This is a genomic window from Shinella sp. OV683, assembly GCF_057787725.1.
Genome location: NZ_CM173543.1, coordinates 1,134,975 through 1,365,660, shown reverse-complemented (window position 1 = coordinate 1,365,660; position 230,686 = coordinate 1,134,975). Strand labels below are relative to the sequence as shown.

The following is a 230,686-nucleotide window of genomic DNA, read 5'->3' as shown; positions in this document are numbered from 1 at the left end:
AAACGCTGGTCCATATCCACCCGGATTCGTCGGAACTCGGCCGCGTCTATCGCCCGGATCTGGCCATCAATGCCGACCCGACGAGCTTCGTGGAGGCCCTCACCACGCTTGCGCCGAAAGCCGCGCCTACATGGGCGGCGCGGACCAAGGCCATGCACGACGCCTATCTCGGCTGGTCGACACCGCCACAAACTGGACCGGGCGATGTCGCCATGGGTCCGATCATGGCCTGGCTCGAAGAACAGCTGCCTCGTGATGCAATCATGACCAACGGCGCCGGCAACTACGCGACCTGGCTGCACCGCTTCCATCGCTTCCGCGCATTCGGCACGCAGGCAGCGCCTGCTTCCGGCTCGATGGGCTACGGTCTGCCGGCTGCAGTGGCTGCCAAGGCGCAGTTTCCAGAACGCGAAGTCGTCTGCTTTGCCGGTGACGGCTGCTTCATGATGCATGGCCAGGAGTTTGCAACTGCCGTGCGCTACAATCTGCCAATCATCGTAGTGCTCATCAACAACGGCATCTACGGCACGATCCGCATGCATCAGGAGCGGGATTACCCCGATCGCGTCAGCGGCACAGGCCTGACCAATCCGGATTTCGCAGCCTATGCCAGGGCATTCGGCGGCCACGGCGAAAAGGTGGAGAAGACAGCTGATTTCGCCGATGCGTTCCTGCGGGCTCGCGCCAGCGGCCAACCGTCGATCATCGAGGTCACGCTTGATCCCGAAGCCATCACGCCGACCCGAACACTCAGCCAGATCCGGGATGCCGCCAGGAAATAACTCGAAGAACTCGTAATAGAAAAGGCCCGGCAACATGTTGCCGGGCCTCTTCTTTTATCTTCCGCGTGCCGGATTAAGCAGCTCGGCGACCCTGCACCGGCGCCTTAGCCTTCTCCTCCAGCTCGAAGCGCGAGATCAGCTCAACCAAGCGGTCGGCTTCGGTCGCCAGCTTCATTGTCGCAGCCGAGGTTTCCTCGACCATGGCGGCGTTCTGCTGGGTGACGTTGTCGATCTGGTTGACGGCCTGGTTGATTTCGTTGAGCGCCGTCGCCTGCTCCTTGGCGGAGTCGGCGATCGAATGAATGTGGCTGTTGATCGAGAACACCCGCGTTTCGATCTCGGTCAGAGCCGAACCGGTCGCCTGCACCAGCTTGACGCCGGTCTCGACTTCATTGCCCGACTTGGTGATCAGCGCCTTGATATCCTTGGCCGCTCCAGCAGAACGCTGGGCAAGTTCGCGGACTTCCTGTGCGACGACTGCGAAGCCCTTGCCTGCGTCGCCGGCACGTGCCGCCTCGACGCCCGCATTCAGCGCCAGCAGGTTGGTCTGGAAAGCGATCTCGTCGATGACGTTGATGATCTGGCTGATCTCCTGCGAAGCCTGCTCGATCCGGCCCATGGCGGCGATCGCCTGGCCAACGACCTTGCCAGCCTGGCCAGCATTATCCTTGGCCTCGGTTACCATCGTCGCGGCCTGCTGGGCCTTCTCGGTGGCACCGCGGACAACGGAGGTGATTTCCTGCAGCGCTGCCGAGGTTTCCTCGAGAGCGGCGGCCTGCTGTTCGGTACGGCGCGAAAGATCGTTGGTCGAATTGCCGAGCTCGTTGATGTTGCCATTGATCGAGTCCGAGGTGTTCAGCACTTCGCGGATCGTCTGCTTGAGGCTGCTCATCGTGCCGTTGACATTGGTCTGCAGTTCGGCGAACGCGCCGTGATACTGGCCGTTCATGCTGTGGGTCAGCGCGCCGTCGGCGAGCTTGCTCATGACCGAGCGCATTTCGTTGATGCCGGCATCGACACTGGCCATCAGGCGGTCGACGTTGGAAGCAACCGTATTGAGGTTGTTGTCGCCGAAATCCTTGTCGATGCGGTTGGAGAAGTCGCCATTGGCGGCGGCCTCGACCACCGTGATCATCCGGCCCTGCAAGTCATCGCCCTTGGCGCGCTGCACGGCTTCCTTGTTGTTCAGCTCCTGCACGGCAAGGCCGTTCTCCTTGAACACGCCGACAGCGTTGGCCATATCGCCGATTTCGTCGGTGCGTCCCGTGAAGGGCACGTCAATGCCGAAGTTGCCATCAGCCACGGCGCGGATCGTATCGGTGATCCGACCAATCGGGCCGCTCAGATGAACACGAGCGATATAGACCCCGAGACCTGCGCCGACGAGAAGGCCGACACCTGCAGTGGCGGCGACAAGCACGAAAATCCAGGTCTTGAAGGCGTCGATCGACTTTTCGACGGCAGTCAGCGCCGCCACATCGGTTTCGACGACAGCATCGATTTCCTTCTGGAACGCCTTGCGGTTGGCGCGGTTGGCATCGTTGTTGCCCTGCTCGTTCGCCTTCTTTGGATCGACTTCGATGCCCAGACGCGCCGTCTCGCTGCGGAAGGCCTTGAATTCCTGCGAGCGCGAGACCAGTGCGTCGAACGCCGCCTGCTGCGAGGCAGGCACCAATGGCTTCCAGCGCGCAATCACGGCATCCATCTCGCTGAGGTTCTCAATCAGGCCGTCAGCGAACTTCTTCGCCTTTTCGGTGGACGATGCGCCGTAAATGCCGCGCGCTTCCATGACGACAGCGGTAACATAGCGATTCAAACGTTCGCCCAGGTAAGCGCGTTCGGACGCCAGCCGGAACTGGCTGAGCTTCTGGTCATAACCCGACACCGCAAACAGCGCGGTTGCGCCGATAAGCAATGACGCCATGCACATCACTGCGACGAGACTATAGATTTTACCGCTGATCTTCACTGCACATCCCCCGGGCGGTCAAGTGCCCAACACACGCCATAAATACTTCTGGCCCATGCGAATTGTCGTAAATCGGCGTTAAAAGTGAATTAACTGAGCCACCCTCAATTCTTGCCAAATCCGCAAATTTTTTGAGATAAATAGATTAAAGCATGAAATATCCGCAGGAAGTCCGTAAGTTGTGCGGAGATGGCAGAACAACCTAATACGCTAAATAAGAGATATGAAAACCGGGCACGAATTTCCATATTCGGCATGGACACTAGTTCGATGAACGGTGCGAGATCACACCCTGACACAACAAGAAGGCGCACCCGACTGTGAGAGGCTCACGGGCAGGTAGACGGCTCAATAAATTGAACTGAACGGCGCTTGGGCTCCGAAGCGCCCCAATACTACCGCAGGTGCATGGTCTGCTGGTAGATGATGGTCGAGCGGTTGCCCGAACGGCAATAACCCAGCATCGGCTTCGGCAGCTCATCCAGGGCATCGACCATGGCGCGCACGGCTTCCGGCGTCGGCGGGCCGCTGACGGGAATATGCGCCGTTTCCATGCCGAGCGCGCTGGCGCGGGCGGCAATCACGGCGAAGTCCGGCTGGCCGGGATCTTCATCATCGGGCCGATGGCAGACGATCGATTTGTAGCCGAGCGCATGCAGCTGATCGACATCCTCCACCGAGATCTGCGGGGAAACTGCATATTCGTCGTTGATCTCGCGTAAATCCATGGCTCGAACCCTGTGTCTGATATTGCGGCACCATTACTATTGGTCCGCATCTGGAGCGTCAATCACCGAAAGGCGAAAGACAGCCTGTAGCGCTTGCTCTCGCCAGGCGCCAGCGGCGTCATCAAGCCCAACGCCTCAAGCTCCGTGCGTTTCTTCAAGGGATGGCTGACGGGCTCGATGCCCACGACGTTGCAGTGGCCGGCTTCGTTGCGCCACATCTGCAGATGCGGCAGCGTGTCCGTGTGGAAGCGAACGATCAAGGTCTTGTCGCCGGCACCGGCAATCGGGCCGAGGGCCACTTGCGCAACGCTGCCCTCAAGCTCGTCCTTGGCGGGAACGCAGAACACGTGGCCCTCTCCCTCCCCGAACACCCAGCCAATCCGGCCATTGTCGAAAGTCGGGCCAGTCAGCATCGTCGCCTCGCTGAACAGGTGCGCACCGATATTCATATGGTACATCCATAGCGGCGGAAACGGCTTGTCGCCTACATTGGTCAGCGTGTCGGTCAGCACCACCTCGCCCGTGGTCTCGTCGACCTGCCAGAGGCGCGCGATTTCGGCAGTGCCACCTTGCGCGATCTCAACCACTATCCTGGCGCTGATCCGATGGATGTCGCCCGCACGACTCTCGGTGATACCGGTCGGCTTGGTCGCCGCCATCGACCCATGCAGGGGGAATTTCCTGTCAGGCATGCCTTCGATCGGCTCCGGATGCCCTTTGTGGTCTGGCCCGCAGGTAAACAGGAAACCATGCACCGCATGCAGGATGCGAGCGTCACCATCATCGGGCACGGCATCGCCCGGTGCGATCTCGACGCCATTCAGGCGGCACGAACCGATATCCAGCGCCGAGCCCTCATCGAGTTCGAACACCAGTCCATTCAGGTTATCCACAATCATTTCGCCGACCTCCCCATGCCCGGTGTCCCAGTTCGGGACAGCATTCCCCAATCACGCGCTATTGATCAATCCGCAAGGGGAACATTTAAATTTTTCATGCTTTATTCACCAAGGGTTTAGAAATTCCACAATAGAGTCAAATTTCACGTGTTTGGCTCACGCTCAATTAACCGGTTCAAAAGTTTGAAAATGCGCGCTGTCATCAAGACCTCGATTCTGACACTTCCGCTCCTTGCAACACTCGGCGGAGGCATGCCCGCGTCTGCGCAGGATTTTCAGGCCGCAAATCCCAATGGCATGGTGCTGGTGACGCCGGAAGGCGATCTCCTCGACTATATTCCGGATGCCAGCGACGTCACCGTTCGCAAGAACAAACAGGGCTTCCGTGTCCTGATCGACCACTACGGCAATCTCGTCGCCACCGAAATGCCAACCAACCGCTATGCCCGTAGCCGCAATGGCCAGCCGGAGCGCCTTCCGGGCGTTACTGTCTACGGCAACGGCAACGATAACAATCAGGATGATTCCTACGCCAACAATCAGGACGACAGCGATCCGAACTATTTTCCCGCCCGCCCGCGCAGCGACAGCCAATCCGGCGATGTCACGGGCTCCGTGCCGGAGGTGGACGACCAGAACGCCCAAGGCACCTTCCAGGACCAGCAATTGCCGTCGGATGGCATCCAGAGCGACAATATGAATGGCGACCAGAGCGACCAGGACATGGCATCGCTCGACCCCAACGATCCCAATCAGCCGGCGCTTGAGGAACAGCGCCCCGATCCGGATCCTGTCATCACGCTCAATGGCAAGAAATCGAGATTCGAGATCACCGCCTTGCAGGTCTTCCTCGACCGCGAGGGTGCCTCCCCCGGCGTCATCGACGGAAAGATGGGCCTCAATGTCTCCAAGGCCATTATCGCCTACGAGAAGATCACCGGCGAGAAGCTTGACCCCAACAATTCCGAAGACATCCTGACGCGGCTGGGCCTGAATGGCGGCCTGCCGGTGATGAACTACACCATCACCTCGGTCGATGCGGCGGGGCCTTATGTTGCCCAGATCCCCGAAGACTACTCGGTCAAGGCGACCTTGCCGGCAATGTCCTACACCTCAGTCACCGAAGCGCTCGGCGAGCGGTTTCACATGGATGAGAACTACCTCAAGGAACTCAATCCCGGCGTCGACTTCACCATGCCTGGCTCGGTGATCAAGGTGATCAACCCCGGCGCCGTCCGTAAGGGCAACGTTGCACGTATTATTGCCGACAAGGCACGTAAGCAGGTCTTCGCCTATGACGATACAGGCGCGCTGATTGCCGCCTACCCGGCTTCGATCGGCTCGAACGACACACCCTCGCCTTCCGGCATCCATCTCGTCGATCGCGTGGCGCTTGATCCGAACTACACCTACAATCCGAAGATCAATTTCCAGCAGGGCCAGAACACCAAAGTCCTGACCATTCCGCCAGGCCCGAATGGTCCCGTTGGCACCGTCTGGATCGCGCTGGATAAGCCGACCTACGGAATCCATGGCACGCCCGATCCCTCCCGCATCGGAAAAACCCAAAGCCACGGTTGCATTCGGTTGACGAACTGGGATGCAACCGAACTTGCAAAAATGGTTAAGCCGGGCGTCACCGTCGAATTCATCGATTAAACCCCTAAAAATCCATAGTCCTACGAGCCCGTCGCACGCCGCGGCGGGCTTTTTGTTAACCATATAACAACATTTAGTGCCGTTCTGGCACATGTGCCATATTTGTACAATTGACTTAAATTCAGAGTTTGTTAATCTTTCTAAAAGGTTAAGGGCTTTTGTTCAACGAAGTTGAAACGATACTCTATACCGTTGCAAATTGAATAGTGGACCGCCCTTTCAGCAACGTTCCTTGTATACCGAAGGATAGGTTATGTTTGAGAATATTCCTGGCCAGTTAAGAACAAGTCTTCCTGCGGTTGAGAAACACAACCATCCCGTTAATCTTCTTGCTCGCTGGGATGAATCTGGAAAGTGGTGGCAGGAACGCGTGGAGCATGGCCTCGACCCTTATCAGAAATACTCTACCAGCCGCGTTGGCAGTTTCATTGAGGGCGCGCATCGCGACGGTACAGAATTCCGCGGGCACAATTTCGCCAGCCAGGATTACCTGTCGCTCTCGTCGCACCCGGCGCTGATCAAAGCCGCCAAAGAAGCAATCGACGTCTATGGCCTGCACAGTGCCGGCTCTGCCGCACTGATGGGAAACACCGCTCTCTCAGTTGCATTGGAACGCCGGCTTGAAAAATTCCTTGGATACGACGATGTCGTGGTCTTTCCGATCGGTTGGGCCGCAGGCTACGGTGCCGTCAAGACGTTGGTGAAGGCCACCGACCACGTGGTGATCGACATTCTCGCCCATGCCTGCCTTCAGGAAGCATCGCGTGACGCCACCGAAAATGTCCATGTCCACTCGCATCTCAATCTGCGCGCCATCGAAAGCCGCCTTGCCCGCATCCGCCGCGAGGACGAGGTCAACGGCATTCTGGTCGTGACCGAGACACTGTTCTCGATGGATAGCGATGTGCCGAACATTCCGGCCATCCAGGAGATCTGCAATCGCTATAACGCCACGCTGCTGGTGGATTGCGCCCACGATCTCGGCGCGCTGGGAGCAACGGGGCGCGGCAAGCTCGAGGATTTCGATCTCGTAGGTAAAGTCGATGTGCTCGTCGGTGCCTTCTCCAAGAGTTTTGCCTCCATGGGCGGGTTCGTTGCCACCAACAACAAGGGTTTCCGCTTCGGCCTGCGCGGCCAGTGCGGTCCTTCGACCTTCACCAATGCCATGTCGCCGATCCAGGCGGCTGTCATTCTTGGCTCGCTCGACATTGTCGAAGGCGATGAAGGCGCTGAACGCCGTCGCAAGCTGCTCAACAACAGCATGCGCTTGCGCGCCGGACTCGAAGAGGCCGGGTTCGAAGTGCTTGGCAAGCCAAGCGCCGTCGTGCCGATGCTGATCGGCGATATCCTGCTGGCCCGCCTGATGACGCGCTATGCGGTGGACTTCGGTGGCATCGTCAATCTCGTCGAGCATCCGGCCGTAGCGCGCAATGCCTGCCGCTGGCGGCTGCAGGTCATGGCAGACCACAGCGAGGCGCAGATCGATGCGATGGTGGAGATTGCCATCAAGTCGCGCGAGATGGCTGAAATGCATATCGAATGGCTGTCTGCCAACGACAACATCGAAATCGACGATGTCGAACTGCCCGCATTGCCCGCCGTCCACACGGCCGCTGCTGAGTAAAACACAGACAAGCGTGTGAAAAACCAAGGGAAACGGGCAAGTCCCGTTTCCCGGTTGGCAAACTCATGGTAAGCCACGTCCGATATCTCTCCAAGACTTCGGACATCATGCGCGATCAGGCTAGCCACAAGAATCTCTGGACCCATTCCGCCCCACCCGCACCGCCAACCGGTCCTGTCGATCACAATATCTCGACGACAGTAGCCATCATTGGCGGCGGGTTCACAGGCCTTTCGGCGGCACTGCATCTGGCCCAGGCGGGCATAGACTGCATCGTGCTGGAAGCCATCGCCATCGGCCATGGCGGATCGGGGCGCAATGTCGGTCTCGTCAATGCAGGCATGTGGCTTCCGCCGGACGACGTGGTGGCAACGCTCGGCGTTGACGTCGGCAATCGCATGCTCGACGATCTCGGCGCCGGCCCTGGACTGGTCTTCGAGCTCATCGAAAAGCACGGCATCGAATGCGAGGCGGTGCGCAATGGCACGCTGCATCTGGCCGTCGGCGCCTCAGGCGTTGCCGACAATCTCGCCCGCGCTGCCCAATGGCAGAAGCGCGGCGCACCGGTCGAAGCACTGCCTGCATCGGAAGCCGAACGTTTGACTGGCGCCGTTGGCTTTGATGGCGCCCTGCTCGACCGTCGTGCTGGCACGGTTCAGCCGCTCGCCTACGCACGCGGCCTCGCCGCTGCGGCCATCAAGGCCGGCGCCAGGATCTTCACGGATACCCCGGTGCGCAAAGCCACGCGTGACGGCAACGTCTTCCAGCTCGACACACCGGGCGGTATCGTCAGCGCCGAGCGGTTGATCGTCGCCAGCAATGTCTATACTTCGGTGGTCCCCTCCATGAACTGGAGCGATCATCAGGCAGAACTGACCCACCTCAATTATTTCCAGTTCGCCACCAATCCCCTGCCCCGTGCGATCGCCGACCGTATCCTGCCGGAAGAGCACGGCACCTGGGACACCGGCATGGTGATGACCTCGTTCCGCAAGGACAAGGCGGGGCGGCTGATCTTTGGCTCGATCGGCGCGCTCGATGCGATTTCCACCGCGGCCCATCGTGGCTTTGTCCGTCGCTCGATAAAGTCGCTGTTTCCCTTCATTGGTGAATTCGACTTCGAGTATTGGTGGGACGGCACGATCGGCATGACCCGCAGCAACCTGCCCGTCTTCCATCAGCCCGCCGAAAACGTCTGGTCGATCACCGGCTATAATGGTCGTGGTATTGCGCCCGGTACCGTCTTCGGCAAGGCGATCGCCGCCGTCACGCAGGGTGACCGTACTGCCATGCCGCTAATAACCTCGCCGGTGACAGCAGATTCGATGCGGTGCCTGAAGACCGAATTCTACAAGACGGGCGCACTTGCGAAACATCTGATAGACAAGCGTTTTATCTAAATTCCATTGTTCTCGTCTCTGCGGCCTCATGCACTAAGCCGTTTTGAAGGCGCATTCCGCGCAACGACGTGTCCTACTGCAGGCCTGCTCGGGGTCACTGGCGCTAGCTGCCAGTGACCGGTTCTCGTCCAGCAGTTGCTGCACCACAAACGGAAGCGGGGCCTTTCGGCCCCGCAATCGTTTCGAACATGTGACTGGCGTGGTCAGATACACTCGATGAACAGCTTCCTCGCCGCATCCACCGTCAGTTCTACCGGGTTGCCGCCAGTCGAGGGGTCGGCGACGGCCATGACCGACATCTCGTCGATGCGGTCGGTGCCGACGCCCAGCGCCGAAAGTTTGTCGGGCACGCCAAGTTCTTCGCGCAGACCAAGCACGTAGTCGTAAAAGCCGTTGAAGCCACCGGCGATGCCGAGATAGGCAGCAGCGGACGCGATCTTGTCCTCGATCGCCGAACGGTTGAAGCGCAACACCGGCGGCATCACCACCGCATTGGTCATGCCATGATGCGTGTGATAGATGGCGCCAACCGGATGCGACAGCGAGTGGATCGCGCCGAGGCCCTTCTGGAACGCGACTGCACCCATGGCGGCAGCCGACATCATGTTGGTGCGGGCCTCGATATCCGTGCCGTCCTTGTAGGCGCGCGGCAGGTATTCCTTGACCAGCCGCAGCCCTTCGAGCGCGATGCCCTGGCTCATCGGATGGTAGAAGGGCGACGAATAGGCTTCCAGGCAATGCGCAAACGCATCCATGCCTGTGCCCGCCGTGATCACCTTCGGCATGCCGACGGTGAGTTCCGGATCGCAGATCGTCACGCCGGGCAGGAACTTCGGATGGAAGATGATCTTCTTGGTGTGGGTTTCGGAATTGGTAATGACCGAAGCGCGACCCACTTCCGAACCGGTGCCGGCCGTGGTCGGCACGGCGACGATCGGCGCGATGCCGTCGGAATTGGCCCGCGTCCACCAGTCACCGATATCCTCGAAATCCCAGACCGGGCGGGTCTGGCCGGCCATGAAAGCCACGCACTTGCCGAGATCGAGGCCCGAGCCGCCGCCGAAGGCGACGACGCCGTCATGACCGCCATCCTTGTAGGCCTTGACGCCCGCCGCGAGGTTCTTGTCGTTCGGGTTGGGGTCGACATCGGCGAAGATCGCCCGGCCGAGACCACCCGCCTCGAGAATGTCGAGTGCGTTCTGCGTGATCGGCATCGGCGCAAGACCACGGTCGGTGATCAGCAGCGGCTTCTTCATGCCCAGCGACTTGCAATGGTCGGCGAGTTCCTTGATGCGGCCCGCGCCCATCTTGATCAGGGTGGGGTAGCTCCAGTTTGCGGTGATCGGCATCAGTTTGACTTTCTCAGGTGGTAGGATTTCGGGCGGGTAAGGTTGTGGAAACCGAGCACCGACAGCGAGCCGCCGCGGCCGGTTTCCTTGACGCCGGTCCAGCAAAGCGCAGGATCCAGATAATCCGCACGGTTCATGAACACGGTGCCGGTTTCGAGTTCGTCGCCAATACGGGCGGCGCGTTCGACATCCCTTGTCCACAGCGACGCTGTCAGGCCATATTTGCAATCGTTCATCAGTTCGAGCGCTTGCGCGTCGTTCTTGACCTTCATGATGCCGACGGCTGGACCAAATGTCTCCTCGTTCATGAATGACATGGAGTGATCGACATCAACCAGGACCTGCGGGGCGATGTAGGCACCGCCATCATCCTCGGGGAAAAGCTTCGGATCGACCAGTGCCTTGGCTCCCTTTGCGACCGCCTCGGCGATCTGCGCACGCACGACGGCAGCGAAGCGCTTGTTGGCCATCGGCCCAAGCGTCGTCGACGCATCAAGCGGGTTGCCGAGCTTGTAGTTGGACACCCAGGCAACCGACTTCTCGACGAAGGCGTCGTAGAGGTTCTCGTTGACATAAATGCGTTCGATGCCGCAGCAGCACTGGCCGGAATTGTAGGTGGCGCCGTCCATCAGCGTGTCGACGGCCGCGTCGAGATCGGCGTCTTCCATCACATAGCCGGGATCCTTGCCGCCGAGCTCGAGACCGACACCGGTGAAGGTACCTGCGGCTGCGCGCTCGATGGAACGGCCGCCTTCGACCGAACCGGTGAAATTGATGAAGTTGAACTGGCCGTCGGCGATCAACGCCGAGGTCGTGGCATGATCGAGAAAGACATTCATGAACACGTCTTCAGGCACGCCGGCTTCATTGAAGGCCCGCACCATACGTTCGCCCACGAGCAGCGTCTGGCTGGCATGCTTGATGATGACCGTGTTGCCGGCCATCAAGGCCGGCGCGATTGTATTGATCGCCGTCATGTACGGGTAGTTCCACGGCGCGATGACGAAGACGACGCCATGCGGCTCGCGCGTGATGTAGCGTTCGAACTTGTCGCTCTTCTCGACCAGCATTGGCGCCAGCGCGTCATGGGCGATCGATGCGACGTAGTTGGAGCGCTCGTTGAAGCCCTTGAATTCACCGCCATACTTGATCGGCCGGCCCATCTGCCAGGCAAGTTCCGGCACGACCTCGTCAACCATCTCGTTGAGACGGGCGACACCCTTCATGACCAGCGACACGCGCTCGTCAAGCGGCCGCTTGGCCCAGGTCTTCTGTGCCTTGCGGGCACGAGCGATCGCCGCCTTGGCATCGTCGAAACTCATGGCGGGACGCTCGGCATAAACCGAGCCGTCCACCGGCGATATGCATTGGATCATGGTCATGATCATTTTCCTGTCTGTTATTGTCCTGTGACCGATACACCGCCCGAACGGGCAGTCCAATACCCCATAAGGGGAACCCGGCTCGGACCGACCGGGTTCAATCAGCCCAAAGGCCCGGGTCGATTAGGCCCGTTCAAATCCTCTTGCCACTTCCCAATCGGTCACGCGGCGGTCGTATTCTTCCTGCTCCCAGCGGGCGGCACGAACGTAATGATCGATGACATCGTCGCCGAGTGCCGAGCGCAGCAGTTTTGAACGGTTCAGCATCTCGGTCGCATCGCGCAGCGTCTTGGGGACTTCGCGAACCTTCTTGGCGCCATAGGCATCGCCCTCGAAAGCAGGCTCGAGCTTCATCTTCTTCTCGATGCCTTCGATGCCGGCGGCCAGCAGCGCCGCAAACGCCAGGTAGGGATTGAGGTCGGAGCCGCCGACACGGCATTCGATGCGGATGGCCTTGCTGTGCGCGCCGCAGAGGCGATAGCCGGCCGTGCGGTTGTCCATCGACCAGATCGCCTTGGTGGGCGCGAATGTGCCGGCCACGAAGCGCTTATAGGAATTGATATAGGGCGCGAGGAAATAGGTGATCTCGCCGGCATGGGCGAGCAACCCGGCCACATAGTGCTCCATCAGCTCCGACATACCGGACTGGCGATCGTGATCGTAAAACAGCGGCTTGCCATCCAGCGACCAGAGCGACTGATGGATATGCGAGGAACTGCCGGCGGCGGTGTAGTTCCACTTGGCGAGGAAGGTGATGGCCTTGCCGCGCGACCAAGCGATTTCCTTGCAGCCGTTCTTGATGATCACATGCCGGTCGGCCATGGTCAGGGCTTCGGCATAGCGGACGTTGATTTCTTCCTGGCCGGCGGATGCCTCGCCCTTGGAATTCTCGACCGGGATGTCGGCGCCCTGCAGGCCGTTGCGGATTGCCCGCATCACATCCTCTTCCTTGGTGGTCTGGAAGATGTGGTAGTCCTCGTTGTAGCCGGAGACGAGTTGAAGGTCGCGATAGCCGCTCTGGCGCGCATCGTCATAGGTCTGGTCGAACAGGAAGAATTCCAGTTCCGTGGCCATGAAGGCCTTCATGCCCATGGCTTCCAGGCGCTTGATCTGCTTCTTGAGAATGGCGCGCGGCGAATGGGCCACTTCCTCATGGGTGTGGTGATCGAGCACGTCGCAGAGCACCATCGCCGTGCCTTCGAGCCATGGCACCCGGCGAAGCGTCGTCATATCGGGCTTCATCGTGTAGTCGCCATAGCCCTTTTCCCAGCTCGTCGACTTGTAGCCCGAGACGGTTTCCATCTCCATGTCAGTTGCCAGCAGATAGTTACAGCTGTGGGTTTCCTCATAAGCGCTGTCGACGAAGAATTGTGCATGGAACCGCTTGCCCATCAACCGACCCTGCATGTCGACCTGAACGGCCAGCACAGTGTCGATAAGGCCATTGGCGACGTCCTGCTTGAGATCGTCGAAAGTGTATGGTGCGCTCATGAGAAAACCCGCTCTGTTGGCTGCGACAGGCTTGTTTCCGCCTGTTCCATTGAAACGTGAAAGGGAATCTCCGGCCCGATCGGGGCCGGAGATCTATCTTCGAATGAATTGTTAGGCGTTGCTGAGCGCGGTTTCCGCAGCTGCGATTTCCGCCTGACGAGCCCTGACAGCAGCTTCATTCAGCGGCGGACCAGCGAAGCGGTTGCGCTCGAACGCATACCAGACGATGATCAGAACGACGATCAGGCCAAGAAGGAAGTAGCCCACGAGCTGGTACGGCGGCTGGAAGCCGACGAAGGCCAGGATGGCGCCGCCGATGATGGCCAGCACAGCAACCGGCTTGGACCAGACACCGAGGTTGAACGGGCCCTTCTTGTTCCAGCTCTTGCCTTCGGCAAGCAAGCCCGCGCCGATGGGCATGATGTAGGACACATAAAGGAACACTGCGCAGCCGGATGCCAGGATGATGTAGGCATTGGCATCAGTGCCAGCAAGCAGGCCGAGAAGGAAGCACAGGCCGGCGCCAACGAAAATGGCTGGGCCAGGAGTACGATATCTCGGATTGATTTTCTTAAGCAATCCCGAGGCACCGGGAATGCCTCCGTCACGAGCGAAAGCAAAGATCATGCGCGAGAGAGACGTCATTCCGGCAAGCGCGCAGAGGAAGTTCGAAACCACGATGCCGACCGAAATGAAGTATTTCAGCCACTGCGGCATGGAGCTGGCTTCGAGCGTATAATAGAACACCGACCAGCCCTTGGCTGCACCTTCCTCGACGCTCGGCATGGCGAGTAGGATGACAGCAACAAGCACCCAACCAAACACGCCCGACCAGAACACGGCGTTGATCATGCCCTTCGGCACGGCACGCTGTGCATCACGGGTCTCCTCGGACGTATGGGCCGAAGCATCGAAGCCTGTGATGGTATAGCAGACATGCAGCAGGCCGAGCACGAAGGCGAAGAACAGGCTGTTCGTGGCCGGCCAGGTGTTGGCACCCGCCTCACCGGTAAAATTCTTGAACGTCACCAGGCGCGAGAAGTCGAAGGCTACGGGCGAGCCGAAGATCAGGCCCAGAATGATGGCAAGACTGACCGCGAAAATCAGATATCCGGAGAAATCCGTGAGCAGCGTGGTGACGCGGATGCCCATGTAGTTCATCACAGCCTGGATAAGGGTGATGACCGCAACCCAGATGATCAGGTCGGTACCGGTGAAGCTGGCGGCGTCCATCCCGAACATCCCAACCAGGATCAGGTCGCGGAGCAGCAGGTAAACGCCGTAGTTCACCGACGCGACGACGAACAACAAACCGAACAGGTTGATCCAGGCTGTTGCCCAGCCCCAGCCCTTGCCGCCGAGGATCGACGACCAGTGATAGAGTCCACCGGCGGTCGGATAGGCCGAAGCGATCTGGCCCATGGAAGCCGCGACAACCAGCGCGAAGACCGAACCGACGATCCAGCCGATACCGATGGATCCGCCGCCGCCGGCGCCAAGAGCAACGGTATAGGCGCCGATGCCGCCTGCAAGAATGCAGATGATCGAGAATGAGATGGCGAAATTTGAAAAGCCCGACATGCGCCGGGATAGCTCCTGGGCATAGCCCATGGAATGCAGGACATGGGTGTCCTGCTTGTGTTGGTCGTCCGAATATCCTGACATTTGTTAATGTCCCCTGTTCCCCTGCCAGTTGGCACCATTGCCGCCGGCTATGCTTTCTGCACTTATCCCCGCACGATCGTTATCTGCCGCGCGATATATCGAGGTCTGTTATTAGGCAGGAATGGAAAGACTCTCCCGGATCAATCCTGCCAAAAAGCCGGCCATGACCTCTTGGCCGGCTTCATCTTTTATCAGATCGTTGCGAATCTCAATCATGACATTGAGCAAGCCGTTTGCAAGACCGTGCTCTTTTAAAGTGTGGGTAACTCCGTCTGCCGGCCCATAAGGCTCGTTGCGGCAGATGCGATAGCGCCGATCATCACCCGCTAGCACCAGCATCTGGTCTGCAAGCCTGGCATCGGTGTCGTGCAGGATGCCGATTTCAACTTCCCGCTCCACGCCTTTGTAGACAGGCGTAAACGAATGTACGGTGACGACAACGGTCTCGCGGTCCTGCGCCTTGCGATCGTGGATGGCCTTGGCAATTGCCGCCCGGAAGGGCTCGTAGATCTCCGCTGTTCGAAGGGCGCGATCCTGTACGGAAAGCGACATATTTCCCGGGATGTCGAATATCTCGCTCTTTGCCGGCATCGCGTCCGGCGCCTCCGGCGGCCGGTTGCAGTCATAGGCGAGTCGCGAGAAATTCTGGAAGATCAGCGCTGCATCCAGAAGCACCGCCATGCGTTTTGAGACAGCCAAAGCGCCCGGGTCCCATGCGATATGCGCCTCGAGCGCCTCGGGTGAAAGCCCGAGATTGCCCAGTCTGGCGGGCAATTTCCGCGAGGCATGCTCGCAAACCAGCAGCACGTCGCTCGAACCCTGAACATTCACTTCCGATACAGGCGTCCCATCGGACGCTGCTAAAAGCTGCGATTGTTCAGACATTCCCATGCGCCCCTCCCTTTTCTGTAAAGAATTCTTCAAAATTTAAATTCTGTCAATCATGTCTTTGGAAGATTCAGTTCAAAAAACCAGTTGACTCCAGCCCTTGATTCCATTTCTTATTTTCTCGAAATATCCAGCGCAGACTGGAGAGGGGAAGACAGAGGGTGTCCAACGCCAGCAAGACCGTATCCGATATGATCACGGCGGGTTATGATTCCATGACCCGTGCCGAGAAGCAGCTGGCCAACAGCCTGCTCGACAATTATCCCGTCTCCGGACTGGGTTCGATCACCGCTGTCGCCGAGGCAGCAAACGTGTCGACGCCGACCGTCGTGCGCATGGTCCAGAAGCTCGGGTTCAAGGGTTTTACCGATTTCCAGGTGCGCCTGCATCAGGAACTCGAGGAGACGATCTCCAATCCCATCACCAAGCACGAGCGGATGGCACCGAACGCGCCGGGCGCCCACATCCTCAACCGCTTCGCCGAAGCTGTCATGAACAATATGCGCCAGTCGCTCGGCTCGCTCGATCCAGCCGAATTCGACGCGGCAGCCAAGATGATCGGCGATAAGAAGCGCGCGATCTATCTTGCCGGCGGCCGCATCACCGGTGCGCTGGCCGAATATTTGTTCACCCATCTCCAGGTCATCCGTCCGGGCGTCACGCGCATCTCGACCAACTTGTCGAGCTGGCCTCATTATGTGCTCAACATGAGCCGCGGCGATGTGCTGATCCTGTTCGACATCCGCCGCTACGAGCGCCAACTGGAAGCACTTGCACGTGCGGCGAGCGAAAATGGTGCCGAGATCATCCTGTTTACCGACAATTGGGGTTCGCCGGTCGCCAAGCATGCGCGCCATACGTTCCGCATCAATATCGAGGCACCGTCAGCCTGGGATTCGTCCGTTGTGACGCTGATCGTCGTCGAAGCCTTGATCGAGGCGGTGCAAGGCTCCCATTGGGAGCGGACACGCGAGCGCATGGCAATGCTCGAAGGCCTGTTCGAATCCAACCCGCTTTTTAGAAAGCCGGTCGCCGGAGAATAGCAATCAGGACGCGTATACCTGTTTGCTAAAGTAAAACGTCTGTTTTTTAGTACATACAACTGTCACACAGGCGTCATGAAACAAAACTAACTGCTCGTTCACCTTGAAAATAAACAGAGGAGAGACCCAGTGAAAACGCAGATCAACACGCTCGTTGCAGCTACCTGTGCAACGCTCATGGCAACCACAGCCATTGCTCGCGCCGACTCCATGGAAGACCTGGTCAAGGCCGCTCAGGCCGAAGGCGAACTGACCACCATCGCCCTGCCCCACGACTGGTGCGGCTACGGCGCCGTGATCGACGGCTTCAAGGCCAAGTACGGCCTCAAGGTCAACGAACTCAACCCCGACGCCGGCTCGGGCGACGAAATCGAAGCCATCAAGGCCAACAAGGACAACAAGGGCTCACAGGCGCCTGACGTCATCGACGTCGGCCTGTCCTTCGGCCCGTCTGCCAAGGCCGACAAGCTGATCCAGCCTTACAAGGTCTCGACCTGGGACTCGATCCCGGACACGGCCAAGGATGCTGACGGCTTCTGGTACGGCGACTATTACGGCGTCATGGCCTTCGAAGTGAACAAGGACCTCGTCAAGGAAAGCCCGAAGGATTGGGCCGACCTGTTGAAGCCGGAATTCGCCAACATGGTTGCCCTTGCTGGTGACCCGCGCACGGCCAACCAGGCAATCTCGGCAGTCTTCGCTGCCGGCCTTTCGGGCGCCGCAGGCGACGTCTCCAAGTCTGGCCAGGCCGGCCTCGATTTCTTCAAGGAACTGAACGCCAAGGGCAACTTCGTGCCGGTCATCGGCAAGTCGGCTCCGCTCGCTCAGGGCACGACCCCGATCATCCTGCGCTGGGATTACAACGCTCTCGCCGACCGCGACACGCTCAAGGGCAACCCGCCAGTCGACGTCATCGTTCCGGCAACCGGCGTTGTCGCCGGCGTCTATGTCCAGGCAATCTCGGCCTATGCTCCGCATCCGAGCGCTGCCAAGCTCTGGATGGAATACCTTTATTCGGACGAAGGTCAGCTCGGCTGGCTGAAGGGCTATTGCCACCCGATCCGTTTCAACGATCTCGCCAAGAACGGCAAGATCCCGCAGGACCTGCTCGACAAGCTCCCGCCGGCTGAAGGCTATGCAAAGGCCGTCTTCCCGACGCTTGACGAACAGGCAGCCTACAAGGAAACGATCACCAAGGGCTGGGACGCCGTTGGCGTCGAAGTCAAGTAATCCACTTCTCGCATCTCGCCTTCCCGGCTCAAAATCCGGGAAGGCGGTCTATCGTTCTTTTCCCTCCAGAATTCAGACCGGATAGAGCCGCATGGCACAAGGCACCGTGAACCAGCGAATGATAGTGGATTGGCTCGGTATCGTGCCATTCATGCTGTTTGCGCTGCTATTTCTTATCCTGCCGACCCTCTACCTGGTGACGGGCGCCTTCTTCAATCCGGCCGGCGAGTTCACCTTCCAGAATTTCCATGATCTGTTCCAGCCGCAAATCCTGTCGGCGTACTGGATCTCGATCAAGATCAGCGCCGCGTCCGCCACCGGTGGCCTGGTGATCGGCTTTTATCTCGCCTGGGCGATTACCCAGGGCGGCCTGCCCGGCTGGATCCGCTCCTTCATGCTGACCTTTTCCGGCGTCGCATCGAATTTCGCCGGCGTTCCGCTGGCCTTCGCCTTCCTGGCGACGCTGGGCCGCACCGGACTTCTGACCTGGCTGCTGACGACCTATCTCGGTTTCAACGTCTATAGCCACGGCTTCAATCTCCTGAGCTTCGTGGGGCTCACGTTGGTCTACATGTATTTCCAGATCCCGCTGATGGTGCTGATCATCACGCCGGCGCTCGATGGCCTGAAGAAGGAATGGAACGAGGCCGCCTCGATCCTCGGCGCCACCACCACCCAATATTGGACGATGGTTGTGCTGCCCATTCTTTGGCCAAGCCTGATGGGCACGTTCCTGCTGCTGTTTGCCAACGCTTTCGGCGCGATCGCCACCGCCTATGCGCTGACCGGCTCGTCGCTCAACATCGTACCGATCGTGCTCTATGCGCAGATCCGCGGCGACGTGCTGCACAATCCGAACCTCGGCTACGCGGTCGCGCTCGGCATGGTCATCATCACCGGCATCTCCAACTTCCTCTATATCTGGCTGCGCATGCGCGCCGAAAGGTGGCAAAAATGAACGGCAAGAAATTCGCCGCGTGGTTTGCCGTCGGCATTGGCTCCATCTATTTCTTTCTGCCGCTGGTGGCGACGTTCGAATTCTCGATGCGCATGCGCCGCGGCGAGTATTCGTTTGACGCCTATCGCTCGGTATTTGCCGACATCCAGTTCCGCCAGACTTTCAGTTACTCGATCCTGATGGCGATCCTGACCATCGTTATCGGCATGTTGCTGATCGTGCCGACTGCCTATTGGGTGCGGCTGCGGCTGCCGCAGATGCGGCCGATCGTCGAGTTCATCACGCTTCTGCCATTGGTCATCCCGGCCATCGTCATCGTCTTCGGCTATCTCCGCCTCTACAATTCCTCGTCGTTTCTGCCACTCACTGGTAGTGATCGCGGTACCGACCTGTTGCTGGTCTTCGCCTTCATGACGCTGTCGCTGCCCTATATGTACCGCTCCGTCGACACATCGATGCGGGCCATCGACGTGCGGGTACTGACCGAGGCCGCCGAAAGCCTCGGCGCGTCCTGGACAACGATCATGTTCAAGTGCATTTTTCCCAATGTCATGAGCGGCGTGCTCTCCGGTGCATTCATCGCCTTTGCGATCGTCATCGGCGAATTCACCCTGCCATCGCTGCTCAACCGTCCAGCCTTCGGCCCCTATCTGCAGCTCATCGGCGCCAACCGCGCCTACGAGCCGCCGGCACTTGCGATGATCGCCTTTGCCATGACCTGGGCGTCCATGGGTCTTATTAATCTCGTCGCGCGTTTCCAGAAAGTTTCGCGTGCCCGCGTCTGAGGATCCTTTTCATGGCCTTTCTTGAACTGTCGAACATCCAGAAAATCTACGGCGCCACCCAGGTCGTCAAGGATTTCAACATGACCATCGAGAAGGGGGAGTTCATCTCCTTTCTCGGGCCGTCGGGCTGTGGCAAGACCACGACTCTGAGAATGGTTGCAGGCTTCGAGACCCCGACCTCGGGCGACATCACCATCAATGGTGTGCGCCAGAACGACCTGAAGACCAACCAACGCAACATCGGCATGGTGTTCCAGGCCTATGCCTTGTTCCCCAACATGACCGCGGCTGAAAATGTCGCCTTCGGCCTTAAGGTCAAGGGCAAGTCGAAGGAAGAATCCGCCAAGACTGTTGCCGAGATGATGGCGCTGGTCGGCCTCGAGCATCTAGCCGACCGCTATCCCTTCCAGCTTTCCGGTGGCCAGCAGCAGCGCGTGGCACTTGCCCGTGCGCTTGCCATCAAGCCGCAGGTGTTGCTGCTCGACGAGCCGCTCTCGGCGCTCGACGCCAAGATCCGCGTGTCGCTGCGCGAGGAAATCCGCGCCATCCAGCGCAAGATGGGCATCACCACCATCTTCGTCACCCACGACCAGGAAGAGGCGCTGTCGATCTCCGACCGCATTGTCGTGATGTATCAGGGCCGCGCCGACCAGATCGGCACGCCGTTCGAGATTTACAACCGTCCGAAGACCAAGTTCGTCGCAACCTTCGTCGGCACCCTGTCGATCATCGAGGCAACGGTTGCCGATCCCTCCGCCAACACCGTGACCATCGGCGGCCGGACGATCACCATCCCGGAATCGCTGGGGTCCGCCAAGGCCGGCGACAAGATCAACCTGGCACTCCGCCCGGAAGCCCTGTCGCTCAACCAGGCCGGCAATCGCGAGTTTTCACTCACTGGCAAGGTCGAGTCCGTCAGCTTCCTGGGCTCTGTCATCCGCACCAAACTGCTGGTCGATGGCCAGCCACTGTCCTTCGACATGTTCAACGACCCCGCCATCAAGCCACCGGTCGTCGGCGACACGATCGAAGCCAGCTTCTCCGGCTCCGACCTGCTGATCGTCAGGGATTAACGTTCAGAACTTCTTGAACACCGCGGCAAAGAAACTCTCCGGCACATAGGCGCTTGCCGCCGGGGATGCGAAGCGCGGTGACATGATCGGCATTGAGTAGGACACCGGCAGGATCTGCGGATCCTGAACCGGGTTGAGCTTGATTGCTTCGTCGGTTGGCTTGACGCTGAAAAGACCCATCTTGCGCACTCCCTTGAGAGATCGAGGCAAATCGCCTGGAAATGCGACGCAACTATCGTGCCAATGGAAAACACCGGCGTGAGACATCGCCGAACGCCCGCCGGCCTGGATCATTGATCAATTTCTAGGCAGATCGCGGCTCAATCGCGATAGGAATGCACGTTACCCAGCCGGTCCTCGATATCGTAGCAGCCTTCGTCCGATGCCCGCACGGGGCTATCGCTGAGCTGCACCTTGCCGTGGCCGCCGGGAATGTCGAGGATGTAGGCGGGCATCGCCAGGCCCGAAACCTTGGCGCGCAGGCTCGATACGATCGCCCTGCCCTCTTCTACCGTCATCCGGAAATGGCTCGTGCCAGGGGCAAGATCGGGGTGGTGGAGATAATAGGGCTTGATGCGGTTTTCGACGAACAGGCGCATCAGCCGTGCAAGAATGTCAGCATCGTCATTAACATCTCTGAGCAGCACCGATTGGCTGACCATCATGACGCCACTGTCGATCAACGCGCTACAGGCAGTCAGCGCTTCCTCGGTCAACTCGCGCGGATGGTTGGCATGCAGCGCAACATAGACCGTCTTGCCGGAGGATTTCAGCGCCCCAATCAGCTCAGCATCGATACGCGCGGGGTCGACCACGGGCACCCGCGTATGGAAACGAATGACCTTGAGATGCTCGATCTTTCCCAGCGCCAGCATGATTTGCGCTAAGCGACGCGGTGACAGCACCAGCGGGTCGCCCCCGGTCAAGATCACTTCCCAGATTTCCGGATGGTCGGCGATATAGTCGATCGCTGTGTCCAGCGCCGCACCGGCAAGAGTGCCATCGCCCTGAGGCCCAACCATCTCGCGCCGAAAACAGAACCGGCAATAGACCGGACAGACATGTACGGCTTTCAACAGCACACGATCCGGGTAGCGATGCACGATGCCCGCGACGGGACTATGCGCGTGGTCGCCGATCGGGTCTTCACGTTCCTCGGGCAGGAGGGTGAGCTCGGCGGGATCAGGGATGAATTGGCGAGCAATGGGATCAACTGGATCGGCTAAATCCATCAGGCGCGCCATTGCATCGGTGACAGAGATCGCATAGCGCGCAGCAACGGCTTCGACGCCCTCTATTTCAGAAGGATCGATCAAGCCCGCGTCGAGCAGGTCCTTTGGCGTGGTGAGCGCTGTCATCACGACCCCCACCGCATTGGAGCCCACATGACCTGATCGATCCGCGAGGCCCCGGACGCGAGCATCGCCAGCCGGTCGAAACCAAGCGCAGCACCACTTGCCTCTGGCATGATAGCCAGCGCCGCGAGAAAATCCTCGTCGAGCGGATAGGTCTCACCATAGATGCGTTGCTTCTCGGCCATCTCCATCTCGAAACGGCGGCGCTGCTCGACAGGATCGGTAAGCTCGCCAAACGCATTGGCCAGTTCCACCCCACAGGCATAAAGCTCGAAACGCTCAGCGACCCGGCCGTCGCGCGGCGACTTGCGGGCGAGCGCTGCCTCCGCCGCCGGATATTCGCAGAGGATCGTCGCCCGACCGATGCCCAACATCGGCTCGACCTTCTCGACCAGCACGCGAGAAAACAGATCGGACCATGTGTCGTCCTCGGCGGTACGCATGCCGGCGTCACGCAGCAGCACCAGAAGCGCATCGCGATCCGTTTGCCCGTCAGGGCCTATCGTCGACAGCAGGTCCATCCCGGCATAGAGCGAAAACGCCTCGGCGACCGTCAGTTTCTCCGGTTCCGGCTCCAGCACCGGATCACGTTCGGTTCCACGATACCGGAACAAGGACTGACCGCCGGCTTCTGCGGCCAATCGCAAAATCCTGTCGCAGTCCTCCATCAGCGCTTCGTAGCTCTCACCGACCCGATACCATTCGAGCATGGTGAATTCCGGCTGGTGCGTCGGTGAATTCTCGCGATTGCGATAGACATGCGAAAAGGTGAAGATACGTTTCTCCCCCGCCGCCAACAGCTTTTTGCAGGCAAATTCCGGTGATGTATGGAGGTAATACGGCTGTGCCACACCGTCTTCCGCGATCATCTCAGCCCGGAAAGCATGCAGATGCGTCTCGTTGCCCGGTGAGACCTGCAGAGCAGCCGTATCTACTTCGACGAAATCAAGTCGCGCAAAATAGTCGCGCAACGCCGCTTGCACACGGTTGCGCGCCAGCAGAAATGGCCGGCGGTCTGCATGCACATCCGGCTTCCACCAGGGGGACGGGGCCAATGTGGAAATGTTTGTCATGGTTTTTCGATTCAGACTGGCAATTTTGCCATTTTCAGGTTAGTAGCGCGCCACAAACTCAATAAAGCGCGAGTTCTGGACGGTTGCCGTCCTTTAAAGCGCGTTCAAACAAGTTACAAGGAAGTCTTATGGCAAAGGTCATCGCTTCTCAGCTGCGTAAGGGCAATGTCCTCGATATCGACAATCGCCTCTACGTCGTGCTGACCGCGCAGAATTTTCATCCTGGCAAGGGCACCCCGGTGACCCAGATCGACATGCGTCGCATTTCCGACGGCGTGAAGGTTTCGGAACGCTGGAAGACCACCGAACAGGTCGAGCGCGCTGTGGTCGAAGACCTGAACTTCCAGTATCTCTATGAGGACGGTGAAGGCTTCCACTTCATGAACCCGGAGAACTACGACCAGGTTGCCGCGCGTCCGGACATGATCGGCGACGACAAGGCCTATCTCGAAGAAGGCATGACCGTCGTCCTGTCGATCCATGACGGCAACGCCATCGCCATGCAGCTGCCGCGCTACGCGACGCTCGAAGTCACCGAGACCGAGCCGGTCGTCAAGGGTCAGACAGCATCGTCGTCCTACAAGCCGGCCATGCTGTCGAACGGCGTTCGTACCAACGTTCCGCCGCATATCAATGCCGGCACGCGCATCGTCATCCTCACCGAAGACGCTTCCTACGTCGAGCGCGCCAAGGATTGATTTCCAGACCATCGCGGCAAATATTGAATGGCTCGCTTCACGCGGGCCATTTTTGTTTGGATCGATTTGAGGCCAGAAACGTTACTTTCTTGCCGGGCATTGTCCGCTGGGCGGGGCTCTCGCCTCCCTCACGCAACGAGACATGTGAAAGACAACCGCCTGGGGTCCAGGAGGATTTCGATGGTCGTGATCAAGAGCTTCAGAGTTATCGCCCTGTCGGCTGGGGTTGCAGCAGCAACTTTCTGGATCGCATCTCCCGCCCAGGCCGGCTCTCCATCGTTTAACTGCGCCAAGGCAGACAGCCGGGCCGAGGAACTGATTTGCGGCGATAAGGAATTGGCATTGATGGATGTCGAGGCCACACGCCTCTTTCGCCTCGCCCGGGACGGCAATGGCGTGACGGAAAAGCAGAAGAAGGTACTGAACGACGACAGGGCAAGCTGGCTCAAGCTACGCGACGAGTGCTGGTTTTCCGAGGATCTGCGCAGTTGCATCGTCGCCAGCTATGCCGTGAGAATTCACTATCTGCGGGAAAATCACGAGGCGACACGCCTCAGCGATAAAGAGGGCATCACCAAGGGGCCGATCGCGTTGCGCTGTGACAAGCTCGAATCCACCGTCACGGCCACCTTCATTGGCAGCGATCCGCCAATCAGCGCGATCCAGCTCGCCGATCAGGTGCATGTCGGCATTGGCGCGGGTACCCGCTACATCGAGAAAAACGAGAATGGCGAGATGGCCTTCTGGACCAAAGGTGACGATGCCTTCCTGAATATGCCCAGCGGCGCGCGTTACAGCTGCAAGCGCGAAAAGGCGAAGTAGGCTCGTCGCACGGCATGCTTCGCTCCGCCGGTCATGCGGCAAAAGCCTCGCTTTCGGGCCAGCACGCCTATTTTCGCCGAAAATTTGAAATTTTATCCCGCGCTCCGCCGGGTCGGTGGAATTTTCGTGTCTATATTTTCTATCATTTTTATATATTATATGTTTATCGCACTCCGCTGTGGAGTGGGGAAGAAATGATTTGGGGAGATCACCTATGTCCATTACCAGGCGCACCCTGTTTGCAGCAGCGTCATCTGTTGCGATGCTAACATCCTTCGGCGCGATGCAGTCCTATGCCGCCGACGTGACCGTCAACATCGCCTACCAGCCGATCGTCGAGCCCTCCCGCGTGCCGCAAGCCGACGGCACCTACGAAAAAGTGACCGGCGCCAAGGTCAACTGGCAGAAATTCGACAGCGGCGCGGATGTCATCGCAGCGCTCGCGTCCGGTTCGGTCGACATTGGCTATGTCGGCTCCTCGCCGCTGGCCGCTGGCGCTTCCCGCGAACTGCCTTTCGAGACAATCTTCGTCGTCGGCCTGATCGATGAAGCCGAAGCACTTGCCGTCAAGGGCATCGACAAGCCGGAAGATCTGGTCGGCAAGAAGATCGCCACGCCCTTCGTCTCCACTGCCCACTACAGCCTCCTGACGGCGCTCAAGCATTGGAATGTCGATCCGAAGTCGCTGCAGATCCTCAATCTGCGTCCGCCGGAAATCGCGGCCGCCTGGGAACGCGGTGACATTGATGGCGCCTATGTCTGGGATCCGGTCCTCAGCCAGATCAAGAAGAACGCCAAGGTGCTCGCAGATTCCGGAGATGTGGCGAAATGGGGCGGCCCGACATTCGACGCCTGGATCGTCAGCAAGAAATTCGCCGAAGAAAATCCCGATGTCGTGACCGGCTTCGTCAAGGTCACCGGCGATGCCTATGCCAGCTACCGCGCTAACCCTGACAAGTGGAGCGCAACTTCGCCCGAAGCCGAAAAGATCGCCAAGCTGACCGGAGCCAAGACCGAGGAAGTGCCGCAACTGCTCAAGGGCTATTATTTCCCGACGCTGCAGGAGCAAGCTTCCAAGGACCTGCTCGGTGGCGCAACCGTCGATGCGGTGACCAAGACCTCGGCGTTCCTGCTTGAACAAGGCAAAATTCCGGCCGTGCTAACCGACTACAAGCCCTATGTCACGGCGAAGTGGGTCAACGAGGCACTCAAGGTCTCGCAATAACAGATCCCATGCGGATGAAGCTGCCGGGTGTTCCTGACCGCCTGCCAGCTTCAACCGCTTCGGTCCGGCGCGGTGGAATCCAGTCCCGCCGCGCCGGACAGTTTTCCGGCAGTGCCTTGGGGGAAGGAAGTTTCGACATGAGCAGACTGACGTTGCAGGGTGTGTCCCTGAACTATGCCGCCGCCAACGGCGCCAAGACCAAGGATATTCTGCACAACATCAACCTCGCGCTGGATGACCAGGAATTCGTTGTCGTAATCGGCCGCTCCGGCTCCGGCAAGACGAGCCTGCTCAACCTCGCTGCGGGCTTCCTGACACCGACGCGCGGCTCGGTTTCGGTCGACAATCGGCCGATCGCAGGGCCTGGTCGCGAGCGCGCCGTCGTCTTCCAGGACGATGCCCTCTATCCATGGCTCAATGCGCGCGAAAATATCGGCTTTCCGCTCAAGCTACGGCATGTGCCAAAGGAAGCACGCGACATTCGGGCCGAGCAATTGCTTGATCTCGTTGGCCTCGCCGGTGCCGGCCACAAGAAGATCTGGGAGCTTTCCGGAGGCATGCGCCAGCGTGTCGGCATTGCCCGCGCCTTGGCCTCGGATCCCAAATTCCTGCTGATGGACGAACCGCTTGGCGCGCTCGATGCGCTGACCCGCAGCCGCATGCAATCCTTCTTGCTGAATGTCTGGAAGGCTTCATCCACCGGCGTATTGCTGATCACTCACTCGATCGACGAGGCACTGTTCCTGGCGACCCGCGTCATCGTGCTCGAACCGCATCCCGGCCGCATCGCCGCCGACATCCCGCTCGATTTCGGCCGGCGGCATCTCGGCGGCACCGACGCCGCGACCATCCGCCAGAGCAATGAATTCAAGCAGGCGCATGAGCGGCTGACCCTGCTGATCCACACCGAACAGGCGGAATTTGCAGCATGACCTATTCCACGGGCATGATCGAAGAGGCCGAGATCGCTGAAAACGCTGAAACCAGCCGGCGCCGGCGCCGACCGGCTGATATCACGCTGATCGTCTCGGCAATCACCATCTCAGCCATTATCGGCCTCTGGGCATTTGCGGCCGCCTTCGCGTTGGTGTCACCGGTCTTCCTGCCCTCGCCGCTTGCGGTACTGAGATCGTCCTACCAACTGATCACCGTCGGCTTTGTCGACAGCACATTGCTGGAACACACATTGGCGAGCCTCTACCGCATATTCGGCGGTCTGGCCGCCGCGGTGCTGATCGGCGTCCCCGCCGCCATGGCGATCGCGCTCAGCCGCGTCGGCAAGGGCATTCTAGACCCGATCGTCGAATTCCTGCGGCCGCTGCCGCCGCTGGCCTATCTGCCTCTGATCATCATATGGGTGGGTATCGGCGAGGCCTCCAAGATCGTCGTTATCGCGCTGGCCATGCTGCCGCCGATCATCATTTCGACAGTCTCCGGCGTCAAATCCACATCGAAGGATCACATCAACGCCGCCCGTTCGTTTGGCGCGACTCGGCTGCAGCTGTTGTTCAACGTCATCCTGCCGAGCACCATCCCGTCGATCCTCACCGGCGTCCGCATCGCGCTCGGCGCCGGCTGGTCGACGCTGGTGGCCGCCGAACTGATCGCCGCTTCGCGCGGGCTTGGCTTCATGATCCAGTCCGCAGCGCAGTTTCTGGTGACCGATATCGTCATTGCCGGGATCTTCGTAATCGCGCTGATCGCGTTCCTGTTCGAGCTTTTGGCGCGACTGCTGGAGCGGACATTGGCGCCATGGGCACAGCATCGCTAATAGTGGCCAAAGCCTGAAAAATAGCGCCCGCCGGATGCGCGATTTCGCCCTCGCAGCGCAAGGCTTTGTTAACCATGATTGGCAAGGATAGACGCGCACCGGATGAATGGTGTTTGCCGAGCGATGACCAGCTCGAAAACCGATTTCAGGGAATACGACATGCCGGTGATTACATTTGCCAACACCAAGGGCGGCGCAGGCAAGACGACCGCCGTCCTGCTGCTCTCGACGGAGCTCGCCCACCTGGGCAACAGCGTCACCATTCTCGATGCCGATCCGCAGCGCTGGATCAGCCGTTGGCATGAGACGGGCGAGCCGGTGCAGAACATCACTGTCGTTCCCTATGTGACGCTGGCAACCATACAGTCCGTCATGTCGAGCCACAAGCCGAAGACAGACTACTTCATCATCGACCTTCCCGGCGCCTCGACGCCGCTGCTTGCAACGGCCGTGGGCATGTCGGATCATGTGCTGATCCCGATCCAGGGCTGCGCCATGGACGCTCAGGGCGGCGCGCAGGTGCTGGAACTGCTGCAATATCTGGAAACCAAGGCCAGCATCCGCATCCCGCACTCTGTCGTGCTGTCGCGCGTCAATTCCATGGTCACCACCCGCGCCTTGCAGGTGGTCAAGGAATTGCTCTGGGAGCGCAATGTACGGGTGTTGGACACGCCGATCATCGAACGCTCCGCCTATCGCGATCTGTTCGACTACGGCTGCAGCTTGCATGACGAAACAGCCGAGCGCTTCAGCAACCTCGACAAGGCGCGGGAAAATGCCGCTGCCTTTGCGACCGAAGTACTGGGCTATGTGCCGAACCGCAATGCGGTGACGTCAGCGCCTGCCCTGCAGAATGTGCGCCAGATCCGCGCTGCCTGACGCATGTTGCGCAAAAGTGTGCAGCGGTTTTGCGCTTAAAACATGCGTCGAAACAAAGAGCTAAAGCGCCACGCGCTTTAGAACAGCGCGTCCTCGAACAGTTCCTCGTCGTCCGCAGGCGCTGCCTGGGGTACCGCTTCAACCACCATATCGACGGGGAAGAACCGGCGATGGATGTCGCGTTCCGATGCCATCGTATAGGTGCGGAAGATCCGGTTGCTGAAGGCGCCGATCGCACCCGCAACATCGGAGATATCTCCGGTGCTGAGATCGGCTATCGACCATGAGCTTTCCAGGCAATCCTGCAGCACGTCACCCAGCTCATTCTCGAAATCGAGCGTGCCGATCGCAGCGCTGACTTTGCTGAACACTTCCTGGCCCTCGCGTTCGAACTCGGCAATGCTCTCGTCCATGCGGCCGGAGACCTGGCGGATCGCGTCGAGTGCAGCATTCAGCGGCTCGCTGATATTGCCCTGGCCACCGCCCTGCTCGTTGTTGAAGGTCACGGCTGTGGTTTCGAAGATCTGCAGCTGCTCCAGCACCTTGTTGGCGGGCTCTTCGAGCTTTTCGGCGAAGACACGCAATTCGCCGCTGACGACGTTGACCGAGCGGCCTTCATCCCCAAGCTTGGAGCAACGTAGGTTGGAATTCAGCGCCATGTAATGGATATCGGTCTTGATCGAGCGGATCACCTCGATGCCGGCCAGCAGGCTGCTCGCCGTGCGACTGGTCGAGAGTGCCACTTCGTTGGCCTCATTGCTTGTGCCTTCGACATTAAGCACCAGCTTGGAGGCGGCGGCGACATTGGATTCCAGACCGCTAAGGAAATTCTTGCCCTCGCCGTCGCTCTGGCGGTGCATCGTATCGCGCAGCGCCAGGATATCCTGCGCATCGTCGACGAAGCGGGCCATGTTCTCCATGACCTTGCGGCATTCGCGCTGGAAGTCGGCGAGCGTCTCGTCCATCTGCGCCGCGGCGAGATGATTGATGGCGCCATCGATGCGGTTGATCGTCTCTTCGCCCAAACCTTCAGCCTCAGCGGAGCGGCGGAACTGTTCGAATATCTCGAAGCTGGTGCGGATATGCTCGATGCGCTGGCGGGTGATGTCGCCGATCTGCAGCGCGGAGAGGACGGTGGCGATCTTGCCCTGCACGCCGCGCGCCAGCGCCTTGACTTCATTGGCTGTCTTGACGAGGTTCTTGTGGTGCTCGGCGACGCGACCGGCGTCGTGTTCCAATTCGCGCACGATCTTCGGCACGATGTCGCAATAGTCCTTGGAGATGCTGCCGGAAAAGGCACGCGCCTTCTCAAGCTGCGCGCGGATGGTCGTCAGCTGGACGCCGAACTTGTCGACCTCGTTGGCACCGGACTGGATGCGTTCGCGGATCTCATCGGCAAATCCGGCAAACTCCGCAAGGCCGGCGCCGGTGATCTTGACAGTGATCGCGAAGGTGCGGAGGTAGCGCATCGTCTCGCGCATGTCGCCGACGTTTTCCTGCATCATCTTGCAGCTCGCCGAGAGCTGCTCGAAACGCTCCTGGCGCGACAGCTCAAAACCTGTCAGCCCACCGAGCTCGATCGCCGTGGCTCGGATACCGGCCATGGTCTCACTCGTCGTCTGGCCATCGAGCGCGCCTGTCAGCGCATCGAGCGATCCGATCAGTCGCTTGAGGATATCGATGATCGAGATCAGGACCGCGCCGCCTTCGAGAAATTTCTTCTCCAGCTTTCCATGTGCCGCAGCGAGTTTCGCATCGAGGCCGGACCTGTCGGCCGGCACCAGCAGCATGGCCTGTGTGTTTCGTTTCAGCACGGTTCTTATCCTTATGCAGTCCCCTGTTGCCCGGACCATAGAGGTAACATCCCAAGGAGCCGTAAACTCTTGCATAAGTTGATTCATTCGACACTGGGCAAAGACCGTGATCGAGGCGCCGAAGAATATTCAAATATATGATTTTATTGACATAAACTTGAGTATCAAGAAATCGGAGACAAACTTAAAGAGAGGTAAAGATATCCAGCGAGATTTCATACCTTAAATCTGCATGCTAAATCTGGAGTAGAAATATTCGCCATTTATTAACCAAACCCGCTAAAGATTGTGGCTCAAATAGGGCATCTCTCCTCCACTCGAAAAAGCGGGCAATCGCATGGCGTACCTAGTCGGCCAAAAGGTCAACATCCGCAACATCAAGGACACCCATGCCGAACTCGTCGCACAGTTCGAGGAAAACGACGCCGTCGATATAGATGCGAGCCAGGTGGCCGAATGCGACTTGTCGCTCGTCCAATTGCTCGAGTCCGCCCGCAATCATGCGCACGCGACCGGCAAGAAGATCGCGCTCGTCAATCCTGCCAACGAAGCCATTGTCGCGACGCTCGGGCGCGCGGGCTTCCTCGAAAGCTTTTCTGCCGACGACGCCAGATTCTGGCTCCATAAGGAGATGATTTAATGTCTGCCAATATTCTTACAGTCGACGATTCCGCCAGCATTCGCCTGACCACCAACGTCGCGCTGTCCAGCGCCGGCTACGCAGTGACCGAGGCCGTCAACGGCGCCGAAGGCATCGCCAAGGCGACATCGGGCCAATTCGATCTGATCGTTACCGATCTCAACATGCCTGTCATGGACGGGCTGACGATGATCCGCGAACTCCGCAAGATCCCCAGCCAGATGGGCATACCGATCATCTTCCTGACCACCGAGTCCGACGGCTCGATCAAGCAACAGGCCAAGGAAGCCGGCGCCACCGGCTGGCTCACAAAGCCCTTCGACCCTGAAAACCTCGTCAAGATCGTCAGAAAGGTCCTCGGTAAATGAGCCACCCGGACCCGATTGACGTCTTCAGAACCGAAGCAGCAGAGCTGCTTGAAGCCATCGAGGCCGGTCTTCTCGACCTGCTCGGCAATCTCGGCGACAAGGAACAGATCGACGCCGTTTTCCGCAGCCTGCATACCCTCAAGGGTTCGGGCGCGATGTTCGGCTTCGAGGCGCTCGCTGCCTTCACCCATCATTGCGAAACGGCATTCGACCTCGTCCGCAAGGGCGAGGTTCCTGCAACAGAAGCCCTGATCTCCGCCGTTCTCGAAGCCAAGGACCATATGCGCACGCTGGTGGAAACGCCGAGTGGCGACCATGACGCGCTGGGCACCAGATTGCTCGACAGCCTTCGCAAGGCTGTCGAAAGTGCAGCCGGCGGTGAAGACGCGCCCGCACCTGCCGTAGCCGGGCCGAAACTCACGCATTGGACAGTCAAGTTCTCTTTGCCGGCCAACGCCATGGCCAACGGCACAAATCCGCTGCCGCTGCTCGACGAACTGCGCGACCTCGGCGAATGCCACATCGTCGCCGACCGCTCTGCGATCCCGGCGCTGGGCGTCATCGATGCTTCGACCCTCTATGTCAAATGGACTGTCGACCTGAAATCCGAGGCGCCGCGCTCGGCTATCGAGGATGTCTTCATCTTCGTCATGGACGACATGGAGCTGGATATCACCTCCGGCGAGCCAGAAGTCGCAGCGCCTGCGACGGTGGTGCCAGTCGCGGCCATTGAGCCCGTGAAGAATACAGCCTCCGTTCCTCGCCCTGAGCCCAAGCCCGTTGCCGCTGTGCCAGCAAGCGTGCCGGCCATCAGCGATGCCAAGCAGAGCAAGGCCAACGAGAATGTCCGCGTTCCGGCCGAACGCTTGGACGAGTTGATGGACCGCGTCGGCGAGTTGGTGATTGCCCAATCGCGCCTGTCGCAATTGGCGAGCGCCAGCGCCGACATACCGCTGCGTGCCGTCTCCGAGGACATCGAACGCCTCTCCGGTGAATTGCGCGACACGATGATGGTGCTGCGCATGGTGCCGGTGACACAGTTGTTCAGCCGCTTCCGGCGGCTCGTCCACGATCTGGCCCATGAGACCGGCAAGACGATCGAACTGGTCACCGAAGGCGAAACGACCGAGGTCGACAAGTCCGTCATCGAGCGGCTGGCCGATCCGCTTGTCCATCTCGTCCGCAATTCCTGCGACCACGGTCTCGAAACACCCGATGAGCGCATCGCCGCCGGCAAGCCCGCCGCCGGACGGGTCGTGCTTTCGGCTCGCCAGACCGGCGGCGAAGTCAAGATTACCATCAGCGACGACGGCCGCGGCATCAATCGCGAACGCGTGCGCGCCAAGGCGGAATCCTCCGGCATCATCGCGCCGAATGCCGTCCTCTCCGACCAGGAGCTGCTGCAGCTGATTTTCCAGCCCGGTTTCTCGACGGCGCAGAATGTCACCAACCTTTCCGGCCGCGGCGTCGGCATGGATGTCGTCAAGCGCACCATCGAAGCGCTGCGCGGCACCATCACCATGACCAGCACGCCGGGCGCCGGATCGGACATCTCGCTCAACATTCCGCTGACGCTGGCGATCATCGATGGCCTGCTCGTGCGTGTCGGCTCCGGCCGCTACGTCATCCCGCTCTCGGCTGTCGAGGAATGCCTCGAACTGTCGCTCGAAGAAGACATGCGCTCGCGCGGCCGCAGCTTCATTTCGCTGCGCGACAGCCTGGTGCCCTTCATCCGCCTTCGCGATCAGTTCCGCACCGGCACCAAACCGGATCCCTACCAGAAGATCGTGGTCATCTCGACCGGCACCGAACGTGTCGGCCTCGTGGTCGACCAGATCATCGGCGACCACCAGACGGTCATCAAGGCCATGTCCAAGCTGCACCATGATATTGCGACCTTCTCGGGTGCGACCATCCTCGGCGATGGCAGCGTCGCTCTGATCCTCGACGTGGCCCATCTGGTCACGGCAGGCCAACAGCAGGAGGCGCAGTTGCGCGCAGCCGGATGAACCAAGCCCTGAAGAAGATCGACGCCACCCATTGGAACGACAGCGACGAGTTGGAGGTCCTGACCTTCGACATCGCCGGCGAAACCTTCGCCATAGAGGCGGTGATCGTTCGTGAAATCCTGGATCTCTTGCCGGAAACGCCGGTGCCGGGCGCCCGACCCTTCGTCGCCAGCGTCCTGAATTTCCGGGGCCGCGTCATTCCACTTGCCGATATCCGTCTGGCCTTCGGCATGGAAGCGACCACGACAACCAATGACAGCCGCATCATCGTCATCGAGCTTGAGCTTGACGGCGAGCCCGTGCTGATCGGCGTTCGCACCGACAAGGTCAACGAAGTCACCACCCTGACCAAGACAGCCAGCGAACCGCCGCCCAGCGTCGGCATGCGCTGGCGCGCAGACTACATCGACTGCCTCGTGAAGCGGGGCAGCGACTTTATAATCGTACCGAACATGAACGCCATTTTCGCGTTCCGGCACGAACTGTGAGCGTTGCAGACACGCGTTACTCACCAACTTTTTGAGGGGATACGAATATGCGTATGACAATCAAATTAAAGCTCGCACTCGCCTACGGCTTTCTCATTATGCTGCTGATCGGCACGGCCGGTTACGGCATCATGAGCCTCGGCGCATTGAACGATACTCTCGGCAACGTCCTGACCGGACCCGCCGAACGCCTGCAGCTGGCAATGACATTGAACAACGAACAACTGCAGCAGATCCGCCAGCAGAAGAACCTGCTGCTCGCCGCCAATCCGACCGAGATCAAGGCCGCGATCGCCAAGAGCGACGCCAGCCGCAAGACATTCGAGGAAACGCTGGCTTCCGTCGAAGCCAAGGCCACCGAACAAGGCCGGGTCTTCTGGAACCGTTTGCGCACGCTGGATACCGATTTCCTCAAGCAGGATGATCAGATACGAGCCTTTGTGGAAGCCGGAAACACCGCCGGCGCGCTGCAGATTTCCGTGAACGAAAACCGCAAGACCGTTGCGGAAATCGACAAGGTGCTGGACGAAGTCGTCACGCTGGAACGCAGCCGCCTGCACGAAGCCGATGAGTCGGCCGAGCAGCAATATGCCGCGACCCGCATGATCATGATGTCAGTCGCAGCCGCCGCCTTCCTGATCGCGGTCATTGCCGCAGTCTGGATCTCGCTGACCATCAGCCGCGGCCTCAATCGCGCCATATCAGCAGTCCGGGATGTTGCGGACGGCGATCTCACCAAGATGGCCGAGATTACCAACCGCGACGAGATCGGCGAGCTGCTCGGTTACGTCAACACCATGATCGATCGCCTGCGCGGCGTCGTCGGCGATGCGATCTCCGCCTCGCAGAACGTCTCCTCCGGCAGCCAGGAGCTTTCCGCAAGCTCCGAGCAGGTCTCGCAGGGCGCCACCGAACAGGCCGCGGCTGCCGAAGAAGCCTCGGCTTCGATGGAAGAGATGGCCGCCAATATCAAGCAGAACGCCGACAACGCCGCCCAGACCGAAAAGATCGCCCGCCAGTCGGCCAAGGATGCCGAAATCTCCGGTGAAGCCGTCAATCGGGCCGTCACCGCCATGCGCACCATTGCCGAGAAGATTTCCATCGTCCAGGAAATCGCCCGCCAAACGGACCTGCTCGCTCTGAACGCTGCGGTAGAAGCCGCCCGTGCCGGCGAACATGGCAAGGGCTTTGCAGTCGTTGCCTCGGAAGTACGCAAACTCGCCGAACGCAGCCAGTCTGCCGCCGCCGAGATCGGCGCGATGTCCGGTGATACGGTCAAGGCCGCACAGGAAGCCGGCGAAATGCTCGGCCGCCTGGTGCCCGATATCCGCAAGACGGCCGAACTGGTCACCGAAATTACTGCAGCCTGCCGCGAGCAGGACATCGGTGCCAGCCAGATCAACGAAGCGATCCAGCAACTCGACAAGGTGACCCAGCAGAACGCCAGCGCCTCGGAAGAGATGGCTGCAACGTCGGAAGAGCTCGCTGCACAGTCCGAAGAGCTTCAGACCTCGATCGCCTACTTCCGCGTCGATGGTGGTCATGCCAAGCCGGTGCAGAAGGCCGCAAAGGCTGTCACCCACCTGCACACGACCAAGCCGCGGCCAGCCGCCAAGCCGGTCGCCGGCCACACGGTTGCCGCCCAGCAGGCACGCGTCAAGGGCTTCGCGCTCGATCTGAGCCATGGCGGGCCGGATGCAGCCGACGCCGACTTCCGGGAAAGTGCATAATGAATTGCGGGCGGACCGTCGGAGAGCTCTGACGGTTCGCGATCAAAATGTTTTCAGCACACCATCCCGGCAGGGCACGTCCGGGTTTCGAGGGGCCTCTCAGATGCGTATTACGATCAAATTGAAACTTGCCGTTGCCTTCGGCTTTCTCGCCGCGGTTCTCATTGGAACTGCCGGCTACGGAATCTACAGTTTGGCGTCCGCCAATCAAGCCATGAGCTACGTCACCGAGGTCGCCGCGGCGCGCCTCGACAAGATCCAGCAAGTGAAAATCCTGTCGCTCAACCGCATTCGCGCGCAGAAGAACATGCTGCTGGCGACAACCCAGGAAGAGATCGACAAATTTTACACAACAGGCGAGGAGCTCGAAATAAAGTTCACGACCCTGCTTGAGGAACTGGCCTCTACGGCGTCAGCGGACCAAAAAGCGTTCTGGGATGAAACCACAGCGCTCGCAAGCGCCAATCACAATGCGAACGGCAAGGTGGACGCGGCGGTGAAGCGAGCCAACATGCCCGAGGCTGTGGCGATTTCTGCCGGCGAGAGCCGGAAAGCGGTAAACGAGTTGAGCGACAAACTGGACGAGGCGGTCCAGATCAACCGCGACCGCATGAGCCGCGCCAATGACGAAGCGGAAGCCGCATATCTCCAGACCCGTATGCTGATGATCGTGATCGCCGCAATCGCCCTCGTCACTGCGGTCGGTACCGCGATCTGGATCTCGATGAGCATCGGTTCCGGGCTGCGAAAAATCAAGACGGTCGCGGATGCGGTTGCCCTCGGTGACCTCAACCAGAAGATTGAAATCAAGACCAACGACGAAATCAAGGATCTTGTCGACACGATCAACGTCATGACCGCCAACCTTCGCGAGACCGCCAGCATCGCCGACCAGATTGCCAACGGTAACCTGACCGTGACACCCAAGCCCCTCTCCGAGAAGGATACGCTTGGTCTTGCGCTCGAAAGCATGGTCGAGCGCCTGCGTGGCGTCGTCGGTGACGCACTTTCGGCATCGCTCAACGTTTCCTCCGGTAGCCAGGAACTCTCAGCGAGCTCCGAACAGGTCTCCCAGGGTGCGACCGAACAAGCCGCTGCCGCCGAAGAAGCCTCAGCCGCCATGGAAGAAATGGCAGCCAATATCAAGCAGAACGCTGACAACGCCGCCCAGACGGAAAAGATTGCCCGCCAGTCGGCCAAGGATGCCGAAGTCTCCGGTGCAGCAGTCAATCGTGCCGTGGCCGCCATGCGCACCATTGCCGAGAAGATCTCCATCGTTCAGGAAATCGCCCGCCAGACCGATTTGCTCGCGCTGAACGCCGCTGTCGAAGCCGCGCGCGCCGGCGAACACGGCAAGGGCTTTGCGGTCGTTGCCTCGGAAGTCCGCAAGCTTGCCGAACGCAGCCAGTCTGCCGCCGGCGAAATCGGTGCCATGTCCTCGTCCACGGTCCAGGCCGCCCAGGAAGCCGGCGACATGCTCGCCCGCCTCGTTCCGGACATCCGTAAGACAGCCGAACTGGTCTCGGAAATCACCGCTGCCTGCCGCGAGCAGGATATCGGTGCCAGCCAGATCAATGAGGCGATCCAGCAGCTCGACAAGGTCACCCAGCAGAACTCGTCCGCATCGGAAGAGATGGCCTCCACCTCGGAAGAACTCGCAGCGCAGTCCGAGGAGCTGCAGACGTCGATCGCCTTCTTCAAGGTCGAGAGCGGCCACGCCGCGGCCAAGGCCCCGCAGAAAGCGGCTCCGGCCAAGCCGGCCAGCCGCCCCGCGCACATGCACCAGTCGGCCGCCTCTGCCCGTAAGCCCACCGAGCACAACAGCGTCAGTGCCCAGCAGGCTCGCGTCAAGGGCTTCGCACTCGACCTCAGCCATGGCGGACCGGATGCCGGTGACGCCGATTTCCGGGAAAGCGCATGATCATGGCGACCTCCTCGCACGAAGCACAGTTCGTTACGTTCAGCCTCGGCGAGGAAGTCTTCGCCGTCCCTGTCGAGGTGGTCCGGGAGATCCTGGATTATGAGGAGGCCTTCAAGATCCCGAATGGCCCCGACTACCTTCTCGGCCTCCGCAATGTGCGGGGGCAAGGGGTGCCGACCATCGATCTCCGGCTGAAGCTCGGCCTCTCGCGCACTATTCCGACGCCGCATACCCGCGTCCTGGTACTCGACGTGCCGCTCGGCGACCGCACGCTGAGCCTGGGCCTCGTCGCCGACCGGGTCTTCGAGGTCACGCCTTTCCGGCAGGACCAGATCGAACAGGCCCCCGATATCGGCATCCGCTGGCGCTCCGACTACATTTCCGGCGTGGTGCGCCGCGAGACCGGCTTCGTCGTCATCATCGATCTCGCACGGTTGCTGACTGCTGACGACACTGCCCTCATGTCATCAAGGGACGCAGCATAAACAATAAGAACCGGGAACACCTGCATGTCATCTGTATCGCGTAGCGTGCCCATCCAGCCGGATGGCATCAGCAAAAAGAATTTTGATCGACTGGCGAAATTTATCTACGATTACAGCGGCATCAAGATGCCGCCGTCGAAGCTCACCATGCTTGAGGGCCGCCTGCGCCGGCGGCTCCGCGCCACCGGCAAATCGAGCTTCGACTCCTATTGCGATTATCTCTTCAAGGGCGACGGGCTCGAACATGAGACCATCTACCTGATCGACGCAGTCACCACCAACAAGACGGATTTCTTCCGCGAGCCCAACCATTTCACCTTCATGCACAAGCAGGCGCTGCCCGACATCATGCGGCGTGGTGCGCGCAGCGTCCGGGCATGGAGTTCGGCTTGCTCAACGGGCGCCGAGCCCTACACCATGGCGATCGTGCTGGAGGAATACGCCCAACAGAACGGCAATACACCGTATACCATCCTCGCCACCGATCTTTCGACCGAGGTGCTCGCGACAGCCCAGCGTGGCATCTACACATCAGAGATCATCGACCCGGTGCCTGCGGATCTCCGGCAGAAATATATCATGCGCTCGGTCAACAGGGGTAGCCGCGATGTCCGTATTGCGCCGCACCTTCGTTCCAAGGTTGCTTTCGCACGGCTGAACCTGATGGACGAGCGCTATGGCATCGGCGATCCCGTGCACATCATCTTCTGCCGCAATGTGATGATCTATTTCGACAAGGAAACCCAGGCCGGCGTGCTCCAGCGTCTCTGCGACTGCCTGCTGCCTGGCGGTTATCTTTTCATCGGCCATTCCGAATCCGTCGCCGGTTTCGACCTGCCGCTCAAGACCGTCGCCAACACCGTCTTCCAGAGGATCTAGAGCCTTTGTCCCAGAAAGTCCGCGTGCTTATCGTCGATGACTCCGCCAGCGTCCGGCAGACGCTGACCAGGGTGCTCGAGGCCGATCCCGATATCGAGGTCATCGGTGCGGCGGCCGATCCGTTCATAGCCGCCAAGCGCATCCGCGATGAAATCCCCGACGTCATCACGCTCGATGTGGAAATGCCGCAGATGGATGGCATCACCTTCCTGCGCAAGCTGATGAGCCAGCATCCGATCCCCGTCGTCATGTGCTCGTCACTGACGGAGAGCGGTTCGGAAACGCTGATGCAGGCGCTCGAAGCAGGTGCAGTCGATGTCATCCTCAAGCCGAAGATCGGCGCGGCCGACCATCTCGCCGAGATCGGCGACAACATCCGCCATGTCGTCAAGGCTGCGGCAAAAGCCCGGCTTGGCAATCTGCGCCGCAACCGCATCGCCGCAACACCGTTGAACCCGCAGGAGAAGCTGACGGCCGATGCCGTGCTCCCTCCTCCCCCAACCGGCCGCGCCATGGCCAAGACGACCGAGATGGTCGTCTGTGTCGGCGCCTCGACCGGCGGCACGGAAGCGCTCCGGGAAATGCTGGAAAGGCTGCCGGCCAACGCACCCGGCATGGTCATCGTCCAGCACATGCCGGAGAAATTCACCGCCGCTTTTGCCAAGCGGCTGAACAGCCTCTGCGAAGTCGAAGTCAAGGAAGCGGTCGATGGCGATCCCGTTCTTCGCGGCCATGTGCTGATCGCGCCCGGCGATCAACATACCCTGCTTGAACGTCGCGGCGCCCGCTATCACGTCTCGGTCAGGACTGGCCCGCTCGTCTCTCGCCATCGGCCTTCGGTCGATGTTCTATTTCGTTCGGCCGCGCGTGCCGCCGGCTCCAACGCCATGGGCGTGATCATGACCGGCATGGGCGACGATGGCGCCCGCGGTATGGAAGAGATGCACCAGGCGGGAGCCTTTACTGTTGCCCAGGACGAGGCGACCTCGATCGTCTTCGGCATGCCCAAGGAAGCGATCGCGCGCGGCGGCGTCGACCGCATCGCGCCTCTGGAGAAAATCGCCCAGGAGATCATGTCCGCCCAGGCGAGATTCTGATGCATGCCGCCCAAAAGTGTATAGCGGTTTTGGGATAACGGCATGCATGAAAGCAAGCCGCTAATCAGGCTGCCTGCGGAGCCAGCTTGGGCTTCGGCTTGGTAAGGAACATCACCGATACTGCCGCGACCAAGCACATGGCGCCGGCAATCTGCAAGGCAGGCATGTAGGAGGCATAGTCGGTACGCAATGTCCCTGCCCCGAAGGCCGCGGTTGCGGCACCGAGCTGGTGGCCGGTGAAGACCCAGCCGAAGATGATGTTCGCCTTCTCACGCCCAAACTTCTCGGCCGACAGTTTTACCGTCGGCGGCACGGTCGCTACCCAATCCAGGCCGTAAAAGACGGCAAACAGTGTCAGCGACGCGATCCCGAAGCCGGAGACCGACAGATAGATCAGCGACAGGCCGCGCAGACCGTAGAACCAGAACAGCAGCCAGCGATTGTCGTAGCGGTCCGACAGCCAACCGGCAAACAGCGTGCCAATGAAATCGAAGATGCCGACCATGGCCAGCAGTCCAGCGGCATTGACCGCCTCGATGTTGAAGTCACCGCAAATCGAGATCCAGTGCGTCTGGATCAGCCCGTTGGTGCTGAGGCCGCAGATGAAGAATGTGCCGAACAACACCCAGAAGGTCGCGCTGCCGCGCACCTCGTAAAGCGCCTTGAGCGGCAGCAGAAGCAACTCGCCCAGCTTCTTGTTGCGAAGCGGGGGTGGCACGATCGTCCGCTCGCCATAGGGCGCCAGTCCGACTTCGGCCGGATAATCCCTGATCAGCAACAGAACGAGCAGCATGGCGCCGATAATGACCGCAACCACCACCGTCAGCGCCATCCGCCAACCGACGACCTCTGTGAGATAGGCAAGCAGCGGCAGGAAAATCAACTGGCCCGTGGCGTTGCTAACGGTCATCAATGCCACCACGACGCCACGCCGCTCGGAAAACCAGCGAGTCGCCACCGTCGCGCCCAGAACCAGCGCCGTCATGCCGGTGCCGACGCCGATGATCACGCCCCAAAACAGCAGCAACTGCCAAAGCTGGGTCATGAAGAACGAGCCGATGATGCCGAACGAGATCAGCGCAAGTGCGGTCGTGACCACTTTGCGGATGCCGAACTGGTTCATGAAGGCTGCCGCGAACGGTCCGAGCAGGCCAAACAGCATCAGCCGCACCGCCATGGCACTGGAAATGCTCGCCGTCGACCAGCCGAACTCCTTCTGCAGCGGCTCGATCAGCACACCTGCAGAACCCATCGCGCCGGCGGTGGCCAGCATTGTGAGGAAGGTGGTCGCGGCCACAACCCAGCCGTAGTGAATATTTCTGGCCCCGAGGGTGGCCGCCAGCCGGTTCGCAATCATGTTTCCGTCCTCTTATCATGTTGTTTGCCGCCAATATGCGGGCATATACCCGCATATTGACAAATGAAATCAAAGAATTTCCAGCAGGCGCTGCAGTTGCAGGCTGGCTTCCTCGCCCACCTGATCATCGAGCTCAACCTGCACATTCTCCCAGATCGGCGTCGCCTCCTCGAGAAGGTCCGTCCCCTTGGCGGATAGCGACAGCAGCGCCTCGCGTTGATCTTCGCCTGTGACGGATGTCACCAGCCCCATCCGCTCCAGCACCTTGGTGTTGCGGCCGATTGTCGAGCGGTCGAGTTCCATGATCCCACCAAGCTCAGTCAGCGAGATCGGCTGCTTGCGCTCGATGTTCCTCAACAGGCTGAATTGCGAAATATTGATTCCAAGCGGCGCAAGCGCCTCGTCATAGCGGGCGCTCAGCCGGCGCGACGCTTTTCGAAGCAAGATGCAGTAGCAGGGTCCGTCAAACATGGCGCGGGTATATACCCGCTTCCAGACATGCGCAAGCCGAAAGCCTGGATTTCGGAAACTATTTTCTATTCCCGATTACCCGGTTCGCCAGACGCTGACAAGAGTGGCTGCTGCGGTCCTCTCAGCCATTCCGCAACTGCATGACAGGTGAGCAAAATTCATATGCGACATCTCTTATAAAGCGGGTAACCAATCCCTAACTATATCACCATAAATTCCCGTGTGTTCCCTCGGAAACAGCGTCGTTCTCGCTGGCATGCCATCAGGCTGCCACGAACGTCAGCTCATTTTGACACAAGTCATACGAGGGATCGCATGATCAGAATATTTGCCTACACGCTGCTCACCATCGTCACATTTTCGACATGTGTGTCGACGATCAGCGTGACACCCACAGATGCCGCTACATGTGCTTCGCACTGCCTTTAGGACCCACGAGAATGAAAGCCATATTTTTCCTGCTGTTTGCGATGGTTACCCTGTCGCTCGGCGCCTCCGCTTTCGAGCTGAGCACGCGCCCGGCAAATGCCTGCGCGATCAAAGTGATCTGCAACTGACACGCTGCACGATGCGGCGGGCGCACGCCCGCCAGCTTGCAATAGCCGCCAAAGCCGCCCTGCCCCATCAGGCAAATGCGCAACAAAATCCCCAGAAAACAGACTGAACTTTTTTTGTCGGACGAGCGTTCTCCATTGCTCGACTCGAGCTCTGAAGCGAGCTTTGGCCGACGCCGTAAGAGCTCGCGAATTTCTGTTCCGTGGATGTTCTGTTGTCGTGCTGTATAACAACTTCCGACCGCATTCATCCCTTGACCGACAAGCGCCAGATCAGGCTTACTTCGACAGCCGATGCCAATTCTGGCAGCAATGCTGTCCAGGCGAAAATTGACTTGGCGAAACAGCCCAAAACTAGTCAGATAAGCCGAATACATTTCCTTGACATCTTCGGGAGTGCCATGGTTCTCCTTCCGGCCGGCGCACGTGAATGGAACGGTATCCGAAAGTTAGACGCATGATGGACGAAATGCCGATCGAAACGCACGAAGAAGGCCCGGCAGCCCCCAAATTTGACGGGCGCGCCGAGATCAGATCGCTGATCGCGAGCGAGTTTGACAAGCATTTCTATTGTAAGGCCTATCCAGACGTAGCAGATGCAGTCAGAAACGATCCTTCCTGTGACTTGGTCGAACAGTACATTCAAACCGGATGGCGCGATGGCCGCGATCCGAATGCCTGGTTCTCGACGGCCGACTATCTTTCCAGCAACCCGGATGTCGCTGCGGCCGGAATGATACCGTTTTTCCACTACCTTCGATTTGGACGCAGCGAACAGCGTCTCGTGAGGGAGAATAGTGAGACCAAGGCGCTGGTCCGAGAGGAACTGGATGCCGAATTCTACAATCAGCAAATTCGTGAGCGAACCTTTTTCTCACCCCCCGAAAATCTCGACCCGGTTGAGCACTATCTGGAACAGGGCTGGCGCTACGGGCTCGATCCAAACGAACTTTTTGCCACGTCGGACTATCTGGAGACCTACCCGGATGTGAAGGCCGCAGGGATGAATCCTTTCGTTCACTATCTCCGCTTCGGAAAAGCCGAAGGCAGACGTCTCCGGCGTGCTCGATTCAGCAATGATCCGGAGGTTTTCTTTCTTAGTTTGGATCAAGCCACGGAAACACGGGAGCCACGGGTCATCTTCAGAACCGCCCACGCGCTTGACGTTCGTCCCATCAACGATCTGACTCCGGAACTTTCACTTCGCAGAGCCACGAAAATCCTCAGCCGGTCTTTTGCCTTTTCCGATGGCTCGCGACCCAACTGGTGGATCGGTGTCGGGACAGCGCTGGGCATGGTCCGCGAAGGCGGATTCATTCCCCATGACACCGATATCGACATCAGAGTTGGTTTGAAATACCGGGGAAGCCGCAGTTCGTGCGCAGCCGCTGCCGAGCTAGTCGATGCTTTCAGAAAAGAAGGCTTTTCGCTTGTCCGCGAAGGCTACTTCGACGGAATCGTCATGCAAACCGCATTCTGCGACGACACCAATCACGGTGTCATTGTCGATATCTATTACTTTTACGAAGGCATCTCGGAACAGGCATTTCTCAATATCAACGACGTTACGATGCGGAAGAAGCCCCGGCATCTCATCGACAACAAGAAGGCCGTTGCCTGGCCCACCGACAAGGATATCAAGGTTTTCCTTCCCTACCCTCCGGAGGAGTATTTGTCGTGGCGCTTTGGACCGGAGTGGAACATTCACAAGAAAAGCAGTGAGTTAAGCGATATTGACAACCAATGTCTTCTGCCCGTTCCTCGAAGCACGGTGCTGACCTACGGCACGTTCGATGTGTTCCATCAAGGTCATCTGCATCTGCTCGAACGCGCAAGGGAACTGGGTGATCACCTCGTCGTCGGCGTCGTTTCGGACGCGCTGTGCCAGCAAAAGGGAAAGACCATCTGGCAAAGCGAGCAGATCCGTCGCAACGCCGTTACCAATCTCCCCTTTGTTGACGAGGTCTTCATTCAGCGAGAACCGGATCAGAAGGAATGGGATATAGATCGTTTCGGTGCAAGCTTTCTCGTCGTCGGCGATGATTGGAAAGGACATCCGAGGTTCGAGCAGGTCAGAGGATATCACGGCGTCGAGATCGTTTATCTTAAGCGCACCCCAGACGTTTCATCGACGTTGATAAAGGCGGCCATCTCGCAGGCCTTGGCCGCGAGGCAGTGACATCACCATGATCGTGCCAGCAAGATTGCGCGAATACATCGCCTCGCTAGACCCCGAGGAGAGCTACAATATTGTCCACTTCACCTCATTGGATTGCAGGCCTACCGACGTAGCCTTCCGCAAGAGTGTCGAGTACGAGGACGACAGCGGCCTCTATTGTCTCGCTCTCGATCAGCCGGCCATAAGCTCAGTCGTCATAAAGCTCAACACCGGCACGGTGATCAAGACAGTCTCGACATTCTCGGAGTTTAAAATTCTCGAAAGAGAAGTCAGCTGGCTTACCGAGCTGCAATCGACAGGCATAGTGCCTCGCTTGTCATCCTATACAGCGGATACGCTGACGCTGGATTATAGAGGGGAGCCGGTCCGGCAATATAATTTACCCGACGACTGGCGTCGGCAGGCATCGGACATTCTTGCTGCACTGTCCGAGCATGGATGCTGCCACAATGATATCAAATGCGACAATCTGGTCGTCCTCGATGGCAGGCTCTCGCTGATAGATTTCGGATGGGCGACGAGAGTTGGGGAAATCATCCCATCCGATTGGCCACAGGGCATCGGCCGCCAGCATCGGCTTGACATCCATCGGTTCGATGACCGGAAAGCGATTTTTGAGGCGCTCTTCTCTGCGGAGCGCAATACGATCGACAAGTCGATCGTCATGAAGCGGTAGCGCAAGACGCTTGCGTGATGAGCGCTCGCGGAATCGATCTCATATGTTTTCGCGGGTGTAGATCTCGAAAGGAACGATACTGGTGTAGTTGGCTGTGTCTCCGCGAGCGGTAGCCGAGCGAATCATACCGCCGATGGCTTCGTCGGCGAGACGGCCGAGCGGGTGTGCGATGGCGAGCGTGAGTGTGCCGTCGAGCAGCGCAGCTCGGGTGCTCTCCATGAGTTCGTAGCCGACCAGCACCAGCTTGCCTGCTCGACCGCTGTTGCGCAGCGCCGCAATCGCGCCGCTGACGCCACCGCCTGCCACATATAGCCCGGCGAGGTCGGGATGTTCACGGAGCAGTTGCTCTGTCATTTCCTGGCCGACCGCCGAGGATTCGAATGTGGATATCGGCTCCAGCAGTGTGAATTCTGGCGCATATTCGCGGAAATATGAACGAAATCCTGTTTCGTTCATTTCCTGGTTCCGATACCTGTGGTTGCCCATCAGGATGCCAATTTTACCTGGCGCCCTGCAGACATGCTCGAAGGTCCAGGCTGCTGTGCGGCCAACCTTCCAGTTATCCAGCCCCACATAATGGACCTGCCCCGTGGCGGAAAGCTGCGAAATCAGCGCAAAGACCGCAACGCCCTTGGCCTGCACCATTTCAAGTGCCTGAATGACCAGAGGATGCACGGCGGCGGTGAGGCATACGGCCTGGCAATCCTGCGCAAGCGCCATGGCCCGGTCGGCGGTGTTCTGCGGCGAAAGATCATCGAGGAACTCGATGCGAAGCTCGACGTCGGCATCCGTGACGCGTTGCGCGGCAGCGCGCAATGCCTGCGCCAAAAGCTGGTAGAACGGCCGGTGCGGCTGCAGCAGGATGACACCGAAACGATACTTCTGGCGCACCGCCGCATTCCGCGACTGAATTGCGCCAAGGCCGTAGAAGCCTATCGTCTCGGCTGCGGCCTGCACTTTTTCGCGCGTGTGGGTGCGCACGCCGGCGTCGCTGGACAGTACGCGATTGACCGTTGCCACGGACACGCCAGCGGCTTTCGCGAGGTCACGGATGGTTGGACGGCTCATTCGCATATCCTGATACAAAAAATATCATTGATGTCTATATATGATACAAATGAGATAATCAACCTCGACCAAGAAATCATAACTTGATTAAATATGCATCAAGTTGGCATGGTAATCGCCATGGAGGAACGGGTCCTCGCGACCAGCATCGAAGGCGGCGCGGGATTTCACGGGAGAAGACTTAATACCATCAGAGGCGGCCCTCGGCCGCGCGTGGCGGATCCTGTCGATCCGCGCGCTTGAGCTTTCGCGGCAATCGGCTTGCGGGGGGACGGTATTTCTTTGCCCACGTTCCAGGTTTTCCGGGCGTAAGGCCGTCAGGAGGAGATATGTGATGGACGATCTGCAATATGGCAAGCGCAACAAGCGCGGCGACTGGGCTCCCGATCGCCGGCTGGAAGTCGCCCCCCTCTGGGCGTGGCCGCCGAAATTTCTGACCGTGCTGAAATGGATCCCGGAATATATCTGGCCATGGAACGCCTTCCATATGGCGACGACGCTCCTCTACTGGTTCTACGTCGTGCCTGATGTCAGCGTCATGAAGACGCTCGGATTTGGCTGGGCACTGTGGCTTTATGCGGTCAATGCCGCTGCCATCTTCGCTTTCTACGGCTCGGTCGAGTTCATCTTCTATGTCAAGCGCAAGCAGGGGAACCGGTTCAAATACAATGTGAAATTCCCGGGCGAACAGCCCTCCGATGTCTTCTGGTTCAAGAGCCAGAACATCGACAATTTCCTGCGCTCCTTCTTTATCTCTATCCCGCTCTGGACGCTGGTCGAAGTGCTGTTCCTGTGGGTCTTCGCCAATGGCTGGGTGCCGTGGCTGAGCTGGGCCAACAATCCCTATTACCTGGCCACGCTGGTTCTGTTGGCGCCGGTGATCCACGAGGTCCACTTCTTCATCATCCATCGCCTGATCCATTGGGGACCGCTCTATCGCTGGATTCACTCGGTGCATCACAACTCGGTCAATCCGTCGCCCTGGTCGTCGCTGTCGATGCATCCCGTGGAAGGCTTTCTGTATCACGCCGTCGCCTGCTGGCACCTGTTGATCCCCTCCAACCCGATCGTGGCGATGTTCCAGCTTCACATTGCAGGCTTCGGCGCCGTGAACGGTCACATCGGCTTCGAAAAGCTCGAGGTCACCGAGGATACGCCGCTCGATACCCATGCCTATGCCCATTACCTGCACCACAAGTTCTTCGAGGTGAACTATGGCGGCGACGGGCTGATCCCGCTCGATAAGTGGTTCGGCACCTGGCACGACGGCACCAAGGAAGGCGACGCACTGATGCAGGCCCGCTTCGAGAAGAAGAAGCAGCGGATGAACGCCCAGTCGGCTGGGGCGAAGTCCTGAGAGAGCATTTGGATGTGTCCTGCTGAGGAGGCAAGGCACATCCCGATACCGGCCCGGATCAGGGCGTCAACACTGAAAATTGGGGTTTTCGTCCGTCACCCGGCGGACAAAATGGAGGAGACTGAAATGAATCGAGTGAAGAATATTGCGCGTGCACTGGCGACCACGGCTTTCGTGGCGATCGGTGTGTCGATGGCACTGGCTGCCAATATAGCTGTCGTCGGCGGCAAGACCGACGATGCCTTCTGGAACAAGATCAAGAAGGGCGTCGACGATGCTCGTGTGGTAATCGAGGCCAATGGTGGCAAGGTCAGCTACCTGCAGCTCCAGACCTATGACAATCTCGGCCCCGACGCGGCCCAGCTCGTGCGCACTGCGATCAGCCAGGGCGTCACCGGCATCGCAGTTCCAAACTGGGTTCCGGAAGCCGAGGACGAAGCCATCAAGGCTGCCGTCGAGGCAGGCATCAAAGTCGTCATCATCAATGCCGGCAGCATCGACAAGGCAAGGGAGCTCAAGGCGATCAACTATGTCGGAACCGACGAGGGCCTGGGCGGCGTGGCCGCTGGCGAGTATTTTGCCAAAATCGGCCTGAAGAATGCCATCTGTGTCAACACCATCCCGGGTGCCGCCAACCTTGAAGCCCGCTGTAAGGGCATGATCGAAGGCATCACCGCAAAGGGTGGCCAAGGCAAGCAGCTGCCGCTACCGGCCACCAGCTTCGGCGATCCGACGGCTGTCGCAGAAGCCATCAAGGCCACCCTGCTTCAGGACGGCACTATCGACGCCGTGATCACGATCTCCGCCGGGGATGCCGACAGCGCCGCCAGCGGCATAGCTCAGGCCGGTAAGACGGACGCTGTCAAGCTCGGAGCGTTCGACTTCAACGAAGCCAGCCTGGCCCGCATCAAAAGCGGGACCCAGCTGTTCGCCATCGACCAGCAGCCTTACCTGCAATCTTTCCTTGGCGTGACACTGCTGGCCTCCGAGCTTGATTTCGGCACCAGCCTGCCAACCGCTCCGGTTCTGACCGGCCCGGGCATCGTCGACGCCTCCAACATCGACTTGACGTTGGCCGGCGTTTCCAAGGGCGCCCGCTAAGCCAACCAGGCCCCGCATGCCCGGCCCCTGATCCTTTCGGGGGCCGGCAGATCGCCGCGCCAAAGGCCATGGCCCGAAAGCGCGCGCGGACCCAACAGGCTTTGCGAAAAGGACGAGTGCAATGAATACGAAAACAGTCAGCCTGCCGGTCGTGGAGACGAACAAGGCGCCGCGCTTTCGCGTCGGTGGCTTCTCCGCCGGCAATCTCATTCGCCGCCCGGAAGCGGGTGCTTTCCTGGGCCTCGTCGCGGTGTTCGCTTTCTTCGTGATCTTCGGAAGCGTGGATGTCATCAAACCGGCTGGTGCCTCCAGCTGGCTGAACGTGGCCGCAAATCTCGGCATCGTCGCCATCCCGATCGGACTTCTGATGATCGCCGGCGAGCTGGACATTTCCATTGGCTCGATGATCCCGGCGGGTTCGATGACCGTCGCCATTGCCACCGGCCATTATGGCCTGCCGGTCTGGTTCGGCATTGCACTTGCGCTCGGTTTCGGCGTCCTGATCGGCCTCATCAACGGAATTCTGGTGGTGCGCACAGCCGTTCCATCTTTGATCGTGACGCTCGGTACACTCTTTGCTGTTGCCGGCCTGGTTCTCGGCCTCTCGGTGCTGCTGACCGGCACCACGTCGGTCGCGATCACAGCGGCGCCATGGGCGAAGATGCTCTTCGGCCAGTTCATCGGCGGCACGTTCCAGGTCATCATCTTCTGGTGGCTCGCAGCGACAGTGGCCTATATCTACGTCGTGCACTATTCGCCCTACGGCAACTGGATCTTCGCGATGGGCGGCGACAGAAACAGCGCCAGAAATTCCGGCATTCCGACAGATCGCCTGACCATCATCCTGTTCATCATTTCCGCCACCAGTGCGTCCTTCGTCGGCGTCTGTCAGGCGATCCTGTTCAACTCGGCGCAGGTCTCGGCGGGGATGTCCTTCATCTTCAACTCGATCATCTCGGTCGTCGTTGGCGGTGTTCTGCTGACCGGTGGCTTCGGCTCCATCATCGGCATCTTCTTCGGAACCATCACCTTTGCGGTGGTCAACCAGGGCATCTATTTCACGCAGTTCGACCGCAACTGGTCGAGCCTGATCATCGGCGTGATGCTGCTTCTGGCAGTGCTGATGAACAACACCTTCCGCCGCATGGCCCTGTCCTACAGCCCGAAAAAGAAGTGAGAGCGGCATCATGACACCTCCCATTCTCAAGCTCACCAATGTCTGTAAGTCCTTCGGGCCGATCGACGTGCTCGACAACATCTCGCTGGAAGTACGTGCCGGTGAAGTCCTCTGTCTTCTTGGCGACAACGGCGCGGGCAAGTCCACCCTCATCAAGACCCTGTCCGGCGTCTACACGCCGAATTCGGGAACGATCGAGATGGACGGCGTGCCGGCGGATTTCAAAAGCCCCAGGGACGCCAGCGAGCGCGGCATTGCTACGGTGCATCAGTTTGGCGGCACCTTTCCGCTGATGAGCATCGGCCGTTCATTCTTTGTCGGTGTCGAGCCTTACAAGAAGTTTGGCCCGTTGAAGTTCTATGATCGCAAGACGGCCAATGACATCGCCGTCAAGGCGGTTCGCGAATTCGGCATCACTCGGATCGACGACGGTGACCGGCTGGTCGGCGGCCTGTCCGGTGGCGAACGCCAGTCGCTTGCCATTGCGCGAGCGGTGCATTTCGGCGCGCGCGTGCTGATCCTGGACGAGCCGACGGCGGCTCTCGGGGTGAAGGAGGCAGCGCATGTTCTGCGCATCGTTCTCCAGGCTCGCCAGCGTGGTCTGGCAGTGGTCTTCATCACCCACAATGTGGTGCATGCCATGACTGTGGGCGACCACTTCGCCGTGCTGATCCGTGGCGCGAAGGCCGCTGATTTCCGCAAGGGGGAGAGAACCCGCGAGGAGATCACCGACCTCATGGCCGGCGGCGAAGCCATGGCCGAGCTCGAAGCCGAAATCGAAGGCTTCATGATCGCCAATGGCGGCAACGAAGTCCTCGCCGTTTAAGAACGAGAACGACTGTGACCGCGGTTGGAAACCGCTTGAAACCCCGCCCTGCATTCAGCCGGGCGGGCAATGATAAAGCCGGGCCGAATTGTACCTGGTCCAAGCTCTAGGAAGACGGAAGGAAGAAAAACAATGGGCACCTGGACGCGCGCTTGCGCCACCGATGACATCGATCCCGAGGACGTGATCCGCTTTGACCATGCCGGCCAGACCTTCGTGGTGATCCGCAGCCCGGAAGACGAGTTCTACTGCATGGATGGCATCTGCTCACATGAAAAGGTGCATCTGAAGGATGGGCTGGTGATAGATGGCATCATCGAATGCCCCAAGCACAGTGCGCATTTCGACTACCGCACCGGAGAGGCGACACGCGCGCCTGCCTGCATCAACCTCAAGACATGGCCGGTCAAAGTCGAAAACGGCGAAGTTTTTATCGAGATTTAAGACATGACACATTTTTCCCTCGCTGCCTGCGCCGAAATGATCTGGCGCGATCGACCCATCGAATGGCGTGCAAGCCGTCTCAAGGAGATGGGCTTCGGCGTCGGCCTCTGGAACTGGCCGGATCACGATCTGGCAAAGCTGGAGGCGACCGGAGCGATCTTCACAATCATGAACGGCTATCTCACGGGTCGCCTTACCGATGACGACGGTGCGGCCGAATTGCTGAAGACAGCGCGTGAGACCGCACAGGTCGGCAAGCGTCTCGGCGTCCAGCGCCTCAACCTGCATGGCACGGGACTCGGCGAAGGTGGTTTACCCGTCCAGCCGATCGAAGTCGTCACGGGCGCGATGTGGATGAAGGCGCGCGATACGCTTTGCCGGATTGCCGACATGGCCGAGGAAGAAGGCGTGACCTTCACGCTGGAAAACCTGAACCTGCCCGTCGATCACCCGGGCGTGCCGTTCGGTCGTGCCGAGGACACGCTGGCGCTGGTGTCCGGCGTCAATCATCCCCGCCTGCAGCTTAATCTCGATCTCTATCATGCCCAGATCGGCGAAGGAAACCTGATCGAACTTTGCCGCAAATGCCTTCCCTGGATCGGCGAGATTCAGGTCGCCGACGTTCCCGGCCGCTGTGAGCCCGGCACCGGCGAGGTCAACTGGCATGGCGTCGCCAAGGCTCTGAAAGCGATGGGCTATTCCGGCCCTGTCGGCATGGAAGCCTTCGCCTCAAACGATCCCGAAACGGCCCTTGAGGCCTTCCGCAACGCATTCACGGTGTAGCCCCATGGTCACGAAGACTAACCGCCCGACAGTCGCCGACATCCGTGCCATGAAGGCACGCGGCCAGAAGATCTCGATGCTCTTCGTCACAACGCCCGAAGAGGCTGCGGCTGCCGATGCGGCCGGCATTCACATGCTCTCCATCGAGGGTCGCTTTTTCAGCCCGGAAATGCGCGAGGCCGCCGGCCGGTGCTTCGTTCAGGTAGGGTTGCCGTACGGCCCTTCCGGCAAGCTTGTTTCTGCCGAGGATTATCTCAAAGCCGCGTTCCATTTCATGGCGATGGGCGGCGATTGCTTCTATTGCGCGGCAAGCCTCGATATCCAGAAGACGCTTTGCGACAACGCGGTCCCGATCGTCGCCCATGTCGGCCTGATCCCCTCGCAATGCACCTGGACAGGCGGCTTCAAGGCCGTGGGCAAGACTGCACAGAGCGCAAGAGACGTATGGGATCATGTAAAGCGGCTGGAAGCGATCGGCTGCTTTGGCGCCGAGCTCGAAGTGGTACCCGACCGGGTGGGCGCGCTGATCTCGAAGAACACCCCGATGATCATGCTGGGCATGGGTGCCGGACCCGGTGCGGATGCACAATACCTGTTTGCCGAGGATGTGTTGGGCCACACAGCTGGGCACCGCCCTCGCCATGCCAAAACCTACCGAAATTTCGCCGCCGAATTCGCCCGCCTGCAGCAGGAGCGCATCGCCGCATTCCGGGAGTTCATCGCCGATGTCAATTCAGGGACTTATCCGGCCGCCGAGCACGATGTGCCGATCTCGGACGAGGAGTTCAACGCCCTGGTGGCAGGGCTCAAGGCCTGAACGGGAATTAGGACAGGAGACGCGAGATGCGGATCGGACTGGTTGGGCGAACGCTCGCCGTTCTCGATGCCGCCCACCACAGCGCTGCCGAGGGTCGGACAATCGAACTCACTTGATCCACGCAATGGCGCATGGCGCGCCGATCCAATCTCCCCGACCCATCGGGGGATCACATATTGAAAGGAATTCGAATGCTTAAAGTCGGTCTTCTTGGTGCCGGGCGTATCGCCGGCGTACACGCAACGGCCATTTCCAGCCATCCCGGCAGCACGCTCGTTGCGGTATCGGATATCAACCGTGCTGCAGCCGAAAAGCTGGGCGGGCAGTATAGCGCCGAGGCGCGCGACACGGATGCGATCCTCAATGATCCTTCGATCGATGCTGTGCTCGTCGCCACCTCGACGGACACCCATTCGGACCTGATCGAAAGAGCTACCGCAGCCGGCAAAGCCGTGCTTTGCGAAAAGCCGGTGGACCTGAGCCTGGCGCGCGCCCGGGCCTGCCAGAAAGTTGCCGCTGCCAATGGCCGTCCGGTGATGATCGGCTTCAACCGCCGTTTCGATCCGAACTTTGCGGCGCTGAAGGCCGCTGCCGACCGCGGCGAAATCGGCAAGACCGAGCTTCTGTCGATCACCTCCTTCGATCCCGCGCCGCCGCCCGTTGCCTATATCAAGGTCTCCGGCGGCCTTTTCCGGGACATGATGATCCATGATTTCGACATGGCCAACTTCCTCATGGGTGCGGCGCCCGTCTCGATCACGGCGGTCGGCTCCTCCATCGTCGATCCCGAGATCGGCGCCGCCGGCGATGTCGATACGGCGGTGGTGACGCTCAGCTATGCCGATGGCCGGATCGCAGTGATCAAGAACAGCCGCCGCGCCGTCTATGGCTACGACCAGCGTCTGGAGCTTCTGGGCTCCGAGGGCCTGCTACAGGCGCAGAACATGCTGGAAAACACCGTGGTCAAATCGACGACTTCGGGCGTAACAGGCGCCAAGCCCACCTATTTCTTCCTCGAGCGCTACATGCCCGCCTATGCCGCCGAATGGGCTGCCTTCGTCGAAGCCGTCAATGGCGGCGGGATACTGCCTGTCACACTAGATGATGGCGTCGCAGCTCTGGCCATGGCCGAGGCTGCAACCCTTTCGGTGAAGACCGGCGGTCCGGTCACGCTGGCCAGCGTTTTGGGATGATTTTTCGGGTGGGGGCTATGGAACGGTGGCTTTGACGAAGGGACATGCTGATGGACGACTTGAAATTCGGCACGCGCAACAAGCGCGGAGATTATGCGCCAAACGAGCCGCTCGAGATTGCTCCCATTCTGGTCTGGCCGCCGCGGCCTCTCCAGCTCCTGCGATGGCTGCCCAGCTATTTTCTGCCGTGGAATATTATCTTCTTTGCTCTCGGCGCATTGTGGTGGTTCTTCCTGACCCCAGCAAAGGAGACGATGCAGACTTATGGTTGGGGCTGGATCCTGTGGATCTGGGCCCGCAGCAGCGCCGCCGTGTTCCTGCTATACGGCCTTCTGGAACTGCGGCTCTACATCAAGCGGGCGCAGGGTAATCGCTTCAAATTCAATGCGAAATTCCCGCACGAGACGCCCTCTGGTGTCTTCATGTTCAAGTCGCAGACCATCGACGGCATGATCCGTTGCTTTGCAACCGGCGTGCCGATCTGGTCTGCCTATGAAGTATTCCTGCTGCATGCCTGGGCGAACGGCTGGGGTCCGTGGACGACATTCGAGGAACATCCGTGGACACTTGCGCTCTTCGGCCTTGCGATCCCGCTGATTCACGAGCTGCATTTCTATTGCATCCATCGGCTGATCCACACGCCGTTCCTCTATAAATGGGTCCACTCCGTCCACCACAATTCGGTCAATCCATCCCCCTGGTCGTCGCTTTCGATGCATCCGGTCGAGCATCTGCTCTACTGGTCCGACAGCCTGATCCACCTGATCATCCCGTCGCATCCGCTGCTGCTGCTCTATCATCTGCATGTTACGGGCACCGGCGCCGTGGTCGGCCATATCGGCTTTGACAAGATCGAGACCGGGCCCGACAGTGGCTTCGACAGCCATGCCTATGCCCATTATCTGCATCACAAGTACTTCGAGGTGAACTATGCCGACGGCTCCGTCCCCTTCGACAAGTGGTTCGGCACATGGCATGACGGCACCAAGGATGGCGATAAACTGATGCAGGCGCGGTTCCAGGAAAAGAAGGCGCGGATGAATGCCGGCCAGGCACAGGACAACCGTGACGCCCGGTAAGACAATCAGACCAAGGAGTTTTCAATGACTGTTCGCATAGCTGTCATTGCGGGCAAGCCGGTGCTGTGTGAAAAGCCACTTTCGCAGTCGTCCACCGAGTGCCTTGATGTGATGGCGAGCGAGGAAAAGGCTGGCCGGAAATTCGTTCAAGTCGGCTTCTCGCCCGCCTTCGAGGCCACCCGGTTTCGAGATATCAAACGTGTCCAATCACCAAAAATCCAGCCATCTGCCGAGATGGAATAAGCCCACACCGACGGCTGCGACCAGCCCGACCACCAACACGACGGGCGCTGCCGCAACGCCGGCCATGATCCCGATGGCGCCCGCAGCAATGGCGAGCCCCGCGCCAACACCGACACCTCCTGCAATTGCGCCTGCGGTATCACCGGCCTTGTAGGCTCGATAAGCCGAAACACCCGATACGACAGCCAGGCCGACACCGCCAACTGCAAGGCCCAGAGTCATGGCACTGACGCCGGCCACAGCTGCCCCCGGTACCGCGATTGCATAGAGTTCAAGCCCGCCACCGGCAACGCCGAGTGCATCGCCAATCCCCATAGGCACGTCGCCGCGCGCAATGTCGCCGCCGAGTGCCCACGCCGAGAGGCCGAAGCCCACGCCGGTCAATCCCCGACTCACCATACCGGGGCGGCCGGGAAGTCCGCGCACATTTTCCGGCGGCAAGGCGCCGGCCGGGATCTTGCGCCCGCGACCCGGGTTCAAGGCGGTTGTAAGATCCGTGCCAACGGATGCGGGTGCATCGGTGGGAGTAATAATCACCGCGCGCGGCGCCTTGCCGGTCATTGTGCCGGTGGGGTTGGCCTTGATGGCATCCGCTGCATCCCGCGTTGCCCCACGCGCTATTTTGCTGACATCGTCAAACGATTCAGTGGATTTGATCTGCTTGACTTCTGTTGAAGTCTCTATGTCGTAGCCTTTGGTGTTGTCCCGCCAGCTATTTCCATAAAGCCATTCGAGAATACGGCCGCGCTGGGTGCCTGGCAGACCTTCATTCGAAAATCTGTTGTTCCAGATGAATTTCTCCGCGCCCGGCCCGGCTTGTGCGGCCGCAATGCCGGCCGTTCCCGGCGCAGCTGCTACCTTGTCCTCTTTCCCGCCATCAGGCTTGTTGTCGTTGGCCGCGGGGGGCGTGTTGTCATTGGCCGCAGCTCCGCTGCCGCCGCCCACTCCTGCATCGGGGGGGCCAGTGGCCTTGTCCGTTCCCTCCCCCTCCTGAGGCGTCCAGGTCTTCGCGTCGGGATCAATGGACGCTTGGCCAGGGATTTTCAACCAGCGCCCCACGTCGTAGCCCTGTCCTACCTTGGTCACCGGGCCGGTGAAGCGGTAGCCGCGGTCATAAAGGAATTTTGCAACAGCATCGGGACCTTCGGCCGCGGCCTTTTCGGCCTCCGGCCCGGCCAGTGGGATCTGGGTTTTTTCTTCTTGCTGATCCGGTTTCGATTGGCGTCCGTCGGGGTCCACACGACCGACCGGATTGTTCGCGCAGAACGCATAAAGGTTGAAGCCGTCGCCAAAACCTCCGGGGTCCGGGCTGATCCAGCGGCCGAGCCAAGGTGCGTAAAAACGGGCACCAAAGTCATAGAGGCCTGTCTCCTCATCGAGCGCACGCTGATGGTAGCGCAGTCGGCGCAAGGCCGGAGAGCCGCCGGCCAACCGCGCAGAATAGGCCGTCGTGCCAAACGGATGATGCTCCTCGTAGCCGATCGGGTCTCCGGATGCGTCGGTTTCCAGCATCGCGGCGCCGGCATGATCACCGTGCCGGTAGTGTATTAGGTGCACGTCGAGCGGCGCGGGGTCTGTTCCGTCGTCATCCCGCAGCAACGTGTCGATCTGTGCAAGAGGCCCGGCTTCGTCAGCGATCCTCAAAGTCGAACGCTCCAAGCGGCTGGCGCCCCTGCGGCGGCGTCTTAGCTCCACAGGCCCAAGAAATATGGTCTCGTCGACGATGCCGCCGGGGCGCTCCACCACTTTCCGGATGCGCGTGCCCTCAAGAGCGAAGGTGTTGAACATGCGCCCGCCGCCGCCGAGCTCGGCGCTCAGCATCCGATCGCTCATATCCCAGGCGATCGACGTGAGATGCGGCATGGCGATCATCCGCCCGGAAGGGTCGTAAGCATAGTTGTCGCCAAAACCACCAAGTGGATCGGATGGGCGGCTGGTCCGCGCAAGTCGGTTGGTGCGATCGCCTGGGCTATCTTCGTAGCGATAACGATAGCGGCGCACCCAGGCATTCGGTCCTGATTGATGCCGCAGTTCCAGAATGTTGCCAAGGTCGTCATACTCATACGTCTCTACGTAGCGGCGGACCGCTTGGAGATCATTGATATGCGGCAGGTTCATCGACCCTGCATCGCCTGGCCCTGTCTGGGATGCGCCGATCGCGGCCAGTTCGCGGCCTTCGGCGCGAAGCAGCTGACCGGTGGCATCATAGGTGAAACGACGTCGGGGACTGACCACCGCGTTGGCGAAGATGCGGGTCTGTTGGGCGACGTCATCGGCTTCGACCGGGTTGCCGGCGGCATCATAGACGAAGCGCACGTCTTGCAGCGCATCGGCCTCCAGGTCCGTGCCCCGACGCAGCGTTAACAGGCGCTTCAGCCGAAAATCGAGTCTATCGTAGCCATAGCGGCTTACAGCTCCGCTCCCGAACTCCGCCTCCAGGCGCTGGCCTTTGGCGTCGAAACTTTGCCGGGTCAGAAAAGGCATGAACGGACCGGCCCCACGAATACGGGCCGTCAGCGTCGAGAGGCGGCCGCTCACATTGAACGAATGCCGCAACACGCTTCCCTCAGGAAGGTTGATGTCGATCGGCCGTCCCAGCGCATCGAATGCGCCGGAGGATTCGAAAAACTCCGCCTCGAGCAACGGATCAGCGCGGGCCGCGATCACGTCGGGCGCGGCATCAGCTCCTAGCACGGCCCAATCCGGCACGACATCGTAACGAGTTGTCAAACGACGGCGCATGGACACCGGCATGCCACGGAAGTCGTAAGCCGGAACCTGCACGGCACCTGCAGTGTCGTAGACCGCGATCGGTCGACCACGGGCGTGCGGAGTGTCGGGATCGGCCAGGTCGTCACCCCAGACGATGTGGGTGACGCGGCGTTCCTGGGCCGCTGCAGCAGGTTGCTGAAATACGCTGACCGGACGGCCGGACGCATCCATGCGCGTACGCCACCGCCCCAGCGAATCCCAGATAAAGAGAGATGCTCCACGCGCGTCGAGCAACACCCACCTTTCGCCGCGCTCGGCGGATTCCACAGCCATCGCCTGGCCGGCATGGTTGAGACGTGTCGCGGCGACAAGTCGGTTGCGCGTATCGTAGGCGCGACAACCGCGCCCGCCTGTGTCGACTTCGAGCCGTGTCGTGCGTCGGCCCGCGTTTCCGTTGTCCGACCAGGCATAGACCGGTCGTCCGAGCGCATCGAATATCACCCGGCTCGGCGTACCTGCGTGCTGTGCCGAGAGCCATGCAGCACGGCTTTCCGAAGCCATCGGCTCGGGCCCTCCGGCAGGCGGGGATCCTCGGGCGGCATACCAACCACTGTTGAGCACGGTGTCGTTGGTATCCGAAGCACTGCTGGACCAGGTGTCGAACGCCATCTCGTTGTAGGTGCCATCGGGGTGATCGATCCTGATGGCACGACCGAGGGGGTCGTATGTAATTTCGTTCGACACACCGGTCTCGACCAGCGCAGCGGCACTTTCAAATTCGGGGGTGACGCTGAAATAGGGCTCGTATCTGCGGATCGGCATGCCTTTGTTGTCAACGATCGTGCGGCCGTTGCCGATCCACCGTGGAGCCGGGGTCGTATCGAAATCGGTGACGGTTCCGTCCGGCTGAAGCTGGCGCGCGATGCCCGGAGGCGCCTCGACCTTGGACATCAGGGGAGCGCCGCCGCCATCGATATAGCTGTAGGTCTGGATCCACCGGGTTGCCGGGTCGGCGTGGCGTTCGCGGACGCGCGTGATCACGCGGTTCGGTAACGACAGGTCACGCCAGCGTGTCAGTTGATATTCAATGTGAGTGGTGGGGTCAGCGAGCGTATCGCCCTCGCCGTTCGGTCCGATAATTGCCGTCGCAATGACCCTGCCGAGGAGATCTTTAGAGACGGCCGTCGAGGTGCCGTTGACATCCGTCAGGCGCGATGCGCTCAACGTGCGATAGTCGTTGACTGCCGTGATAACATTGCCAAGCGGGTCTGTCGCGCTGATCGAGAGCATGTTGTGGGGATCATAGACAACGGAGGTTGTGGCGCCCAAAGCATCCCGCACAGACAACGGCAAGTAGAAGCGGCCGGGAGCGCCGGCATTAAATATGGGCCGTGGCGAGGGTATCCACCAATTCGTATCGCCCGCAAGATGTACATAGCCGGCCGCCAGCAGCATTGCGTCATTGACACGGCCGGCGAAACCGGATGCGACCAGCGAGGGCGTGAACGCCAGTTCGTAGGATTCGAACGGCAGGCCGAGAGTATCGAGAGCACCGAATGGCAGTGGCCCGGCCAAGTCGCTGGCGAGAAAGCGCTGGCGATTGCGCCGGACCAGCCGGAGCCGCAGGCCACCCGCAGGCGGGGCCTCAAAGGCGAGCGGTTGCGCCAGCGCAATTGCCGCAACAAGTGTTGCAATGGTCACCGGCCCTGCCGCTACGCCAGTCAATTCGTAGGCCCGTGCCTCCGCCGCTGTGCGAAGCCGGTTTATGTCTGCTCCGACGACGTCGTTGGTATAATCCGTTTCCTCGACGAAGATGGTGCGCTGCGTTTGCGCGGCCTGGACCGCCGCCGGAAGCGTGGAGTCGGCCAAAGCGCGACCGTAGATGACGCGGGCGCTGCGCGTCACGAGGCCTTTGTCATCCTGGCGCAGCACCAGAGACTGGCTCAGACGAGGATCGGCGGGATTGCGCTCGTAGGAGTAGCCGAAGCTCTCGTGTGGCGTACATCGATAGACACCCGGGCGGTGGTCGAGTTTCGGCTGCAGCGCTACGACCAGGTAGCGTGATACGCTGGTCGAATAAGGCACTCCGGAGGGATCGCCTTCAGCGATGACCTCCGTGCGCAGAACCTGACCGCGCAGCGCAAGGGCCGCTTGCCGATATGCCTCGGGGTCGTCGGTCAGTGGCATTGTCCATGCAGAGATCATTTCCGGCGTTACCGGATTCTCCCAAGCGGTATCGAGTACGTTGCCCGGGTCGAATTCGGCATCGTCCGGCACACCCAGATGATGCCAGATGCGTGTCAGCACGGGCGGCTGTTGCCGCACGGCCGAGGCAACCACTCCGCCAACCAAACTCGGGGCCGCTACTGACTCGGCATCGCGCTGATCGATACTGCCGAACCCCGCGAACACCCCCTCCACCGGGTCATAGAGTCCGTGGTGATAAGAATAGCGGCTAACAAGCTCGGTCTCGCGGACGGCATCGCGGACTGTCAGGCGCGACAGGCAGTGAATGACGATCGGAAGCTTTGTGCTCCACGGGGTGCCTGCTGCCAGATCATCGAGAAAATATCGTGTGGAGGGCAGATAGTCGAACATGACTTTCCGCCCGAAGCCATTGTCGACATCGGCAAGCAGATGGGGCTTCCTGCTGCCGAGAAGATCGACATAGGCAAGCGGTGTCTCTCCGGCACCCGGCCAGACGAGGCAGGCTGTGCCCCGACCAAAGAGATCGATGACGAATACGCCCTTTTGTTCAGCCAATGGGGGCACATCGGCAAGTCGGCTGGGCGCGCTCCACGCATTGCCGCAGGCGTTGAAGTGGAGATCGACGCCATCCTTGCCCAAATAGATGAGGTCACAGGCACCGTCACCGTCGATGTCTGCAAGACGTATGCGCTGGGGATCGAATGAGCTCTCGCCATCGAGAGCGGGAGCATTGGCCATCCGGACCCGCGCACCAAAGTTTCCGTATCCGAGGTTCGGCCAGTAGGACGCAGCATGCGCCCGAATCTCGACGACGTCGGCCAGCCCGTCGCCGGTCATATCGGCCAGAAAAACGCCGCGACCCGCCTCGGTCGTGAAGAGCCGTCGTGGGGTGTTCGCCTCCTCGCCATGAGGCACAAACCGGCCGCTTCCAAAACCCTTGGCACCAAGAGAGGGATACCAGACAAAGCCATCGTCATGGGCAAGCAGAAGATCAAGTTTTCCGTCGCCGGTCAGATCGACAAAGCGCAACTGGGGATCGGCCCAGTCGATTTCAGGTGTGCCCTGGAAGGCTAAGAAACCGGCCCAATCGCCATTATGGCTCTGGCGATGCCATCCGGATCTGGCCTCCTCAAGCATGACGACGTCACGCGGCCCATCACCATCAAGATCGATCAGCACGCTGACGGGCTCTCGGTCAGCGGCAAGCACCGGCAGCGGATCCACCACGAATCCTTCTTCGAAGCGGCCGCCACGGTTGGGATGGAATCGCCACGCACCGTTCACCGGAACCAGGATGCCCGGCAAGGCCTCGCCGAGTAGATCGACGAAGCGGGAACCGTCCATAGCCATGGGGGACAGCCCCCTCATGTCATCTGACGCCAGAGTGTGGACGCTGCCGTCGATTTCCGTTCGCCGGTAGCCAAGCTTGAGTGCCGGCAAAGTCAGTTGGTCCATTCCCCCACCGGCCCTGGGGGCGTAGCCGGTGATCTGCATTTCCTCGAGAAAGGCGCCTTCCGGTTCACCGCGGCGTCGGGCATCAGCGGTCGCGCCGCGATAACCAAACGTCAGGCTCTGCACCAGCATTGGCGCAGGCCCCAGTTCGGGAAAGCGATGAAACATCAGCAGACGCTGGCACAGCCTCCAGGTTCGCAGGTCGAAACCGGGGCGGCCATTGCTGGTCGGGTCAGCCCGAACGACCCAGGGCGCCGTTTCGTTCGGCACGTCCTGATCGTGTTCTCCATAATCGAAGACCGCCTCCAGCAGCCAATCATTTCGCGCCAGCGAGTCTTCTCCGGAGACGAAAGGCGTGTCATTGGCCCACAGAATACGCTTGAGATAACGCTGCGGATAGGCGGCCGCCCCCGTGCGTGCAGCGTCGAAGATGCCGGCGATGCCAGCGCCATCCTCCATTTTGTAGCGATGGAGCATCGCGTTGCCCTTGTCATCGCTGGCAAGGGTCGGCATCCAGGCGAAAATGCGTCTGTTATCGCGGGGATCAGATATTCGCGCCTCGGCATGATCACCATAAAAGCGGGTCATGTTAGCCGCATCGATGACACGCCAATGAGCAATGCCGTCCGCGTTACGGGTCCATCTTTCGATGCGGTTGACGTCGTCAGCGTGACGTGGGCGGTAGCGCCGCACGGTAAATGCACCGCGGACCACTTCGACAGGTGCGCCGCCCGCAATCATTGGTGTCAATTCGACGCCGTCCAGGAGAAAGGAGTCGAGATCGAGGTCATCCTGAAAGGTTGGGAGGGCAGCGCTCGTCTTGCGGGTCACGCCGCCGAGAGAAAGCGTCCAGCCCCAGCCGAAAGAACCTGTTCCAGCTCCCGAGGAATAAGTCAGGCTCAGAGAAGGCCCGAAGCCCGAGCGGCCGGGAGACAATGGCAGCGGTAACGACATTCCGGCAGCGCCAGTAAAGCCTCCCGGCATGATCTGTTCGTCCATTCCACGGACAGCACCTCCCCCGCGCGGCAAGGTCGGTTCTGGTAGCAATGGTGCAGTAGTTCTTGCCGTATCGGCATCAACATGCGGACCCAGCGCCACTTGCGCCGTTCCGAGCGAAGACGACAACCCAGAGGTGCTCTCTCGTTTCATCGCGCCGAACTCCAAGTCGCCAAATATCATGCGACCTCTTGATTTGCATAGCAAATCAAACGGCAATATTGCAACCAGTACGTGCCAATAGATGAATTCTATTTCCAGTCAGCATATTGTGCTTTTGCCATTTCGTCAACGCGCGGTCGCATATTTTCATTGACTGTCTCCGCAGGTGGTGTTAGCTTTTCAAAAAACTTATGGCGGAAAAGTCCAAGACTTGGAGCCCCATTGCGGTCAGATTGTGCGCGTTTGAACGCACGGTTTTGACCTTATTTTCGTTTTATCTGAATTCTTGAAACGGCAGGCACGACGGCGTTGGTCGGCGATGTTCGACGCTGATCGTCCTTGCAATGCGGGGGAGCTCAGAGATGTCGCTTTTGCGGGTTGGCCTATCGATTGGCATGGGCGGTGCGGATGTCGCCCGTCTGCATGATTTGCTCGAACAGACAAAGATCAAGCCCTCGCCGGCAGAGGTGAAGAGGCAAGAATTCGGCGTCTCCACGAAAAATTCTCTCAAAGCGTTCCAGAAGGAGGCCGGACTTGATCCGAGCGGCATCCTGGACGACGGAACTTTATCGGCCCTTCGAGCGGCGACCGCGATTGCGGAACGGGCGATCTACGGCACGGTGCGCTATGCGAACGGATCGCCCGCCGCAGATCTCCTGGTGCAAGCCTATGATCGCGACTTCCGAGCCTTACAGCCGCTTGGCGAGGCCATCACGGACGCGGAAGGTCGATACAGCATCCGCTATGATGCGTCGTCTTTCGCACGCGCCGAGAAAGCTGGCCCGGACATCTCCCTTGAAGTGCGCTGGAAGGGCGGCGATGAGCCTGTCTACGCTGATGACGCCAGCACGACCCACTACAACGCATCGCGCGAAGCCAGGATCGACATAGATCTCGCCACGGTCACAGTGGCGGATGCGAACGAATTCGACCAGCTTACCGCAGTGCTCGTTTCACTGGTTGAAAAGACCTCGATTGAGGATATCGCCGCGGACGGCAGGCTGGAAGAGGTGATATTCCTGTCGCGCGAAACGGGTATCGATCAGCGGCTGGTCGAACATGTGGTCGTGGCGCACCGCTTGGGTGCCTTCGTGGGGCTGCCGGCGGCACTGTTCTACGCGCTGCTTCGGACAGATGTGCTCGTTGGGATAGGCCCTGATCGCGCCAATCCCGTTTACGCCCCTATCGGCGTTTCAACGCCCATTGAACCGGTCTATTTCGATGCGGTGCGGCTGGACAAGGATACGTTCTTCAAAGCCGTCGAACGCGCGGTCGCGGCCGCCTGGGTTTCACGGCAGGTGCTCGATCTTGCCAAGAAGGCATTTTCGCGCCTTTCGGAGGATCGTGCCAAAGCGGACGAATTCGTCCGCACAGAGGGTCCCCGACGATTGAACGAGGCGATTGCGCCATTTCTCGCGCAAGGCAATGCCGATCTCGCCGAGAAAATTCTTGCATCTGCCTTGGACGGCGATACCGAGAATCTCATGAAGCAGCTTGGCGTGATGGGTCAACGTCGCCCAAAAGGTTCGAGAGCAGCCGGCACACGCATTGAACTCACGCGCATCCTCGGCTTCGACAATGCCGTTCTGGAGCGAGCTTCGGCTGCCGTTGGCAAGCGGAGAGGCGGGGCTTCGCAGCTCGCCCGCGTCGGCCGCGACGTGATCCGTGAAATGTTGGCACCCGCCGGAGGGGCTGCCCGACCGACGCGGCGGACGTCGAAACGTGCAAGCCAAGCAGAAGAGCCCCCGTTAGAAGACGATCGCCTCGAACGCGATGTCGCGACAGTCGAAGCGCTCGCAGGCAAACGCTTCCCATCTGCCGCAATGGCGCTCAGGTTGGAGCGCGATCCGGCTGTTATCGACAAAGCCGACGATGTGCGCGACTTTTTCGATGCTCATCCGGAATTCGACCTTGCCAAGCACAATCTTGGCAAATTCATCTCGAGCTCCAGGGCCAGAGCCTTGCGGTCACTACCGGAATCGACGTTCCGCCAGATTGAGGCCGTGCAACGCACCTACCGGCTGGTCGAAGATCCGGAGAAGGCCACAGCGTTGCTGCGTTCCGGCATCCGCTCGTCGTCCGACATCGTCATGCGTGGCCGCACCAGCTTCATCAAGGAGGCCGGAACGTCAGGTTTATCCGTGTCTGAGGCCGAGGGCGTGTATGCGCGTAGCGAGGGTGTCTACCTCGCGACGACCTTGCTCGCGACCGACTTGCACGCCTATGCCGGCGGCGTGGAGGGCATGGAGGTCGCGCGGATGGAGAGCCGCGCCAAGCTCATTCCCATCATCGGGGAGCACCCCACGCTGAAGTCGTTGTTTGCTACACAGGATATTTGCGCCTGCGAGGAATGCAAGTCGATCTACGGCCCGGCCGCCTATATCGCCGATGTCCTGCGCTGGCTTTCGAAGCGGCTGGTTATCGACAAGACCAATCCGGGCTCGGCCTCCACTCGTACGGCAAAGGACATACTGTTCGCCCGCCGGCCCGATATTGGCGACATCGACCTTAATTGCGAGAATGCGGAAACGCCGATCCCGCACATCGACCTGGTCTGTGAACTTCTGGAGGAAGAAATCGCGCCGACGCCGACCGTTGCCTTCAACGGCGCTATCGTAGAGGGAGCCGCCCCCTCAGCATTGATCAGTTCCATCAGGGCGGCGGACTTCGATATCGGAGACAATGCGATCATCTATGGTCCTCATCTGCCCGATGAGTTCGTTCTACGCGACGAGATCGGCGTTTACGCCCTGTCCGGACCGGCGCCCAACTGGACAGTTCGTCGGTTGCGCCAGACGCATGGAACGGCCGCCGAGCGCGCAGCCGCACCCGAATATGTCAATGCTGCGGCCTATGCGGCACTCAAGGCCGGCAAAGCCGCGTTCACGCTGCCATTCGATCTCTTCCATCAGGAAACGCGGGCTTTCCTTGCCGACGCGGGTCTTGACCGCGCAGAGTTGATGCGTGCGGTTCAGCAGGGGGGCGTGCCCACTGCCGGCGACATCGAGGGTGAGACGCTTGGCCTGTCGAACGCCGAACAGGCCCTGGTTTTTGCCGCCGCCGTCGCCGATCAGCCTGAAATCTGGGGCATTCAGGCGGCTACAGCGGCACCGACCATGGAACGCATGGACGTCTTTCTCGACAAGACCGGCCTGACCTATGCGGAAGTTGAGGCGCTCATTGCCCTGCCCTATGTGGCGGGCGGCGCGAACTTGTTCATTCATTTTGATGACTCTTCGTGCGATCTCGCCATGCGCCACATCCGCAACCTCACGGACGCGATTCTGGATCGCGCCCACCGTGTTCTGCGGCTGTCCAAACGCATCGGTGTCGCTATAGCCGATCTCGATCGGCTGGCTTTGGCCACACGACTGGGTAATGGTGACCTCGGCGCGGCGGCGCGCGCCGGCCTAGTGGGACTCATGCGTCTCGCGCCGCGGCTGGGGACGGATCTGCCGAGCTTAATCACTTGGCTCGACGTGATCCCAAGCAACGGACAGGGCTCGCTTCATGCGTTGCTGCTCCAGAACGTCGCTTCCACCGGTCCGCTCGATCCGATCCTGCTGCCGGCAGGTATCAAACTCAACGAGCAGAACGAAACCGCGGTCCCCGGTTCGGGGCGGAAACTCGCTGCCGTTGAAGCCGACCTCGCACGCGCTTTCGCGACGACCGAGTCTGCAATTGCGAGCATTCGGGCTCGAATCGTTGAGATCGGCACCTTTGGGCCGCAGCCGCCACTGAGCTTTCTTTCCTTGGCAGCCGTCTATGGGCGCGTCGAACTGGCACGTGTGTTGGGCCTTGCGGCCGAGAAACTGATCCGCCTGGAACGCCTTCTCAACGTCAACCCGTTGTCGTCGGTTGCCCAGCTCGATGCGTTCGTCACAGCGGCCAAGCTGCTGGAAAAGACCGGCGTGGACGTTGAGGATCTCGACTACCGGCTTCGCCGCCAGGCAGCCGATCTCGCAGTCCGCGATCCATCGCAAGCCGCCTTGGTGGCAACCCTGACCGACCTTCGCAGCGCTCTGGTGGACGCCGCCGAACAGACCCGCTCAGCTTTCGACGCGTCACAGACCGTGGAGGAGGGCCTTGCCGGCTTCCGGACCGCTCTCGAGCGAGAAGCTGTACTGGACCCAGCGGCGCGGGCCGTGTTCGAGCAACTGATGCGGGACGCACCGCTTGCTGCGGCCGTCGTCGCCGCCGCCAAGGCTGTGGTGGATGGTGCGCTGGCCGCAAAAGTCGATGGCGCCGTAGTCAAGGCCGCTATCGATCTTGTGGCCGCCGCCGCCAATGCCGGTCCGATCGTTCCGGCAGCGCTGGAAACGGCACGCCTCGGCCTGATGCAAGCGCTCATGGATGGTTTGGCGGCGTCGGCACTGACGACCAAAGCCAAAGAGGCCGCGATTGCGGCGGTGATGACACAGACCGGACTAGACCTGGCCTCGGCAACGCTGTTCGTCGATGGGTTGAGGATTCCGATCGGTGTAGGCCGCCAGCCGATCGGGACGCCGCTGACGACCGGCCCAATCACCGATCCGACAGTGCCTCTGACTGATGCAGCGGCACCTCATCCCTTCCGCGCCTTGCGCGCGGCCGTGCTCGCGACTGGCCTGCTGGCCCCTTTCGCACCGTCGACGGAGCTTCTGCAGTTTCTGATCGAGGACGCGCCGGCGTTGGGCCTGCTCGATTTAGGGCTACTGCCCTTCGAACCGGGCATCCCGCCCCTAGCCTATCCGATCTGGCGCGACTGGGCCGATATCATGGCACTCGCAGTTGCCTATCCGCCGCGCGTGCGTATGGGCGGCGGGCAAGTCGGAGCACTGGATATTTTCCGCGCGTCGGGCGCCGGCGTGCCGACAGCCACACTTCTAGCTGATCTCGCGCTCGTTACCGGCTGGCCCGCGGATCTTGTCACTGCGTTGCATGCACATTTCACGGCCACTGTGCCAAACTACGGATCGCCGTCGCATTGGCGCCGTATGGAAAACGCCGCTGTTCTTATTGCTCCCTTGTCTGTGGACCTCCCCCAGGCTCTCGCCTTTGCGAGTGCCGCTCCCGGGGCTGCGGAAAGCACGGCGGCGCGCGCAATGCGGCGCAGGCGTTATCGGCAGAGCGATTGGCTGGTAGCCCTCAAAGGAATCGTGGATCCGCTGCGCGAACTTAAACGCGATGCCCTGATGGCGCACTTGATGGCGACCAACCCCGCTCTGACCTCGACACTGGACCTGTACGACCACTTCCTGGTCGATTCTCAATGGTCGGCCAAGATGCCAGGGTCCCGCATCGTTACGGCCCATGGCACGCTTCAGCATTACATCAGGCGTTGCCTGTCCGGCGACGAACCCACTGCCACAGCCGATGTCGAAGGCGACAGCGGCTGGAGCTGGTGGGACTGGCAATCGCAGTTTCGCCCTTGGCAGGTGGCACGGCAGGTCTGGATCGAGCCGCAGTATTACCTTCGTCCAGAATGGCGCGACGACAAAACCGAGGCGTTCACCGCGCTCAACGACACGCTGATGCAGGATGAAATCACCGCCGAAACGACCGAGGCGGCTGTCGAAGGCTACTTGGATTACCTGGACCAGATCGCCTTTCTGGATGTTTTGGCGACATGTTATGATTTCGACCGGGAGCAGATGCATATCTTTGCCCGCACGAAGGGAGGCGAGCCCGAAGTCTATTATCATCGCGTCTTCGAGCGCGAGCGGACGTTCACGCCATGGGCCAAGATCGATCTGGATATTGCCGGCGACCATCTGATCGCGTTTTTCAGGAACAAGCGGCTCTATCTAGCCTGGCCGCTCATTCAGGAACGCGGCAATGACCAGCAGGACGTCTCCGTTCCGAACAGCGCACCAAACACGCCCATCGACAAGAGCGAGCGGCGCATCGAGATCAAGCTGGCGATCAGCGAATACACGGGTAAGCGGTGGTTGCCGAGGCGGACGTCGAAAGACGCGGTCGTGACCCCGTGGTACACAGAGCCGGTCAAAATCGAAAACATCGTGTTCACGGTCAGCGCCGGAACGCGATTCACGATAGATGCCTTCTATCGCAACGATGGCTACAATTATGCGGGGCTCGGACGGTTCCTGCTGAATGGCTGCAAAGGCTATCCGGAGGTGGATCCCACGCCGCCAGGCTGGGCCAGCATCTTGCCGTCATTCACGGACACGCAGCTCAACCGCCAGCGCTTTCTCGAGAACGCAGCGAATCCCGGCGACGATCTGGTCATCAGCACAATCGGCACAGGTGGCGACCAGCAGTTGTTTGGCCGTACTCCGGGCCGGTTCCGCGTCACCTATCCATTCCAGGCCTCGGAGTTCGACCGCCTGATCAGCTCGATGATAGCGGCCGTATTGAGCTATAGCTTCAAGCGGGACGGCGAGATCCTCGTCTACGGAACGCTAATGCCTTGGTTCTTCGAGGACAACCAGCGCGGATATGTGCTTGTCCCGGGCCTCGAACGAAGGGAGGAGGGAAAGGACGAGGTGGCGTTTCGGACGTTCACCAACCTCAGGCGATTCCTCATGGACGTCGTCGCGCTCGTACAAAAATACATTCAGCTCGTGTTGGCGGCGACGAGTCAGGCTGAGGTCGACGACATTCTCGCTAAAATTCCCTCGGATCTTGAATTCATCCGCCTCAGGGACGAGTTCCAGCAAATTATCAGTTCCCGGTTCGGCTATAAGGTGCGAAATTTCTATCATCCATTCGCATGCAAGATCCGTGAGACCTTCTACACCGGCGGCATCAAGGCTCTTATGCGCCGCGACCTCCAGCTTACGACGTCGAATTTCGATTTCAGCAGCACTTCGACGGGATATGCACCGACCAGCGCCATCCTTGATCCTTATCCGATCGAGCAATTCGAGTTCGGCCGAGAGGATGCCTACGGCGTCTACAATATGGAACTCTTCTTCCACATTCCGCACCTCATCGGCGCCAAACTGATCGAAGACGAACGTTTCGACGATGCCGAGACCTGGTTGCGCTACATCTTCGACCCGCTCGGATCACAAGGCGGTCCCGCACCGCAGAAATACTGGATCACCAAGCCATTTTACGAACATGGCGCTTCAGATTATGCAGCGCAGCGCATCACCGACCTGATGAACAAACTTGCCCATGATCCCAACGGTACAACAGAACTTGAACTGATCGACCGGATCGAGGAATGGCGCAATGCGCCGTACAAGCCATATCTCGTCGCGCGCGGACGACCGGTTGCCTTCCAACAGGCGATCGTCGATCTCACAGCTCGGCTCTACATGGGCCGCAGCGACTCGTTCTTCAAGCAAGATACGCTCGAAGGCCTTGTGCAGGCGGAACTCGGATACTCGCGGGTCGAGCGCCTGATCGGCAAGCGGCCCCGGATTGTGCCATCGGTCGTTCCGACGCCGCCGTCGACATTCAACCAACTCGAGCCCAAGCTTGATGCCTTTGGCAATGCCTTGATGTCACTTGAAAATCTGGTTCCGGATTTGTCGGTCCTGCCGCAAGGTGGTGCAGAATTGCCGACACCGCCGGTATCGCTCGAGAGCCTGTATTTCTGCATTCCCCCGAGCCCTAAGCTATACGAGCTGTGGGATATGCTGGAACTGAGGCAATTTCGGCTTCGCAACAGCCAGACCATTGATGGAGTGGAGCGTAGCCTTTCTTTGTTTGCACCCCCACTATCCGTCGAGGCGCTGATCGCTGCATCCGCTTCGGGCCTGTCGATCAGCGCGATCCTGGCGGCCATCGGTGCGCCACGACCGCCCTACAAATTCATGCCGACCCTGCAGCGCGCGCTCGAGGTCGCAACTGTTGCCCAGGCCTTCGGCGAAAAGCTGTTGCAGGCCTTGAAGGATCGCAACGGGGAAGCGCTTTTGCGGCTGAGTGCCGAGCAGCTGAGCAAATTGCGCAAGGAGCAAAAGGAACTCTATGCTCAGGAGCGACTATCGGCAGCCAAGCAGCGCGAAGGCGCCGAGGCCGCCAAAGCAGTGTTCGTGGATCAGGCGAACTGGGCGCGTTCTCGTCCCTATATGAACGTCTGGGAAACTCTTGGAGTCGTTGCCAACGGCGCTGCGCTCCTGGTCCAGACCGCGGTGGCGGTAGGCTATATCGCCTCGGGTGGCCTCAAGCTACTGCCCAAGTTCATGATCGGCGCTGCCGGCTTCGGCGGCTCGCCAACGGCAAATGCGCAGACCGGTGGCGATCACTTCGGCAATGCCGCAGAGGATCTGGTCAAGACATTGGAGTCGCTTGTTTCTGTGCTTTCCATGGGTGGCGCCATGCTGGAAACCCAGGGTGTCTATAATCAGAGAGCCGACCAGCACGCGCAGGATGCTGTACAGTCCGACTTGCAGGCGACACGCGCCGAGCGGGAAATTGAACTGCAGAAAATCCGCGAAGTCATCGCCCTCGAGAGCGAGCGCGTGCACAAGATCGAAATCGAACAGGCTGATGCACAGTTGGACTTCCTGTCCACCAAGTTCACCCGCACCGAGCTGTTCGACTGGCTAGCCCAGCGGCTTAGAACCGCTTATCGCCAAGTCTACGATCTCGCACTCGCTGCTGCCCGACAAGCTGAGCACTGCATGAATTTCGAGCTCGGTACCGAGGTCGCGATGATAAGAGGCGACCAGTGGGACAGTTCACGCCGCGGCCTGCTTGCGGCCGAATCGCTGACCGTCGATCTGCGCCGGCTCGAGGCCTACTATTTCGAAAACAATGTCCGGGAGCGCGAGATCACCCGGCGAGTTTCACTGGCACGACTGGATCCTGTGGCCCTGCTGGGCCTGCGTACGAACGGCCGATGCCGCATCGAAATCCCCGAGCAGTTGTTCGATCTCGATCATCCCGGCCACTACTGCCGCAGGATCCGCCATCTCAGTCTGTCGATCCCCAGCGTCGCTGGCCCCTACACCGCGGTGCCGGTAAAGCTGACGTTGATAGACAACCGCGTACGGGTCTCGACCGCGAGAAAGTCTGGCGGCGGGCTGACCGATGCGCAGGCTTATGCGGAAGACCAGGATGATCCACGTTTTGTCTATCACGTCGGAGCGATCGAGGCGATCGACACAAGTCGCGGCGACGAGGATTCTGGTCTCTTCGCTCCAAGCCTTGACGATCAACGCTACCTGCCGTTCGAAGGTGCGGGCGCGATCAGCAGCTGGACGCTCGAACTGCCGCAGGCGCTGCGTCCTTTCGACTACGGTACCATCACGGATGCGATCCTGACGCTTCGCTACACGGCCCGCGACGGCGGTTCGAGCTTACGCAACATGGTTGCCAATGGTATCCGGACACGCCTCGACGCGATGGCATTGGCGACCAGCCGCACAGGTCTCTTCCATTCGATCGATATCAAGCGTGATCGTCCCGATCTTTGGCATTTGTTTAACACGACGAATGCAGCGACAATCCCGCTCTCCCCAGAGGACCTCCCCTATTTCGCGCGTGGTCATACGCCAACAGTCCTTTCGATAGCCGTCCTCGCCCGGACATCAGGCGCGCCGCCCGCATCGCTGGATATCGGAGGTGTCCCAACCCCTGTTGGCGCGGCGCCGGGTCCCGAACTCGCAGGCCTGCTTTTAGCATCGCCCGCGGTGGCGCCCTTCAACTCCTCGCTTGCAATAGCCAAGCCCGCCTTGGCGAATTTTACAGAATTCGTGGTCGTCATCAACTATCGGCTGGCGACTTGAAGAAGCGTGCGGAATTTATCGCCAGGCTAAAATCATAGGTGCAATTCAGCCAGCCTTTTTTAGTAGAAAGCAATCGCGGATTTCCGTTCAGAGTGCCGGATTGACTGCAAGTGCGCGCAAAATTAGACAAAGGTTGATGTTGGTACATGGGTCGAGATGCAAAGGCGACCAACATGGTGAAGCGCTTTGTGCACTCGCCTGTGTGATGGCGCTGGTGATGGTGGGCCCGGAGGGGGCAACCAATACTAATTTACGCAACAAAATCAATACTATTTCCACAATTGTTGGAACCAAAGTTGGAACCAGCGGTCTTTGCGCATCCATGAATTTTGAACCCGGTTGCAAATGAATTGACCGCTTGTGGCCCAATTACAGCCATAGGAGTTTGACTTCCGAAGGACAGCTTTGCGCCCCCGTTCCGGTCGTTCATTCACTATCGGGTCGATGGGGTTATTGTGAGCGATGTTCCGTTTGTTCCGCAGCGTGTAGGTCGTGAGCGCAAGCCGGGCCGAGCAAGTGCGCAAGCCTTCCGGTAGCGAAGCTTCATTTTCACCGCAGAGAATTCAAATGCTCGCATCGATTGAGCGGGTCGATGTTTTGCTCGATTGCGGTGCGGGAGCTGATGCATGCAGTCCTCACACTTCTACCTGCCTACCGGCGGAGTTCAGCTTGCGCCCGCTTCCTCAGTGGCGGCAGGCGGTGGTTCTACGGCCTTGCGGCGGCGTGCGCGCAGAACGACGTAGAAGACCGGTGTCAGGAATAGTCCGAAAAACGTGACGCCCAGCATCCCCGAGAATACGGCCGTGCCGAGCGACTGGCGCATTTCGGCGCCCGGTCCGGTCGCGACTACGAGGGGCACGACGCCGAAAATGAAGGCGAAGGCTGTCATCAGGATCGGACGCAGGCGAAGATGGCTCGCTTCGATCGCCGCCTCGACTGCAGTCTTGCCTTCGTCCTGGGCCTGCCGGGCGAACTCCACGATCAGAATCGCGTTCTTGGCCGCAAGCCCGATCAACACGACCAGACCGATCTGGGTCAGGATATTGTTGTCCATTCCCCTGAGATGCACGCCGATCAGCGCTGCGAGAATGGCGAGCGGCACGATCAGGATGATCGCCAGAGGGAGGATCCAGCTTTCATACTGCGCCGCCAGTGCCAGGAACACGAAGACGACCGACAGGGCGAAGATGTAGATCGCCGTATTGCCGGTGTTCTTCTCCTGGAAGGCAAGCTCTGTCCATTCAAAGGTCGTGCCTGCAGGCAGCAGCTCGCGAGCCAGCGTCTCCATCTTGTCGAGAGCGGTGCCGGTCGAGAATCCGGGAGCGGGATTACCCTGGACCGGAACGGATACGTACATGTTGTAATGCTGGACGAGCGCCGGGCCGCTGGTATCGAGGATATCGACCAGCGTTCCGAGCGGCACGAGCGCGCCGGTTGCCGAGCGTACCTTCAGCGACAGAATGCTGTCCCTGTCGCCACGGAACTGTTTGTCGGCTTGCGCGCGAACCTGGTAAACACGACCAAAGGCATTGAAATCGTTGACGTAGGATGTGCCCAGATTGATCGACAGCGTATCGAATATGTTCGGAATCGGCACGTTCAGCGCGCGCGCCTTGTCGCGATCGATGTTGAGGAAATATTGCGGACTTGAGGCCGAGAATGTCGTGAACACCCCCGCAAGGCCTGGTGTCTGGTTCGCCTTGGCCATGAGCTGATAAGCGGTGCCCAGCACGCGGCGCATGTCGGCGCTTTCGAGATCCATCAACTGCATCTTGAAGCCGCCGCCATTGCCGATACCGGCGATCGCAGGTGGCGGGATGGCGATGATGAAGGCCTCCTGGATACTCTGCAGTTTCATGTAGAGTTCGCCGATGATCGCATTTGCGCTTTGACCGTGCTTGAGCCTTTCCTCGAACGGCTGGAAGGGTGTGAAGATGACGCCGGAATTGGATGCGTTGGTGAACGTGGCGCCATTGAAGCCCGCAAAGGCCACGGCGTTTCTGACCCCAGGGACAGACTGTGCTATCTCGGAGGCTTTCTTGATCACCGCATCGGTGCGTGCGAGAGAGGCGCCATCCGGCAGTTGCACGACGACGATCGCGTAGCCCTGATCCATCGTCGGCACAAAGCCGCGCGGCACCGTGGTTCCCATGTAATAGGTCGCCGCGAGCAAGCCTGCAAAGACGAGAAGGCACGCTGCGAGCGCCGCGCGCGTTTGCACCAGATGACGAACAACCCAGGAGTAACCGGCACTCAGCCTGTCGAAACCAGTATTGAAGCCATTCGCCAGCCACCTGGTCAGGCGCGTGAGCGGATTGCGCGAGGGGTGCTGCTCCTCATGTGCTTTCAATAGGATCGATGCGAGGGCGGGTGAAAGGGTCAGGGAGTTCAATGCGGATATGGCGGTCGCCACTGCGATTGTCACCGCGAACTGTCGATAAAACTGCCCTGATATGCCGGGAATAAAGGCCGTCGGCACGAAGACCGCGATAAGGACGAGGGAGATTGCGAGAACGGCAACCCCGACTTCGTCCATGGTTACATGCGCCGCCTCTTTGGGCGTCATGCCTCGAGCGAGATTGCGGTCGACATTCTCGACGACGACAATCGCATCGTCGACGACGATGCCGATCGCCAGCACGAGGCCGAACAGCGTCAACATGTTCAGGGAGAACCCGAAGGCGAGGAGGAAGGCAAAGGTCCCGATCAACGACACCGGGATGGCGACGATCGGAATGATTGCAGTCCGCCACGACTGCAGGAAGACCAGCACGACGATGGCAACCAGAATGGTGGCCTCAATGATCGTCTTGTAGACCTCGTAGATCGATTCCGAAATGAATTCCGTCGGGTTGTAGATGATGTCGTAGGTAAGCCCCGGCGGAAAATCCTTGGACAATATCTTCATGGTCGCCTGGATCGACTCGGAGGCGGCCAGCGCATTGGTGCCCGGTCGGGCGAAAATGCCGATTGCGACAGCGGGCTTTGCGTCGAGATAGCTATTGGTGGCGTATTCCTTTGCGCCGAGCTCGACGCGCGCGACATCCTGCAGCTGCACAAGACGGCCGCCTTCGGTCGCCTTGACGATCACATAACGAAACTGCCTCGCGTCGGAGAAGCGCCCCACCGTGGTGACGGTATATTGAAACGCGCTGTTGCCGGAGGCCGGCGGCGCCCCGATCAGACCGCCGGAGACCTGCACATTCTGTTCGCGAAGCGCCTGCACGACGTCGCTGGAGGTCATGCCGTAGGCCGAGAGCTTTTCAGGGTCGAGCCAGATGCGCAGGGAGTATTCTCGTTCGCCGAAGAGGATGACGTCGCCCACGCCATCGAGGCGGACGAGCTTGTCACGAATGCGGCTGCGGGCATAGTTCGAGGCGTAGAGCTGGTCGTACCGGGAGTTGGGCGACAAGATATGGATGACCATCATCAGGTCGGGCGAGCTCTTGGCCGTGGTGACGCCGATGCGGCGAACATCCTCAGGAAGACGTGGTTCGGCAATCGAGACCCGGTTCTGCACGAGTACCTGCGCCTTGTCGAGATCCGTGCCGAGCTTGAAGGTTACCGTCAGCGCCATCGAGCCGTCCGCGGTGGAGTAGGAGGACATGTACAGCATGTCCTCGACGCCATTGATCTCCTGTTCCAGCGGCGTTGCCACAGTATTGGCAATCGTCTCGGCATCAGCGCCCGGATAGGCGGTGCGGATAACGATGGTCGGCGGCGCAATCTCGGGATACTGCGCCACCGGCAGCTGAAAATAAGCGACACCGCCGACAATGAGCAGCACGATGGAAACGACTGACGCGAAAATCGGTCGGTCGACAAAGAAGTGGGCAAACCTCATTGAGCAGGCTCCATGGTCGCTGCTTCCGGGGCGATGTCGTCACGCTGCTGCGGCAGCTCGATCATCTGAGGCGTCACCTTGGCGCCCGGACGGGCGCGCATCAGCCCGTTGACCACGATGGTCTCAGTGCCGTCCATGCCTTCGCGGATGACCCGGTAGCCATAGAGGCGAGGGCCGGGACGAACCGGCTTGGTGGATATGGTGCCGTCGGCACCCACGACGTAGACGACGCGCTCGTTCTGGTTCGAGCCGATCGCTTCATCGGGCACGAGGATGGCACGATAGCTATTCGATGCTTCGATCTGGATGCGGCCGAAAAGACCGGGCTGCAGAATGAGGCTCGGATTTTCGAAGCGGGCGCGCAATCGCATCGTCCCAGTGTCTTTGTCGACCCGGTTTTCCGCAAAGTCGAGCTTGCCCTTGAATGGCTTCTCGTTGGAATCTGCGATCGTCACCTTGACATCGACGCCACCGCCACCGACCTGGAGGTCGTCGCCACGGCCGCGAGCAGTCCTGGCAAAATTCAGCAGCCGCCGCTCGTCTACGTCGAAATAGAAGTCGATCGGGTTCAAAGTCACGATCGTCGTCAGGACCGATTGGTCGGCCTGGATCAGGTTGCCGACCGAGATCAGCTTGCGATCGATGCGGCCGCTGATAGGGGCGGTGATCCTTGTGTATTCCAGGTCAAGTTTGGCACGGTCGGCGGTGGCCTCGACCGCGCGGACGCTTGCCTGCGCAGAAAGCCATTCCCGCCGGCGGTCCTCGACGGTCTGAATGGACTGGCCGCCGCTCTTCACGAGCGTTTCGGCGCGCTTCAACTGTGCTGCGGCATAGGTAAGCGTGGCCTCTGCGGACTGCACCTGCGCATCGGCCTGTTCGACTGCAATCTGGAATGGCTGGGGATCGATGACGAACAGCAGATCGCCCTTCTTCACCAACGCGCCGTCCGTGAAGTGGATCTCTTGCAGATAGCCGCCGACGCGGGCGCGCACGCTCACCTCGTCAAGGGCCTCGAACCGGCCGACGAAATCGTCGTTGTCCACGACGTCCCTGACGACGGGCTTGGCAACTGTAACAGGTGGAGCCGCATTCTGCGCGGCCAACGCAACCGGAAGAAGGAGGAAGACGAGGAGAAAACAATTCTTTAGTGCTGAAAACGACCAATTACGCATTCTCATGCTCCCTCGGATCGATACTGTACCAGCTTCTCCGGTCGATTGACCAATGTCAACTCCACACGCTCTCCGGCGGAGTTTCCACGTCGCCGCTCAGGAAAAGGCCGCCCCTTTCCATCTCACGAGCGATGCTGGAACGGCCCTCGATGATGGCTCCCAGCGAAACAACGCCGGTCTCAACGTAAAGGTCGACGTCCCGGCCGGGGTCGAGCGAGCATAACTCGGGCAAGTCCGCGCCTGGCTCGACCACGAACCAGTAATGGGGATACTTCGGTGGGGGATCGTCGCGGAAATGGAAGCGGATGACGGCGCGCCGCCGTGGCAGTTCAGCCAGGACAATCATTCGCCGCACGCTCCACATGATGGTCGACGCATCCCGGCCGCTGAGGGCGATCTCCGCCTCGATATTGCATTGCGCCCATTCCGCCAGCGCGCTCATCGCCGGCTCGAGCTTGATCGACTTCTCAGTGCGGAAATAGTCGACGGCGCCCGTCGCTTTGTCCTCGACGCGCTCGACCAGTCCCAGCGCTTCCATCTCCTTGAGCCGTCTCGACAGGATGGCGGACGAGATATTCCCCACCCCCTTCCGAATGTCGTTAAAGCGGGTCGAGCCGTTCCAGAGCTCGGTCAGGATTTGGGTCGTCCAGCGCGGTTCCAGTATCTCGCAAGCCAGTGAAATCGGGCAGATCAGTCCGTAAGGCCGTCGCGTCATGGCCGAACACTCCTTTGGCACAAGCCTAGTCCTTTCGGAAATCTAGGGCCAGTTCACAATCTGAAGCGAAACGCTTCCAAAGCTGCGCTAGCGCCTATGCGACATGGTGCAATCCTATCTGTAACGCGTTCGATCTCATCCGCCCGGATCGGCCTTGAAGCTCCAAACAACTTCGCCGTGGCGTGTTGGGCGCGAAGCCCCTGGCAATCTCGCAAACGACGCAAAGAGCGTCCGGGTTTGCGAGCAATTGTTCGGCACGGGCACTCCACGGCATTCATCGCTCCAGTCCTTGTCTCCCCCGACCAAGTGCTGGACGCTTAGTACAGGGATGTGTCGCCGTCTTCTCATTGCGCGCACGCGGCTCAACTTAAATCCGGTGCGTAGCCGAATTCATCGAGCCCGAAGCTCAATTTCGGTAAAGGGAGCGCATATCCGTCGGCGTCATGCCGGAAGAATCCCGGAAAGCGCGATAGAATGTCGCGAGACTGTCGAAGCCGCAGGCAAAGGCGATATCCGTGATAGACCGTGCCGGCATCGTCTCCAGCAATCGGCACGCGCTGCGGATCCGTATGGCGGTCAACGTCCTGGAGAAAGACAGGCCCGTCGGCTCGAACAGAACATGGATCTGCCGCAACGAAATTCCGAGCTCACGGGCGACCGCCCCCGGCGACAGGTTCGGCAGATGGTGATCGCGCGTGAGAATCTCGTGCGCTGCGTGGAAGAAGCCCGCGCGCAGCGCCGCCCGGCATTCCGGCATGCCTGGCGGCAGGCGGCCGCGCTCGAGCATGGCGACCCTTGCGATGTGCGTAACCGCGGAGGAAGGATCGGCAAGATCACGCCATTCGCCGGTTATGGCGTTGAAGAGCGCCGAGAGCGGTCAGGCAAATACGCTCTGCGGCCTCGACGTTGCCACGAAAAGATCATGCGCCGGCGCCGCCAACAGAATGTCGCCCGTCAGGGGAATCTTCAACATGCGAAAGTGGAAGCCATCGGAACGCTGCGGGGTGCCAGCATAGGGCAGATCGGAATGATTGATGGCGAGATCGCCCTCCCGCACGGACTGTATACGTCCCCGGCCGACATCCACCCAGCCCGGCCCGCGCACTTGGCGCGAGATGCACAGACTGTGGCCTGCCACCCGGCCGATATCCTTGTCGGTCCGACTCACCTTGTAAGATGAGGCCTGCATTTCCGAGACGACCGCACCACCGACCTGGGCGCTGAACCGCCCGAAAAAATCGGTCCGACGCTCTCGCGGCAGTTCGATCGTGACGCCAAACAGGCTCCTGCCGCGCGACTCGCACCAGTGATCGAAACGATCCCGCAGAGGAAGGTCATCAGTGGAGAAACTGAGCATATTAGTAATTTACCCGCAAAACATACAAAGTTTACCCAGAGCGTGACCATTCTTCCGAACTGAACCAGGCAATTCATCTAATGTCGGACGTTAGACGGAATCAATAGTCAGCATCCTGATGCTATCGAACTCAACAAGCTTGGTTGCGATGCGAATCGATCTCGGCTCTGCGGTTGTGGCTTTTATTTTCCGATTTAAATGGAACCGTAAATGACGGTGTCCGAGGTTCTGCTGCCATCAACTGCGCTTGACGCCGAATGCGGGGTCTCAGCTTCTGCTTCCTTCTAGTGCAAAAGGTCCCGCGCGGTTGAGCTGATCCTTTTCGAACGTTGCGGTTGACGCGTTCAACGTCGGCTTCGCGCCCCCATGGCAGCCGTTGGACACAGACTTATTCGATCCCGTAAGCAGGCGTTCGGACATTGTAGCCGCACGAGTTGCGCCCGCACCTTTCGGCAGTGTTGCCGTGTAATTGGTGAAGCGCTTCTTATCGAGCTTGATCGGATCGCCCTCCTTGAGCGCGATATCGCTCCCTGCCGCCGCCGTTACTTGGGCTATCGCCTTCTGGTTGAGCGCATTGACGCAGTGAGCGCATAGATTGCGGACCGTCATTGCTCGACGACCGCGCGCGCTTGCCGCCTTTAATCCCCGACCAGTCGCGGCCGCCCGCTTTTAAGATGGCATCGCCCTAAACTTCCATTGCTACGTCAGTGATGTAGCGCTCGGCTGCGTCACGAATCACCTTGAGTCAAGAAGATGTAGTGTTCGGCTGCGTCACGAATCACCTTGAGTCAAGAAGATTCCGGCTTGTGGGCCGGCTATTTTGCTGACATTGTTACCTGTTAACAGGTTGCACTGTGGCAGTTGTTCAAATGGAGGGGCATAAGCATGGCAAAGGAATCTTCGAGTACCGCTTCTTCTGCGAATAAGGCGGACGAAAATCTGATAGGTAATGCAGAGGGAAACGGGCTGAACTTCATGGCGGCCCAAGCCCGCGAGGGCGGGATCTCCGGTGACGCTGTAGGTGTCGACAAGATACGCGATCTGCTGTTCGGCAACCAGATGCAGGACTATGACCGCCGTTTTTCCAAGCTTGAAGACCGGTTCTTGCAGCGCTTCAAGGATGTCGAATCCGAGGCCAAGCGCAATCTTGAAACGTACGAGTCAAATGCAAAGAAGCAGGTCGAATCGCTCGCGGCGCAATTGCGGAGCGAAAAAGATGCACGAGCCGAGGCCGACAAGGAGATTGACCGGAATCTTCGCGAGCACAATCAGGCACTTGAAAAGCAGGTGCGCGCGTTGTCGGATCAATTGAGCGAGCTTGAGCGCGACGTTGCGGACCGGATAAATCAAAGCGATCATTTGCTGCGTGAGGAAATCAAGCAAAAGAATGAAAGCATTCAGATGCTAATGGAGAAAATGTTTTCCGATCTCAACAACGTCAAGACCGACAGAAATCTTTTGGCTGGCCTGTTTGTCGAGGTTGCAAAATGCATAAATCAGGATTCCGGGGGTAGCAAGAGCAACTCGGAACGTGACTGGAAAGTGAGTTGATCGGAACTTGACGTCGACCGTCGACCCAATCAGGCTTCCTCAAAGAGCCGCCTCGAACGATACCGAAATCGATCGCGCGGCTCTGGCTATTCTTTTGGTCGAAATTGCCCGGAACGTTGATCCGGACCATCATGCGCGTTTCGACGGAGTTCCAACCGCCGATCGTCGCATGGAAACGCTGCGCCAGTTGCTGGTCGGCCGTGAAATTTCGGAGCTTTCACGAGTTACGCATCTGCTGGGCGAACCGGAGCAGCTTGCGGAAGCAGTGGGCGGCGTTCTTCCCAGTGCGGCCGCACGGGCGCCTCATGCGCAGCTCGGCGAGGCCCTTGCGCCAGCCGTCGAGAGGGCTGTGCAACGGTCGATCCAGAAGAGCCCGCGCACGCTGACGGATATATTATACCCGGTGTTTCTGCCAGCAATTCGCAAGTCGATCGGGGAAAAGATCGACCAGACCTTTCAATCGCTGAATGAAACTTTAAGACATATATTTACCTGGCATGGGCTCAAGTGGAGATTTGAATCTTGGAGAACTGGTGCCAGCTTCTCGGAAGTTGTTCTGAAGCATTCTCTTGTCTATCGTGTAGAACATGTCTTTCTCATTAACCGAAATTCCGGGCTTTTGATCTCGCATGTAACTGCCGATAATGCAACGAGCGAGGATCCTCAACTCATTTCTTCGATGCTCAGTGCAATTCAAGACTTTGTTAAAGACTCATTTCACGAGAAAGAACAGAGCGGCCTGGACACTATCCGCTTTGGGGAGCTTCGTCTCTGGTCAGAAGTTGGACCGTTTGCGACCTTGGTTGCAGTGATCCGGGGAAATCCGCCCGAGGAATTACATGAAATAGTTCGCGATGTGTTGCTTCGCATCCATGATGAATACTCACAGGCTTTAGAGCAGTTTGACGGCGACGGTTCTCAGTTAGCCGGCATAGAGACGCAGTTGCAGACCTGCGTTGAACTGAAGCAGGAGGACTCAAACCAGGGATTTCCGTGGCTAGTGGTGGCTGCAGTCCTGCTGGTTTTGATTCCGGCAGGCGGTTGGTTCTTTCTTTCCTGGCAATCCGGGCAGCGCTGGCAGGCCTATGTGTCACGACTTGAGGCCCAACCGGGCATCAGCGTTGCGGAACAAAAGGTGCGCGATGGCCAATTCTATATTGCCGGCCTGAGAGACCCGCTTGGCGCCGATCCGCAGTCGCTGTTGTCCGGAACGCAGGTCGATCCCGCCCGCGTTCATTCACAATGGCAATTCTATCAGAGCCTTGAGCCGGAGTTCGTGTTAAAGCGGCTAACGGCGTCGCTGGCTCCGCCCAAATCTGTTCTGCTTTCGATCGTCCAGGGTCGCATCGTTGCCGAGGGTGAGGCTCCCGACACCTGGATAGATCGGGCGCGCGCAGCGGCCCGACAGCTTTCGGCAGGCGGCCCGGAATTCGACATCTCCAAGGTTCGTGATGTGAGCCCCGAAGCACGCGCGGCGGAGCACTGGCAGTATTATGTGTCGCGACTTGAAGCCCAACCGGGCATCATCGTCGCCCAACAAACGGCAAGGGGCGGACATTTCTACATTTCCGGCCTGAGAGACCCGCTTGGCGCCGACCCGCAGTCGCTGTTGTCTGGAACGCATGTCGATCCCGCCCGCGTTCATTCGCAATGGCAATTCTATCAGAGCCTTGAGCCGGAGTTCGTGTTGAAGCGGCTGACGGCGTCGCTGGCTCCGCCGGATACAGTACGACTTTCGATCGTCAAGGATCGCATCGTTGCCGAGGGTGAGGCTCCCGACACCTGGATAGATCGGGCGCGCGCAGCGGCCCGACAGCTTTCGGCAGGCGGACCGGAATTCGACATCTCCAAGGTTCGTGATGTGAGCCCCGAAGCACGCGCGGCGGAGCACTGGCAGGCCTATGTGTCGCGACTGGAGACCCTGCCGGGCATCATCGTTGCGGAACAAAAGGTGCGCGATGGCCAATTCTATATTGCCGGCCTGAGAGACCCGCTTGGCGCCGATCCGCAGTCGCTGTTGTCCGGAACGCAGGTCGATCCCGCCCGCGTTCATTCACAATGGCAATTCTATCAGAGCCTTGAGCCGGAGTTCGTGTTGAAGCGGCTAACGGCGTCGCTGGCTCCGCCCAAATCTGTTCTGCTTTCGATCGTCCAGGGTCGCATCGTTGTCGTGGGTGAGGCTCCTGCCAACTGGATCAACCGGGCGCGGGCCGCCGCAGAACAACTTTCGGCGGACGGAGTGGTTCTGGATGTCTCGCAGCTGCGTGAGCTGAACCTTGCAGAACTTAATTATTTGAGAGCGGCCATCCAGGCGACCGATATTTTCTTCTATTCCGGCAAAGCTGTGCCGGGACCAGAGCAGATGCCGGTCCTCGACAGGTTGGCGGATCAAATAAAGGAATTCGCCCAAAATGCCCGCAAGTCAGGCGTAACAGCGCGGTTCATGCTGACCGGCCATGCGGACGCCACGGGCCGTGAGACGGCCAACGTGTCGATCAGCGCCGCCCGCGCCGAGACAGTTCGCGCGCTTCTCAACAAGCGCGGCGTCGCTCCGGAACTGCTGCTGGTTCGGGGCGCTGGCACCTTTGAGCCGGTGGTGCCCGAAAATAGTCGAACTGGGAGCTCCACAAATCGCCGGGTTTCGATTACGGTAAACCTAGAGTAGTGCGGAGCTAGGATGTTGCAAAAAAAGATCTGCATGTTGGGTGGGTTCGCTGTCGGAAAGACGAGTCTGGTTCGCAGGTTTGTGCAAAGCATCTTTTCAGATACCTACTTGACCACGGTGGGAGTGAAAATCGACAAGAAGAGTGTAGCACTCCCGGACAAAACCGTGGATCTGATTTTGTGGGATTTGGCCGGCGAAGACGATATCGGCTCATTCCGCGTCAGCAATGTGCGGGGTGCGACCGGGCTCGTGCTTGTCGTCGATGGAACCCGCGCCGCTACTCTTGCCGTGGCGCTCACTCTACGCGAGCGGGCCGAGGCCGAATTCGGCGCTATGCCGTTTGTATTGCTGTTCAACAAATCCGACCTGGCCGATCGGTGGACAATATCGGAGAGTGAGATTAACGAACTCAGGCAACTTGGATGGCAAATCTATCTAACAAGTGCGCTTTCGGGTGAACATGTTGATGATGCGTTTCGTCAGCTTGCTTCGATGGTCACCAAATAGACCATGGATAGATTGCCAAAAGAAGTCGGAAGCTGGATTTACGATTTCTTCTACAATGAGCACTCTGTCGCATATCTGAAAATTGACGCCCAGCTTTGCATAGCTGCGAAGGGCGGTAACCTTAAACATTACGGGCTCTCATCGCTTCGCATCGGCAATCCTGTTGCCGATCAGCTTGAATTTATGGAAGGTTTGCTGCCTTGCCCGGAGCTTCCATATCATATGGCCATGGTCGAACTGCCCAGCGGGCGTGTCGCGGACCTTCATCTTTTTGCCGGCAATGCCTGCGTGTGGCTGCTCCTTCTTGACGCCACTGCCGAACGCGACAACAAGCAGCGGCTTCAACAGAAGGCTTATGAAATGACGCTCCTGCAAGAGAGGGAGCGTCAACTCAACGAGAAATTACAATCGACGAACGAGGCGTTGAGGAAGAGCCAGGAGGGATTGTCGCGTGAATACCAGCGCGCCGAATCCCTACTCCTCAACATTCTTCCGGCGTCGATCGCGGAGCGGTTAAAAGCGCACCAAAAAATTGCAGACAACCACGCAGAGGTGAGTGTGCTTTTTGCCGACATCGTCGGTTTTACGGAAAGAACCCGGAGCGTCGGAGCCGTGACGACGCTCGCTATGTTAAATTACTTCTTCAAGGCGGCGGATCGGCTCTCGCAACGATACGGTTGCGAAAAGATCAAGACAATCGGCGATTGTGTGATGGTGGTCGCTGGCCTGCCCACCGCGCGACCCGATCATGCAAAAGCCCTCGCGCACTATGCACTTGAACTGCGGAAGGTGGTTAAGCGCGAACGCTTCGCAGGAGAGCCGCTGAGACTCAGAATTGGAATTCACTCGGGACCAATCGTCGCTGGCGTCATAGGCAAAAGGCGGTTCGCCTATGACCTGTGGGGCGAGACCGTTAATCTCGCCTCACGCATTCAAACGTCCGCGGAGCCCGATGAGATCCGTATTTCGGATGCAACTCACCAACTGCTTGGACCAAAATTTGCTTGCGACCCACTCGAGGAAACGGAATTGCGTGGTACAGGTCGTGTGCGAATGTGGCGGCTCCCGGCTTGATTTGCCGCTTGGCAGTGCCGACCCTGGAACGCATTGCATCTCAAGCTAATCAAACATCATGGTTTCGAATGTCCGCAGAGGTGCGCGAAGCAGTCGACCACCGAGCGACCGCCAAAGGTCTGTCCTGGGTCAACTCAGAACATCGGATCCTGGAGATTTAAGTCCGCTATCGTTCTTCCCTGCGCCACATGCGGACCTACTGCTCTCGGCCCCAGTTCGGTCGCTCGCTCAAATTGATCCCACGTCCGCTTTTGGCAAAGCAGCCATCGAAGCCTTTTTGAGCCAGTGTGCAAAGTTGTCAGAGGCAAACAAGAACGTTATGAATCAAGCACTTGTGGGGATCAAGGGAGGGCAACCAAACGTGAAAAACACAATGGAAACAACACAGAATATCTCAATGTTGGAACCAATGTTGGAACCAAGACGGCGCACAACACCCTGAATTTGGTACTTTTTCTTGAAAATCAATGCAATAGGAAAGTGATGGTGGGCCCGGAGGGACTCGAACCCCCAACCAAGCGGTTATGAGCCGCCGGCTCTAACCATTGAGCTACAGGCCCGAACCCGAGTGACATCAGGTCATGCAATGGTTATGCGTTGGGGCTAGGCTCTAGCGGAAAATATTCTGCCCCGCAAGCGCCCGCCGCAAAAGCCGCACAATCGCTTGTCAGGGAATGGTATCCACAATCCCAGGAGGAAATATGACTTTCGTCTCGTCCCGCACACTCGCCGCAGCGCTTCTCGCCGGCGCTATTGCCCTGCCCTTTACATCGCCCGTTTTTGCCGAGGACAACATGCCGAAAGAGGCCGTGATCATCGTTTCCGGCGATGCCGAGGCCGCCATCGCGCCCGATCTCGCCATTGTCTCCCTCGGCGTCAGCGAGACCAAGCAAAGCGCCCGCGAGGCACTCGACGCCAACAACAAGTCGATGGCTGATGTGCTCAAGGCGCTCAAGGCCGATGGCATTGCCGACAAGGACCTGCAGACCTCGGGCTTCTCCATCCAGCCACAATACACCTATCCACAGAACGAGGATGGTACGCCCAAGCCGCCGGTGCTGACCGGATACACCGTCTCCAACATGCTGACGGCGCGCATTCGCGACCTCACCAAGGTCGGCGATGTGCTCGACGCGTCGGTGACGCTCGGCGTCAACCAGGGCGGCGAAATCCGTTTCACCAATGTCGATCCTGAAAAGACCATCGAGGCTGCCCGCAAGGATGCGATGAAGAATGCCATTGCCAAGGCCGAGACACTTGCAACCGCGGCCGGCGTCAAGCTCGGACGCGTCGTCGAGATCACCGAGAACATGCAACGCCCCGAGCCCATGCCGGTCATGCGCATGTCGATGGCCAAGGAAGCCTCGGATTCGGTACCGGTGGCCAGCGGCGAAAACAGCTACTCGGTCACCGTCAACGTCACCTTCGCCATCAAGCAGTAAAACGAAAAGGCCCTCCAAGGTTTTCACCTTGGAGGGCCTTGTACCGTCCGTCATGACAGGGGGTGGGGGAGACGTGACGGAGCGGAACAGTATTCGAACTCTGAAATTGAGCTCAAATCGTTACAGGCGCGGGCAACCGCGAACATTGGCGAACACCATCTTGGCCCATACGCCACGGCTTTTGCCGGTGACGACGACGCGGTTGACACCGATCTTTTCGATCGCCACGCGGTTCAGGCCGTGGTTCGCAGCCTTCTGAAGAGCAAGGCCCGGAGCGCAACGGCCGCCGACAATAATCGGAGCCGGACGAACGATGACCACCGGAGCCGGGCGAACGACGACGACACGCTCACGATAGACCGGGCGGACGACGACGACGGGCTTGCGAACCACGACATGCGGCTGGCGAACGATGACTTCAACCTGCGCGGCATTGGCCGGTGCAGAGGCGCCCATGGCGCCAAGTCCGACGAGGGCTGCGAGGGCGACTTTGGTGAAGATGTTCATGATGCTCTCCTTAGAATTCGTTTTTCGCTTGCCGGGGTTTGCGCTTGTTTGTCCCGCCCCGAAGCGTTGACGTCGTTTTAGGAGATCAATGGTGAACGAAATCGGAATTGGCCGTTCATGCGGCGTTCAGGATGGTAAATTTTCGTTAAACAATTGATTTTTATAGGTTATTTTTATCTATTCGGCCGAACCGGAATCCGCTGTCAGATTGTGCGCGGCCCATTGTGACCTTGGAATCGGATCGCCGACGAGAAACGCGAAGGAAACCACCTTCGAATCGTCGCTCGAAAGCGCACAGCGGAATTTGATGCCATACCAATCACGCCGGCTGTGAAATGCTCCGCCGCCCGCCTCCACTCCGTGCTCAGACAACGCAATATCGGACATTGCGTAGGCGACCACATAATCGGGCTTGAGCATTTGTTTCGCACGCCGCACCTGCTCGATGGCCTCGAGATCGCAGAGCTGGATCATGCGCTCGTCGGCCGCCAGTTGCTTCATCGCCTGCCTCGCGCTTTTGTTGTGGCGGTCGGAAAGCAGCTTTTCCGAATAGAGTTGCCGCGCCGGGATCAACAAGTCCGGCGCGGGTTTGGGTTCACTCCTCGCGACCGGCCGGGCCTTGGCGGCGCGAATGATCTGGTCCGAGGTCAGCGGCGGTCGCTGAATCTTCTGCACGGCGAGCTGCGGCGTTGGCTCGTCCATCTTCGCCGGCTGCCCCGGTTGAGGCAGTTGCACGAGTTCGACACTGACGCTTTCGTCCCTGGGCGGCTTCAGCGTCGCCCCGGGCTGCAGGAAGATCAATGCAAGCAGCACGGCAGCATGCAGTAGAAACGAGACGGAAAGCGTTCCTCTCATGATCCTCAGTCGCTTCCCATTGTCGCCGGCCGGCTGCTTTAAAGGCTGATGGCGGCTTTGCCAGCAGAGAATGACGGAAATAGGTCACGAGAGGCAAAACGGCAGGGGTGGCAGCCGATCGCCAGACACACGCTCGGCTGCAATAGTGAGTGTCAACAGCAACGGCTTTGCAAAGCTCGCTGCTGCTCACATCTCCCGGAAGCGCGGCAGAGGCGCCGCCCCTGTCGCGCAAAAAGGTCTCTGGACAATTTCACTCAGAGTGTGGCTATCAGCTCGCGATAGGCCGATTCCGGAAACGCCTTCAGTGTCCGTGAACGGACATTGCCGGCCATGCCGAGCGTCAGTGCGAAGCGGGCGAGCACCGCGTCATCCGGCGCCTCGCAGATCGCCACCATGTCGTGTTCACCCATTGTGAGATAGAAATCCTTGAAGGAGCCTCCCATTGCCTCGAGCGCCTTCTTGGCGGCATCCAGGCGTTTCGGCGAGTCGCGAAGACTCTTTACTCCCTGTTCCGTCCAGTTGAGCATTACAATGTAGGTGGTCATGCGATACCTCCCATGCGACACCCCCTCGCAAAGGCATCGCCTCATCTCTGCATCCGGGAGGGATTTTACGCCTGATGCGCATGGCCTGCAAACAGGCAGGGAAAAGCGCCACGACCCGCCTGCCCCAGATGCCAACGACAGCTATATCTTTGTGGTCTCAGGTCGGTCCTCTTCACGAACCTGCAGAATGCGGTCGATGAGACCCCATTCCACTGCTTCCTCTGCCGTCATGAAACGGTCGCGATCCATGGCGCGCTCGAACTCATCATAGCTGCGACCGCAATGCTCAGCATAGAGCCGCGTCATACGGTGCTTGGTCCGCTTCATTTCCTCGGCATGGATGAGCATGTCCGATGCCTGTCCCTGAAAGCCGCCTAAGGGTTGATGGATATGGATGCTGGCATTGGGCAAGGCGGTCCGCTCGCCTGACTGGCCCGCCATCAACAGGAACGATCCCATCGAACGGGCCGTTCCCATGCACAGCGTATGCACGGGCGCACGGATGAAACGCATGGTGTCATACATTGCCAGGCCGCTTGTCACGACCCCGCCTGGGGAATTGATATAAAGGCTGATCGGCTTTTTGGGATTTTCCGCTTCCAGAAACAGAAGTTGTGCGCAGACGAGTGACGCGACGGCGTCGTTCACCTCGCCGTTAAGGAAGATGATCCTCTCTCGCAAAAGGCGAGAGTAGATGTCGAAAGACCGCTCCCCCCTGCTTGACTGCTCTATGACCATAGGGACGAGTTGCATCGCTTCGCGCATCGGCGAATTCCTTTTTTCCAGAATTTTTTTGGGAGAATCGAGCCGTCAGGCGGCGCGCATGAGGCAGAACCGGCTGGTGTTCGCAGCCCTTCGGGGAGGCCGCTCCAGTCGCGCATCCGCCAGCTCATGGATGATTCTCAGCCTGGTGCCGCCGGCGGCATTGGGCCTGAGCTGAAACGTCACGATGCTTTCGAGGAAGGGCGGCTCGTCGTCCCGCATTCTGTAGCGAATTTCCTCGCCCGTCGCCGAAGAGACCGGCTCGGCTTCGGCCAGTTGTCGTTTCGGCAGCCATTTCTCGCGAAACGCCGGGATGCTGATCGCTCGCCAGACTTTTTCTGGTGGCGCCTCGAGTTCGTATTCGAGCACCATGTCCTTCGCCTGCCCGTCAACCTCGATGCCGTTCATTGGTCCATATCCCTCAGCAAGACTTTCAACGCGTCGATGCGCGCGGGCCAGTAGGCGCGATACTTCGCCAGCCATCCGGCGATGAGCGCCAGGCCATCTGGATCGACTTCGTAGTTTACGAAACGGCCCTGCCGTTCTTCCCGCACCAGCCTTGCGTTGCGCAGAACCGAAAGATGTTGGGACATGGCCGGCTGGCTGATCTCCATGCCCTGTCGCAAGGCACTGGCATTCATGCCGCCGGATGCCAGCTTTTCGAAGATCGCACAGCGGGTCGGATCGGCCAGGGCCTTGAAGATATCGTTCTCAATCATGCCGACACATAAGCACACACTTATGCGATTCGCAAGCTCAATGATTCACGATCAGTCGGGAAGGGTCATGCGGGCTCGCCGTCGCGAAACTCCAAGTCTCGCGACAAATCCAAGCGGCTGAAAGAAATGGAAAGTATTCCACATTGCAGCGAGCGGCCGCATCCGGGCCGCTCGTGGTATTCAAATCTGCTTTTGCCGGATCAGCTGTCCAGGAAGCTTCTGAGCTTGCGCGAGCGGCTGGGATGCTTGAGCTTGCGCAGCGCCTTGGCTTCGATCTGGCGGATACGTTCGCGGGTGACCGAGAACTGCTGGCCGACTTCTTCGAGCGTATGGTCGGTGTTCATGCCGATGCCGAAGCGCATGCGCAGCACGCGCTCTTCGCGCGGCGTCAGCGAGGCCAGCACGCGGGTCGTGGTTTCGCGCAGGTTGGCCTGGATGGCCGCGTCGATCGGCAGAAGCGCGTTCTTGTCCTCGATGAAATCGCCGAGATGCGAATCCTCTTCGTCGCCCACCGGGGTTTCGAGCGAGATCGGCTCCTTGGCGATCTTTAGGACCTTGCGGACCTTTTCGAGCGGCATGGCAAGCTTTTCGGCCAGTTCTTCCGGCGTCGGCTCGCGGCCGATCTCGTGCAGCATCTGGCGCGATGTGCGAACGATCTTGTTGATCGTTTCGATCATGTGCACCGGAATACGGATCGTGCGCGCCTGGTCGGCGATCGAGCGGGTGATCGCCTGGCGGATCCACCACGTCGCATAGGTCGAGAACTTGTAGCCGCGGCGGTATTCGAACTTGTCGACCGCCTTCATCAGGCCGATATTACCTTCCTGGATGAGGTCGAGGAACTGCAGGCCGCGGTTCGTGTACTTCTTGGCGATCGAAATCACCAGGCGAAGATTTGCCTCGACCATTTCCTTCTTGGCGATGCGCGCTTCGCGCTCGCCCTTCTGCACCATCTGCACGATGCGGCGGAATTCAGATATCGAGATGCCGGTCTCGGTAGCGAGATTCTGGATCTCCTGGCGGAGGTCCTTGATCGTCTGGTTTTCGCTGCGCGAGAAATCCTTCCAGCCACGGGCGGAAAGATTGCCGATCGACTTCATCCAGTTCGGATCGAGCTCGGCGCCCATATACTGGGTGAGAAACTCTTCGCGTGCCACGCCGAAGGATTCGGCCAGACGCAGGAGCTTGCCTTCGTTCTGCACGAGGCGCTTGTTGATCTCGTAGAGTTGCTCGACGAGGCTGTCGATGCGGTTCTGGTTGAGCGACAGCGATTTTACCGCCGTGATCAGCTCGTCCTTGAGTTCCTTATAGCGGCGCTCCTGGGCGGGCGACAGCGTCGCGGAGGCAGCGAGGCGAGCCTCCACCTGCTGGTCCTGCAGCTTGCGCAGCTTCTTGTAGGTCTCGGCGATCTGGTCCAGCGTCTCCATGACCTGCGGACGCAGCTCGGCTTCCATGGCGGCGAGCGAGAGGTTGGACTCGTCTTCGTCCTCTTCCTCTTCCTCGAAGTTCATGGTGTCGCCGCCGACATTGGTGACGTCATCTTCGTCGGAACCAGCCGGCATGCGCGCCTTGCGGGCCTTTTCCTTCTCTTCGGCAGCCTTGCGGTCAGCCTCGATCTTTTCCGGGCTCTGGAACTGGGGCGCAGCCTTGGCTTCCGGGCCGGAATAGGTGGTTTCGAGATCGATGATCTCGCGCAGAAGCGTCGTGCCTTCGTTGAGTTCGTCGCGCCAGATGATCAGCGCCTGGAAGGTCAGCGGGCTCTCACAGAGGCCCTGGATCATCGTTTCGCGGCCGGCCTCGATGCGCTTGGCGATGGCGATTTCGCCTTCGCGCGACAAAAGCTCGACCGAGCCCATTTCGCGCAAATACATGCGCACCGGATCGTCGGTACGATCGGTGGGTTCTTTCTTCTTGGCAGTGGCCAGCTGGGTGCCAGCAGCCGGGGCGATCTCGCCGCCTTCGCTTTCACCGTCGCTATCGCTGTCGCTGTCGTCGGTGTCGGGAGCCTGCTCCTCGATATCCTCGTCCTCGACGACGTTGATCCCCATGTCGGAGAGCATCGCCATCGTGTCTTCGATCTGCTCGGAGGTCACTTCTTCGGACGGCAGCACGGCGTTCAGCTCGTCCATGGTCACATAGCCGCGCTTCTTGGCTGTTTTGATCATCTTCTTGACGGCGTCATCGGAAAGGTCGAGAAGCGGGCCATCCGGCGCGCTTTCGCGTTCCGTTTCCGCTTCTTCGTTTTCTTTGACTTTTGTTGCCATAGTCTGTGACTTTCTTTAACGCCGGTTTCTTACAAACTTCGAAGCACTGGAATTGTTCGCTGCACAGGGCCATCAGCAGCGAATCAGTGACAACGAAATAACAGGAAGTCGGATTAAGGACGGATTAATCGCGAGGAGATTTCCATTCGGAAACCGGCACTTGCCTCAACCCGCGACAGATCAGACCCAATCTCGTACTTCCTGCTCGATACTTCTTCACGATTTTGTCTGAGATGGTGATTCCCGCAATTTCATGTCCCGTCAAGCGTATTAGCTGAAAAAAGCGCAAAAAGCCCGCAGCGATGCGCTTGCGGACCCATTCCAGAACCTGATCTCTATGTAGGGCAAAATCACGCCAAAACAAGTGCAGACACAATGAAGCTTGCGCGAAACTTGTCGCGAAGCAAGCTTCAACATCCTGAATCCACAAGATAAGTTAACACCGCACCTCTCGTCATTTTACGCGAATTTTATCCTGCCGGTCAGCTAGCGGCGAGCTTTGACGACTATGCTGCTCGTCAAACGGGGTGATGACAGCCCTTTTCGATCATTCGAGCCATGATGGAATCGCCATGAAGACGAGAAAAGGCAGCGAAAACGCCGACGACCTCACCGGAAGCGCAAGCGCCGACAGGATTCTGGGTCTTGCCGGCAATGACACGATCTCGGGCGGCAAGGGCGACGACGTCCTCTCCGGCGGTGACGGCAACGATGTGATCGACGGCGGCGCCGGAAATGACAAGATCGATCTCGGCAACAACTCCACCCCGATCATCGGCGCCATGTGGGACATCGCTTATGGCGGCTATGGCAAGGACACCATTCGCGGCGACGCAGGTGTCGATTTCCTGCACGGCGAAGCAGGCAGCGATCGTCTCTTCGGCGGCACGGAGAACGATTTCCTGTTTGGCGAGGACGGTAACGACAGGCTCTACGGCGACGCCGGCAACGACATCCTGATCGGTGGTGACGGCGATGATACCCTGAACGGCGGAGACGGCGCCGATCGGCTGTTTGCGATCTATGGCGATGACATCATGAGCGGCGGCAAGGGAAGTGACGCCTATTTCCCCGGGCACGACAGCACTCACATAAGCGACCGCGACGGCGCCGAGGAGTATCATATCGAGGACAATGATAGCCACGCCTGGATCTTCGACCACACCGGCATTGATATGCTGGTCTTCAAGAATGTTGCCAAGGACGACCTGACCTTTACCCGCGAAGGCGATGATCTGTTGATCACCATCGACGGCTACCAGGGTGAAACGACGCTCTCCTCATTCTTCCACGGCAAGCAAAACATGATTGAAGAACTGTTCGACAGCACCCTCAACTCGAGCAGCGACACCGGCTATGATCTCACCGATCTGAAGAAGCTGATGAAATACAGCGGAGACTCACTCGACGGTTCGGATCTCTGGACTTAGCGCCTAATGGTTCCTGCCGTCGAACTTGATGATTTCCAGACTATCTAGATCGAAATCGGGAATACAGCGCAGATTGACCATCGCTGATTTCTCACCGTTCTTGCTTTCGCCTTCGCTGAATGGCGCCGCGCCGCAGATCGAGCAGAAATGATGCTGGATGACCTGCCTGTTGAACTTGTAGGTCGACAAATTCTGCACCGGCGTCTTGAGCTTCATGTTGCCACGCGGCACGAAGGCCAGAAGCCCGCCGCGCCGACGGCAGAGTGAACAATCACAATCGATGGCCTGCTTGAAGTCACCCTCGACCTCGAATGCAATCCTGCCGCAATGGCAACCGCCGTAGTAACGCATCACAGCCTCTCGTTTGTTCACTTTATGTTCTACATGTATCCACAATTCTCTTGCTGGTCAATTCTCTTGCTGGTCAATGTAAAATCCGAGAGCTTTTCGGCTTTCGCCGCAGCTTGTTGACAAACCCTGTACAACCCCGAGTCGTCGTCCTCGGGCTTGTCCCGAGGATCTATCGAGGCTCGTCAAGCAACTGAAAGTATGGATATATTTCAGGCGCGCAGATCCTCGGGACAAGCCTGAGGATGACGATGGAGACCTTTTCAGCGCTCTGAGCCGATCGCTTTTGGGTGGGCTCTTGATGTATCCGGGAAAACGCAGGCGGCTTACCAGTCCATCACCACCTTGCCGGAATTGCCCGAGCGCATCGCCTCGAAGCCATCGCGGAACTCGTCGATCGGAATGCGATGGGTGATAATCTTCGAGATATCCAAGCCGCCCTGGACGAAGGCGATCATCTTGTACCAGGTCTCGAACATCTCGCGGCCATAGATGCCCTTCAGCGTCAGCATCTTGAAGATCACCTTGTTCCAGTCGATGCCAAAGCCTTCGGGCGCGATGCCGAGGATGGCGATCTTGCCGCCATTGTTCATCGTATCGATCATCGAGCGAAACGCGGGCGGCGCGCCGGACATTTCCAGCCCAACGTCGAAGCCTTCCTTCATGCCGATTTCCGCCATAACATCGGCGAGATTCTGCGCGGATGCATCAACGACATGGTCGATGCCGCAGGCGCGGGCGAGGTCGAGCCGCACCGGGTTGATGTCGGTAATCACGACCTTGCGGGCGCCGGAGCGCTTGGCCACCATTGCCCCCATGATGCCGATCGGCCCGGCACCCGTCACCAGCACGTCTTCACCGACGAGATCGAAGGACAGCGCCGTGTGGACGGCATTGCCAAATGGATCAAAGATCGCCGCGACTTCGTCCGGTACGTCGTCGGGAATGGCCACGACGTTGGATTCCGGAATGCAGACGAATTCACCGAACGAGCCCGGCCTGTTGACACCGACGCCGAGTGTGTTGTGGCAGAGATGGCCCCTGCCGGCCCGACAATTGCGGCACTTGCCACAAACAATATGGCCCTCGCCCGATACCCGCTCGCCGATCTTGTACTTGGTTACCGACGAGCCGATCTCGGCGATCTCGCCGACGAATTCATGGCCGACGACCATCGGCACCGGAATGGTCTTCTGCGCCCACTGGTCCCAGTTCCAGATATGCACGTCGGTACCGCAGATCGCCGATTTCTTCACCTTGATCAGCACATCGTTCGGCCCCGGCTCCGGCACCGGCACATGCTCCATCCACAGCCCGATTTCGGGCTTTGCCTTCACCAGCGCGCGCATCATGTTGGTCATTGATTGTTTCCCTTATTGAATTCCATCCGCGGCTCACCCCTCACCAAGTTCATCCAACCAATCGGCTACGCCTCTTGGGGACGAACTATCCTCTCCCACAAGGGGAGAGGTAAACCTGTGGCATCGCCGCCTCTCTGCCTCTCCCCTTGTGGGAGAGGATACGAAGGCCGCGAGAAGCGTAGCTGATCGCTTGGCCGAAGTTGGGGAGGGGTGAAAACGGCAGCAACTACGAAATCACACCCAGTTCCCGCCCGACGTCGGCAAACACGGAAATCACTTTCTCAACATCGGCTCGTGAATGCGCCGCCGACATCTGCGTCCTGATCCGCGCCTGGCCCTTCGGCACGACAGGGAATGAGAAGCCGACGACATAAACGCCCTTATCCAGCATCCGCGCCGCCATGTCCTGCGCCAGCGTCGCCTCGCCCAGCATGACCGGGATAATCGGATGTCCCTCACCCGCCAACTTGAAGCCCAGCTTGGTCATCTCGCTGCGGAACAGGCTCGCATTGGCATAAAGCCGCTCACGCAGTGCATCGCCATTGTCGATCAGGTCGAATACCTTCAATGATGCCGCAGCGATCACCGGGGCCAGCGTGTTGGAAAACAGATAGGGCCGCGAGCGCTGACGCAACCAATCCACCACCTCATGCTTGGCCGACGTATAGCCGCCTGATGCGCCGCCCAAGGCTTTGCCCAGCGTGCCGGTGATAATGTCGATCCGGCCCTCGACGCCGCAATGCTCGGCTGAGCCGCGACCGTGCTTGCCGACAAAGCCGACAGCATGGCTGTCGTCGACCATCACCATCGCGCCGTACTTTTCGGCGAGATCGCAGACGCCGCCGAGATTGGCGATGATACCGTCCATCGAAAACACGCCATCTGTGGCAACAAGCTTGAAACGACTGCCTTCGGCCTTCTTCAATTCCTCTTCCAGCGCGGCCATGTCGTTGTTGGCATAGCGGAAGCGCTTGGCCTTGGAGAGCCGCACGCCGTCGATGATCGAGGCGTGGTTCAGCGCATCGGAAATGATCGCGTCTTCCTCACCCAACAATGTCTCGAACAATCCGCCATTGGCATCGAAACAGCTGGAATAGAGGATCGTATCCTGCATGCCGAGGAACGACGAAATCCGGGCTTCGAGCTGCTTGTGTTCTTCCTGCGTGCCGCAGATGAAGCGCACCGAGGCCATGCCGTAGCCGTAGCGGTCGAGCGCCTGCTTGCCGGCCTCCGCCAGCTCTTCATTGTTGGCCAGACCGAGATAGTTGTTGGCACAGAAATTCAGCACCCTGGCGCCCGAGGCAACCTCGATCTCGCCCGCCTGCTTGGAGGTGATCACCCGCTCGGACTTGTAGAGACCAGCGGTTTTCAGCCCGTCGAGTTCGCTGCGCATGTGGTCAAGAAAGGCATTCGTCATCCGTCATTTCCCGCCGTCATTGATATGCCAACCGGTATAGCAGAACCCAAGGCCGAATGCTGCAATCGCGACGCCGGAATGTTGACGTTGGGAGGATATCGGCCAATCGAAGGCCATTTGTGCGATCCAACGTGGGCCATTGGAAAGGCCCAGACAGGTTGGATCGAACTCAGTCCGTTCAACCAAGCGATCCCAGCCCACAACCACGATTGCCTGGGCTGTCCAGGTGACAAAGCAGCAATCGACGTTGTCGCAGACGCCTCAATGCCGCTTTGCCGCACGGAGCTCCAGATGCTTGGCGTAGCGTGTCAGCGGATAGCAAAGGAAGAAGTAGATCAGCGCCACCAGTCCATAGACAGTGAATGGTTCGAATGTCGCGTTGTTGATGGCGTTCGATGTCTTCACCAATTCGTTGAAGCCGATGATCGAGGTGAGCGCCGTGCTCTTGATCAACTGCACCAGAAAACCAACGCTTGGGGCTCGCGTGATCGCAAAGGCCTGAGGCAGGATGATCAGGCGAAGCTGCGACACGTAGTGCAGGCCGAGACTTCGGGCTGCATCCCACTGGCCTGCCGGCAAGGATTCGACGCCGCCCCGCCAGATTTCGGCGAGATAGGCGCTGGCGCAGAGCGTCAGTCCGAGTGCTGCGGCCGTCCATGCCTCGACGCGAAAGCCGAGCAGCGGCAGGCCGAAGAACAGCAGGAACAGCTGCATCAGCAGTGGCGTTCCCTGGAACAGGCCGATGTAGTATTCCCCGCTCCGCTGCAGCCATTTGCGCTTGGATATGCGCAGCAGCAGGATAAGCACGCCGAAGATCGCGCCTCCAGCGAAGGCTACGATCGACAACACAATGGTCCAGCGCGCGGCGAGCAGCAGATTGCGGACGATGTCCCAGAAGGTAAACTCGATCACGCCATGCCTCCCGGTATCGTTTTCCGGCCGGCGGCGAACAGAAGTTTGCGCAGCCCAATGCTCAGTCCGAGATAGACAAGCGTGATGACGAAATAGGTCTCGAAGGCGCGGAAGGTGCGGGCCTGCAGCAGGTCCGCCTCGTAGGTCAACTCGCGCACCGCGATCTGCGATACGACCGAAGATTCCAGCATCATGATGACGATCTGGCTGGTCAGCGCGGGGAAGATCACCTTCAGCGCCTGCGGCAGGACGATCTTGACGAAGACCAGCCAAGGCCTGAGGCCCAGCGCCGCGGCTGCCTCCTTCTGGCCCGATGGCACGGCATCGAGGCCAGCGCCGACGATTTCCGTCGTATAGGCCGTCATGTTCAGCGTCATGGCCAGCATCGAGGCAGTGATCGGATCGAGCCGGATGCCAAATCGCGGCAGGCCGAAGAAGATGAAGAACAGTTGCACGAGAAAGGGCGTGTTGCGGATCAGCTCCACGTAAGCCACTATCGCGGCGCGCAGTATCCGGTAACGGCTACGCTTCGCAGCCGCCCCCAGAACACTCAATACAATGCCCATGACGGAGGTCACGGCGATCAGGAAGATCGTCATAACAGCGCCACTTGCAATCAATCCGACGGCATCCTTGAGCCAGCCGAAATCGAGCGTATAGCCCATTCTCAATCCTTGAGGTTGTCAGGATTGAGCGATGTCTTGAGCCATGCTTCGGAGCTTTTGTTCAGCGAGCCGTCGGCGAGCATCTTGGCCACCGTTTCGTCAACCAGCTTCTTGAGGCGGTCTTCGCCCTTGTTGACCGCCATATGCGAGGGCGAGGTCATCAACTGAAACTTCTGCTCGGGCTTCAACACATCCTGTCGCGCCAGCACCTGGGCGCCAACGTCGTTGCCGACCACCATCAACTGCGTCTGGCCGGAAATGAACGCCTGGATCACGGAGTTGTAGTTGTCGAACCGCTTGATGTCGGCTGTGGCCGGTGCCGCTTCGGTCAGCGAGGTATCTTCCAGCGTGCCGCGGTTGACGGCGATGCTTTTGCCGGCGAGATCTTCCTTGGCTTTGACTTCGAGGGCTGCTGGCCCGATCACGGCGATGTAGTAGGGGGCGTAGGCCACCGCATAATCCAGCACTTCGGCGCGTTCCTTGCTGTAGCCCACGCTCATCAGCAGATCGACGCGATGTTCCGTCAGGTAGGGAATACGGTTCTGGCCGGTGATGCTGACCGGATTGAGCTTGACCTTCAGCGCATCGGCAATCGCCTGGGCGACGTCCATGTCATAGCCCTTGAGGCTCATATCGGCGCTGGCTGACGAGAATGGTGGAAAATCGGAAAAAACGCCGACGTTCAGGACACCGGCTTTAGCGATGTCGTCGATGGCATCAGCCTTGGCCGATGTCGTTGCCATGGCCAGAATTGCGCCGCCCAGCATGACGGCGGCGGCGATCGACGATTTCATTGTCGACTTGGTTCTCATTTTTCATTCCCCTTTTTTGGACTCTGCTTTTTGGAACAAGACTTGCCGTCGGTCGGGGTTCAGATACGCGCCGTACCATGACCTCCAGCACTTCTTGTGTGCAGAACAGAGGTGCGCGCGATTTCAGTCGGAAGCATCGCCCGGTTGGCCGGTTCCGACGCATGTTCCCCATTTTTGGCGTCTTGTTGACTCTATTAAGTGCCAAACCCGATAGAAAATCAATTGACAATGTTATAGCATATGATGTGAGAAAAATTCACAACATGCTTTTGGACCGGAGCACCTGCGCTGCACAACCGCCTCCCGCCTCTCAATCCATTGCGTGCCTTCGAGGCAACCGCCCGGCGCGGTTCGGTCTCTGCCGCAGCGCGCGAACTGAATGTCACCCATGGTGCGATCAGCCATCAAATCCGGGCGCTGGAATTGTCGTTCAACGTATCGCTGTTTGTTCGCGGCGGAAAGCGCCTGACGCTGACGCCGCAGGGCGCACTTCTCTTGCCGGCCGTCACCCACGCCTTCGGGGAAATCGCAGCTGCGACGGCTGCCATGACACGGCCGACGACAAGCGGCCAGCTCAGATTTGCCTGCGTCCCTGCCCTGCTTTCCTTCTGGATGATTCCGCGGCTGCATGAGTTCACAGGCCAGTTTCCAGACGTACAACTGACGCTGATTGCATCCAACGATGTGGCGCAGCTCTTTTCTCCCGATGTCGATCTGTGCCTGCTCTATGGCAATGGCGACTGGCCGGATTACTGGTCGCGGCTCTGGAGCCCGCTCGTGCTGTTTCCGGTCGTCAGTCCGGCGCTTCTGAACATGCAGCCGTTGCGCACGATTCGTGATCTGCGCGATCACGTTATCCTGCATGCCGACGACGGGCGGGAATGGAATACATGGCTCGCAGCAGCCGATGGGGAGATCATGCCGCGCAGGCGCCAGCATTTTATGAGCGATGCCCGGCTTTCAACCGAAGCGGCGCTGCACAACCAGGGTGTCGCGCTCGGCGACACGATCACCGCCGGTGGCCTTATCGCCAAGGGTGAGCTCATCGCGCCATTCGATTTGACGGTGCCGGCAAACAACGCCTTCTACGTCGCCTGTCGCAACGACCTACGCGCCGCCCCAATCGTCAAGGTTTTCATCGACTGGCTGTTCTCCGCGCTAGAGAGTGATCCCCTGCCGGAACCCCAGCATGCGGCGCGAACGTTGATCCGTACCCGGACAACTCCCACCGCGACGTTGGAATGATCGGGCGCAACTACACTGAACCATGCAAGGCACCAGAGAGATCGACCATATGTTACGACTGGATGAGACTGCCATCCGCCGCAACTTGACGCATCTCCTATCTCTTCATCTCGCACGATCTCGGTGTCATCCGGCACGTGAGCGATGAGGTGCTTGTCATGCGCGACGGTCGCGTCCTCGAACGCGGGGCGTTCGAGGACGTCTTCAACAATCCGCAAGACGACTTCACCCGCAAATTGCTCGCGGCATCGCAAATCGGCGCGGCCCTACCAGCCTGATCACCGCCAGGGCGCCGCTCAACGACGCGCCCACCGATAGGTTCGGGAATGATCTAGCGATCCCGAACTCTGTCGAGCCCATACGTCAAGGCGAGTGCGCCTACCAGGACAGCCCCCTTGACGAAATCCTGCGTGTAATAGGGCGCGTTCAGCATTGTCAGACCGTTGAGCAGGACCCCGACGAAAACCGCACCCACCAGCGTGCCGAACACATTTGGCCGTCGACGATCCAACACAGCAAACCCGATCAGTGATGCAGCTACGGCATCCATCAGCAGCGAGGCGCCGGAGGAGACGTCGCCACGGCCGACGCGCGCGGCGATAATAATGCCGCCGACGCTGGCCAGCACGCCCGACAGGACATAGGCCGATGTCTTGAGTTTCGCGACCGGGGCTCCGGCGAGCCGTGCGGCCACCGCGTTGCCGCCGACAGCAAAGAGCAGCCGGCCAATGCGGGTATGCTCCATGAGGACATAGAAGACCAACGCCACGATAGCCATGCTGACCACCGGCATCGGAATGAACCCGAACAGGCTCGAACGGCCGATCAGCAGGAACGCCTTGTCGACCGCGCCAGCGGCTTTCGATCCGTCGGGCAGGATGAGGCCGGAAGAAATCGAACGCCCTGCCGTGGGGATGAGTTGCAGGCCGGTCAACAGGAACATCATCGCCAGCGTTGCCAACAGATCCGGGATGCGCAGCTTGACGATCAGGAATGCGTTGAAGCCACCCGCCAATGCGCCGAAAGCCAGCACCAGCGGCACGGTTTCATAGACATTCAGCTGCCAGACGATCATCGCATAGGTCGCCGCCATGACAGATGATGCCGAGATCGCACCGATCGACAGGTCGAAGCCGCCGACAGCGAGCGTCAGCGTTACGCCGACTCCCAGGATCGCCACCACAGAGACCGCCTGCAGGATGCTCATCAGGTTGACGAGATTGATGAACACCGGTTGGGCGATCCAAAAGCCGACCAGCATCGCAAACAGCAGAAAAAGCACGCCGCCGGAGCGAAGGAGCGCGACGCTGTTCGCCAAGATGTTGGCAGGTGCGGGTCTGGCGACGGACCCGCTGCGGCTTTCCAGGGTGGTCATGGTCAAATGCTTTCGGTTTCGCGCACCGGGTGGGCCACGGAGGCTCCCGGCACGAGTGTATGGTGGTCGATGTGGAGAATCCGGTCAGCGACTTCGAGCGCCTCCTCCGGATCCGATGTGGCAATCAGGGTGGCGCGCGAGCGATTGGCGCGAATTGCCTGGATGATGTCTTGTCGTGCGCCGACATCGACGCCCTGGAAAGGCTCGTCCAACAGCAGCAGCCGGCAGGGTTCGGCCTCCCAGCGGCCGAGGATGACCTTCTGCTGGTTGCCGCCGGAGAGCGAGTCGAGCGTAGCACGCGCCGAATTGGTCTTGATGCCAAGCCGCCTGACGGCGTGCTCGGCCTCGGCGAAATCGCGGCCACCCGATGTGAAGCCGGTCGGAAACCATTTGCCGAGATGCGGCAGGCTGATCGTCTGCGGGATCGTATCGCCGGGCCAGCCGGCCGGCATCAGCGAGGATTTGTGGCGATCTTCCGCGGCCATCGACACACCGGCATCGATTGCTTCGCGCGGGGTGCGCGGCGTATAGGACCTTCCGCCCAGCAGCATGGTGCCTGCGGCCAGCGGCAATGTGCCGAAGATCGCCTGTAGCAAGCGGCTCTTGCCCGCGCCGAGTACGCCGGTCAGTGCCACCACCTCACCCTCATGCAGGTCGAGATCGAATGGCAATGTGTCAGGGTGCAGCCGTGCGCCGCGCAGGCTCAAGACCGACTTGCCAGGCTCTCCCAACCCTTCCGGACGCATCGAAGCCAACGAGCGGCCAATCATCGCCTCGATCGCCGCGCCGAAATCCACCGGCGCACGAAATTCTCCCACCACCCGACCGCCGCGCATCACCGCGACACGATCGGCGATCGCCTTGAGGTCAGCGATGCGGTGCGAGATATAAAGTATGGCGATACCACGTGCACGCAGACCCCTCAGGATATCGTAGAGCCGCTCCGCCTCGCGGCCCGAAAGACTGGCCGTGGGTTCATCGAGGATCAGCAGCGAAGCGTTGTGGCCGATGGCGCGCGCAATTGCCAGCATCTGCCGTTCGGCCGGCGAGAGATCGGCAAAATCCGCATCGAGCGGCAGATCAAAGCCCGCATCCCGCAATATCCCTCGCGCCTTGCGACGGACAGAACTTCGATTGAGAAAGAAGGACGCACTGCCATCCGCATAGGAATCGAGGAGCAGCGTATCAGCCACCGAAAGTCCCGGCGTGCCCAGCTTGTCGGTGGACTGGTGAACGGTAACGATGCCTCGTGCGGCGGCCTCGGCAGGCGCGCGTGGCGCGTAGGGTCGGCCGCCAAGCATAATCGTGCCGCTGTCGGCCCCGAAGGCGCCCGATAGAATGTTGACGAGCGTCGACTTGCCGGCCCCATTGGCGCCCATCAGCGCGACGATTTCACCCGCTTCGACGGAAAGGCTCGCGCCTGCCAGCGCACGCGTGGCGCCGAAGGATTTTTCGATGGAGTCGGCGAGGAGGAGTGGCATGGTAACCTTTAAATGATTTAATCTATGTATATTATGCGCAATATCGACTGAGAGGGCATGGCGTTTCAAGTTTGGCCCGATTGCCGCAACAGCGTTTTCATTGCCGGCGTAAAGTTGGCATATTATTATTGTATACTTTTTTTATGGATTTTATGTTTATAAAGGCCGTGCTCATGTGGGACCGGCAGCCAATCGGCAAAGGAGCACAACAATGAATTTCCTTCTCAAGACAATTACAGTGGCAGGCGTTGCCGCAATCACCCTCACCGGCGTTGCGCATGCTGCCGACAACGCCAAAGCCCCGCCGCCTTTCGACAAGGCAGGCGTCAAGGTCGCGCTGATCTCCTATATTTCGGCCGGTGATTTCTTCCAGGCCTATCAATCAGGCGCAGAAGCGCAGGCCAAGGCGATCGGCATCGATCTCCGCGTGTTCCCGGGCCGCCAGGACGCCACCCAGCAGCGTGACCAGATCCAGCAGGCGATCAATCTCGGCGTCCAGGGTATCGTGATCGACCACGGCCAGCCGGAAGCGCTCGGCGACGTCGTCCAGCAGGCTCTCGACGCCGGCATCAAGGTCGTGGCTTTCGACGTCAACCTCAACAACCCGAAGATCCCGCAGGTCGAACAGAGCGACCACGAGCTGGCGAAGCTCGCGCTGGAACAGGCGGCCAAGGACAACGGAACCTCGTTCAATGCCGGCTATGTCTATGTTGCCGGTTTTGCGCCGCTCGATCGCCGCAACGAGATCTGGGACAAGTTCAAGGCCGACAACAAGGGCGTGGTCGAAAAGGCTCGTTTCGGCAATGTCAGCGACACCACAGCGACGAGCACTGCTGACCAGGCAAAGGCCGCCCTCACCGCCAATCCAGATATCACCGTCGTCTTCGCACCTTATGATGAGTTTGCTCGCGGCGTAAAACTCGCGGTCGCCGATCTCGGCATCTCCGACAAGATCAAGATCTATTCGGCAGACGTCTCCACAGCCGATATCCAGGAAATCACCGAGGAAGGTAGCCCGTGGGTGGCAACCGTGGCGACCAATCCGGCCGTCGTCGGTGCGGTCTCGGTCCGCGCCGTTGCGCTCAGCATTGCCGGAGAGCAAGTGCCGCATTCGATCCTCGTCAAGCCGGCGCTGCTGACGCAGAAGTCGCTGCGCGACGCCGGCGTCAAGACGATCGAGGAACTGGCTGCCAAGGTGCCGGCCTTCAGCGAAAGCGATGCGGTCAATGCGCCGTGGATCCCAGCCAAGCTCTACTGACGCATCTCGCAGGACTGCGGCTTCACACGAGGCCGCGGTCATCCTCAAATCCCAAATCGCGGAGCCAGCCATGACCACTCTCCACCTCGTCAAGAAAGCCGAAGTCACGGATCAGCGAGCGACGCTGTTTGCGCGGGCGCAAGCAATTTCCAGCGATCTTGCCGATCGCGGCGCGAAACTTGATAGCGAAGGCAGGCCTCCCTACGCCGAGATCAGCATACTGAAATCGGCAGGGCTGCTGAATGCGCTGCACGCAACGCAGATCGGCGGCGGAGGACTGAATTGGGTCGATGGCCTCAGGCTGGTGCGCATCCTGGCGCGCGGCGAGAGCTCGATCGGCCAGTTGCTCGGCTATCACTTCGTCAACAGCCAGTACATTTACTGGGCGCACGAGGATCCGGACAAGGCTGCAGCACTTGGCCAGGAAACCGTGGCCAAGAGCCTCTATTGGGGTGCGGCGGTCAATCCACGCGACCCGGGCCTGACACTGACCCGCAGCGGCGACCACTACGTCCTCAACGGCCGCAAGACCTTCTCCACCGGCGCCCGGATTTCCGACCGGATCAACGTCAATGCCGCCTTCGGGGACAAAGTTGCCAATTTCGTTATCCCGACAGACCGCGCGGGTTACGTTACCAACGATGACTGGGACAATATCGGCCAGCGTTTGTCCGACAGTGGCAGCGTCGAATTCCATGATTTCCCGGTCTATCAGAGCGATTTCATCCTGCCGCTGGCGGCCCCTGACGCCCCGCCCGCCGTACTTCCGACCTTCAACACGCCTCTGATTCAGTTGGTTTTCGTGAATTTCTATCTCGGCACGGCGGAGGGCGCACTCGACGCTGCAATCGATTATGTCAGAACCACGACGCGGCCGTGGATCACCTCAGGCGTTTCGAAGGCTGCGGAGGATCCCTATATCCTCGAGCGCATCGGCGAGTTCAAGGCGCAACTCAAGGCGTCCGCGGCGCTGGCCGACGTGGCCGCAGAAGCCGTACAATCTGCGCTGTATCGCGGGCCGTCGGTGACCGAGCGAGAGCGCGGCGAGGCCGCGATCGAAGCCTATGCCGCCAAGGTCAATGCCACGCATGTGTCGCTGGAGATCACCTCGCGCGTGTTTGAGCTGATGGGGGCGCGTGCAACCGCCTCGAAATACGGGTTCGATCGCTACTGGCGCAATGTTCGAACGCACACGCTTCACGATCCGGTGTTCTACAAGGCCCGCGAAGTTGGCGATTTCGCGTTGAACAGGACGATTCCAACTGTGAGCCTGTATAGCTGATATTCTCTTTTCTGCGGGAAAGAAAAGGCGGCCGATCCGCCGCCTTTTGCCTGCCGTGGCATCATCTAGCGTTGGTCGATTCCAACGGGCTGACGCGCTGGTCCGGCTAATACCGCTCAGGCCGAAACGGCGCTGGATCGATGCTGAGGGGTTCGCCAGACATCATGGATGCCAACAGATCGGCGGAAGCCGGGCCGAGGGTAAAGCCCTGATGGCCGTGGCCGAAATTCATCCAGAGTCCCTTGTTGTGCTGCGATTGGCCAATCACCGGCAGCATGTCGGGCATGCATGGCCGCGTGCCCATCCAGGGCTGGTCTTCGACACGCTCACCAAGTTCCATCAACTGCCGCGCGGCTTCTTCCGCTCGCCCAAGCTGGACGGGATCGGGCGACACGTTGAAGCGCGCCAGATGTGCGCCAGTGGTAATTCGCGTCCCGAGCGCCATAGGCGCCATGACATAACCGAACTCGCTGTCCATGACCGGCGCCCGCAGCGGCACCGGCGAGGTATAGTGTGCGTGATAGCCGCGCTTCTTGACCATCGGAAACTTGTGGCCGAACTGCCTGAGCACGGTCGCCGACCACGGCCCGAGCGCGATCACCACAGTCTCCGCCTCGCGCGGCCCGTCGTCGGTCTGCACGACCCACGCCGTGTTCGAGGCATTCCTCTTCAGCGTTTCGGCACCGCCATGCACGAATGTACCGCCCGAGCGCTCGAAAAGATCGGCATAGGATGCAGCAAGGCTGCCCGGATCGCTGGCCGTCCACGGATTGAGCCAGTGAATGGCCCCTGCCCCTTTGCGGTTGAGTGCAGGTTCCGCCGTGCCGAGCTCGTTAGCCGATTCCGGGCGATATTCCAGACCGTAGGTCCGGGACAATCTTTCTGCGCTGCTGACTGCGGCTTCCAGCTCCGAGGCGTTGCGATAGAGCACGCGATATCCAGAACGCTGGATGAGATTGTCGGCACCTGCCCGCTGGATCAGCACATCGTGCTTTGATGTCGCCTGCGCGATCAGGCTTGACCATGCCGCAGAGATGACCTGATGCCGCTTCGATTGGGAATGCCACCAGTAGCGCAGGAGTGATCCGGCATGCGCCGGCAACTCGCGAAACGTATAATGCACATCGTTGGTGCGGCCGAAAATGATGTCGACGAACTCACCCACCGATCGCGGCATTGCCGGAGGCTCGACCGCTTCTGCCTGAATAATGCCTGCATTGCCATAGCTGGTTTCACGTCCCGGCTGCTTGCGGTCGACCAGCACGACGGACCAGCCACGATCCTGCAAGGCGAGCGCGGTGGAGACCCCCACCATGCCCGCACCCAAAACGATCGCACTCTTCATTCACTCGCTCCGACGCAACAACCCACGCGCCAATCAGTAAATGCGAACGCCCTGCCGCTCAAGCTCAGACTGGATAGCCGGCATGTCGGCGCGATCAAATCCCCAGCCATGCTTGACTGAAAGCGCGGCCGCCACACCAGCCCCCTGCCCCGCCACCGCACAGCAGGCCATGTTTCGGGTGGCAGCATGGGCGATCTTGTCACCGCCGATTGCCCGACCGGCGACCAGCAGGTTCTTCACACCCTTGGGCAGCATACTGCGATAAGGAATCTGCATGTAGCGCCCGGTCGTCGGCAGGATCAGCACGCCATAGCCGTCGATGAATTCGGGATAGATGCCGATCGTATCTTCGAACCGGCCTTCGTGGCGCGCGTCATTCTCGGTCATGTTGTAGGCCGCATCCAGCTTGCGGGTGTCGCGGATGCCGATGGTCATGCCGAAATTCCTCAGCCGCGCGCCTCCGCAGCCTGGCGTGTAGCGGCGCAGCGCCTCGATCGCCAGCATCGCCTGCTTGCGGCCCTCGATCTCGAATGTGGTCATGCTGTCAGGATCGGTCCCATCGCATCCGGCAAGATGGACGAGATTCATATAGGTGAGCTCGCCCGTGTCATGCGCCGCGCCCCAGGTGCCGGCGATGGTGTTCAGGTGCTTCGGGATCACCCCGTCCTTGATCGCCTGGGCAAACGGCTTGGCGAGGAAGGGCGAGAACATCTTGTCCTCCTTGCCCGACGTTTCGATCTGCCACTCACCGGTCGACCAGTCACTGTAGGTCTGCGGGTCACGTTGGACACCGGCCATGAATGCACGCTTGTCGACGCCCGCAAGATGGAACATCACGGAGGCGGCCTGCATTTCCTCGACCGGCGTTTTCAGCGTTGTGGCGCCGGCGCGGTAGGCAATGTCGGCGTCGCCGGTCGCATCGATCACCCGCTTTGCGAGGATGGCTTCGCGGCCAGCCTTTGATTCGACGACGATGCCGATGATCGCCTCACCATCCATCAGCGGCGAAACAAATTGCCGATGCAGCATCGGGTAGATCCCGGCCTCTTCGACCAGCCGGTCGGCGACCAGCTTGAAGCCTTCAGAATCGAGTTCATAGGACAGCGACTGGCTTTCGGGCACAGCCGCGCCCATGTCCTTGGCACGCTCCTCGAACTCGCGTCCGATGCCGTTGGCCTCCACCGTCGCCTCGTGCCGATACCAGGCAAACCCCTCGACGCCGACCACTGTAATGTTGCCGCCGAAACAGCCGAAGCGCTCGACCAGAACAACTTCGACGCCAGCACGCGCCGCTGCCAATGCTGCGGCCAGGCCGCCCGGGCCAGAGCCGACGACAAGCACGTCGGTCTGACGGATCACCGCGATCTGGCGGGCGGGTTCAGTGATGAAAGCGGGTGCGGTCGGCATTGTCGGTCTCGCTACTGTGGATCAATTTTTGGTACGCTACCGGGATTTCGCGGCAAAGGCGATATCAGGCGCGACAAGCAGCGACGATTTGAAATCGGGATGGCGGAAACATCTAATCTCTCCATCTTTTCAAGCATCTGCGCGCAATCGAAAAACTAGAGGTTGACTTCGCGGTTGCGACCGCCTACTTACGGCATATCGATATTTGCTTGTTAGCCTTTGTTATTGCACCTTAGCAACGTGCGCTCGACGAACCTCCCTTCAAAAATCGCCACCACGATCCGCTGCGCATCCGCGCGTCGGAAATTCAATTGCTATGAAAGGGTTCGTTATGACCACTGGCACAGTTAAATGGTTCAACTCCACCAAGGGCTTCGGCTTCATTCAGCCTGACAACGGCGGCGAAGACGCATTCGTCCACATCTCCGCTGTCGAACGCGCTGGCATGCGCGAAATCGTAGAAGGCCAGAAGCTTTCCTACGAACTGGAACGCGACAAGAAGTCGGGCAAAATGTCCGCTTGCAACCTCCAGGCTGCCTAATCAGGATTTGGCTTGGCCGGTGACCACGGATGTACTGGCACCGCGCCGCAGCTGATTCCGATCGAAAGTCAGGCAAGTTTGCCTGGCTTTTTTTTGATCTACACCCAGGATACGACATTGACCGAAACTATCAGCAAATCCCGCGAACGGGCCGAAGCTGCATTCGGGAAGACACAATCGCAGTTTATAGCTCGTAGCCGGACATTGTCCGAAGACGACGCGATCGTGCAAGCCCGAGAAGAAAAGACATTGCGCTTGCGCGAACTGCGCATGGCAAAAGAAGCGAGCGACCTCGCAGCAGGCATTTCCGCGAAACCGGCAAAAAACGCGCGCAAATCGCGCTAGCATCTTCCGCAGATCCATACTAAATCACCGAGCGACCGCAATGCAGCCATGGCAGCGCGTCACTATCTCTCAATTCACAATCGGAACTGACACTTGAAAAAAAGAGACAACGAACTCGCCGACCGCCGCCAGGTTGCGGCTGATGCCAAGAAGGCATTGCTCGAAAACTATCGCGCCAGCCAGACTCCCGAGCTTGCTGCCAAGCTCGCAGAGCGCGCGGCGATTGCCGCTGCCCGCGATGCGCGCAACGCTGAGCGCGAACGTGCCAAGGCCGAGGAAAAAGAACGCCTCCAGCGCGAAGAAGAAGCCCGCATAGCTGCGGCCGAAGCCGCCGCACGTGCAGAAGCTGAAGAGCGTGAAGCTGCCGACAAGGCCATGATCGCCCGCGTCATCGAAGACGAAGCTGCCCGCAAGGCAGAGCGCGACCGTCGCTACGCCGCACGCAAGGCCCGCCAGGGCTGATTCCTTCCGTGTGACGATCCGGTCTGGGCTGGACCTCTTGCCCCGACCACTACCTCAGTGCCCGCCTGCCGGGCCCTTGATCCTGCCCGACATGACGCCGAAGCCATCGATCAGCGCTTCCTGACTTTCAAGCCGGGTGGATTCGAGCTGGTTTTCGTTGAGAGCCAACATCAGCCGCTCGACTTCCTCTTCCGCACCGCGTTCGATGGCGTCAGCAATTTCCCGCTCGAGTTCATGGCGATGGCGCAGCACCGCGCGCGCCCGTGTCTGGAGCGCATGTGCCTGTCGATAGCCCTCGCGCGCATCCTCGATCGCCGCATCCTCCGTGGCGATCCACAAACGTGCAAATCGGATCTGCCGGTCGAGCCCGGCCAGAAAACCATCGAAACCCTGCACATCGAGCGCGTTGATCAGGTCCTCGCGCGTCAGTCCCGGACCGCTTGCGGCCGCAACCGACATCACCGCCTGCCAGAAGCGCTGCATATCGCGGTTTTCGAACTCGATCTGGTTGATCTCGTCGTAATCCTCGAAGAACAACTGCGGATGGTTGACGATCGTCAGCGCCAATACCGCTTCCCGCAACGACGGCAAGGCCCGGTAGCCAGCGACCAGACCCGATTTCGCCAGGCGATCCGAGATCGGTGACATCCGCCCCTTACCTGCCGGTTGCTGGTCCCGCTGGCCACCCTCACCGCGCGGCGTAAACGGTCGCTTGGCCTGTTGCTGGCCCTTCGGGCTCGCGGCCTGGAAGAACGCATAGAGCCGGTCGCGCATATCCTGCTGATAATGGCGGCGCACGCTTTCATCGGCGATCACCTGCGTCACCTGCCTGAGCTTGCCTTCGAGCTCAGCGCGCTTTTCCGGCGTCTCGAAGGTGGTGCCCGAAGTCTCGCGCAGCCAGACCATATCGGCCAGCGCCCGCGCTTCCGAGATCAGTCGATCGAATGGCGCCCGCCCCTCGATCTTGACGATATCGTCGGGATCCTTGCCATCCGGCAAGAGAGCGATCTTCAGCGAAAAGCCCGGCTTGACCTGCGGCAAAGCAAGATCCACAGCCCGCGAGGCGGCGCGCATGCCGGCGCCATCGCCGTCGAAGCAAAGCACCGGCACCGGCGCCATTTTCCACAGCAGCGCCAACTGGTTTTCTGTGAGCGCAGTACCCAGCGGCGCTACCGCATTTTCGACACCGGCCTGATGCAGGGCGATCACATCCATATAGCCTTCGACGACGATCACAGTGCCTTCGCCCTGCATGGCCTTGCGCGCCCGGGAGAAGTTGAACAGCACCTGCCCCTTGGAAAACAACTCATTCTCGTTGGAATTCAGATACTTCGCCGGCGCATCGGGTGACATTGCCCGACCGCCGAAGGCGATGACCTTTTCGCGCGACGACAGGATCGGAAACATGATGCGATCGCGGAAGCGGTCGTAGGAAACCGGAATGTCGGGGCCATGCACGACGAGCCCGCAGGCCTCGATCTGTTCCTTGCTGACGCCCTTCTGTGACAAGTGCTCCTTCAGCGCATTACGGCTGTCGAGCGAAAAGCCCAGCCGGAATGTCTCGATAGTTCGACCCGTCAGCCCGCGATCACGAAGGTAAGCGCGCGCCTTGGCCCCGGCCGCCGATTGCAACTGGTCTTGGAAGAAGCGCGTGGCCAGTTCCATCACATCGAAGAGATTATGCCGTTCACGCTCGCGACGCTCGGTCTCGGGGTCCGGCGCCGGCAGCGGCACGCCGGCGATATCGGCGACCTGCTGGACGGCTTCGTTGAAAGCCATGCCATCCAGTTCCATCATGAAGCGGAAGTGGTCGCCCGATACGCCGCAACCGAAGCAATGGTAGCGGCCCTTGCGGTCCTCGCAATGGAAGCTCGGCGACTTCTCGCCGTGAAACGGGCAGCATGCCCAATAGTCGCCACGGCCGGTATTGGTCTTCTTGCGGTCCCACGTCACACGACGGCCGATCACGTCCGAAATCGGAACGCGATCGCGCAGCTCATCGAGAAACGTGTTGGAAAAACGCATGGCCATGGTCCTGTTGGACCGATATAAGCATTTCGAAGAGAAACTGCCAATCGGCATCGGGCGCGGCTTCAGCCGCAGCCAATGCCGATTTCAAAGTTACATTAGCTCAGCAGCGCCTTGATCTGCCCCGACGCCTTGCCGAAATCGAGCTGGCCGGGATAGCGTTCCTTGAGCAGCGCCATGCACTTGCCCATGTCCTTGATGCTGGTCGCGCCAACCTCGGCGATAATGCCCTTGATCAACTCATTGACTTCAGCTTCCGAGAACTGCTTCGGCATGAACTCGGAGATAATGGCGATTTCCTCGCGCTCCTGAGCGGCGAGTTCGGGGCGGGCGCCTTCGTCATACATCTTGGCCGATTCTTCACGCTGCTTGACGAGCTTCGACAGCAGGCTGGCAATCTCGCCATCCGTGGTGGTCGGATCCGTGCGCGTGCGATTGGCGATCTCGAGATCCTTGATGGCCGACTGCACCATGCGGATCGTGGTGATCTTCCGCGTTTCCTTGGCCTTCATCGCCTCTTTCAAGGCATTCATCAATTTCTCGCGCATCGCCGGATTCTCCAAAAATATCCGGCGCTTATGCCGAGAGAAGAGAAAAAAAGCAATCCTGTCGCCGAAGACGTTGGAATCTATTCATATTTTATTGCCGGGAAAAGTCCGTGGCGCATTGACCGCAAGCCAAACCGCCACTATTTTCCGCAAAATTGCAGAAAAGGGGAAAAGAATGCGAACACGGGGACACTCCGTGCGCCTTTTCCTGCGAGCATGTGGCAGAGATCACTGCCGGAACGGAGCGATATGAGCACCCAAGCCTGGACCACCGAAAAGCCGACCGCCCTCCTCGTTCTTGCCGATGGCACCGTCATCGAAGGCAAGGGAATTGGCGCCACGGGCCGAACCCAGGCCGAAGTCGTGTTCAACACAGCGCTCACCGGCTACGAGGAAATCCTCACCGATCCCTCCTATCTCGGCCAGATCGTCACCTTCACCTTTCCGCATATCGGCAATGTCGGCACCAATGATGAGGATATCGAGGACCTGACGCCCGCAGCGCGCCACGGCGCAGTCGGCGTCATCTTCAAGGCTGATATCACCGACCCGTCGAACTATCGTGCGCTCAAGCATCTCGATGCGTGGCTGAAGGCGCGCGGCATCATCGGCCTGTGCGGCATCGACACGCGCGCCCTGACCGCCTGGATCCGTGAACATGGCGCGCAGAATGCGGTGATCGCCCACGACCCGGTCGGCGTCTTCGACGTCGACGTGCTCAAAGCTGAAGCCAAGGCCTGGAGCGGCCTGCTCGACCTCGATCTTGCCAAGGAAGCCTCTTCCGGCCAGTCCTCGCAGTGGACGCAGAAACCCTGGGTCTGGAACGAAGGCTTCTCGGACCTCGACGCCGCCGACGCCAAATACCACGTCGTCTGCCTCGATTTCGGCGTCAAGCGCAACATCCTGCGCCTGTTTGCCGGGCTCGACTGCAAGGTCACGGTGATGCCCGCCAACAGCTCCGCCGAAGATGTCCTGGCGCTCAACCCCGATGGCGTGTTCCTCTCGAACGGCCCCGGCGACCCGGCCGCGACCGGCGTCTATGCCGTGCCGGCAATCCAGAAGCTGGTCGGCTCGGACCTGCCGATCTTCGGCATCTGCCTCGGCCACCAGATGCTCGGCCTCGCGCTCGGCGGCAAGACCGAGAAGATGCACCAGGGCCATCACGGTGCCAACCATCCGGTCAAGGACCACACGACAGGCAAAGTCGAAATCGTTTCGATGAACCATGGCTTTGCGGTGGACTCCAAGTCGCTGCCGGCTGGTGTGGAGGAAACCCATGTCTCGCTGTTCGACGGCACCAATTGCGGCCTGCGCCTGGTCGGCAAGCCGGTCTTCTCCGTGCAGCACCACCCGGAAGCCTCTCCCGGACCGCAGGACAGCCACTATCTCTTCCGCCGCTTCCTGAACCTCATCAAGGAACGCAAGGGCGAACCGGCATTCGCCGAGCGCTAATCATCGCGACCGCGCGTGCTCGTATCCTTGCTGCCGAAATAGCTACGCTTAAATCTCGGGCGCAGCCCTCTCCTCCGTCATTCCTGTGCTTGTCACAGGAATCTAGCAGCGCCGCGTCTGCGGCGCGAAGGAGTCTTTTGCGCGAAAGACTTCGCGCGCTGGATTCCTGTGACAAGCACAGGAATGACGGGTGGAGTTTTAGGCGCCTGAAGCACCCAACGCTTGAGGCGAGATGCCTCAAGAAGCCCTCGGCAAGCGCCTGACCAGCACCACATAGCGACCCAATAGCAGGATCGAGGCAGCCAACAATCCGCAGACGAAGCCGATCCAGACGCCGGTGCCGCCGAAGCCGTAGTGGAAGGCCAGCACATAGGCGAGCGTGAAGCCGATCACCCAGTAGGAGATCATGGCGAGGATCATCGGCACCGTCGTGTCCTTGACGCCGCGTAGGAGGCCGGCCGCAATGGCTTGCAGGCCGTCCACAAGCTGGAAAAGCCCGGCGATCACCACCAGGCCGCCGGCATAGGCGAGCACCGCAGCGGCATCCGGCTTCGACGAGTCAAGATAGAGCGCGGCGAGTTCCGTCGGAAAAAGCGCGTAGAGAAGCCCGCCGACCAGCGAGAAGCCGGCAGAGACAATCACGACCACCCAGGACGCCCTCACCAGCCCGACATGATCGTTGGCGCCGGCCGCAACGCCGACGCGGACGGTCGCGGCCTGCGCCAGGCCCAGCGGGATCATGAAGGCGACCGAGGCCCATTGCAGCGCGATGCCGTGGGCGGCGAGTTCGACAGTGCCGATCCATCCCATCAGCAGCGAAGCGACGGTGAACAGGCTGACTTCGGCAAGGATGGTGATGCTGATGGGAAAGCCGAGCCGGAACACTTCCCAGAGAACATGGAAATCCGGCCGCCAGAAGCGCACGAACAGCTCATAGGCATGCAATTCCTTGACCCGCGCAATATGGACGATCGTCAGCAGCAACCCCAGAATGTTGGCGGCCAGAGCGACAATCGACGCGCCGAGCATGCCTAGCGCCGGCATGCCGAAATGCCCGAGCACCAGTCCGTAGGCGAAGAAGGCGTTGAACACCAGGATCACGATCGTGATGTATAGAATGAAGCGGGCGTGCCCGACTGCGCTCAGGAACGAGCGGAGAACCATGAAGGCGAGCCCCGGAAGTATGCCCCAGCCTGCAACATGCAGGTAACCCGCGGCAAGCTTCGCCACATGCGGATCCTGGCCGGCAAACAACAGCACATCCTCGGCGTACCAGACGGCCGGCAGGGTCAGCACCGAAAAGCCGGCGACGACCCAAAGGCCCATCCGCACGGCCCGGCGCACCATCATCCGGTCACCCTGCGCAAAAGCATGCGCAGCAAGCGGCACGACGGCGGTCGAAAAGCCCGAGCCAAAGATGAACAGCGTGAAAAAATACTGGCTCGCAATTACCATCGCGGCGAGTTCGACCGTTCCGAGCCGGCCGATGATGAAGATGTCGGTCACATGGATGCCGAGCTGAGCGAGCTGCGCGCCAATCAGCGGAATGGCGAGCGTCAGCGTTGCGAGAAAGTGGCCCTTCCAGCTGTTGTCGACGTCCAGAACCCTGTTTTCGACTGCAATTCCGGTCATTTCCTCAGACTTTCCTAGCAAAGAGAGGCTGATAGAGGAATTTCCCTCAGATAACCAGCAGCGAGGGCCTCCCGTAAGGATTATTCATCGCATCCATCAATGCGCGTGATGGGTTTCGGCTGCAGAGGTGCTCAACGCACGATTGGGCACTTTCCAGATGAATACGGCGAGCCCGGCAATGATCATGACCCCGGCGGCAAGATAAGGCATTCCAGGAAACTCGAAATGCGCCGATGGTCCAGAGAACCCGGTGAACAGCGCGGAAAACAACAGTGGTCCGATGATCGACGTCACGCTTGAAAGGCTGGTCAGCGCGCCCTGCAACTCACCCTGCGCCGAAGCCGGTACGCCCGCCGCCGAGATAGACCGAAGCGCTGGATCGGTCACCCCCTCGATACAGGCGACGACGATGACCACGAACACCATCCAGCCCTGCGTGGCGAAGGCATAACCCATGAAGCCGACCGCGCAGAAGCAAAGTCCGATGACCGCCGTCTTCCATTCCCCATAGAGGTTGATGAGGCGCGGCAGGACCAGGCCCATCACGGCAGCACTCATAAGGCCGAACGTGAATAGCGATAGGCCGATCATGAACTGGTCCCAGCCATAGCGATAATCGGCCACGAACGGCCAGGCGACGGGATAGACGACATGCGCCAGCCAGAACAGGAACATCACCGACGCGATCCAGCCGATGCCCTTGTAGTCCTTGATATGCATCAACGCGCCCAGCGGATTGGCCCGCTTCCACTCGAACTTCCGCCGCTGATGCTTCTCCAATGTTTCCGGCAACAGGAACGCCGCGATCACGAAATTGATGAATGCAATCAGTGCCGCGGCGTAGAACGGCACCCGCGGCCCGAACGTGCCCAGCATGCCGCCGATAACCGGGCCGAGCGTGAAACCGACGCCAAAGGAAATGCCGACCAGGCCGAAATTCTTGGCGCGGTTCTCATCATTGCTGATATCGGCGACATAGGCCGAGGCGGTCGCATAGCTCGCGCCGCTGATGCCGGCGAGAATGCGGCCGACAAACAGCACCCAGTAAGCGCCGGCCAGCGCGCAGATGAGATTGTCGATCGCAAATGTCAGCACCGAAGCCAGTAGCACCGGCCGGCGGCCGAAGCGATCGCTCAGGTTGCCGATGAAGGTACCAAAGAAGAACTGCATCGCCGAATAAACGAGAAACAGCAGGCCGCCTTCCAGCGCCGCATGGCTGACATCGGCGCCCGTCAATTCCTTCAGATAGGCAGGCATTACCGGCATGATGAGTGCGATCCCCATCATGTCCATGAGCAAAATAAAGAACACCAGCGCCAGCCCGCGGCGGGCGCGTTTCTCGTCAATCATGGTGATACCCTCTACTGATTGCGTCGGGACATGCGGAACATAAAAGGAACAAAGGGTGTGTACTCGAAATTATTCAAGCGTTCAAGCTCGCCACTGAAAATTGAAACCCGCGTGGCGTAAAAGTCGCATTTAATAGTTGACTCCTATAATCATGTTTAATAGAACAGCGCTCACGGGTTGAGCCAGCCTCATCGTCGGCAATCTAAGCTATTTGCCAGCGCCAGCAGCACCCTGTTCCACAAGTGATAAACACAGCTCCGGTCGGATGCGACAAGCAACCATTGACGGACGGGCACCAGCCGTTCCGCTGGCGGTGGCTATGCGCCAATTCGCCTTCAGCAGGGATGGAGACACACATGGCTCACTCGGATCATAGCCCCCGCCGGCCGCATGGCGCCGGCTGCATCGGCAAGCACATTTCCTCCTGGTGTCCTGCGCTCGACTGCGAGCCCAGCGGACATGAATCCAAGGAGATATCTTCATGACTTTGACGGCCACGATCAACTCTTCTTCCGGCGTGAACATCAACTACGGTGCGACCAACTACCTCGACACCATCACCGACGCGTTCGATCCGGCAACCGGCCGGTTCGGCTATTTCAACGTGCCCTACTCGAACGGCTCGTGGACCAATGCCTCACAATACGGCATTGCCGGTGCCGATAGCGACGGCGACGGCGTCTATGACGACGGCACGGCCTTCATCGCCGGCGGCAACATGAGCTACAGCCAGGGTGCGCTCTCGGGCACGGTCGACACGCTCTCCTTCGGCTCGTCGGGGATCAGCGGCATCACACCGGGCGGATATGGCTACACCTCGACCTCCATGTCGCTGGCGTCGACGGACTTCACCCTCACCAGCCTCGGCCTCTCCGGCTCCGACATGAACGACGTGCTCTACGGCCTGATGAACGGCGACGAAAGCTATCTGGAAGCGTGGCTTGCATCCAACGCCGTGATCTTCAACGGCGGCAATGGTGGCGATGCCTATCAGGGCGGCACCCAGGGCGACACGCTGCATGGCAATGCCGGCGACGACACGCTGGCCGGCGGCGGCGGCTCCGACACCATCAACGGTAATGATGGCGTCGATACCGTTCTCGGCGAAGCAGGCAACGACACGATCGATGCCGGCAAGGGCAACGACATCATCAATGGCGGCGCTGGCGTCGATACGCTGACCGGCGGCGACGATGCGGATATCTTCGTATTCTCGGCGGTGTCCGATAGCTCCGCCAGCGCCTTCGACACGATCACCTCCTTCAACGCCGGTGGCGTACTTGCGGCTACTTCGGTCGACAAGATCGATCTGGACGCGCTCAACCTCACCGGTTTTTCCGGGGGCGGCGTCGCCGCGGCCAACAAGGCATGGATCTCCGGCAACACGATCTATGCCGACACCTCGGGTGACACGACCGCGGACTTCGCCGTCGCTGTAAATTCGTTCAGCGGCACGATTAATGCCGCGGACTTCATTTTCTAACGCGAACTGGCCAGCCGCCGATAAAGGCGGCTGGCTTTCCTATGCAAGCACAGAACCACTCCCCGGCTTAAGACTTCGCCGACTTGGAAAACAGGGACTTCCGATGACTACGACGACATATACCAGCCAGAACGGAACCACCGTCACCATCGAATACGCCGCTCTGGCGGACGAAACAGCATCGGGCACCATCCTGGCCAGCGTAACGGTCACCAACCCCACCCACGCAATTTCCGATGTCTATCTGATGATTCCGCCATATATCGTGGATGCGAATGGCAATGAACTGGAGGACCTGATCGCCTACAGCACGGACGGTGGCACGACGACATCAAGCTACAACAGCGGCCTGGTTACCGGCGGCGCCAACAGCTTCACGTTCCAGTTGGTCGCAATAGGCGACATCGATTTCTCGGACTTCGAACTTGGCGGAACGCTTGATCTCACTTTCGTCGCAGGCCTCGATGACTTCTCGATCTACGACGAATTCGACCCCGTCGCTGTGACTGTCGAAGAAGAAATCGAGAATACCGCACCCTCGAACATCGCCTTGTCAGCGACAACGATAGCGGAGAATTCGGTGCTGGGCGCGGTGATCGGCGAACTTTCAGCCACGGACGCCGAGGGCGACACGCTAACCTATTCTCTGGATGACGATGCGAACGGATTGTTCAGCCTGACGGTCGAAAACGGCGTGACCAAGCTCGCCGTCAACGGTGCGCTCGACTACGAGAGTGCAACCTCGCACGATATCGTCGTCAAGGTTTTCGACGGCGAAAATACCGTCACAAAGACATTCACCATCGACGTCACGGACATCGACGAAAACGTCGCACCCACCGACATCGGCATCTCAAACACAACGATCAAGGAATCCGCTCGCACTGGCTTCGAAGTCGGCGTGCTGTCGGCCACCGATCCCGATGGCGACAGCATCACCTGGTCGCTGGTCGACGGCCAGGGCGATAACGACAACAGTTTCAAGCTGCGAACCAATGACGACGGCTCCGTCAGCGTCGTGCTGAAAAACCCGCTCAACCATGAATCCGTCGGTGGCGGCCTCTATGACCTGGTCGTCAAGGCGACTGATTCCAACGGCCACGAAACCATCAGCACAATCGAGATCACCGCGGAAGACGATCCATTGAAGTTCTCCGGATCTCCGACTGGCAAGGATTACACCGCTGTTGTCGAGACAGCCAAGGTCGGCCAGGAAGTAGGCTATCTCTCGGCCTTCGACGCTGATTTCGACATCGCTTCGGCAATACTGGTCGATGATGCCGACGGCGCCTTCAAGATCACCTCGCGCGTCGTCGAAGGCGTCACCCGCTACTATCTCGCCACCGCCAAGAAGCTGGACCACGAGACGCTCGACAGCCACTCGGTCACCTTCCAGGCCACCGATACGAACGGCAATACTTACCAGAAGACCATCGACGTCAACGTGCTGGATGCAGCGGAAACCGGCGACACCGCACGCGGCCGGATCACCATCGATGCCGCGACGGCACTTGCGGGCAAGAATGGCGGCGTCAACTGGAACACCTATCTCGCTGACTACCATGACAAGCTGTCGGCTTATCTGCCTGCCTTCCTGCCGAACGGCACCGGATGGAGCCAGAGCAATCCGTCCAGTGAGTTCCTCTTCGGCAATGGCGAGAGCTTCATGTCGATGCGCGGCTCCAATTTCGTCTACAACTGGACCGATCCGGTCACCGGCGAAGACGCCCACGTCGTCAGCGGCAATATTACCGACCTCGTTTTCGGCGCAGGCAAGGACAGCGGCAGCGACATCGGCATCACCGAGGCCGAGCTGACGATCTCGGGCCTTGATCTCAGCAATGATTCCACGCCGCTCAACCGCATATTCGGCGAGGTCAATGTTCTCGCCTCGGCCTTCATGCATGGGCTTGATGCCGGCTACCCCGCCGAGATCGAATATGTGAAGGCGCTGCTGGCGTCGTACGCCCAGACCTTCAACGGATCGGCGAAAGCCGACACCTATACCGGCACGATCTTCAACGACGTCGTGCGCGGCAATGCCGGCGTCGACACGGTCAATGGCGCTGCAGGCAACGACAAGCTCTGGGGCGGCAACGGCGCCGATATTATCAAGGGTGGCGCGGGCAACGACCACCTCTACGGTGGCGCGGCTTCGGACAAGCTCTATGGCAATGCCGGTGCGGACATCTTCCACTTCACGGCAATATCCGATTCCAGGAAGAACGCCTTCGACACGATCTACGATTTCGACGGCAAGGGTGGCGACAGGATCGCACTCTCCGATATCGATGCCAATTCCAGCCGTGGCGGAAACCAGGCCTTCACCTTCATCGGCAGCCAGGACTTCCACAGGAAGGCCGGCGAGTTGCATTTCGACAAGGTCAAGGGCGATACGGTCGTCGAAGGCGACCTCAACGGTGATGGCAAGGCGGATTTCGTCCTGCATCTCGACGATGCGATGAGCCTCAAGGCCGACTACTTCATCCTCTGAATGTGCAGCAAGAACCGGGCGTCGGCAGGCGCCCGCTTCACCGATCCTATTGAAAAGAAAGGCAGGACACTGTGGCCATCAACATCACCGTGAACTCCAACGCCGGCGTCAACGTCAATTCAGGCGCAGGCAGCTACCTCAACACCCTGCCGTCGATGTTCGACACCAGCACGGGCAATTTCGGCTACTTCTACGACAACCTCAACGCAGCCAGCGCTTACGGCCTGGCTCTGGAAGAGGAGGGCAGCATGTTCTCCGGCGGACCGGCGCTGTTGGCCAAGGGCCTGCTGCGCTATGACATGGTCGAGCACGTCGTGACCGGACGGCTGGACTCGCTGGCGCTCGGCGAGGAATTGAACGGCCTTACCGGCGGCTTTGGCGTCACTTCCAAAAAGATGTCGCTGGGCAGCACCGACGTCAGCTTTGCCAACCTTGGGCTGGACAAGGCGGATGGCGACGACGTCAACGGCATCCTCTTCGGTCTGATGACCGGCGACCCCGCCAATTTCCTGAAATACCTGGCCACATCCGCAGTGAACTTCTCCGGCGGCAAGGGCGCAGACAGCTATTATGCCGGCAACAAGGCTGATGTGCTGGATGGCCACCAGGGCAGTGATAGCCTCTCCGGCGGTGGCGGCAAGGACAAGCTCTATGGCGGCACGGGTAGCGACACGTTGCTCGGCGGTGCGGCAGCGGACAAGCTGACCGGGGGCAGCGGTGTCGACACGCTGACGGGTGGCGGCGGTAACGATGAGTTCATCTTCACGTCGACCAAGGAGTCGACCGTCTCGAAATTCGACGTGATCACCGACTTCGCCAGAGGCGATCATATCAATCTCACAGCCATCGACGCCAACACCAAGGCTGGCAAGGACCAGGCATTCGATTTCATCGGCTCGAAGGATTTCTCCGGCACGGCGGGAGAATTACGTTTCGAAAAATCGTCGGGCGGAACTGATGTCTACGGCGATACCAACGGTGATGGCCAAGCCGATTTCGCCATCCACCTCTCCCATTCCCTCAAGCTGATCGCCAGCGATTTCATGCTTTGAGGGAACTACGGCCGTTCCGGTTCGCCATGTTGCCGGAACGGCCTCCTAGCTGTTTGATCCCGGACTTTGATGGTGCAATTTTCTCACAAGCTTGGAGGGATACGCTATGGGACAAATTCTACATGGAAGCGCCACGACGACTGAGACGATCCGTCGAGCAATACAAAATGGTCAAGAGAGCCTGAGAGCGCCATCGAAGCGCTACGGTATCAACCAAAAAGACGGTGGCAAAGTGGCGTAACCGCACCGCCAGCATCATAATCACCGGCCCGGCCTTGTTCTTCGCTTTCTTCACCTCCGGCAAACGTAGGCGACCGACTTCACCCAACCGTCGCGCGGATCGAGATAGAAACCTATGGTGTCGCCTTTAGCCCCGCGGTGGACGCCGCGGCCGGGATCGCGCGGCGGCGGTGAGCATCATCGTCCCTGGGCAGAGCTCCCTGCGAGGAGGGTTTTCCTTCCTATCCTCGTTCTTTTCCTATAGGGCCATCTCATGTTGAAATCCTCTCATTATGACGCTATATTCCGTCATAATAAGCGGCTAGTTGAGCCGGACAGGAGATTCGCAATGGGTCTGATCCAGTATTCCGACAACGGGTTTTTCGCACCGAACAAGATCGCTGACGTATTTCGCACAACCAGCGAGGAAGTCGCCCGCACAGCAGGCCTTGGAAAAGACGCCGTCCAGCGCAAGGAACGCGTCCGGTCGGACAAGACCCAGCGCCGCCTGCGCCAGATGGTCGAGATCATCAACAAGACGGAACCGCGTTTCGGTTCCGCCCTGATGGCCTATGCCTGGTATCGGTCCGAGCCGCTGCCCGGATTCTCGGGCCAGACCGCAATGCAGCTTGTCCGTAGCGGCCGCTCGGAGGAGGTGCTCGACTATGTCGATGCGGTCGATGCCGGCGTCCACGCCTGATCCCGCCCATGCTCTATCACGGCCCGCTTTATCGCGCCCTTAACCCCATCTATGCGCGCGAACCGTTGTCGGGTCGGGGGGCCGGGCTATATGGGGGGCGGTTCAATCCCAAGGGCATCCCCGCACTCTATACGTCCCTGACCGTGATGACGGCACTCAGAGAAGCCAATCAGGCGGGCAGTCTCCAGCCAACCACGCTCGTCTCCTATGATGCCGAGATTGAAGAGGTTTTCGACTGCCGAAACGAAGCGGCCCTGCAAGCGGCGGGCATGGACACCGCCGCGATTGCGGATAGCACGTGGCGTGACCAGATGAAATCGACCGGAGAAGCGAGAACGCAAGCCTTCGCCCGACGGCTGATCGCCGGCGGTTTCCACGCTATACTCGTCAGGAGCTTTGCGCCAGGTGCTACCGGCGATGACCTTAATCTCGTGCTCTGGAAATGGATTGACACAGCACCGTCCCGCCTCACCCTGATCGACGATGAGAACCGCCTGTCCAGATAGACGTGAACTGGCCAAATGGCAGGATGCGACGCATCATCCAGCGCCCCTTGGGATCTCTCTCCCCCATGCTCAGCAACAGCACCGGGTGAAATCGAGATCGGTAGATAGACGGGCTCGCGGGTCGAACACCATTTTGCGAAGCATCGTGCCGCCTTTGAAGGCTACGTTACTTTACCCGTAAGGCTCCTCCTCCGATACGCAGAAGACACGATTGGCTCCCGCCGCAACCGAGCCCACCCCATTCCTTCTGAATCTGTTCGGCGGACCGCTTCTCCCTACGTTTGACTGCATCTCCATCATCATCGCGGCGACGAGTTTGGCCATCGATCCAGCCCTGTGCAGGGTTGGAATATTAACTATTCGTTAACCACTTTCGACGTAAAACTCATCAACGAAAAATTAACGTGAATGACCAAAGTGTTAACAGACGCTCGCTCCATCCGTCTAAAGGGCCGCTCTTTCCTGGCGGTCGTATTGTCTCCGGACCTGCCTATCGACCAGTGGCTGTTGCAGCTGGATGACTTGGCAGCACGTTCGGCCGGCTTCTTCCTGGAAAAGCCGATCGTGCTTGACGTAACCGATTTGCCGATCGAACGCCCTCAGCTCAAACAGCTGATCGCAGAGCTTGCGGAACGAAATGTTCGCATCATGGGAATCGAGGGTGCGCGCCCCTCGCTGTTTGAGCCGGGAATGCCCCCAGCAATGAAGGGCGGGCGGGCGGCCTCCGACTTTGAAGTCACGGTCAAGGAGGCTGCGGCTGATGAGCCGAAGGAAAGCGTCGCAAGCGTCCCGGTGCCCGAAGTGCGCGCCACCTTGCAGTCTATTGTCATTCGCGAGCCGGTGCGCTCTGGCCAGTCGGTGATCTTTCCGGAAGGTGACGTGACCGTCATTGGCTCGGTCGCCTCGGGCGCCGAAGTCATCGCCGGCGGCTCCGTCCATATCTACGGAACCCTGCGCGGGCGGGCATTGGCAGGCTCGGTTGGCAATGCCGGCGCCCGCATCTTTTGCCGTAAGCTCGAGGCGGAGCTACTCGCCATCGACGGCATCTACACAACGGCGGATGAACTGTTGCCCGATCTTTACGGTCAGGCAGTTCAACTCTGGCTCGATGGCGATGCCATTCGCGCGCAGAAACTTGTCTGAAATGCACTTGGTCACGCTTAGGAGATACCGAAAATGGGGAAAGTGATCGTAGTCACGTCGGGAAAGGGTGGCGTCGGCAAAACAACGTCGACCGCGGCGCTCGGGGCGGCATTGGCCCAGAGAGGCGAAAAAACCGTCGTGGTCGATTTTGATGTCGGCTTGCGCAATCTCGATCTGGTCATGGGTGCCGAACGACGGGTCGTCTACGATCTGGTCAACGTCATCCAGGGCGATGCCAAGCTTCCGCAGGCGTTGATCCGCGACAAACGGCTGGAGACGCTGTTTCTGCTGCCGGCATCGCAAACGCGCGATAAGGACAATCTGACCGCCGAAGGCGTCGAGTGGGTCATCAACGACCTCAAGCGCTATTTTGACTGGGTCATCTGCGACAGCCCTGCCGGCATCGAACGCGGTGCAACACTTGCGATGCGTCATGCGGATATGGCGGTTGTCGTCACCAACCCGGAAGTCTCCTCCGTGCGTGACTCGGACCGCATCATCGGCCTGCTCGATTCCAAGACGCTTAAGGCGGAACGCGGAGAGCGCATGGAGAAGCATTTGCTGCTGACGCGCTATGATGCAAATCGCGCCGAACGCGGAGATATGCTCAAGGTCGACGACGTGCTCGAAATCCTTTCTATCCCTCTGCTCGGGATCATTCCGGAGAGCATGGATGTTCTGCGCGCTTCAAACATCGGTTCACCCGTTACGCTGGCTGACAGCCGCAGTGCGCCCGCGATGGCGTATTTCGAGGCTGCGCGCAGATTGGCTGGCGAAGATATCCCCGTCACTATCCCGGGTGAAAGACGGAGCATCTTCGGCAAAATCTTCGGACGGAGGGCCGCATGAGCATTTTCGGACTTTTCCGCAAACAGACATCTGCGCCGATGGCGCGCGAGCGCTTGCAGCTGCTTCTATCCCATGAGCGTTCCTGGGCAGGTCAATCGGACCTTGTGTCCGTTCTCCGGGGAGAAATCCTCGCAGTGATTGCAAAGCACGTCCAGCTCGACAGCGATAAAGTGCACATACGCGTGGATCGTGAAGTCCATTTTTCCAGACTCGAGATCGAGGTTGAAATCCCTCTGAACTCGATGGCGCATGCGGCTTGAGATAGCATTCTGCGTCCAATTGAGCTCGCATGCTAGCGCGCTCGACATTTGATGGGAAATGAGGAACGGAAGCGTACGAGTCAGTAAGTGCCTGCGCGGAATGTTCGTCGTGCTCTGACGGCGACGTGGAAGTTATTTCTGCGTTGCTGTCGCTCTCTGTTATTTGGCAGACAAGTGAATTCGAACTGCGGACCCCACCACTGACCCCTCTGGGCGTATTGAATATGGTCGTGATGCTCGAAGGCGCGGGGGCCCGTGGTGCAAGCCATTTCCGGAGGGTTCCAAAACGCTTTTCAGAACGTTGCCGAGTCCTCGGGCCACAAGAATACTGGCGCCTTGTTGGCATCGGAGATTTCCCGCAGCCCGTGCCAGGTACGGTTGGCATAGACCAACGCCTCATCCGCTCGCGCTTCTTGCGCGAAAGGTGATACCGACAAAAGCTCGGCGGTCATCAGGCAGGCACCGGGTACCGCGAGCCGACCGCGAAGTGCCGCCCGGAACCAGAGCCCGACTTGTGGATAATAGGGTTCTCCTGAGGCGAGCCGGTCCCAGTGAACATTTGGGCCGAACCGGTCGACCCCGCTAGTGGCACACAGCCGCGCAAGCTCCATGTCCCGGCGCCGCACGAAATGCACCACCACGGTCTCTGCTTGTTCGACTGCCTTTGCGGTCGAGGATGAAGCCGAAAGCGAGAAGGCGACCGTTGGCGGCGACGCGCTGACGGATATTAGCGAACTGACCGTCAGAGCCACTGGCCCGCCACCCGCATCGGCCGTGATGATCGCCACCCCCGATGGATGATGACGGAAGGCCGAGAAAAAGGCCTCCATCACCGTCATCGATCCGTTGACCGCGCCATCCGCCGAAACGTTGCGCGCGGCCCGGCTCTGAACTTTCAACACGTCGCTCATTTCTTTTCGATCAGATCGTAGAACTGCCAGACACGGTCGCTCCACAGGCCGGCGATTTCGCGGCCAGCCGCGCCGACGATATTGGGGTTGATCGTGAAGTGATTGGCCGCAGTCAGCATTTCACGATAGGTACGCTGCATCACGCCATAGCGTAGCGAAGCGCCGCCAGCCGCCCGGTAGACGAACTGGCAGGCATCGACGCCTGCCTCATGCACCTCGGACTTGGCGAGGTGCACAAGGCTGATCTGGCGGGTCGAAACACGATTACCGGCCTCGATTGACGCTTCGACATCGCGCCAAACTTCGAAGAGGAAGGCACGCGCCGCGCGTACGCGGGCGTCAGCCCGGCCGAAGTCGAACCAGAACTTGTCGCTCTCGCCAAGCAGGCCGGCCCGGCCTGTCTTGGTGAGCGCGTATTTTGCCATCTCGTCGAGTATGCGTCGCGAGGCACCGATGGCCCAGCCGGAATGGCCGATGGCGGCAAGCCCGACGACGCCGAGGCTGAAGAATTCCTTCATCCGCTGCGGCTCGGCAGTCAGGATTGGGAACACCATGTCGTCGGGAATGAGCACGTCCTTGGCAGCGTAGTCGATGCTGCCGGTCGCCTGCAGGCCAAGCGAGTGCCAATTTCCGAGCAGGTCATGATCCTCGACCGGGGCGTGGGCGCAGAGCACGATCACATTGCCATTCTCGTCCTTTGCGGGCTGGCCATTGCCGTCATCGAGCAGTGCTGCCGTGTGGGTGAAGGTGGCATGATAGATGCCGCTCGCATACGACCACTTGCCATTCAGCAGGTAGCCACCGTCGACCTTCTTGAGCATGCCAGTCGGCGTGCCCTGCCCGGAGAAACGGTTTTCCGCATCACCGCCGAACAGGCGGGCGATGGCAGTGTCGGGCAGAAAGGCCGCCGACATGGCGCCGATGCAGGCATGAACCATCGATACCCAGCCAGCAGCACCGCTGTGATAGGTGATCGCCTCTATGAGCTGCAACCCTTGCGTCGGGGAAAGCTGCGCCCCACCGATGTCCTCGCCCGCAAAGACGTGCGACATCCTGAGCGACTTCAGGGCTTCGAACGTCGCCTCGTTCAGGCGCCCGAGTTTTTCGTTCTCCTGGGAGTTCTCCTCCAGAACGGGACCGATCTTGCTGACTTGTTCGATCAGCGACGAAAAATCCGTTTTCGTGCCCCAGTACGAGGTTCCATGCTTCAGTGGTGCATTCATGACTATTCCTCCTTGGCATTTCCGTGATGTGCGGTGGGCCTAGCCAACAGGCCTGCCGCGTCTTTCCTGAAGATCACGCGGTTTTAGCCCGCGAGAAAATCTCCGATGGCAGCCACCACACGCGGATCTTCCTGCATGGCGAAATGGCCGACATCCGCGACGATCAGCGTCCGGGCATTCGGGATGCGCTCTGCCCAGATCGGCGCCTGTGAGGGCGGCAACATGCGGTCCCTGTCGCCCCAGACAATGAGCGTTTCGTTGGGAATTCGACCCAGCCAACGGCCGAGATTGGGGTGACCCATGCCGTGAACCTTGAGAACATTGCCGAGTGCTTGGCCCTCCTTGCCGCGTGCGGCAAGAAAGGCCTCCAACGGCGGGCATTCCGAGCCGCCGGGGAAGTAGCGCAGGGCGACGTCGACATTATGGGCGAGATAGCCGGGCAGCGCTTCAGGACCAATGGCCGCGAGATCGGCGCCGGGGTGGTCCGGATGATTGAGCCCCGCGGGGGCATTAAGGACCAGGCGGGAAAAGCGTTCGCCAGCGACCGCGGCCATTTCCGCCGCCATCCAGCCGCCCATCGAATGACCGACGAGATGCGGCCGATCGAGGTCCAGCGCCGCGATAAGACGCAGATTGTGCACCACCATGTCCTGCATTCCAGTGAAATGCGGAGCCTCCGCACTCTCACCAAAGCCGGGATGGAAGGGCAGATAGACACGGAAGCGGTCGGCGAGACCCTGCGCCCATTGGTAGCCCTCCAGCGTGGCGGCGCCGTGCAATGCCAGCACGGCCGGACCCACCCCGATCGCCTTCACGACCACGGATACGCCGTCGATGTCGTGCTTTAGAGTTTCGAAATCCATCAGTTCCTCCCGGAAATTGCCGATCAGCCTGCATTGGCCGTGATCAGCACCTTGCATTGTGTCGTCCTGCGACGGAGCGCCTCGAAGGTCTCGGCAACTTCCGCAAAGCCGATCCGCTCGGTTATGAGTTCCTGTGGCCGGAAGCGGCTGGGTCCGAGCGCTTCAAGCGCAGATTCGAATTCGGCCATGTTGAAGAACACCGCGAAGACCAGCCTGATCTCCTTTGACAGCGCCGCGAACGGATCCCACTCATCCCCGCCGACGCAGAGGCCGACCCCGACCACGGTTCCATGGGTGCGGACGAGGCGACAGGCGAAATCGATGAGGCCACGCTTGCCGACACATTCGAAGACGATATCCGGCGCGCCGCCGGCCTGGTCCCGGAATTCCTCGGCAAGACCCGGTCCCGACAGTGCAAAGCCGGTTGCCCCAAGTGCCGCCGCACGCGCCTCCTGATGCCTGCCCAGATCGGCGACAATCACGTCACGCGCGCCATAGCGCCGAGCCCAGAAGGCGACCAGCAGGCCGATCGGTCCGGCACCTAGGATGAGCACGCGATCGCCGGGCTTCAAACCGGATCGAATGACCACATGCAAAGCCACCGACAGCGGCTCCGCCAGCGCGCCTTCGGCGGTCGGCAGGTCTACCGGCAAGACACGGCATTGCCGGGCCGCAACGGTCGCAAATTCGGCATAGCCGCCACCGATGAGCCGCATCTCGGCGCACCAGGCGGGTTCGCCACGCCGGCAGCTGTCGCAATGGCCGCAACCGCGCATCGGAGCGACCGCCACCCGGTCGCCCAGCTTCAACCCTGTGACCCCGCTGCCGCAGCGAACGACTTCACCTGCGAATTCATGTCCGAGCACGTCATGGGGCTTGAGCCCGAAGGTCACCGGGTCCTCGGTCATGTGCAGGTCCGAGCCGCATATGCCGCAGGCAGCGATCCGCAGCAGGACCTCGTCGTCGGCCGGCTCGGGCACCTTGAGGTCGTCGATACGCAGAGCTTGTCCGACGCCGTCGAACAGAGCAGCCTTCATGGCTTGTCCTCCAGAAGTATGCGGCGCGTCGGAAACCACGGCGCATCCACCACCTTGCAGATCAGCCCCCAGATACCGCCACGTGCGAACAGCGCCATGAACAGGGTGAGAAGACCGAGCACCACCAGATAGGTCGCGCCATACTCGCCGAACCACCTGTCGGCGAAGAAATAGATGAGAGCGCCGATCAGCACGCCTTCAAGTGATCCCAGCCCGCCGACCATGACGATGAAGATCGCGATGTTGGCCCAGTTGGGGTCATAGGCGGAAGGCGGCGTGATGCGCAGCTGGGCCATGAAGTAGATGGCGCCGGCAAGCCCGGTTCCCATGGCTGCTGCCACCCAGAGCAGAAAGCGCACGCGGCCGACATTCACGCCCTGGCTCGCTGCGGCGATCGGATTGTCACGCATGGCGATCAGCGCCAGGCCATAGCGCGACCGCAGAAGCGCATAGCTGCCGCCGACGGTCAGCAGCAGCATCAGTGCCGAGATGAGCGAGACGCCCAGCGCGCGTTCGTCGGCCGAGTAACCCGTCATGACGCGGAGGCTCATGCCGGCGCCGGCATTGACATAGCCGAAGACCGAGGTTGCGAGCCGCATGACTTCGGCGATCACCCAGGTGCCAATGGCGAAATAAGGTCCGTCGAGCCGATGCAGCAGGCCATAGGTGGGAACAGCCAGGATCGCGGGGGCGATCATCGCCAGCACCACGGCGACAAACGGATTGATGCCCCAGAGCTGCGCCATCACGAACATCATGTAAGCGGCCACACCGACAAAAGCCTGCTGGCCGACCGAGACCAGTCCGCCATAGCCGGCAAGCAGGTTCCACATCTGCGCGACCGCGATGTAGCAGCAGAGCTCCACGACGTCGCGGATCAGGCCCTGGCTGGCCCACAGCGACATGGAGGCTATCGCAAGGAGCACGCCGATGCCGATGATCAGTGCCACGACACCGGAAGCGGTCTGGCGCTGCACGCGCACGGGTGCAGGCTGCGCGACCTCGGCATGAGCGGGAGCAAATATGTCTGCCATGAGCTCAACCCTTTCCAAGTATGCCCTGCGGTCGCAGGGCGAGAATAATCAGGAACACGAGATGGCCGGCAAGGATGCCGAAGCCGGGGTCGATGCGAAAACCGATCGACTGGCTGATGCCGAGCACCATGGCACCGATGAACGCGCCCCAGATCGAACCCATGCCGCCGATGATCACGGCCTCAAACGCATAGATCAACTGGTAGGCACCATCGGCGGGCGCCACAGTTGCCCGCAGCGACTGAAAGACGGCCGCAAAACCCAGGATCGCCACGGCGAGCGCGGTCGCGCCGGCATAGATCCTCTTGGGGTTCACGCCGGTCATCGCGGCGGCCTCGACATCGGCGGAAGCGGCGCGCAGCGCGCGGCCGAACCTCGTATAGCGCAGCGAAGCGTGAAGCCCGGCAGTGAGTACGGTGGCGGTACAAAGCACGATCACCGGCAGCACGCCCACGAAGATTGGCCCCAACTGCACCGATGCCTGCGCAAGGCCGCCGCTTGGAAGCGAGCGGGTATCCGCCGACCAAATTTGCTGCATCGCGTTCTGAAGCGCCACAGAAAGTCCGAACGTGGCGATCAGCGACGGCAGAGTATCTTCACCCACCACCCGGTTGAGGATCAGACTCTGCAGCAGCACGCCGAACACGGCGCCCAGCGCCACAAGCACGACAAGCACCGACCATGGCCCCAGCGAGAAGGTCGAGGCGAGGCTGATGCCGATCAGTGCAAGCAGGATCATCAGGTCGCCATGGGTAATATTGACGATGCGCATCACCCCGAACATCAACGCCATGCCCAGCGCATACTGGGCATAGAGACCGCCCAGCAGAACACCTTGTACGAGCCCGTCAACCCAATGCATGAGACGCTCCGAAATAGGCTTCGCCGATGGCCTCGCGGGAGATGTCAGCCGACCGGCCGGTGAGAGTGACGCGACCTTCAAGCATGCAGTAGAGTCGGTTCGAGGCTGAGCGGGCCAGGCTCACGTCCTGTTCAACCACCACGACGGCGGTGCCGCTTTCGGCGATCGACGGAATGGACTGGTAGATTTCCCGCACGACCTTGGGCGCGAGGCCAAGACTGATCTCGTCACACAGAAGAAGGCGCGGCTGGTTGAGCAACGCCCGGCCGATGGCCACCATCTGTTGCTGGCCGCCCGACAGCGACTGCACCAGTACAGCCTGTTTTTCCTTGAGGATTGGAAACAGCGCATAGACCCGATCGATCGTCCACGCCTCGCCGTGTGGCGCGGCGGCATGGTCCATTGCCACCCGCAGATTGTCGGCGACCGACATGCCCGAAAACAGGCGCCGGCCTTCGGGGACGATCGCGACACCGTCGGCCACCATGCGATGTGGCTTGCTGCCGCCGACAGGGCGGCCGTCGAGGCGCACCATGTCCGGGACCACGCGGAGCAGACCCATGATCGATTTCAGCAGCGTCGATTTGCCGGCGCCATTGGCACCGATCAACGCGACAACCTCACCTGCGCCAATTTCGAAATCCACGCCGTAGAGCGCCTGAAAATCGCCATAGCGTGCCACCAGCCCATGGGTGGACAAAAGAGTGGTACTCATGTCTCGATCCCCATATAGACGCGCCTCACTTCGGGATTGTTGATGACGTCGTCCGGTGCGCCCTCGGCAATCTTCTCGCCAAAGTTCAGCACCATGATCCGGTCCGCGACGGCCAGCAGCGCATGCAGAACGTGCTCGATCCAGACGATCGTGACGCCGTTGTCGCGGATGCGCCGGATGAGTGCGACCAACGCCTTGCCTTCGTCGTCGGTCAGGCCGCCGGCGATCTCGTCGAGCAGCAGAAGTTTTGGGCCGGAGGCGAGCGCTCGCGCCAGTTCGAGCCGTTTGCGGTCGAGCAGCGTCAGCGAACCAGCCGGACGATTGGCCTTGTCTGCGAGTTCGCAGTCGCGCAAAATCTCGGCGCATCGCGCATAACTTGCCGCCTCGGAGCGACCACCGCCGAATGAAGCCGCGACGAGCAGGTTCTCGAACGTGGTCATGCCGACATAGGGGCGCGGGATCTGGTAAGTCCGCCCGATACCCATCTGGCATCGCCTATAGGGCGGCTGGCCTACCAGCCTGTTACCGGCAAAAACCAGGTCACCATCATCCACGCGGATATCGCCGCTGACCAGGTTGAAGAGCGTGGTTTTCCCGGCGCCGTTCGGACCGAGAATGCCCAGCACCTCACCGCCGCGAACGTCGAAGCTGATGTCATGCAGGACACACAAAGCCCCGAAGGACTTGCTCAGTCCCCGCGCCTCAAGCAATACGTCGTTTGCCATGCTTTTTCGTCCAGACATCATGCGTGCAGGTCATCCGTGAATTTCCATCTCAAGTCCGAGCCTGCCCTCCCTCAAGAGCGGCAGGCTCGCCTCTGATGATTGGGGGTTACTCAGACCGCCCAGGGAATCGGCACCATCTTCTGCTCGGGCTCGAACAGCTTGTTGACGGTGTTGTCGACGATCTTCAGGTCGTAGGGCCACTTGTCGCCCTTTCTCCACTGGCCGCCGAAGATCGGGGTGGTGGAGACGTTCTTATGCGGACCGCTGGAGAAATCGACCTTGCCGATCAGGGTATCGAGCTTGGTCGCCACCATGGCATCACGGTTGGCGGTGCGGTCGAGAGGGTTGGACGAGCGCTTAAGAATGTCGAGGGCCACTTCCCAGATCGCATGGCTGTAGCCGAGCGGCTGTGTCCACTGCTTCTTAGTCTCGCTCTCCCACTGTGCGGCGATGTCGCGGCTCACCTGGCCGGTCAATGTCGACTTGAAGGGAAAGGCGGGTGTCCACCACACCTCGGACGACATGCCGTCGCCGAGCGGCCCTAGCGCCTGCACGCCACCTGGGAAGAGCAGCGCTGCCGCCACCGTGACGGCCTTGGGCTTGTAGCCCTGCTGGGCGCACTGATTGACGAAGGTCTTGAGGTCGTCTGGATAGGTGATGCCGCCGACAATCTCGCAACCGGCTTGCTTGAAGGCCGCGATCTGTGCCGAGTAGTCATTGGTGCGCGGCTGGAAAAAGCCCGGCATGGTGATCTCGAAGCCAGCCTTCTTGGTCGGCACCGGGAGGCCATAGTCGTTGTTGCCCCAGGTTTCGCCGTCGGCGTTCTGCGGAAACAGCATGCCGACCTTGCGGTTGGTTTCGAGCGTGTTCCACAGGCCGACAAAGGTGTTGAGTGCTTCGTCGAGACCCCAGAAGAAGTGGTAAGTCCAGTTGAACGGCTTGTCGGCGCCGCCGCGTGGCATGATGATCGCCTGCCAAGGCGCGCCGGTCGAAAGGCAGGGGCACTCGTTGAGTTCCGCCTGGTCGGCCGAGGGGCTCACCGTATCGGTCGTCGATGCCGGCAGTAGAAGATGCACGCCGTCGTTCAGGATGAGATCGCCGGCAACTTCCGCGGCGCGGTTGGGATCGGACTGGCTGTCGCGGATCAGGATCTCGACGTCGAACTTGCCGGCGGGCGTCTCAAGGCCATCTTTCAACAGTGCCTTGACCTTGTCGGCGGCCCAGCCATCGGTCTCCCCGAACAGCGCCAGCGGCCCCGTTGCCGGCGTCACGAAGCCGATCTTGATCGTGCCTTTGGACTGCGCGCGCGCCACCATCGGCGCGCCGAGTGCCGAGACCGCAAGGCCTGCACCCATTCCCTTGAGAACCGTTCTGCGCGACGGCCTCGTGATATTTCCTATCAAATCCACCATGGTCTCCTCCCTTTGGTTTCTTCAGTCGATGTCAGCGCTGACCGGCCACCTCCACGCCACCGGTCATCGCGAAACTCACTTGATGCGGTGCATCGCGCCCCCATCGATGACGATCTGGCTTCCGGTCACATAGGATGAGCAGGGGGAAGCCAGATAGAGCGCCAGCCCCTTGATGTCCTCAGTATCGCCGATGCGGCCGATCAGTGACTGAGCCTCGAAGGCCTTGCGATCTGCCGGGATCTTCAACCGACCACCGGCGATATTGGTCATGAATGGCCCAGGCGAAATGCAATTGATCAGGATGCCGTAAGCACCGAGCTCCATCGCCATCTGTCGAACGAAGTGGTCGACGCCGGCTTTGGCCGGCATGTAGGGCGTGCCGACGATCGCTTCGTTGATCTGGGCTGCAATCGAAGACGTGACGATGATCCTGCCGCCGCCAGTTGCCTTCATGTGCCGTGCGGCGTGCTTGACGGTGGTGTAGACGGAGGTGAGGTTCACCTCGATCACACGGTCCCAATGATGATCGTCCAGCACGTCGATCGCGCCTTCGGCAATGCGATCGCCCTCGGTTGAAAGAAAGCCGGGGCCCGCGTCGATGCCTGCATTGGCGAACACCACGTCGATCCGGCCGTTGCGGCTTGCCACATCGTCGAACGCCGAGGCCATGGCTGCGCGGTCGCTAACATCGATCGCCTGTCCCCAGACGTCGGCTCCGCCGTCCTTCAACTCTTTGACGACCGCATCAAGACGGTCCGCGTCCATGTCGAAAATGCACACCCGCGCGCCATTGTCGGCCATGACCTCGGCATAGGCGCGGCCAATCCCGCTAGCCCCGCCGGTCACAATGACCGATTTGCCACGAACGTCGAACATGTCTTGTAAAGTCGTCATGCCTGCTCCCATGCCACTGCCTTAAGGGTCCGGCAGGGCGACCTCGCGCCCAAACCGTCCATCTCTCCAGGCGCCATCCGCTCCTCCCGAGCAGCGGCCTGATGTCCCTGGAGATGATTAGGACGGCCAAAGGCATGACACTGTCAAACGGATGAACAAATTCATGCTTCGTTTACACTGCGTTAATCGCAACCATCTGACATTTATATATTTTTATTGATTTTCTGTTGCGCCGCAAAAGCGGAATATAAAATCCACGATTGATGAAATCATCAAATTGGCTTGACGATTTGATGAAAGTCCGCAAGCTGCAGATCCACGCTTTCGTGACCTTGGGAGGACATGCATTGAAGGCTCCGATTGAGACGTCGAAAGTATTGGATCGCGGCGGCAATCCAACTGTTCGAGAACTGCTTTCCAGCATCGTGTTCAATCCCAGCAATGGCATGATCAGCCTTAACGGTGATCGCATTGTGATGCAGCGGACTGCCGTCAGCACCGGGCTCCGGCGAGAACTCATTCGCATGCTTGGGCCGCAGGAGGCGCGCGTCTTCCTGATCCGACTCGGCTTTCTCTCGGGCCAGTCCGATGCGCGTTTCGTCCGCGCCAGCTGGCCCAATCTCAACGCACGCGACGCCTTCACGGCCGGCACCCGACTTCACACATTCAGTGGTGTCGTCCGTGTGGAAACGGTGTTCAACACCTACGATTTCAGCAAGAAAAAGCTCACAGCCGAATTCCTCTGGCATGACAGCGCGGAAGCGGCAGAGTTCCGCCAAAACCGCCCCTCCCCCGATCCTGTGTGCTGGACGCAGCTCGGTTATGCTTCCGGCTATGCCAGCGAGTTCTTCGACACCCTGATCGTCTACAAGGAAGTCGAATGTGCGGGCCAGGGGCACAGCCATTGCCGCGTGGTCGGAAAGCATGCCGATGCATGGGGCGCCTCCGATCCGGAGGTTGCACTGTTTCGCAATCGGATCGTCGCCACGCCGGAACCGACGTCGTCGGGATCCGACCCCTTGCGCAAGTCAGGCGCCCCTTCGGTTGAACGCGCCCTCAACGGACTTGATCAGATCCTCCTCGCCCCAGTCCGGTCGCATCTGGACCTGGTGGCGCCCATGGCACTGCCGGTTCTCGTTTGCGGAGCCTCGGGCACGGGCCGGAGCCGGGCGGCCCTTTATCTCCATCGTGCATTCGCGATGCAGGCGGCGGATATGCGCCGGGTTTTCGGCGCGCAGGTCAATTTTGAGCTCTGCACGGAAATTGCCCGGCCCGGCAAGTCGGGTAAGCGGAATCCCGTTCGTGAGACGTTGCTGATCGACGGGGTTGAGACCATTCCGGCAGATATCCAGTCGCAGTTCGCCCGTTCGATCGAGGATGGCATAATCAACGGCGGGCCGCGCATCATTGCCTTGTCGGACGAAGACCAGACGATCAATTCTCCGGGTCTGTCATCCGAACTCCGCTCAACTCTGTCGGCTCTGGCAATACGCCTGCCGTCTTTCGCAGAGCGCACTGGCCAACGGGCCGGAATCGCGATTGAATTGCTGCCGATGCTTGCTGCGCGGATGGGAATGGAAGCGCCAACGCTGGACGATGAAGCGGTCCGACGGATCGAGGACCATACCTGGCCGGGCAACCTCCACCAGATGCGGGGCGTCCTGACCGCAGCACTCGCAGGCCATTCAGCCCCAGGTCCGATCACGGCGAAAGAGATTGCCACACAGCTTTCGCGCCTTGCCGGCCCGTCGCCTGTGACCAGCAAGGCGAGCAAAGACGGCGCCCTTCTATCACCCCTGCTCGACAGGTTGATGGAGGCACAGGAATTCTCACTCCCCGATTTCGAGCAATCGGTCTACCGAGCAGCACTCGAACGCGCAGGCGGGAACCTCTCCGCAGCGGCGCGCCTTCTCGGCCTGACGCGCCCCCAATTGGCCTATCGCGTCAATGGGCATCGGGACGCAAAAAGTGAGAGTGCCGAGTGATCCAGGCCGGATGCGGCCAACCATGATGCATGCGATTGCGGGCTAGCTGGCAGCCGACCGGAACGGTTTTCGGCCGCAAGCCAGGTCCGACAGCATTGCGTCGAGCTGCGCCACCTCGGTGTCAGATGCTTCGTGCGCCCGGTCTGGAAAGATGTCGCAACGCAAATCGGCGCGCGCCCTGCCGAGAGCTTCCGCCGCGCCGGCGAAGGCGTCGACCGGTATCCACGGATCCCTGTCGGAGCCCGTAAGATAAACCGGCATGCGATCCAGGTCTGCGAAGGGCCGGTCACAGTTAGCCGTGCCGACCCGGCAGCCGGTCAGGTTCACCATCGCCCCGTCCCAAGGGCCATATTTCATCGCATATTCCAGCGTCAGGCAGGCACCCTGGCTGAAACCACCGACGAGGATTGGCACCGATCGCCCGGCATTCCTCACGAATTCGGCGACGACCTCACGGACATGAACGAGCGAGGCGTCGAGCTGGCGAGACGTCTGCTCGTTCAGCGGGTCGACGGCGCGGGCGTCATACCAGCTACGGCCGGCGGCGCGGGGCAGTACGAAGGAGATGCCGGCAGTCTTCAGCCTGTCAACCACCTGCTCGCGCATGTCCTCGGGCGCCTGGGTGCGCCCGTGGATGAACACGCAAAGGACCTTCGCTTCCTCGGGCCGCACGCCGAGGCGCAGTGGAGCATCATGGATACCCATGGCCTGGCTCAGAAGTTTGCGGGCTCGAGCCCGGCAATCAGTTCCGCCTTGCGGTCCTCGAACCATGGCGGGAAGACGAGCGTCGAGCCGATCTTGCCGGGTGGTTCATCGAGCGCCCAGCCGCCTTCGACAGACCAGGCGATTTCAAACAGAGCGCCACCCGGCGAGCGGACATAGCACGACTTGAAGTAATTGCGGTCCTTCTGGTCCGAAACGTCGGTGAAGCCGAGCCCTTCGAGATGTGCCTTGAGCTTCAGCTGGTTTTCCTCGTTGCCGGTGTTGAGCGCGAGATGGTGGATCGTGCCGCCGGCGAGCGTCCATGTACCCTGGCGATCGTTCGGTTCGTGAAGGATCTCGACCATACTGCTCGGACCGGACGCATTCGGCACAGAAAACATCAGGCCCTCGTCGCTGTCGGCTTCCTTCTTCATCGACATACCGACCGTCAGGAAGTCGTCCATCGAGGTGCGGTCGAAAACGGCGATCGCCGCCCCGTAAATGCCCTTGATGCCATGTTGCGGATCGACCCCGTGCGCCTCGTTGGCGATCGAGGGACGCATATCGGCCGGGCTCTCCACCAGTTCGTGCGGAATGCCGCATGGGTGCTTGAAACCAACTCGGGTCAGGCCGAAGCGGCTGAACTTCGCGGCCTCGATGCCCTTGGCATTCAGCCGGTTGACCCAGTATTCGGCCGAGCCGATGGGAATGGACTGCTGAATGATTTTCGACTGGTTGGTGCCGCGGCGCCCGAAGATCGCCGGCTTACGGAAGGGGAATGTGGTGATGATGGTCGAGGCATCGCCATCCCGTGAGCCGTAGTAGAGGTGATAGACCGGAACGGAGCCGTCGAACAGCACGGTCCGCTTCACGGAAAACAGACCGAGAATCTTGGTGTAGAAATCGTAGTCTTCCTGCACGCCATCGGTGCTGAGTGTCAAATGATGATATCCGCTGACCAAAGCCATCGCCTTGCCCTCCTCCTCAAGAACCTATCCAAATCTCCGGCACGTCTCCCACGTGTTCGCCACGATCGCTGCACGCTTGGTGCCGGCTGCCGCGTCGCTTCCAGAGATTAGGAGACTGTACACGTCACACACGCCCCCTTGTTGAGATTTCTCATAACCACTATAGCAATTTGCTATGAAGATCGATGAGCGTCATCTCGTCCAACTGGCCGCCGTCGTTGAAACCGGTGGTGTAACAGAAGGGGCGGCACTGCTCGGCATGACCCAGTCGGCCGTGTCGCGCACCCTCTCGGCCCTCGAAAAGCGGATCGGCGAACAGCTCTTCATCGCGGGGCGCAGGCCGATGCAACCGACACCGCTCGGCGAACAGCTCGCTCAGCAGGGCAAGTCAATCCTGGCATCGTCGAGAAAGGCGGACGAGATCATCCGCAGCTTCAAATCCGGCTCGTCAGGACGTGTCCGGCTCGGTGGAGTGCCCTTCTTCATGGATGCCGTGATCTCGCCAATGATCGCCTCCTTCCAGCGGAGCGAACCGGGGATCATGATCGACCAGTCCTATGGGAATTATCCCGACCTGATGGCCGGGCTGGAATCCGGTCAGATAGATCTTGCCGTGACCCCGACCGGCGCATCGGATCTGAGGGCCGATTACGCCTTCGAACCCATTCTCTCGGCCCGCAACGTGCTGGCCTGCAGCGTCGGCCATCCCCTCGTGCACAAGCGCACTATCGCCATAGAGGACATCGTCAACTATCCCTGGGTGGCGCCTCTGCCGGGCTCGCCGCTGGTCCTCGACCTGCACAACATCCTGCTCACGCTCGGCATACCTGAGGTCTCCATCCGCTATGCGGGAGGGTCGCTTCTCAGCGTCATCAACTACCTGATCGGCACTGACGCGCTCGCGATCCTGCCGCTCTCCGTCACCTTCTCCTTCCGTCGCGAGAGCAAGATTACCGTCATTCCCCTCGACATTCCGCAACCCGAGCGGGCGCTCGGCATCATGACCAAGCGCAAACCCTATGCAAATCCGGCAAGCCGCAAGTTCATCGGTCACCTCCGGCGCGAATTTTCCGACCTGCGCCGCATGATCGAAAAACACGACAGCTCGATTGCATGGGCGCATGGGCCTTTCCTTGCCGAACGCGACCGCAGGCCGATGGCCTGACCTTAGGATTTTGTTTGAACTCGCCCGATGACGGCGGGCGGCGTTGTGTTTGTGCGGCATGCTGCTTCAATCAAGCTGGTTTCGATCGCAGCCGCATAGACCGCAAACGTTGAAATTTGATCCGCGCACCAATTCTCATCTAAACCATGACACGAAGATAGTGGAAATAGCGCTGCGGCGGCACGTTGGCCGGGGTGGGCAACGCAATCAGGGCCGAATGGTCGAGCGGCAGGCCGCTGACCGCGATGCCGCCCGGCACCAGCAGGCCCGCAACGGCGTCCGGAAGCCAGGTCAATGTCACAGCATCCAGATCGTCATGGCCCGTGCCGATATCGGCGTGAACCAGTGCCGCCCCGATGCCCAGAAAATTAACGATCGTATCCCTGATTTCCCCCACAACCAGGTTGTCCATATCCGGTGTCGAGCTTTCGAAGGATCGTTCGACGCGATCGAAGGCGATGATCCGGCGATCGGGGAAAAGCTCCCGCAAATGATCGTAGGTCCGGCCATTTCCAAGCCCGAGTTCCATGATCGGGCCCGGGATCGCTCGCACCTCGTCACGAATACTGTTGAATATATCGCGCTGGGCCGAAAGGCGCCGGATGAAACTATCGAGACGACTCATGGTGGATTGTTCTTCTGCTAAAGAGGTTGGTGGACCTCCGCTTACACAACAGCCGGGGCGAAGTCGACAGCCGCGACAGTGGCGCCCTTTGCAAAAGGATTCTAAAAGCACCCAAATCGACACGCGATCCGCCGCAGATTGAAGGTGAATATTGAAGCGCTACTTCCGTAAACTCCGCGACAGGCTCGCCACGCGATTTTTCGACACAAGATATGGCCGCGAGCTGCTGATCCACGGCATCGGCCCTAGGGCGCTGTCGATGACGGTCGATTGCGGCGACCATATCATGACATTCTCGCCTTCCGACTACATCGGAAGGAAGATCTTCCGAAAAGGTCATTTCGAACGCGACCACGTCGCTCGGTTGCTGGCCATCATGCAAGCCCGAGGCCTGCCGCTGAACGGGAAGGTCCTGCTGGAACTGGGCGGTAATATTGGCACGCAGACGGTCTATTTCGCGCTCAGCAAAGCATTTGAGCGGATCGTCTGCGTTGAGCCGGACCCGCGTAACTTCCAGCTTTTGCAGACCAACATTGCGCAGAATAAAATCGGAGACTGCGTCATGCCGATCAACTGTGCAGCCGGTGACATGCAAGGTGAAATCGAGTTTTTCCAGCATCTGAACAATCACGGCAAAAGCAGCATGACCCGCTCGCATCCGACCGACGCCAGGATCGTCGTGCCGGTCAAGCCGGTTTCGCTCATCCTCGAGGACGCCGGCGTGTCTGTCGCCGATGTCGGCCTCGTATGGATGGATATCGAAGGCTATGAACCGGTTGCCAGCCGTTCGATGCAAAGCCTGTTCTCACGAAGAGTGCCTGTCTACACCGAGTTTACCTCGCAGTTTTATGGCCCAGAACAAGCTTCCGCTTTCGTCAAATCCTTGTCGGGCTTTTATGAGGATTGCCTGGTGTTTTTCGAGGATGACCAAGCTGAGATGAAGGTCAAGGATATCCCGACCGATAGGGAGCAATTCGATATTCTGCTGCTGCCTTGATACGAACACATCAGCAGCATTTTTCGCAGCGAGTTACGCAACTGTGATCGCATCGGATGCTTGATCATGCTAATTTGGTCTCATGGCCAACATCAGCAATGATATATTCTTCAGCAGCGTTCCGGTCTTCGTCGAATTCGCGGGTGTCACAGACATCGACAATTACCGCCCGCTCCCTCCTGATTGGGGGTTGGTAACGGGTGATATCGTCAACTCTACCGGCGCCATCAACACGGGGAACTACAAGTCCGTGAACATGGCCGGCGCGAGTATCATCTCAGCCGTTCTCAATGCGGTGGGCCAGCAGGACCTGCCATTCGTTTTTGGCGGCGACGGGGCTCTGGTGGCTGTTCCGGCATCGGGCCTCGACAGGGCTCGCGATGCAATCGCTGCCGTCCGAACCTGGGTCAAGGAAGAACTGAATCTGGTCATGCGCGCCGCGATCGTGCCGGTCAAGGACATCCGGGCAGCAGGCCATGACGTGCGTGTCGCCCGCTTCAAGGTCAGCGACGAGGCATCCTACGCGATGTTCGCCGGCGGCGGAGCAAGCTGGGCGGAAACCAAGATGAAGGAAGGCCTTTTTGCCGTCGAAGCAGCGCCTGCCTCGACCCGGCCGGATCTGACTGGACTGTCCTGCCGATGGAACCCAATACCGTCGCGGCATGGGCAGATCGTATCGGTCATCGCTGTGCCGGATGAGGGTGGCGACAGTTCTGCGTTCCGGACTTTGATTGCGGACATTGTCGTGTTGGCCGGCGGACAGGAGCGTGGCGGCCATCCTGTTCCCGCCGATGGGCCAGAGGCCGGGCTCTCCAGTTCCGGTCTGGATTGGGAGGCAAGGGCTGCGGCACCAACAGGTCAAAGACTGAAGCGGAAGCTGATCATTGTTGCGCAATTTTTTCTGGTGAAATTTCTCGACCGTTTCAACCTTACGCTCGGCAGCTTTGATGCCAGGCGCTACAAGCGCGACGTCGCGCAGAACACCGATTTTCGCAAATTCGACGACGGGCTGAAGATGACTATCGACGTGGATGCCGAAAGTCTCCGAAAAATCGAGGCGCGCCTCGAAGAAGCGGCCGTCGCGCGCATCTGCCGCTACGGTCTGCATCGGCAGGATGCCGCGTTGATGACTTGCCTCGTCCTGACACCGCTTAGCCGCGACCACATGCATTTCGTCGATGGCGCGGCAGGCGGCTATGCCCTGGCGGCAACGCGCATGAAGAGTAAGGCTGCATCGCAGACCAAAGCGGCGGCCGTCATGCCTTGACGATCACGCCTTGACTATATTGTCTCCGATGATCCCCCGGCGACCAAACGCGTTTCGGGTGTCGACGATCAGAGGCGACCATCTGGCAAGCGCCGTGTAATCGACCGAGTCGTGATCTGTCGCGATCAGGACCGCGTCGTAGCCCTTGGCGATTTCTTCCTTCAATTCAACTGATGAGCGGCCTTGCAGATCGAGATGCTCGCGCGTTGATGGAATCGATGCCACATAGGGATCGTGATAGCCGGTCGCGCCGCCGCGCGCCTCTATCAACTCTATCAGCTTCAATGACGGACTTTCGCGAATATCCGGCACGTTCTTTTTGTAGGCAAGCCCAATGATGAGAACGCGTGATCGGCTGAGCGCCTTGCCGAGACGCATGTCGAGCGCTTCAGCAAGCCGATCGACTATGTGGCGCGGCATCGCCGAATTGATCTCGCCGGCAAGCTCTATGAAGCGGGTCGGAAGCTCATATTCGCGGGACTTCCATGTCAGGTAAAATGGGTCGATCGGAATGCAATGGCCGCCCAATCCCGGTCCGGGGTAAAAGGGCATATAACCGAAGGGCTTGGTCTTGGCTGCATCGACGACCTCCCAGATATCGATGCCCATCGCCTCGTAGACGACCTTCAACTCATTGACGAGCGCGATATTGACCGCCCGAAAGATGTTCTCGGTGAGCTTTACCGCTTCAGCCGTGGCGTTGGAAGAGACCGGCACCACCGTCTTGACTACGGCTCCATAGAAAGCGGCCATGAGGCTTGAGGCCTCCGGGCCGTCGCCTGCAACGATCTTGGGAATGCTGGACGTTTCGAAATCGCGGTTGCCTGGATCTTCCCGTTCCGGTGAAAAACCGAGGAAGAAATTCTTGCCGGACAGCAGCCCCGTCATTTCAAGAATTGGCCGGACGATGTCATCGGTGGTGCCGGGATAGGTAGTGGATTCCAGGACGATCAACTGGCCATTCTTCAACGTCTTTGCGATCGCGTCGCAAGTCTTGACGATGAAAGACAGGTCGGGGTCGCGATGTTTGGTCAGTGGAGTCGGCACGCAGATGATGACGACATCGCAATCGGAAAGCGCGGAAAAATCCGTCGTCGCTCGAAATCTGCTTTTACTGACGTGATGCGAGAGAATCGTGTCCGATACGGCTTCGATGTAGGACTTGCCTTCTTCGATCATGCTGATCTTGCCGGGATCAATGTCGAATCCGGTAACGGCAAAGCCACCGCTGGCAATGGTCATCGCCAGCGGCAGACCCACATAGCCGAGACCAATGACGCCGGCCTGGGCGGACCGCTCGGAAATTTTGGCAAGCAGGGTTTCATGAAGCGTGGCTGGGGCGATCAAAATCTTGGCTCTCCGGCAATTGTCGTGGCGTTCAGTTGCGGATTTGCCGTCTCGATGTCAAGCATCGCCGCTCCGTAGCGCCTTCGTCCCGGCGGAAATTTGTTGCCGTGAATCTGGCTTTGCCGCCAACGGACACTATATTGGCTGGTACGTGATTTGATAAGCGCAGCGATAGCGGTGCCCCAAGGCCTCTATGGATGAAGCGGCTGATGCTGGAAAGAACAATAACACAATGAACTTCCCTCGAATTAATGTGTCGGAAACGTTACTCGATCGCGTTTCAAATTGGCTGCAACAATCCGCGCTCAACGGTGCAACTCTGGAAGAGCTCGTACAGGGCTTTTGCGAGCGACTGGCCGCATCTGGTGTGCCACTCATGCGCGTGCACCTGAGTTTTTCCATGTTGCATCCCCTTTACGATGCCCTGGGCTTCACCTGGGTGCGCGGCAAAGGGATGGAGATCGAGGGATTTCGCGCCACCGCCAGCGAAAAAGACACGGCCAGGTTCCTGAACAGCCCCTATTTCCATCTTTTGAGCAACAATCTGCAGCATCTGCGCCGGCAGATCGACCCGCTCTCGCCGTCGGAATTTTCGATCTTCGACGACCTCAAGGAAATGGGCGCCACCGACTATCTCGCTTTTGTGCAAGCCTTCGGCGACGGAACCAACCAGGGCATGCTGGGTTCCTGGACGACGGATGTCCCCGGAGGTTTCGGAGACAACGTCATCGAAGCGCTCCTGCAAATTCAGAACAGCCTTGCCGTCGCCGCAAAGATGGCGGTGCTAGGCAAGCTCGCCGACAACATGGTCACCACCTATCTCGGGGGCAATGCCGGCAAGCGCGTGCTTTCCGGCCAGGTTCGCCGGGGTGACGGAGAGACCATCCGCGCCGCACTGGTAATGGGAGACATGCGGCAATCGACCATCCTGGCGGAAAAAGCAGGCCGACAAGTCTATATCGACACACTCAACGAGTTTTTCGATGCAATCGCCGCACCGTTCAACAAGAATGGCGGCGAAATCCTGAGCTTTATGGGTGACGGGTTTCTGGCCGTCTATCCCTGCGGAAGACATCGGGAGCCGTCCCAGGTCGCAACACGCGCCGCAATGGCTGCTGTCCGACATGCGACCGCGCGCATGGCCGACATGAATGACGGTCGCAAGAAGAGCGGGCTGGGCGAGATTCGCTACGGTATTGGCCTGCATGTCGGCAATGTGATGTTCGGCAATGTCGGACTTAAGGACCGCCTGACGTTCTCCGCGTTCGGCGGCGCGGTCAATGAGGTGTCGCGACTGCAGGGCCTGACGAAGTCCTACGCCGCCCACCCGATTGTCGCAAGCCAGGCTTTCGCCACATATTGCGGCGGCGATTGGGTGACCCTAGGCGAGAAGAAATTGCGCGGTGTGGAGGACAAGATTACCGTTCTGGCGCCTAGCGAGGAAAGCATGAAGATGAGCAGCATTGAAGCGACGGACAAGAGCAAGCCGGACGTGCGATCCGAGGCGGAACAGGTCATGCTGCTTTTTCGCAACTCTCGTGACCAAAAGCCTCAGAAACTTGGGGAAAATTTCTTGCAATGATAAAGACATTCGCTGCGGCGCTACTTATACCTGCGTTGTTTGTTAGCGACCCAGCGATTGCCGATTCATTGAATAGAACACTCATAGACAGTTTCGACGGAGAGGATTTCTCCCCATCAGGCGGATTGTACTACCGCGACAACGACGAACAGCGTGCGGGAACCGTCGAATTCCAGAGCGCGGTAACGCGCTCAGGAGCGCGTGCACTGAAGCTGAGCGTGCGAGCCAATTGCACGGAGACGACGACGAACTGCAGCGAGCGGGCCGAAATCTGGGAAAAGACGGAGCTGCGCGTCCCCTATGACGAGGCCATCTGGTATGGCTTCGCAGTCAAGTTCGCAGATCCCATCCCGCAGGATAACCATCGGTACATGATAGCCCAGTGGAAGCGGGAAATCGGCCCCGACGCAAAGGGGGATTTCAGCCCTTTCCTGGCACTGCGCCTCAACAAGGGCAAGCTTTTCGTCACTGTCGAAACCAACTATCATCCGCCGACCTCTACCGGGTCGAAAGGCATCCCCGCGACGTGCGGCGAGAACCAGACACCGGTGTGGTTGCGGCCGGAAACCAACCAGATGCGAGCGCTCGTTGCGACGGACAGCAACTGGATTCCAGAAGACGGAGAACTGTTCACCGCGTGCACCGACAAGATTATCGTCACGAACCGGGGCAATGCTCTCCCCTCACCGCATTCCGGATGGATCGATTTTGCGATCATGACGAAACCCGGTCCGGAGGGAACAGGCCATATCGAGATTTTTGCCAACGGCCGCTGGATATCAACGATCAAGGGTCATATCGGTCACAACGACCCGGGATTGGGGCAGAACCAGTATTTCAAGTTCGGTCCCTACCGCGCAGCCGGGACGAACGAGTGGTCGCTTTTCTACGACGATTTCCGCCGTTCAGCTGATTGCAAAGAGGTGCTTCGTGACAGCGCCGCATGCGCGCTGGTCAAGTAATTCCCATCATATCCACAAGCATTGCCGCTAGAGTGTCTTCCCGTACTGGTGGCTCTCCGCCGCGTTGTGGCACCTTTGGGCGAGTTTATGCCTATCTAATCATGGACACGTCGACAGTCGTGGGATAGCGTTTATCCAGGGGGGCCCTCACAAGGGACGAACAACAAGGGAAGCCTGCAGGCATGATCTCCGGCACGGATCTGTTGAGGATCGAAAATCTGTCCATTTCGTTCGCCCTGCTTGGCGGAAAAATCGATGCTGTCAAAAAGGCCGATCTGCGCGTCCTGCCGGGCAAAGTAACGGCACTCGTCGGCGAATCCGGTTCGGGAAAATCGGTGATCAGCCAGGCCGTCATGGGCATTCTGCCGCCTATCGCGTCCGCCAGTGGAAAGATCCTGTTTAGCGACCAGCTATGCACAACACCCATAGATATTCTCGGTCTACCCAGGGACGGACGGGAAATCCGCACCTTGCGCGGCAACCGCATGGGCAAGATCTTCCAGGAGCCGATGACGTCGCTGTCGCCGCTGCATACGATCGGCAACCAGATTTCCGAGGTCCTCAAGATCCATACCGGGGACACAAAGGCGGAACGGCGCGAACAGACGGAAGAAATGCTCGGTCTCGTGGGTTTTCCCAAACCGGCCCGCGCCTACGACAAGTATCCGTTCGAACTGTCGGGAGGAATGCGGCAGCGCGCCATGATTGCCATGGCGTTGATATGCCGTCCGTCCCTGCTGATCGCCGACGAACCCACGACCGCGCTCGACGTGACGATCCAGGCACAGATCCTGCAGTTGCTCGGCGAACTCCAGTCCAAGCTCAACATGGCGATGCTGCTGATCACCCACGATCTGGGCGTGGTGGCCAACGTCGCTGATGAGGTCGTGGTCATCTATCACGGCGAAATCATGGAGGCCGGGCCGGTCGAGACGATCTTCCGGGCGCCGGCCCACCCCTATCTCAAGGGCCTGATGGCCGCGGTTCCGCATTTCGACATGAAATCGGGTGAACGGCTGAAAGCCTTGCGCGACGTGCCGGTCAATGTCGGCAAGTTGATGGGAAAAAAGAAGCCGGACGCCCCAAACCGCAGCGAGGTGCTGCTTTCGGTTCGCGACATCGCCAAATCCTTTGCCGCGCGCAAGTCCAACTGGTTCAAGAAAGACGATACGCCTCCGACCAAGGCCGTCGATGGCGTGAGTTTCGATGTCAAGCGTGGGGAATGCTTCGGCCTGGTGGGGGAAAGCGGCTCCGGCAAGACTACGCTCAGCAAGATATTGATGCGCGCCGTCACGCCGGATACCGGTTCGGTCATCTTCAACGGCAACGAAGGACCCGTCGACGTGCTTGCGGCGAGCGGCAGCGGATTGCAGGCACTTCGCACGAAAATACAGATGGTCTTCCAGGATCCTGTCTCGTCGTTGTCGCCCCGCATGACGATCCAGAATATTCTCAGCGAACCGCTGGAGATCCATGGGCGAGGCACCGCAGCGTCCCGGCTGGAGAAAATTACGGAACTAATGGAGGCCGTCGGGCTTGATCGACGCTTCCTCAACCGCTATCCGCATGGCCTTTCCGGCGGCCAACGACAGCGCATCGGTATCGCCCGGGCCTTGGCGCTGGGGCCTGACCTGATCCTCTGCGACGAGCCGGTGTCGGCGCTCGACGTTTCCGTCCAGGCGCAGATCCTCAATCTTCTCAAGGACCTGCAGAAGGAACTGGGGCTGACTTACATTTTCATTTCGCACAATCTGGCGGTCGTCGATTACATGGCCGATCGGATCGCGGTGATGTGTGGCGGGCGCATCGTCGAGATTGCGCCGCGCCATGCGCTGATGCAGTCGCCGGTCCATCCCTATACGAAATCCCTACTGGCGGCGGTGCCCTTTCCTGATCTCGACCGTCCGCTGGATTTCGCCGGATTGAAGGCCAGCGGCGCGTCCGACAAGCGGAGCTGGGGCAGCCAGTTTCAGGACGACGGCCGGGAGGACACGCTGTCGCCGGCCGATCTCGGCGACGGCCATCTGGTGCTTGCCCGACGAACGGTGGATGTGCGGGAGTTGAGGCCTTGATCAAGAGGCGCACCGCACTGGGCATGCTTGCCTCCTGTCTGATGCCCGCAATTTCTCGGGCACAGGAATCGCGGGAGCCGAACTACCTTTGGCCGCTACTGCGCGCGGCCGCGCTGCCTGACATCGTCGACCGCCTGCCGAAGTCGCCGCGCATCATCAACATGGCCGCCACCGGGCGACAGCCCGGCGTCTATGGCGGCGTCATCCGCACGATCATCGGCAGCCAGAAAGACATCCGGTTGATGACGATCTACGGCTATGCGCGCCTGGTCGGCTACGACGAGACGCTCAATCTGCATGCGGATATTCTTGAAAGCTTCGAGACGGTCGAGGACAGGATTTTCACCTTCCGGATTCGTCCGGGCCACCGCTGGTCGGATGGCGGCTATCTGACCTCGGAAGATTTCCGCTATTGCTGGGAAGACGTCATGCTCAATGGCGAGCTCAAACGCGGCGGTGTCCCGAGGGATCTGCTGGTGAACGGCAAGCCGCCACGTTTCGAAGTTATCGACGAACTGACTGTCCGGTACTCCTGGGACGCGCCCAACCCCGACTTCCTGCCTCAACTGGCCGCGCCTCAAGCGCTCGTGATCGTGCTGCCGTCTACTTATATGAAGCAGTTTCACAAGAAGTATCAGGATAGCTTCCGCCTTTCATCTCTGATGAAGCAGTATCGGGCGAAGAAATGGACCGATCTGCACCTTAAGATGTCGCGAAGCTATCGCCCGGAGAACCCTGATCTGCCAACGTTGGATCCGTGGCGCAACACCACCGCTCCGCCAGCGGAACAGTTCGTTTTCGAGCGTAATCCGTACTTTCATCGCGTCGACGAGAACGGCCTGCAATTACCCTATGTCGATCAGGTCATCCTGAACGTCAGCTCGTCGGAGATCATTGCCGCCAAGACGGGCGCCGGCGAAAGCGACCTGCAGGCGAATGGAATTGACTTTGCCGACTATGCCTTCCTCAAGGATTCCGAGAAGCGATATCCGGTCAAGGTCAGCCTCTGGAAGCGCACGCAGGGGGCCCGGGTAACTCTGTTGCCGAACCTGAACTGTGGCGACACGGTCTGGCACGCTTTGTTCTGGGATGTTCGTGTCAGACGCGCGCTTTCGCTGGCGATCGACCGGACGGAGATCAACAAGGCTGTGTTCTACGGGCTTGCAACAGAAAGCGCTGACGCCATCCTGCCCGAGAGCCCGCTTTATAAACCGGAATACACGACAGCATGGAGTGCGCATGACCCGGCACAGGCGAATGCCCTGTTGGATGCAGCCGGCTTGCAGATGCGCAATGAGGATGGATTAAGGCTTCTCCCGGATGGACGCCCGGCGCAGATCGTTGTCGAAACCGCGGGTGAGAGCACTCTGGAAACCGATGTCCTGGAGCTGATCACGGATCATTGGCGGGCTGTCGGCATTTCGCTGTTCATCCGCACCTCCCAGCGTGACGTTTTCCGCAGTCGAGCAATGGGTGGCGACATTATGATGTCGATGTGGTCGGGGCTGGAGAATGGCATCCCGACGGCGGACATGAATCCGAGCCAACTCGCACCGACCGTCGACGACCAATTGCAATGGCCGGTGTGGGGCATGTATTACATGTCAAACGGCATGAAAGGCCATCCTCCTGAGATTCCTGAAGTGCAGGAGCTGATAGAGCTTCTGCAGCAGTGGCGAAGGTCCAAGGGTATGACCCAAAGGGCCAGTATCTGGACGAAGATGCTGGACATCTATTCTCAGCAGGTCTTTTCGATCGGCATCGTCAACGGCACACATCAGCCAATTCTCAGATCTGCCAAATTGCATAACGTGCCGGACGAGGGGCTCTACGGTTTCGACCCGACCTCGTATTTCGGTGTCTACATGCCCGCCGCATTCTGGTATGGCGAGGAAAGCTGATCATGCTGAGATATATCCTTTGGCGCATCGCAGCAATGATCCCCACGCTGGTAATCATATCAGCCTTGGTCTTCACGATCATCGAGCTGCCGCCAGGCGATTATTTCGAAAGCTATGTTTCGGACCTTCGCGCCCAGGGTGAAGCTGTCGATATGCAAGAGGTCGAGGAATTGCGCACTCAATACGGGTTCGACCAACCGCCCGTGGTGCGCTATTTCTACTGGGTCGCCGGCATGCTGCGAGGCGACTTCGGCTACTCATTCGAATATCAGCTTCCGGTGAGCGAAGTCGTCGGAGACCGGCTTTGGCTGACGGTGATGGTTTCGTTCTTCACGATTATTTTCACCTGGCTCATCGCCTTCCCGATTGGCATCTATTCGGCGACGCATCAATATAGCTGGGCGGATTACGGATTGACCCTGGTGGGCCTGCTCGGTATTGCCATACCGAACTTCATGTTCGCGCTTATCCTGATGTATTTTGCAAATATCTGGTTCGGAACCTCCATCGGACATCTTATGGACCAGAAATATCTGGCCGAGCCGATGAGTTGGGCCAAGGCATCCTCTATTCTTGCACATCTTTGGATACCGGTGCTGATCGTCGGAACTGCCGGCACTGCGAGCATGATCCGTCGACTGCGTGCCAATCTTCTAGACGAACTGCAGAAACAGTACGTAGTGACGGCACGGGCCAAGGGTCTTCATCCCTTCCGTACGCTGATCAAATATCCGCTGCGCATGTCACTCAACTTCTTCATTTCCGATATCGGCTCGATCCTTCCCGCCATCATTTCGGGTGCCGAAATCACAGCGATCGTCCTCTCCCTTGAGACAACCGGGCCCATGCTCATCAAGGCGCTTCGAAGCCAGGACATGTATCTTGCCGGCTCATTCCTGATGTTCCTGGCTTTCCTGACTGTCATCGGCGTGCTGATCTCGGATATCGCGCTCGCCTTTCTAGATCCACGTATCAGGCTTCAGGGTGGGAGTACCAAGTGAGTTCATCCCTGCCGAAACCGGGCGATCCGCTGCCGCACTACGTTTCCACCACGCCCTTCGACCCACATTCGGTCGAGGTCATGACGGAGGAACAGAACGTCGTCTACCGTGCGTCGCAACTGCAGTTGATGTGGTGGAAATTCAAGTCCCACAGGCTGGCAGTCGCATCCGGGATTTTCCTCGGCGTTCTCTATGCGATGATAATCATCGTTGAGTTTCTGGCCCCTTACAATCTTCACACGCGGAACGTCGACTTCATCCATTTTCCACCCCAAAGGGTGCATCTTTTCGACAATGGCGAATTCATCGGACCCTTCGTCTATGGGCGCAAGATGACACTGGACATGAATACGCTGCGGCGGGTCTACGTCGATCAGTTGGATCAGGTCGAGCCGTTGCGGTTTTTCTGCTCCGGCGATCCCTACAAATTCTGGGGTATGATCGAGATGGACCTCCATCTTGTATGCCCGGCAAAGGGCGGGCAACTGTTCCTGCTCGGCAGCGATAGGCTCGGTCGCGATGTGTTGTCGCGGGTCCTCTATGGCGCACGCATATCGTTGACGATCGGCTTGATCGGCATCGTCATCAGCTTCACTCTCGGAATCGTGATCGGCGGCTTGGCGGGATACCATGGCGGCGTTTTCGATCTCTTGGTACAGCGCGTCATAGAAGTTCTGCAGTCAATTCCCAGCATACCGCTATGGATGGCATTGGCGGCCATCATGCCCGCCACATGGAGTCCGATGCTGATTTATCTGGGAATTACCGCCATACTCGGATTGCTCGACTGGACGGGCCTGGCGCGCGCCGTGCGCTCCAAGCTGCTGTCATTGCGGGAGGAAGACTACGTTCTGGCCGCGCAATTGATGGGCGCCAAAAGCGGCCGCGTCATCGGTCGCCATCTCATCCCCGGTTTCATGTCGCACTTGATCGCGACGGCAACGTTGTCTATTCCTGGTATGATTCTTGGTGAAACAGCCCTCAGCTTTCTCGGACTGGGGCTGCGTCCGCCTATAACCAGTTGGGGCATTCTTCTGACGGAGGCCCGGAGCGTCAGCGTCATTGCCTTCTATCCGTGGCTGCTGTTTCCGATCGTTCCGGTCATTCTCGTAATCTTGGCCTTTAATTTTCTCGGCGACGGTCTTCGCGATGCCGCCGATCCCTATCGTTGAGATGGAAATTTAATATGCAGGAACATTGCTCACACGGCGCGACGGAGCGACCGGGCAACGCGAGGCTTGCATCATGACGCGCCGTTTAGAAGATGCCCGCATCCTGATGTATAGTCATGACACATTTGGCCTTGGTCATTTGCGGCGATGCAGGACGATCGCGCATTCGCTGGTCGAGGATTATCGCGGCTTGCACGTTCTCATTATTTCCGGCGCCACGATTGCCGGCGCTTTCGACTATCGGGCGCGCGTCGATTTCGTCAAGATTCCGAGTGTGATCAAGCTGCGCAACGGCGAATATCAATCCATGGAGCGGCATACCGACCTGCACGATACGCTGAAGATGCGGCAGTCGATCATTCGCCACACCGCCGAAACTTTCCAGCCCGACATATTCATCGTCGACAAGGAGCCGATGGGCATGCAGGGAGAGGTGGAGGAGACCCTCACCTATCTCAAGACCCGTGGAACGACGCTGGTTCTTGGCCTGCGGGAAGTGATGGATGCACCGCACCTGCTCGATGCGGAGTGGAAGCGCAAGAACGTGATGGGCAAGATCCCCCAGTTCTATGATGCTATCTGGGTCTATGGGCCGCCGGATTTCTACGATCCTCTCGTCGGTCTGGACGTTCCCGATAGCGTGCGCGACAAGATGAATTTTGTGGGCTTCCTGCAGCGCAGTGTCTCCAACCAGGAAGTACCCGACCATCGCCCAAAGGGCGATTATATCCTCGTGACCACTGGAGGCGGCGGCGACGGCGCGGATCTCGTCAATGATGTCATGCGGGCTTATCAGAGTGATCCGACCTTGCAACACAAGGCGCTGGTCGTGCTTGGACCCTATATGCCGGCCAAGAAGCGTCGCAAGATGCTGCGCAAAGGCGCCACCATCCCGTATATCGAGGTTATCGAATTCGATAACCGGATGGAGGAGCTGGTCGCCGGCGCCAAGGCCGTGGTCGCGATGGGCGGCTACAACACCTATTGCGAGATTCTGTCTTTCGACAAGCCGGCGCTGATCGTCCCGCGCGTCCAGCCTCGCGAGGAGCAGTTGATCCGCGCCCGGCGCGCGGCCGAACTCGGGCTGATCGACATGCTGCTGCCCGAAGAGGCGGAAGATCCCGTTCGCATGGTAGCTGCGCTGAAAGCGCTGCTCAGCAAGCAAGCTCCGTCGAAGAGCGCACCCGAAGGCTTCAGGCTCGAAGGCCTACCCCACATTTCGCAAATTGTCGGCGCGCTGATGGACCGGCGACAGCAGCTGGATCACCTTTCACTCGTCAAGGGATGATTAAATTGGTTGATCGTCGCAAAATCGTTGTGGTGCTGAAGGGATATCCACGCCTCTCCGAAACCTTTATTGCGCAGGAATTGCTGGGGCTGGAACAATCGGGATTCGAACTCGTTCTCGTTGCCCTGCGCCGACCCACGGACAAGAAAACGCATCCGGTGCACGACGAGATTCGGGCGCCTATTCGCTACTTACCGGAATATCTGCATGAAGAGCCCGGCCGCGTTTTCTCGGCATTGTTTGCCTGCCTGCCGAAGCCCGGTTTCTGGCGTTGTGTCGCAGCTGTTTGTGCTGACTTTCTGAAGGACCCTAGCCGCAATCGGATCAGACGCTTCGGACAGGCGGCGGTTCTGGCAGCGGAATGGCCCGATGGAGCGACGTGGATTCACGCGCATTTCATTCATACGCCCGCATCCGTCGCCGCCTATGCCAGCCAGATCACCGGCATAGCCTGGACCTGCTCGGCGCATGCGAAAGACATCTGGACATCGCCGGACTGGGAGCTGCAAGGCAAGCTCGTGAGCACGCGCTGGACGGTAACGTGCACACATACCGGCTTCGACCACCTGCGCCGCCTGGGGGGTCCGAAATCCCGCGTGCACCTGAGTTACCACGGTGTTGATCTTGCCCGGTTCGGGCCTTTCGCTGGCGCCCGGTCGCTGCGGAATGGAAGCGATCACGCGGATCCCGTCAGGATACTCAGTGTCGGCCGCGCCGTCGAGAAAAAGGGCTATGACATTCTCCTCAAGGCACTCAGCCTGCTTCCGGCGGACCTCCACTGGCGGTTCGAGCATATTGGCGATGGCGAGAAAATCGCCGGATTAAAAGCACTTGCCAGCGAACTCGGGATTGCAGAGAAGATTTCCTGGAAAGGTGCTCTCGACCAGAAGGATGTGCTCGCCGGCTATCATGTCGCGGATATTTTCGCGCTCGCCTGCCGGATCACGACCGATGGCGACAGGGATGGCTTGCCAAACGTGCTGGTGGAAGCGTCGAGCCAGGGGCTCGTGTCCATCTCGACCAATATATCCGGCGTGCCCGAACTCCTGACTGACAGGCAGAACGGACTGATCGTCCCGCCGGACGATCCCGAAGCCTTGGCAGCGGCACTGGAGACGGCTATCCGTGACGCGGATTATCGTCACCGTCTGGGGCGCGCCGCCGAAGAGCGCGTGCGTACGGAGTTTGACTTCCACACCAGCATCCGCCAGCTGAAATCGCTTTTCGAGGCGGAATGGCCGATCACCAAATGACGGCGCAAACCACAAAATCGCGTGTGTTGTTCTATGTGCAGCATCTTCTCGGCATCGGCCATCTGGCTCGTGCCAGCCGGATCGCGCAAGCGCTGGTCGAGAACGGTTTCGATGTGACAATGGTCACCGGCGGCATGCCGGTGACCGGCTTTCCCGGACCCGAAGTCCGGCATGTGGCGCTGCCGGCCATTGCCGCCGGGGATGCGGCATTCTCAGGCCTCGCTGACGCGTCTGGCAGCCCGATCGATGACGCGTTCAAGGACCGTCGCCGCGACTTGCTGCTCAAAACCTTCCGGGAGGTCAAGCCCGATATCGTCGTCATCGAGGCCTTCCCTTTCGGCCGTCGGCAGGTCCGTTTCGAATTGATCCCGCTTCTTGAAGAAATCAGCGGAATGAGATCGAAGCCGTTCGTGGTGACATCGCTGCGCGATATCCTGCAGGAACGCACCAAGCCTGGCCGGGACGAAGAGAGCGTGGCGCTGGTGCAACGCCATTTCGACCGCGTGCTCGTTCACGGCGATCCCGAGTTTGCGCGGTTGGAGGACAGTTTTCGCCTCCATGGTGCGATTGCCGACAAGGTCGCCTATACCGGCCTCGTTGCCGCGCCCCCGCCCCCGCCCGCTTCGGAGGCATTTGATATCGTCGTGTCGGCCGGCGGCGGCGCCGTCGGTGCCATGCTCATACGCGCAGCACTGGATTCGGCAAAGGTCCTGTCAAGGTCCCACTCGTGGTGCATCGTTACCGGACCGAATCTCCCCCAGGAGGATTTCGACAGCATTGCGGCTGATGCGCCGGACAATGTCAGCGTCTTTCGGTTCAGGCAGGATTTTGCCAGCCTGCTTTCGGAGGCCCGCCTTTCCATTTCACAGGCCGGATACAACACCGTCTGCGATATCCTGCGCGCAGGCTGTCGCTCTTTGCTGATTCCATTCACGGCGGGGGGCGAAACGGAACAGACGGTGAGAGCCGAACGTCTCGAAAAACTCGGCCTGGCAACTGTTCTCACGGAAGCAGACCTTTCGGCGCAAAGCATGACCGCTGCCATTGAAAAGGCGCTCGCGCGGAACACGCTGCCCGACCACGTTCTTGATCTCAACGGTGCGCATCGCACAGCGGAGATCCTTCGGGACCTTTCGCGAATGCGCTAAAGTATGTTGCGCAAAAGTGTGCAGCGGTTTTGCGCCTAGAACATGCGTCAAAACAAGAGCTAAAGCGCGACAAGCGAATCCGAAGGATCGCGACGCGCTTTAGACCGTACCGATCAGCATGAACCGGGTGTATTTCTTCATTGGCAGGGCGCCCGCAAATTCAATTTTGCTCAATGATGCCTGTGTTTTGAACTCATCGAGCGAGGACACGCAATTGACGTGGGTCGGTTCGCTGAAATAGTCGTTCGACTGCAAGAGCACGCGCGTTCCGGCTGGTAGCAGCGAGAGCCAAGCAGGCAGGTCGGCGATATGTTCGCAACTGGTATTGATCACCAGGTCGGCGTCGAGTTCGGCGAAGGCAAGCGTATACATATCGGCGGTCAACGCCCGAAACCGACCTTTCCAGGCGCCGTTCAAAGTCTCGGCGACGGCGCCCACTTCGGGGTCGATGTCAAAGCTGTCGATCGCCTCGATTTCAAAGCGCGCATCGTCAAAAAACATCGCGGCGAGCACGCCATACCATCCGCCGAGGACAACGATGCGCCTGAATTTTCCGCCGACGGTTTCAAACAGCGACTGGCGTGCCCATATCTTGCAGGCAACCTGTTTGTGATTGAAAGCATTGCCGAGATCGGCCTCCGGGTGGTGCGATATCACCCGCGCCAAACCCTTGAGCATCGGGCTGGACGTGTATTCGGCAACGCCACGCATGATGTCAAATGCGCTTTCATGCCAATCAGTTGTGGTCGCCGTGCAGGTGTGGATGGTGTTCGTCATTGCCGTGTTGTAGGCTGGACTTTTACGGAGCGCAAGCAATGCAAGTCAAATCGACGGCCTCGACATCCACACTCCTTCCGGGGCAGGATCTGCCTCATCTGGCCGGTGTCGGCGCCTCGCTTCGTCAGGTTTTCGCCGCCCATTTCCTGCGTGAATGCCCTCATGTGCTGGAGATCGGCGGACATATCAGACCCGTCACGGACTACCTGACCCACGCCCCCCTCTCGGTTACTTCCGTCGATCCGAAAACTGAAGCTTACGAAGCGGAGACGCTGCATGGAAAACCATGTCACGTGCGCCACATTCCGCGCAAATTTCAGGAAGTTGACTACGACTATGCGCCCGGAACCTACGGTCTGGTACTGCTCGGCTATTCGCTGAAGCCCTTCGGAAGCCGCGATCCGCTTGGTGAACTTCTGTTCTCGTTGATTGACAACGCCAAGGTCGTTGTGATCGAATATCCGCCGGCGCTTGAGCGGGCAACCTCGCAGGTTCCGCACATTATCGAGCGACCCTCGGTCAAAGTTCGGACGACGTTCGATATCCACCTGCACGATCCGGAAATCGCCGACACACTGTATGCGGACAGACGCTTCTACGTTATCGAACCTGTCGTTACCTCATAAGAGCACTCGATGGAAAATCGTCTTTCACGCTATATCTGGAAGCACACGAGCAGGCAGCAGCTGTGGATCCTGTTCATCGTCGCCATATCGATGGTCCCCTACTTCCTGTCGTTCGACCTGCCCAAGCAGATTGTCAACGGACCGATCCAGGGCAAGGGTTTCGAGCAGGCGGGCGCCACCCAGATCTTCATGAACATTGCGTTCGACCTGCCCTGGCTGGGCCATGTCGAATTGTTCTCGGGCTTCAATCTCGACCGCGTGTCGATGCTGTTTGCGCTCAGCATGGTTTTCCTGCTGCTGGTGGTCATCAATGGCCTCTTCAAGTTCTATATCAACACCTATAAAGGCCGTCTCGGCGAGCGGTTGCTGAGGCGCATTCGCTTCGAACTCGTAGACCGGATTCTGCGGTTTCCGCCAAGCCAGTTCAAGCGGGCAAAGGGCGCTGAAATCGCCAGCATGGTCAAGGATGAGGTCGAGCCGCTCGGCGGTTTCACGGGCGATGCATTCGTGTCACCGGCATTGCTCGGCGGCCAGGCGCTGACGGCGCTGTTCTTCATCATCGTGCAGAATCTCTGGCTGGGTATCATCGCCGCCGCGATGGTTGGCGTCCAGGGTTTCATCATTCCTCGCATGCGCAGAAGACTGCTCGTCCTGGGTCGTGAACGGCAGCTTACAGCGCGCGAACTGTCGGGGCGGGTGAGCGAGATCTTCGAGGGCATCGGCACGATCCGCGCTTATGATACGACCAATTATGAGCGTGCGGATATCGCCGCCAGGCTCGGCCACATTTTCAAGATCCGCTATGATCTCTACCAGTGGAAATTCCTGGTCAAGTTCATCAACAATTTCCTCGCCTCGGTGACTCCGTTTTTGTTCTATTGCATTGGCGGTTACCTTGCGCTGCACGGCCAGCTCGATATCGGCCAGCTGGTTGCGGTGATCGGCGCCTACAAGGATCTGCCGGGACCGCTGAAGGAGCTGATCGACTGGGATCAGACACGCCAGGACGTGCAGGTCAAATATGTCCAGGTGGTGGAACAATTCAGTGTCGACGGTATGATCAACGCTGAGAACCAGGCGATAGCCACCGAGCAGCCCGCACATGACGCGAGTGCGCTTGCCGCGGTCAACCTGTCTCTGGTCGACGACAGTGGCGCCCGTCTTCTCGCTGGCGTCTCCATGCAGATCGAGCCCGGCGAAACGGTGGCAATCGTCGGGGCAGCGGCTGCAGGGGGTGAGGCGCTCGCTGAATCCTTCGCACGCCTTATATGGCCCGAAAGCGGCAAGGTGGTGCTGGGTGGCAACGACATCATGGTACTGCCGGAATCGGTCACAGGCCGACAACTTTCCTATGCATCATCCGACACGTACTTCTTCCACGGAACGTTGCGCGACAATCTGCTTTATGGCTTGAAACATGCTCCGCTCGCTGCTGCGGCATATGATGGAGCCGGCGAAACGCAGCGCAAATGGGAAGTCAGCGAAGCTCGTTTGGCCGGCAACCCCGACTATGACATGAACAGCGACTGGATCGACTATGTGGCAGCCGGAGCCACGGGACCGCAGGATCTTTCCGTATCGATAAAAGCCGTGCTCGATGCTGTCGTGCTGTCCAAGGATATCATCGATCTTGCCATGCGCTCGATCGTCAATCCGGGCGATCACGATGGCCTTGCCGAGCGTATCGTCGAGATGCGGCACGCTCTTCGCGCGGAACTCGATGAAGAAAATCTCAGCAGCCTGATCGTTCCCTTTGAACTCGGCGCCTATAATACCGAGGCAACCGTCGGCGAGAATTTGCTTTTTGGTGCCGCGACCGGCCCCAAATTGATGGGCCGCGCCATCGCCAGCAATCCGTACTTTCTGTCTGTCGTCAGTCGGACAGGCCTGGATCGCATTCTTTACGAAATGGGTATCGAGATCGCGGAAAATGCCGTCAACCTCTTTAGCGATCTGCCGCCGGATCACCCGTTCTTTCAGCAACTGACATTCATGACTGCGGACGATCTGCCGCAATATCAGGTCCTGCTGCAGAAATTGAAAGGTCGGCGATTTGAAGATGTGTCAGCCGAGGATCGCGTCAGCATCATCAGGTTGAGTTTCCTTTATATCGAACCGCGTCACCGCTTTGGCCTTCTGACCGATGAACTGATGGCGAAGATCGTCGATGTAAGACGGGAATTTCATGACGGATTGCCGAAAGATCTCGCCGATGCCATCGAACGTTACGACCCGGAGCGCTACACGTCGTCTGCAAGCCTGCTGGACAACGTACTGTTCGGCAGGATTAGCCACAAGCACCTGGATGGCTCGGAGCGTATCCGCTCCATCGTGCGCAAGCTGCTGAACACGCTTGGGCTTTTTGACAGCGTCCTGGCGATAGGAATGGATTTCAACGTCGGCGCCGGCGGTCGGCGTCTGACATCCGTCCAGCGCCAGAAGCTCAATCTGGCGCGTGCTTTGATACGCCAGTCCGCATTTTACATCTTCAACCGTCCGCTGCCTGGCCTCGATCATCGCGTTCAGGACCAGATCGTTCGCAATGCGCTGGAACTGATCCACCAGGGCGGTCGCAAGCCTTCAATTGTCTGGGTGCTCTCCAACACATCGCTTTCGAATCTGTTCGATCGCGTCGTCGTCTTCGAAAAGGGGAAACTGGTCGAAGACGGCACGCATGAAGGACTTATCGAGAAGAACGGTATCTTTAAGGAACTTGTGTCATAAAGTGAAATTGAGGCCCGTCAAACGATCGACGATTACTGGGTTTGGATACGAACATGCTGCTAAGAGACGAAGTAGAGACACTGCGCCAAGTCCCGTTGTTTTCGCGCGTAGCACCGGCGAAGCTGAAGCTGCTGGCATTCACCTCCGATCGCGTCAGTTATCAAGCGGGCGAAGTTCTCTTCCATCAGGGCGATGCGGGCGATGCCGCCTATGTCATTCTTACCGGTAAGGCCGACATTCTCACCGACTCTCCCAATGGGCAGATCAAGGTCGCGGAACTGGACCACAACGCGATTGTCGGCGAGATTGCCATTCTCTGTGACATTTCACGAACCGCGACCGTGAAGGCGGCCGTTCCGCTTGAGGCATTGCGCATTCGAAAGGATGTTTTCCTGAAGCTTCTCGCCGATTACCCGGAAATGACGATCGAGGTTCTGCGCTCGCTGGCAGACCGGCTCGCCCGGACAACGACTGAATTGGCCGAAGCGCGCAGCCACACCGAGCGGACGCATTAGCCGGCCAGTCCCACTGATCATACCGCCTGCGTGTCACCTGTCGTCAGATCGATGATGAAATTCCGCGAGGGCAGGCCGGAAATGAATTGTTCGAACATCCGGAAAAGTCGGCCGAAGGATGCCTGAATCGGTCCGTCCTCCTCCCTCGCACGATCGGCGTAGAGACGTGATACCCACTTATAGGCCGCAAGGTGCGGACTGGGAACAACCTCCAAGCCGAGATCGCTTCCCATACGCACGCGATACCAGTCGCCTAGAAACGTCATGGCTTCGATCTGCGATAGTGCGGTAAAGTCAAATCCGCATGTCTCGGCAGATGTGGCGAGCCGGTGCCGTATGTCGGAGTCCGCGGACACGGCGCGAATGACCGTCGCAAGATTGCCGGGAGATACTGGTTGGCCGATGACGGCCAACAGGGCCAGATCAGCGAGATTGAGTGCCCTGACCGCCTCGGCGAGATCGTGCGGCCACTCGCGACGTAGATGGCGTCTGCCGACGAGGTGTGCGAGGTGTTCCGAGAGGAATGCGGCATAATTCGGAGCATCCAGCAGACGGCGCGCATCTATGCCATCCCTCGCGGCTTCCGCGCCGTATTGGGCAAGGATACCATCATCGAGCGCCATATCGCCGATGCCAACGGTTTCGATGTTCAGTTGACCAGGCTCGAAGCGGATAATTTTGTAGGCGCTGGGAAATGCCACAAGAGATGGCACGGAAACATTGATCAGAAAGCCGGCTGCCGTTCGATAGCGCGCAGTATCGTTGACGTGAAGATGGCCGCTAAAATGTACGCGGACGCCGGCGTCGAGCAGCGCCTGGCCGACATTTTGCTCCGGTATGCGACGCAGAAGACTGGTTTGGCCCAGCACACCAAGTTCGTCGTCTCGTGTGTCGTCCAGCGGATCGAGCGCGGGATAATGGGAAAATGCAACCAACCTTTTGCCAAGCTTTTCCGCTCGTTCTGAAACGCTCTTTGCCCAATCGAGAACAAAACGCTTATGAACAAGCATGGCGTTCCATCCTGCATCGGTGCTGTCGATGAAGGCTTCCTCATCGTCGTTCGAGGCGCCATTCACCGGAACGAAAACATTGGCATCGATCATCAGCAGCCATAAACCTGCGAACGGCTCGATGAGATAGGAGGCGTCCATGAGGGAGCGAACCGTCTTGCCATCCGACGATCGAACATCATAGCGCCTGGCAGAGGGATCGTCGTCGGAGCCGAAAGGGGTTTCCCAATGGATGTCGCCGGGGGTTCTGAAGTAGCCGACATTGGCCAGTGCCCGCAGGCCCTGCGGATAGCCGGCGCAATACATGCTTTCACTGACGATAAGAGCATCGTCCCCGGGGGCCAGACTGCGGGCAGGATTGCTGGTAACCAGATCATGGCCGCCGGCCGCGTTAAGAAAGCGCTTCGACCGGTGCCGCCCGCCTGGACCGAAAATGTCGTGATTGCCAGGTGTCGCAAAGAATCTCATTGCATAGCGATGGACGTATTCCTCAAGGAGATCCCGCAGGCCCCTCATAGTCGCCGCCTGCCCATCGTCGGAGTAATCGCCCAGAAGAACCACGTGACGGATTCCTCTCGCGGCGATGTCGTCGAGCGCATACCGTAAGGCAGGGCCGCTCTCGTTGAACACGCGCGTCGATCTCGCCGTATTGGCAAACGGCCGTAGAGCCATTGCCCTGCCGCCGACAGCAACGCCAGCAATGTCATAATTGCCAAAGAGACCATGAAAATGCGCATCTGCAATCACGGCTATGGCTGGCAGGCTCGAGGATGACATTCTCTGGGGTTTTCCATTCTACTTTTTGTGCTTCATAGCACCAAAGCATACTCGACATATTGAAAGTAATGCAGATTCGATGCTCGCCAATGCCTCGCAGTTTGGCTAACATGTCAGAATTGCGGCAAAATCGAGAGCTGTTTTATGCAGCAGCGTTTTTCTTTGCCAGAAAACCTAATGCGCAATCAACCGGGACAATCCCAGAATTGCGCGATGCAGGAAGAGAGCGACACTGTGTTTCGAGTGCGTTTTTGGGGAGTTCGTGGCAGTCTGCCGGTTTCTGGTCCCGACTTCCAGCGATATGGCGGCAATACCATCTGCGTTGAGATGCAATGCGGGGAGCACAGACTGTTGTTCGATGCGGGCTCAGGGCTCTTGCCAGCCGGCAAGGCGCTTTTGGCCGAAGGTATTTCGACACACAACCTGTTCTTTTCACACTGTCATTATGACCACATTATCGGTTTGCCGTACTTCGCGCCGCTATACGACGCCGGCTCTGCAGTGACTCTCTGGTCCGGACATACCGCCGGAAAAATGACCACACGCCAGATCGTCACCGAATTCATACGACCGCCGTGGTTTCCGATTGAGATCGACGTTTGCCGCGCAAACCTCCGCTGCGTGGACTTCAAGTCAAACGACGTGCTCAAGCCCTGTCCTGGAATAGAGATCAAAACCGGCACCCTCAATCATCCTGGTGGCGCCATCGGATACCGGGTCGAATGGGCCGGCCGGTCTGTCGCTATAATCACCGACACCGAACATCAACCCGGTATTCTCGACCCCGCCGTGCTGGAGCTTATCGAGGGCGTCGACCTGTTTCTATATGACACCACGTATACCGACGAAGAAATGCCTCTGCGTGTCGGCTATGGTCATTCCACATGGCAGCATGCCATTCGCCTCGCCAAGGCAGCCGGCGCAAAGAACGTGGCCTTCTTCCATCATTTCCCCTTGCGCACCGATGCTGAGATCGAGGCGATCGATCGCATAGCTATCGATCAGTTTGCCGGCGCTTTTTCGGCGCGCGAGGGCCAGATCTTCAACGTCGACGGCCTAGTACTGAGCGAGCATATCCGGTAGCGCCCTCCAGCGGCAGGCAGGATGGCGCGTGGTTCGATCGAAAAGCGCGTCGAGAAACTGCCAAGCAGAGCGGTCGTGAACGAGATGATGCGTCAGGAAGCCCATGCGGCCACCTGTCTCGAACATCTGTTGCATACGCTTGACGATATCGGCGATGAGCGCTGCATGTTCACGCCCGCCTCTTGTTCCGTGCCAATCCATGAGATCGACATGACTGTTGACCATCTGCAGCGCCGCCGCTTTTTCGGGCCCGAATACTGAAAGTCCCCGGAAACCCAGGCCGGGAAGTTCCACTATCAAAGGCGATGCAATACGGTTCCACGGTGGAACCAGGACCGGCGTGAACCGGCTGGAATGAAGTGCCAGCAGATGATCGAAGCCGGCTTTGAGTTCCGCAGCGATCGTTTCAACCGGCCTATGCCGGCCCAACTCCTGCTTCTTCTCATTTTCGCTGGCAAAATTGGTGTGCGACCAACCATGGACGGCGACACTGGCCAGCGGCGCGTTGTCCAGCGATTTTGCCAGCGCATCTCCCGTATGTTCAGGAATGACCGCCAGCGCGACCGGCACTGTATGACGATGCGTCAATTCCAGCAATTGCATCAGTGCCGGCGTTGGTTCGACCGCATCATCGTCTCGCAGCCAGAAGTCAGCGACCCTTGCCGCATTTTGCCATCGGGTCAGTTCCGAGATCAGCGGCGCCCAGATATCAGTTGCCATCATAGAATGCCCACATGCCGATTGAGGATCGCATCGAGACGCCTGGAAGCTACGTCCAGAGACCGCTCTTCCCGCGCGAACTGACGAGCATCTGCTGACATGTTGCTGCGCGCGGCAGCATTTGTCAGGAGATAGCTGATGGCGTCAGCAAAAGCGGTGATGTCACCCGGCGGCGTGAGAATGCCTGTGCGCCCATTCAGGACGACTTCCGGAACGCCTGCAATTTCCTGCGCCACAATAGGCAGGCCTGCGGCCTGCGCCTCGAGGTAAGCCAGCCCATAGGCCTCGCCGCATCCCGGCCACACGTAGATGGCGCTTTGCGACAGCAGCGCTGCAATTTCTGCCGGGCTTTTTTCCCCACACCAGATGACTTTTTCCGCTGGAAAGCTCGCAAATACCGCCTCTGTCTCCGTTCGGCAGGGGCCGTCGCCGACGATGGAAAGTGTCCATGGAATGTCGGCAAGTTGCTTCAGGGAACAGGCCAGCATGCGGTAGCTGTCCATCTTGTCGCCAGCGCGCATCATCGCCACCGTTATCAGCCGGTGGGGCTGTGGCTGCGGTTCTATCGCCAGGAATGCCGTGGAATCGAGAAATGGTGCAAGCATGGCCACGGATGCGGTTGGCAAGGCATCAAGCAGCCCATCGCGATCGCGTGCCGTGAGGCAGATATTGACCGCAGCCTGTTCGATTGCCTGCAGCACGCAGTCCTGCGATTGCCTCCATGGACCAATGTTCCGCCGGGGCGAGTGAGAGGCTTCCGCCGTCACATAAGGCAAGCCGAACGACCGAGCGAGATCGGGACCGAGCAGATCGGGCGCCTTGTAATAGGGGTGATAGCAAAACCACAGGTCCGGAGCACCCTCACCCTGCCAAAGCGATGCAATCCTGTCGGTCTCCCGCGCGGCCTGCGCTTCGCATCCGGCAAATGCTTCGGCTGACGGCTCCCTGATGAAGCTGCGCAGTTCCGATACGACATCGACCTGGTGGCCCGCCCGTCCGAGCGCCGCGATCAGCAATCGGGCCATCAGCCGGTCGCCGGAGGGAACGGGATGGTTCGGCGATTTGAGCGGCGAATAGAAAGCAATTTTCATAGGTCTGAACTGGCTGCGTCGCGACCAGGGATGCCAACGCTACCATCCCGTCCCTCTCTTCCCCCAATGTCTGCCAGCAGTGGCAAAGCGATCTTCGGGTCGAGTCGCAGCGTTGTCGGGCCTAGGAACCGGTGGTCCAGCCTGGCGTCACCGAGTTCCACCGTTTCCTCCAGTTCGGCGACCGACCGGCTGAGAAACTTCAGCCGGTAATTCCGCACGCCAAAGGCCTCCAGGGCGCCGGCGATCTCCTCGAAGGCCTGCCGCCCGAGCCCGAACTTGAGATCGAAATCGGCTGCGTCCTCGGCAAAATCCGGCAGGTTGCGCTGCGAATTCGACAGAACAAGCGTTTTTGGATCGTCGGAGCACATCAGGCCAGCAAACCGTCTCCACAGCGCCGCGTATTTTTCATTGACGGTGGCGATCTTGTTCGGCCACTCGCGATGCAGCTTTACCTTATGTTCGTCCAGCGGATAGTCATGCCAGAAAAACATTCCGGACACTTCGATCCCTTCGCGGTCCCCGGATTTCATCCCATAGATGGTCACGCTGTGCTCGCCATGCTGCAGCGACGCACCATCGGTCTCAAAGGCCCTGATAAGCGCCGGCCGGCTGGTAATATTGAAATCAAACGGCATTCGTTTCTGATCGGGATCGACCAGGTCGAGTGTGAATCGAGTCTGACATGAGTAACCCAGCGAGATGAACATCGGCCTGCCTTTCCGGAATCCGCCACCGCGATGACGGCCCTGGCGTGCCTGATTTGCGGATGTCCGATTGCTCCGCATTAAAGCCCATAACACCCTTCCGGATCAACCCTTGGGCTGCGCCGATGGCGGGCGCAGTCCAGAAACCAGGCGCCACTTTCATTCTGCGGAAGGCCCTGCTGCCCGCTTCATCTGCCCGGCGAGCGTCTGTGCCGCGGCGACGAACGACCAAGCCGAGACATCCGTGGGCCAACGGCCAGGTTGAGCGAATGAACCGGACGATCAAGGACGCAACCGTCAACCGCCACGACTACTGCCGGGACTAAACACCTAGATCATCGGCAGTCAGATCGGGTTGTTGAACGTATCGCAGGCGCTCATCTTGCCAGTATCGAAACCGCGACGGAACCACTTTGCCCGCTGGGCGGACGTGCCGTGGGTGAAACTGTCCGGCACGACATAACCCTGGGACTTTTTCTGAAGGTTGTCATCGCCGATCTGTTGAGCGGCATTCAGGGCTTCCTCGAGGTCGCCTTTTTCAAGCATGCCCTTCTGCTCGGTAAATCTGCCCCATATGCCCGCAAAGCAATCTGCCTGAAGCTCGACCCGAACCGACATTGCATTGGCCTCGCTCTCGCTCATCGATTGGCGGGCGCGGTTGAACTTCGGCAGGATGCCGATCAGGTTCTGAACGTGATGGCCGACTTCATGTGCGACGACATAGGCATCGGCGAAATCGCCGGAAGCGCCGAAACGTTGCGACATTTCGCGGAAGAAATCCATGTCGAGATAGACCTTGCGATCGTTCGGGCAATAGAACGGCCCGGTCGCAGCACTTGCCTGGCCGCAGGCTGACGGGTAGGAGCCTGAAAACAGCAGCAGCTTGGGCTCTTCATAGGTCTGTCCGGATGCCTTGAAGATGCCGTTCCACATGTCTTCGGTCTCGGCAAGCATGGTCGAAACGAATGCCTTCATGTCGTCATCGGCAGCAGGCGTGCTGGAGGGCGTATTCTGTGTCGTCTGATCAATGCCCGGCGATGTCGCGGACCCACCGTTCAACAGCGATGTCACGTCGACACCCATGAATTGCAGCACGACGATGACGATGATGATCAGCACGATCGAGCCGATACCACCCTTGCCACTGCCGATCGGGATGTTCAGGCCGCCGCGACGCCCAAAGGGATCGCCGGGAGCATCTGTCGGGCCGGTGCCCCGTTCGTCCTGCACATTGCCGGATTGCCGTCGGCCTCTCCAATCCATGATGTCGCTCCCGTATCGGCTTCTCTTTATCAAATCATTATCTGCTCCCGGCGCTCATGGCGAAAGCAGATAATCGCAGAAGTAAGCAGATAACGGTCTGTCTTTCAATCAGTTCCGACGCTGGAGTGCCATTCATGCGCGCTTTGGTGCGGATGCACGCGCAGCGATATAGAGGATCATGATGACCGCCGCCATGACAGCCAGGAAGAAGGCGATCCTGCCGGCATCCGGCCAGTTCTCCGGATAGGTGAACACCACCTTGTTCATGATCCGCCCCGGCAACAGGGTAAAGGCGCCTGCGCCAACAATGCCCCCGAGATAGAGGCCGAGCACCTGCCGCTTATGCGCTGCGATACGGTGCGCTCGCGCATTGCTGATCACCAACCACGCTCCGACAATCACATAGATCGAAATCAGATGGATGGGGCTGAAGCCCATCAACAGATTGATCTCGTGGATGAAGAACGAGGACAGCGCGGCGACCACCATCAGCCCCAGCCAGATCTTGCCAACCAGCCGGTGAACGGGCGTGCCCTTCTTAGCCCACAACATATAGGGGCCGATCACGGCCGCCGGCAGGACGGTGGCGACATGCAACTGGATAGCCAGCGGTGCGTCAAGAATTGGTGCAAGGTTCACGGATTCGCCCTCGAAATGGGTTGAATTCGCAACCTCACTCGTTCATCACCTCTCGGAGTTCAAACGACCTTGCGTGACCTGACGGGGATACTTCGTGAAAGACAGCGTTCTGCGATCCACGCCTCGTGAATTGAAGGGGCTTTCGGCCTCGCGGAACCTCTGGCTCACCTTCGCCGCCGTGGTGTTGCTGTTTGCATTCACCGGTCCCTTCGGCACGATGGAGCGCCTGCCCTTCCTGGCGCGCCTTGCCTACTGGCTGGTTCTGCATGCGGCGGCATGGACAGCTGCCCTGGTCTTCGCAGTTCTCGGCAACATTCTGCTCGCACCGCTTATGAAGAGTATGTTCTGGCGGATGATGATCGGCGCCGTCCTCGCCGCCATCCCTATCGGGGTAATCACTCGGCTCGTCGAATATTTCTGGTTCGGCGGCGTCCCAACGATCGGCGACCTGGTCGCCGAAATGGCATTGGCCGTTCCGCTCTGCGTCATCTTTTGTGTGATCAGCTATCTCGCAATGTCCTCATCGGCGGAGTTACCGGAAAAGCCGACGCCGCAAGAACACCCCCTGCCTCCGGCACCCGTGGCCAAGGCGAGCGAGATCGCACCGGCTCCTCTGCTCACCCGCCTGAAGCCGGAAAACCGCGGAGCCCTCCAGCGTATCTCGGTCGAAGATCACTACACGCTGGTAAAGACCAGTCGCGGCCGCGAGCTGATCCTGCTGCGCCTTTCCGACGCGATACGCGAAACCGGCGCGACACCCGGCCTGCAGGTGCACCGCTCGCACTGGGTGGCGGATGACTTCGTCAAGTCCCTCAAGCGAGACGACGGCAAGCTCTCGCTCATGCTCATCGGGGGTACGGAAATCCCGGTCAGCCGCACCTATGCTGCCGACGTTCGCAACCGCTTCGGCGACCGGTGACACCCACCTGCGCCTATGCAACTATGGCCAAGTCAGTTTGGGAGGATTGGTTTGATGAAGGCAATGCGGCTCGAATCCATCGGCAACCTGTTCGTCCGGGAGGTCGAAAAGCCCACGCCCGGGCCAGACGATCTGCTGGTGCGTGTCGAAGCCTGCGGCATCTGCGGCACCGACCGGCACCTTCTGCATGGTGAGTTTCCATCGACCCCACCAGTGACGATCGGTCACGAATTTGCCGGCATCGTCGAGGCGATCGGCGCCGATGTCAAAGGCTTCCAGCTCGGCGATCGGATCACCGGCGATCCCAACATTTCCTGTGGCCGCTGCCCGCAGTGCATGGCCGGACGCGTCAATCTTTGCCGCAACCTGCGCGCCATCGGTATCCACCGCGACGGCGGGTTTGCCGAGCATGTCATCGTGCCACAGAAGCAGGCCTTCACCATCCCGCTCAGCCTCAAGCCCACCCACGGCGCGTTCTGCGAGCCGCTGGCCTGCTGCCTGCATGGTATCGACATCGCGGCGATCAAGGCGGGATCATCCGTGGTTGTGCTCGGGGGCGGCGTCATCGGGCTTCTGGTCGTGCAACTGGCACGGCTTGCCGGCGCGACGACGGTCATTCTATCCACGCGCCAGGCATCCAAACGGAAGCTCGCCGAGGAGGTCGGAGCGACCGCGAGTGTCGACCCGTCTTCATCCGATATCATCGAGGAGATTGCGGGCCCCAACGGCCTCGTGCCGGGCGGCGTCGATGTGGTGATCGAATGCGCAGGCGTCGCCGAAACCGTACAGCAGTCGACCCGGCTCGCCAAAGCCGGCGGCACAGTAGTCATTCTCGGCGTCATGCCGCAGGGCGTCAAAGTCGAACTGGAACCGTTCGACATCCTGTTTCGAGAATTGCGAGTGCTCGGCTCGTTCATTAATCCATTCGTACACCGTCGCGCCGCCGACTTGGTGGCCTCCGGCGCGATCGAGATCGACAAGCTGATCACGCGGGAGATCACGCTCGACGAGGCCCCCGAGGTGATCCGCAATCCCGCGGCAGCCGGCGAGGTGAAGGTCATCGTCATCCCCGGCAATCGATAGGGCCGCCGGCGCTGGACTGCGACCACGCGTCGTCACGTCCCTGAAACAGCTAGGGCGGCTTTAATTCCAAGTAACGCATATACTTATGCCTGTTTTTTCATCATGGACAGCATCAAAATACACCGGAAATTAACAAGAGCTTCGTATTTCTTTTAACATGCGAACGGTTTTGCGCTGATGTCATGCGTATCTTCAAGAAATCGTTCTTGGTTAGGGGAATGCGGGCCAGCTGGATCGTATTGCGATTGGCAGCTGCCCGTCTAGGGAGGCAAGTGCATGCTGTTCAAGTCGGCCACCAGCCGTAATATTTTCTCGGTAGCAGCCTGTGGCGTCGTCGCGACGATCGCTGCGTCAGGCGTTCTTTTCAACACCGCCTATAATGATATGCGCAAGTCCAGCCTCGAACAGATGCGGCAGATTGCCAACACCAATGCACTTTCCATCGAAAAATCGATGGATGGCGCCATCAACATCGTCAATTCGCTCGAAACAGCGCTATCGACGATGAAGGACAGCGCCAACACCAACCGCACCACCGCTGACGACCTGCTGAAGAACATGCTACAGGACAATTCCATGGCGCTCGGTGTCTGGACAGGCTGGGAGCCGAATGCGTTTGATGGCAAGGACAAGGATTTCGTCGGCAAGGAAGGCCATGACGCCACCGGCCGGTATGTTCCTTACTGGGTCCGCAGCGGCGACAAGATCCAGCACACGCCGCTGACCGACTACACCGTTTCAGGCGCGGGTGACTATTATCAGCTTCCTTACACCACACAGAAGACCGTCGTCATCGAGCCCTATGTCTATGCCGTCGATGGCAAGGACGTGCTGATGACATCGGTCGCCAAGCCGATCATGGTCGGCGGCAAGCCGCTGGGCGTCGCAGGCATGGATATTTCGCTCGATGCCGCCAACAAGGCGGTCTCGGCCGTCCATCCGATGGAGACCGGCTTCCTCAGCCTTGTCACCGGCGCAGGCAACATCATCAGCCATCCCGACGCAGCTCTTGCCGGCAAGTCCCTCAAGGATGCCGGCGACAAAGTGAAGGGCTGGGATCAACTGATCGCCAAGCCTGGCACTGAACAGGAAATCACGGGACCAGACGGCCAACAATACTTCTCGGTCGCCTATCCGGTGAAGCTCACGGATGAGCTGAACTGGTACGCCATTGTCTCAGTGCCGAAGTCCACCGTGTTTGCCCAGCTCAACAACATGGCCTGGAGCGCTGTGGGCATTACCGCGCTCGCTGCCATCCTGCTTGCACTGGCTGGCTGGTTGATTGCTCGCAAGTTCATCCGGCGCATCGAAAATGTCATCAGCGAGACCGACCAGATCGCCCATGGCCAACTCGACCTTCAGCTCAAGGACATTGAACGCAAGGACGAAATCGGCGACCTCTCGCGCTCGCTGGGCATCCTGCTCGAAAACGGCCGCCAGAAGGTGCAATTGGAAAAGGACGCGGAAGTCAGCCGGGCGCAGCAGGAAACTGAGCGCACAGAGCGTTCGGTCATGCACGCAGCCCGGGAAGACGAAATCAAGTTCGCAGTTGCCGAACTCGGTGGTGGCCTCGCCAAGCTTTCGAACGGCGACATGACCGTGCGGCTCGACAAGCCCTTCACCGGCGCGCTGGAAGCCATCCGCGACGACTTCAACGCCTCGGTCGAGAAACTGCAGGATGCCCTGCTCTCCTTCTCGGAAAATGCCGCCACCATCCAGACCGGCTCGGAAGAAATCCGCTCCGGCGCCGATAACCTCGCCCGCCGCACCGAGCAGCAGGCGGCCTCCGTCGAGGAAACCGCTGCAGCGCTCGAGCAGATCACAACGTCGGTCAAGGATTCGACCATCCGCGCCGAAGAAGCGGGCAATCTTGTCGGACGCACCAAGCAAGGTGCGGAAAAGTCCGGCGAAGTCGTTCGCGACGCCGTCAACGCCATGAGCGCTATCGAAGCCTCCTCGCAGTCGATCTCCAACATCATCGGCGTGATCGACGACATCGCCTTCCAGACCAACCTGCTGGCACTGAATGCTGGTGTCGAAGCCGCTCGGGCCGGTGAAGCCGGCAAGGGCTTTGCGGTCGTCGCCCAGGAAGTCCGCGAACTCGCCCAGCGCTCAGCCACCGCAGCCAAGGAGATCAAGGCCTTGATCACCTCGTCCGGCGAACAGGTCAAGCGCGGCGTCAGCCTCGTCGGCCAGACGGGCGAAGCACTGCAGGCGATCGTTGGCGAGGTCCAGCAGATCAACAGCAACGTCCAGGCGATTGTCCAGGCGGCTCGCGAGCAATCAACCGGCCTCCAGGAAATCAACACCGCCGTCAACCAGATGGATCAGGCAACCCAGCAGAACGCCGCGATGGTCGAGGAATCGAACGCCGCTTCGCACACGCTGGTCACCGAGGTGTCTGCACTCTCGGCCCGCCTTGGCCAGTTCAACCTCGGCGCCGACGTCAAGGTGGCCCGCGCGCCGGTCCAGCATACAGCGCGTCCGACAACCCAGCCGGCCGCCCGCCCGATGGCAACACCCGCTGCCCGCAGCGCCGCTCCGGCACCTGCCGCCGCTCACGCCAAGCCGGCGCCCTCTCCGGCCCGTGCACTCGGCGGAAAACTCGCCGCTGCCTTCAGTTCGGCAAAGGCACCGGCTGCTGCATCGGGTGGCGACTGGGAAGAATTCTGAGCCAAGCGCGCATCATCAGAATAATGCGACGGCGGGGGTTTCCCCGCCGTCTTCGTTTGCGCGCTCAACAAAACTCGAACACACACAATTCCTCGAAATGGTTCATGTCGTTGAAGGCGCAGAAGGCGGGCGGGCGCAATTCAAGAACTCCCACCCGATCATTGATCGCGCGCGCGACGTCACGCAGCATCCGTTGCCATGCCGGCAGGGTGGCGTCAGCGAATTTCTCGATGACATAGGCGAAGGTGATGTGGAACTCGTAACTCTCATGATCGGGATGGCGATAGCCGAAGATGTTGGCAAACGCATTGCGCCATTCCTTGAGAGCCTTCCGGTCCGCTTCGTTGGCACCCTCTACCACCAACCCGGTCGGCAGGGCATCGGTTACACGAACGCGAAAGGTCGGGCCGCCGGAAAACGACTTCAACCGGTCAAGAAAGATCGTTGTCATTTCATCGATCGGCGTCCCGAGCGCGACGCCGATGGGCCAATAAGGCAGATGGCGGCGATACTCGATGATTCCCTGGAAGAGGGTCATGTGCAGGCTGGAGACGGGCGTGAAGGCGAGGTGCCCGGCCTCCGGCATGGCAGAATAGCGAGCGCGGGCCTCGACCAGCGCTTTTTCGGTTTCCGACCCTTCGATCAGATGGCAGACGACCGTGTTGCCGGGTTCACGCAGGAATTTGCCGTGCCGATTGTAGCGCTGCCCGAGATGGATGGACGGCTCGGGATTCAAGGTCTTGGAGAATTTGCGCAGCTCGGGCGAAATTGCTGCAATGTTCATGTGGTGAAATCCCCATTCTCGATGTTGTCTCCCGGCATTACAAAGGCGACGCGAAGGACGTGTGACGATGGCGTCTTTTTCCTCCCCAACTTTCCTCTACCTGCCTCATTTATGGGGTTGGTTTCTCAAAAACATTCCCCTATAAGCCGCTTCTAGCCTTAAAAGACCCGACACCCTGCGCCCCGGCCGGTATTGCACCGACAGCCGGTCTTTGCCGCAGGCGAAATTATGGATGCCTTCATGCCAAAGCGCACGGATATCAAATCGATCCTCATCATTGGTGCCGGTCCGATCGTCATCGGACAGGCCTGCGAATTTGATTACTCCGGAACGCAAGCCTGCAAGGCACTGAAGGAAGAGGGTTACCGGGTCATCCTGGTCAACTCCAACCCGGCCACCATCATGACCGACCCGAACCTGGCGGACGCGACCTATGTCGAGCCGATCACGCCCGAGGTCGTCGCCAAGATCATCGCCAAGGAACGCCCCGACGCGCTGCTGCCGACTATGGGCGGTCAGACGGCGCTCAACACAGCTTTGTCCTTGAAGCGGATGGGCGTGCTCGACCGTTACAATGTCGAGATGATCGGCGCCAAGCCGGCCGCCATCGACATGGCCGAAGACCGCGCCCTGTTCCGCGAAGCCATGGCCCGCATCGGACTTGAGACGCCGAAGTCGATGCTCGCCAACGCTACCGAGATCAAGGACCTCGACCGCAAGAGCCATGAAGGCGAACGCTCCAAGGTCAAGGCAGAGCTTTCCGGCGGCGATCTCGACAAGGCACTCGATGCGCTTGAAAACCAGTGGAACCTCGGCGAGAGCGACCGCAAGCAGCGCTACATCAGCCACGCCATGGCAATTGCCGCCCAGGCGATCGATTTTGTCGGCTTGCCCGCCATCATTCGCCCCTCCTTCACCATGGGCGGCACCGGCGGCGGCATTGCCTATAACCGCACGGAATTCTTCGAGATCATCGGCTCCGGCCTCGACGCCTCGCCGACCACCGAAGTGCTGATCGAAGAATCGGTGCTCGGCTGGAAGGAATATGAAATGGAAGTCGTCCGCGACAAGGCGGACAATTGCATCATCATCTGCTCGATCGAAAACATCGACCCGATGGGCGTCCATACCGGCGACTCGATCACCGTAGCACCTGCGCTGACCTTGACCGACAAGGAATACCAGATGATGCGCAACGCCTCGATCGCGGTGCTGCGCGAGATCGGCGTCGAGACCGGCGGTTCTAACGTCCAGTTCGCCGTCAACCCGGCCGACGGTCGCCTGGTTGTCATCGAAATGAACCCGCGCGTGTCGCGCTCCTCGGCGCTGGCCTCCAAGGCCACTGGCTTCCCAATTGCGAAGGTCGCCGCCAAGCTTGCCATCGGCTACACCTTGGACGAACTCGACAACGACATCACCGGCGGCGCGACCCCTGCCTCGTTCGAACCCTCGATCGATTATGTCGTCACCAAGATCCCGCGTTTTGCCTTCGAGAAATTCCCGGGCGCCTCGCCGATGCTGACCACTGCGATGAAGTCGGTCGGCGAAGTCATGGCGATCGGCCGCACATTTGCAGAGTCGCTGCAGAAGGCGCTGCGCGGTCTCGAAACCGGCCTCACCGGCCTCGATGAAATCGAGATCCCGGGCATGGGCGAAGGCGACGACCACAACGCCATACGCGCCGCCATCGGCACCGCAACACCGGACCGCCTCCGCCAGGTCGCGCAGGCCCTGCGCATGGGCATGAGCGAGGAAGAGGTGCATGTCGGCTGCAGCATCGATCCGTGGTTCATTTCGCAGATCAAGGGTATCGTCGACATGGAGGCCCGTGTTCGCGAGCATGGCCTGCCGGACGACGCGCAAAACCTGCGCATGCTGAAATCCATGGGCTTCTCCGATGCGCGCCTTGCCACGCTTTCCGGCAAGCGCCCCAAGGAAGTCGCCGAAATCCGCAATCGGCTGAACGTCCGTCCGGTCTACAAGCGGATCGACACCTGCGCCGCCGAATTCGCCTCGCCCACCGCCTACATGTATTCGACCTATGAAACGCCGTTCGTGGGCACCGCCCGCTCGGAGGCCGAAATCTCCGACCGCAAGAAGGTCGTCATCCTCGGCGGCGGCCCGAACCGTATCGGCCAGGGCATCGAGTTCGACTATTGCTGCTGCCATGCCGCTTTCGCCTTGAAGGACGCGGGCTTTGAAGCCATCATGATCAACTGCAACCCGGAAACTGTCTCTACCGACTACGACACGTCCGACCGCCTTTATTTCGAACCGCTGACCGCCGAAGACGTCATCGAGATCCTCAAGATCGAGCAGGAGCGCGGCGAGTTGCTCGGCGTAATCGTCCAGTTCGGCGGCCAGACACCGCTGAAACTGGCCGAAGCGCTGGAGCGTGCCGGCATTCCGATCCTCGGCACGGCGCCTGATATGATCGACCTCGCTGAAGACCGCGACCGCTTCCAGAAGCTGTTGATGAAGCTCGACCTCACGCAGCCGAAGAATGGCATCGCCTATTCGGTCGAGCAGTCGCGCCTGGTTGCCACCGAGATCGGCTTTCCGCTTGTCGTGCGTCCGTCCTACGTGCTCGGCGGCCGCGCCATGCAGATCATCCACTCCGAAAGCATGCTGCAGAGCTACCTGCTCGACACAGTGCCGGGGCTGGTGCCGGAAGACATCAAGCAACGTTATCCGAATGACAAGACCGGCCAGATCAACACGCTGCTCGGCAAGAACCCGCTGCTGTTCGACAGCTATCTGACCAACGCCATCGAAGTCGACGTCGATTGCCTCTCCGACGGCAAGGACGTCTATATCTGCGGCATCATGGAGCATATCGAGGAAGCGGGCATCCATTCCGGCGATAGCGCGTGCTCGCTGCCGTCGCGCACGCTATCGAAGGAAATCCTCGACGAGATCGAACGCCAGACCACCATGCTCGCCAAGTCGCTGAATGTCGGGGGCCTGATGAATGTGCAGTACGCCATCAAGGACGGCGTGATCTACATTCTCGAAGTCAATCCGCGTGCGTCGCGCACGGTGCCCTTCGTCGCCAAGACCATCGGCGCACCAGTCGCCAAGATCGCCGCCCGCGTCATGGCCGGCGAGACGCTCGACGCGTCCTTCGCCGCCTACATCGATCAAAAGCCCGACCCACGCAATCTCAAGCACATCGCGGTCAAGGAAGCCGTCTTCCCGTTTGCCCGCTTCCCCGGTGTCGACACGCTGCTCGGACCGGAAATGCGCTCGACCGGCGAAGTCATAGGCCTCGATACCGATTTCGCGCTGGCATTCGCCAAGGCGCAGCTCGGCGCCGGCGTCGAACTGCCGCGCTCCGGCACCGTGTTCGTCTCCGTCCGCGACGACGACAAGGAACGCGTGCTGCCGGCAATCCGCATTCTCGACGCGATCGGCTTCAAGGTGCTGGCGACCGGCGGCACCCAGCGCTACCTCATCGACAATGGCATCAAGTCGGCCAAGATCAACAAGGTGCTCGAAGGCCGCCCGCATATTGAAGACGCCATCCGCAATCGCCAGGTCCAGCTGGTCATCAACACCACCGACGGCAACAAGGCGATCTCGGATTCCAAGTCGCTCCGCCGCGCCGCCCTAATGCAGAAGGTGCCCTATTACACGACGATGTCGGGCGCGCTTTCAGCTGCGGAAGCGATCCGGGCGCTGATGGCCGGCAGCCTCGAGGTCAAGCCGCTCCAGAGCTATTTCTGATGCATCACAAAGGGCTTGGATGTGCCTCCACCGACGAAAGTGGAACTACTCGCGCATGATCCGAACTGGGCCGCAATGGCTGCCGCCGAAAGCAAGTTGCTTTCGGCGACACTCGGCCCGGCCTTGCTGACCGTCCATCACATTGGCTCAACCTCCATACCTTTTATCCGAGCAAAGCCGACCCTGGATCTCATTCCTGTGGTTGCAAACCTGGCCCAGCTTGACGACCGCAGGCGCGACGTCGAGGGGCTTGGTTATGAATGGTGGGGCGAACTGGGCCTGCCGGGACGTCGGTACTGCACCAAAACCGACAGCGCTTCAGGCCGCAGGCTCTTTCATCTACACATCTATGGCGAAGGTTCGCCTGAGATAACGCGGCACCTTGTATTTCGGGATTATCTCAGGAGTAGATCGGACATCGCCTCGGAGTATGAACGGATGAAGGTGCACTGCCAACTGATGCACCCAAACGACTCTCACGCCTACACCGATTGCAAGGATGCCTGGATCAAGAAAGCGGAAGCTGAGGCATTGAACAGGTATGTTGCAGAAGCTCAGCAGCAGATGGCAAGTGACGATACAGCATCCTGATCAGCACCATCCGCATGCCGGCAAAATTTCGACGTGCGGTCGAAACCATAAATATCAATTCACGATGCGGGTCATTTGGTTCGAAGCCTTGGCACCGATTGCGGCGAATGCGGCAACGAGGCTCTTCATGTCGTCCGCGACAAAATAGTTTGCGGTTGTCCCGGCGCATGATTTGAGTAGCGTCTGACCGTTAGCCGGTGCCATGAAGGCCACAGTGTAAATCGTTATTCCCGCGTCGCGCGCGGATTTGCACGTTGCAAGGGTTTCCGTATCCAGCGCGGGTTTCCAGGAACTGCTGGCTCCGGTATTCTCACCATCTGTCATGAGCACGATGAACTTGGAAAAGGTGGTGTTGCTTTTGGCTGCCTGTGCAGACGCTTCAGAGGAGGCGATGAGTGCTTGATAGCCCTGAGCCATCCCATCCGTCATATCTGTGCCCCCGCTCGGATAGCTGGGCAAGGACGAGACATATGATCTTGTAGAGGTGGTTCCCCATGCAAGCGCACTTGGTGTCTGCATGCTGTCCGTGAACGAAACGCCACCTACCCGGATGATGCTGTCGCTCGTGTCAACGGCCTCCTGCTGGTCAAGGACATCGAACAAGCTTGTCGCAGCGGTTTTCAATGCGCCGATCTTGTTGATGTAACAGGGCTTCGTCGATCCGAGATTCGGATAATTGGACCAGTTCGACGAGGTATAATTCTGGCACTTTGTAAGGGAAGTATTGAGTGTTTCGGTTACAAAAGACATCGAACCTGAACGATCCAGCACCAGGTACATCGACAGCGCGTTCTTGGACACACTTTCACTTTGCGCCGAACTTGTTGCCGCGATCGGCACCTTCGAATAACCGATGAACTGGGCAAAGCCGGTTAGCGATACCTTGTATGAGCCCGTGATCTTTATTGAATAGGTGTTTTTGTTTCCGGCAGTCGTCTTTAAGGGGATGACGACCAGCCCGGCGGCAAGTTCGGTCTTTTCCGATGTGCTGAGGGAGTTTGCCAACTGCGCCAACAGGAAGTTCTTGGCGTAGGAACTGATCGAGGTCATGTCTCCATGACCTGAATTGATCGAGGCCGCGGCAGATAGCGTAGCAGAGTCTACTGCCGCCTGAAGCTCGTGGCGGTTGTTAACCAGCGTTGAATAGTCAATTCCAAGAGACACTGCAGCAAATACCACAGGGATCGTAAGCGCGGCAGTTATTCCGAAGTTGCCCAGCTGGTCGCGGAACAATCGCTTGAAGGCAAGAGGAAGGGCCATCGAATTGAAAGACACGTCGTCACCTCATCCGGCTACTTGCCAAGATGTAGATTATTCCCGTTAATTTAGCGTTTCCGAATGAGTAGTTTCCCCCGCGACAAGGCGTCTTGACCAATTTCTGAGCAAATTCTCTATCAAACTGCGCAAAAAATAACCTGACGCTGGGTCACGCAAGTTTCTCCACCACGGCCATCACCTCCTCCATCGCCTCCGTCGCTCGCTCGATCGTCGCCACCCCCAATGCCGCTCCAAGCGCGTTGGCCCATTTGGCTTGCCCGGCCTCAATGATCGCAAGGGCCGCCGCACCGGCCTCGGTCGGCCCCACCAGCTTGGCGCGCTGGTGCTCGGGATTGTCGAGATAGACGATCAGCCCCTCGCCTTCCAGAACATCCGCAAGCCGCTGGATCCCTTGCCGCGCGACACCGAGCGCCTTGGCAATCTGCGCCACCGACATCGATCCGTGCCGTGCGCCGGCGAGCACCTGCCAGCGCGCGCTGGTCTGGCCGGCAGGCTTGGCGATCGCGTCGCCGGCCGAGGTCATCTGTCCTCCGAGTCGAAGAGCCAGAAATGCCAATTTGGAAAAAGCATCGCCTTCCAAGGTCCGCTCCGGCCGATTCAATTTGACAACATGTTGTCTATTTTGTATATCGCTCATAATGACAACATATTGTCATACTGGATGTCGAACGCAAGCCGGAAATTGGAGGAATGACAATGAAAAAGACCTATCGTGGCAGCTGCCATTGCGGAAAAGTGCGCTACGAGGCCGAACTTGACCTGACGCAAGGGTCGGGTCGCTGCAACTGCTCTTATTGTTCGAAGGCGCGCAACTGGGGTGTCAACGTCAAGCCGGAGGAATTCCGCTTGCTTTGCGATGAAGCGGAGACATTCGACTATCAGTTCGGGACGCTCAGCGGCCATCACCGCTTCTGCAAGACCTGCGGGCTGCATGCCTATGGCCACGGTTACGTGGAGGCGATCGGCGGCGCTTATTATTCGGTCAACATTGCCTGCCTGGAAGATGTCACGCCGGAAGAGCTCGCAGCCATCCCGATCCACTATGCCGACGGGCTCAACAACAATTGGTGGAATGAGCCCAAAATCACTTCATATCTCTGAGACGGGTGAAAGCGGAGACTACTTCTCCGCCTCGGCCTTCATGGCAGCCAGTCCCTTTTCGAAATCGCGGCCGATCACCTTGTCCATGTTCATGACGATGCCCATCATCTTCAGGATGAGATTGTTCGTGCCGCTCATTTCCCAGGTCACGTAAGTCCCGCCGTTCTGCGGCAGGAGCGTGAACAGGGTGCGGTTCTCCGCTCGGAACGGCTTGAAGAAACTTAGCTGGATATCGATCGTCGAGAACGGCGCTGTGGCCAGGATCTCCATTCGCCCCGCCCCCACCTTCTTGTCGCCTTCCCACTCATAGACAGAACCGGGTCCGCTTTCGGCACCGCTCAGCGTCTTCTTCATCGTGGGGTCGAGCTTTTCCCAGGGAGACCATTTCGGCCATTGGCGAAAATCATCGATCAGCGCGAACACCTGCTGCTGCGTGGCAGCAATCGAACTAGAGCGGCGTATCGTAAATTCGTTCGGTCTGGTCGTCGCGAAGATGACGAGCACCAGCAGCATCAACAGCAACATCACGAGAATGTAGAGCAACACCGTGAGCACGCGAGTGCCTCCCTTGGCATGATCAGCTAAGTCAATGAATGTAGGATGCATTTTGATCGACTTAAAGCGCTTTTTTAAGCGCCAATCGTATTTAGAAAATCCGGCTGCAGCGTTCCGTTAATCCCCTTGCGGCAAAGTGTTGCAAAGAATGCGGCTCCCACAACCGAACAAGACATGGCATCCCAGAAAACAGCGAATGGCCTGACCGGTTTGCTTGCCCGCGGCGTGCGCTACGCCGGCTTCGGGCTGCTGGCCATTGTCCTCGTGTTGATCGCCGCGCTCCTCTGGTTCTACACCTCGGCCGAATTACGCGAAACGCTGCCGGCCGGGCGTGTCGGCCATACCGGCACATACGCGTCTGTCGAAAGTGTCGATATCCACTACGAGACATGGGGTCCCAGGAATGGCCCGCCGATACTGCTGATCCACGGAACCATGGCTTGGTCCGGCACATGGGTCGATATTGGCGAAAGGCTCGCCGCTCGCGGCTTTCGCGTCATCGCCCCGGATATCCCGCCATTCGGCTTTTCCACCCGTCCCGCCAATCGCAACTATTCGCGCAAGGCGCAGGCGAAACTGATCATCGGTTTTGCCGATGCGTTGCGGCTGGAGAGCTTCGTGCTCGCAGGCCACTCGTTCGGCAGCGGCGCAACGGTTGAGGCCGCCTTCTCCATCCCGCAACGGATAAAGGGGCTGATACTGCTCGATGCGGCATTAAGTCTCGACGATACAAGGGGGGTGGCGTGGACCGCAAAACTGTTTGCTACGCCGTTCATCGGACAAGTCGTCACGGCTTCGACCTTCACCAACCCAATGATGACGGGCAAGGGCCTGCGTGATTTCATCGCCGACGACAATCTGGCCACGCTGGATCGTGTGGCGCTCTATCAACAGCCGCTCTCCGTGCAAGGGACGAGCGGCGCGGTCGCCGACTGGCTGGCAACCGGGCTGTTTGCCGACGAGAGTGCCTCACTTGCCGCCGATCCCGACAATTACCGTCGCTTCGAGCGGCCGACCATCCTCATCTGGGGTCGCCAGGACACTGTCACCCCGTTGTCCCAGGGTGAGCATATTCGTTCGCTTCTGCCACGCTCGACGCTTGTTGTCCTCGACGGGGTCAATCACATTCCGCATTTGGAAAATCCGGACGCGGTGGCGGCGGCAATCGCCGAATTCGCAGGCGCCCTGCAGGACCAGGCAGCGCTGCTGCCGCAAGCACTTATTCGGCGCGCATCGACGCCCGGCTCCTGACGCCATTCCGGGCGCGAAAAATAATTTTCTCGCAATTTAACGAACAAATCTGATATAAGGATCGGATGTGATGTTGACGGTTCTGAAGTTTGCGCTTCTGGGACCGTTTTCTTTTTGTGCCCGGTTGGATGGGGCACCGAAGTACTGAGGACGATGGAAATGATTGAAAAAGTACCGATGACGCAGAGCGGCTTTGTAAAGCTCAACGAGGAACTCCGCTGGCGGCAGCAGGAGGAACGTCCCCGGATCATCGAGGCAATTTCCGAAGCGCGCGCCCACGGCGACCTTTCTGAAAACGCAGAGTATCATGCCGCAAAGGAAGCCCAGAGCCACAATGAAGGCCGGGTTGGAGAACTTGAGGATTATATCGCTCGCGCTGAAGTCATCGACCTCGCCAAAATGTCCGGAACCACGGTCAAGTTCGGCGCACGCGTCAAGCTGATCGACGAGGATACCGAAGAGGAAAAGAACTACCAGATCGTTGGCGACCAGGAAGCCGACGTCAAGGCAGGCCGCATCTCCATCTCGTCGCCGATTGCGCGCGCGCTGATCGGCAAGGAAGTCGGTGATTCCATCGAAGTCAACGCTCCCGGCGGCTCCAAGGCTTACGAAATCATCGGCCTCGCCTGGGGCTGAGGCCCCGGATGGATATTTCCGAAATCGAGGTCATCGCGCCGCATTTCAAGCAGCGCCTCTCAGGTGTGACCTCGACGGTCATCCAGCTAATACCGAAGCAGATCGAGGCGGGCGTGAAGATCGCCACGATCGGCCCGGGCCTGCCGGATGACCTGCCAAAACTCCGCTATCGCGATCTGTTGCAGTGCTGGAAGCGCCCTGCTTCCGGACGCAAGCGCATCTGGCATGCGCGCCGCAATGTCGAAATGGTGGCAGGCATCCTGCTGCGCGACGTGCTGCGCATGCCGATGAAGCTGCTGTTCACCTCGGCTGCCCAGCGCCACCACACCAAGTTCACCAAATGGCTGATCGCGCGCATGGACTTCGTCGTGGCCACTTCGACGCGCTCCGGCTCGTATCTAGAAGTGCCGCACACGGTCGTCATGCATGGCATCGACACCGAGCTTTTCCATCCACCGCGCAACGACGAGGACCGCTTTGCCGCCTCCGGCCTGCCGGGCAAATATGCCGTGGGCTGCTCGGGCCGCGTGCGCCATCAGAAAGGCACCGACCTGTTTGTCGAGGCCATGATTGCGCTGCTGCCGCATTACCCTCTATGGACCGCAGTCATCACCGGCCGCGTAACGCCGGAGCACGAAGCTTTTGCCGCAGAGCTAAAGGCACGCATCGACAAGGCCCATCTTTCCGACCGTATCCTGTTCCTCGGTGAGGTGGACGACGTCAAGCTGTGGTACCGGCGTTTCGCACTGTTCGTGGCTCCCTCGCGCAACGAAGGCTTTGGCCTGACGCCGCTCGAAGCAATGGCATCGTCGGCGGCTGCCGTGACCAGCGACGCCGGCGCCTATGCCGAAATGATCGTCTCCGGGAAAACCGGCATGGTCGTACCAGCGAGCGATGGCGAAGCCCTGAAGAACGCCATCGAGCCCTATCTCGCCGATCCCGCCCGTACTGCTCGCCACGGCGAGAACGCGCTCGCCCATGTCACTGATCACTTTTCGATATCCAATGAAGTGGCGGGCCTGGACCGGGTCTATCAGGCGCTTTGGACCCAGGGCTGATAGCGCAGCCCGATCGACGCGAGTGCCGATACCGGCGAGTGATTGACGAGCCGCACGCCTTTTCTCTCGGCGTGGGCGTTGGCAATGGCAATATGCGCGAGAATGCGGCGTTCCGCACCGGCTATGCCCGAGAAAGCCACATCACCCACCTTTTCGTAAAAACGTGTACTGTCTGCATTGGCGATATCAACACCCAGGAAGCCTATTTCGCTTGCATTCGTGGCGATCGCAAATTGCAGCGCCGATATCGCCACCGAGCCGCCCTGGAACACGCCTTCGTCCGGATCGCTGGAGAAGCCGGCAGAATCGTCGAAGCTGAGCGCGGCAAAATCCAGCTCCAGCAGATCATCGAAGCTTCGGCGCGGCGCTCCATAGGGCTTTCGGATATCATCGATCAGGATGACGGAGCGTCCATCGAGCCATGTGGGCTCGATCTCGCAGAGCGCCCGCAGAACGCCCGGCCCAAACAGGCACAGCACCTCCTTACCGACGCTCTCGCTGATCATGTCGAAATGCCGCCACACGAAACGTTCGTCCTCGATTGCGACCGCCAGCGGTTCGGCAAGTCCGTTTGCGATCAGGCTGATCGCACCATTGAGCAGGATGGCCGAACGAGGCGGCAGCAATGAAAGATCCTGCCCCCTGATCGACGGCCCCGAGCCGAGGATGACGATGCGGTCGCCTGCACGCGCCCGCAACGCACTGCTGAATTGGAGATCGAGAACCTTGCGGCCACGGAAAAGCAGGGTTCCGGGGGCTGTCGCGGTTCGGCCCTCTATCTTCAGGGATGGCAGCCAGGAGTGATAATGCGCCCGGCCATTGCCGAGGAGCCTGCAGGCGAGTTTGACCACCGCTCGCTTGAGCGGCCGGTCCGAACCGATCCCAAAACTCATCGAGACCACCCCATCGTGTTAGCAATCCCCTCGATTCCAGACTTTTCTGCGCTGCCATATTGAAACTGCGCCCGCTATTGGGCACATACCGGCAAGCAAGCGAAAAGAAAAGCAGAACCACATGGCCAAGGCCGTAATCCTCAACGACACGCGGGGCGACAATCATTTCGGCTGCTTCCGCGTCATGCGGGTCATCGAGGAAAACCTGGTCGCGCGCGGCATCGAGGTCATCGGCCGCAGCCTTGTCCGCAATGACTGGGCGCATGACGGCCGGCTTCTCCAAGCGCTGCGGCGCTCGGATCTGGTGCTGATCAATGGCGAAGGCACGCTGCATCACGGCAACGGCCAGGGCCAACGCCTGCTGGAAGTCGTTGATCATCTCGCGCGCGGCGACAAGCCGGTGGCGTTGATCAACACGATCTATCAGGCCAATCCCCCCGAATGGCGCCGCTACATCGACAAGATCGCACTGATTTCGACGCGAGATTCCCGCAGCGCGCAGGCGATCTCCGACCTCACTGGCAAGCCTTGCAGCCACGTGCCGGACCTGTCGCTCGGCGAAGGCCAGCTAGCTGCCGAACATCCGAGCCGCCGCACCGATCTGCTGGTCGGCGATTCCGTCGACCGGCACGTGACTGCTGCGCTCATCGATCTTGCGGCTGCGACACCAAAGGCGCGCTTCCTGCCGATCCTGAAAACCCTGAAGGCCAGCAAGCCTCACTATGGGCCTCTCGCCTACGGCATCCGTGAGGCCTATATCAAGCTGCATGCGACGGTCAGCCAGTGGCGGCGCGGCAATATCGAGTTCAACGAAAACGAGGCCGGCTTCATTGCATCGCTGCAACGCGCGCAACTGCACGTGACAGGCCGTTTCCACGCCGTGTGCTTCTGCCTGTTCACGCAAACGCCTTTCGTCGCGGTGAAATCGAACTCATGGAAGATCAATGCTTTGCTCGAGGATTTCGGGTTAAGCGATCGGCGGGTGATGCCGGTCGAAACCATCCGGGCAAGGCTGGCGGCTGGCGAGAGCTTCCACTTCTCCGAAGTCGAGAAACAGATCATTGCCGAACGCCTCCTGCAATGCCGGCGCGAAACGAAGCTGCTCTTCGATCAGGTCGCGGCTCTTGCGACCCAGAAAGCGGCGGCCTGATGCGCAAGGTCTATCGTACGCTTGCAAGACGCCTGGCCTTCGCCCTTGGCGCGAACCATCCGATGGCGTTGGATTCAATCACCATCTCGCATGATCCAGCGAGCCTCCCGTTTCAGCCACTTGGCAAAAAGCGGGCCGGCACAGCGGATTTCATTTTCTGCCACAACGCGATTGAACGCACTGAACCTTCCCATCTCGCCGCACTGTTGGCCAAGCTTGCCGCGACAGGTGCAAAAATCTGTTTCGTCATCTCGACGCGCTTTTCCGACCAGCTCGATGCCGATGGCAACAACCTGCATCGGACTATCCGGGCGCCGGAGGAATGGCAGGCAGCAATCGCTTCCCATTTCCCCGAGGCAACGCGATTGAACGGCATCGAACATGACAGTTGCCTCATATTGACGTGGAAGCCCGGTTTTCTGGAGAAACTGGCAATCGGCCACGCGGCGCGACGGGAGAGCCTTAGACGCCGATACGAGCGCCTGTCCAATGCCATTGCAAGGCACGTCCAGAAGCCACGGACCACTCCCTTCGACGCTTCGACAATTCGCGCCTTGCTGAAAGGCAAGACGGTCGCGCTGGTGGGCAATTCGCGTGCGCTTGCCGAACGTGGCTACGGCGCTGAGATCGATAGCAGTGATATCGTCATCCGCTGTAACCGTGCGCCGATCATGTCGCGAAAATCGCATGGCGCGCGGACGGACTGGATCGCCACCAGCATACCCCTTTCACTCGATCTCTTGACGCTCAAGGGCGCCAGCCATGTGCTGTGGATGTCGCGGCGGCAGGAGCGATTGCCGGCATGGATGCTGCGCTTTGCCGGCCTCTACCGTCATTCACCAGTCGAATATGGCCGCCTTGAGAAGATGGTCGGCTCACGCCCCTCGACCGGATTCATGGTCATCGAACTGTTGCTGAGCTCCGAATGCAGGAGGCTCGATCTCTACGGCTTCGATTTCTTCAAGTCGCAATCGGTGTCCAGCGATCGCACCCGTACATCTGCGCCACACGACTTCGAAGGCGAAGAAGACTACGTCCGCCGCTGGGCCGAAGAAGACCCCCGGCTGACCATCCACGCCTGATCATTTGACGGGTGGCGGCATCTCCAGTCCCGGCAGGCCATTGAGACCGTTGGCAGGATCGGCGCCCAGCCCCGGCAGGTCGATCTTGATCTCCACCTTGCTCGGATCGATCTTCGGCCCATTATCGAGCCAATAGGTCACCGATTGCGGCCAGAAGATCACAACAGCGACGAGGATCAGCTGCATACCGACCCAGGGCAGCGCACCGAGATAGATGTCCGAGGTCTTGACCGATGGCGGCGCGATGCCCCGCAGATAGAACAGCGCAAAGCCAAAGGGCGGATGCATGAAGCTGGTCTGCATGTTGACGCACAGCAGCACCCCGAACCAGATGAGGTCGATGCCGAGCGCCGAAGCGACCGGCGCCAGCATCGGCACGATGATGAAGGCGATCTCGAAGAAATCAAGGAAGAACGCCATGACGAAAATGAAGATATTGACGAAGATCAGGAAGCCTACGGCCCCACCCGGCATGCCGGTCAGCAGATGCTCGATCCAGCGCGACCCGTCCATGCCCTGAAAGACCAGACTGAAGACCGTCGAGCCGATCAGGATGAACACCACCATCGAGGTGATCCGCATCGTCGTTTCCATGCCCTGGCGGATCAGCGGCCAGGTCAGGCGCCGGTTCATGGCCGCCAGGATGATCGCGCCGACAACGCCGAGTGCCCCTGCTTCGGTTGGCGTCGCGAGCCCCATGAAGATGGTTCCCAGCACCAGGAAGATCAGCACGATGGACGGGATCATGCCCATCAGCACCCGCATGATCAGCTTGGCGTCGAGATCGCCGCGTTCTTCCTTGGGGATCGGCGGCATCATCTTCGGGCGGAAAATGGCGATCAGCGCGATATAGGCGATGAAGATCAGCACCTGCAGGATGGACGGGCCGATCGCCCCCTTGTACATGTCGCCCACCGAGCGGCCGAGCTGGTCGGCGAGGACGACGAGCACCAGCGACGGCGGAATGAGCTGGGTGATGGTCCCGGACGCGGCAATGACACCGGTCGCAAGCTTCATGTTGTAGCCGTAGCGCTGCATGATCGGCAGCGAGATCATGCCCATGGTTATCACCGAAGCGGCAACCGTGCCGGTAATCGCGCCAAGGATGGCGCCGACGATGATCACGGCGAAGGCCAGCCCGCCCGGTATGGCGCCAAACAGCTTGCCGGTGCCCTCGAGCAGGTCTTCCGCCAAGCCACATCGCTCGAGGATCGCTCCCATGAAGGTGAAGAACGGGATCGCCAGCAACAATTCGTTGGAAATGATCCCGTAGAACCGGAACGGCAGGTTTTCGAGGAAATGCTCGTCGAAATGCCCGGTATAGAGCCCGATAACGCCGAAGAAGATGCCGACAGCCGCCAGCGAAAACGCCACGGGAAACCCGTAGAGCATGAACACGACCATGCCGAAGAACATCAGCGGCGGAAGAATACCGAATTCAAACATGCAAGGCCCCGATCACTGCAACGGCTTTTCATAGGTCGTGTCGATCTTGACGATGCCGGCAAGGGCCGCAATGCGCTTGATCAGTTCGGATATCCCCTGCAGGGTCAGCAGGCCGAAGCCCGCAACCAGCACAAGCTTTACCGGCCAGCGGATCAGGCCACCCGCATTCAGCGATTGCTCGCCATTGACCCAGGACGAATAGAAGAACGGCCAGCAGAGCCAGGTGAAATAGATGGTGATCGGCAACAGGAAGAAGAGAATGCCGAAGAAGTCGACCCACAGCCGGGCGCGATCGCTGATCGAGCCGTAGAAGATATCGACCCGCACATGCTCGTTCATCTTCAGCGTATAGGAAGCCCCCATGAGCACGATGATCGCAAACATATACCACTGGATTTCCAGCCAGCCGTTCGAACTGATCGAGAACAGGTAGCGCACGATTGCGTTACCGGCGCTGATCAATGCGCAGAACAGCACCATATAGTCGGCAAGCTGACCAAATTTTTTCGAAAGGGCATCGATGCCTGCGCTCAGTGTCAACAGAGCCTGCATTCTTCCTCCAGTCGTTTCTGCGCATTTTTCCGCGCAGTCTTTCCCCGGAGAGAATCTTTAAACGAAGAACCCCGGCTTGGAAAGGCAGGCAATATTCGACTTCCGGCTAATCGGCGGCGGCCCGGAGCGAGGTCCGTGCCTTGCATAAAGGTCGATACAGCCATGAAATTTCGGTATATCAGTGGATAACGGTCTGTGCCCTTGAAACGCCATGCCTTCCACTCATAGATAAGAGCCAAGAGTTGCGCCGCTCAGGCGTTCAGTTTGCAGGAAAGAACCATGTCTGCTCGTCATACCAAAGTCCTCATCATCGGCTCCGGCCCGGCGGGTTACACGGCCGCGATCTATGCAGCCCGCGCAATGCTTGAGCCTGTGCTGATCGCCGGCCTCGAACAAGGCGGCCAGCTGATGATCACCACCGATGTCGAGAACTATCCGGGCTATGCCGACCCGATCCAGGGCCCCTGGCTGATGGAACAGATGCTCGGTCAGGCCCGGCATGTCGGCGCCGAAATCATCAACGACCTCGTCACCTCGGTCGATTTGTCCAGCCGCCCCTTCCATGTGACGACGGATTCCGGCCAGGATTGGATCGCCGACACCATCGTCATCTCCACGGGTGCCAAGGCCAAGTGGCTCGGCATCGACAGCGAGAAGGCCTATCAGGGCTTTGGCGTCTCGGCTTGCGCCACCTGCGACGGCTTCTTCTATCGCAACAAGGACGTCATCGTGGTCGGCGGCGGCAATTCCGCCGTCGAGGAAGCGCTGTACCTTTCCAACATCGCCAAGTCGGTGACTGTCGTGCATCGCCGTGACACTTTTCGCTCGGAAAAGATCCTGCAGGAACGTCTCTCCCAGCGCCAGAACGTCTCGGTGATGTGGAACAGCGAGATCGCCGAAATTACCGGCGAGCAACTGCATCCGCCGATGCCGGCCTCCGTGACGGGCGTGAAGATCCGCAATACCAAGAGCGGCGAAATCACCGAACGGACGATCGATGGCATCTTCGTCGCCATCGGTCATGCGCCGGCGACCGAACTGTTTACCGGCCAGCTGCGGATGAAGCCGAACGGCTACCTCTGGACCGCGCCGGATTCGACGGCGACCAATGTCGAGGGCGTATTTGCCGCCGGCGACGTCACCGACGACACGTTCCGCCAGGCCGTCACAGCTGCGGGGATGGGCTGCATGGCGGCGCTGGAAGTCGAACGCTATCTGGCAGGGCATTTGCATATCGCTCAGGCCGCGGAATAATCCGCGACCTAACGCATATTTGGGGGGGGCTGAATGTCGCTTGACTGGGACAAACTGCGCATTTTTCACGCGGCTGCCGAAGCGGGGTCATTCACCCACGCCGCGGATAAATTGCATCTGTCCCAATCGGCGATTAGCCGGCAGGTCAGCGCGCTCGAGGCCGAGGTCAACACCAAGCTGTTCCATCGGCATGCGCGCGGCCTGATCCTCACCGAACAGGGCGAGTTGCTCTATCGCACGGCCCATGACGTGCTGATGAAGCTGGAAACGGTCAAGATGCAATTGACCGAGACCACCGAGAAGCCAACTGGCCGCTTGCGCATCACCACCACGGTCGGTCTCGGCCAGGGCTGGCTGACCGACAAGGTGCAGGAGTTCCTCAGCCTCTACCCCGATATGCAGGTGCAGCTGATCCTCGACAACGAAGAAGTCGATGTGAACATGCGTCATGCCGACTGCGCCATCCGCCTGCGCGAACCACAGCAATCCGATCTCATTCAGCGCAAGCTGTTCACCGTTCATATGCATGTCTATGCGGCGCCCTCCTATATCAGCCGCTATGGCGAGCCGCAGACGCTGGAAGAACTCGACAGCCATCGGATCATTTCGTTCGGCGAACCCGCGCCGAATTACCTTCTCGACGTCAACTGGCTGGAAATAGCCGGCCGGCCGGATGACAATCCGCGCATTCCGGTTCTGCAGATCAACAGCCTGACCTCGATCAAGCGCGCGGCCCTGCTCGGCATCGGCATTGCCATGCTGCCGGATTATATCGTCGGTCGCGATCCCGGCCTGGTGCAGTTGGTCACGCATGCCGACGTGCCGTCCTTCGACACCTATTTCTGCTACCCCAGCGAGATGAAGAACGCCGCCAAACTCAAAGTCTTCCGCGACTTCATCGTATCGAAGGCACGCAACTGGAATTTCTAAGCTGCATCACCACAACCTGAATACGTATCTGCGAATCTTTGCAAACAGCATTGCCTCGCAGGCTATTCGCGTGAAGGTTTTATGAAATCGCCGGCGGCATGGCCTGAAAATCAGGCAAATTCGTTGGTGCGCACATAAAAATTCTAACAAATTTTCATTTTCCTACCAGGAAATAAATTTGAATTACCTATTAAAATTAATGGGTTATCGATGCAGGTGTCCGGTGCATGCAGAAATTGCATATCAGACATGCATCACGACTCCTTGCATCCTGCCCATTTAAGCACCATATCGCAATCAGTTGATGCACATAGCGGTTTTCCTCCCAGTGCCGCTGCGTCAGCTGTTCCCCTCTGGAGGTATAAATTACCTTCACACCTATAAAAGGGCCCGAGATTATCGTGGCCCTCTTTTTTTGCCCAAAATTTCCCGCTTCGAAACATGACTGGCATTCCGTCAGAATGCTGCACGGCTGAGAAAAAACTGAAGATCCGATGCTTGCGCGGCGCATAGCTGTCATGCGCAGACGGGCCTTGTGCACCGCACAAAAAACAGCCATATTGCACTCAGTTGATGCACACAGCGGTTTTCCTCCCAGTGCCGCTGCATCAGCTGTTCCCCTCTGGAGGTATAAATTACCTTCACAATTTAAAGGGCCCGAGCTTTCTCGTGGCCCTCTTTTTTTGCCTGAAATTTCCCGACGCCGAGTAGAAATCACTGCCTCACGTTGCGTTCCCGCAACGAGAAAAGGGCAGGCTCTCGCCTGCCCCGCTCCATGTCTATTTCGAGGTCGGTCAAGCGAGGACGCTGGCCGCGTCCTCCGTGCTGGAAGCTGCAGAATCGAGCAGCGCGAGCAGGCTCGAAATGTCCGTACTGCCGCTCATGCCCACAGGCGGGCGCTGCGGCTGCGATGCCTGCAGGAAGTCGCTCAGCTGCTCTTCGATGATCGACCCGGTATTCTCGGTATCGAGCGAGGCATAGAGTGCTGTGGCGTCTTCCGTGCTTACATCGTCAGGCTTGGCAGCCAGGAATTCCGCCTGGGAGACGCTGCCGTCCTGATTGGTATCAAGGGCGTCATAGACCTCCTGCGCCGACTGTGCGCCACCGGAAGGCGGCGGGCCGGCCGGACCCTGCATAACCGCCGCGAACTGCTCTTCGGTGATCGAGCCCGTGCCTTCAGTGTCGATCGAGTCGTAGAATGCCTGGGCATCCTCGGTGCTCACATCGTCCGGCTTGCCGGCCAGGAATTCAGCTTCGGACACCACTCCGTCCTGGTTGGTATCCATTGCGTCATAGGTCTGCTTGGCCTGCGCTGCCTGGCCGGCGCCTTGCGGGCCGCCCGGAGGCGGGCCACCGGCGCCACCATTCTTCATGCTGTCGGCAAACTGCTCCTCGCTGATCGAACCGGTATTGTCGGTGTCGATCGAGGCATAGAGCGCCTTGGCATCGTCTTCGCTCATATCGTCGGGACGTGCAGAGACGAATTCGGCCTGGGTGACGGAACCGCTGCCGTCGGCATCGATCGAGGCGTAGATATCGGCCGCGGATTGCCCGCCCTGGCCGCTCGTACCGCCGCCGGACGACATCATGCCGCCCTGTTGTGTGAGTTGCATCAGGATCGCCATGACCTCCGGCGAGATCTGCGATTCCGGACTGCTCGACGAACGATTGTCCTCCATTCCACTCGACAGCTGATCCTCGGTCAGCGCGTTGGACTTGGTCGTATCGATCTTGGAATATAATGCGGATGCCTGTTCCTCGCTGACATCCTTGGGCCGGCCAGCGACGAACTCATCCTGGCTGAGCGTACCGTTCTGGTCGGAATCGAGTTTACTGAACAGTTTTTGCTGGGCTGCATAATACGCCGCATTGCTGCTGGCAGCCGATGAGACAGTGCTCATTTAACCCTCCTTCATGGGGTTATTCGTTTCGCCGCTTTAACCAGCACGCGAATCCGACCCATGCGGGGGTTCCGGCCTCCGGTCCGGCCGCGGCTCCCTCCATTTCTGGAGATTGCCCTACAAGCCGCCACCGGCCTCAAGGCCGAAATTGCCATCTCATCAGTCAGCAACCGAATGCTGGGTTCTGTTCCCGATTACTGATGACATGCTTGGAACGATTTCTACCTAAAGTGATTTGCCCGCGTCGTCAAAGCATATGTGGAAAAAATTTCCACATAATTTACTTTTTATACGAATCATGAGCGATTTTTCGGAGACTATCGGGTGATGTTGGTGCCATATATATTATTATTGAGAATTTTATTCTTCAAAAGTTTCCTAATTAGCCTAGTCAACTGAGGTAACCCAGCATCGTTCAGCCCAAGAAAAAACCGCCGCCGAAAACCGGCGACGGCTCTTGAAGTTGAGTCTTTGCAAAGACTTACTTGCAGACACCGCAGAAGCGCTGGATACGCATGCAGGCTTCCTCAAGCAGCTTTTCCGACGTCGCATAGGAAATGCGGAAATTCGGGCCGAGACCAAATGCCGAGCCGTGCACGACAGCGACACCCTCGGCTTCAAGCAGTTCGGTGACGAAATCCTCATCGGTCTCGATGACCTTGCCCGATGGCGAGGTCTTGCCGATCAAACCTGCGCAGGACGGATAGACGTAGAAGGCGCCTTCGGGCGTCGGGCAATTCAGGCCGCTGGCCTGGTTGAGCATCGACACGACGAGGTCGCGGCGTCCCTGGAAGACTTTCTTGTTCTGCTCGATGAAATCCTGCGGACCATTCAGCGCCTCGAGCGCCGCCCACTGGGCGATGGAATTGGTGCCGGAGGTCTGCTGGCCCTGGATCATGTCCATGGCCTTGATGAGCTCGATCGGACCCGCAGCATAACCGATGCGCCAGCCGGTCATCGCATAGGCCTTCGAGACGCCATTCATCGTCAGCGTTCTGTTGTAGAGCGCAGGCTCGACTTCGGCAGGTGTCGCAAACTTGAAGTTGTCGAAGGTCAGGTGCTCATACATATCGTCCGTCAGCACCCAGACATGCGGATGGCGCATCAGCACATCAGTCAACGCCTTCAGCTCGTCATGGGTATAGGCGGCACCCGAGGGGTTGGACGGCGAATTGAAAATGAACCACTTGGTCTTCGGCGTGATCGCCTTTTCAAGATCGGCGGGCTGCAGCTTGAAATTGTTGTCGATCGTCGTGCCGACAAACACCGAGGTGCCGCCGCAAATCGCCACCATTTCCGGATACGAAACCCAGTACGGTGCCGGGATCACGACTTCGTCACCCGGATTCAACGTCGCCATCAACGCGTTGAACAGGATCTGCTTGCCGCCGGTGCCGACGATCACCTGGTTGGCCGTATAGTCGAGATTGTTCTCGCGCTTGTACTTCTTGGCAATCGCCTCGCGCAGTTCGATAATACCGGCAACGGCCGTGTACTTGGTCTCGCCGCGGTTGATCGCCTCGATCGCAGCCTTCTTGATGTTGTCCGGCGTATCGAAGTCCGGCTCGCCTGCGCCGAGGCTGATGACATCGCGCCCCTTGGCTTTCAGTTCGCGGGCTTTCTGCGCAACGGCGATCGTTGCGGAGGGCTTCACGCGGGAAAGGGCATCGGCGAGGAAGGCCATTCTTCAGTTCCTTGTATCCGTTGGAATTGTATCAGGTGGAATTCACCCAGGAAAAATCGGGCGTGCGCGTTATAGGAGATCGCCCCCTGCCGATCAAGGCATTTGCGGCTTGTCGTAGCGGCTTGCTGCCGCAGGCGACGCACATTTCCTGATTGTCATAATTCAGATTTGGTACCTCGAATTTAAGGGGCCAGTAACGTTTTGCGTGTAATTTTCGGGGTATATCCATGACAGTTTGACCGGATTTTCTAGATATGGCCGGAAACAGCATTTTTTCAAATCTGAATCTCGAGGACGATGGCTCGTGGACGGCAGCCTATGGGCCGTACACGCTTCAATCCGCCCTGCAGCCGATCTTCAGCCAGGATGATGAAGGTATTCTCGAAGTCCAGGCTTTCGAAGGACTGATCCGTCCGAGCCGCGCAGGCGAACAAGTACGACCGGCGCAATTCTTCCCGGACGTGGCTGTCGAAGACCGCGCGATGATCGACAGCCTCTGCCGGACGCTACATATCCTCAATACCGGCGCGCTCAAGCGCACCAAGGCCAAGTTGTTCGTCAATTTCCATCCGGGCGTGTTTGTCACCTCCGCTGATATTCGTCGCGAAGTCGAGCAGATCCGCCTTGCCGCGCACGAAGCAGGCATGGGCGTCGAGCGCATCGTGTGCGAAATCACCCAGAAGGAAAACGACAGCGCCGACATGCTGGCGCTGTTCGTAGGTGAGCTTCGCCAGCATGGCTTCCGCATCGCCATCGATGAATATGGCGCCGATGAACGCGATGCCGCCCGCATGGCGCTCCTGCGCCCCGACTACGTCAAGTTCGAAGCGTCGTGGGTCAAGGATTTCCTTGAGAATTCGGCTGGATCCGCGCTCCTGCGCCATATGGTCCGCCAGTTCATGGAACAGGGTGTGCTACCGATTTTCGAAGGCCTGGAAGATGTCCGCCAGGTCGACCAGTCGATCAATCTCGAGGTACCGCTGTTGCAGGGCTATGCACTTGCGCGCCCCCAGATCGCGCCCACAAACTTTAACGAAGAGTTCCCCGAACTCGCCTCAAGTGCTGCAGCGGAGATAAAGACCGGCGCCGATCTCGAGCGATACAATCCTGAGGTGCATTTGCCCCGGGCCGTTGCGCCGACCTACAGTCCCGGCAAACGCCAGACTGTTGCATTCGGCAAACGGGCGCGCTGAAAACGCTTTAAATACCGCGTTTATTCGACGAAAAATCGGCGATAACAAGGTTTCTACTTTCGCCACAATTATGCCGCAAGAATTGCATCTTCCTGCCCTAATTCAGTCCCCAAGCGGTCCAGATCGGCGACGAACCTCTCCCTATGGTGGCAATTATGCCGGATGTGGGGGAGGAAAATGTTCCTCGTGGATGAAGTTTCAACCAAAACGATACGTGAGCGCGCTCAGAGAAGCGCACGCTGGATCGAAATCACTATTTTCGCAGCTTTTATTCTGCTAGCCGCCGGTCTTTGGGCCTTCGCGTTTGCCGCTGCATCAAGCAATCAGAGCAACGAAGGCCTGATCACGCCCAATGACGTGAATATGGGTTCCCTGCTCTTCCCGTCCAAGGAAACCGGCTACTATGTCGAGGCTCCGCGACTGAAGACCGATGTCCATTTCGACATTACCGGTCCGATCATACGGGCACGGGTCACCCAACGCTTTACCAACCCATCGAAGGGTTGGGTCGAAGGCACCTATGTCTTCCCGCTGCCGGATGATTCCGCCGTCGACACTTTGCGCATGCAGATCGGTGACCGATTTATCGAGGGCATCGTCAAGCCCCGGCTCGAAGCCCAGAAAATCTACGAGGAGGCAAAGTCCGAGGGAAAAAAAGCTGCGCTGCTCGAGGAGCAGCGTCCAAACATCTTTACAAACCAGGTCGCAAATATCGGTCCCGGGGAGACGATCGTTATCCAGATCGAATACCAGCAGGCCGTACGCCAATCTTCCGGTGTTTTTTCCTTCCGTTTCCCAATGGTCGTAGCCCCGCGCTATAACCCGCGGCCGGTGGTCCAGAGCGTCGATCTCAATTCCAACACCGGCTACGCCGTCTCCGACGACGTGGTGCCCAACCGCGAAAAGATCGAGGCGCCGCTGCTCGATCCGCGCGAAAACGCCAAGATCAATCCGGTCAACCTGACGATCGACCTCAAGCCGGGCTTTCCGCTGGCCGAAGTCACCTCGCCCTATCACAAGATCAAGGTGACGAAGTCCAGCGAGGATATGGCAGCGGTCAATCTCGAGACCGACGAAGTGCCCGCCGACAAGGATTTCGAACTGTCGTGGAAGGCCGCCAATGGCGCGACACCCAAGGCCGGACTGTTCAAGGAAAGCCTGGGCGGCAAGACCTACCTGATGGCCTTCGTCACCCCGCCAAGCACGGCAGACGACAAGGCTCCCGCTCCGAAGCGCGAAGTCATCTTCGTCATCGACAATTCCGGCTCCATGGCCGGCCCGTCGATGGAACAGGCCAAGGCATCTCTGGCATTGGCCATCTCCAAGCTCGGATCGAATGATCGCTTCAATGTCATCCGTTTCGACGACACGATGACCGTATTCTTCCCCGCTCCTGTCGACGCCAACGAGACCAACCGCCAGCAGGCGATGGGTTACGTCAACGGCCTCACCGCCGACGGCGGCACCGAGATGCTGCCGGCGCTCGAATCTGCACTCCGCAACCAGGGCCCGATCGCCAATGGCGCCATTCGCCAGGTCGTGTTCCTGACCGATGGCGCGATCGGCAACGAGGAACAACTGTTCAAGGAAATCGAACGCAGCCGAGGCGATGCCCGCGTCTTTACCGTCGGCATCGGCTCCGCACCCAACTCGTTCTTCATGGACAAGGCCGCCGAGATCGGCCGCGGCACCTACACCCATATCGGCTCCGAACAGCAGGTGGCCGAGCGCATGGGCGAGTTGTTCACCAAGCTCGAAAACCCTGTCATGACCGACATCGCCGCCACCTTCGAGAACGCCAAGGCCGAGGATATCACGCCCAATCCGGTGCCTGACCTCTACAATGGCGAGCCTGTCCTGCTGACGGCCGAAGTTACCGGCAAGCCCGACGGCAAGCTGCAGATCATCGGCAAGACCGGCGACAAGCCATGGCGCGTCGAGATGGATGTCGCGCAAGCCGCCGACGGCACGGGCATTTCCAAGCTCTGGGCGCGCCGCAAGATCTCCGATCTCGAAGCCGAGGGCTGGCGCTTCGGCGATGCGGCGATCCTCGACAAGAAGATCGAGGACGTGGCGATGGCCCACCATCTTGTGTCGCGCGTAACCTCGCTGGTCGCCGTCGACGTCACCAAGTCGCGGCCGACGGGCGAGCCTCCCGACCAGACCAAGGTGCCCCTCAACCTTCCCGAAGGCTGGGATTTTGACAAGATCTATGGCGAACAGATCCCCGTCAACATGCCGGTGCATGAGCGCGAGGCTGTCAACACCAAGCTCAAGCAGTTTGCCATGGCGACTGCCGGCAAGATGGCTGCGGCACCGACCGCCAAGGCTGCGAGCATCGTCGCCGCCGACGTCAAGGCTGTCGACCTGCCGGCCGGCTCGACGACGGCGGATCTACAGATCTGGGTCGGCCTAGTGCTTATCCTGATGTCTGGCTTCGGTGCTGTCGTGATGCTGCGCCTACCGCGTGGGGCCAGGGTGCGGAGGTGAGCGAAATGCGCACCTTACACCCCCTCATCCGGCCTTCGGCCACCTTCTCCCCGCTGGGGAGAAGAGGTAAGCCGCAGCCGCCGCTCCCCTTCGTCGATGGCCTTGCGAATGCCGACGATACATCCAGTATTGAAACCGAGCGGCGAATTCCCTCTTCTCCCCAGCGGGGAGAAGGTGGCCCGCAGGGTCGGATGAGGGGGAAACTCGAGCTCGGCGGGCGGCGTTTGGCACAAGCCCTGCTCGCGTTGCTCATGCTCACCGGCGTCGCCATCGCCGGCCATGGCGCTTACATGAAGGCGAAATCCGCCCTCTCGCAGGTATTGCTGGCCGGCGCCTTTGACGAACGCCTGAACGGCGACGTCAATGCCAAGCCCTGGCCATGGGCAGATTTCACCCTTGCTGCGCGTATCGAGGCCCCTCGCCTGCATCGCTCGCAGATCGTCATTTCAGGCGCCAGCGGCGAGGCCATGGCGTTCGGCCCGGGCCATATGACCAACACGCCGGATGCCGGCCGGGAAGGAACCGCGGTCTTTGCTGCCCACCGCGACACGCATTTCGACTGGCTCAAAGATGTCGTCGTCGGCGACACGATCCGCGTGACCAACCCCGACGGCAAGCTGCTCGACTTCAAGGTAACCGGCACCCGCGTCGCCAAATGGAACGACAGCGGTATCAACCCGCATGCCTATGGCAAGCATCTGGCGCTGGTGACCTGCTGGCCGCTCGACGCAAAGACCCGCGGCGACCTGCGCTATATCGTCGAAACCGTCCTGATAGAGCAACGTAACGGTCCGCATATCGCAACTCTATGACGTTTCCTGACAGAGCTCGGCACGTTGCTGAGTAGCTAGTGCGCACCGTCGACGTGTCCGGCGGGCAACGGGAACTTTCCATGCTCCCGCCCCATTGTTTTCTCAAGCTATGCCACAAGGCTGCTCGAGGAGACGTGATGACACAGCGAACGGCACTCTATGTCACTGTTCTGGCAGCCTTTCTTTCTTCCGTTACGCTCGCCCTCGCGCATGCGGAAACCGTTGAGACGCAGAAGGTCAAACTATCTGTCGACACCTTGGCGACCGGACTGGACCATCCCTGGGCGGTGGAAGTCCTGCCTGATGACGCGATTGTGATCACCGAACGTTCCGGCCAATTGCGCATCTTCCGCGATCGCCGGGTCTCGGAGCCCGTCGCCGGCATGCCGGAGGTCTACGTCCGTAACCAGGGTGGTCTCCTGGATGTCGCGCTGTCTCCGGATTTCACCAGCGACCGAACACTCTTCTTCACGGCGTCGCGGAAATTCGAACGCCGTGTCGGCATTGCCGTGTTCTCCGGTAAGCTTTCCAATGACGAGAAAGCCATCACCGATATCAAGACGATCTATCGCTCCCAACGCCCCGGAAAGCGGGCCGTCAATCTGGGCTCGCGGATTGCGTTTGCGCCCGACAAAACCATGTTCATTGGTATCGGCGACCAGTTCATGCCCGACCGCGCCCAGGATTTCCACGACGATCATGGCGCGATCATCCACATCAATCGCGATGGCTCGCCTGCCGCCGACAATCCGTTCAAGGATGGCGCCAAAGGCCTCGCCGTGATCTGGTCAAAGGGCCATCGGAACCCGCAGGGCATCGCCTTCGACGCCAAGACCGGCGTGCTCTATACCGCAGAGCACGGTGCTAAGGGCGGTGACGAGATCAACCACCCCGAGCCCGGCAAGAACTATGGCTGGCCGGTGATTTCGTATGGCGTCAACTACAACGGCTCGAAGATCGGCATCGGCACCCAGGCGAAGGGTTACGAGCAGCCGCTTCACTATTGGGATCCGTCGATCGCACCGGGTGCCATGCTGGTCTATCGGGGCAAGATGTTCCCGAATGGAACGGCGACTTGCTGGTGACGGCGCTGAAATTCGAACTGATCTCCCGCCTCAGCCGCGACGGCACTGGCAAGATCGCCGGCGAGGAACAAATCCTCACCAATGCCTATGGCCGACTGCGCGACATCAAGGAAATGCCGGATGGCTCGTTGCTAGTGACGACGGATTCCGACGATGGCGCCCTACTGCGGATCTCACGCGCCGAGGGTTCATAGACCGGCGCGCAACTCCTTTCGGATCACGAATTTCAATCCGGACCAGATGTCATCAACCGCCGCGACCTTCACGTCGACCAAGCCGATCGGCAGGAAGATCTCGCGCAAAGTGTCCTCGGTGATGGTGGTCGGCGCCTTTGACGCCTTCTTCGGCCAGGAGATCCACACCATGCCGTCCGGCTTGAGGTTGGCCATCAGCCTTGGCGCAATCGTCTCAAGTGCCGCACGGTCTTTCTCAAACAGATGGATGTAATCGAAACGCCTGGCGTCGTCGGACGGCATCGACCTCTCGCAAAATGCGAAATCATCGAACCCGTCAAGTTCAGCGACTGTCTCGGGAATGTTGAGCAACAACGCGCCCTGCCCTTGCCTGATGCCGAGCTTGCGCAGCAGCGGTGTGCCTGAATATCCGGCCATTCATGCCTCATTGTGATGAGAGTCGACGTGATGAGTGAGAGTATTTCCGGCAAATCAGCCAAATGACAAGTTGCTGTGAACGATTTTGGAAGAACGCATCAAAATTCTTCAACTGTGCAATTATTGTTTCACCGGCATGTAAGTGCTAACTCACTTGGGCGCCTCCCTGCCTCTCGCCAGAAGAAGAAATTGCCTCATGACCCGCCTGCAAGCCAATCTCGTCCTGCTCCTCACCGCCGCCATCTGGGGCGCAGGCTTCGTGGCGCAGGACACGGCGATGGAGCATATGGGGCCGCTGTGGTTCGTGGGCCTACGGTTTCTGGTGGCGTTCTTCGTCGCGCTGCCGCTGGCGCTTCGCGAAAGCAAGCGCGCCACCCAGCCCTTCGCACGGCGCGAGATGGCGACGTTTTTCATGATCGGGCTGGCGCTGTTCTTTGGAGCCACCACGCAGCAGTTCGGGTTGCTGACCACGTCGGTCACCAATTCCAGTTTTCTGACCGGGCTATACGTCATCATCGTGCCGCTGCTCAGCGTAATCGTGCTGCGCAAGCAGCCGCACTGGATCATCTGGCCCGCGGCGATCATGGCCGTGACCGGCATCTACTACCTCAGCGGCGGCTCACTCGCCGAACTTGCCCCGGGCGATTTCCTGACCATCGTCTGCGCCTGCTTCTGGGCGATACAGGTGCTGCTGGTCGGCATTTTCGCACCCGGCAGCGAGCGGCCGATGGCACTTTCGGCCATCCAGTTCCTGGTTTGCGGGTTGGGCGGCATTGCCTGCGCAATCTTCTTCGAACCCATCACGTTTGAGGGAATCCGCGCAGCACTGCCGGAAATCCTCTATGCTGGCCTGTTCTCGTCCGGAATTGCCTTTATACTTCAGATCATCGGCCAACGCTGGACCAACGCGCCACAGGCTGCCATCTTTCTTTCAAGTGAATCCCTGTTCGGAGCACTGTTTGGTGCGCTACTTCTTGGTGAGCGGATCGGCATGATGGGATATGTCGGCTGCGGCCTGATATTCCTTGCAATGATCTTGGTAGAGATTGTTCCTGAACTAACTAAATCGAAATATGCGCGCGCCTGACCTTGCGCCGGCGCCAAAATATTCAAGAAAATCAAAGCTATTCTAATTTGGAGACACCATCTCTAGATGCAAGTAATGCCAAATTGCATCAGAAATGAAAGTTTTGCTTGCCAAATTGCAGGAATACCCTCAATCTACGCCCCGTTCGGGCAATTTGCGAACAACGGGAAGACCTTGAGAATAACGCGCCGGAGGCGCAAGAAACTCCGGGTGACAGAAAGGCGGGCAACCGCCGGGCTGGCACGATATTAGGACCTTTCCTCTCGAAATCTGCCTGCATTGCGCCCTTCGGGGCATAACAGAGGATGCTGCCTTGTCGAATGGGCAGCGAGGAAAGGAACTGCTCCGTGGACACTGGCACCGTTAAGTTCTTCAACGCCGATAAAGGCTTCGGCTTCATTAAGCCCGACAAGGGCGGCTCCGATATCTTCGTCCATATCACCGCCGTCCAGGCGTCCGGCCTCACCGGCCTGACCGAAAACCAGAAAGTTTCCTATGACACCGAGCCGGATCGTCGCGGCAAGGGTCCCAAGGCTGTAAACCTTCAGGTCACCGGCTGATATAAAGCTTCCAATGCATGGAGCACCAGCGCCGCTGGCGGGCAACCCCGCTGGCGGCGTCCTTTTTGTACGATGCGTTATGCCTCGATGTCACAAAGTTGCCTTTTTCCGTTCAGCCAGCATTCAGGCTTTTCTCCCTAGGTTCGAGCGCAGGACAGGAAATATCCTGACGAAGCAGGGAATTTGGACATGAACAAGTATTTCAAGATCGCAGTGCTTGGCGCCGCCGCCGCCGCGACACTCTTCACCTCATTCGAGTTTGCCGCTGCGCGCGACCGCTACCCCTATTGGCGCAACAACCACCATGGCTACTATCACAACGGTCGCTGGGTGGCAGCCGGCGTGCTGGGTGGCCTTGCTGCTGGAGTAATCGTTGGCTCGGCGCTTGCAGAGCCCGAAGTCGTCTATGAGCGCCCGCGCCGCGTGGTTGTCGAAGAGGGTCCGGTCTATGCCGAACCTGAATATGTCGGCCCGGTTGATGAATATGACGGCCAGTCCGAAGAACGTTACAGCAACCGGGACGACCGGAACATTGACGACGAGCAGATGAACGACCAGGCACGCCAGGATTATTACCCCGATCGCCCGCAGCATCGCCAAGCCCGTCAGCAGGACGACTACGCTGCCCGCGGCACGATCGAGCCCTGGACTGCCGAATGGCGCGCCTATTGCTCGCAGCGCTACCAGTCCTTCAATGCCCGCACCGGCACCTACAGGGGCTACGACAGCCAGAACCATTTCTGCACGGCCGGCTAAGCTACAAATGCTTTCATGAAAAAGGCCCTGTCCTCGCGGACGGGGCCTTTTCAATTTCCATATTCGGAATGGGTCTTATAGACCTTGCAGGTAGGGATTGCTACGCCGTTCATCGCCGATACGGCTGCCCGGACCATGGCCGCAAATGAAGCCGACCTCATCACCAAGCGGCAGCACCTTGTCACGGATAGAGTCCAGCAATTGCTGGTGATTGCCACCGGGCAGATCGGTCCGGCCGATCGAGCCATTGAACAGAACGTCGCCGAGAAGGGCAAAATTCTCGGCGCGGTTGACATAGATCACATGGCCGGGGGCATGACCGGGCGTGTGAAACACCTCGAACACGTGCTCCCCGAACGACACGGTCTCGCCCTCCTCCAGGAACCGGTCGGGCGTGACGTTGCGAACCTTGAAGTCGGTACCGAAGCGTTTGGCGCTGGCTTCCATCGATTGCAGCAGCGGCAGGTCGTCCTTGTGCGGGCCGATGATCTTGAGGCCAAGCGCTTCCTTCAGTTCGAGCGCGCCGCCGGCATGATCCAGATGGCCGTGCGTCAGCCAGATTTCCTTGAGCTTGATGTCGTTTTCCTGGATCGTCTGCAGGATGATCTCCACATCGCCACCCGGATCGACGATCACGCCTTCCATCGTGTCGGGATCGAACAGCACCGTGCAATTCTGCTGGAAAGGGGTCACGGGAATGATCCCGGCTTGAAGTTGGGCCATGTTCAGATCCTGCCTTGGCATGCTGCTTTGGAAATTCGGCGGGATCATAGAAGGCAAACGGCAAAAGTCACCCCCCGCGTGGTGCACACAGCGTCTCTCAAAGCGCTTGATGCACCTTTGCCAACCATGCCTTGGTCGTCTCATCCGTTGGCAGGAACATCTCCACCGCAAGTTCGGACAGCACCACGTCGCGCGGACCACCAATCACCATCGTCGTGCTCATGAACGACAGAACGTCTCCGCCGACGTCGAGTTCAAGCAAAACCGCCGGCCCACTCGCATGATCCGACGATTTGTCCGTCTTGGCGATAGGATAGAAGCGCAATTCCTCGACCAGCGTCCGCAGTCTTCTGTCGCCGGTCATCGCCAACTGCCGCTCGACGCGCTCCATCAGGTGCGCCTGCCAGACCGCGAAGTTGCGGATGCTCCCGGCAAGTCCCTTAGGATGGAGACTGAGCCGCAACACATTGACGGGCGGCGCAAGGAGACTGGGGTCGGCGCCGCCGATCAGCAGCCCGATCATCGCATTGGCCGCGACCAGATTCCACGCCCCGTCGACGATCAGCGCCGGCATCGGCATCATGCGCTCGATCATTTCGCCGAGCGCCGAAAGCACCGCCCTCGCCGCCGGGTCGTTGTCCGGCGCTTCGCGGTATTCGGGCGACAGGCCCGCAGCAAGCAGCAGGTTGTTGCGTTCGCGGAGCGGCATCTCGAGATGCTCGGCAATCCTGAGCACCATCGAACGCGTGGGGCGCGACCGTCCCGTCTCGATGAAGCTGAGATGCCGCGACGAAATCTCGGCCTCCATCGCGAGGTCGAGCTGGCTCATGCGGCGGCGGTTGCGCCAGTCCTTGAGCAGAACTCCGAATTCGAGCGTGTTTTCCATGGGTCAGATATAGCCGATCCCATCTGAAACTCCATTACGTCGGAGGTAATTGAAGCCATTCCCTTTCCGCTGGATGCTGATGAGGTCCACAACGAAAGGAACACGACATGACCAACGTTCAACAGATCGCCGAAACCTACATCAACACCTGGAATGAGAAGGATGCGGCTTCGCGTGATGCCCTGATTGCCAGTAACTGGTCGGCGCCGACCTATGTCGATCCGCTGATGGCTGCCGATGGTGCAGAGCAGCTTTCGCAGATTATAGCAGCGGTTCACGATCGCTTCCCGGGCTTTGCCTTCTCGCTGATCAGCAAGCCGGACGGCCACGGAGATTATATCAGGTTTTCCTGGGGTCTGGGTCCGGTCGATGCCGAACCGATCATCGAAGGCAGCGATGTTGTCCGCGTGAAGGACGGACGGATTGGCGACGTCATCGGCTTTCTCGACAAGGTGCCGGCGCAGGCTTGATCTTCAAACCGCACACCTCTGGTTTGGGACCAGAGGGTCAGACGCCCGCGGCGGGGCAATCGCCTCGCCGTGTTGCAGTTACGAATCCAGCTGGGCGACGACCATGGAGTCGATCGGCGAAGCCCCGAGGGTCGCCGTGGTGATCAGCAGCGTGGCAACCGCAACACTGACAGTCGCGACGATAATCACGAGCGGGCGGAGTTGTTTGGAAACGGCCTTGTCCTGGCTGGCACTTGAAGCGTTCATTGTATTTGTCCCTATTCCGGCGATGTGGTGTTATTCACCACCAAACTTGCTTGTTTTTTACATCCGTTCGTATCGCTGGGATGTCACCGTCGGAACAGCAGTCCGAAACCTATGAAACAAATGCCGTGGGATCCGCTTGGTTCCATAGCCGGAACCACACAAAAAAAGCGGCCCCGAAGGGCCACGTCGATAGTTGCAATTGTATAAGAACTCTATTCGGCAGCCGCCACAGCCGCATCCGGATAGACTTCCTTCATGTAGTCGTTCATCAGCATTTCGCTGATCTTGCCCGGCGTGAAGGACCACTTGCCGCCGATTTCAGAGACTGGCGTGACTTCCGCGGCGGAGCCGGTCAGGAAGCATTCCGAGAATGTCGACAACTCTTCCGGCATGATAGCTCGCTCTATGACTTCCAGGCCGCGGCGCTTGGCAAGCTCGATCACCGTCTGGCGGGTGATGCCGTTGAGGAAGCAATCCGGATCCGGCGTATGGATCGCGCCATCCTTGACGAAGAACACGTTGGCGCCGGTAGCCTCGGCAACGCGGCCGCGATAATCCAGCATCATTGCATCTGCATAGCCCTTGGCTTCCGCAGCATGCTTGGAGATCGTGCAGATCATGTAGAGGCCGGCAGCCTTTGCCTTGGAGGGTGCGGTCATCGGATCGGGACGACGGTATTCGGCCAGATCGAGCTTGATGCCCTTGAGCTTTTCGGCCGGGTTGAAGTAGCTGCCCCACTGCCAGATGGCGATGGCGACATTGATGCGATTGGCCTGAGCCGAAACACCCATCATTTCCGAGCCGCGCCAGGCGATCGGCCGGACATAGGCGTCGGTAAAGCCCTGGCGCTTGAGAAGCTCGATCGTGGCGGCATCCAGTTCGGCCACGCTGTAGGGCACCTTGAAGCCCATCAGCTCGGCCGAATCATGCAGGCGCTGGTTATGCTCGGTGAGCTTGAACACCTGGCCGCCATAGGCGCGCTCGCCTTCGAAGACCGCGCTCGCATAGTGCAGGCCGTGCGTAAGCACGTGGACCTTAGCGTCCTTCCACGGCACGAACTCGCCATTCATCCATATGAAACCGTCTAGCTGGTCAAAAGGAACTGCCATGGTGTAACCTCCGCGACGAAAACGTCTGTCATTGAATTATTTGAATCGTTCATCCGGCTCTGTCCAGAAAATTCGAGCATCGGGACGATTGAATGGAAGTTTGAAAGCCGCTCCGCATCGCCTCTTTTGGAACGATCGCTTCAGCAGAGGTTTTTCTACTTTCAAATTCGTTTTGAGGCTAACAGGGGCTGGAATTTATGTCAATAAAGCTGACATATCTTGGCGGTGAGATCGCCGACCGCTGAAGGAAGTGAATGTGGCAGCCAGCCTGGAGAGCAAATTGAAGCAAGACGATGTGGTACGAACGCGCATGACCGGCGACGGCGAGATCGATCTCGAAATCATCGAACTGCTGTTCTTTGCCTATCGCGATTTCATCTCCGACCCGGACGCGATCCTTGCCAAGATCGGCTTCGGCCGCGCCCATCATCGCGTCGTGCATTTCGTCAACCGCGAACCCGGCATGACCGTGGCCGATCTCCTCGATACGCTCAACATCACCAAGCAATCGCTGGCCCGCGTGCTGAAGCAATTGATCGACAGCGGTTATATCACCCAGCTCGAAGGGCCGGACGACCGGCGGCAGCGGCGGCTCTATCCCACGCAGGCGGGCCGCGAGCTGGCGCTCGATCTGGCAAGACCGCAATCGCGCCGCATTGAAAATGCATTTGGTGGGGATCAGGCAGCAATGCGAGGCGATGTCGTCCGGTTTCTGAACGGCATGCGTGACTTGGGAGTCAAGGAAGGCTCGGGAGTCAAAGGAGATGGGGGAGGCAAGGAATGAGTGAAGAAAACATGCTGCAGGATGACGCGCCGCATCTGCTGATCGTCGACGACGACCGGCGTATCCGCGAACTGCTGCAGAAATTCCTGACGGGCAAGGGTTTTCGCGTCACCGTCGCAGCGGACTCGGCCGAGGCCCGCCGCAAGCTCGAAGGCCTCGATTTCGATCTTCTCGTGCTCGATGTGATGATGCCGGGCGAAAACGGCATCGCGCTGACCAATTCGCTGCGTGAGATCCGCAGCATCCCGGTGATCCTGCTGACGGCGCTGGCCGAAGCCGAGTCGCGTATTGCCGGCCTGGAAGCCGGCGCCGACGATTATCTTGCCAAGCCCTTCGACCCGCGCGAACTGGTGCTTCGGATCACCAATATCCTCAAGCGCGCCATCAATCCGCTGAAACCCAAGATCGATCAATTGATCTTCGGCCCCTTCACCTTTTCGCTCGTCAAGCGCGAGCTGCGCCGCGGCTCCAGCCTCATTCCGTTGACCGGTCGCGAGCAAGAGATCATGATGATCTTTGCCGCCAATGCCGGCCAGACGATCGCACGGCATGAACTCGCCGGCAACGGCGCCGATGTCGGCGAGCGGACGATCGACGTGCAGATCAACCGCCTTCGCCGAAAGATAGAAGACGATCCCGGCAATCCGATCTGGCTACAGACGGTGCGCGGCATCGGCTACAAACTGTGTCTGGACCAAAACGGATGACAGATGTCGAGGCAGGTCCGCAAAGCGAACTGGAGCAGCGCGCCCGCCCCCGTGAGAGAACACTCGACCGCGTCCTGCGACGCAACCTGCCGCGGGGCCTGTTCGTTCGTTCGTTGCTGATCATCATCATCCCGATGGTTATCCTGCAATGCGTGGTCGCCGCGGTATTCATGGAGCGGCACTGGCAGATGGTGACGACGCGCCTGTCAGCGGCAGTGACCCGCGATATCGCCTCCGTGATCGATCTCCTGGGTACATCACCGCAAGTGGTCGGCGACAATGAAATCATCCGCATTGCCCAGGAGCGCATGGGCCTCGAAACCAAGATCATGGCCGGCCATACCCTGCCGCCGCCGACTCCAATCCCGCTATTCTCGATTCTCGACCGCACGCTCTCCGAACAGATCCGTAAGCAGATCAACAGGCCGTTCTGGATCAACACGTCAGCAGATGAAAAGACCGTGGAGATTCGCGTCAGGCTGGACAATGACCGCATCCTGAGTGTCATTACCCGACGTGATCGCGCCTATGCCTCCAACACCCAGATCTTCATCTTCTGGATGGTGGGCGCTTCCCTGTTCCTGCTGTTCATCTCCATTCTCTTCCTGCGCGGCCAGATCCGCCCGATCGAACTTCTGACGCGCGCTGCCGAGAACTTTGGCAAGGGACAGAAACCGACCGAACCGTTCGTGCCGCGCGGCGCAGACGAAGTGAGGCGCGCCGGCTATGCCTTCTTGCAGATGCGCGAGCGCATCGAGCGGCAGATCGAACAGCGCACCATGATGCTGAGCGGCGTCAGCCACGATCTCAGAACCATTCTCACCCGCTTCCGACTGCAGCTGGCCATCGCCGAGGACGTCAAGGATCTGGAAAGCTTGAACCGCGATATCGACGACATGAACTCCATGCTCGACGGTTACCTGCAGTTCGCGCGCGGCGAAACTGAAGAGCAGCACGGCGAACTAGACCTCACCAAACTGCTGGCGCAGCTTGCAGAAAGCGTCCAACTGCACGGCAAGGCCGTTACGACATCAATCGAAGGCAACCCGGTCGTTGTCGTTCGCCCCAACGGCTTTACACGCCTGCTGATGAACCTCGTCGCCAATGCCTGGCGCCACGGCGAAACGATCAGCATCGACGCGCGCAATTCCGGCCGCTTCCTGACGATCTGCGTCGATGACGACGGCCCCGGCATTCCCGAAGCGATGCGCGAGGAAGTCTTCAAACCCTTCTTCCGCCTGGATGAAGCCCGCAATATCGATGCCTCCGGCACCGGCCTCGGCCTTGCCATTTCCCGCGACATCGCCCGCAGCCACGGCGGCAACGTCACCCTGTCGCAAAGCCCGCTCGGCGGCTTGAGAGCGACGGTGCGCGTGCCGGTGTAGCCGCCTGTACGCTTGACGTCATCCGTCTTTTTGCTATGATTGCCCATGATACAAAGCTACGCGGACAAATCGACCGAACGCTTTGCCGCCGGCGAGTTCATCCGGCAATTTCAGGGATTCGCGACGCAAGCTTACAAGCGCCTGGAAATACTTGATGCCGCCACGAGTTTGACCGACTTGGGACGCCTGCCGAGCAATCGGTTGGAAGCACTAAGGGGTAAACGGGCCGGTCAGTACAGTATCCGCATCAACGAACAGTGGCGCATTTGCTTTCAATGGCCCGAAGGTGCACCCGGTCCCTCGAATGTCGAAATTATCGACTATCATTAGGAACAACTAAATGACCCGTCCTGCAATCCATCCCGGTGAAATCCTGCGCGACGAATTGCAGGAAATCGGCATCTCGCTCGCCGAACTAGCGCGTCAGTTGGACGTACCGCCAAATCGCATCAGCCAGATTGTCAGCGGCCACCGCAATATTTCAGGCGACACCGCTTTGCGGCTGGGGCACTGGTTTGGAATGTCCGCACAATTCTGGCTCAATCTTCAAAGCGCCTATGATCTGCGCATTGCCGCCGACAAGGCAGGAGATGACATTTCAAAATTGCCGCAACGGGTGGCGTAGCCTAAAGCGCGTCGCGATCCTCCAGATTCGTTTGTCGCGCTTTAGCTCTTTGTTTTGACGCATGTTTTGAGCGCAAAACCGCTGCACACTTTTGCGCAACATGCTTTGGCTCACCGATTATAAATCTCGCATGGCACCAGTTCGAAAAACTTGCGCTTGAGATTGAACTTGTGCAGCGCCTCGATGCGGCGAGGATAACGCGCCCGCATATCGTCGAGCGGCTTTAGAAGTGCCCCGTCTCGTCGCCAGCGGCGATCGAGGATCTCGATGATCCGCCGGTTGGGCCATGGCTTGTTGACGATCGACATCAGCGCGCCGAATGCCTGTTCTTCAAGACCTGGGCCGGCAGTATGCGCGATCATCGCATAGGCAAACGCGGTCGAACGCGAAATCCCGGCATGGCAATGCACGAGAATTCGCGTGTTTCGAGTTTCGATCGCCGGCCGCACCGTTTCAAACAGGCTCTCGACGACGTCGGGAAAGTGGCTGGTTTCCTCGGGATTTTCCTGGTCTCGCAGGCGCGCGACGATGTGTTCGGCGCTGCGGATCACCGGCACGTGCTCGTCCGCGAGCGCCGGATCGAGGAGCGAAATCACATGTGTAGCGCGCCAGTTCGTGGCTACCTCGGCCGCACGCGGCAGGCAGGACACACGAAAGCGCTCGTGAATAGCGTTGAGCGTCATCGCCCCGTTCCCCTCAAATCATTCAATGCCGGAATCGTAATCCCGTATTTCGGAAAAATTGAGTCAGACCAGCTTTCGACCATTCGGAATTTTCAAGCCGGGCGCGGCCAATACGATCGCCCCATTTTCGTCTTCGAAGCCAAGCGTCAGCACCTCGGAGCGAAAGGGCCCGATCTGCCGCGGCGGAAAATTGACGACACCGAACACCTGCCGGCCGACCATCGTTCCCGGCGTGTAGTGGACGGTGATCTGCGCCGAGGATTTCTTGAGACCGATCTCGTCACCGAAATCGATGACCAGCTTGATGGCTGGCTTGCGGGCCTCCGGAAAAGGACTGGCCTCGACCACGGTGCCGACACGGATATCGACGCGCTCGAAATCGTCATAGGTGATCTGCTCGGACATCAAGATAAACCTTTAACCAGCAAGTTCCTGGGCGCGGTCGCGCGCGGCCTTGATCGCTGCATCGAAGAGCGGCTGCATGCCATCTTCCGCCATCAGCTTTTCGAGTGCCGCCGCCGTGGTGCCGCCGGGCGAGGTCACGTTGCGGCGCAATTCGGCCGGTACGCCGGGCGACTGGTGAAGCAGTTCACCAGCGCCCGACACCGTAGCCCGTGCGAGCCGCATGGCGAGGTCCGCCGGCAGGCCGAGTTTGCGACCTGCCTCTGCCATGCACTCGACGAGATAGAACACATATGCAGGACCCGACCCCGAAACGGCCGTGACCGCATCGATCAGCGCTTCGCTATCGACCCATTCCACCGGGCCCGACACTTTGAGAAGGGCATCGACCAGCTCGCGTTGTGCGGCGCTGACCTTGCCATTGGCAAATGCACCGGTCACGCCTCGGCCGATCATCGCCGGCGTGTTGGGCATGGCGCGAACCATAGCTGTTTCGCCGAGATGGGTTTCCAGGAATGCGAGCGTCTTGCCGGCCGCGATCGACACGACGATGGTCTCGGGACCGATCAGATGGCGATAGGCCGGCAGCACATCGGCCATGACCTGCGGCTTGACCGCGACGAAAATAACCGCTGCCGTCACGCCTTGCGGCGCCTCAGCGACGAACTGCATGCCGCTACCGTCAAACCTGGCTTTGATGGCTTCAGGAGGATTTGGATCTGCGCCTATGATCGAGGCGCCGGCGATACCGCTCTTGAGCCAGCCGAGGGCCATCGCCCCGCCCATGTTACCAACACCGATCAGAACAATCGGACCGTTGAGGGCTAAGCTCATGCTTCCCCCACTGTCTCGAACATCACGGCGCCGACGGCGGACTGGGCATCCATGCCCGACCAGACGACGAACTGGAATGCCTGATAATAGGCTTCGCAAGCTTCGAGCGCCGACGACAACATCATCTCAACCTGGCGGCCGGTGGGCTCAAGCCCGCCCGAAAGCAGCAGCGAATGGCGGAAGATCACGATATCGGCATTCTGCCAGACATCAAAATGACCCATCAGCACTTCGCCGTTGACATGGCTGACGAGCCGGATGACCTCGTTCATGCGCGCATCCGGAACCTTCAGATCGAAGGCACAGGACAGATGCAGCGCCTCGAACTCTTCCATCCACGAGAAGGAGATCTGGTAGTCAGCCCATTTGCCCTCGACGACCATCGAGATCTCGTCGTCGGCCGGGCGTTCGAATGTCCAGTCATTGCTGTCTGCGACGAATTCGATCGTGTCCACCGGGTGGGACTGACGCTCGGCTTTGAAGTCAAAAAGGCTCATGCAGCACCTGAGTATGAGGAATCCCTGCACGTCGTGCCAATCGTTACACTGGCACGACCGGCGGGGACCGGAAATTACTGGAATGATCCGCGAACCGATTAGGGCACTATATCTTGTCTAGCCTGCCCGGAACTTGCGTCGTCCGCTTCGAATCATCTTGTAAAATCAGTGTATAACGACGGATTCCGGAAACCAGTCCTCATGGTTGAAAATTTATGAACGAGCCCTCGGGAAGCTCTGAGAAATAGATTCAAGAGAAAAAGTTAAATGACTCACGAACAACGGTTTTTCGGCCATTTCCACAGGCCGAAAACTTTCTTGTATGAGCGCCTTTCGGGCTGTGGATAAGCACAACCCGGCGCAGGATCGCGGCAATTATTTGCCCGATTTCGCTGCGAGTTTGGCTTCGAGCTCGGCGATGCGTGCCGAAAGCGCATCATTTTCCTCGCGCGCCTTCACCGCCATCTCGCGAATGGCTTCGAATTCCTCGCGCTTGACGATGTCCATGCTGTTGAGCCAGCGCTCGGCCTGCGCCTTGAAAGCCGTCTCGACTTCCTTGCCCACGCCCTGCACCGCTCCAGCCGCGTCGGTCATCAGCTTGGCGAAATCGTCGAGAATGCGATTGGGTCCAGTGGTCATTCCGTGTCTCCAGGATTTTGGTTCTTCATGGTTTTGACGTAGGATTTGGGCTCGATCGTTGCAAGGAAAAAGCCACGCGGTGCGACGCTTTTTAGCCATAGCCGCATTGCAAAAGGCTGTTCGGCACAAAATATCATGCTATTGCACGCCCACAAATGCCCCTCGGGAGACGATCTTGACCGAAGCCCTCCAAGTCCTTGCCATCATGCCCTTTCCCAAGATCGGCGCGGAGGCGTTCCACATCGGCCCCGTCTCAATCAAATGGTACGGCATATCCTATGTCGTCAGCATCCTGATCGGCTGGCTCTATGCGCGCAAGATCCTGTCCACGCCGCGCCTGTGGCGTAACGACAAGCCAGCCATGACGCTGACCGACATCGACGACTTCGTGTTCTGGGCGGCCATCGGCATCGTGCTTGGCGGCCGCATTGGCTATATCCTGTTCTACGATTTCGCCAACATCATCGCCAATCCGATCAGCGCCTTCGAGATCTGGAATGGCGGCATGTCCTTCCACGGCGGCATCACCGGCACGACCATCGCCATGATCCTGTTTGCCAAGAAGCGCGGGCTTAGCGTCTGGTCGCTGTTTGATGTCATCGCCACCGTGTGCGTCACCGGCCTGTTCCTCGTGCGCATCGCCAATTTCATTAATGGCGAATTGTGGGGCAAGGTCACCGACCTGCCCTGGGCCGTAATCTTTCCGGGCCAGGAGCCTTTCGCCCGTCATCCCAGCCAGCTCTATGAAGCTGGTCTCGAAGGCTTAGTCACCGGCCTGATCCTCGCCTGGCTCGTATTCTTCCGTGGTGGACTAAAGACCCCGGGCTTCGTGGCCGGTGCCTTTGTCAGCCTCTACGCCTTGTCGCGCATTTCAGTCGAATTCGTGCGCCAACCGGACGCACAGCTTGGCTACCTCTTCGGCGGCTGGCTGACCATGGGCATGCTGCTGTCGATCCCCATGTTGCTGCTCGGCATCTGGGCGATGTTGCGGGCGAAGGCCGCCGCGGCGAAGCTTCCGGAAGCCGCATGACCACGCCGCTTGCCGAAAAGATCAAGGCGATCATCCGCCAGAATGGCCCGATCAGCGTCACCGATTATTTCGCGCTCTGCCTCGCTGACCCTGAGCACGGCTATTACAAGACCCGCGAGCCTTTCGGCAGCCGTGGCGATTTCATCACCGCGCCCGAAGTCAGCCAACTCTTCGGCGAAATGATCGGGATTTTCCTGGTGCATGCGTGGCAGAAGCACCTCATGCCCAAGGCGCCGATCCGCATCGTTGAAATCGGGCCGGGTCGCGGGACGATGATGGCCGACATGCTGCGGGTTATCAGACGACTCGCCCCGGACCTCTACGCCGTCGCGACAGTGCATATGGTCGAGACCAGCGACAAGCTGGCCAGCCTGCAGGCGAAGACGCTCTCCGAACACGCAGGCAAAGTCACCTGGCATCAAAGCTTCGAGGATGTGCCGGACGGTTTCCTGCTACTGGCCGCCAACGAATTCTTCGATGCAGTGCCGATCCGCCAATTCGTCAAGACATCCTCCGGGTTTCGCGAGCGGATGGTCGGGCTCGGCGAAGATGACACGTTGAGTTTCGCCGCCGGCTACGGTGGCGTCGATCCCTCGCTGCTGCCCGAGGGCTATGCCAGCCAGCCTCCCGGCACGATCGTTGAGATCGCCCCCGCCCGCACAGCCATCATGCAGGCGATCTCCGATCGCCTGTTTGCCAGCGGCGGCACCGCGCTGTTTATCGACTACGGCCATGTCGAATCCGGCTTTGGCGATACGCTGCAAGCGGTACTCGATCATCGCTTCGATCCGCCGCTTGCCCATCCCGGCATTGCCGATCTCACCAGCCATGTCGATTTTTCGGTACTTGCCCAGGTGGCCCGGGCTCGCGCGCTGCATGTCAACGGAATGATGGATCAGGGCACGTTCCTGCTGGCGCTCGGGATTGCCGAGCGTGCCGGCATTCTCGGCCGCGACAAGAATGCCGACACGCAGGAGGAAATTCGCGCTGCGGTCACAAGACTGGTGGGTGCGGGCGAAGGGGAAATGGGCGAACTTTTCAAGGTGCTGGCCGTTTCGAGCCCGCAAATCGCATTGCAGCCGTTCGAGGCCTGACGGTTGACACCGGCAAACATCCTCTGCCAACAATGTCGCAATTGGCGGTCGCAATGATCGGGTTTTTTCGTCTATATCTTCGAATCATGAATGACAAAGGCGTCGATCCAAGATGAACGCGGCTTCAAAATCCAGCCTGTCGCCTGTCCAGAGTCCGCTGCTTGAGAGCATCGGCGGCGGCATTGCTCACGGTTACTTCGGTCGCGGCGGAGGCGTGTCGGATGGGCTCTATCGCGGCCTGAATGTCGGCCTTGGTTCCAACGATATTGCTGAAAACATCCACGAAAATCGTGCCCGTGTCGCCGGCTGGTTCGGCCGGCCACTGGAAAACCTTGCGACACTCTACCAGGTCCATTCGCCCGACGTCGTGCATGTCACCGACAATCGCGGCGGCGATCGTCCCGAAGCCGATGGGCAGGTGACCGCGACGCCCGGCGTGGTGCTGGGAGTCCTGGCCGCCGATTGCGGCCCAGTGCTGTTCGCCGATGCCGATGCCGGCGTGATCGGCGCGGCGCATGCCGGTTGGAAAGGCGCCTTCGACGGCGTGCTCGAAAACACCATAGTTGCGATGATCGGACTCGGCGCGAAACGCGAGCGGATCAAGGCAAGCCTCGGTCCTTCCATCTCGCAACGCAGCTATGAAGTCGGCCCGGAATTCGTTACGCGCTTTGTCGAGCGCAATCCGGAATGGCAGCGCTTTTTCATAGCCTCGGAGAAGCCCGGCCATAGCATGTTCGACCTGCCCGGCCTGACCGTCAGCCGCCTTCGCGCCGCTGGCGTCGAAGCCGAGAACCTCGATATCTGCACCTATGCCGATGAGGAGAACTATTTCTCCTATCGCCGCACCACGCATCGCCAGGAGCCGGATTACGGCCGGCAGATTTCCGCTATAATGATCAGGTCGTAGGGAGACATCACCATGGCGCTTCATTTTTCGAAGGACGAATTTGCGTCCCGCATGGAACTCCTGAAAGTACGGATGAAGGAGGAGAAACTCGATGCGCTGCTGCTCTTTGCGCAAGAGAGCATGTACTGGCTGACCGGCTACGACACCTTCGGCTACTGCTTCTTCCAGACGCTGGTGGTTAAGGCCGATGGCCAGATGGTCTTGTTGACCCGCTCTGCCGACCTTCGCCAGGCGCGCCATACGTCGATCATCGAAGATATCCGCGTCTGGGTGGATCGCACCAATTCCGATCCTGCAGCCGACCTCAAGAACATGCTGATGGATCTCGACCTCCTGGGCAGCCGCATCGGCATCGAATACGATACCCATGGCCTGACCGGCAAGAACCAGCGGCTTCTCGACAATCAGCTCGTGAGCTTCGGCACGCTGGTCGATGCATCCTATATCGTCAGCCATCTCCGGCTGATCAAAAGTCCCGCCGAGATCGAATATGCCGAAAAGGCCGCCGCGCTTTCCGACGACGCCCTGGATGCAGCCTTGGCGTTGGTCAAGCCCGGCGCCAATGAAGCCGATATCCTCACGGCGATGCAAGGCGCCGTCTTCGCAGGTGGCGGCGACTATCCAGCCAACGAATTCATCCTCGGCTCGGGCGCCGATGCGCTGCTCTGCCGCTACAAGGCTGGCCGACGCAATCTCGATGCGGTGGACCAGCTGACGATCGAATGGGCCGGCGTCTACGCCCACTATCATGCCCCGATGATGCGCACCATCATTGTTGGTCAACCGACTGAGCATCAGCGCATGCTCTATGCCGCGTCTCGCGATGCGATCGAGGCCATCGAGCAGGTGCTGATCCCGGGCAACACATTCGGCACCGTCTTCGACACGCATGCCCGGATCATGGACGAACGCGGCCTCGCCCGCCATCGGCTCAATGCCTGCGGCTATTCGGTGGGCGCACGCTTCTCGCCGTCCTGGATGGAGCACCAGATGTTCCATGCGGGCAATCCGGAACAGATCCTGCCCGGCATGACGCTGTTCGTGCATATGATCATCATGGATTCCGACACCGGCACGGCGATGACGCTCGGCCAGACCTACCTGACAACGTCGGGTGCGGTCAAAAGCCTGACGCGTCACAGTCTCGACCTGATTTCCGTCTGAAATTCGCCAATTGACAGGAATACCCAGCGGCGCTCATAAATCCGCGGCGGATGCGAACGGAATCGGAGGGAATCATGTGCAGACAACGGTTTGCTTTTGCGGCCCTGTGTCTCCTTTCCCTGCTTGCCGGCTGCAACACACCCGACGCGCTGACGCCGCAAGTCGATGTCCCAAATGCCAAGAATGACACGCAGCAGAACGTCGTCACCAACAGCCAGCCGGTCCGCGACGACACCGCAGACAATTCAACGCAGGCGGTGAACGACGCGGCCAACACGACTTACGCGCCACAGAACACGTTGGAGGCGCAAGCGCAGGCACTGGAGAGCGGCCAGCCCAACCCGTCGCTCACCAAAGAGGAGAACACCTCCCTCGGTGCCAACCTCTACAAGAGCGACAGTGCTGCCAAGCCGATCAGCAGCATCTATGCGTCGAATACGGCCAAAGGCTCGATCCGCTTCCTGCCGATCATCGGCGCGCCGGTCACCGCGGTCACGCCTCTCTCACGGGAACTCGGCAATTCCGCCCGCTCTAACGGCCTAACGATCAAGGCATCCGGCGACGCAACGTCGGAACACGTGTTGAAAGGTTATCTCTCCGCCTTTAGCGACGGCAAGCAGGTGACGGTCGTCTATGTCTGGGACGTTCTCGACAATTCCGGCGCAAGGCTGCATCGCATCCAAGGACAGGAGAGCGTGCCCGGCAAATCCGGGGACGCATGGACGGCGGTGCCACCCGAGGTCATGCAGCAGATCGGCGTCAACACCATCGCCGAATACATGAAGTGGAAGGGTGCGCAGGGCTAGGTCACCTGAGAGAATTCAGGCGGCCCAAATAGTACTTATGCGATCTAAATCGTATTTATGCGGCCTGCGGAAACACCATCGACTGGTGCGCACCGACACCGGCCATGGCGCCATCCCCCACAGCGATCGACACCGAACCCGCTCCTCGTGCTGCGTCACCGCAGGCGAACACGCCCGGCACCGACGTCCGCATGAAGCCCGAAGTCTCGATGTACTGACCGAGCGGCCCCTCGACGAACTTGCAGCCGAGTTGCTCGGCGAGCGGACTGGCCATGCTGGTGAGCGAGGCCGTAAACATACCGTCAAAGCTCAGTTGGCGGCCATCGGCCAATGCGACATCCGCATTCCCCGAGACAACCAGCACCGGCTGTGTCTCAACTTCAACGCCTCTTTCCGCAAGCGCCGTCGCCTGCTCGGCATCAGGCTCGAATATACCATTGGTCAGCAGTGTCGTCTCGCCCCATTCGGCAATCAGCATCGCCTGGTGAATTGACATAGGCCCGACGCCGAGCACGCCGATACGCCCCCGGCCGATCTCGTAGCCATGGCAATAGGGGCAATGGAAGACCGACCTGCCCCAACGCTCACGCAGGCCGGGCACCTCGGGCAGCGTATCGGTAACGCCAGTGGCCAGCACCAGCCGCGCCGCCTCAATTTCGCCGCCATTGGCAAGCGTCACGGCAAAGCCGGCATCGGTTGCACGCGCGGAAATCGCTGTATCCTCGACGATCCGTACGGTGGGATAGGCAAGCAGCTGGCGCCGCGCATCGGCGATGATATCTGCCGGTGCGCGACCATCCTGCCCAAGAAAACCATGTGAGGCACTAGCAAACCGGTTGCGCCGCTGGCCGGCATCCACGACCAGCACGTTGCGACGGGCGCGGGCGATCTGTGTCGCTGCGGCAAGGCCGGCAAAGCTGCCGCCCACGACAATGGCATCAATGTTCATGGTGAGATACTCCACTCTTGTAGGCCTGAAAGCGTTGGTGAAAATCGGCCGAAAGCTCAGCCAGCGTGATGCTGCCGAGGCGCCCGATGAGCATGGCCTCTGCATCGCGGAAAGCGCCGTCTAGCGCTGCATTCACAGACTGTTCGACTAGGCAGCCAGGACTTTCGGTGCGGTTGCCGAGCGCGAAGAATTCCGGCGAGCCGAGCGCCTCGTAGATGTCCCTGAGGGTCACCTTTTTCAGATCGGCTGATATCTGCCAGCCACCACCGTGACCCTTTGTCGATTGCACGATGCCCTGCTCGCGCAAGCCCGCCATGATCCGCCGTATCACCACGGGATTGGTCTGCATGTGCGTGGCAAGCACTTCCGAAGTCATCGGCTTGCCGTGTTCGGCCATGTGAAGGACGACGTGCAAGACGCCGGAAAGTCTGCTGTCTCTTTTCATGTAACTTTAAATGATACATGAAATCGACAATGTCAATCCCGCATGGCAGAAGAAGGCCAGGCCGGCGATCCTGGTTTGGAGGCGAAATGTGCACCCCCTTAACAATGTCCTAATCTTGCCAATGTGCTGAAATAGACGTGCAACCAGGGGAGTAGATGTCTTTATGGAGCTTCACACACGTGACGGAAATTACAGTCAAGAACGAAACCGATTCCGGCGCCGCCGTCATAGAAATACGGGGATTTAGCACCAACGATACGCGCTTCCGGCTCTACGACATCTCAGCCGATAAATACCTCACCAAGCGCGGCTGGACGAAGACTCCGTCGGCGCTGCCAGCCGAAGCCGTGCTCGGCGACGACATGATCACCATCCAACTCGATGCCGAGCTCACCCGCAAGATCTCGTCCCGCGCCAGCCTGTCACTCGAGCAGCCCGGATCGGATTTCCGGCAGGTCTTTCTCTGGCCCGAATCCGGCGTCCCGGCCGCGCCCATCGTGACACCGTCCGTCGATGAGCCGATTCCGGTGGAGGCAGCGCTTGCCGATCTTGGCTCGGTCGCACCGGGTCTTGCGGCCGGGACGGCGGCGGTCGAGCCGGAGCCCCTAGCCGCGACGAAACCGGTCGCGGAGATCCCTGCAAAGCAATCTGAAAGACGCGATACACGATCCCCGGCAACGACTAGGCTGCTTGTTGACGACCAGCTACATCAGACCTGGTTGCCGACAGCAATTGCCGCAGCGCTCTTCCTCGTGCTCGGGTTCGGCATCGCCTACTACCTCCTCGACTCCGGGAGCGACGCGCAGATCAAGCAGGTCACGCAGTCGGCGACGGCGGCGCGCGCCAAGGACCAAGCGGATTTTGCCAAGAAACTCGCTGATGTGGAGGCCGCTTCCAAAGATACCGCTGCCAAGATCGCCGAAGCCGGTACCAAGACCGCTGACCTCGCGGCAGCCCGCGATGCGGCGCTGAAAGACGTCGTCGACAAGGACAACAAGGTCCGGAACCTGCAGACCAAGCTCGATGCCGCGACGACCGAGATCGAATCCTTCAAGGCCACCGGCCAGAAGATCGATGCGCGTGTAGCCGAGCTTACCACGCAGGCACAGACGCTGGCAGCTGATCGCGATGCCGCTTTCAAAACGATCGCCGACAAAGATGCCGCACTGAAGGATCTCCAAGCCAAGCTCAACGCTGCCAATTCCGAAATCGACGCGATCAGGAGCCAGGCCGGCACGGTCCAAGCACAGCAATCCGCGCTAACCGAGAAAACGTCGACGCTGGCTGCAGCGCTCGACAGGGCCAAGGCTGACCTCGCCGACCGCGAAAAGACCCTGCGCGACGTCCAATCCAAGCTCGAAGTAGCCAATGTGCAGATAGACGCGCTGAAAACCATGGCCGGCAAGAATTCCGAAGCCAGCCTCGAAAAGTCGGCGTTGGAAGACAAGATCGCGCAGCTGACCGCTGATCTCGACGCCTCGACCAAGTCGGCGAGCGCAAGCACGACCAAGCTCGCGGAGGTTAACCAGAAGCTCGCCGCCACCGAGACCAAGCTGGCCGCCGCCACCTCCCAGCCCGACAGCAACCAGCAGGCCGCAGCCGACGCTCCGCCTGACGAGACCACCTCACAACTCCAGGAAGAGCGCGATCTCTATGCCAAGGAACTCAAGACCCTGACGGACAATTTCGCCGCCCTGAAGAGCCAGAAGGCGGAGCTTGAGAAACAGCTCGCCTCGCGCACTGAAAAAGCGAGCGCGCTGGCCAAGACAGATGAAACTCCGGAAGCGGCCAATGTCACTCTATGGGGTGCAACGGCCATCGACATGAGCGGAGCCATCTACGCTGTCAACAACCAGGCAAGCAAGAAGGCTGCCCAGAGCGGCGCAGCGGCCAAATGCCGTAGTCAGTCCGACTTTGGCTGCCAGGCGCTGACGTCGTTCCAGAACAGCTGCATCAGCGTCGCCCGCTTCGAAGGTGAAGGCCCTGCGGCTGACAACTACGCCTTTTCGGTACACCCGAACTGGAAGCGCTCGGCCGCCGAAGCATTGGGTCGTTGCGAGCGGATGGGACAGAAGTGCACCGTGCGCTTCACCTCCTGCTCGCCAGACAGCCTGTCGAAGTAGGGATGCGCGGGCTGTGAGAATTCAATGACCTCTCACAGCCGCTTCAGCTCTTTTTTCAGCACCTTCCCCGCACCACTGCGGGGAAGCTTTTCGACCCGCACATAGTCCCGGGGGATCTTGTAGCGCGCGATCAGCCCAGCGCAATGCGCTGCCAGCGCCTCGGCCTCCACCTCGCAATCGGGCCGCAGCACGATGAAGGCTCGACCGACCTCACCCCATTTCTCGTCGGCCACGCCGATCACCGCAGCCTCGAGAATGGCGGGATGTTCGACCAGCACAGTCTCGACCTCGACGGGATAGACGTTCTCGCCGCCGGAAATGAACATGTCCTTGCGGCGGTCGACGATGGTGATGAACCCGTCTTCGTCGCGGCAGGCAAGATCGCCGGTTTTCAGCCAGCCATCTGATGTAAATGCCCTCGCCGTCTCCTCAGGCCGCGCCCAATAGCCCGGAGTCACATTCGGCCCGGCAACAAGAATTTCGCCGACTTCGCCAGCGCCCGCATCGACGCCGTTTTCGTCCACGACCCGCATCGTCAGCCCCGGCGGCGGCAAGCCCGCCGATCCTGCCTTCTCTTCAATGCGCCTGATATCAAGTGGCATGCCGAGCAGCGTACCGGCTTCCGTCATCCCGTAGCCATCCACCATCCGCACGCCCTGCCCAAGCCACCAACGAATATTGGCGGGCGGGTTCGGAGCGCCGCCGGTGAACAACGCTTTCAGGTTTCGCCATTTGCTCGGCTCGAAATTCGCCGCACTGCGCAAGGCCTGCGCCATCTGCGGCACACAGAAATAGTGGGTGACGGCAAGCCGCTCGTCAGCCAGCCGCGCATTGGTTACTTGAGGGTCAAAGCCCGGGGAGATCAGCACCGTGCCACCCTGCAGCAATGGCGACTGGATTGAGGTGATCAGGCCGATGATGTGGAACATCGGTGTGTCGCAGAGAAAGATGCTGTTGTGCGAAACCTGCCCCAGCACACCGAAATTCACTGCGGTCGCAAACACGTTGCGGCCGGTGATCAGCACGCCCTTGGGCCGCCCCGACGTGCCCGATGTGTAGAGAAGGATGATTGGAGCATCCACCGGCGGCAAGGGTGCCACGGGCGCAGCCGCCGCGTTGGCCACAGCATCCCGAAACTCGCCCACCGAAAGCATCGCGCAACCACGCGGCAATGTCATTCCAGCCGCATCCTCGTCCGCAACCAGCAGGCTGGGCGCGCAGTCGGCGAGGATATCCGCTTGCTCCGGCCGCGACAGGCGCCAGTTGACCGGCACAAAGATCGCGCCCGACCGCATCGCCGCCTGTTGCAGGATCAGCAGATCGGCGCTGTTGCGAGCAATCACCGCGACCCGCTGGCCGGGTTCGATGCCAAGACCCACCAAAACAGCGACTGCGCGCTGGATCGCGTCGTTGAGTTGGCGATAGGTCCATTCCCGGTCGGTGGCGAGATCGACGCAAGCGAGCTTTTCCGGCTGCGCCTGCGCGTGCAGCGCCACGGGATCGGGTGTTCTCCACTCCGGCATTCCCATCCTCCCAAAATATCAACCTCGACCGGCGCGTCTCCTCCGCGCCGATGTCCTCAGCCCTTCTTCGACTTGTCGTAGGCGCCGAGGCCGGGTTTGTAGCTTTTCTCGTCGATGAACTGGCGGATGCCTTCCTTGCGCCCGCCATCATCGTGGAAATTCGCCGCCTCCTGCGCTCGCACCAGATAATCCTCGGCATTGTCGTAGGTCATCTCGGCAACCCGGCGGATGGCGTCCTTGGTGGCCTTCAGCGCCACCGGATTCTTGGTCAGCAGCACCTTGGCGATCTCGGTGACCCGCTCCCTGAGCCGGTCGAGCGGCACGCTCTCGTTGACGAGCTTCCAGGCCGCGGCCTTCTTGCCATCGATCAATTCGCCAGTCAGCGCATGATACATCGCGTCGCGCATCGACAAGAGATCGACGACCACCTTGGTTGCGCCGCCGCCCGGCAGGATGCCCCAGTTGATTTCCGAGAGCGCAAACTGCGCTTCATCGGCCGCAACCGCGAGGTCGCAGGCGAACAGCGGGCCGTAGCCACCGCCAAAACACCAGCCGTTGACCATGGCAATGGTCGGCTTCTGATACCAGCGCAGCCGCCGCCACCAGCCATAGGATTCACGCTGCGCCTGCCGCACCGCGCCCTGCCCCCTGGCTTCGGTCTCGCGAAAATACTCCTTGAGATCCATGCCCGCCGACCAGGCCGCGCCCTCGCCCGACAACACCAGCACGCCGACATCGGCGCGGAACTCCAGCGCATCGAGCACCTCCATCATCTGGCGGTTGAGGTCGGGATTCATCGCATTGCGCTTGTCGGGCCGGTTGAACCGCACCCAGGCAATGCCATCGACCACGTCATAAGCCACGGGGCCATCGCTGTTGCTCATCGAAACTCCTCCCATGCGGATGCAGAAACCCGGATGAAATTCCGGTCGCATCCATGCTAGTCCTCACCAACCGCTTTCCATGCGGCGCTCATATTGCTATATTACATAGCAATATTGAATTTGCAAGAGCCCGACTGGACGCCCGACCGATGAGCCCGACAATGAGCAATGACAGGCCCGAGAAACTCGATGACCTCATCGGCTACAACATGCGCCGCGCCTCGGCTTTCATGCTGGGCGATTTCGGAGATATGTTTGCCGACACCGTGCTGCGCCCGACCAGCTTCAGCGTCGCCTGCGTGATCGACGAACAGCCCGGCATCACCTCGGCGGAAATCTGCCGTATCCTCGGCCTGCAGCGCGCCAATATCGTCACGCTGCTGGCCGAACTGGAAAGCCTCGCCGCCATCCGCCGCGTCGATGACGACGAGGATCGCCGGATCCAGCGCCTCTATCTCAGCGACAACGGCAAGGCGGGTCTCGGAAAATGGCGCGATATGGCACGGCAACATGAGGACCGCGTCCTCAAGCGGTTGACGAACGAAGAACGCACTGAGCTACTCGACATGCTCCGCCGGGTGTGGCGAAACGGCGAGGAATAGACCGGGCGGAGATCGCTCCCCGCCCGACAATGTTCAGCCGGCGTTCTTGCCGCCGTCGGCGCTGTAGATCTGGCCCGTCACGAAGGATGCCTTGTCCGAGGCGAGGAAGACGATGACATTGGCAAGCTCCTCGGGTCGGCCGACGCGTTTCATCGGGATGGCGGAGGCAAGGTCAGCCTTGGCCTCATCGTTGCCGGTAAAACGATTGAGCATGTCCGTCTCGATTGCGCCCGGAGCGACGGCATTGACGCGGATACCGCTCTCGGCAACTTCCACCGCGGTGGCTTTCGTCAACCCTTCAACCGCATGCTTGCTGGCCGTGTAGATCGAAGTATGGGCAAAACCGCGATGACCCAGCAGCGACGATATGTTGACGATACTGCCCCGGCCTGCCGGCGCCATGGCCTTGAGTTCATGCTTCATGCTCAGCACCATACCGACCACATTGGTATCGAATGTGGCGGCGACGCTTTCGGCGGTCTGGTCGGTGACGGGTCCGATCTGCCCTTCGGTGCCTGCATTGTTGACGGCGACATCGAGCCGGCCGAAGCGCTCGACGGTCTTATCGACGAGTTGCTTGACTTCGTCCTCGTAGCGGACGTCGGCCTTGATGAATTCCGCCTCGCCACCTAGCCCGCGCAGTTCCTCGGCAAGCGCATGGCCGGCTTCTTCGCGGCGGCCGGACACGACAACCTTGGCGCCCTCACGGGCGAAGGCGAATGCTGCGGCGCGGCCGATACCCGTGAGCGCGCCAGTAATCAGGACAACTTGTTCGGTCATATTCAAATCTCCATTTCGACGCTCTCAAGCCCCTGGCCGGCGCCGTGGATATCAAATACGGACGTACATCTTGCTTTTCAAGAAAAAATACGTACGTACATATTTATCTTTCTCAGCCTTGACGTGGACATTATGGACGGCCATATTTCGCGGATGTCCCGAGTCTCAAATCGCGAGAGAATCCTCTGCGCCGGATTGCAGGTCGTGCATGAGCACGGTTTCGCCAGCGCCAGCGTGCGCGACATCGTGCAGGCCGCTGGCGTGCCGCAGGGCTCGTTCACAAATCACTTCGTCTCGAAGGAGGCCTTTGGCCTCGAGGTCATCGATCTCTACTACGAAAGCTCTCGCGAGCTATTCGCCGACACGTTGCTGAACGACGCCAGGTCACCGCTGGAACGCTTGGAAGCCTTTATCGATGCCGGCAAGGACAAGCTCAATGAAACGAGCATGCGCAATGGCTGTCTGCTCGGCAATTTCACCGCAGAGACGGTGTCCGACAACGAATTGATCCGCGATAAGCTGCTCCATATTTTCGAGGAGATCGAAGCCGCTCTTGCCTATTGTCTGCGCGCCGCGGTTCAGGCTGGTGAGGTGCCTGCGGATCTCGACGTCGAGGAAACGGCCGCCTTCATCGTTCAATCGATGCAGGGTGCCAATCTTCTTTCGAAGGCCTATCGCGACGCCGCACCGGTCGAGCGTTTCAAGAAAAACCTTTTCGGCAAGATCCTGAAATAGGCGTTCTTCCGGCCGGCTTTTCGCTGCATTGCGGCATTTCCTCAGCACGACCATTAGGCATGTGCGGAAATGCCAACTAGGAAAACCGTTAAAACCCCTTGCATTCACGCCAAAGCCCGCTATTAACCCGCTCATCCGGCATGAAAACAGGCGGCAGGTCATGAAGGTTTTTTCAGGCAATTCCAATCGGCAGCTGGCCGAGTCGATCTGTTCGTATCTGAACGTTCCTCTCGGTAAGGCCAGTGTCAGGCGGTTTGCCGACCAGGAAATTTTCGTAGAAATTCAGGAAAATGTGCGTGGCGAGGATGTGTTTGTCATCCAGTCGACATCCTATCCTGCGAATGACAACCTGATGGAACTGTTGATCATGATCGACGCGTTCCGCCGGTCGTCTGCCCGCCGCATCACTGCCGTACTGCCCTATTTCGGCTATGCCCGCCAGGATCGTAAATCCGGTTCGCGTACGCCGATTTCTGCCAAGCTGGTTGCCAACCTGATCACCGAGGCCGGCGCCGATCGCGTGCTGACGCTCGACCTGCATGCCGGCCAGATCCAGGGCTTCTTCGATATCCCGACCGACAATCTCTACGCCGTGCCGGTACTGTCCCGCGATATCAAGGCGCACTACGACCTCGATAACGTGGTTGTCGTCTCGCCCGACGTCGGCGGTGTGGTGCGCGCCCGGTCGCTCGCCAAGCGCCTGAGCGACCTCAATCTCGCCATCATCGACAAGCGCCGCGAAAAGGCCGGCGAATCCGAAGTCATGAACATCATCGGCGATGTTGCCGGCAAGGATTGCCTGCTGATCGACGATATCGTCGATTCCGGCGGCACGCTGTGCAATGCAGCCGATGCGCTGCTCGCCAATGGCGCCACCAGCGTCACGGCCTATATCACCCACGGCGTGCTTTCGGGCGGCGCGGTCAATCGCGTGGCGGCCTCCCAGCTCAAGGAACTGGTGATCACCGATTCCATCCAGCCGCCCACGGCCGTGCTCTCCGCCCACAATATCCGCGTCATCTCGACTGCGGCGCTGATCGGCGAGGCTATCAATCGCACCAGCCTCGAAGAATCGGTCTCCAGCCTGTTCGACTGACGGATTTCATCGTCGCGCATCTCAATTTGACGGCACGTTTTGTTTCGAAGGCGCAATAGCGCCTCGATGCTCGAATTTATTTGTTTCTTTCCTTTCGCCATCAGGTTTTCATCGTTGCGGAGCATGCACGTCTTCGCGTATCTCAAAGGGATAGCGTCGGAGGGCAAGCCGGCGCCATTTGCCTGCCGTTCGGATTCCAGGGGTGGAGAACAATTGGCACTGACGACTGACCAGATACTGGCCATGCCGGCACTGTATTCGCAGATCCGTGTGCAGTCGCGCGCGTTGATCGACATGTTCGAGAGCGATACGCGCCTTTCTGCGGCATTCGCCACGCAGCAGCGTTGGCTGATGTCGCATGTCGGTCTCGAGATCTACTTCCGCGGCGTCACCGAAGGCCGGACGCCGGGCATCAACATCTCGCATTTCATCGACCTCGTGCACAAAAACGGTATTGCCAGCCGCAACACCGTCGATTCCTACGTCAAGGAATTGATCAAATACAAATACCTCGTCCAGACCGCCGACCCGATGGACAAGCGCCTGCGGCCGCTGGTGCCTGCTAATTCCGTGATTGAGGCAATTGGCGGCTGGCTGCAGGTGCATCTTGCAAGCCTGGACAGGCTTACCGGCGGCCAGCGGCTGCCCACGTTCCAGCAGCACCCAGGCCTGCTCGCATATACACAGCCGCTCATCGCCGACGGGCTCATCAATGCCCACGCCGTGCGCAATCCTGATGCCACGTTCTCGCTGTTTACCTGGCTTGATAATGGTGGGCTGGTGATGGACTGGTTGATCACGTCCATGCCGGACCTGCCGCCCGAGACCGATCGCGTGCCGGTAGGTAAGCTATCGGTCGGGGACATGGCAACAAAGCTCAGCCTGTCGCGGACCCATCTCGCCCGCAAGCTGAAGGAAGCCGAAGATCTCGGCTCGATCGGCTGGGAGGGTCGCCGTGGCCATTCGGTGATGTGGGTTTCAGCCGGGTTCCGGCAGGAATATGCCAAGGCACAGGCCGTAAAGCTGTCGATCATCGATCACGCCTTCGAAGCCGCAACAGCACGGCTGGCGGCCTGAAACGTTCAGCACATCCGAATCCCGGAAATACCACCAAAAATGGTCACACGGAAACGGCACTCCGAAATTGACGATGAGTGGCGCGAGAGCTAACGATCATGGTGTCGTTGCGTCGGCGCGGTCCCTTGGGACAGCACTTGCCCTCCAGACATTTCCGGATACTACCCCATCCGGAAATGGTGTCCCGGAGGCCGCGCTGTTTGCTCACTAGAGCATTTCCACTTTTCTTCGAATCGCGAAAACGCTCTATCTTTTTTGTTCTTAGGCAATTCCAGACGCAAAACCGCTACGCATTTCTGCTGGAATTGCTCTAGCCATGCAGATCAAGCTTGTTGATCTTGCGGTGCAACGTCGCCCGGCTGATGCCCAGCATCTGCGCGGTCAGCGACACATTGCCATTGTTGCGGGACAACGCCCTTCTCAACGCTGCTCGTTCCGCCTCCAACAGGTCGCGGCCTTCGCGCTCCTTGCTTTCATGCAGGACGTCGGAGGCGGGAATGCCCTGCGCAATCATCGTGTCGTCGATACGCAGTGCAAGCCGCGCCGCACGCGTCGCACCCAACACCATGTCGTCGCGATCAACAGCAAGCAGCGCCGAGCCGGAATGGGACGCGGCATTCAAAAGCACGATACGGGCATTGGAATAGGCGCGGCGGAAAAGATTGACCTCGATGCGCGAGGCCGTGTCCTTGGCCGCCTGTGCCAGCACCGGCATGATCATCTCGGTGGCGTCACGGCGCGCGGTCGATATGTCGATTACGCCGACGATCTGCCCGATATGGTCACGCACCGGCGCCGAGGCGCAGGAGAGACCTATATTGGCCGACAGGAAATGCTGTTCGCGAAACACGGTGACCATGCGGCCGTCCGCAAGCGCCGTGCCGATACCATTGGTGCCGACACTGGCCTCGCTCCACAGCGTACCGGTCCAGAGGCCGAGATCACGGAACTGCTTGTCTTCCGAAGAGACGCCGCGCCGGTCGAGCACCACGCCGTCGCTGTCCGTGAAGACGAGACAGCAGCCGGCCTTGCCAACCATGCCGAACAGCCAGTCGAGTTCCGTCGATGCCTCCTCGACGATGTGTCCCGCCTTGCTGAGCGTTTCCCTGAATTCCTCGTCCGTCAGGCGGATCGGCAGGCGGCTTTCCTCCGGTGCCAACCCATGACGGGTCAGACATCGCCGCCACGAGGCCGCGATA

198 protein-coding genes, 1 tRNA gene and 6 pseudogenes (2 of these 205 only partly in view) are annotated in these 230,686 nt (G+C 59.6%); 113 read left to right on the top strand and 92 right to left on the bottom strand.

What is annotated here, in order from left to right:
- Positions 1 to 782, top strand: the end of a protein-coding gene (locus tag ACXHRN_RS06535; protein ID WP_488640521.1) for a thiamine pyrophosphate-binding protein. The gene continues 880 nt to the left of window position 1, outside the view; the window shows 782 of its 1,662 coding nt (coding positions 881–1,662); its start codon lies beyond the left edge, outside the window; it ends in the stop codon at positions 780 to 782.
- Between the two features lie 73 nt (positions 783 to 855).
- Here ACXHRN_RS06535 and ACXHRN_RS06530 read toward each other — a convergent pair whose 3' ends face one another.
- The 3 genes from ACXHRN_RS06530 to ACXHRN_RS06520 all read right to left on the bottom strand — a co-directional run bounded on the left by ACXHRN_RS06530 (position 856) and on the right by ACXHRN_RS06520 (position 4,378).
- A complete protein-coding gene (locus ACXHRN_RS06530; protein WP_488640520.1) occupies positions 856 to 2,751 on the bottom strand; it encodes a methyl-accepting chemotaxis protein in 1,896 nt (631 codons plus the stop codon).
- 395 nt (positions 2,752 to 3,146) lie between these two features.
- Positions 3,147 to 3,479 (bottom strand): protein tyrosine phosphatase family protein, encoded by a 333-nt coding sequence (locus tag ACXHRN_RS06525; RefSeq protein WP_488640519.1) that lies wholly within the window; start codon positions 3,477 to 3,479, stop codon positions 3,147 to 3,149.
- 62 nt (positions 3,480 to 3,541) lie between these two features.
- Positions 3,542 to 4,378, bottom strand: a complete 837-nt coding sequence (locus tag ACXHRN_RS06520; RefSeq protein ID WP_488640518.1) for a DUF4432 family protein — start codon at positions 4,376 to 4,378, stop codon at positions 3,542 to 3,544.
- Positions 4,379 to 4,630: 252 nt separating this feature from the next.
- On the opposite strand from ACXHRN_RS06520, the gene ACXHRN_RS06515 reads away from it, so the two are divergent.
- The 3 genes from ACXHRN_RS06515 (at position 4,631) to ACXHRN_RS06505 (ending at position 9,061) form a co-directional block, all read left to right on the top strand.
- The gene (locus ACXHRN_RS06515; RefSeq protein ID WP_488641847.1) at positions 4,631 to 6,037 is read left to right on the top strand and encodes a L,D-transpeptidase; all 1,407 of its coding nucleotides are present in this window, start codon (positions 4,631 to 4,633) and stop codon (positions 6,035 to 6,037) included.
- A 370-nt stretch (positions 6,038 to 6,407) separates the two neighbouring features.
- Entirely contained in the window at positions 6,408 to 7,661 is a 1,254-nt protein-coding gene (locus ACXHRN_RS06510; RefSeq protein WP_488640517.1) for an aminotransferase class I/II-fold pyridoxal phosphate-dependent enzyme, read from the top strand.
- A gap of 107 nt (positions 7,662 to 7,768) precedes the next feature.
- Entirely contained in the window at positions 7,769 to 9,061 is a 1,293-nt protein-coding gene (locus tag ACXHRN_RS06505) for an NAD(P)/FAD-dependent oxidoreductase (protein WP_488641846.1), read from the top strand.
- Positions 9,062 to 9,264: 203 nt separating this feature from the next.
- On the opposite strand, the gene ACXHRN_RS06500 is transcribed toward ACXHRN_RS06505, so the two are convergent.
- The 5 genes from ACXHRN_RS06500 to ACXHRN_RS06480 form a co-directional block, all read right to left on the bottom strand.
- The gene (locus ACXHRN_RS06500; protein WP_488640516.1) at positions 9,265 to 10,410 is read right to left on the bottom strand and encodes an iron-containing alcohol dehydrogenase; all 1,146 of its coding nucleotides are present in this window, start codon (positions 10,408 to 10,410) and stop codon (positions 9,265 to 9,267) included.
- On the bottom strand, positions 10,410 to 11,792 hold the full coding sequence (locus ACXHRN_RS06495) for an aldehyde dehydrogenase family protein (RefSeq protein ID WP_488640515.1): 1,383 nt from the start codon (positions 11,790 to 11,792) through the stop codon (positions 10,410 to 10,412). Before ACXHRN_RS06495 ends, ACXHRN_RS06500 begins: the two co-directional genes overlap by 1 nt.
- Before the next feature lie 123 nt (positions 11,793 to 11,915).
- The gene (locus ACXHRN_RS06490) at positions 11,916 to 13,283 is read right to left on the bottom strand and encodes a glutamine synthetase family protein (RefSeq protein WP_488640514.1); all 1,368 of its coding nucleotides are present in this window, start codon (positions 13,281 to 13,283) and stop codon (positions 11,916 to 11,918) included.
- A gap of 111 nt (positions 13,284 to 13,394) precedes the next feature.
- Complete coding sequence (locus tag ACXHRN_RS06485) at positions 13,395 to 14,948, bottom strand: amino acid permease (RefSeq protein ID WP_488640513.1); 1,554 nt, start codon at positions 14,946 to 14,948, stop codon at positions 13,395 to 13,397.
- 111 nt (positions 14,949 to 15,059) lie between these two features.
- A complete protein-coding gene (locus tag ACXHRN_RS06480) occupies positions 15,060 to 15,833 on the bottom strand; it encodes an N-formylglutamate amidohydrolase (RefSeq protein WP_488641845.1) in 774 nt (257 codons plus the stop codon).
- 194 nt (positions 15,834 to 16,027) lie between these two features.
- Between ACXHRN_RS06480 and ACXHRN_RS06475 the strand changes: the two genes are divergently transcribed.
- The 5 genes from ACXHRN_RS06475 to ACXHRN_RS06455 all read left to right on the top strand — a co-directional run bounded on the left by ACXHRN_RS06475 (position 16,028) and on the right by ACXHRN_RS06455 (position 20,925).
- The gene (locus ACXHRN_RS06475; protein WP_488641844.1) at positions 16,028 to 16,879 is read left to right on the top strand and encodes a MurR/RpiR family transcriptional regulator; all 852 of its coding nucleotides are present in this window, start codon (positions 16,028 to 16,030) and stop codon (positions 16,877 to 16,879) included.
- Between the two features lie 177 nt (positions 16,880 to 17,056).
- Positions 17,057 to 18,109, top strand: a complete 1,053-nt coding sequence (locus ACXHRN_RS06470; RefSeq protein ID WP_488641843.1) for an ABC transporter substrate-binding protein — start codon at positions 17,057 to 17,059, stop codon at positions 18,107 to 18,109.
- Between the two features lie 91 nt (positions 18,110 to 18,200).
- The gene (locus tag ACXHRN_RS06465) at positions 18,201 to 19,067 is read left to right on the top strand and encodes an ABC transporter permease (protein ID WP_488640512.1); all 867 of its coding nucleotides are present in this window, start codon (positions 18,201 to 18,203) and stop codon (positions 19,065 to 19,067) included.
- Complete coding sequence (locus tag ACXHRN_RS06460; protein ID WP_488640511.1) at positions 19,064 to 19,852, top strand: ABC transporter permease; 789 nt, start codon at positions 19,064 to 19,066, stop codon at positions 19,850 to 19,852. The genes ACXHRN_RS06465 and ACXHRN_RS06460 overlap by 4 nt, the downstream gene beginning before the upstream one ends.
- 11 nt (positions 19,853 to 19,863) lie before the next feature.
- The gene (locus ACXHRN_RS06455; protein ID WP_488640510.1) at positions 19,864 to 20,925 is read left to right on the top strand and encodes an ABC transporter ATP-binding protein; all 1,062 of its coding nucleotides are present in this window, start codon (positions 19,864 to 19,866) and stop codon (positions 20,923 to 20,925) included.
- A gap of 3 nt (positions 20,926 to 20,928) precedes the next feature.
- On the opposite strand, the gene ACXHRN_RS06450 is transcribed toward ACXHRN_RS06455, so the two are convergent.
- From ACXHRN_RS06450 to epmA, 3 genes are all read right to left on the bottom strand, one after another.
- Positions 20,929 to 21,105 carry a hypothetical protein gene (locus ACXHRN_RS06450; RefSeq protein WP_488640509.1) on the bottom strand — a complete coding sequence of 59 codons (177 nt, stop codon included), beginning with the start codon at positions 21,103 to 21,105 and terminating at the stop codon, positions 20,929 to 20,931.
- 140 nt (positions 21,106 to 21,245) lie between these two features.
- Positions 21,246 to 22,283 (bottom strand): lysine-2,3-aminomutase-like protein, encoded by a 1,038-nt coding sequence (locus tag ACXHRN_RS06445; RefSeq protein WP_488640508.1) that lies wholly within the window; start codon positions 22,281 to 22,283, stop codon positions 21,246 to 21,248.
- Positions 22,283 to 23,353, bottom strand: a complete 1,071-nt coding sequence (gene epmA, locus ACXHRN_RS06440) for an EF-P lysine aminoacylase EpmA (RefSeq protein ID WP_488640507.1) — start codon at positions 23,351 to 23,353, stop codon at positions 22,283 to 22,285. Before epmA ends, ACXHRN_RS06445 begins: the two co-directional genes overlap by 1 nt.
- Before the next feature lie 128 nt (positions 23,354 to 23,481).
- Here epmA and efp point away from each other — a divergent pair, with 128 nt between their 5' ends.
- The 6 genes from efp (at position 23,482) to ACXHRN_RS06410 (ending at position 28,748) form a co-directional block, all read left to right on the top strand.
- Entirely contained in the window at positions 23,482 to 24,051 is a 570-nt protein-coding gene (gene efp / locus ACXHRN_RS06435) for an elongation factor P (protein WP_488640506.1), read from the top strand.
- Between the two features lie 180 nt (positions 24,052 to 24,231).
- Positions 24,232 to 24,873, top strand: a complete 642-nt coding sequence (locus ACXHRN_RS06430) for a hypothetical protein (protein ID WP_488640505.1) — start codon at positions 24,232 to 24,234, stop codon at positions 24,871 to 24,873.
- A gap of 214 nt (positions 24,874 to 25,087) precedes the next feature.
- Positions 25,088 to 26,098 carry a taurine ABC transporter substrate-binding protein gene (gene tauA, locus ACXHRN_RS06425; protein ID WP_488640504.1) on the top strand — a complete coding sequence of 337 codons (1,011 nt, stop codon included), beginning with the start codon at positions 25,088 to 25,090 and terminating at the stop codon, positions 26,096 to 26,098.
- 137 nt (positions 26,099 to 26,235) lie between these two features.
- On the top strand, positions 26,236 to 27,030 hold the full coding sequence (locus ACXHRN_RS06420) for a taurine ABC transporter ATP-binding protein (RefSeq protein WP_488640503.1): 795 nt from the start codon (positions 26,236 to 26,238) through the stop codon (positions 27,028 to 27,030).
- Positions 27,027 to 27,869, top strand: a complete 843-nt coding sequence (locus ACXHRN_RS06415; RefSeq protein WP_488640502.1) for an ABC transporter permease subunit — start codon at positions 27,027 to 27,029, stop codon at positions 27,867 to 27,869. The genes ACXHRN_RS06420 and ACXHRN_RS06415 overlap by 4 nt, the downstream gene beginning before the upstream one ends.
- Positions 27,870 to 28,028: 159 nt before the next feature.
- Positions 28,029 to 28,748, top strand: coding sequence for an AAA family ATPase (locus ACXHRN_RS06410; RefSeq protein ID WP_488641842.1), 720 nt, complete (start codon positions 28,029 to 28,031; stop codon positions 28,746 to 28,748).
- 77 nt (positions 28,749 to 28,825) lie between these two features.
- Here the strand turns inward: ACXHRN_RS06410 and ACXHRN_RS06405 are convergent, their stop codons facing one another.
- Positions 28,826 to 30,562 (bottom strand): chemotaxis protein, encoded by a 1,737-nt coding sequence (locus ACXHRN_RS06405; protein WP_488640501.1) that lies wholly within the window; start codon positions 30,560 to 30,562, stop codon positions 28,826 to 28,828.
- Positions 30,563 to 30,899: 337 nt separating this feature from the next.
- Between ACXHRN_RS06405 and ACXHRN_RS06400 the strand changes: the two genes are divergently transcribed.
- From ACXHRN_RS06400 to ACXHRN_RS06360, 9 genes are all read left to right on the top strand, one after another.
- A complete protein-coding gene (locus ACXHRN_RS06400) occupies positions 30,900 to 31,202 on the top strand; it encodes an STAS domain-containing protein (protein WP_488640500.1) in 303 nt (100 codons plus the stop codon).
- The gene (locus ACXHRN_RS06395; RefSeq protein ID WP_488640499.1) at positions 31,202 to 31,570 is read left to right on the top strand and encodes a response regulator; all 369 of its coding nucleotides are present in this window, start codon (positions 31,202 to 31,204) and stop codon (positions 31,568 to 31,570) included. The genes ACXHRN_RS06400 and ACXHRN_RS06395 overlap by 1 nt, the downstream gene beginning before the upstream one ends.
- Positions 31,567 to 33,579, top strand: a complete 2,013-nt coding sequence (locus tag ACXHRN_RS06390) for a chemotaxis protein CheA (protein ID WP_488640498.1) — start codon at positions 31,567 to 31,569, stop codon at positions 33,577 to 33,579. Before ACXHRN_RS06395 ends, ACXHRN_RS06390 begins: the two co-directional genes overlap by 4 nt.
- Positions 33,576 to 34,067 (top strand): chemotaxis protein CheW, encoded by a 492-nt coding sequence (locus ACXHRN_RS06385; protein ID WP_488640497.1) that lies wholly within the window; start codon positions 33,576 to 33,578, stop codon positions 34,065 to 34,067. The genes ACXHRN_RS06390 and ACXHRN_RS06385 overlap by 4 nt, the downstream gene beginning before the upstream one ends.
- A gap of 47 nt (positions 34,068 to 34,114) precedes the next feature.
- The gene (locus tag ACXHRN_RS06380) at positions 34,115 to 35,797 is read left to right on the top strand and encodes a methyl-accepting chemotaxis protein (RefSeq protein WP_488640496.1); all 1,683 of its coding nucleotides are present in this window, start codon (positions 34,115 to 34,117) and stop codon (positions 35,795 to 35,797) included.
- 103 nt (positions 35,798 to 35,900) lie between these two features.
- A complete protein-coding gene (locus ACXHRN_RS06375) occupies positions 35,901 to 37,718 on the top strand; it encodes a methyl-accepting chemotaxis protein (protein ID WP_488640495.1) in 1,818 nt (605 codons plus the stop codon).
- Positions 37,715 to 38,203: a chemotaxis protein CheW gene (locus tag ACXHRN_RS06370; protein WP_488640494.1), complete on the top strand. Its 489-nt coding sequence runs from the start codon at positions 37,715 to 37,717 to the stop codon at positions 38,201 to 38,203. The genes ACXHRN_RS06375 and ACXHRN_RS06370 overlap by 4 nt, the downstream gene beginning before the upstream one ends.
- Positions 38,204 to 38,227: 24 nt before the next feature.
- Positions 38,228 to 39,082: a CheR family methyltransferase gene (locus ACXHRN_RS06365; RefSeq protein ID WP_488640493.1), complete on the top strand. Its 855-nt coding sequence runs from the start codon at positions 38,228 to 38,230 to the stop codon at positions 39,080 to 39,082.
- A 5-nt stretch (positions 39,083 to 39,087) separates the two neighbouring features.
- Positions 39,088 to 40,179 (top strand): protein-glutamate methylesterase/protein-glutamine glutaminase, encoded by a 1,092-nt coding sequence (locus ACXHRN_RS06360; protein WP_488640492.1) that lies wholly within the window; start codon positions 39,088 to 39,090, stop codon positions 40,177 to 40,179.
- Positions 40,180 to 40,243: 64 nt separating this feature from the next.
- Here the strand turns inward: ACXHRN_RS06360 and ACXHRN_RS06355 are convergent, their stop codons facing one another.
- From ACXHRN_RS06355 to ACXHRN_RS06345, 3 genes are all read right to left on the bottom strand, one after another.
- Positions 40,244 to 41,536 carry an MFS transporter gene (locus ACXHRN_RS06355; protein WP_488640491.1) on the bottom strand — a complete coding sequence of 431 codons (1,293 nt, stop codon included), beginning with the start codon at positions 41,534 to 41,536 and terminating at the stop codon, positions 40,244 to 40,246.
- A 69-nt stretch (positions 41,537 to 41,605) separates the two neighbouring features.
- A complete protein-coding gene (locus tag ACXHRN_RS06350; protein WP_488640490.1) occupies positions 41,606 to 42,007 on the bottom strand; it encodes a MarR family winged helix-turn-helix transcriptional regulator in 402 nt (133 codons plus the stop codon).
- 403 nt (positions 42,008 to 42,410) lie between these two features.
- Entirely contained in the window at positions 42,411 to 42,938 is a 528-nt protein-coding gene (locus tag ACXHRN_RS06345) for a hypothetical protein (RefSeq protein ID WP_488640489.1), read from the bottom strand.
- Positions 42,939 to 43,018: 80 nt separating this feature from the next.
- On the opposite strand from ACXHRN_RS06345, the gene ACXHRN_RS06340 reads away from it, so the two are divergent.
- A complete protein-coding gene (locus ACXHRN_RS06340; protein ID WP_488640488.1) occupies positions 43,019 to 44,740 on the top strand; it encodes an FAD synthase family protein in 1,722 nt (573 codons plus the stop codon).
- A gap of 7 nt (positions 44,741 to 44,747) precedes the next feature.
- Positions 44,748 to 45,416 (top strand): BUD32 family EKC/KEOPS complex subunit, encoded by a 669-nt coding sequence (locus ACXHRN_RS06335; protein ID WP_488640487.1) that lies wholly within the window; start codon positions 44,748 to 44,750, stop codon positions 45,414 to 45,416.
- Between the two features lie 39 nt (positions 45,417 to 45,455).
- Here ACXHRN_RS06335 and ACXHRN_RS06330 read toward each other — a convergent pair whose 3' ends face one another.
- On the bottom strand, positions 45,456 to 46,484 hold the full coding sequence (locus tag ACXHRN_RS06330; RefSeq protein WP_488640486.1) for a LacI family DNA-binding transcriptional regulator: 1,029 nt from the start codon (positions 46,482 to 46,484) through the stop codon (positions 45,456 to 45,458).
- Between the two features lie 334 nt (positions 46,485 to 46,818).
- Between ACXHRN_RS06330 and ACXHRN_RS06325 the strand changes: the two genes are divergently transcribed.
- From ACXHRN_RS06325 to ACXHRN_RS06280, 10 genes are all read left to right on the top strand, one after another.
- Positions 46,819 to 47,841, top strand: coding sequence for a sterol desaturase family protein (locus ACXHRN_RS06325; protein WP_488640485.1), 1,023 nt, complete (start codon positions 46,819 to 46,821; stop codon positions 47,839 to 47,841).
- 126 nt (positions 47,842 to 47,967) lie between these two features.
- The gene (locus ACXHRN_RS06320; RefSeq protein ID WP_488640484.1) at positions 47,968 to 48,942 is read left to right on the top strand and encodes a substrate-binding domain-containing protein; all 975 of its coding nucleotides are present in this window, start codon (positions 47,968 to 47,970) and stop codon (positions 48,940 to 48,942) included.
- Between the two features lie 121 nt (positions 48,943 to 49,063).
- The gene (locus ACXHRN_RS06315) at positions 49,064 to 50,119 is read left to right on the top strand and encodes an ABC transporter permease (protein WP_488640483.1); all 1,056 of its coding nucleotides are present in this window, start codon (positions 49,064 to 49,066) and stop codon (positions 50,117 to 50,119) included.
- 10 nt (positions 50,120 to 50,129) lie between these two features.
- Positions 50,130 to 50,945, top strand: coding sequence for an ATP-binding cassette domain-containing protein (locus ACXHRN_RS06310; RefSeq protein ID WP_488640482.1), 816 nt, complete (start codon positions 50,130 to 50,132; stop codon positions 50,943 to 50,945).
- Positions 50,946 to 51,077: 132 nt separating this feature from the next.
- On the top strand, positions 51,078 to 51,389 hold the full coding sequence (locus ACXHRN_RS06305; protein ID WP_488640481.1) for a MocE family 2Fe-2S type ferredoxin: 312 nt from the start codon (positions 51,078 to 51,080) through the stop codon (positions 51,387 to 51,389).
- Positions 51,390 to 51,392: 3 nt separating this feature from the next.
- Positions 51,393 to 52,172, top strand: coding sequence for a TIM barrel protein (locus ACXHRN_RS06300; RefSeq protein ID WP_488640480.1), 780 nt, complete (start codon positions 51,393 to 51,395; stop codon positions 52,170 to 52,172).
- Between the two features lie 4 nt (positions 52,173 to 52,176).
- The gene (locus ACXHRN_RS06295) at positions 52,177 to 52,989 is read left to right on the top strand and encodes a 3-methyl-2-oxobutanoate hydroxymethyltransferase (protein WP_488640479.1); all 813 of its coding nucleotides are present in this window, start codon (positions 52,177 to 52,179) and stop codon (positions 52,987 to 52,989) included.
- Positions 52,990 to 53,180: 191 nt separating this feature from the next.
- Positions 53,181 to 54,182 carry an inositol 2-dehydrogenase gene (iolG, locus tag ACXHRN_RS06290; protein ID WP_488640478.1) on the top strand — a complete coding sequence of 334 codons (1,002 nt, stop codon included), beginning with the start codon at positions 53,181 to 53,183 and terminating at the stop codon, positions 54,180 to 54,182.
- A gap of 50 nt (positions 54,183 to 54,232) precedes the next feature.
- Positions 54,233 to 55,261, top strand: coding sequence for a sterol desaturase family protein (locus tag ACXHRN_RS06285; RefSeq protein ID WP_488640477.1), 1,029 nt, complete (start codon positions 54,233 to 54,235; stop codon positions 55,259 to 55,261).
- A 24-nt stretch (positions 55,262 to 55,285) separates the two neighbouring features.
- Complete coding sequence (locus ACXHRN_RS06280; RefSeq protein WP_488640476.1) at positions 55,286 to 55,504, top strand: Gfo/Idh/MocA family oxidoreductase; 219 nt, start codon at positions 55,286 to 55,288, stop codon at positions 55,502 to 55,504.
- Here ACXHRN_RS06280 and ACXHRN_RS06275 read toward each other — a convergent pair.
- Positions 55,469 to 62,875: a SpvB/TcaC N-terminal domain-containing protein gene (locus ACXHRN_RS06275; RefSeq protein ID WP_488640475.1), complete on the bottom strand. Its 7,407-nt coding sequence runs from the start codon at positions 62,873 to 62,875 to the stop codon at positions 55,469 to 55,471. The two genes, ACXHRN_RS06280 and ACXHRN_RS06275, sit on opposite strands and share 36 nt — an antisense overlap.
- 521 nt (positions 62,876 to 63,396) lie before the next feature.
- Between ACXHRN_RS06275 and ACXHRN_RS06270 the strand changes: the two genes are divergently transcribed.
- The gene (locus tag ACXHRN_RS06270) at positions 63,397 to 72,720 is read left to right on the top strand and encodes a Tc toxin subunit A-related protein (protein ID WP_488640474.1); all 9,324 of its coding nucleotides are present in this window, start codon (positions 63,397 to 63,399) and stop codon (positions 72,718 to 72,720) included.
- Positions 72,721 to 73,384: 664 nt separating this feature from the next.
- Here ACXHRN_RS06270 and ACXHRN_RS06265 read toward each other — a convergent pair.
- The 5 genes and pseudogenes from ACXHRN_RS06265 to ACXHRN_RS06245 form a co-directional block, all read right to left on the bottom strand.
- Positions 73,385 to 76,564 carry an efflux RND transporter permease subunit gene (locus tag ACXHRN_RS06265; protein WP_488640473.1) on the bottom strand — a complete coding sequence of 1,060 codons (3,180 nt, stop codon included), beginning with the start codon at positions 76,562 to 76,564 and terminating at the stop codon, positions 73,385 to 73,387.
- Complete coding sequence (locus tag ACXHRN_RS06260; RefSeq protein WP_488640472.1) at positions 76,561 to 77,736, bottom strand: efflux RND transporter periplasmic adaptor subunit; 1,176 nt, start codon at positions 77,734 to 77,736, stop codon at positions 76,561 to 76,563. Before ACXHRN_RS06260 ends, ACXHRN_RS06265 begins: the two co-directional genes overlap by 4 nt.
- 55 nt (positions 77,737 to 77,791) lie before the next feature.
- Entirely contained in the window at positions 77,792 to 78,451 is a 660-nt protein-coding gene (locus ACXHRN_RS06255; protein ID WP_488640471.1) for a winged helix-turn-helix transcriptional regulator, read from the bottom strand.
- 406 nt (positions 78,452 to 78,857) lie between these two features.
- Positions 78,858 to 79,808 (bottom strand): annotated as a pseudogene (locus ACXHRN_RS06250) (helix-turn-helix transcriptional regulator).
- 267 nt (positions 79,809 to 80,075) lie between these two features.
- Positions 80,076 to 80,417, bottom strand: a complete 342-nt coding sequence (locus ACXHRN_RS06245; RefSeq protein WP_488640470.1) for a hypothetical protein — start codon at positions 80,415 to 80,417, stop codon at positions 80,076 to 80,078.
- 276 nt (positions 80,418 to 80,693) lie between these two features.
- Here ACXHRN_RS06245 and ACXHRN_RS06240 point away from each other — a divergent pair, with 276 nt between their 5' ends.
- Genes ACXHRN_RS06240 through ACXHRN_RS06225 form a run of 4 tightly spaced genes read left to right on the top strand, consistent with a single transcriptional unit; the run spans position 80,694 to position 85,605 of the window.
- Positions 80,694 to 81,359 (top strand): hypothetical protein, encoded by a 666-nt coding sequence (locus tag ACXHRN_RS06240; RefSeq protein ID WP_488640469.1) that lies wholly within the window; start codon positions 80,694 to 80,696, stop codon positions 81,357 to 81,359.
- 7 nt (positions 81,360 to 81,366) lie between these two features.
- Positions 81,367 to 84,024 (top strand): OmpA family protein, encoded by a 2,658-nt coding sequence (locus ACXHRN_RS06235; protein WP_488640468.1) that lies wholly within the window; start codon positions 81,367 to 81,369, stop codon positions 84,022 to 84,024.
- Positions 84,025 to 84,036: 12 nt separating this feature from the next.
- Positions 84,037 to 84,531, top strand: coding sequence for a Rab family GTPase (locus tag ACXHRN_RS06230; RefSeq protein ID WP_488640467.1), 495 nt, complete (start codon positions 84,037 to 84,039; stop codon positions 84,529 to 84,531).
- Between the two features lie 3 nt (positions 84,532 to 84,534).
- Complete coding sequence (locus tag ACXHRN_RS06225) at positions 84,535 to 85,605, top strand: adenylate/guanylate cyclase domain-containing protein (protein WP_488640466.1); 1,071 nt, start codon at positions 84,535 to 84,537, stop codon at positions 85,603 to 85,605.
- A 484-nt stretch (positions 85,606 to 86,089) separates the two neighbouring features.
- Here the strand turns inward: ACXHRN_RS06225 and ACXHRN_RS06220 are convergent.
- A tRNA-Ile gene (locus ACXHRN_RS06220) sits at positions 86,090 to 86,165 on the bottom strand.
- Between the two features lie 141 nt (positions 86,166 to 86,306).
- Here ACXHRN_RS06220 and ACXHRN_RS06215 point away from each other — a divergent pair.
- Complete coding sequence (locus ACXHRN_RS06215) at positions 86,307 to 87,047, top strand: SIMPL domain-containing protein (RefSeq protein ID WP_488640465.1); 741 nt, start codon at positions 86,307 to 86,309, stop codon at positions 87,045 to 87,047.
- 120 nt (positions 87,048 to 87,167) lie between these two features.
- On the opposite strand, the gene ACXHRN_RS06210 is transcribed toward ACXHRN_RS06215, so the two are convergent.
- The 7 genes from ACXHRN_RS06210 to rpoD form a co-directional block, all read right to left on the bottom strand.
- Positions 87,168 to 87,554 carry a hypothetical protein gene (locus ACXHRN_RS06210; protein ID WP_488640464.1) on the bottom strand — a complete coding sequence of 129 codons (387 nt, stop codon included), beginning with the start codon at positions 87,552 to 87,554 and terminating at the stop codon, positions 87,168 to 87,170.
- A gap of 177 nt (positions 87,555 to 87,731) precedes the next feature.
- Positions 87,732 to 88,367, bottom strand: a complete 636-nt coding sequence (locus tag ACXHRN_RS06205; protein ID WP_488640463.1) for a DUF930 domain-containing protein — start codon at positions 88,365 to 88,367, stop codon at positions 87,732 to 87,734.
- Positions 88,368 to 88,663: 296 nt separating this feature from the next.
- Complete coding sequence (locus tag ACXHRN_RS06200) at positions 88,664 to 88,954, bottom strand: GYD domain-containing protein (RefSeq protein ID WP_488640462.1); 291 nt, start codon at positions 88,952 to 88,954, stop codon at positions 88,664 to 88,666.
- Positions 88,955 to 89,095: 141 nt separating this feature from the next.
- Entirely contained in the window at positions 89,096 to 89,719 is a 624-nt protein-coding gene (locus ACXHRN_RS06195) for an ATP-dependent Clp protease proteolytic subunit (protein WP_488640461.1), read from the bottom strand.
- Between the two features lie 45 nt (positions 89,720 to 89,764).
- On the bottom strand, positions 89,765 to 90,124 hold the full coding sequence (locus ACXHRN_RS06190) for an SRPBCC family protein (RefSeq protein ID WP_488640460.1): 360 nt from the start codon (positions 90,122 to 90,124) through the stop codon (positions 89,765 to 89,767).
- Positions 90,121 to 90,435 carry an ArsR/SmtB family transcription factor gene (locus tag ACXHRN_RS06185; RefSeq protein ID WP_488640459.1) on the bottom strand — a complete coding sequence of 105 codons (315 nt, stop codon included), beginning with the start codon at positions 90,433 to 90,435 and terminating at the stop codon, positions 90,121 to 90,123. Before ACXHRN_RS06185 ends, ACXHRN_RS06190 begins: the two co-directional genes overlap by 4 nt.
- A gap of 200 nt (positions 90,436 to 90,635) precedes the next feature.
- On the bottom strand, positions 90,636 to 92,699 hold the full coding sequence (gene rpoD / locus ACXHRN_RS06180; RefSeq protein WP_488640458.1) for an RNA polymerase sigma factor RpoD: 2,064 nt from the start codon (positions 92,697 to 92,699) through the stop codon (positions 90,636 to 90,638).
- Positions 92,700 to 93,271: 572 nt separating this feature from the next.
- Between rpoD and ACXHRN_RS06175 the strand changes: the two genes are divergently transcribed.
- Complete coding sequence (locus ACXHRN_RS06175) at positions 93,272 to 94,129, top strand: calcium-binding protein (RefSeq protein ID WP_488640457.1); 858 nt, start codon at positions 93,272 to 93,274, stop codon at positions 94,127 to 94,129.
- Positions 94,130 to 94,132: 3 nt separating this feature from the next.
- Here the strand turns inward: ACXHRN_RS06175 and ACXHRN_RS06170 are convergent, their stop codons facing one another.
- The 6 genes from ACXHRN_RS06170 to ACXHRN_RS06145 all read right to left on the bottom strand — a co-directional run bounded on the left by ACXHRN_RS06170 (position 94,133) and on the right by ACXHRN_RS06145 (position 99,644).
- Complete coding sequence (locus ACXHRN_RS06170; RefSeq protein ID WP_488640456.1) at positions 94,133 to 94,480, bottom strand: GFA family protein; 348 nt, start codon at positions 94,478 to 94,480, stop codon at positions 94,133 to 94,135.
- Positions 94,481 to 94,803: 323 nt separating this feature from the next.
- Positions 94,804 to 95,838, bottom strand: coding sequence for an L-threonine 3-dehydrogenase (gene tdh, locus ACXHRN_RS06165; RefSeq protein WP_488640455.1), 1,035 nt, complete (start codon positions 95,836 to 95,838; stop codon positions 94,804 to 94,806).
- A gap of 226 nt (positions 95,839 to 96,064) precedes the next feature.
- On the bottom strand, positions 96,065 to 97,255 hold the full coding sequence (locus ACXHRN_RS06160) for a glycine C-acetyltransferase (RefSeq protein WP_488640454.1): 1,191 nt from the start codon (positions 97,253 to 97,255) through the stop codon (positions 96,065 to 96,067).
- Positions 97,256 to 97,516: 261 nt separating this feature from the next.
- Complete coding sequence (locus tag ACXHRN_RS06155) at positions 97,517 to 98,167, bottom strand: amino acid ABC transporter permease (protein WP_488640453.1); 651 nt, start codon at positions 98,165 to 98,167, stop codon at positions 97,517 to 97,519.
- Complete coding sequence (locus tag ACXHRN_RS06150) at positions 98,164 to 98,832, bottom strand: amino acid ABC transporter permease (RefSeq protein ID WP_488640452.1); 669 nt, start codon at positions 98,830 to 98,832, stop codon at positions 98,164 to 98,166. The genes ACXHRN_RS06155 and ACXHRN_RS06150 overlap by 4 nt, the downstream gene beginning before the upstream one ends.
- 2 nt (positions 98,833 to 98,834) lie before the next feature.
- Entirely contained in the window at positions 98,835 to 99,644 is an 810-nt protein-coding gene (locus ACXHRN_RS06145; RefSeq protein ID WP_488640451.1) for a transporter substrate-binding domain-containing protein, read from the bottom strand.
- A gap of 288 nt (positions 99,645 to 99,932) precedes the next feature.
- Here ACXHRN_RS06145 and ACXHRN_RS06140 point away from each other — a divergent pair, with 288 nt between their 5' ends.
- Positions 99,933 to 100,889, top strand: coding sequence for a LysR substrate-binding domain-containing protein (locus ACXHRN_RS06140; RefSeq protein ID WP_488641841.1), 957 nt, complete (start codon positions 99,933 to 99,935; stop codon positions 100,887 to 100,889).
- Between the two features lie 331 nt (positions 100,890 to 101,220).
- On the opposite strand, the gene ACXHRN_RS06135 is transcribed toward ACXHRN_RS06140, so the two are convergent.
- On the bottom strand, positions 101,221 to 102,264 hold the full coding sequence (locus ACXHRN_RS06135) for an ABC transporter permease (RefSeq protein WP_488640450.1): 1,044 nt from the start codon (positions 102,262 to 102,264) through the stop codon (positions 101,221 to 101,223).
- A 2-nt stretch (positions 102,265 to 102,266) separates the two neighbouring features.
- Positions 102,267 to 103,745 (bottom strand): sugar ABC transporter ATP-binding protein, encoded by a 1,479-nt coding sequence (locus ACXHRN_RS06130; protein WP_488640449.1) that lies wholly within the window; start codon positions 103,743 to 103,745, stop codon positions 102,267 to 102,269.
- 211 nt (positions 103,746 to 103,956) lie between these two features.
- Here ACXHRN_RS06130 and ACXHRN_RS06125 point away from each other — a divergent pair, with 211 nt between their 5' ends.
- Positions 103,957 to 105,003, top strand: coding sequence for a substrate-binding domain-containing protein (locus tag ACXHRN_RS06125; protein WP_488640448.1), 1,047 nt, complete (start codon positions 103,957 to 103,959; stop codon positions 105,001 to 105,003).
- 70 nt (positions 105,004 to 105,073) lie between these two features.
- Entirely contained in the window at positions 105,074 to 106,285 is a 1,212-nt protein-coding gene (locus ACXHRN_RS06120; protein ID WP_488640447.1) for an acyl-CoA dehydrogenase family protein, read from the top strand.
- Between the two features lie 106 nt (positions 106,286 to 106,391).
- Here the strand turns inward: ACXHRN_RS06120 and ACXHRN_RS06115 are convergent, their stop codons facing one another.
- Both ACXHRN_RS06115 and ACXHRN_RS06110 read right to left on the bottom strand, forming a co-directional pair.
- Positions 106,392 to 107,630, bottom strand: a complete 1,239-nt coding sequence (locus tag ACXHRN_RS06115) for an NAD(P)/FAD-dependent oxidoreductase (RefSeq protein WP_488640446.1) — start codon at positions 107,628 to 107,630, stop codon at positions 106,392 to 106,394.
- A 33-nt stretch (positions 107,631 to 107,663) separates the two neighbouring features.
- Positions 107,664 to 109,037: an FAD-dependent oxidoreductase gene (locus ACXHRN_RS06110; protein ID WP_488640445.1), complete on the bottom strand. Its 1,374-nt coding sequence runs from the start codon at positions 109,035 to 109,037 to the stop codon at positions 107,664 to 107,666.
- 331 nt (positions 109,038 to 109,368) lie between these two features.
- Here ACXHRN_RS06110 and ACXHRN_RS06105 point away from each other — a divergent pair, with 331 nt between their 5' ends.
- From ACXHRN_RS06105 to ACXHRN_RS06095, 3 genes are all read left to right on the top strand, one after another.
- Positions 109,369 to 109,578 carry a cold-shock protein gene (locus ACXHRN_RS06105; protein ID WP_488640444.1) on the top strand — a complete coding sequence of 70 codons (210 nt, stop codon included), beginning with the start codon at positions 109,369 to 109,371 and terminating at the stop codon, positions 109,576 to 109,578.
- A 117-nt stretch (positions 109,579 to 109,695) separates the two neighbouring features.
- Entirely contained in the window at positions 109,696 to 109,923 is a 228-nt protein-coding gene (locus tag ACXHRN_RS06100) for a hypothetical protein (RefSeq protein ID WP_488641840.1), read from the top strand.
- Between the two features lie 93 nt (positions 109,924 to 110,016).
- On the top strand, positions 110,017 to 110,385 hold the full coding sequence (locus ACXHRN_RS06095) for a DUF6481 family protein (RefSeq protein WP_488640443.1): 369 nt from the start codon (positions 110,017 to 110,019) through the stop codon (positions 110,383 to 110,385).
- A gap of 54 nt (positions 110,386 to 110,439) precedes the next feature.
- Here the strand turns inward: ACXHRN_RS06095 and dnaG are convergent, their stop codons facing one another.
- Positions 110,440 to 112,410: a DNA primase gene (gene dnaG, locus ACXHRN_RS06090; RefSeq protein ID WP_488640442.1), complete on the bottom strand. Its 1,971-nt coding sequence runs from the start codon at positions 112,408 to 112,410 to the stop codon at positions 110,440 to 110,442.
- Positions 112,411 to 112,511: 101 nt separating this feature from the next.
- On the bottom strand, positions 112,512 to 112,961 hold the full coding sequence (locus ACXHRN_RS06085) for a GatB/YqeY domain-containing protein (protein WP_488640441.1): 450 nt from the start codon (positions 112,959 to 112,961) through the stop codon (positions 112,512 to 112,514).
- A 249-nt stretch (positions 112,962 to 113,210) separates the two neighbouring features.
- On the opposite strand from ACXHRN_RS06085, the gene carA reads away from it, so the two are divergent.
- On the top strand, positions 113,211 to 114,413 hold the full coding sequence (gene carA / locus ACXHRN_RS06080; RefSeq protein ID WP_488640440.1) for a glutamine-hydrolyzing carbamoyl-phosphate synthase small subunit: 1,203 nt from the start codon (positions 113,211 to 113,213) through the stop codon (positions 114,411 to 114,413).
- 237 nt (positions 114,414 to 114,650) lie between these two features.
- On the opposite strand, the gene ACXHRN_RS06075 is transcribed toward carA, so the two are convergent.
- Positions 114,651 to 116,045 (bottom strand): MATE family efflux transporter, encoded by a 1,395-nt coding sequence (locus ACXHRN_RS06075; protein ID WP_488640439.1) that lies wholly within the window; start codon positions 116,043 to 116,045, stop codon positions 114,651 to 114,653.
- A 96-nt stretch (positions 116,046 to 116,141) separates the two neighbouring features.
- Positions 116,142 to 117,395: a TCR/Tet family MFS transporter gene (locus ACXHRN_RS06070; RefSeq protein ID WP_488640438.1), complete on the bottom strand. Its 1,254-nt coding sequence runs from the start codon at positions 117,393 to 117,395 to the stop codon at positions 116,142 to 116,144.
- A 481-nt stretch (positions 117,396 to 117,876) separates the two neighbouring features.
- On the opposite strand from ACXHRN_RS06070, the gene ACXHRN_RS06065 reads away from it, so the two are divergent.
- The 6 genes and pseudogenes from ACXHRN_RS06065 (at position 117,877) to ACXHRN_RS06040 (ending at position 123,849) form a co-directional block, all read left to right on the top strand.
- Positions 117,877 to 118,878 (top strand): calcium-binding protein, encoded by a 1,002-nt coding sequence (locus ACXHRN_RS06065; RefSeq protein WP_488640437.1) that lies wholly within the window; start codon positions 117,877 to 117,879, stop codon positions 118,876 to 118,878.
- A 103-nt stretch (positions 118,879 to 118,981) separates the two neighbouring features.
- Positions 118,982 to 121,372 (top strand): cadherin domain-containing protein, encoded by a 2,391-nt coding sequence (locus ACXHRN_RS06060; protein ID WP_488640436.1) that lies wholly within the window; start codon positions 118,982 to 118,984, stop codon positions 121,370 to 121,372.
- Between the two features lie 71 nt (positions 121,373 to 121,443).
- Positions 121,444 to 122,424, top strand: coding sequence for a M10 family metallopeptidase C-terminal domain-containing protein (locus ACXHRN_RS06055; RefSeq protein ID WP_488640435.1), 981 nt, complete (start codon positions 121,444 to 121,446; stop codon positions 122,422 to 122,424).
- Between the two features lie 106 nt (positions 122,425 to 122,530).
- Positions 122,531 to 122,696 (top strand): annotated as a pseudogene (locus ACXHRN_RS06050) (IS481 family transposase); the annotation flags it as partial.
- Positions 122,697 to 122,992: 296 nt separating this feature from the next.
- Positions 122,993 to 123,343 carry an MbcA/ParS/Xre antitoxin family protein gene (locus tag ACXHRN_RS06045; protein WP_488640434.1) on the top strand — a complete coding sequence of 117 codons (351 nt, stop codon included), beginning with the start codon at positions 122,993 to 122,995 and terminating at the stop codon, positions 123,341 to 123,343.
- A gap of 8 nt (positions 123,344 to 123,351) precedes the next feature.
- A complete protein-coding gene (locus ACXHRN_RS06040; RefSeq protein WP_488640433.1) occupies positions 123,352 to 123,849 on the top strand; it encodes an RES family NAD+ phosphorylase in 498 nt (165 codons plus the stop codon).
- A gap of 69 nt (positions 123,850 to 123,918) precedes the next feature.
- Here ACXHRN_RS06040 and ACXHRN_RS06035 read toward each other — a convergent pair.
- Positions 123,919 to 124,005: pseudogene (locus ACXHRN_RS06035) on the bottom strand (nucleotidyl transferase AbiEii/AbiGii toxin family protein); the annotation flags it as partial.
- Between the two features lie 252 nt (positions 124,006 to 124,257).
- Between ACXHRN_RS06035 and minC the strand changes: the two are divergent.
- Genes minC through minE form a run of 3 tightly spaced genes read left to right on the top strand, consistent with a single transcriptional unit; the run spans position 124,258 to position 126,101 of the window.
- Complete coding sequence (gene minC / locus ACXHRN_RS06030) at positions 124,258 to 124,992, top strand: septum site-determining protein MinC (RefSeq protein WP_488640432.1); 735 nt, start codon at positions 124,258 to 124,260, stop codon at positions 124,990 to 124,992.
- Between the two features lie 33 nt (positions 124,993 to 125,025).
- Positions 125,026 to 125,841: a septum site-determining protein MinD gene (gene minD, locus ACXHRN_RS06025; protein WP_488640431.1), complete on the top strand. Its 816-nt coding sequence runs from the start codon at positions 125,026 to 125,028 to the stop codon at positions 125,839 to 125,841.
- Positions 125,838 to 126,101: a cell division topological specificity factor MinE gene (gene minE, locus ACXHRN_RS06020; protein WP_488640430.1), complete on the top strand. Its 264-nt coding sequence runs from the start codon at positions 125,838 to 125,840 to the stop codon at positions 126,099 to 126,101. The genes minD and minE overlap by 4 nt, the downstream gene beginning before the upstream one ends.
- Before the next feature lie 293 nt (positions 126,102 to 126,394).
- On the opposite strand, the gene ACXHRN_RS06015 is transcribed toward minE, so the two are convergent.
- From ACXHRN_RS06015 to ACXHRN_RS05970, 10 genes are all read right to left on the bottom strand, one after another.
- On the bottom strand, positions 126,395 to 127,012 hold the full coding sequence (locus ACXHRN_RS06015) for a flavin reductase family protein (RefSeq protein ID WP_488640429.1): 618 nt from the start codon (positions 127,010 to 127,012) through the stop codon (positions 126,395 to 126,397).
- Positions 127,009 to 128,235 carry an acyl-CoA dehydrogenase family protein gene (locus tag ACXHRN_RS06010; RefSeq protein WP_488640428.1) on the bottom strand — a complete coding sequence of 409 codons (1,227 nt, stop codon included), beginning with the start codon at positions 128,233 to 128,235 and terminating at the stop codon, positions 127,009 to 127,011. Before ACXHRN_RS06010 ends, ACXHRN_RS06015 begins: the two co-directional genes overlap by 4 nt.
- 83 nt (positions 128,236 to 128,318) lie before the next feature.
- Positions 128,319 to 129,155, bottom strand: a complete 837-nt coding sequence (locus ACXHRN_RS06005) for an alpha/beta fold hydrolase (protein ID WP_488640427.1) — start codon at positions 129,153 to 129,155, stop codon at positions 128,319 to 128,321.
- Positions 129,122 to 130,135 (bottom strand): zinc-dependent alcohol dehydrogenase, encoded by a 1,014-nt coding sequence (locus tag ACXHRN_RS06000; protein WP_488640426.1) that lies wholly within the window; start codon positions 130,133 to 130,135, stop codon positions 129,122 to 129,124. Before ACXHRN_RS06000 ends, ACXHRN_RS06005 begins: the two co-directional genes overlap by 34 nt.
- A complete protein-coding gene (locus ACXHRN_RS05995) occupies positions 130,132 to 131,169 on the bottom strand; it encodes a branched-chain amino acid ABC transporter permease (RefSeq protein WP_488640425.1) in 1,038 nt (345 codons plus the stop codon). The genes ACXHRN_RS06000 and ACXHRN_RS05995 overlap by 4 nt, the downstream gene beginning before the upstream one ends.
- 4 nt (positions 131,170 to 131,173) lie before the next feature.
- A complete protein-coding gene (locus ACXHRN_RS05990) occupies positions 131,174 to 132,031 on the bottom strand; it encodes a branched-chain amino acid ABC transporter permease (RefSeq protein ID WP_488640424.1) in 858 nt (285 codons plus the stop codon).
- Positions 132,018 to 132,746 carry an ABC transporter ATP-binding protein gene (locus tag ACXHRN_RS05985; RefSeq protein ID WP_488640423.1) on the bottom strand — a complete coding sequence of 243 codons (729 nt, stop codon included), beginning with the start codon at positions 132,744 to 132,746 and terminating at the stop codon, positions 132,018 to 132,020. The genes ACXHRN_RS05990 and ACXHRN_RS05985 overlap by 14 nt, the downstream gene beginning before the upstream one ends.
- Positions 132,743 to 133,471 carry an ABC transporter ATP-binding protein gene (locus ACXHRN_RS05980; protein ID WP_488640422.1) on the bottom strand — a complete coding sequence of 243 codons (729 nt, stop codon included), beginning with the start codon at positions 133,469 to 133,471 and terminating at the stop codon, positions 132,743 to 132,745. Before ACXHRN_RS05980 ends, ACXHRN_RS05985 begins: the two co-directional genes overlap by 4 nt.
- Positions 133,472 to 133,581: 110 nt before the next feature.
- A complete protein-coding gene (locus tag ACXHRN_RS05975) occupies positions 133,582 to 134,883 on the bottom strand; it encodes an ABC transporter substrate-binding protein (protein ID WP_488640421.1) in 1,302 nt (433 codons plus the stop codon).
- Positions 134,884 to 134,958: 75 nt separating this feature from the next.
- Positions 134,959 to 135,777, bottom strand: coding sequence for an SDR family NAD(P)-dependent oxidoreductase (locus ACXHRN_RS05970; RefSeq protein WP_488640420.1), 819 nt, complete (start codon positions 135,775 to 135,777; stop codon positions 134,959 to 134,961).
- Between the two features lie 347 nt (positions 135,778 to 136,124).
- Here ACXHRN_RS05970 and ACXHRN_RS05965 point away from each other — a divergent pair, with 347 nt between their 5' ends.
- Entirely contained in the window at positions 136,125 to 137,762 is a 1,638-nt protein-coding gene (locus ACXHRN_RS05965; RefSeq protein WP_488640419.1) for a XylR N-terminal domain-containing protein, read from the top strand.
- 42 nt (positions 137,763 to 137,804) lie between these two features.
- Here ACXHRN_RS05965 and ACXHRN_RS05960 read toward each other — a convergent pair whose 3' ends face one another.
- Both ACXHRN_RS05960 and ACXHRN_RS05955 read right to left on the bottom strand, forming a co-directional pair.
- On the bottom strand, positions 137,805 to 138,467 hold the full coding sequence (locus ACXHRN_RS05960; RefSeq protein WP_488640418.1) for an alpha/beta hydrolase: 663 nt from the start codon (positions 138,465 to 138,467) through the stop codon (positions 137,805 to 137,807).
- Positions 138,468 to 138,475: 8 nt separating this feature from the next.
- Positions 138,476 to 139,432, bottom strand: a complete 957-nt coding sequence (locus tag ACXHRN_RS05955; protein WP_488640417.1) for a VOC family protein — start codon at positions 139,430 to 139,432, stop codon at positions 138,476 to 138,478.
- 175 nt (positions 139,433 to 139,607) lie between these two features.
- On the opposite strand from ACXHRN_RS05955, the gene ACXHRN_RS05950 reads away from it, so the two are divergent.
- The gene (locus ACXHRN_RS05950; RefSeq protein ID WP_488640416.1) at positions 139,608 to 140,597 is read left to right on the top strand and encodes a LysR family transcriptional regulator; all 990 of its coding nucleotides are present in this window, start codon (positions 139,608 to 139,610) and stop codon (positions 140,595 to 140,597) included.
- Positions 140,598 to 140,736: 139 nt separating this feature from the next.
- On the opposite strand, the gene ACXHRN_RS05945 is transcribed toward ACXHRN_RS05950, so the two are convergent.
- A complete protein-coding gene (locus ACXHRN_RS05945; protein ID WP_488640415.1) occupies positions 140,737 to 141,222 on the bottom strand; it encodes a class I SAM-dependent methyltransferase in 486 nt (161 codons plus the stop codon).
- A 286-nt stretch (positions 141,223 to 141,508) separates the two neighbouring features.
- On the opposite strand from ACXHRN_RS05945, the gene ACXHRN_RS05940 reads away from it, so the two are divergent.
- Both ACXHRN_RS05940 and ACXHRN_RS05935 read left to right on the top strand, forming a co-directional pair.
- The gene (locus ACXHRN_RS05940) at positions 141,509 to 142,219 is read left to right on the top strand and encodes an FkbM family methyltransferase (protein ID WP_488640414.1); all 711 of its coding nucleotides are present in this window, start codon (positions 141,509 to 141,511) and stop codon (positions 142,217 to 142,219) included.
- An 82-nt stretch (positions 142,220 to 142,301) separates the two neighbouring features.
- Complete coding sequence (locus ACXHRN_RS05935) at positions 142,302 to 143,486, top strand: DUF3095 domain-containing protein (RefSeq protein WP_488640413.1); 1,185 nt, start codon at positions 142,302 to 142,304, stop codon at positions 143,484 to 143,486.
- A gap of 3 nt (positions 143,487 to 143,489) precedes the next feature.
- Here the strand turns inward: ACXHRN_RS05935 and ACXHRN_RS05930 are convergent, their stop codons facing one another.
- On the bottom strand, positions 143,490 to 144,833 hold the full coding sequence (locus ACXHRN_RS05930) for a nucleotide sugar dehydrogenase (protein WP_488640412.1): 1,344 nt from the start codon (positions 144,831 to 144,833) through the stop codon (positions 143,490 to 143,492).
- 193 nt (positions 144,834 to 145,026) lie between these two features.
- Between ACXHRN_RS05930 and ACXHRN_RS05925 the strand changes: the two genes are divergently transcribed.
- The 9 genes from ACXHRN_RS05925 (at position 145,027) to ACXHRN_RS05885 (ending at position 157,212) form a co-directional block, all read left to right on the top strand.
- Positions 145,027 to 146,415, top strand: a complete 1,389-nt coding sequence (locus tag ACXHRN_RS05925) for an adenylate/guanylate cyclase domain-containing protein (protein ID WP_488640411.1) — start codon at positions 145,027 to 145,029, stop codon at positions 146,413 to 146,415.
- Complete coding sequence (locus ACXHRN_RS05920; protein ID WP_488640410.1) at positions 146,412 to 147,377, top strand: polysaccharide lyase family 20 protein; 966 nt, start codon at positions 146,412 to 146,414, stop codon at positions 147,375 to 147,377. The genes ACXHRN_RS05925 and ACXHRN_RS05920 overlap by 4 nt, the downstream gene beginning before the upstream one ends.
- A gap of 182 nt (positions 147,378 to 147,559) precedes the next feature.
- The gene (locus ACXHRN_RS05915) at positions 147,560 to 149,449 is read left to right on the top strand and encodes an ABC transporter ATP-binding protein (RefSeq protein WP_488640409.1); all 1,890 of its coding nucleotides are present in this window, start codon (positions 147,560 to 147,562) and stop codon (positions 149,447 to 149,449) included.
- Positions 149,446 to 151,350: an ABC transporter substrate-binding protein gene (locus ACXHRN_RS05910; protein WP_488640408.1), complete on the top strand. Its 1,905-nt coding sequence runs from the start codon at positions 149,446 to 149,448 to the stop codon at positions 151,348 to 151,350. Before ACXHRN_RS05915 ends, ACXHRN_RS05910 begins: the two co-directional genes overlap by 4 nt.
- A gap of 2 nt (positions 151,351 to 151,352) precedes the next feature.
- Positions 151,353 to 152,351 carry an ABC transporter permease gene (locus ACXHRN_RS05905; RefSeq protein ID WP_488640407.1) on the top strand — a complete coding sequence of 333 codons (999 nt, stop codon included), beginning with the start codon at positions 151,353 to 151,355 and terminating at the stop codon, positions 152,349 to 152,351.
- Positions 152,348 to 153,523: an ABC transporter permease gene (locus ACXHRN_RS05900; RefSeq protein ID WP_488640406.1), complete on the top strand. Its 1,176-nt coding sequence runs from the start codon at positions 152,348 to 152,350 to the stop codon at positions 153,521 to 153,523. The genes ACXHRN_RS05905 and ACXHRN_RS05900 overlap by 4 nt, the downstream gene beginning before the upstream one ends.
- A 73-nt stretch (positions 153,524 to 153,596) precedes the next feature.
- Entirely contained in the window at positions 153,597 to 154,811 is a 1,215-nt protein-coding gene (locus ACXHRN_RS05895) for a glycosyltransferase family protein (RefSeq protein ID WP_488640405.1), read from the top strand.
- 5 nt (positions 154,812 to 154,816) lie between these two features.
- On the top strand, positions 154,817 to 156,064 hold the full coding sequence (locus ACXHRN_RS05890; protein ID WP_488640404.1) for a glycosyltransferase family 4 protein: 1,248 nt from the start codon (positions 154,817 to 154,819) through the stop codon (positions 156,062 to 156,064).
- On the top strand, positions 156,061 to 157,212 hold the full coding sequence (locus tag ACXHRN_RS05885; RefSeq protein ID WP_488641839.1) for a glycosyltransferase family protein: 1,152 nt from the start codon (positions 156,061 to 156,063) through the stop codon (positions 157,210 to 157,212). The genes ACXHRN_RS05890 and ACXHRN_RS05885 overlap by 4 nt, the downstream gene beginning before the upstream one ends.
- 99 nt (positions 157,213 to 157,311) lie before the next feature.
- Here ACXHRN_RS05885 and ACXHRN_RS05880 read toward each other — a convergent pair whose 3' ends face one another.
- Positions 157,312 to 157,989: a class I SAM-dependent methyltransferase gene (locus ACXHRN_RS05880; RefSeq protein ID WP_488640403.1), complete on the bottom strand. Its 678-nt coding sequence runs from the start codon at positions 157,987 to 157,989 to the stop codon at positions 157,312 to 157,314.
- A gap of 38 nt (positions 157,990 to 158,027) precedes the next feature.
- Between ACXHRN_RS05880 and ACXHRN_RS05875 the strand changes: the two genes are divergently transcribed.
- From ACXHRN_RS05875 to ACXHRN_RS05865, 3 genes are read left to right on the top strand one after another with little or no spacing between them, the layout of a single operon-like run.
- Positions 158,028 to 158,615, top strand: coding sequence for a hypothetical protein (locus tag ACXHRN_RS05875; RefSeq protein ID WP_488640402.1), 588 nt, complete (start codon positions 158,028 to 158,030; stop codon positions 158,613 to 158,615).
- A 9-nt stretch (positions 158,616 to 158,624) separates the two neighbouring features.
- Positions 158,625 to 161,339 carry an ABC transporter transmembrane domain-containing protein gene (locus tag ACXHRN_RS05870; RefSeq protein ID WP_488640401.1) on the top strand — a complete coding sequence of 905 codons (2,715 nt, stop codon included), beginning with the start codon at positions 158,625 to 158,627 and terminating at the stop codon, positions 161,337 to 161,339.
- Positions 161,340 to 161,392: 53 nt separating this feature from the next.
- On the top strand, positions 161,393 to 161,854 hold the full coding sequence (locus ACXHRN_RS05865; RefSeq protein ID WP_488640400.1) for a cyclic nucleotide-binding domain-containing protein: 462 nt from the start codon (positions 161,393 to 161,395) through the stop codon (positions 161,852 to 161,854).
- 17 nt (positions 161,855 to 161,871) lie between these two features.
- On the opposite strand, the gene ACXHRN_RS05860 is transcribed toward ACXHRN_RS05865, so the two are convergent.
- Together ACXHRN_RS05860 and ACXHRN_RS05855 are read right to left on the bottom strand one after the other, a co-directional pair.
- Entirely contained in the window at positions 161,872 to 163,005 is a 1,134-nt protein-coding gene (locus tag ACXHRN_RS05860) for a hypothetical protein (protein WP_488642043.1), read from the bottom strand.
- Between the two features lie 324 nt (positions 163,006 to 163,329).
- Positions 163,330 to 163,641: pseudogene (locus ACXHRN_RS05855) on the bottom strand (metallophosphoesterase family protein); the annotation flags it as partial.
- A gap of 213 nt (positions 163,642 to 163,854) precedes the next feature.
- Between ACXHRN_RS05855 and ACXHRN_RS05850 the strand changes: the two are divergent.
- Positions 163,855 to 164,724: an MBL fold metallo-hydrolase gene (locus tag ACXHRN_RS05850; protein WP_488641838.1), complete on the top strand. Its 870-nt coding sequence runs from the start codon at positions 163,855 to 163,857 to the stop codon at positions 164,722 to 164,724.
- Here ACXHRN_RS05850 and ACXHRN_RS05845 read toward each other — a convergent pair.
- Genes ACXHRN_RS05845 through ACXHRN_RS05835 form a run of 3 tightly spaced genes read right to left on the bottom strand, consistent with a single transcriptional unit; the run spans position 164,698 to position 167,242 of the window.
- Positions 164,698 to 165,447, bottom strand: coding sequence for a polysaccharide deacetylase family protein (locus tag ACXHRN_RS05845; protein ID WP_488640399.1), 750 nt, complete (start codon positions 165,445 to 165,447; stop codon positions 164,698 to 164,700). The two genes, ACXHRN_RS05850 and ACXHRN_RS05845, sit on opposite strands and share 27 nt — an antisense overlap.
- The gene (locus ACXHRN_RS05840) at positions 165,444 to 166,535 is read right to left on the bottom strand and encodes a glycosyltransferase family 4 protein (RefSeq protein WP_488640398.1); all 1,092 of its coding nucleotides are present in this window, start codon (positions 166,533 to 166,535) and stop codon (positions 165,444 to 165,446) included. The genes ACXHRN_RS05845 and ACXHRN_RS05840 overlap by 4 nt, the downstream gene beginning before the upstream one ends.
- The gene (locus ACXHRN_RS05835; protein ID WP_488640397.1) at positions 166,532 to 167,242 is read right to left on the bottom strand and encodes a hypothetical protein; all 711 of its coding nucleotides are present in this window, start codon (positions 167,240 to 167,242) and stop codon (positions 166,532 to 166,534) included. Before ACXHRN_RS05835 ends, ACXHRN_RS05840 begins: the two co-directional genes overlap by 4 nt.
- A gap of 218 nt (positions 167,243 to 167,460) precedes the next feature.
- Here ACXHRN_RS05835 and ACXHRN_RS05830 point away from each other — a divergent pair.
- Positions 167,461 to 167,553 (top strand): annotated as a pseudogene (locus ACXHRN_RS05830) (integrase core domain-containing protein); the annotation flags it as partial.
- Positions 167,554 to 167,584: 31 nt separating this feature from the next.
- Here ACXHRN_RS05830 and ypfJ read toward each other — a convergent pair.
- Positions 167,585 to 168,502, bottom strand: coding sequence for a KPN_02809 family neutral zinc metallopeptidase (ypfJ, locus tag ACXHRN_RS05825; protein WP_488640396.1), 918 nt, complete (start codon positions 168,500 to 168,502; stop codon positions 167,585 to 167,587).
- Positions 168,503 to 168,634: 132 nt separating this feature from the next.
- Positions 168,635 to 169,141 (bottom strand): DUF2306 domain-containing protein, encoded by a 507-nt coding sequence (locus tag ACXHRN_RS05820; RefSeq protein ID WP_488640395.1) that lies wholly within the window; start codon positions 169,139 to 169,141, stop codon positions 168,635 to 168,637.
- A gap of 94 nt (positions 169,142 to 169,235) precedes the next feature.
- Here ACXHRN_RS05820 and ACXHRN_RS05815 point away from each other — a divergent pair, with 94 nt between their 5' ends.
- From ACXHRN_RS05815 to ACXHRN_RS05805, 3 genes are all read left to right on the top strand, one after another.
- Positions 169,236 to 170,060: a LytTR family DNA-binding domain-containing protein gene (locus ACXHRN_RS05815; RefSeq protein ID WP_488640394.1), complete on the top strand. Its 825-nt coding sequence runs from the start codon at positions 169,236 to 169,238 to the stop codon at positions 170,058 to 170,060.
- 54 nt (positions 170,061 to 170,114) lie between these two features.
- Positions 170,115 to 171,143, top strand: a complete 1,029-nt coding sequence (locus ACXHRN_RS05810; RefSeq protein WP_488640393.1) for a zinc-dependent alcohol dehydrogenase family protein — start codon at positions 170,115 to 170,117, stop codon at positions 171,141 to 171,143.
- 276 nt (positions 171,144 to 171,419) lie between these two features.
- Positions 171,420 to 173,816 (top strand): methyl-accepting chemotaxis protein, encoded by a 2,397-nt coding sequence (locus tag ACXHRN_RS05805; protein WP_488640392.1) that lies wholly within the window; start codon positions 171,420 to 171,422, stop codon positions 173,814 to 173,816.
- Between the two features lie 64 nt (positions 173,817 to 173,880).
- Here the strand turns inward: ACXHRN_RS05805 and ACXHRN_RS05800 are convergent, their stop codons facing one another.
- A complete protein-coding gene (locus tag ACXHRN_RS05800) occupies positions 173,881 to 174,600 on the bottom strand; it encodes a DUF1868 domain-containing protein (RefSeq protein WP_488640391.1) in 720 nt (239 codons plus the stop codon).
- Positions 174,601 to 174,840: 240 nt separating this feature from the next.
- On the opposite strand from ACXHRN_RS05800, the gene carB reads away from it, so the two are divergent.
- Complete coding sequence (gene carB, locus ACXHRN_RS05795) at positions 174,841 to 178,326, top strand: carbamoyl-phosphate synthase large subunit (RefSeq protein ID WP_488640390.1); 3,486 nt, start codon at positions 174,841 to 174,843, stop codon at positions 178,324 to 178,326.
- 21 nt (positions 178,327 to 178,347) lie between these two features.
- Positions 178,348 to 178,917 carry a GrpB family protein gene (locus ACXHRN_RS05790; RefSeq protein WP_488640389.1) on the top strand — a complete coding sequence of 190 codons (570 nt, stop codon included), beginning with the start codon at positions 178,348 to 178,350 and terminating at the stop codon, positions 178,915 to 178,917.
- Positions 178,918 to 178,971: 54 nt separating this feature from the next.
- Here ACXHRN_RS05790 and ACXHRN_RS05785 read toward each other — a convergent pair whose 3' ends face one another.
- Positions 178,972 to 180,192, bottom strand: coding sequence for a vWA domain-containing protein (locus ACXHRN_RS05785; protein ID WP_488640388.1), 1,221 nt, complete (start codon positions 180,190 to 180,192; stop codon positions 178,972 to 178,974).
- Between the two features lie 151 nt (positions 180,193 to 180,343).
- A complete protein-coding gene (locus ACXHRN_RS05780) occupies positions 180,344 to 180,832 on the bottom strand; it encodes a MarR family winged helix-turn-helix transcriptional regulator (protein ID WP_488640387.1) in 489 nt (162 codons plus the stop codon).
- Between the two features lie 59 nt (positions 180,833 to 180,891).
- On the opposite strand from ACXHRN_RS05780, the gene ACXHRN_RS05775 reads away from it, so the two are divergent.
- Positions 180,892 to 181,296: a GFA family protein gene (locus ACXHRN_RS05775; protein WP_488640386.1), complete on the top strand. Its 405-nt coding sequence runs from the start codon at positions 180,892 to 180,894 to the stop codon at positions 181,294 to 181,296.
- 18 nt (positions 181,297 to 181,314) lie between these two features.
- On the opposite strand, the gene ACXHRN_RS05770 is transcribed toward ACXHRN_RS05775, so the two are convergent.
- Positions 181,315 to 181,851, bottom strand: a complete 537-nt coding sequence (locus ACXHRN_RS05770) for an SRPBCC family protein (RefSeq protein WP_488640385.1) — start codon at positions 181,849 to 181,851, stop codon at positions 181,315 to 181,317.
- Between the two features lie 174 nt (positions 181,852 to 182,025).
- Here ACXHRN_RS05770 and ACXHRN_RS05765 point away from each other — a divergent pair, with 174 nt between their 5' ends.
- The 3 genes from ACXHRN_RS05765 (at position 182,026) to ACXHRN_RS05755 (ending at position 184,796) form a co-directional block, all read left to right on the top strand.
- A complete protein-coding gene (locus ACXHRN_RS05765; protein ID WP_488640384.1) occupies positions 182,026 to 183,102 on the top strand; it encodes an alpha/beta fold hydrolase in 1,077 nt (358 codons plus the stop codon).
- Positions 183,103 to 183,261: 159 nt separating this feature from the next.
- Positions 183,262 to 183,738 carry a transcription elongation factor GreA gene (greA, locus tag ACXHRN_RS05760; RefSeq protein WP_488640383.1) on the top strand — a complete coding sequence of 159 codons (477 nt, stop codon included), beginning with the start codon at positions 183,262 to 183,264 and terminating at the stop codon, positions 183,736 to 183,738.
- An 8-nt stretch (positions 183,739 to 183,746) separates the two neighbouring features.
- Positions 183,747 to 184,796 carry a glycosyltransferase family 4 protein gene (locus ACXHRN_RS05755; RefSeq protein WP_488640382.1) on the top strand — a complete coding sequence of 350 codons (1,050 nt, stop codon included), beginning with the start codon at positions 183,747 to 183,749 and terminating at the stop codon, positions 184,794 to 184,796.
- Here the strand turns inward: ACXHRN_RS05755 and ACXHRN_RS05750 are convergent.
- Positions 184,772 to 185,689, bottom strand: coding sequence for a glycosyl transferase (locus ACXHRN_RS05750; protein ID WP_488640381.1), 918 nt, complete (start codon positions 185,687 to 185,689; stop codon positions 184,772 to 184,774). The genes ACXHRN_RS05755 and ACXHRN_RS05750 overlap by 25 nt on opposite strands.
- Before the next feature lie 121 nt (positions 185,690 to 185,810).
- Here ACXHRN_RS05750 and ACXHRN_RS05745 point away from each other — a divergent pair, with 121 nt between their 5' ends.
- Positions 185,811 to 186,839 carry a polysaccharide pyruvyl transferase family protein gene (locus ACXHRN_RS05745; RefSeq protein WP_488640380.1) on the top strand — a complete coding sequence of 343 codons (1,029 nt, stop codon included), beginning with the start codon at positions 185,811 to 185,813 and terminating at the stop codon, positions 186,837 to 186,839.
- Complete coding sequence (locus ACXHRN_RS05740) at positions 186,839 to 187,921, top strand: glycosyltransferase family 29 protein (protein ID WP_488640379.1); 1,083 nt, start codon at positions 186,839 to 186,841, stop codon at positions 187,919 to 187,921. Before ACXHRN_RS05745 ends, ACXHRN_RS05740 begins: the two co-directional genes overlap by 1 nt.
- Here ACXHRN_RS05740 and ACXHRN_RS05735 read toward each other — a convergent pair whose 3' ends face one another.
- The gene (locus tag ACXHRN_RS05735; protein ID WP_488640378.1) at positions 187,922 to 189,367 is read right to left on the bottom strand and encodes a TRAP transporter large permease; all 1,446 of its coding nucleotides are present in this window, start codon (positions 189,365 to 189,367) and stop codon (positions 187,922 to 187,924) included. It abuts the gene before it with no gap.
- A 12-nt stretch (positions 189,368 to 189,379) separates the two neighbouring features.
- Positions 189,380 to 189,919 carry a TRAP transporter small permease subunit gene (locus ACXHRN_RS05730; RefSeq protein ID WP_488640377.1) on the bottom strand — a complete coding sequence of 180 codons (540 nt, stop codon included), beginning with the start codon at positions 189,917 to 189,919 and terminating at the stop codon, positions 189,380 to 189,382.
- A gap of 279 nt (positions 189,920 to 190,198) precedes the next feature.
- On the opposite strand from ACXHRN_RS05730, the gene trxB reads away from it, so the two are divergent.
- Both trxB and ACXHRN_RS05720 read left to right on the top strand, forming a co-directional pair.
- Complete coding sequence (gene trxB, locus ACXHRN_RS05725) at positions 190,199 to 191,173, top strand: thioredoxin-disulfide reductase (RefSeq protein WP_488640376.1); 975 nt, start codon at positions 190,199 to 190,201, stop codon at positions 191,171 to 191,173.
- A gap of 33 nt (positions 191,174 to 191,206) precedes the next feature.
- Positions 191,207 to 192,103: a LysR family transcriptional regulator VtlR gene (locus ACXHRN_RS05720; RefSeq protein ID WP_488640375.1), complete on the top strand. Its 897-nt coding sequence runs from the start codon at positions 191,207 to 191,209 to the stop codon at positions 192,101 to 192,103.
- A gap of 794 nt (positions 192,104 to 192,897) precedes the next feature.
- On the opposite strand, the gene ACXHRN_RS05715 is transcribed toward ACXHRN_RS05720, so the two are convergent.
- On the bottom strand, positions 192,898 to 194,004 hold the full coding sequence (locus ACXHRN_RS05715; RefSeq protein WP_488640374.1) for an EF-hand domain-containing protein: 1,107 nt from the start codon (positions 194,002 to 194,004) through the stop codon (positions 192,898 to 192,900).
- Between the two features lie 481 nt (positions 194,005 to 194,485).
- Positions 194,486 to 195,688 carry a pyridoxal phosphate-dependent aminotransferase gene (locus ACXHRN_RS05710; protein ID WP_488640373.1) on the bottom strand — a complete coding sequence of 401 codons (1,203 nt, stop codon included), beginning with the start codon at positions 195,686 to 195,688 and terminating at the stop codon, positions 194,486 to 194,488.
- 254 nt (positions 195,689 to 195,942) lie between these two features.
- Between ACXHRN_RS05710 and ACXHRN_RS05705 the strand changes: the two genes are divergently transcribed.
- The 4 genes and pseudogenes from ACXHRN_RS05705 (at position 195,943) to ACXHRN_RS05690 (ending at position 201,462) form a co-directional block, all read left to right on the top strand.
- The gene (locus tag ACXHRN_RS05705) at positions 195,943 to 196,881 is read left to right on the top strand and encodes an EAL domain-containing protein (RefSeq protein WP_488640372.1); all 939 of its coding nucleotides are present in this window, start codon (positions 195,943 to 195,945) and stop codon (positions 196,879 to 196,881) included.
- A gap of 177 nt (positions 196,882 to 197,058) precedes the next feature.
- Positions 197,059 to 199,371, top strand: coding sequence for a marine proteobacterial sortase target protein (locus ACXHRN_RS05700; protein WP_488640371.1), 2,313 nt, complete (start codon positions 197,059 to 197,061; stop codon positions 199,369 to 199,371).
- A gap of 5 nt (positions 199,372 to 199,376) precedes the next feature.
- A complete protein-coding gene (locus ACXHRN_RS05695; protein ID WP_488640370.1) occupies positions 199,377 to 200,183 on the top strand; it encodes a class GN sortase in 807 nt (268 codons plus the stop codon).
- 80 nt (positions 200,184 to 200,263) lie between these two features.
- Positions 200,264 to 201,462 (top strand): annotated as a pseudogene (locus tag ACXHRN_RS05690) (PQQ-dependent sugar dehydrogenase).
- On the opposite strand, the gene ACXHRN_RS05685 reads toward ACXHRN_RS05690, so the two are convergent.
- Positions 201,457 to 201,879, bottom strand: coding sequence for a DUF3052 domain-containing protein (locus ACXHRN_RS05685; RefSeq protein WP_488640369.1), 423 nt, complete (start codon positions 201,877 to 201,879; stop codon positions 201,457 to 201,459). The pseudogene ACXHRN_RS05690 and the gene ACXHRN_RS05685 sit on opposite strands and share 6 nt — an antisense overlap.
- Before the next feature lie 196 nt (positions 201,880 to 202,075).
- Here ACXHRN_RS05685 and ACXHRN_RS05680 point away from each other — a divergent pair, with 196 nt between their 5' ends.
- From ACXHRN_RS05680 to ACXHRN_RS05670, 3 genes are all read left to right on the top strand, one after another.
- The gene (locus tag ACXHRN_RS05680) at positions 202,076 to 202,966 is read left to right on the top strand and encodes a DMT family transporter (RefSeq protein ID WP_488640368.1); all 891 of its coding nucleotides are present in this window, start codon (positions 202,076 to 202,078) and stop codon (positions 202,964 to 202,966) included.
- Between the two features lie 347 nt (positions 202,967 to 203,313).
- Positions 203,314 to 203,526, top strand: coding sequence for a cold-shock protein (locus ACXHRN_RS05675; RefSeq protein WP_488640367.1), 213 nt, complete (start codon positions 203,314 to 203,316; stop codon positions 203,524 to 203,526).
- A 189-nt stretch (positions 203,527 to 203,715) separates the two neighbouring features.
- Positions 203,716 to 204,282, top strand: coding sequence for a BA14K family protein (locus ACXHRN_RS05670; RefSeq protein ID WP_488640366.1), 567 nt, complete (start codon positions 203,716 to 203,718; stop codon positions 204,280 to 204,282).
- 75 nt (positions 204,283 to 204,357) lie between these two features.
- Here ACXHRN_RS05670 and ACXHRN_RS05665 read toward each other — a convergent pair whose 3' ends face one another.
- The gene (locus ACXHRN_RS05665) at positions 204,358 to 205,005 is read right to left on the bottom strand and encodes an MBL fold metallo-hydrolase (RefSeq protein WP_488640365.1); all 648 of its coding nucleotides are present in this window, start codon (positions 205,003 to 205,005) and stop codon (positions 204,358 to 204,360) included.
- A 97-nt stretch (positions 205,006 to 205,102) separates the two neighbouring features.
- On the bottom strand, positions 205,103 to 205,891 hold the full coding sequence (locus ACXHRN_RS05660) for a helix-turn-helix domain-containing protein (RefSeq protein WP_488640364.1): 789 nt from the start codon (positions 205,889 to 205,891) through the stop codon (positions 205,103 to 205,105).
- 107 nt (positions 205,892 to 205,998) lie between these two features.
- Between ACXHRN_RS05660 and ACXHRN_RS05655 the strand changes: the two genes are divergently transcribed.
- Positions 205,999 to 206,361: a nuclear transport factor 2 family protein gene (locus ACXHRN_RS05655; RefSeq protein WP_488640363.1), complete on the top strand. Its 363-nt coding sequence runs from the start codon at positions 205,999 to 206,001 to the stop codon at positions 206,359 to 206,361.
- Between the two features lie 78 nt (positions 206,362 to 206,439).
- Here ACXHRN_RS05655 and ACXHRN_RS05650 read toward each other — a convergent pair whose 3' ends face one another.
- Together ACXHRN_RS05650 and ACXHRN_RS05645 are read right to left on the bottom strand one after the other, a co-directional pair.
- The gene (locus ACXHRN_RS05650; protein WP_488640362.1) at positions 206,440 to 206,607 is read right to left on the bottom strand and encodes a hypothetical protein; all 168 of its coding nucleotides are present in this window, start codon (positions 206,605 to 206,607) and stop codon (positions 206,440 to 206,442) included.
- Between the two features lie 212 nt (positions 206,608 to 206,819).
- Positions 206,820 to 207,716: a branched-chain amino acid aminotransferase gene (locus ACXHRN_RS05645; RefSeq protein WP_488640361.1), complete on the bottom strand. Its 897-nt coding sequence runs from the start codon at positions 207,714 to 207,716 to the stop codon at positions 206,820 to 206,822.
- A gap of 310 nt (positions 207,717 to 208,026) precedes the next feature.
- Here ACXHRN_RS05645 and ACXHRN_RS05640 point away from each other — a divergent pair, with 310 nt between their 5' ends.
- The 5 genes from ACXHRN_RS05640 to ACXHRN_RS05620 are packed head-to-tail and all read left to right on the top strand — an operon-like array spanning position 208,027 to position 211,217.
- Positions 208,027 to 208,500 carry a MarR family winged helix-turn-helix transcriptional regulator gene (locus ACXHRN_RS05640; RefSeq protein WP_488641837.1) on the top strand — a complete coding sequence of 158 codons (474 nt, stop codon included), beginning with the start codon at positions 208,027 to 208,029 and terminating at the stop codon, positions 208,498 to 208,500.
- Complete coding sequence (locus ACXHRN_RS05635) at positions 208,497 to 209,207, top strand: response regulator (RefSeq protein WP_488640360.1); 711 nt, start codon at positions 208,497 to 208,499, stop codon at positions 209,205 to 209,207. Before ACXHRN_RS05640 ends, ACXHRN_RS05635 begins: the two co-directional genes overlap by 4 nt.
- Complete coding sequence (locus ACXHRN_RS05630; RefSeq protein WP_488640359.1) at positions 209,204 to 210,592, top strand: ATP-binding protein; 1,389 nt, start codon at positions 209,204 to 209,206, stop codon at positions 210,590 to 210,592. Before ACXHRN_RS05635 ends, ACXHRN_RS05630 begins: the two co-directional genes overlap by 4 nt.
- Before the next feature lie 45 nt (positions 210,593 to 210,637).
- Positions 210,638 to 210,922 (top strand): type II toxin-antitoxin system RelE/ParE family toxin, encoded by a 285-nt coding sequence (locus ACXHRN_RS05625; RefSeq protein WP_488640358.1) that lies wholly within the window; start codon positions 210,638 to 210,640, stop codon positions 210,920 to 210,922.
- A gap of 10 nt (positions 210,923 to 210,932) precedes the next feature.
- Positions 210,933 to 211,217 (top strand): HigA family addiction module antitoxin, encoded by a 285-nt coding sequence (locus ACXHRN_RS05620; RefSeq protein ID WP_488640357.1) that lies wholly within the window; start codon positions 210,933 to 210,935, stop codon positions 211,215 to 211,217.
- A gap of 110 nt (positions 211,218 to 211,327) precedes the next feature.
- Here ACXHRN_RS05620 and ACXHRN_RS05615 read toward each other — a convergent pair whose 3' ends face one another.
- The 5 genes from ACXHRN_RS05615 to ACXHRN_RS05595 all read right to left on the bottom strand — a co-directional run bounded on the left by ACXHRN_RS05615 (position 211,328) and on the right by ACXHRN_RS05595 (position 214,272).
- A complete protein-coding gene (locus ACXHRN_RS05615; protein WP_488640356.1) occupies positions 211,328 to 211,900 on the bottom strand; it encodes a protein-tyrosine phosphatase family protein in 573 nt (190 codons plus the stop codon).
- 63 nt (positions 211,901 to 211,963) lie between these two features.
- Positions 211,964 to 212,305: a tRNA-binding protein gene (locus ACXHRN_RS05610; RefSeq protein ID WP_488640355.1), complete on the bottom strand. Its 342-nt coding sequence runs from the start codon at positions 212,303 to 212,305 to the stop codon at positions 211,964 to 211,966.
- A gap of 12 nt (positions 212,306 to 212,317) precedes the next feature.
- On the bottom strand, positions 212,318 to 213,136 hold the full coding sequence (gene proC, locus ACXHRN_RS05605; RefSeq protein WP_488640354.1) for a pyrroline-5-carboxylate reductase: 819 nt from the start codon (positions 213,134 to 213,136) through the stop codon (positions 212,318 to 212,320).
- Positions 213,133 to 213,633 (bottom strand): type III secretion system chaperone family protein, encoded by a 501-nt coding sequence (locus ACXHRN_RS05600; protein ID WP_488640353.1) that lies wholly within the window; start codon positions 213,631 to 213,633, stop codon positions 213,133 to 213,135. The genes proC and ACXHRN_RS05600 overlap by 4 nt, the downstream gene beginning before the upstream one ends.
- A 375-nt stretch (positions 213,634 to 214,008) precedes the next feature.
- Positions 214,009 to 214,272 (bottom strand): accessory factor UbiK family protein, encoded by a 264-nt coding sequence (locus ACXHRN_RS05595; RefSeq protein WP_488640352.1) that lies wholly within the window; start codon positions 214,270 to 214,272, stop codon positions 214,009 to 214,011.
- Between the two features lie 175 nt (positions 214,273 to 214,447).
- On the opposite strand from ACXHRN_RS05595, the gene lgt reads away from it, so the two are divergent.
- From lgt to ACXHRN_RS05570, 5 genes are all read left to right on the top strand, one after another.
- Positions 214,448 to 215,302: a prolipoprotein diacylglyceryl transferase gene (lgt, locus tag ACXHRN_RS05590; RefSeq protein WP_488640351.1), complete on the top strand. Its 855-nt coding sequence runs from the start codon at positions 214,448 to 214,450 to the stop codon at positions 215,300 to 215,302.
- Positions 215,299 to 216,396, top strand: a complete 1,098-nt coding sequence (locus ACXHRN_RS05585) for a class I SAM-dependent methyltransferase (RefSeq protein WP_488640350.1) — start codon at positions 215,299 to 215,301, stop codon at positions 216,394 to 216,396. Before lgt ends, ACXHRN_RS05585 begins: the two co-directional genes overlap by 4 nt.
- A 112-nt stretch (positions 216,397 to 216,508) precedes the next feature.
- Complete coding sequence (gene pgeF, locus ACXHRN_RS05580) at positions 216,509 to 217,303, top strand: peptidoglycan editing factor PgeF (protein WP_488640349.1); 795 nt, start codon at positions 216,509 to 216,511, stop codon at positions 217,301 to 217,303.
- Positions 217,304 to 217,315: 12 nt separating this feature from the next.
- On the top strand, positions 217,316 to 218,467 hold the full coding sequence (locus ACXHRN_RS05575; protein WP_488640348.1) for a M24 family metallopeptidase: 1,152 nt from the start codon (positions 217,316 to 217,318) through the stop codon (positions 218,465 to 218,467).
- Between the two features lie 74 nt (positions 218,468 to 218,541).
- Complete coding sequence (locus ACXHRN_RS05570) at positions 218,542 to 219,273, top strand: hypothetical protein (protein WP_488640347.1); 732 nt, start codon at positions 218,542 to 218,544, stop codon at positions 219,271 to 219,273.
- Between the two features lie 55 nt (positions 219,274 to 219,328).
- On the opposite strand, the gene ACXHRN_RS05565 is transcribed toward ACXHRN_RS05570, so the two are convergent.
- Positions 219,329 to 220,222, bottom strand: a complete 894-nt coding sequence (locus ACXHRN_RS05565) for an NAD(P)/FAD-dependent oxidoreductase (protein ID WP_488640346.1) — start codon at positions 220,220 to 220,222, stop codon at positions 219,329 to 219,331.
- Positions 220,212 to 220,667 carry an RrF2 family transcriptional regulator gene (locus tag ACXHRN_RS05560; RefSeq protein ID WP_488640345.1) on the bottom strand — a complete coding sequence of 152 codons (456 nt, stop codon included), beginning with the start codon at positions 220,665 to 220,667 and terminating at the stop codon, positions 220,212 to 220,214. Before ACXHRN_RS05560 ends, ACXHRN_RS05565 begins: the two co-directional genes overlap by 11 nt.
- Before the next feature lie 179 nt (positions 220,668 to 220,846).
- Here ACXHRN_RS05560 and ACXHRN_RS05555 point away from each other — a divergent pair, with 179 nt between their 5' ends.
- Positions 220,847 to 222,790 carry a DUF4189 domain-containing protein gene (locus ACXHRN_RS05555; protein ID WP_488640344.1) on the top strand — a complete coding sequence of 648 codons (1,944 nt, stop codon included), beginning with the start codon at positions 220,847 to 220,849 and terminating at the stop codon, positions 222,788 to 222,790.
- 32 nt (positions 222,791 to 222,822) lie between these two features.
- Here ACXHRN_RS05555 and ACXHRN_RS05550 read toward each other — a convergent pair whose 3' ends face one another.
- Positions 222,823 to 224,313, bottom strand: coding sequence for an AMP-binding protein (locus tag ACXHRN_RS05550; protein ID WP_488640343.1), 1,491 nt, complete (start codon positions 224,311 to 224,313; stop codon positions 222,823 to 222,825).
- 56 nt (positions 224,314 to 224,369) lie between these two features.
- Entirely contained in the window at positions 224,370 to 225,197 is an 828-nt protein-coding gene (locus ACXHRN_RS05545; protein WP_488640342.1) for a p-hydroxycinnamoyl CoA hydratase/lyase, read from the bottom strand.
- A 161-nt stretch (positions 225,198 to 225,358) separates the two neighbouring features.
- On the opposite strand from ACXHRN_RS05545, the gene ACXHRN_RS05540 reads away from it, so the two are divergent.
- Complete coding sequence (locus ACXHRN_RS05540; protein WP_488640341.1) at positions 225,359 to 225,799, top strand: MarR family winged helix-turn-helix transcriptional regulator; 441 nt, start codon at positions 225,359 to 225,361, stop codon at positions 225,797 to 225,799.
- Positions 225,800 to 225,832: 33 nt separating this feature from the next.
- On the opposite strand, the gene ACXHRN_RS05535 is transcribed toward ACXHRN_RS05540, so the two are convergent.
- Positions 225,833 to 226,537, bottom strand: a complete 705-nt coding sequence (locus ACXHRN_RS05535) for an SDR family NAD(P)-dependent oxidoreductase (RefSeq protein ID WP_488641836.1) — start codon at positions 226,535 to 226,537, stop codon at positions 225,833 to 225,835.
- Here ACXHRN_RS05535 and ACXHRN_RS05530 point away from each other — a divergent pair.
- The 3 genes from ACXHRN_RS05530 to ACXHRN_RS05520 all read left to right on the top strand — a co-directional run bounded on the left by ACXHRN_RS05530 (position 226,457) and on the right by ACXHRN_RS05520 (position 229,487).
- On the top strand, positions 226,457 to 227,314 hold the full coding sequence (locus tag ACXHRN_RS05530) for a TetR/AcrR family transcriptional regulator (protein WP_488640340.1): 858 nt from the start codon (positions 226,457 to 226,459) through the stop codon (positions 227,312 to 227,314). The two genes, ACXHRN_RS05535 and ACXHRN_RS05530, sit on opposite strands and share 81 nt — an antisense overlap.
- Positions 227,315 to 227,474: 160 nt before the next feature.
- Positions 227,475 to 228,410 carry a ribose-phosphate pyrophosphokinase gene (locus ACXHRN_RS05525; protein WP_488640339.1) on the top strand — a complete coding sequence of 312 codons (936 nt, stop codon included), beginning with the start codon at positions 227,475 to 227,477 and terminating at the stop codon, positions 228,408 to 228,410.
- A gap of 213 nt (positions 228,411 to 228,623) precedes the next feature.
- The gene (locus tag ACXHRN_RS05520; RefSeq protein ID WP_488640338.1) at positions 228,624 to 229,487 is read left to right on the top strand and encodes a hypothetical protein; all 864 of its coding nucleotides are present in this window, start codon (positions 228,624 to 228,626) and stop codon (positions 229,485 to 229,487) included.
- Positions 229,488 to 229,797: 310 nt separating this feature from the next.
- Here ACXHRN_RS05520 and ACXHRN_RS05515 read toward each other — a convergent pair whose 3' ends face one another.
- Positions 229,798 to 230,686 carry the 3' portion of a helix-turn-helix domain-containing protein gene (locus tag ACXHRN_RS05515; protein ID WP_488640337.1) on the bottom strand. 74 nt of this gene lie beyond the right edge of the window, so 889 of the gene's 963 nt are visible here — the last part of the coding sequence; the start codon falls outside the window, past its right edge — the gene reads right to left on this strand; its stop codon occupies positions 229,798 to 229,800.

Bases quoted from the DNA above. Each gene is read 5' to 3' on its own strand.
- ACXHRN_RS06190 (WP_488640460.1), bottom strand. From the start codon at position 90,124: ATGAACGGCATCGAGGTTGACGGGCAGGCGAAGGACATGGTGCTCGAA.
- ACXHRN_RS05695 (WP_488640370.1), top strand. From the start codon at position 199,377: ATGCGCACCTTACACCCCCTCATCCGGCCTTCGGCCACCTTCTCCCCG.
- ACXHRN_RS05630 (WP_488640359.1), top strand. From the start codon at position 209,204: ATGACAGATGTCGAGGCAGGTCCGCAAAGCGAACTGGAGCAGCGCGCC.
- ACXHRN_RS05960 (WP_488640418.1), bottom strand. From the start codon at position 138,467: ATGGGTATCCATGATGCTCCACTGCGCCTCGGCGTGCGGCCCGAGGAA.
- ACXHRN_RS05650 (WP_488640362.1), bottom strand. From the start codon at position 206,607: ATGAACGCTTCAAGTGCCAGCCAGGACAAGGCCGTTTCCAAACAACTC.
- ACXHRN_RS06480 (WP_488641845.1), bottom strand. From the start codon at position 15,833: ATGTCTGAACAATCGCAGCTTTTAGCAGCGTCCGATGGGACGCCTGTA.
- ACXHRN_RS05840 (WP_488640398.1), bottom strand. From the start codon at position 166,535: ATGAAAATTGCTTTCTATTCGCCGCTCAAATCGCCGAACCATCCCGTT.
- ACXHRN_RS06450 (WP_488640509.1), bottom strand. From the start codon at position 21,105: ATGGGTCTTTTCAGCGTCAAGCCAACCGACGAAGCAATCAAGCTCAAC.
- ACXHRN_RS06275 (WP_488640475.1), bottom strand. From the start codon at position 62,875: ATGGACGAACAGATCATGCCGGGAGGCTTTACTGGCGCTGCCGGAATG.
- ACXHRN_RS06150 (WP_488640452.1), bottom strand. From the start codon at position 98,832: ATGGGCTATACGCTCGATTTCGGCTGGCTCAAGGATGCCGTCGGATTG.
- ACXHRN_RS05640 (WP_488641837.1), top strand. From the start codon at position 208,027: ATGACCGGCGACGGCGAGATCGATCTCGAAATCATCGAACTGCTGTTC.
- ACXHRN_RS06430 (WP_488640505.1), top strand. From the start codon at position 24,232: ATGGTCGTGATCAAGAGCTTCAGAGTTATCGCCCTGTCGGCTGGGGTT.
- ACXHRN_RS06125 (WP_488640448.1), top strand. From the start codon at position 103,957: ATGAATTTCCTTCTCAAGACAATTACAGTGGCAGGCGTTGCCGCAATC.
- ACXHRN_RS06260 (WP_488640472.1), bottom strand. From the start codon at position 77,736: ATGCGTAATTGGTCGTTTTCAGCACTAAAGAATTGTTTTCTCCTCGTC.
- ACXHRN_RS06500 (WP_488640516.1), bottom strand. From the start codon at position 10,410: ATGCCGATCACCGCAAACTGGAGCTACCCCACCCTGATCAAGATGGGC.
- ACXHRN_RS05845 (WP_488640399.1), bottom strand. From the start codon at position 165,447: ATGATGGCAACTGATATCTGGGCGCCGCTGATCTCGGAACTGACCCGA.
- ACXHRN_RS05940 (WP_488640414.1), top strand. From the start codon at position 141,509: ATGACATTCTCGCCTTCCGACTACATCGGAAGGAAGATCTTCCGAAAA.
- ACXHRN_RS05980 (WP_488640422.1), bottom strand. From the start codon at position 133,471: ATGGCAAACGACGTATTGCTTGAGGCGCGGGGACTGAGCAAGTCCTTC.
- ACXHRN_RS06455 (WP_488640510.1), top strand. From the start codon at position 19,864: ATGGCCTTTCTTGAACTGTCGAACATCCAGAAAATCTACGGCGCCACC.
- ACXHRN_RS05865 (WP_488640400.1), top strand. From the start codon at position 161,393: ATGCTGCTAAGAGACGAAGTAGAGACACTGCGCCAAGTCCCGTTGTTT.
- greA (WP_488640383.1), top strand. From the start codon at position 183,262: ATGATTGAAAAAGTACCGATGACGCAGAGCGGCTTTGTAAAGCTCAAC.
- ACXHRN_RS05955 (WP_488640417.1), bottom strand. From the start codon at position 139,432: ATGGCTTTGGTCAGCGGATATCATCATTTGACACTCAGCACCGATGGC.
- ACXHRN_RS05620 (WP_488640357.1), top strand. From the start codon at position 210,933: ATGACCCGTCCTGCAATCCATCCCGGTGAAATCCTGCGCGACGAATTG.
- ACXHRN_RS05680 (WP_488640368.1), top strand. From the start codon at position 202,076: ATGACCCGCCTGCAAGCCAATCTCGTCCTGCTCCTCACCGCCGCCATC.
- ACXHRN_RS05720 (WP_488640375.1), top strand. From the start codon at position 191,207: ATGTCGCTTGACTGGGACAAACTGCGCATTTTTCACGCGGCTGCCGAA.
- ACXHRN_RS06370 (WP_488640494.1), top strand. From the start codon at position 37,715: ATGATCATGGCGACCTCCTCGCACGAAGCACAGTTCGTTACGTTCAGC.
- ACXHRN_RS06225 (WP_488640466.1), top strand. From the start codon at position 84,535: ATGGATAGATTGCCAAAAGAAGTCGGAAGCTGGATTTACGATTTCTTC.
- ACXHRN_RS06070 (WP_488640438.1), bottom strand. From the start codon at position 117,395: ATGATTGACGAGAAACGCGCCCGCCGCGGGCTGGCGCTGGTGTTCTTT.
- ACXHRN_RS05525 (WP_488640339.1), top strand. From the start codon at position 227,475: ATGAAGGTTTTTTCAGGCAATTCCAATCGGCAGCTGGCCGAGTCGATC.
- ACXHRN_RS06230 (WP_488640467.1), top strand. From the start codon at position 84,037: ATGTTGCAAAAAAAGATCTGCATGTTGGGTGGGTTCGCTGTCGGAAAG.
- ACXHRN_RS05670 (WP_488640366.1), top strand. From the start codon at position 203,716: ATGAACAAGTATTTCAAGATCGCAGTGCTTGGCGCCGCCGCCGCCGCG.
- ACXHRN_RS05750 (WP_488640381.1), bottom strand. From the start codon at position 185,689: ATGAGTTTTGGGATCGGTTCGGACCGGCCGCTCAAGCGAGCGGTGGTC.
- ACXHRN_RS06365 (WP_488640493.1), top strand. From the start codon at position 38,228: ATGTCATCTGTATCGCGTAGCGTGCCCATCCAGCCGGATGGCATCAGC.
- ACXHRN_RS06015 (WP_488640429.1), bottom strand. From the start codon at position 127,012: ATGAGCGACGTGTTGAAAGTTCAGAGCCGGGCCGCGCGCAACGTTTCG.
- dnaG (WP_488640442.1), bottom strand. From the start codon at position 112,410: ATGCGTTTTTCCAACACGTTTCTCGATGAGCTGCGCGATCGCGTTCCG.
- ACXHRN_RS06085 (WP_488640441.1), bottom strand. From the start codon at position 112,961: ATGCGCGAGAAATTGATGAATGCCTTGAAAGAGGCGATGAAGGCCAAG.
- iolG (WP_488640478.1), top strand. From the start codon at position 53,181: ATGCTTAAAGTCGGTCTTCTTGGTGCCGGGCGTATCGCCGGCGTACAC.
- ACXHRN_RS05905 (WP_488640407.1), top strand. From the start codon at position 151,353: ATGCTGAGATATATCCTTTGGCGCATCGCAGCAATGATCCCCACGCTG.
- ACXHRN_RS05880 (WP_488640403.1), bottom strand. From the start codon at position 157,989: ATGACGAACACCATCCACACCTGCACGGCGACCACAACTGATTGGCAT.
- minE (WP_488640430.1), top strand. From the start codon at position 125,838: ATGAGCATTTTCGGACTTTTCCGCAAACAGACATCTGCGCCGATGGCG.
- ACXHRN_RS05585 (WP_488640350.1), top strand. From the start codon at position 215,299: ATGACCACGCCGCTTGCCGAAAAGATCAAGGCGATCATCCGCCAGAAT.
- ACXHRN_RS06065 (WP_488640437.1), top strand. From the start codon at position 117,877: ATGACTTTGACGGCCACGATCAACTCTTCTTCCGGCGTGAACATCAAC.
- ACXHRN_RS06485 (WP_488640513.1), bottom strand. From the start codon at position 14,948: ATGTCAGGATATTCGGACGACCAACACAAGCAGGACACCCATGTCCTG.
- ACXHRN_RS05835 (WP_488640397.1), bottom strand. From the start codon at position 167,242: ATGTTCATCTCGCTGGGTTACTCATGTCAGACTCGATTCACACTCGAC.
- ACXHRN_RS06195 (WP_488640461.1), bottom strand. From the start codon at position 89,719: ATGCGCGAAGCGATGCAACTCGTCCCTATGGTCATAGAGCAGTCAAGC.
- ACXHRN_RS06170 (WP_488640456.1), bottom strand. From the start codon at position 94,480: ATGCGTTACTACGGCGGTTGCCATTGCGGCAGGATTGCATTCGAGGTC.
- ACXHRN_RS06185 (WP_488640459.1), bottom strand. From the start codon at position 90,435: ATGATTGAGAACGATATCTTCAAGGCCCTGGCCGATCCGACCCGCTGT.
- ACXHRN_RS06470 (WP_488641843.1), top strand. From the start codon at position 17,057: ATGGCAACCACAGCCATTGCTCGCGCCGACTCCATGGAAGACCTGGTC.
- ACXHRN_RS05740 (WP_488640379.1), top strand. From the start codon at position 186,839: ATGCGCAAGGTCTATCGTACGCTTGCAAGACGCCTGGCCTTCGCCCTT.
- ACXHRN_RS05610 (WP_488640355.1), bottom strand. From the start codon at position 212,305: ATGTCCGAGCAGATCACCTATGACGATTTCGAGCGCGTCGATATCCGT.
- ACXHRN_RS05800 (WP_488640391.1), bottom strand. From the start codon at position 174,600: ATGAACATTGCAGCAATTTCGCCCGAGCTGCGCAAATTCTCCAAGACC.
- ACXHRN_RS06390 (WP_488640498.1), top strand. From the start codon at position 31,567: ATGAGCCACCCGGACCCGATTGACGTCTTCAGAACCGAAGCAGCAGAG.
- ACXHRN_RS05560 (WP_488640345.1), bottom strand. From the start codon at position 220,667: ATGAAAAGAGACAGCAGACTTTCCGGCGTCTTGCACGTCGTCCTTCAC.
- ACXHRN_RS05875 (WP_488640402.1), top strand. From the start codon at position 158,028: ATGCAAGTCAAATCGACGGCCTCGACATCCACACTCCTTCCGGGGCAG.
- ACXHRN_RS06420 (WP_488640503.1), top strand. From the start codon at position 26,236: ATGAGCAGACTGACGTTGCAGGGTGTGTCCCTGAACTATGCCGCCGCC.
- ACXHRN_RS05570 (WP_488640347.1), top strand. From the start codon at position 218,542: ATGTGCAGACAACGGTTTGCTTTTGCGGCCCTGTGTCTCCTTTCCCTG.
- ACXHRN_RS05530 (WP_488640340.1), top strand. From the start codon at position 226,457: ATGGCCGGCTTCTTCGCGGCGGCCGGACACGACAACCTTGGCGCCCTC.
- ACXHRN_RS05540 (WP_488640341.1), top strand. From the start codon at position 225,359: ATGAGCAATGACAGGCCCGAGAAACTCGATGACCTCATCGGCTACAAC.
- ACXHRN_RS06005 (WP_488640427.1), bottom strand. From the start codon at position 129,155: ATGCAAGGTGCTGATCACGGCCAATGCAGGCTGATCGGCAATTTCCGG.
- ACXHRN_RS05870 (WP_488640401.1), top strand. From the start codon at position 158,625: ATGGAAAATCGTCTTTCACGCTATATCTGGAAGCACACGAGCAGGCAG.
- ACXHRN_RS06130 (WP_488640449.1), bottom strand. From the start codon at position 103,745: ATGCCACTCCTCCTCGCCGACTCCATCGAAAAATCCTTCGGCGCCACG.
- ACXHRN_RS06210 (WP_488640464.1), bottom strand. From the start codon at position 87,554: ATGAACATCTTCACCAAAGTCGCCCTCGCAGCCCTCGTCGGACTTGGC.
- ACXHRN_RS05985 (WP_488640423.1), bottom strand. From the start codon at position 132,746: ATGAGTACCACTCTTTTGTCCACCCATGGGCTGGTGGCACGCTATGGC.
- ACXHRN_RS05950 (WP_488640416.1), top strand. From the start codon at position 139,608: ATGAAGATCGATGAGCGTCATCTCGTCCAACTGGCCGCCGTCGTTGAA.
- proC (WP_488640354.1), bottom strand. From the start codon at position 213,136: ATGAGCTTAGCCCTCAACGGTCCGATTGTTCTGATCGGTGTTGGTAAC.
- minC (WP_488640432.1), top strand. From the start codon at position 124,258: ATGACCAAAGTGTTAACAGACGCTCGCTCCATCCGTCTAAAGGGCCGC.
- ACXHRN_RS05565 (WP_488640346.1), bottom strand. From the start codon at position 220,222: ATGAACATTGATGCCATTGTCGTGGGCGGCAGCTTTGCCGGCCTTGCC.
- ACXHRN_RS05990 (WP_488640424.1), bottom strand. From the start codon at position 132,031: ATGCATTGGGTTGACGGGCTCGTACAAGGTGTTCTGCTGGGCGGTCTC.
- ACXHRN_RS06330 (WP_488640486.1), bottom strand. From the start codon at position 46,484: ATGAGCCGTCCAACCATCCGTGACCTCGCGAAAGCCGCTGGCGTGTCC.
- ACXHRN_RS06300 (WP_488640480.1), top strand. From the start codon at position 51,393: ATGACACATTTTTCCCTCGCTGCCTGCGCCGAAATGATCTGGCGCGAT.
- ACXHRN_RS06255 (WP_488640471.1), bottom strand. From the start codon at position 78,451: ATGACGCGACGGCCTTACGGACTGATCTGCCCGATTTCACTGGCTTGC.
- ACXHRN_RS05895 (WP_488640405.1), top strand. From the start codon at position 153,597: ATGACGCGCCGTTTAGAAGATGCCCGCATCCTGATGTATAGTCATGAC.
- ACXHRN_RS06465 (WP_488640512.1), top strand. From the start codon at position 18,201: ATGGCACAAGGCACCGTGAACCAGCGAATGATAGTGGATTGGCTCGGT.
- ACXHRN_RS05615 (WP_488640356.1), bottom strand. From the start codon at position 211,900: ATGACGCTCAACGCTATTCACGAGCGCTTTCGTGTGTCCTGCCTGCCG.
- ACXHRN_RS05920 (WP_488640410.1), top strand. From the start codon at position 146,412: ATGATAAAGACATTCGCTGCGGCGCTACTTATACCTGCGTTGTTTGTT.
- ACXHRN_RS06105 (WP_488640444.1), top strand. From the start codon at position 109,369: ATGACCACTGGCACAGTTAAATGGTTCAACTCCACCAAGGGCTTCGGC.
- ACXHRN_RS06040 (WP_488640433.1), top strand. From the start codon at position 123,352: ATGCTCTATCACGGCCCGCTTTATCGCGCCCTTAACCCCATCTATGCG.
- rpoD (WP_488640458.1), bottom strand. From the start codon at position 92,699: ATGGCAACAAAAGTCAAAGAAAACGAAGAAGCGGAAACGGAACGCGAA.
- ACXHRN_RS05775 (WP_488640386.1), top strand. From the start codon at position 180,892: ATGAAAAAGACCTATCGTGGCAGCTGCCATTGCGGAAAAGTGCGCTAC.
- trxB (WP_488640376.1), top strand. From the start codon at position 190,199: ATGTCTGCTCGTCATACCAAAGTCCTCATCATCGGCTCCGGCCCGGCG.
- ACXHRN_RS06515 (WP_488641847.1), top strand. From the start codon at position 4,631: ATGCCCGCGTCTGCGCAGGATTTTCAGGCCGCAAATCCCAATGGCATG.
- ACXHRN_RS05755 (WP_488640382.1), top strand. From the start codon at position 183,747: ATGGATATTTCCGAAATCGAGGTCATCGCGCCGCATTTCAAGCAGCGC.
- ACXHRN_RS05685 (WP_488640369.1), bottom strand. From the start codon at position 201,879: ATGGCCGGATATTCAGGCACACCGCTGCTGCGCAAGCTCGGCATCAGG.
- ACXHRN_RS06010 (WP_488640428.1), bottom strand. From the start codon at position 128,235: ATGAATGCACCACTGAAGCATGGAACCTCGTACTGGGGCACGAAAACG.
- ACXHRN_RS06240 (WP_488640469.1), top strand. From the start codon at position 80,694: ATGGCAAAGGAATCTTCGAGTACCGCTTCTTCTGCGAATAAGGCGGAC.
- ACXHRN_RS05545 (WP_488640342.1), bottom strand. From the start codon at position 225,197: ATGAGCAACAGCGATGGCCCCGTGGCTTATGACGTGGTCGATGGCATT.
- ACXHRN_RS06060 (WP_488640436.1), top strand. From the start codon at position 118,982: ATGACTACGACGACATATACCAGCCAGAACGGAACCACCGTCACCATC.
- ACXHRN_RS06505 (WP_488641846.1), top strand. From the start codon at position 7,769: ATGCGCGATCAGGCTAGCCACAAGAATCTCTGGACCCATTCCGCCCCA.
- ACXHRN_RS06110 (WP_488640445.1), bottom strand. From the start codon at position 109,037: ATGCCGACCGCACCCGCTTTCATCACTGAACCCGCCCGCCAGATCGCG.
- ACXHRN_RS06215 (WP_488640465.1), top strand. From the start codon at position 86,307: ATGACTTTCGTCTCGTCCCGCACACTCGCCGCAGCGCTTCTCGCCGGC.
- ACXHRN_RS06325 (WP_488640485.1), top strand. From the start codon at position 46,819: ATGGACGATCTGCAATATGGCAAGCGCAACAAGCGCGGCGACTGGGCT.
- ACXHRN_RS06350 (WP_488640490.1), bottom strand. From the start codon at position 42,007: ATGTTTGACGGACCCTGCTACTGCATCTTGCTTCGAAAAGCGTCGCGC.
- ACXHRN_RS06445 (WP_488640508.1), bottom strand. From the start codon at position 22,283: ATGACAGCGCTCACCACGCCAAAGGACCTGCTCGACGCGGGCTTGATC.
- ACXHRN_RS06280 (WP_488640476.1), top strand. From the start codon at position 55,286: ATGACTGTTCGCATAGCTGTCATTGCGGGCAAGCCGGTGCTGTGTGAA.
- ACXHRN_RS06320 (WP_488640484.1), top strand. From the start codon at position 47,968: ATGAATCGAGTGAAGAATATTGCGCGTGCACTGGCGACCACGGCTTTC.
- ACXHRN_RS06145 (WP_488640451.1), bottom strand. From the start codon at position 99,644: ATGAGAACCAAGTCGACAATGAAATCGTCGATCGCCGCCGCCGTCATG.
- ACXHRN_RS05710 (WP_488640373.1), bottom strand. From the start codon at position 195,688: ATGGCCTTCCTCGCCGATGCCCTTTCCCGCGTGAAGCCCTCCGCAACG.
- ACXHRN_RS05995 (WP_488640425.1), bottom strand. From the start codon at position 131,169: ATGGCAGACATATTTGCTCCCGCTCATGCCGAGGTCGCGCAGCCTGCA.
- ACXHRN_RS06410 (WP_488641842.1), top strand. From the start codon at position 28,029: ATGCCGGTGATTACATTTGCCAACACCAAGGGCGGCGCAGGCAAGACG.
- ACXHRN_RS05730 (WP_488640377.1), bottom strand. From the start codon at position 189,919: ATGCAGGCTCTGTTGACACTGAGCGCAGGCATCGATGCCCTTTCGAAA.
- ACXHRN_RS06335 (WP_488640487.1), top strand. From the start codon at position 44,748: ATGATCGTGCCAGCAAGATTGCGCGAATACATCGCCTCGCTAGACCCC.
- ACXHRN_RS06345 (WP_488640489.1), bottom strand. From the start codon at position 42,938: ATGTATTCGGCTTATCTGACTAGTTTTGGGCTGTTTCGCCAAGTCAAT.
- ACXHRN_RS05700 (WP_488640371.1), top strand. From the start codon at position 197,059: ATGTTCCTCGTGGATGAAGTTTCAACCAAAACGATACGTGAGCGCGCT.
- ACXHRN_RS05705 (WP_488640372.1), top strand. From the start codon at position 195,943: ATGGCCGGAAACAGCATTTTTTCAAATCTGAATCTCGAGGACGATGGC.
- pgeF (WP_488640349.1), top strand. From the start codon at position 216,509: ATGAACGCGGCTTCAAAATCCAGCCTGTCGCCTGTCCAGAGTCCGCTG.
- ACXHRN_RS05970 (WP_488640420.1), bottom strand. From the start codon at position 135,777: ATGACGACTTTACAAGACATGTTCGACGTTCGTGGCAAATCGGTCATT.
- ACXHRN_RS06495 (WP_488640515.1), bottom strand. From the start codon at position 11,792: ATGACCATGATCCAATGCATATCGCCGGTGGACGGCTCGGTTTATGCC.
- ACXHRN_RS06490 (WP_488640514.1), bottom strand. From the start codon at position 13,283: ATGAGCGCACCATACACTTTCGACGATCTCAAGCAGGACGTCGCCAAT.
- ACXHRN_RS06385 (WP_488640497.1), top strand. From the start codon at position 33,576: ATGAACCAAGCCCTGAAGAAGATCGACGCCACCCATTGGAACGACAGC.
- ACXHRN_RS05745 (WP_488640380.1), top strand. From the start codon at position 185,811: ATGGCCAAGGCCGTAATCCTCAACGACACGCGGGGCGACAATCATTTC.
- ACXHRN_RS06045 (WP_488640434.1), top strand. From the start codon at position 122,993: ATGGGTCTGATCCAGTATTCCGACAACGGGTTTTTCGCACCGAACAAG.
- ACXHRN_RS05925 (WP_488640411.1), top strand. From the start codon at position 145,027: ATGGATGAAGCGGCTGATGCTGGAAAGAACAATAACACAATGAACTTC.
- carA (WP_488640440.1), top strand. From the start codon at position 113,211: ATGAGCACCCAAGCCTGGACCACCGAAAAGCCGACCGCCCTCCTCGTT.
- ACXHRN_RS05915 (WP_488640409.1), top strand. From the start codon at position 147,560: ATGATCTCCGGCACGGATCTGTTGAGGATCGAAAATCTGTCCATTTCG.
- ACXHRN_RS06265 (WP_488640473.1), bottom strand. From the start codon at position 76,564: ATGAGGTTTGCCCACTTCTTTGTCGACCGACCGATTTTCGCGTCAGTC.
- minD (WP_488640431.1), top strand. From the start codon at position 125,026: ATGGGGAAAGTGATCGTAGTCACGTCGGGAAAGGGTGGCGTCGGCAAA.
- ACXHRN_RS05860 (WP_488642043.1), bottom strand. From the start codon at position 163,005: ATGGACGCCTCCTATCTCATCGAGCCGTTCGCAGGTTTATGGCTGCTG.
- ACXHRN_RS05715 (WP_488640374.1), bottom strand. From the start codon at position 194,004: ATGAGCACTGTCTCATCGGCTGCCAGCAGCAATGCGGCGTATTATGCA.
- ACXHRN_RS05635 (WP_488640360.1), top strand. From the start codon at position 208,497: ATGAGTGAAGAAAACATGCTGCAGGATGACGCGCCGCATCTGCTGATC.
- tdh (WP_488640455.1), bottom strand. From the start codon at position 95,838: ATGACCAACATGATGCGCGCGCTGGTGAAGGCAAAGCCCGAAATCGGG.
- ACXHRN_RS06340 (WP_488640488.1), top strand. From the start codon at position 43,019: ATGATGGACGAAATGCCGATCGAAACGCACGAAGAAGGCCCGGCAGCC.
- ACXHRN_RS06380 (WP_488640496.1), top strand. From the start codon at position 34,115: ATGCGTATGACAATCAAATTAAAGCTCGCACTCGCCTACGGCTTTCTC.
- ACXHRN_RS05645 (WP_488640361.1), bottom strand. From the start codon at position 207,716: ATGGCAGTTCCTTTTGACCAGCTAGACGGTTTCATATGGATGAATGGC.
- ACXHRN_RS05550 (WP_488640343.1), bottom strand. From the start codon at position 224,313: ATGCCGGAGTGGAGAACACCCGATCCCGTGGCGCTGCACGCGCAGGCG.
- ACXHRN_RS06310 (WP_488640482.1), top strand. From the start codon at position 50,130: ATGACACCTCCCATTCTCAAGCTCACCAATGTCTGTAAGTCCTTCGGG.
- ACXHRN_RS06000 (WP_488640426.1), bottom strand. From the start codon at position 130,135: ATGAAGGCTGCTCTGTTCGACGGCGTCGGACAAGCTCTGCGTATCGAC.
- ACXHRN_RS05975 (WP_488640421.1), bottom strand. From the start codon at position 134,883: ATGGTGGATTTGATAGGAAATATCACGAGGCCGTCGCGCAGAACGGTT.
- ACXHRN_RS05625 (WP_488640358.1), top strand. From the start codon at position 210,638: ATGATACAAAGCTACGCGGACAAATCGACCGAACGCTTTGCCGCCGGC.
- ACXHRN_RS05885 (WP_488641839.1), top strand. From the start codon at position 156,061: ATGACGGCGCAAACCACAAAATCGCGTGTGTTGTTCTATGTGCAGCAT.
- ACXHRN_RS05850 (WP_488641838.1), top strand. From the start codon at position 163,855: ATGCAGGAAGAGAGCGACACTGTGTTTCGAGTGCGTTTTTGGGGAGTT.
- ACXHRN_RS06115 (WP_488640446.1), bottom strand. From the start codon at position 107,630: ATGAAGAGTGCGATCGTTTTGGGTGCGGGCATGGTGGGGGTCTCCACC.
- epmA (WP_488640507.1), bottom strand. From the start codon at position 23,353: ATGACAAACATTTCCACATTGGCCCCGTCCCCCTGGTGGAAGCCGGAT.
- ypfJ (WP_488640396.1), bottom strand. From the start codon at position 168,502: ATGGATTGGAGAGGCCGACGGCAATCCGGCAATGTGCAGGACGAACGG.
- ACXHRN_RS05780 (WP_488640387.1), bottom strand. From the start codon at position 180,832: ATGAGCGATATACAAAATAGACAACATGTTGTCAAATTGAATCGGCCG.
- ACXHRN_RS06315 (WP_488640483.1), top strand. From the start codon at position 49,064: ATGAATACGAAAACAGTCAGCCTGCCGGTCGTGGAGACGAACAAGGCG.
- ACXHRN_RS06175 (WP_488640457.1), top strand. From the start codon at position 93,272: ATGAAGACGAGAAAAGGCAGCGAAAACGCCGACGACCTCACCGGAAGC.
- ACXHRN_RS06475 (WP_488641844.1), top strand. From the start codon at position 16,028: ATGATCACGGCGGGTTATGATTCCATGACCCGTGCCGAGAAGCAGCTG.
- ACXHRN_RS06120 (WP_488640447.1), top strand. From the start codon at position 105,074: ATGACCACTCTCCACCTCGTCAAGAAAGCCGAAGTCACGGATCAGCGA.
- ACXHRN_RS06135 (WP_488640450.1), bottom strand. From the start codon at position 102,264: ATGACCACCCTGGAAAGCCGCAGCGGGTCCGTCGCCAGACCCGCACCT.
- ACXHRN_RS05810 (WP_488640393.1), top strand. From the start codon at position 170,115: ATGAAGGCAATGCGGCTCGAATCCATCGGCAACCTGTTCGTCCGGGAG.
- ACXHRN_RS05735 (WP_488640378.1), bottom strand. From the start codon at position 189,367: ATGTTTGAATTCGGTATTCTTCCGCCGCTGATGTTCTTCGGCATGGTC.
- ACXHRN_RS05600 (WP_488640353.1), bottom strand. From the start codon at position 213,633: ATGAGCCTTTTTGACTTCAAAGCCGAGCGTCAGTCCCACCCGGTGGAC.
- ACXHRN_RS06355 (WP_488640491.1), bottom strand. From the start codon at position 41,536: ATGATTGCGAACCGGCTGGCGGCCACCCTCGGGGCCAGAAATATTCAC.
- ACXHRN_RS06520 (WP_488640518.1), bottom strand. From the start codon at position 4,378: ATGATTGTGGATAACCTGAATGGACTGGTGTTCGAACTCGATGAGGGC.
- ACXHRN_RS05935 (WP_488640413.1), top strand. From the start codon at position 142,302: ATGGCCAACATCAGCAATGATATATTCTTCAGCAGCGTTCCGGTCTTC.
- ACXHRN_RS05945 (WP_488640415.1), bottom strand. From the start codon at position 141,222: ATGAGTCGTCTCGATAGTTTCATCCGGCGCCTTTCGGCCCAGCGCGAT.
- ACXHRN_RS06375 (WP_488640495.1), top strand. From the start codon at position 35,901: ATGCGTATTACGATCAAATTGAAACTTGCCGTTGCCTTCGGCTTTCTC.
- ACXHRN_RS06395 (WP_488640499.1), top strand. From the start codon at position 31,202: ATGTCTGCCAATATTCTTACAGTCGACGATTCCGCCAGCATTCGCCTG.
- ACXHRN_RS05660 (WP_488640364.1), bottom strand. From the start codon at position 205,891: ATGGAAAACACGCTCGAATTCGGAGTTCTGCTCAAGGACTGGCGCAAC.
- efp (WP_488640506.1), top strand. From the start codon at position 23,482: ATGGCAAAGGTCATCGCTTCTCAGCTGCGTAAGGGCAATGTCCTCGAT.
- ACXHRN_RS05765 (WP_488640384.1), top strand. From the start codon at position 182,026: ATGGCATCCCAGAAAACAGCGAATGGCCTGACCGGTTTGCTTGCCCGC.
- ACXHRN_RS06415 (WP_488640502.1), top strand. From the start codon at position 27,027: ATGACCTATTCCACGGGCATGATCGAAGAGGCCGAGATCGCTGAAAAC.
- ACXHRN_RS06075 (WP_488640439.1), bottom strand. From the start codon at position 116,045: ATGACCGGAATTGCAGTCGAAAACAGGGTTCTGGACGTCGACAACAGC.
- ACXHRN_RS06200 (WP_488640462.1), bottom strand. From the start codon at position 88,954: ATGACCACCTACATTGTAATGCTCAACTGGACGGAACAGGGAGTAAAG.
- carB (WP_488640390.1), top strand. From the start codon at position 174,841: ATGCCAAAGCGCACGGATATCAAATCGATCCTCATCATTGGTGCCGGT.
- ACXHRN_RS06270 (WP_488640474.1), top strand. From the start codon at position 63,397: ATGTCGCTTTTGCGGGTTGGCCTATCGATTGGCATGGGCGGTGCGGAT.
- ACXHRN_RS06525 (WP_488640519.1), bottom strand. From the start codon at position 3,479: ATGGATTTACGCGAGATCAACGACGAATATGCAGTTTCCCCGCAGATC.
- ACXHRN_RS05805 (WP_488640392.1), top strand. From the start codon at position 171,420: ATGCTGTTCAAGTCGGCCACCAGCCGTAATATTTTCTCGGTAGCAGCC.
- ACXHRN_RS06305 (WP_488640481.1), top strand. From the start codon at position 51,078: ATGGGCACCTGGACGCGCGCTTGCGCCACCGATGACATCGATCCCGAG.
- ACXHRN_RS06245 (WP_488640470.1), bottom strand. From the start codon at position 80,417: ATGACGGTCCGCAATCTATGCGCTCACTGCGTCAATGCGCTCAACCAG.
- tauA (WP_488640504.1), top strand. From the start codon at position 25,088: ATGTCCATTACCAGGCGCACCCTGTTTGCAGCAGCGTCATCTGTTGCG.
- ACXHRN_RS05575 (WP_488640348.1), top strand. From the start codon at position 217,316: ATGGCGCTTCATTTTTCGAAGGACGAATTTGCGTCCCGCATGGAACTC.
- ACXHRN_RS05665 (WP_488640365.1), bottom strand. From the start codon at position 205,005: ATGGCCCAACTTCAAGCCGGGATCATTCCCGTGACCCCTTTCCAGCAG.
- ACXHRN_RS06285 (WP_488640477.1), top strand. From the start codon at position 54,233: ATGGACGACTTGAAATTCGGCACGCGCAACAAGCGCGGAGATTATGCG.
- ACXHRN_RS05655 (WP_488640363.1), top strand. From the start codon at position 205,999: ATGACCAACGTTCAACAGATCGCCGAAACCTACATCAACACCTGGAAT.
- ACXHRN_RS06295 (WP_488640479.1), top strand. From the start codon at position 52,177: ATGGTCACGAAGACTAACCGCCCGACAGTCGCCGACATCCGTGCCATG.
- ACXHRN_RS06460 (WP_488640511.1), top strand. From the start codon at position 19,064: ATGAACGGCAAGAAATTCGCCGCGTGGTTTGCCGTCGGCATTGGCTCC.
- ACXHRN_RS06400 (WP_488640500.1), top strand. From the start codon at position 30,900: ATGGCGTACCTAGTCGGCCAAAAGGTCAACATCCGCAACATCAAGGAC.
- ACXHRN_RS06160 (WP_488640454.1), bottom strand. From the start codon at position 97,255: ATGACGAATGCCTTTCTTGACCACATGCGCAGCGAACTCGACGGGCTG.
- ACXHRN_RS05595 (WP_488640352.1), bottom strand. From the start codon at position 214,272: ATGACCACTGGACCCAATCGCATTCTCGACGATTTCGCCAAGCTGATG.